General features: G+C 60.0%; 149 protein-coding genes, 3 tRNA genes, 3 pseudogenes and 1 riboswitch (1 of these 156 cut by a window edge). Of the genes and pseudogenes, 89 read left to right on the top strand and 66 right to left on the bottom strand.

Annotated features, from left to right (window positions below):
• The 3 genes from OKC42_RS22720 to OKC42_RS06475 all read left to right on the top strand — a co-directional run.
• Positions 1 to 171: transposase (locus OKC42_RS22720; RefSeq protein ID WP_270819265.1), on the top strand; the 171-nt coding region annotated here is incomplete at its 5' end.
• A gap of 420 nt (positions 172 to 591) precedes the next feature.
• On the top strand, positions 592 to 888 hold the full coding sequence (locus tag OKC42_RS06480) for a helix-turn-helix domain-containing protein (RefSeq protein ID WP_201938311.1): 297 nt from the start codon (positions 592 to 594) through the stop codon (positions 886 to 888).
• The gene (locus OKC42_RS06475) at positions 872 to 2,188 is read left to right on the top strand and encodes a HipA domain-containing protein (protein WP_201938313.1); all 1,317 of its coding nucleotides are present in this window, start codon (positions 872 to 874) and stop codon (positions 2,186 to 2,188) included. Before OKC42_RS06480 ends, OKC42_RS06475 begins: the two co-directional genes overlap by 17 nt.
• A gap of 89 nt (positions 2,189 to 2,277) precedes the next feature.
• On the opposite strand, the gene OKC42_RS06470 is transcribed toward OKC42_RS06475, so the two are convergent.
• From OKC42_RS06470 to OKC42_RS06440, 7 genes are all read right to left on the bottom strand, one after another.
• Positions 2,278 to 3,489, bottom strand: a complete 1,212-nt coding sequence (locus OKC42_RS06470; protein ID WP_201938315.1) for a NupC/NupG family nucleoside CNT transporter — start codon at positions 3,487 to 3,489, stop codon at positions 2,278 to 2,280.
• Positions 3,490 to 3,847: 358 nt separating this feature from the next.
• Positions 3,848 to 4,273, bottom strand: coding sequence for a glutaredoxin-dependent arsenate reductase (arsC, locus tag OKC42_RS06465; protein WP_005338171.1), 426 nt, complete (start codon positions 4,271 to 4,273; stop codon positions 3,848 to 3,850).
• Positions 4,274 to 4,348: 75 nt separating this feature from the next.
• Positions 4,349 to 5,413: an ACR3 family arsenite efflux transporter gene (gene arsB / locus OKC42_RS06460; protein ID WP_100654210.1), complete on the bottom strand. Its 1,065-nt coding sequence runs from the start codon at positions 5,411 to 5,413 to the stop codon at positions 4,349 to 4,351.
• Positions 5,414 to 5,522: 109 nt separating this feature from the next.
• Positions 5,523 to 7,286 carry an arsenical pump-driving ATPase gene (gene arsA / locus OKC42_RS06455; RefSeq protein ID WP_270819262.1) on the bottom strand — a complete coding sequence of 588 codons (1,764 nt, stop codon included), beginning with the start codon at positions 7,284 to 7,286 and terminating at the stop codon, positions 5,523 to 5,525.
• Positions 7,287 to 7,313: 27 nt separating this feature from the next.
• On the bottom strand, positions 7,314 to 7,682 hold the full coding sequence (gene arsD / locus OKC42_RS06450) for an arsenite efflux transporter metallochaperone ArsD (protein WP_005347398.1): 369 nt from the start codon (positions 7,680 to 7,682) through the stop codon (positions 7,314 to 7,316).
• Positions 7,683 to 7,686: 4 nt separating this feature from the next.
• Complete coding sequence (locus OKC42_RS06445) at positions 7,687 to 8,055, bottom strand: ArsR/SmtB family transcription factor (protein ID WP_005338181.1); 369 nt, start codon at positions 8,053 to 8,055, stop codon at positions 7,687 to 7,689.
• A 257-nt stretch (positions 8,056 to 8,312) separates the two neighbouring features.
• Positions 8,313 to 8,711: an META domain-containing protein gene (locus tag OKC42_RS06440; protein WP_005359119.1), complete on the bottom strand. Its 399-nt coding sequence runs from the start codon at positions 8,709 to 8,711 to the stop codon at positions 8,313 to 8,315.
• A gap of 157 nt (positions 8,712 to 8,868) precedes the next feature.
• On the opposite strand from OKC42_RS06440, the gene OKC42_RS06435 reads away from it, so the two are divergent.
• A complete protein-coding gene (locus tag OKC42_RS06435; RefSeq protein WP_270819261.1) occupies positions 8,869 to 9,348 on the top strand; it encodes a hypothetical protein in 480 nt (159 codons plus the stop codon).
• 1 nt (position 9,349) lies between these two features.
• Here OKC42_RS06435 and OKC42_RS06430 read toward each other — a convergent pair whose 3' ends face one another.
• Entirely contained in the window at positions 9,350 to 9,829 is a 480-nt protein-coding gene (locus tag OKC42_RS06430) for a putative 4-hydroxy-4-methyl-2-oxoglutarate aldolase (RefSeq protein WP_270819260.1), read from the bottom strand.
• Between the two features lie 42 nt (positions 9,830 to 9,871).
• Positions 9,872 to 10,279 carry a DUF3293 domain-containing protein gene (locus OKC42_RS06425; RefSeq protein ID WP_270819259.1) on the bottom strand — a complete coding sequence of 136 codons (408 nt, stop codon included), beginning with the start codon at positions 10,277 to 10,279 and terminating at the stop codon, positions 9,872 to 9,874.
• A 396-nt stretch (positions 10,280 to 10,675) separates the two neighbouring features.
• Here OKC42_RS06425 and arcA point away from each other — a divergent pair, with 396 nt between their 5' ends.
• On the top strand, positions 10,676 to 11,395 hold the full coding sequence (gene arcA, locus OKC42_RS06420; RefSeq protein ID WP_005338193.1) for a two-component system response regulator ArcA: 720 nt from the start codon (positions 10,676 to 10,678) through the stop codon (positions 11,393 to 11,395).
• A gap of 161 nt (positions 11,396 to 11,556) precedes the next feature.
• Here the strand turns inward: arcA and OKC42_RS06415 are convergent.
• Both OKC42_RS06415 and OKC42_RS06410 read right to left on the bottom strand, forming a co-directional pair.
• Positions 11,557 to 11,631 (bottom strand) — tRNA-Gly (locus OKC42_RS06415).
• Between the two features lie 15 nt (positions 11,632 to 11,646).
• A tRNA-Gly gene (locus OKC42_RS06410) sits at positions 11,647 to 11,720 on the bottom strand.
• Positions 11,721 to 11,921: 201 nt separating this feature from the next.
• Here OKC42_RS06410 and cydD point away from each other — a divergent pair.
• The 4 genes from cydD (at position 11,922) to OKC42_RS06390 (ending at position 16,356) form a co-directional block, all read left to right on the top strand.
• Positions 11,922 to 13,691 carry a heme ABC transporter permease/ATP-binding protein CydD gene (gene cydD, locus OKC42_RS06405; protein ID WP_270819258.1) on the top strand — a complete coding sequence of 590 codons (1,770 nt, stop codon included), beginning with the start codon at positions 11,922 to 11,924 and terminating at the stop codon, positions 13,689 to 13,691.
• Positions 13,684 to 15,414 carry a heme ABC transporter ATP-binding protein/permease CydC gene (gene cydC / locus OKC42_RS06400; protein ID WP_270819256.1) on the top strand — a complete coding sequence of 577 codons (1,731 nt, stop codon included), beginning with the start codon at positions 13,684 to 13,686 and terminating at the stop codon, positions 15,412 to 15,414. Before cydD ends, cydC begins: the two co-directional genes overlap by 8 nt.
• Before the next feature lie 174 nt (positions 15,415 to 15,588).
• Positions 15,589 to 15,960: an Rcs stress response system protein RcsF gene (gene rcsF, locus OKC42_RS06395; protein WP_013723982.1), complete on the top strand. Its 372-nt coding sequence runs from the start codon at positions 15,589 to 15,591 to the stop codon at positions 15,958 to 15,960.
• Positions 15,961 to 15,969: 9 nt separating this feature from the next.
• Positions 15,970 to 16,356 (top strand): DUF488 domain-containing protein, encoded by a 387-nt coding sequence (locus OKC42_RS06390; RefSeq protein ID WP_270819255.1) that lies wholly within the window; start codon positions 15,970 to 15,972, stop codon positions 16,354 to 16,356.
• 160 nt (positions 16,357 to 16,516) lie between these two features.
• Here OKC42_RS06390 and OKC42_RS06385 read toward each other — a convergent pair whose 3' ends face one another.
• Positions 16,517 to 17,515 (bottom strand): NAD-dependent epimerase/dehydratase family protein, encoded by a 999-nt coding sequence (locus OKC42_RS06385; RefSeq protein ID WP_270819254.1) that lies wholly within the window; start codon positions 17,513 to 17,515, stop codon positions 16,517 to 16,519.
• A 213-nt stretch (positions 17,516 to 17,728) separates the two neighbouring features.
• On the opposite strand from OKC42_RS06385, the gene tsaA reads away from it, so the two are divergent.
• Together tsaA and OKC42_RS06375 are read left to right on the top strand one after the other, a co-directional pair.
• Entirely contained in the window at positions 17,729 to 18,433 is a 705-nt protein-coding gene (gene tsaA / locus OKC42_RS06380; protein WP_270819253.1) for a tRNA (N6-threonylcarbamoyladenosine(37)-N6)-methyltransferase TrmO, read from the top strand.
• Positions 18,434 to 18,721: 288 nt separating this feature from the next.
• On the top strand, positions 18,722 to 19,270 hold the full coding sequence (locus OKC42_RS06375) for a cytochrome b (RefSeq protein WP_265784195.1): 549 nt from the start codon (positions 18,722 to 18,724) through the stop codon (positions 19,268 to 19,270).
• Positions 19,271 to 19,357: 87 nt separating this feature from the next.
• Here OKC42_RS06375 and OKC42_RS06370 read toward each other — a convergent pair whose 3' ends face one another.
• Entirely contained in the window at positions 19,358 to 20,038 is a 681-nt protein-coding gene (locus OKC42_RS06370; protein WP_265784196.1) for a bactofilin family protein, read from the bottom strand.
• Positions 20,039 to 20,237: 199 nt separating this feature from the next.
• On the opposite strand from OKC42_RS06370, the gene OKC42_RS06365 reads away from it, so the two are divergent.
• From OKC42_RS06365 to OKC42_RS06340, 6 genes and pseudogenes are all read left to right on the top strand, one after another.
• On the top strand, positions 20,238 to 20,912 hold the full coding sequence (locus tag OKC42_RS06365; RefSeq protein ID WP_041201856.1) for a response regulator transcription factor: 675 nt from the start codon (positions 20,238 to 20,240) through the stop codon (positions 20,910 to 20,912).
• Entirely contained in the window at positions 20,912 to 22,297 is a 1,386-nt protein-coding gene (locus OKC42_RS06360) for an ATP-binding protein (RefSeq protein WP_005338217.1), read from the top strand. The genes OKC42_RS06365 and OKC42_RS06360 overlap by 1 nt, the downstream gene beginning before the upstream one ends.
• A gap of 192 nt (positions 22,298 to 22,489) precedes the next feature.
• Positions 22,490 to 22,969, top strand: coding sequence for a TIGR00645 family protein (locus OKC42_RS06355; RefSeq protein ID WP_230848197.1), 480 nt, complete (start codon positions 22,490 to 22,492; stop codon positions 22,967 to 22,969).
• 85 nt (positions 22,970 to 23,054) lie between these two features.
• Positions 23,055 to 23,249 (top strand): hypothetical protein, encoded by a 195-nt coding sequence (locus OKC42_RS06350; RefSeq protein WP_270804048.1) that lies wholly within the window; start codon positions 23,055 to 23,057, stop codon positions 23,247 to 23,249.
• A 15-nt stretch (positions 23,250 to 23,264) separates the two neighbouring features.
• Positions 23,265 to 23,483 (top strand): annotated as a pseudogene (locus OKC42_RS06345) (GNAT family N-acetyltransferase); the annotation flags it as partial.
• Positions 23,484 to 23,595: 112 nt separating this feature from the next.
• Positions 23,596 to 23,844 (top strand): DUF3297 family protein, encoded by a 249-nt coding sequence (locus OKC42_RS06340; protein WP_005338226.1) that lies wholly within the window; start codon positions 23,596 to 23,598, stop codon positions 23,842 to 23,844.
• 127 nt (positions 23,845 to 23,971) lie between these two features.
• Here the strand turns inward: OKC42_RS06340 and OKC42_RS06335 are convergent, their stop codons facing one another.
• Both OKC42_RS06335 and puuR read right to left on the bottom strand, forming a co-directional pair.
• On the bottom strand, positions 23,972 to 25,249 hold the full coding sequence (locus OKC42_RS06335) for an NAD(P)/FAD-dependent oxidoreductase (protein WP_270819252.1): 1,278 nt from the start codon (positions 25,247 to 25,249) through the stop codon (positions 23,972 to 23,974).
• A gap of 45 nt (positions 25,250 to 25,294) precedes the next feature.
• Positions 25,295 to 25,897 (bottom strand): HTH-type transcriptional regulator PuuR, encoded by a 603-nt coding sequence (puuR, locus tag OKC42_RS06330; protein ID WP_270804047.1) that lies wholly within the window; start codon positions 25,895 to 25,897, stop codon positions 25,295 to 25,297.
• Between the two features lie 413 nt (positions 25,898 to 26,310).
• Here puuR and OKC42_RS06325 point away from each other — a divergent pair, with 413 nt between their 5' ends.
• From OKC42_RS06325 to OKC42_RS06295, 7 genes are all read left to right on the top strand, one after another.
• Positions 26,311 to 27,774 (top strand): NAD-dependent succinate-semialdehyde dehydrogenase, encoded by a 1,464-nt coding sequence (locus tag OKC42_RS06325; RefSeq protein WP_270819251.1) that lies wholly within the window; start codon positions 26,311 to 26,313, stop codon positions 27,772 to 27,774.
• Positions 27,775 to 27,898: 124 nt separating this feature from the next.
• Positions 27,899 to 29,188 carry a 4-aminobutyrate--2-oxoglutarate transaminase gene (gene gabT, locus OKC42_RS06320; RefSeq protein WP_270819250.1) on the top strand — a complete coding sequence of 430 codons (1,290 nt, stop codon included), beginning with the start codon at positions 27,899 to 27,901 and terminating at the stop codon, positions 29,186 to 29,188.
• 366 nt (positions 29,189 to 29,554) lie between these two features.
• Positions 29,555 to 30,904, top strand: coding sequence for an APC family permease (locus tag OKC42_RS06315; protein ID WP_005359067.1), 1,350 nt, complete (start codon positions 29,555 to 29,557; stop codon positions 30,902 to 30,904).
• A gap of 430 nt (positions 30,905 to 31,334) precedes the next feature.
• On the top strand, positions 31,335 to 31,709 hold the full coding sequence (locus OKC42_RS06310; RefSeq protein ID WP_139478726.1) for a hypothetical protein: 375 nt from the start codon (positions 31,335 to 31,337) through the stop codon (positions 31,707 to 31,709).
• The gene (locus OKC42_RS06305; protein WP_021230506.1) at positions 31,709 to 33,055 is read left to right on the top strand and encodes an APC family permease; all 1,347 of its coding nucleotides are present in this window, start codon (positions 31,709 to 31,711) and stop codon (positions 33,053 to 33,055) included. Before OKC42_RS06310 ends, OKC42_RS06305 begins: the two co-directional genes overlap by 1 nt.
• Before the next feature lie 307 nt (positions 33,056 to 33,362).
• On the top strand, positions 33,363 to 34,511 hold the full coding sequence (locus tag OKC42_RS06300; RefSeq protein WP_265784207.1) for a Na/Pi cotransporter family protein: 1,149 nt from the start codon (positions 33,363 to 33,365) through the stop codon (positions 34,509 to 34,511).
• A gap of 174 nt (positions 34,512 to 34,685) precedes the next feature.
• Positions 34,686 to 35,156, top strand: coding sequence for an FKBP-type peptidyl-prolyl cis-trans isomerase (locus OKC42_RS06295; RefSeq protein WP_005347462.1), 471 nt, complete (start codon positions 34,686 to 34,688; stop codon positions 35,154 to 35,156).
• A 133-nt stretch (positions 35,157 to 35,289) separates the two neighbouring features.
• Here the strand turns inward: OKC42_RS06295 and ggt are convergent, their stop codons facing one another.
• Positions 35,290 to 37,071 (bottom strand): gamma-glutamyltransferase, encoded by a 1,782-nt coding sequence (gene ggt / locus OKC42_RS06290; RefSeq protein WP_265784208.1) that lies wholly within the window; start codon positions 37,069 to 37,071, stop codon positions 35,290 to 35,292.
• 191 nt (positions 37,072 to 37,262) lie between these two features.
• Positions 37,263 to 38,174, bottom strand: a complete 912-nt coding sequence (rdgC, locus tag OKC42_RS06285) for a recombination-associated protein RdgC (protein ID WP_005347467.1) — start codon at positions 38,172 to 38,174, stop codon at positions 37,263 to 37,265.
• Positions 38,175 to 38,351: 177 nt separating this feature from the next.
• On the opposite strand from rdgC, the gene OKC42_RS06280 reads away from it, so the two are divergent.
• From OKC42_RS06280 to OKC42_RS06270, 3 genes are all read left to right on the top strand, one after another.
• A complete protein-coding gene (locus OKC42_RS06280) occupies positions 38,352 to 38,780 on the top strand; it encodes a GNAT family N-acetyltransferase (RefSeq protein WP_005338252.1) in 429 nt (142 codons plus the stop codon).
• Positions 38,781 to 38,883: 103 nt separating this feature from the next.
• Complete coding sequence (locus OKC42_RS06275; RefSeq protein WP_270819249.1) at positions 38,884 to 40,110, top strand: exonuclease SbcCD subunit D C-terminal domain-containing protein; 1,227 nt, start codon at positions 38,884 to 38,886, stop codon at positions 40,108 to 40,110.
• The gene (locus OKC42_RS06270) at positions 40,107 to 43,859 is read left to right on the top strand and encodes an AAA family ATPase (protein ID WP_270819248.1); all 3,753 of its coding nucleotides are present in this window, start codon (positions 40,107 to 40,109) and stop codon (positions 43,857 to 43,859) included. Before OKC42_RS06275 ends, OKC42_RS06270 begins: the two co-directional genes overlap by 4 nt.
• Positions 43,860 to 43,952: 93 nt before the next feature.
• Here OKC42_RS06270 and OKC42_RS06265 read toward each other — a convergent pair whose 3' ends face one another.
• Together OKC42_RS06265 and OKC42_RS06260 are read right to left on the bottom strand one after the other, a co-directional pair.
• Positions 43,953 to 44,717, bottom strand: coding sequence for a DODA-type extradiol aromatic ring-opening family dioxygenase (locus OKC42_RS06265; RefSeq protein ID WP_201990819.1), 765 nt, complete (start codon positions 44,715 to 44,717; stop codon positions 43,953 to 43,955).
• Positions 44,718 to 44,883: 166 nt separating this feature from the next.
• Positions 44,884 to 45,126: a hypothetical protein gene (locus tag OKC42_RS06260; protein ID WP_201990818.1), complete on the bottom strand. Its 243-nt coding sequence runs from the start codon at positions 45,124 to 45,126 to the stop codon at positions 44,884 to 44,886.
• A gap of 308 nt (positions 45,127 to 45,434) precedes the next feature.
• Between OKC42_RS06260 and pykF the strand changes: the two genes are divergently transcribed.
• The 5 genes from pykF (at position 45,435) to OKC42_RS06235 (ending at position 54,478) form a co-directional block, all read left to right on the top strand.
• Positions 45,435 to 46,847 (top strand): pyruvate kinase PykF, encoded by a 1,413-nt coding sequence (pykF, locus tag OKC42_RS06255; RefSeq protein WP_031227651.1) that lies wholly within the window; start codon positions 45,435 to 45,437, stop codon positions 46,845 to 46,847.
• Positions 46,848 to 46,997: 150 nt separating this feature from the next.
• The gene (gene mscK, locus OKC42_RS06250; protein WP_201990817.1) at positions 46,998 to 50,327 is read left to right on the top strand and encodes a mechanosensitive channel MscK; all 3,330 of its coding nucleotides are present in this window, start codon (positions 46,998 to 47,000) and stop codon (positions 50,325 to 50,327) included.
• A 406-nt stretch (positions 50,328 to 50,733) separates the two neighbouring features.
• Positions 50,734 to 51,138, top strand: coding sequence for a hypothetical protein (locus tag OKC42_RS06245; protein WP_270658996.1), 405 nt, complete (start codon positions 50,734 to 50,736; stop codon positions 51,136 to 51,138).
• A gap of 53 nt (positions 51,139 to 51,191) precedes the next feature.
• Entirely contained in the window at positions 51,192 to 53,207 is a 2,016-nt protein-coding gene (locus OKC42_RS06240; RefSeq protein ID WP_270819247.1) for a M13 family metallopeptidase, read from the top strand.
• A 338-nt stretch (positions 53,208 to 53,545) separates the two neighbouring features.
• Complete coding sequence (locus OKC42_RS06235; protein ID WP_270658999.1) at positions 53,546 to 54,478, top strand: GGDEF domain-containing protein; 933 nt, start codon at positions 53,546 to 53,548, stop codon at positions 54,476 to 54,478.
• A 98-nt stretch (positions 54,479 to 54,576) separates the two neighbouring features.
• On the opposite strand, the gene crr is transcribed toward OKC42_RS06235, so the two are convergent.
• From crr to cysK, 4 genes are all read right to left on the bottom strand, one after another.
• Entirely contained in the window at positions 54,577 to 55,086 is a 510-nt protein-coding gene (gene crr, locus OKC42_RS06230) for a PTS glucose transporter subunit IIA (RefSeq protein WP_005338264.1), read from the bottom strand.
• Positions 55,087 to 55,128: 42 nt separating this feature from the next.
• Positions 55,129 to 56,856 (bottom strand): phosphoenolpyruvate-protein phosphotransferase PtsI, encoded by a 1,728-nt coding sequence (gene ptsI / locus OKC42_RS06225; RefSeq protein WP_019446785.1) that lies wholly within the window; start codon positions 56,854 to 56,856, stop codon positions 55,129 to 55,131.
• A gap of 46 nt (positions 56,857 to 56,902) precedes the next feature.
• Complete coding sequence (locus OKC42_RS06220) at positions 56,903 to 57,160, bottom strand: HPr family phosphocarrier protein (RefSeq protein ID WP_005338266.1); 258 nt, start codon at positions 57,158 to 57,160, stop codon at positions 56,903 to 56,905.
• Positions 57,161 to 57,600: 440 nt separating this feature from the next.
• Positions 57,601 to 58,569, bottom strand: coding sequence for a cysteine synthase A (gene cysK / locus OKC42_RS06215; protein WP_005338267.1), 969 nt, complete (start codon positions 58,567 to 58,569; stop codon positions 57,601 to 57,603).
• 159 nt (positions 58,570 to 58,728) lie between these two features.
• Between cysK and OKC42_RS06210 the strand changes: the two genes are divergently transcribed.
• The 19 genes and pseudogenes from OKC42_RS06210 to exeN all read left to right on the top strand — a co-directional run bounded on the left by OKC42_RS06210 (position 58,729) and on the right by exeN (position 77,868).
• The gene (locus tag OKC42_RS06210) at positions 58,729 to 59,571 is read left to right on the top strand and encodes an AAA family ATPase (RefSeq protein WP_005350058.1); all 843 of its coding nucleotides are present in this window, start codon (positions 58,729 to 58,731) and stop codon (positions 59,569 to 59,571) included.
• A gap of 3 nt (positions 59,572 to 59,574) precedes the next feature.
• Positions 59,575 to 60,738 carry a vWA domain-containing protein gene (locus OKC42_RS06205; RefSeq protein WP_270659006.1) on the top strand — a complete coding sequence of 388 codons (1,164 nt, stop codon included), beginning with the start codon at positions 59,575 to 59,577 and terminating at the stop codon, positions 60,736 to 60,738.
• A 54-nt stretch (positions 60,739 to 60,792) separates the two neighbouring features.
• On the top strand, positions 60,793 to 61,914 hold the full coding sequence (locus tag OKC42_RS06200) for a beta-ketoacyl-ACP synthase III (RefSeq protein ID WP_139459968.1): 1,122 nt from the start codon (positions 60,793 to 60,795) through the stop codon (positions 61,912 to 61,914).
• A gap of 49 nt (positions 61,915 to 61,963) precedes the next feature.
• Complete coding sequence (locus OKC42_RS06195; protein WP_270659008.1) at positions 61,964 to 63,409, top strand: HD domain-containing phosphohydrolase; 1,446 nt, start codon at positions 61,964 to 61,966, stop codon at positions 63,407 to 63,409.
• A 327-nt stretch (positions 63,410 to 63,736) separates the two neighbouring features.
• Positions 63,737 to 65,305 (top strand): ExeA family protein, encoded by a 1,569-nt coding sequence (locus tag OKC42_RS06190; RefSeq protein ID WP_216948210.1) that lies wholly within the window; start codon positions 63,737 to 63,739, stop codon positions 65,303 to 65,305.
• Positions 65,305 to 65,997 carry a GspB family T2SS assembly factor variant ExeB gene (exeB, locus tag OKC42_RS06185; protein ID WP_201952052.1) on the top strand — a complete coding sequence of 231 codons (693 nt, stop codon included), beginning with the start codon at positions 65,305 to 65,307 and terminating at the stop codon, positions 65,995 to 65,997. The genes OKC42_RS06190 and exeB overlap by 1 nt, the downstream gene beginning before the upstream one ends.
• A 228-nt stretch (positions 65,998 to 66,225) precedes the next feature.
• Complete coding sequence (gene exeC / locus OKC42_RS06180; protein WP_270659163.1) at positions 66,226 to 67,059, top strand: GspC family type II secretion system variant ExeC; 834 nt, start codon at positions 66,226 to 66,228, stop codon at positions 67,057 to 67,059.
• A gap of 21 nt (positions 67,060 to 67,080) precedes the next feature.
• Entirely contained in the window at positions 67,081 to 69,120 is a 2,040-nt protein-coding gene (gene exeD, locus OKC42_RS06175) for a GspD family T2SS secretin variant ExeD (protein WP_270659011.1), read from the top strand.
• A complete protein-coding gene (gene exeE, locus OKC42_RS06170) occupies positions 69,120 to 70,625 on the top strand; it encodes a GspE family T2SS ATPase variant ExeE (protein WP_270819246.1) in 1,506 nt (501 codons plus the stop codon). Before exeD ends, exeE begins: the two co-directional genes overlap by 1 nt.
• Position 70,626: 1 nt before the next feature.
• The gene (gene exeF, locus OKC42_RS06165) at positions 70,627 to 71,847 is read left to right on the top strand and encodes a GspF family T2SS innner membrane protein variant ExeF (protein ID WP_005338296.1); all 1,221 of its coding nucleotides are present in this window, start codon (positions 70,627 to 70,629) and stop codon (positions 71,845 to 71,847) included.
• Positions 71,848 to 71,944: 97 nt separating this feature from the next.
• Positions 71,945 to 72,376, top strand: coding sequence for a GspG family T2SS major pseudopilin variant ExeG (gene exeG, locus OKC42_RS06160; protein WP_005338297.1), 432 nt, complete (start codon positions 71,945 to 71,947; stop codon positions 72,374 to 72,376).
• A 47-nt stretch (positions 72,377 to 72,423) separates the two neighbouring features.
• Positions 72,424 to 72,543 carry a type IV pilus modification PilV family protein gene (locus OKC42_RS22680; RefSeq protein WP_443111661.1) on the top strand — a complete coding sequence of 40 codons (120 nt, stop codon included), beginning with the start codon at positions 72,424 to 72,426 and terminating at the stop codon, positions 72,541 to 72,543.
• The gene (exeH, locus tag OKC42_RS06155) at positions 72,540 to 73,100 is read left to right on the top strand and encodes a GspH family T2SS minor pseudopilin variant ExeH (RefSeq protein ID WP_270819245.1); all 561 of its coding nucleotides are present in this window, start codon (positions 72,540 to 72,542) and stop codon (positions 73,098 to 73,100) included. Before OKC42_RS22680 ends, exeH begins: the two co-directional genes overlap by 4 nt.
• Before the next feature lie 82 nt (positions 73,101 to 73,182).
• Positions 73,183 to 73,542 carry a GspI family T2SS minor pseudopilin variant ExeI gene (exeI, locus tag OKC42_RS06150; RefSeq protein ID WP_201952061.1) on the top strand — a complete coding sequence of 120 codons (360 nt, stop codon included), beginning with the start codon at positions 73,183 to 73,185 and terminating at the stop codon, positions 73,540 to 73,542.
• Positions 73,539 to 74,186, top strand: a pseudogene (gene gspJ / locus OKC42_RS06145) (type II secretion system minor pseudopilin GspJ); the annotation flags it as partial. The gene exeI and the pseudogene gspJ, both read left to right, overlap by 4 nt.
• Positions 74,187 to 74,307: 121 nt before the next feature.
• Positions 74,308 to 75,309, top strand: coding sequence for a GspK family T2SS minor pseudopilin variant ExeK (exeK, locus tag OKC42_RS06140; RefSeq protein WP_270819243.1), 1,002 nt, complete (start codon positions 74,308 to 74,310; stop codon positions 75,307 to 75,309).
• Positions 75,310 to 75,431: 122 nt separating this feature from the next.
• Positions 75,432 to 76,616, top strand: coding sequence for a GspL family type II secretion system protein ExeL (gene exeL / locus OKC42_RS06135; protein WP_270819242.1), 1,185 nt, complete (start codon positions 75,432 to 75,434; stop codon positions 76,614 to 76,616).
• A complete protein-coding gene (gene exeM, locus OKC42_RS06130; RefSeq protein WP_005338305.1) occupies positions 76,613 to 77,104 on the top strand; it encodes a GspM family type II secretion system protein ExeM in 492 nt (163 codons plus the stop codon). The genes exeL and exeM overlap by 4 nt, the downstream gene beginning before the upstream one ends.
• Positions 77,101 to 77,868 (top strand): GspN family type II secretion system protein ExeN, encoded by a 768-nt coding sequence (gene exeN / locus OKC42_RS06125; protein ID WP_270819241.1) that lies wholly within the window; start codon positions 77,101 to 77,103, stop codon positions 77,866 to 77,868. Before exeM ends, exeN begins: the two co-directional genes overlap by 4 nt.
• 139 nt (positions 77,869 to 78,007) lie before the next feature.
• Here exeN and OKC42_RS06120 read toward each other — a convergent pair.
• Positions 78,008 to 78,095 (bottom strand) — tRNA-Ser (locus tag OKC42_RS06120).
• A gap of 208 nt (positions 78,096 to 78,303) precedes the next feature.
• Between OKC42_RS06120 and OKC42_RS06115 the strand changes: the two genes are divergently transcribed.
• The 3 genes from OKC42_RS06115 to OKC42_RS06105 all read left to right on the top strand — a co-directional run bounded on the left by OKC42_RS06115 (position 78,304) and on the right by OKC42_RS06105 (position 81,750).
• A complete protein-coding gene (locus tag OKC42_RS06115; RefSeq protein ID WP_005338308.1) occupies positions 78,304 to 78,960 on the top strand; it encodes a Bax inhibitor-1/YccA family protein in 657 nt (218 codons plus the stop codon).
• A gap of 249 nt (positions 78,961 to 79,209) precedes the next feature.
• Positions 79,210 to 81,375, top strand: a complete 2,166-nt coding sequence (gene yccS / locus OKC42_RS06110; RefSeq protein ID WP_118854162.1) for a YccS family putative transporter — start codon at positions 79,210 to 79,212, stop codon at positions 81,373 to 81,375.
• 24 nt (positions 81,376 to 81,399) lie between these two features.
• Positions 81,400 to 81,750 (top strand): TusE/DsrC/DsvC family sulfur relay protein, encoded by a 351-nt coding sequence (locus tag OKC42_RS06105; protein WP_019446869.1) that lies wholly within the window; start codon positions 81,400 to 81,402, stop codon positions 81,748 to 81,750.
• A 113-nt stretch (positions 81,751 to 81,863) separates the two neighbouring features.
• Here OKC42_RS06105 and OKC42_RS06100 read toward each other — a convergent pair whose 3' ends face one another.
• Positions 81,864 to 82,778 carry a Gfo/Idh/MocA family protein gene (locus tag OKC42_RS06100; protein ID WP_270819239.1) on the bottom strand — a complete coding sequence of 305 codons (915 nt, stop codon included), beginning with the start codon at positions 82,776 to 82,778 and terminating at the stop codon, positions 81,864 to 81,866.
• 128 nt (positions 82,779 to 82,906) lie between these two features.
• Complete coding sequence (locus OKC42_RS06095) at positions 82,907 to 83,788, bottom strand: LysR family transcriptional regulator (RefSeq protein ID WP_270819238.1); 882 nt, start codon at positions 83,786 to 83,788, stop codon at positions 82,907 to 82,909.
• A gap of 105 nt (positions 83,789 to 83,893) precedes the next feature.
• Between OKC42_RS06095 and OKC42_RS06090 the strand changes: the two genes are divergently transcribed.
• The 8 genes from OKC42_RS06090 (at position 83,894) to OKC42_RS06055 (ending at position 94,414) form a co-directional block, all read left to right on the top strand.
• The gene (locus tag OKC42_RS06090) at positions 83,894 to 84,502 is read left to right on the top strand and encodes a short chain dehydrogenase (RefSeq protein ID WP_270819237.1); all 609 of its coding nucleotides are present in this window, start codon (positions 83,894 to 83,896) and stop codon (positions 84,500 to 84,502) included.
• A 183-nt stretch (positions 84,503 to 84,685) separates the two neighbouring features.
• Positions 84,686 to 85,219 (top strand): DinB family protein, encoded by a 534-nt coding sequence (locus tag OKC42_RS06085; RefSeq protein ID WP_100646505.1) that lies wholly within the window; start codon positions 84,686 to 84,688, stop codon positions 85,217 to 85,219.
• Positions 85,216 to 85,650, top strand: coding sequence for a hypothetical protein (locus OKC42_RS06080; RefSeq protein ID WP_100646506.1), 435 nt, complete (start codon positions 85,216 to 85,218; stop codon positions 85,648 to 85,650). The genes OKC42_RS06085 and OKC42_RS06080 overlap by 4 nt, the downstream gene beginning before the upstream one ends.
• Before the next feature lie 432 nt (positions 85,651 to 86,082).
• On the top strand, positions 86,083 to 87,621 hold the full coding sequence (locus tag OKC42_RS06075) for an OmpA family protein (RefSeq protein ID WP_100646507.1): 1,539 nt from the start codon (positions 86,083 to 86,085) through the stop codon (positions 87,619 to 87,621).
• Between the two features lie 17 nt (positions 87,622 to 87,638).
• Complete coding sequence (locus OKC42_RS06070; RefSeq protein WP_270819235.1) at positions 87,639 to 89,219, top strand: hypothetical protein; 1,581 nt, start codon at positions 87,639 to 87,641, stop codon at positions 89,217 to 89,219.
• Positions 89,220 to 89,221: 2 nt separating this feature from the next.
• Positions 89,222 to 90,055, top strand: coding sequence for a hypothetical protein (locus tag OKC42_RS06065; RefSeq protein ID WP_270819234.1), 834 nt, complete (start codon positions 89,222 to 89,224; stop codon positions 90,053 to 90,055).
• A gap of 344 nt (positions 90,056 to 90,399) precedes the next feature.
• Positions 90,400 to 91,899, top strand: a complete 1,500-nt coding sequence (locus OKC42_RS06060; protein WP_270819233.1) for a histidine-type phosphatase — start codon at positions 90,400 to 90,402, stop codon at positions 91,897 to 91,899.
• A gap of 391 nt (positions 91,900 to 92,290) precedes the next feature.
• Entirely contained in the window at positions 92,291 to 94,414 is a 2,124-nt protein-coding gene (locus OKC42_RS06055; RefSeq protein WP_270819232.1) for a KAP family P-loop NTPase fold protein, read from the top strand.
• Positions 94,415 to 94,524: 110 nt separating this feature from the next.
• Here OKC42_RS06055 and OKC42_RS06050 read toward each other — a convergent pair whose 3' ends face one another.
• The 3 genes from OKC42_RS06050 to OKC42_RS06040 all read right to left on the bottom strand — a co-directional run bounded on the left by OKC42_RS06050 (position 94,525) and on the right by OKC42_RS06040 (position 101,265).
• The gene (locus tag OKC42_RS06050; RefSeq protein ID WP_270819230.1) at positions 94,525 to 96,888 is read right to left on the bottom strand and encodes a YgiQ family radical SAM protein; all 2,364 of its coding nucleotides are present in this window, start codon (positions 96,886 to 96,888) and stop codon (positions 94,525 to 94,527) included.
• A 211-nt stretch (positions 96,889 to 97,099) separates the two neighbouring features.
• On the bottom strand, positions 97,100 to 100,216 hold the full coding sequence (locus OKC42_RS06045; protein WP_270819229.1) for an efflux RND transporter permease subunit: 3,117 nt from the start codon (positions 100,214 to 100,216) through the stop codon (positions 97,100 to 97,102).
• Positions 100,216 to 101,265 carry an efflux RND transporter periplasmic adaptor subunit gene (locus tag OKC42_RS06040; protein WP_180343478.1) on the bottom strand — a complete coding sequence of 350 codons (1,050 nt, stop codon included), beginning with the start codon at positions 101,263 to 101,265 and terminating at the stop codon, positions 100,216 to 100,218. Before OKC42_RS06040 ends, OKC42_RS06045 begins: the two co-directional genes overlap by 1 nt.
• Positions 101,266 to 101,462: 197 nt before the next feature.
• Here OKC42_RS06040 and OKC42_RS06035 point away from each other — a divergent pair, with 197 nt between their 5' ends.
• Entirely contained in the window at positions 101,463 to 103,001 is a 1,539-nt protein-coding gene (locus tag OKC42_RS06035) for a sensor domain-containing diguanylate cyclase (RefSeq protein WP_270819228.1), read from the top strand.
• A gap of 46 nt (positions 103,002 to 103,047) precedes the next feature.
• On the top strand, positions 103,048 to 103,923 hold the full coding sequence (locus tag OKC42_RS06030) for a patatin-like phospholipase family protein (RefSeq protein ID WP_005338362.1): 876 nt from the start codon (positions 103,048 to 103,050) through the stop codon (positions 103,921 to 103,923).
• Positions 103,924 to 103,992: 69 nt separating this feature from the next.
• Here OKC42_RS06030 and OKC42_RS06025 read toward each other — a convergent pair whose 3' ends face one another.
• On the bottom strand, positions 103,993 to 105,333 hold the full coding sequence (locus OKC42_RS06025) for an APC family permease (RefSeq protein ID WP_005338365.1): 1,341 nt from the start codon (positions 105,331 to 105,333) through the stop codon (positions 103,993 to 103,995).
• Between the two features lie 198 nt (positions 105,334 to 105,531).
• Positions 105,532 to 105,798 (bottom strand): helix-turn-helix domain-containing protein, encoded by a 267-nt coding sequence (locus tag OKC42_RS06020; RefSeq protein ID WP_005338367.1) that lies wholly within the window; start codon positions 105,796 to 105,798, stop codon positions 105,532 to 105,534.
• A 258-nt stretch (positions 105,799 to 106,056) separates the two neighbouring features.
• Here OKC42_RS06020 and OKC42_RS06015 point away from each other — a divergent pair, with 258 nt between their 5' ends.
• The 4 genes from OKC42_RS06015 to OKC42_RS06000 all read left to right on the top strand — a co-directional run bounded on the left by OKC42_RS06015 (position 106,057) and on the right by OKC42_RS06000 (position 110,560).
• Entirely contained in the window at positions 106,057 to 106,653 is a 597-nt protein-coding gene (locus tag OKC42_RS06015; RefSeq protein ID WP_270819227.1) for a hypothetical protein, read from the top strand.
• 308 nt (positions 106,654 to 106,961) lie between these two features.
• Positions 106,962 to 107,984: a porin OmpA gene (locus tag OKC42_RS06010; RefSeq protein ID WP_041202285.1), complete on the top strand. Its 1,023-nt coding sequence runs from the start codon at positions 106,962 to 106,964 to the stop codon at positions 107,982 to 107,984.
• 308 nt (positions 107,985 to 108,292) lie between these two features.
• Entirely contained in the window at positions 108,293 to 109,291 is a 999-nt protein-coding gene (gene ompA / locus OKC42_RS06005) for a porin OmpA (protein WP_270819226.1), read from the top strand.
• Positions 109,292 to 109,522: 231 nt separating this feature from the next.
• A complete protein-coding gene (locus OKC42_RS06000) occupies positions 109,523 to 110,560 on the top strand; it encodes an OmpA family protein (protein ID WP_270819225.1) in 1,038 nt (345 codons plus the stop codon).
• A 92-nt stretch (positions 110,561 to 110,652) separates the two neighbouring features.
• On the opposite strand, the gene OKC42_RS05995 is transcribed toward OKC42_RS06000, so the two are convergent.
• Both OKC42_RS05995 and OKC42_RS05990 read right to left on the bottom strand, forming a co-directional pair.
• Positions 110,653 to 112,347 carry an NAD-dependent malic enzyme gene (locus OKC42_RS05995; protein WP_216951826.1) on the bottom strand — a complete coding sequence of 565 codons (1,695 nt, stop codon included), beginning with the start codon at positions 112,345 to 112,347 and terminating at the stop codon, positions 110,653 to 110,655.
• A 69-nt stretch (positions 112,348 to 112,416) separates the two neighbouring features.
• On the bottom strand, positions 112,417 to 113,274 hold the full coding sequence (locus tag OKC42_RS05990; protein ID WP_270819223.1) for a helix-turn-helix transcriptional regulator: 858 nt from the start codon (positions 113,272 to 113,274) through the stop codon (positions 112,417 to 112,419).
• A 120-nt stretch (positions 113,275 to 113,394) separates the two neighbouring features.
• Between OKC42_RS05990 and OKC42_RS05985 the strand changes: the two genes are divergently transcribed.
• Both OKC42_RS05985 and OKC42_RS05980 read left to right on the top strand, forming a co-directional pair.
• A complete protein-coding gene (locus tag OKC42_RS05985) occupies positions 113,395 to 114,774 on the top strand; it encodes an MATE family efflux transporter (RefSeq protein WP_270819222.1) in 1,380 nt (459 codons plus the stop codon).
• Between the two features lie 123 nt (positions 114,775 to 114,897).
• Complete coding sequence (locus OKC42_RS05980; RefSeq protein ID WP_005338382.1) at positions 114,898 to 115,146, top strand: YciN family protein; 249 nt, start codon at positions 114,898 to 114,900, stop codon at positions 115,144 to 115,146.
• A gap of 33 nt (positions 115,147 to 115,179) precedes the next feature.
• On the opposite strand, the gene OKC42_RS05975 is transcribed toward OKC42_RS05980, so the two are convergent.
• Entirely contained in the window at positions 115,180 to 116,301 is a 1,122-nt protein-coding gene (locus tag OKC42_RS05975) for a GGDEF domain-containing protein (protein ID WP_005349944.1), read from the bottom strand.
• Between the two features lie 246 nt (positions 116,302 to 116,547).
• Here OKC42_RS05975 and OKC42_RS05970 point away from each other — a divergent pair, with 246 nt between their 5' ends.
• Both OKC42_RS05970 and OKC42_RS05965 read left to right on the top strand, forming a co-directional pair.
• Positions 116,548 to 117,945: a nucleobase:cation symporter-2 family protein gene (locus OKC42_RS05970; RefSeq protein WP_040066712.1), complete on the top strand. Its 1,398-nt coding sequence runs from the start codon at positions 116,548 to 116,550 to the stop codon at positions 117,943 to 117,945.
• 102 nt (positions 117,946 to 118,047) lie between these two features.
• The gene (locus OKC42_RS05965; protein WP_270819221.1) at positions 118,048 to 118,764 is read left to right on the top strand and encodes a lipoyl protein ligase domain-containing protein; all 717 of its coding nucleotides are present in this window, start codon (positions 118,048 to 118,050) and stop codon (positions 118,762 to 118,764) included.
• Positions 118,765 to 118,878: 114 nt separating this feature from the next.
• Here OKC42_RS05965 and OKC42_RS05960 read toward each other — a convergent pair whose 3' ends face one another.
• On the bottom strand, positions 118,879 to 120,255 hold the full coding sequence (locus OKC42_RS05960; RefSeq protein ID WP_270819220.1) for an alanine/glycine:cation symporter family protein: 1,377 nt from the start codon (positions 120,253 to 120,255) through the stop codon (positions 118,879 to 118,881).
• A 107-nt stretch (positions 120,256 to 120,362) separates the two neighbouring features.
• Positions 120,363 to 120,478: riboswitch (glycine riboswitch) on the bottom strand.
• A 507-nt stretch (positions 120,479 to 120,985) separates the two neighbouring features.
• Between OKC42_RS05960 and OKC42_RS05955 the strand changes: the two genes are divergently transcribed.
• Complete coding sequence (locus tag OKC42_RS05955; protein WP_043818871.1) at positions 120,986 to 122,152, top strand: type III PLP-dependent enzyme; 1,167 nt, start codon at positions 120,986 to 120,988, stop codon at positions 122,150 to 122,152.
• Between the two features lie 88 nt (positions 122,153 to 122,240).
• Here the strand turns inward: OKC42_RS05955 and OKC42_RS05950 are convergent, their stop codons facing one another.
• Positions 122,241 to 123,209 (bottom strand): calcium/sodium antiporter, encoded by a 969-nt coding sequence (locus OKC42_RS05950; RefSeq protein WP_005343920.1) that lies wholly within the window; start codon positions 123,207 to 123,209, stop codon positions 122,241 to 122,243.
• Positions 123,210 to 123,335: 126 nt separating this feature from the next.
• Positions 123,336 to 123,809, bottom strand: a complete 474-nt coding sequence (locus tag OKC42_RS05945) for a peroxiredoxin (RefSeq protein ID WP_005358893.1) — start codon at positions 123,807 to 123,809, stop codon at positions 123,336 to 123,338.
• 155 nt (positions 123,810 to 123,964) lie between these two features.
• Here OKC42_RS05945 and OKC42_RS05940 point away from each other — a divergent pair.
• A pseudogene (locus tag OKC42_RS05940) lies at positions 123,965 to 124,891 on the top strand (phenylacetate--CoA ligase family protein).
• 91 nt (positions 124,892 to 124,982) lie between these two features.
• On the opposite strand, the gene yfcD reads toward OKC42_RS05940, so the two are convergent.
• Complete coding sequence (gene yfcD / locus OKC42_RS05930; RefSeq protein WP_021229132.1) at positions 124,983 to 125,465, bottom strand: NUDIX hydrolase YfcD; 483 nt, start codon at positions 125,463 to 125,465, stop codon at positions 124,983 to 124,985.
• A gap of 203 nt (positions 125,466 to 125,668) precedes the next feature.
• Between yfcD and OKC42_RS05925 the strand changes: the two genes are divergently transcribed.
• Positions 125,669 to 125,887, top strand: coding sequence for a DUF1107 family protein (locus tag OKC42_RS05925; RefSeq protein ID WP_005338403.1), 219 nt, complete (start codon positions 125,669 to 125,671; stop codon positions 125,885 to 125,887).
• A 52-nt stretch (positions 125,888 to 125,939) separates the two neighbouring features.
• Here OKC42_RS05925 and OKC42_RS05920 read toward each other — a convergent pair whose 3' ends face one another.
• The 12 genes from OKC42_RS05920 to OKC42_RS05865 form a co-directional block, all read right to left on the bottom strand.
• Positions 125,940 to 126,254, bottom strand: a complete 315-nt coding sequence (locus OKC42_RS05920; protein ID WP_270819216.1) for a DUF2845 domain-containing protein — start codon at positions 126,252 to 126,254, stop codon at positions 125,940 to 125,942.
• A 188-nt stretch (positions 126,255 to 126,442) separates the two neighbouring features.
• On the bottom strand, positions 126,443 to 127,054 hold the full coding sequence (locus OKC42_RS05915) for an FKBP-type peptidyl-prolyl cis-trans isomerase (protein ID WP_005338405.1): 612 nt from the start codon (positions 127,052 to 127,054) through the stop codon (positions 126,443 to 126,445).
• 150 nt (positions 127,055 to 127,204) lie between these two features.
• On the bottom strand, positions 127,205 to 127,930 hold the full coding sequence (locus tag OKC42_RS05910; RefSeq protein ID WP_042055276.1) for a copper homeostasis protein CutC: 726 nt from the start codon (positions 127,928 to 127,930) through the stop codon (positions 127,205 to 127,207).
• Positions 127,931 to 127,971: 41 nt separating this feature from the next.
• The gene (locus tag OKC42_RS05905; protein WP_100654277.1) at positions 127,972 to 128,874 is read right to left on the bottom strand and encodes an ROK family protein; all 903 of its coding nucleotides are present in this window, start codon (positions 128,872 to 128,874) and stop codon (positions 127,972 to 127,974) included.
• 108 nt (positions 128,875 to 128,982) lie between these two features.
• The gene (locus OKC42_RS05900) at positions 128,983 to 129,489 is read right to left on the bottom strand and encodes a GNAT family N-acetyltransferase (protein WP_100654278.1); all 507 of its coding nucleotides are present in this window, start codon (positions 129,487 to 129,489) and stop codon (positions 128,983 to 128,985) included.
• Positions 129,477 to 130,283 (bottom strand): M48 family metallopeptidase, encoded by an 807-nt coding sequence (locus tag OKC42_RS05895; protein WP_100654279.1) that lies wholly within the window; start codon positions 130,281 to 130,283, stop codon positions 129,477 to 129,479. Before OKC42_RS05895 ends, OKC42_RS05900 begins: the two co-directional genes overlap by 13 nt.
• Before the next feature lie 181 nt (positions 130,284 to 130,464).
• Positions 130,465 to 131,439 carry a PstS family phosphate ABC transporter substrate-binding protein gene (locus tag OKC42_RS05890; RefSeq protein ID WP_270819215.1) on the bottom strand — a complete coding sequence of 325 codons (975 nt, stop codon included), beginning with the start codon at positions 131,437 to 131,439 and terminating at the stop codon, positions 130,465 to 130,467.
• Positions 131,440 to 131,617: 178 nt separating this feature from the next.
• The gene (gene phoR, locus OKC42_RS05885; RefSeq protein WP_021229135.1) at positions 131,618 to 132,913 is read right to left on the bottom strand and encodes a phosphate regulon sensor histidine kinase PhoR; all 1,296 of its coding nucleotides are present in this window, start codon (positions 132,911 to 132,913) and stop codon (positions 131,618 to 131,620) included.
• A gap of 8 nt (positions 132,914 to 132,921) precedes the next feature.
• The gene (gene phoB / locus OKC42_RS05880; RefSeq protein WP_005338414.1) at positions 132,922 to 133,611 is read right to left on the bottom strand and encodes a phosphate regulon transcriptional regulator PhoB; all 690 of its coding nucleotides are present in this window, start codon (positions 133,609 to 133,611) and stop codon (positions 132,922 to 132,924) included.
• Positions 133,612 to 133,712: 101 nt separating this feature from the next.
• Positions 133,713 to 134,132, bottom strand: coding sequence for a VOC family protein (locus OKC42_RS05875; protein ID WP_201947463.1), 420 nt, complete (start codon positions 134,130 to 134,132; stop codon positions 133,713 to 133,715).
• A 63-nt stretch (positions 134,133 to 134,195) separates the two neighbouring features.
• On the bottom strand, positions 134,196 to 135,476 hold the full coding sequence (locus tag OKC42_RS05870; RefSeq protein WP_270819214.1) for a GGDEF domain-containing protein: 1,281 nt from the start codon (positions 135,474 to 135,476) through the stop codon (positions 134,196 to 134,198).
• Between the two features lie 148 nt (positions 135,477 to 135,624).
• Positions 135,625 to 136,428, bottom strand: coding sequence for a helix-turn-helix transcriptional regulator (locus tag OKC42_RS05865; protein WP_270819213.1), 804 nt, complete (start codon positions 136,426 to 136,428; stop codon positions 135,625 to 135,627).
• Positions 136,429 to 136,661: 233 nt separating this feature from the next.
• Here OKC42_RS05865 and OKC42_RS05860 point away from each other — a divergent pair, with 233 nt between their 5' ends.
• Positions 136,662 to 137,561, top strand: a complete 900-nt coding sequence (locus OKC42_RS05860) for a DMT family transporter (RefSeq protein WP_064338499.1) — start codon at positions 136,662 to 136,664, stop codon at positions 137,559 to 137,561.
• Between the two features lie 76 nt (positions 137,562 to 137,637).
• Here OKC42_RS05860 and OKC42_RS05855 read toward each other — a convergent pair whose 3' ends face one another.
• The 5 genes from OKC42_RS05855 to OKC42_RS05835 form a co-directional block, all read right to left on the bottom strand.
• Entirely contained in the window at positions 137,638 to 138,333 is a 696-nt protein-coding gene (locus OKC42_RS05855; protein WP_064338500.1) for a response regulator, read from the bottom strand.
• 3 nt (positions 138,334 to 138,336) lie between these two features.
• On the bottom strand, positions 138,337 to 139,905 hold the full coding sequence (locus OKC42_RS05850; RefSeq protein ID WP_151286694.1) for an ATP-binding protein: 1,569 nt from the start codon (positions 139,903 to 139,905) through the stop codon (positions 138,337 to 138,339).
• 17 nt (positions 139,906 to 139,922) lie between these two features.
• Positions 139,923 to 141,473, bottom strand: coding sequence for an NAD-dependent malic enzyme (locus OKC42_RS05845; RefSeq protein WP_270819212.1), 1,551 nt, complete (start codon positions 141,471 to 141,473; stop codon positions 139,923 to 139,925).
• Positions 141,474 to 141,496: 23 nt separating this feature from the next.
• On the bottom strand, positions 141,497 to 142,813 hold the full coding sequence (locus OKC42_RS05840) for a 2-hydroxycarboxylate transporter family protein (protein WP_013724001.1): 1,317 nt from the start codon (positions 142,811 to 142,813) through the stop codon (positions 141,497 to 141,499).
• 517 nt (positions 142,814 to 143,330) lie between these two features.
• Positions 143,331 to 143,501, bottom strand: coding sequence for a hypothetical protein (locus OKC42_RS05835; protein ID WP_174218983.1), 171 nt, complete (start codon positions 143,499 to 143,501; stop codon positions 143,331 to 143,333).
• Positions 143,502 to 143,799: 298 nt separating this feature from the next.
• Here OKC42_RS05835 and OKC42_RS05830 point away from each other — a divergent pair, with 298 nt between their 5' ends.
• The 5 genes from OKC42_RS05830 to OKC42_RS05810 all read left to right on the top strand — a co-directional run bounded on the left by OKC42_RS05830 (position 143,800) and on the right by OKC42_RS05810 (position 147,894).
• Positions 143,800 to 144,312 carry a MarR family transcriptional regulator gene (locus OKC42_RS05830; RefSeq protein ID WP_005349886.1) on the top strand — a complete coding sequence of 171 codons (513 nt, stop codon included), beginning with the start codon at positions 143,800 to 143,802 and terminating at the stop codon, positions 144,310 to 144,312.
• A 1-nt stretch (position 144,313) separates the two neighbouring features.
• The gene (locus tag OKC42_RS05825) at positions 144,314 to 145,369 is read left to right on the top strand and encodes an HlyD family secretion protein (RefSeq protein WP_270819211.1); all 1,056 of its coding nucleotides are present in this window, start codon (positions 144,314 to 144,316) and stop codon (positions 145,367 to 145,369) included.
• Positions 145,359 to 146,456, top strand: a complete 1,098-nt coding sequence (locus OKC42_RS05820) for a DUF2955 domain-containing protein (RefSeq protein ID WP_270819210.1) — start codon at positions 145,359 to 145,361, stop codon at positions 146,454 to 146,456. Before OKC42_RS05825 ends, OKC42_RS05820 begins: the two co-directional genes overlap by 11 nt.
• A gap of 173 nt (positions 146,457 to 146,629) precedes the next feature.
• Entirely contained in the window at positions 146,630 to 147,394 is a 765-nt protein-coding gene (locus OKC42_RS05815) for a substrate-binding periplasmic protein (RefSeq protein WP_270819209.1), read from the top strand.
• 143 nt (positions 147,395 to 147,537) lie between these two features.
• On the top strand, positions 147,538 to 147,894 hold the full coding sequence (locus OKC42_RS05810) for an MliC family protein (protein WP_151286699.1): 357 nt from the start codon (positions 147,538 to 147,540) through the stop codon (positions 147,892 to 147,894).
• A 56-nt stretch (positions 147,895 to 147,950) separates the two neighbouring features.
• Here OKC42_RS05810 and OKC42_RS05805 read toward each other — a convergent pair whose 3' ends face one another.
• From OKC42_RS05805 to nrdD, 4 genes are all read right to left on the bottom strand, one after another.
• Positions 147,951 to 148,343 (bottom strand): energy transducer TonB, encoded by a 393-nt coding sequence (locus tag OKC42_RS05805; RefSeq protein WP_151286700.1) that lies wholly within the window; start codon positions 148,341 to 148,343, stop codon positions 147,951 to 147,953.
• A gap of 176 nt (positions 148,344 to 148,519) precedes the next feature.
• On the bottom strand, positions 148,520 to 148,690 hold the full coding sequence (locus OKC42_RS05800) for a YqaE/Pmp3 family membrane protein (protein WP_005338440.1): 171 nt from the start codon (positions 148,688 to 148,690) through the stop codon (positions 148,520 to 148,522).
• Positions 148,691 to 148,754: 64 nt separating this feature from the next.
• On the bottom strand, positions 148,755 to 149,264 hold the full coding sequence (gene nrdG / locus OKC42_RS05795) for an anaerobic ribonucleoside-triphosphate reductase-activating protein (protein WP_151286701.1): 510 nt from the start codon (positions 149,262 to 149,264) through the stop codon (positions 148,755 to 148,757).
• 100 nt (positions 149,265 to 149,364) lie between these two features.
• Entirely contained in the window at positions 149,365 to 151,482 is a 2,118-nt protein-coding gene (nrdD, locus tag OKC42_RS05790; protein WP_151286702.1) for an anaerobic ribonucleoside-triphosphate reductase, read from the bottom strand.
• Positions 151,483 to 151,927: 445 nt separating this feature from the next.
• Here nrdD and OKC42_RS05785 point away from each other — a divergent pair, with 445 nt between their 5' ends.
• Positions 151,928 to 152,902, top strand: a complete 975-nt coding sequence (locus OKC42_RS05785; RefSeq protein ID WP_151286703.1) for an ABC transporter substrate-binding protein — start codon at positions 151,928 to 151,930, stop codon at positions 152,900 to 152,902.
• 81 nt (positions 152,903 to 152,983) lie between these two features.
• On the opposite strand, the gene ligA is transcribed toward OKC42_RS05785, so the two are convergent.
• From ligA to OKC42_RS05770, 3 genes are all read right to left on the bottom strand, one after another.
• Positions 152,984 to 154,990, bottom strand: coding sequence for an NAD-dependent DNA ligase LigA (ligA, locus tag OKC42_RS05780; RefSeq protein WP_270819208.1), 2,007 nt, complete (start codon positions 154,988 to 154,990; stop codon positions 152,984 to 152,986).
• 99 nt (positions 154,991 to 155,089) lie between these two features.
• Entirely contained in the window at positions 155,090 to 156,259 is a 1,170-nt protein-coding gene (gene zipA, locus OKC42_RS05775; protein ID WP_040066671.1) for a cell division protein ZipA, read from the bottom strand.
• Positions 156,260 to 156,274: 15 nt separating this feature from the next.
• Positions 156,275 to 159,649, bottom strand: a complete 3,375-nt coding sequence (locus OKC42_RS05770) for an AAA family ATPase (protein ID WP_270819207.1) — start codon at positions 159,647 to 159,649, stop codon at positions 156,275 to 156,277.
• Positions 159,650 to 159,862: 213 nt separating this feature from the next.
• On the opposite strand from OKC42_RS05770, the gene cysZ reads away from it, so the two are divergent.
• Both cysZ and OKC42_RS05760 read left to right on the top strand, forming a co-directional pair.
• Positions 159,863 to 160,627, top strand: a complete 765-nt coding sequence (cysZ, locus tag OKC42_RS05765; protein WP_005338455.1) for a sulfate transporter CysZ — start codon at positions 159,863 to 159,865, stop codon at positions 160,625 to 160,627.
• A gap of 146 nt (positions 160,628 to 160,773) precedes the next feature.
• A complete protein-coding gene (locus OKC42_RS05760; protein WP_005338456.1) occupies positions 160,774 to 161,388 on the top strand; it encodes a trimeric intracellular cation channel family protein in 615 nt (204 codons plus the stop codon).
• 85 nt (positions 161,389 to 161,473) lie between these two features.
• Here the strand turns inward: OKC42_RS05760 and OKC42_RS05755 are convergent, their stop codons facing one another.
• From OKC42_RS05755 to OKC42_RS05740, 4 genes are all read right to left on the bottom strand, one after another.
• The gene (locus OKC42_RS05755; RefSeq protein ID WP_005338457.1) at positions 161,474 to 161,725 is read right to left on the bottom strand and encodes a lipoprotein; all 252 of its coding nucleotides are present in this window, start codon (positions 161,723 to 161,725) and stop codon (positions 161,474 to 161,476) included.
• Between the two features lie 47 nt (positions 161,726 to 161,772).
• On the bottom strand, positions 161,773 to 162,318 hold the full coding sequence (locus OKC42_RS05750; protein ID WP_139493770.1) for a DUF882 domain-containing protein: 546 nt from the start codon (positions 162,316 to 162,318) through the stop codon (positions 161,773 to 161,775).
• Between the two features lie 165 nt (positions 162,319 to 162,483).
• The gene (locus tag OKC42_RS05745) at positions 162,484 to 163,968 is read right to left on the bottom strand and encodes a L,D-transpeptidase family protein (RefSeq protein ID WP_040066667.1); all 1,485 of its coding nucleotides are present in this window, start codon (positions 163,966 to 163,968) and stop codon (positions 162,484 to 162,486) included.
• 92 nt (positions 163,969 to 164,060) lie between these two features.
• Positions 164,061 to 164,825, bottom strand: a complete 765-nt coding sequence (locus OKC42_RS05740) for a substrate-binding periplasmic protein (protein ID WP_100654294.1) — start codon at positions 164,823 to 164,825, stop codon at positions 164,061 to 164,063.
• Positions 164,826 to 165,141: 316 nt separating this feature from the next.
• Here OKC42_RS05740 and OKC42_RS05735 point away from each other — a divergent pair, with 316 nt between their 5' ends.
• The 5 genes from OKC42_RS05735 to OKC42_RS05715 form a co-directional block, all read left to right on the top strand.
• Positions 165,142 to 165,687 (top strand): hypothetical protein, encoded by a 546-nt coding sequence (locus OKC42_RS05735; RefSeq protein ID WP_041202288.1) that lies wholly within the window; start codon positions 165,142 to 165,144, stop codon positions 165,685 to 165,687.
• Positions 165,688 to 165,742: 55 nt separating this feature from the next.
• Positions 165,743 to 166,762 carry a glycosyltransferase family 2 protein gene (locus OKC42_RS05730; RefSeq protein ID WP_040066661.1) on the top strand — a complete coding sequence of 340 codons (1,020 nt, stop codon included), beginning with the start codon at positions 165,743 to 165,745 and terminating at the stop codon, positions 166,760 to 166,762.
• A complete protein-coding gene (locus OKC42_RS05725; RefSeq protein ID WP_005338463.1) occupies positions 166,759 to 167,130 on the top strand; it encodes a GtrA family protein in 372 nt (123 codons plus the stop codon). Before OKC42_RS05730 ends, OKC42_RS05725 begins: the two co-directional genes overlap by 4 nt.
• The gene (locus OKC42_RS05720) at positions 167,130 to 168,296 is read left to right on the top strand and encodes a hypothetical protein (protein ID WP_270819206.1); all 1,167 of its coding nucleotides are present in this window, start codon (positions 167,130 to 167,132) and stop codon (positions 168,294 to 168,296) included. The genes OKC42_RS05725 and OKC42_RS05720 overlap by 1 nt, the downstream gene beginning before the upstream one ends.
• Positions 168,297 to 168,524: 228 nt before the next feature.
• On the top strand, positions 168,525 to 169,806 hold the 5' portion of the coding sequence (locus tag OKC42_RS05715) for an alpha-amylase (protein WP_151286705.1). Its footprint extends 830 nt past the window's final position; 1,282 of the gene's 2,112 nt are visible here — the first part of the coding sequence; its start codon is at positions 168,525 to 168,527; its stop codon lies beyond the right edge, outside the window.

Here is a 169,806-nt window from a genome sequence, read left to right as displayed (position 1 = left end):
ATCCGGGCCAAGGTGGAGCACCCGTTTCGCATCATCAAGCGACAGTTCGGCTTCGTGAAAGCCAGATACAAGGGGTTACTGAAAAACGATAACCAACTGGCGATGTTATTCACCCTGGCCAACCTGTTTCGGGTGGACCAGATGATACGTCAGTGGGAGAGATCTCACTAAAAACTGGGAATAAGGCCTGAAACGGCGAAGAAACGGCGAAAAAACAGTCTAAATAGGCTGATTCAAGGCATTTACGGGAGAAAAAATCGGCTCAAACAGGAAAAAATGAAATGACTGAGTCAGCCGAGAAGAATTTCCCGGCCTATTCGCACCTTCCTTAGGACACCCACCTTCCTGAGCAAGACGCAGCATAAGATGGGTGCCCTAGTTATGGTTTTGGCGTGGCTCTGCAAACAACACAGGCAATCCCCCCAACCAGACCATCCCTCACCACCTTTTCTGTTCTAAAAAGTGAACATCTCTACACTTTTATATCGCAAACAGCACTGAGACTATCAAAAGTGCACCATCGTACACTTTTGGTTGCTGTTTGCTCTTACCATGAGTTAAGGTGTAACAATCTACACTTTTTCAGTGTTCATGATGACAGACGCACCATTACCAACCGACCCGAAAGCACTGGATCCCGCCTCGCTGGGGCTGGCGATCCGCGAGAGACGTAAGGCCGCCAGGATGACACAAGAGGTGACAGCCTCACTGTGTGGCATCTCCAAGAAGACCCTGATCAAGATCGAGAAGGGGGGAGATGTATACCTATCGACTCTATTGCAGGTGATGAACGCACTGGGACTGCGCTTGCAGCTGGTGCAGGAAGCGGGCTCACAGATAACGAGCGATAACAGCCAACCAGAGGTCGCTGATGATGAGTGGTTCTAAGCGCCATCGGCTTGAGCTCAGGCTGGGTAGCCAGCTGATCGGTCATCTTGAATATGATTCCCAGCAGGATGTGTTTCAGCTCGGCTATACACCAGAGTGGCAAACGCATGGATTCCCACTATCGCCGCCGCTGGCGCTGGATGGCTCGGCCAGCAGCGCGCAGATCCGGGCGTATCTCGGCAACTTGCTGCCAGAGAATCGCGGGCTGGATCATCTGATTCAGGCGCTATCCGTTTCGCGCAGCAATCTCTTTGCCCTGATCCACGGCATCGGTCGCGATGTCTCCGGGGCAGTCACCTTTGCCCTGCCCACAGAGCCCGACGTCCCCACCCGGTTTCGCCCCATTACCCCAGAGGAGCTGTTGCTGCGACTCGATCAGCCCGAGATCTGGCCGCTGGAAGTCTGGGATGGTCGCCCCCGACTCTCGGTTGCGGGTGTGCAAGCCAAGCTCAACCTGCTGCGAATCGAAGGGACGCTGGGATTTGGTGAGGGCGAACTCTGTTCCACCCACCTCCTCAAGTTCGAGCATCACCCTCATCTGGTGATCAATGAATTCGTAACCATGCGGCTGGCGGCGTTGTTGGGCATGCCGGTAGCACAGGTCGAACTGCACAGGGTTGGCCAGGGCGATAAGTCCCACCGAGGTTTGCTGGTAGAACGGTTTGACCGGCGCCTCGATGAAGATGGCTTGAGGGTTCGCCGTCGCCACATGATCGATGCCTGTCAGGGGCTGGGGTTCCCCGTCACCCGAAAATATGAACGGAACTTCGGTGACAGTCGGGATGTGGCTCATATTCGGGAAGGGGTGAGCCTGCCACGGCTGTTCAGCCTCAGCGCTCTCTGTGTCAATCCGGCGCAGGCCAGATTGAACATGCTGCAATGGCTGATCTTCAACCTCTGCGTCAACAATCACGATGCCCACGGCAAGAACTACAGCTTCTTCGTATCAAGAGCAGGGCTAACGCCGACTCCCTGGTACGATCTGGTCAATGTGGGGCTTTACCCCGAATTCAACCAGCATCTGGCCATGGCCATCGGCGATGAGTTTTCCCCCGAGGCGGTCAACGCATGGCAGTTGCTGGATATGGCCGAAACATGCGACCTGCCCAAACGTCTGTTGCAGCAGACCTTGCACAAGATGGCCAACGACATCCTCCACCATCTGAATGCCGCCATCGCCATGGTTGAGACAGACAATCCCGCCGAGCAGGCTTATCTGGCACGCTACCGGGACGACGTTGATCGCCGCTGCCACCATTTTCAGGAGCAGGCTGCACAGTTACCCACTCTGGAGCTGTAACCAACTCAACAAAAAGACCCCCTCGTGCCAAGCGGCAAGAGGGGGTCTTTTGTTTAAGCCGCCGGCTAGCCAGCTATTGCCTCACGCTATCAGGCCAGCGAGACAAAGATCCCGGCCAGGGTGGCGCTCATCAGGTTGGCCAGGGTCGCCGCCAACACCGCCTTGAAGCCCATATTGGCCACATCGTGACGGCGCTCCGGCGCCATGGTGCCGATGGAGCCGAGCTGCACCGCTATGGAGCCCAGATTGGCGAAACCGCACAATGCGAAGGTGATAATGATCTGGGTGTGGGCGCTCAGATCTGCCTTGATATTGGCAAAGTCCAGATAGGCGACGAACTCGTTCATGATCACCTTCTGACCAATCAGGGAGCCAGCCGCCATCATCTCGCTGGCGGGCACGCCAATCAGCCAGGCCACCGGGGCAAACAGATAACCCAGCAACTGTTGCAGGGAGAGATCGGCCCAGCCGAACCACTCACCGACCGTGGTGAGACCGGCGTTGATCATGGTGATGACGCTGACAAAGGCCAGCAGGATAGTACCTATGGCCACGGCGATCTTCATGCCGCCCATGGCGCCGCCCGCCAGCGCATCGATGGCGTTGCTGTAGTCGCTCTTGTCGAGGGTGATCTCGGTCTGATCGCTCACCTGCTGCTGCTCCGGCACCAGCAGTTTGGCCATCAAGAGGCCACCCGGCGCAGCCATAAAGGAGGCGGCAATCAGATATTTCAGATCCACACCCAGACCGGCGTAACCGCCCAGCACCGAGCCCGCCACCGAGGCCATGCCGCAGGTCATCACCGCAAAGAGTTCGGAGCGGGTCATACCGGCGAGGAAGGGACGAATAAGCAGCGGCGACTCCCCTTGCGACAGGAAGATATTGCCGGTGGCCACCAGGGATTCGGCGCGGCTGGTGCCGAGCAGGCGGTGCACGGCGCCGCCCAATACCCGGATCACCCACTGCATGATGCCGAAGTGGTAGAGCACGGCGATCAGCGCGCTGATAAAGATCACCAGCGGCAGCACCCGCACGGCGAAGATAAAGCCGTTGCTGGCGAGATCGCCAAACACGAAACGGATGCCGCTGCCGGCAAAGCCGAGCAGGGCGGAGACGCCATTGCTCATGGCACCGAGCATGATTTGTCCGGGGGGGAAATAGAGCACCAGGGCAGCAAAACCGGTTTGCAGGGCGAGCGCACCCAGCACGGTTCGCCAGCGGATAGCGCGGCGGTTTTCACTCGCCAGCCAGGCGATAAACATCAGGGCCAGCATACCGACCAGACTCAATAACAGTGTCATCTTGCACCTATGAAGAGAGGAGTTTCATATGGCAAGTCTGCAGACAGGCGTCGCGGGAGTGTAGGCAGGAGCAGTGCCGACCCACGCGACACGCAGAACACAAACCTACAGGTTAGTGGCGGGTCCCATCCTGGGGTCATTCACGTTCCGGGTGACAGCATGTATCGGGTGACGCCAGCGCCGTCGCAGGGGGAGATGCGGCCGGGTGGCAGGTCGGGCGGCGATGGTACAGTGATCATCGTCACAGAAAAAGCGGTAAAACGATTGGCTGGGGTAACTTTTTCAACTTGTTTACACCACGAAACAGGGACAGCGTGATGCTGGCCCTGCTTCATTCCGTACTTGAGTACTCAGACGATTACTTGAGGCGCTTGCCACTCGCATCCACCACCTGCTCGCCATCCTCCTTGGCGAAGGCCCCTTTTTGCTGATCGGGCAGAATATCGAGCACCACTTCCGACGGACGGCACAGCTTGGTGCCAAGCGGCGTGACCACGATAGGCCGGTTGATGAGGATGGGGTGGGCCAGCATGGCATCGATCAGTTCATCATCGCTGAAACGATCTTCCGCCAGCCCGAGCGCCTCGTAGGGGGGCACGTTCTTGCGTAGCAGATCGCGCACCGGCATGGCCATGGCGGCGATCAGCGCCACCAGCTGGTCACGGGAGGGTGGCGTCTCCAGATAGTGGATGACAGTGGGCTCCACGCCGCTGTTGCGGATCAGCTCCAGGGTGTTGCGGGAGGTACCACACTCCGGGTTGTGATAGATGGTGATTGCACTCATTTACGTGTCTCTCATTTATCAAGTGAATAGAAAATGGATAGCATCAGTTCGCGGCCAGCTGTTAGCGGCCATCAGTTAACGGCTCAGCCCCGCTTCGTACCAGGGTTTGCTGGCGTTAACCACCCGCACCACCAGCAGCATGACCGGCACCTCGATCAGCACGCCAACCACGGTGGCGAGCGCCGCGCCGGAGTGAAAGCCGAACAGGCTGATGGCGGCGGCCACCGCCAGCTCGAAGAAGTTGGAGGCACCGATCAGGGCTGAAGGACAGGCGACCGAGTGCTTCTCCCCCACCTTGCGGTTGAGCCAGTAAGCCAGCCCGGAGTTGAACAGCACCTGGATCAGAATGGGCACCGCCAACAGGGCGATAACCAGCGGCTGCTCAATGATGGCGTTGCCCTGAAAGGCAAACAGCAGCACTAGGGTGAGCAGCAGGGCCGCCACCGACCAGGGCTGGATGCGGGTCATGACGCTGTCAAAGTGGGCCTCTCCCTTTTTCAGCAAAGCCTTGCGCAGCAGCTGGGCGATGATGACCGGGATGACGATATAGAGCACCACAGAGGTGAGCAGGGTATCCCACGGCACTATGATGCTGGAGACCCCGAGCAGCAGCGCCACCAGCGGGGCGAAGGCAAACACCATGATGAGGTCGTTCACCGCCACCTGCGACAGGGTGAAGTAGGGATCGCCGTTGGTCAGGCGACTCCAGACAAACACCATGGCGGTGCAGGGGGCCGCCGCCAGCAGGATCAGGCCTGCTACGTAACTGTCGAGCTGATCAGCCGGCAGCCAGTCGGCAAACAGCACGCGGATAAAGAGCCAGCCGAGGAAGGCCATGGAGAAGGGCTTGACCAGCCAGTTGATAAAGAGGGTGACCCCAATGCCCTTCATGTGCCCCTTCACCTGATGCAGGGCGCCAAAATCGATCTTGAGCAGCATGGGGATGATCATCACCCAGATCAGCAGCCCCACCGGCAGGTTGACCTTGGCCACCTCCATGGCGCCGATCGCCTTGAAGAGATCCGGCAACCCCTGTCCGAGCCCAATCCCCACCAGAATGCAGAGGGCGACCCAGGCGGTCAGATAACGTTCAAAAAAGCCGATGGCAGGCACGGCCTTGGCATCACATGTTGCAGACATCACAGCTCCCGATGCGGCGCAATCCCGCATCTTCTATTGGTTCAAAACAAAGGGTTATAACAAGTAACGGCATATTCAAACCGCCCCGGCAGCAGACCGGGGCGGCGACTCAATGGTGCTGGCAGAGGCGGCGCAGGGCATCGGGCCCCACCGGCTCCTCGGCGAGCAGCGGCACCACGGCGAAGCGGCTGGCATGTTGCTGCTCGACCGCCTCGATATGGGGCAACTGGCGCTCGGCCCGCAGTTGCAGCAGCGGTGAGCTGACCGCAGCTTGCTGCAAGCTGTGGTTGATGAGCCAGCCCCAGGGCTCGATACCGGCCCGGCGCAGATCGGATTGCAGATTGGCAGCCTCCTGCACTGGCGTCGGCTCGGGCAGCGTCACAATCAGCACCTTGGTCTGTTTGGGGTCCTGCAACTGCATCATGGGGGTGGTGAAGTGCAGCCCCTTGTTTCCCATCTGGCGAGCGATTTCCCTATGGTAGGCGCCGGTGGCGTCAAGCAGCAGCAGGGTGTGGCCGGTGGGGGCGGTGTCCATCACCACGAAGCGCTTGCCCGCCTCGCGAATAATGCGCGAGAAGGCCTGAAACACGGCGATCTCCTCGGTACAGGGGGAGCGCAAGTCCTCCTCCAGCAGTGCCCGCCCCTGCTCGTCCAGCGCCGCCCCCTTGGTGGCCAGCACCTGGGCACGGTAACGCTCGGTCTCGGCGTGGGGATCGATGCGGCTCACCTCCAGATGGGGCAAACTCCCTGCCAGCGTCTCGTTCAGGTGCGCGGCGGGATCCGAGGTGGTAAGGTGCACCGGCAAACCGCGGCTCGCCAGCTCCACCGCCACGGCGGCAGCCAGAGTGGTTTTGCCCACCCCGCCCTTGCCCATCAGCATGATGAGGCCGTGACCATCGGCGGCCAGCTCGTCCACCAACGAACTCAACTCGGGCTGGGCTGGCTTGACAGTGGACTGTACTGCCGGAGATTGGGCGGCGCTTCCCTCTGATTGCAGCAGCTGGCGCAAACTGTCGACCCCCACCAGATTGGTGGCCAGCAGCGGGATATGATCCTGCGCCAGCTCCTTTATTCCCTGCGGCATCTGGGCGAGAGCCCGTTGCTCGCGCAGCCAGAGCGCCATTGCCAGCGCATCTCCGGCAATGGCGCCTTCGGGGAAGAGGCCATTGATCACAAGTTGCTGATTCAGCAAGCCGATGGCGGCCAGCTCCTCGTGGGTGCGAGCCACTTCCCGCAGAGTGGATTGCTGGGCGCGCGCCACCAGCACCAGCCGAGTGCGAGTGGCATCAGCCAGGGCTGCGACCGCCTCGCCATACTGGCTGCGCTGCTTCTCCAGCCCCGCCAGCGGGCCAAGGCAGGAGGCATCCCCCTTGCCCTGCTCCAGAAATTCGCTCCAGGCTCCCGGCAGTTGCAGCAGCCGGATAGTGTGGCCGGTTGGGGCCGTATCAAAGACGATATGGTCATACTCGGCCAGCAGTGTTTGGTCGGTCAGCAGCGCGGTGAATTCGTCAAAGGCGGCGATCTCGGTGGTACAGGCGCCGGAGAGCTGCTCCTCGATGCTGCGCACCACGCTCTCGGGCAACTTGCCGCGCACCGGCCCGACAATCCGCTCCCGATAGGCTTTGGCCGCCGCGGGGGGATCTATCTCCAGCGCCGACAAACCGGGCACAGCGGTGATGGTGGTGACGCGATTGCCGATCTCGGTGGCAAACACCTGCCCCACGTTGGAGGCAGGATCTGTGCTCACCAGCAGCACCCGCTTGCCAATATCACAGAGAGCCGCTGCACTGGCGCAAGCCAGCGAGGTCTTGCCCACCCCGCCCTTGCCGGTGAAGAAGAGAAACGGCGGTGGATTGGTCAGAAAATGATACATAGCCTCTCCCGAATGGTGCGTCACGACTCAGCAGCAACCGCTGCCAGAGCAGCAGCCGCCCTTGACGATCCCCTTGATGGCCGCTTGTGGCGCAGGCAGCCCGGCATAACGAGCCAGCTCGCTGCGGCTCGGATAACGGCCGGTCAACACCACCTGTCCCTCCACCAGCACCAGCGGCAACCCCTCCTCCCCGGCGTGGGTCAGAAAAGCGCTGACGGCAGGTGTCTCGGCAAATTGCATCGGCTGCTGGGCCAGATTGAAACGCTCGATGGCCACTCCCTGCTCCTTGGCCCAGGCAAGGTCGGCTGCGAAGGTGACCAGTGCCTGATCAACCTCGGTACCGCAGACACCGCTGGAGCAGCAGAGGGCGGGATCAAAAATCTGAATGGAGGACATGGCATTACTCCTTGTTGCAGCAGGGCTGCGCAGGCAGAACATGGGGGGAGCAGGCTGACTCGGCACGCATCACGCCGCACGCCTCGGGATGACCGGCACAGCACTCCTCGGTGAGGTAGGCGATCACATCCAGCATCAGGGGAATATTGGCGCGGTATCGCAGAAAGCGCCCCTCCTGCTCCACCGACAGCAGACCGGTGTTGAGCATCGCCTTGAGGTGAAACGAGAGGGTGTTGGGGGCAATATCGAGCTCGCTGGCCAGTTCACCGGCGACCCGCCCCTCCAGCCCGGCCTTCACCAGCAGCCGCCATACATCGAGCCGGATGCCGGATGCCAGCGATTCAAAGACCTTGGTGGCCATCTCTTTGTTCATCTTCACTCCCCTTGGTGCGACTTTTCATTTCAACTATACAAGAATTATTGAAATGATCAAGATACGTACCAAAGCGAAGATACGAGATTCTGGTATCAAATCGGGCTGACTGGAGAATCGACGAGTGAACAACAGTAGCGGACGACCACACAGGGTTCGTCGCAGATAAACAGACGCCCTCCAGAGGGAGGGCGTATCAGAGCGTTTGACCCGCCAGCACAGTCAGCGCTGTCGGGGCAATCAGACAAACGCGTGCCTTATTTGGCAGCAGGCACTGCGTTAAAGGTGAGCAGGGCCGCCTTGTTGGCATCGCTCAGAGTCAGCTGGTTGCCGTTGATGGAGTAGGTTGCCACCTTCTCCAGCTTTTGCAGGAACTCGGTCTCTTTGTTCATGGCGTCGCCGATGCACATCATGCGAGTGGAGCCCATGGCGCCCAGCGTCAAGACACCGTCACCCTGCTTGGTGATACCGCCAAAATAACGGTTGCAGCCGCCCTTGCCCGCCACCTTGCCGTCGACCACTTGCAGGGTGAAGGTATCGCCGGTGGCGCCTTGCAGCTGCCAGCTGGATGCTTGCAGTTGAGCCATGCTGGAACCTGTTGCCATAGCGCAGCCTCCCAGTGCCAGCGCGGCCAGCAGAGTCAGTTTCTTGTTCATGGATTCACCTCTTAATGATTAGAGCCATCAATACGGCAGCCTGTTTATCATGGCTGACGCCCATGCCAAAGGATTTTATTGTGATCTCCCTTCACTTTACTACCAGCTGGCATGTGCCATGCTTAGGCTCAGTTCCGGACCCAGGGAGGGGAAACGAATGGTCAAATCTCTCATCATCACACTGCTTGCAACCTGCGCCAGCATGGCCGTACAGGCCGCCGACTGGGCAGTGGTTCAGCCGCAATCCAACCCGTCTCTCTATGTCAAAAGTTACTCGGGTGTGTTGCTCAATGGCCATAGCCATCACAGCGACAGTTTTGATCTCTGGCTGGTCAATAGCGGCTATCAATATCCGGTGGTGGATGATGTGACCCTCTTTATGGAAGCGGGCCCGGCGGTGGCGGATCAAAATCGCACATCCGGTTTCAATATGAGTTCGGGGGTACGCTACCAGCTCTCTCCGGCATTCAATATCGGCAGCCAGATAAAGCATCTTGATCTCAACAAGGCCAGCACCCTGCTGGAGCTCAACTCCAGCCTGCTGCTGACCCCCAGACTCTCCCTCACCGCCAACTACGGCGTCAGCGCCATCACTACCGATCAGGCGCTGAGCCTGGGCGTCGGCTTCAACTTCTGAATCAGATCAGCGGCGTGGCACTCACCACCACGCCGTTGCGATCCGCATAGACGTAATCCCCTTCGTGGATGGTCAAACCAGCAAAACTGACCACAGCCCCCAGCTCTCCCAATCCCCGTTTCTCGGTCTTGACCGGACAGGCCGCCAGCGCCTTGACCCCGAGCGCCAATGTCGCCAGGGTGCCCACATCCCGCGCTGCGCCGTGGATCAGGATACCCTCCCACCCCTGCTCCACCGCCTTGACCGCCAGTTGATCGCCAAGCAGCGCACGGCGCAGCGAGCCGCCACCGTCGATTACCATCACCTTGCCGTGACCGGGGCGGGTCACCAGATCCCGCACCAGACTGTTGTCTTCATAACAGGAGAGCGTTACGGCGCGACCATAAAAGAGGGCATTGCCGCCAAAATCCTGAAACACCGGGTCGGCCACTTGCAGCAAGTCGCCATGTTGATCGCAGAGGTCGGGCAGGAGATCCAGCATGATTTGATTCCTTTCAGATACATGAAGATGTTCATTCTTTCATCAGGCAAGGTTTCTGGCAATCCAGAAGGATTCAATATTGCCCAGACAAACTGCTGATTTATCCGTCAATACTGGCACCAGCCAGAGCTGGCCATCCTCCACCCAGTAGAGAGCATTCTGGCCAAAACGGGCAGCCAGCTGACGGGCTTGTGGCAGAGATAGCGCCACCGCCAGCGATGACTCCTGCCAGCGTTCGTCCAGATCAGATCCCCAAAATGGCCCCACCACGGGCACCTGCAAATCCACGGTCAGATGGCGCCACATAGCCCGTTCCCGCCGCATATTGCGTCGTTCTGTGACCCACTGGCTGGCCGGATTCCAGGCTGTGATGATGGCAATGGCAGACCAGTCTGGTGGCTCAAATGGCGCGATAAAGCAGATTTTCTTGTAGTTTTCCCACAAATTCATGTCAATCACATGTTACATTCCATTACATTTTGTAGGGGCGAAAACCCGGTTCAGGCCAAGTATGCTGCTGCTGTACCAGGGTTTGACCTATATCAAATCAGAGTTAAAAAGTTGCTATCTGACGGCAAAGAGTGTTGTTATGCTCCTGTTAACTGATAAAATGCGGCCACTTTCGTAATGGACGACCTTTCCAGGCTCTGCTCGACCAGACTTGTCGGGAACCTATAAGTGGCACAGGGATACTTGCCGGTACTGATGCCTAATTCGCGATATTCCGACCTGACTCTCATACCCAGGATGACGTAATAAATTTTCAGGATCAGTCAGGAAATCGGTTTGAAACGCCAAAGAGTGTTAGATTTAAGATAATTAACTGATAAGAATCTGGGAATACTCATGCAAACACCACACATTCTGATCGTCGAAGACGAGCTGGTCACACGCAATACCCTGAAAAGCATTTTTGAAGCCGAAGGCTACATCGTGCTCGAAGCCAACAACGGCGACGAAATGCATCAAGCCCTCACTTCCCACACCATCAATCTGGTGATCATGGACATCAACCTGCCGGGCAAGAACGGCCTGCTGCTGGCCCGTGAGCTGCGTGAGAACGACAACATCGCCCTGATGTTCCTGACCGGTCGTGACAACGAAGTGGACAAGATCCTGGGTCTGGAGATCGGCGCCGATGATTACATCACCAAGCCGTTCAACCCCCGTGAGCTGACCATCCGTGCCCGCAACCTGCTGAGCCGCACCATGAACGTGGCTGCCGGTGGCGAAGAGAAGAAGCTGGTTGAGCGCTACCTGTTCAACGGCTGGGCGCTGGATATCAACAGCCGCGCACTGGTCAGCCCGACTGGTGACATGTTCAAGCTGCCGCGCTCCGAATTCCGCGCCATGCTGCACTTCTGCGAAAACCCGGGCCAGATCCAGACCCGTGCCGAGCTGCTGAAGAAGATGACCGGCCGCGAGCTCAAGCCCCACGACCGTACCGTCGATGTGACCATCCGTCGCATTCGCAAGCACTTCGAAAGCGTTAACGATACTCCGGAGATCATCGCCACCATCCACGGCGAAGGCTACCGTTTCTGTGGTGAGCTGGAGCAGGAATAAGCTCCCGCTACGCTGTTGATCTGAAAAGGCGCCTCGGGCGCCTTTTCTATCTCTGCGGTTTGCCTTAAAGCTGAGAAACGGTGAGCGTGACGTCGAACGGCGCACAAGGCAGATGAAAAACAAAAAGCCCACTCGCAGGAGTGGGCTTTTCGCTTTGAAGCTGGAGCGGGCAGCGGGAATCGAACCCGCATCATCAGCTTGGAAGGCTGAGGTAATAGCCATTATACGATGCCCGCCTGGCATCTGAAATTTGGAGCGGGTGATGGGAATCGAACCCACGTATGCAGCTTGGGAAGCTACCGTTCTACCATTGAACTACACCCGCGTCAGGGCTCCTACTATATGCATTTTGCCGCCGAGCGCAATGGCGCCTTTGCCACTTTTTTCAATAAATCAATCTGTTCGGACAAGGATTGAACAGACGGTTGCTTTTTCAATCAAACATTTTCAACACAGATAATTTACAAGGTTGCCAAGGCCAAACGGCAAGGATAGTCTTGCGCCACTCGACGCGAGGATGGTGGTAATGGATAAAAAAACGCAAAAACGTCTCTATGGCTGGTTGCGCAAGCAATCGAGTCACGGTCGCCGCTGGATCACGATATCCATCGCTTTTGGCCTTGGTCAGGGCATTCTGATGGTGGCGCAAGCCTGGCTGCTGGCGACCCTGTTGCACGGCTTTATCATCGAAGGCTCAACGCCTGAGCAATCCATCACGCTCTTTATTACCCTGCTGCTGGTGACGCTTGGCAAAGCGGCGCTGGCCTACGGCCGGGAAGTGGCCAGTTTCAAGGCGGGCAGCGCGGTGCGCCAGACCATCCGCCAGCTGGTGCTCACTCGCTTAAGTCGCCTCGGCCCTGCCTATATCCAGCGCCGTCCGGCCGGTAGCTGGGCCAGCCTGTTGCTGGAACAGATTGAAAACATGCAGGATTTCTTCTCCCGCTATCTGCCGCAGATGGCCATCGCCGTCTTTATTCCGGTGGTCATTCTGGTGGCCGTGTTCCCGGTCAACTGGGCGGCGGGCCTGATCCTGCTGGGCACGGCGCCCCTCATCCCCATCTTTATGATCCTGGTGGGTGTGGGCGCCGCCGATGCCAACCGCCGCAATTTTCAGGCGCTGGCCCGTCTCTCCGGTCACTTCCTCGATCGCCTGAAGGGGCTGCGTACCCTGCAACTCTTTATGCGTACCCAGGCGGAAGGTGACGCCATTCGCGATGCCTCGGAAGATTTTCGCGAGCGCACCATGGAAGTGCTGCGCCTGGCGTTTTTGAGCACCGCCGTGCTGGAGTTCTTCGCCGCCATCTCGGTAGCGCTGGTTGCCGTCTACTTTGGCTTCTCTTATATCGACCATCTGAACTTTGGTAGCTATGGGGTCAAGGTCACCCTCTTTACCGGCCTGTTCGTGCTGTTTCTCGCCCCCGAGTTCTACGCCCCGCTGCGGGAACTGGGTGCCCACTACCACGCCAAGGCGCAGGCCATCGGCGCTGCCGAGCAGTTGCTTGAATTCCTCGAAGCCGAGGTGAGCGAACCGGCCGCAGGCACGGCGCCGTTCCATGCCGACAGCCCGGTCAAGGTAGAAGCCAAAGGTCTTGAAGTGCTCAGCGCCGAGGGCAAGGTGCTGGTCGGCCCCATCGACTTCACCCTGGAAGCCGGTTCGCGCACCGCCCTCATCGGCGTCAGCGGCGCAGGCAAGAGCTCGCTGGTCAACGCCCTACTCGGCTTTGCCCCCTATCGGGGCGAGCTCAAGGTCAACGGGCAGGAGCTTGCCACACTCGACATGAGCCAGTGGCGCCTGCAGTTAGGCTGGCTCTCGCAAAACCCGCAGCTGTTCCACGCCTCATTGCGCGACAACCTGCTGCTGGCCAAACCAACGGCCAGCGATGCCGAGCTGGAAGATGCCCTGAAACGGGCGCAGGCGTGGGAATTTGCCATGGAGAAGGGGCTCGACTATCCGATCGGCGATCAGGCCGGCGGCCTCTCGGTCGGTCAGGCTCAGCGTCTCGCCCTGGCACGAACCCTGCTCAAATCGACCCAGCTGATGGTGCTCGATGAGCCGACCGCCAGTCTGGATCGCCACTCCGAACGCGCCATCATGATCACCCTTGAGCAGGTGATGGCTGGCCAGACCCTGCTGATGATCACCCACCGCCTCGACCAGCTTACCAAGATGGACAAGATAATGGTGCTGGCCCGCGGCCAGCTGGTGGAGCAAGGCAGCTTCCAGCAACTTAGTTCTGGGCAGGGGCTTTTTGCCCGCCTGCTCTCCCAACGTTCCGGAGGTTCTCTCGATGAGTGATCTGTTGCCGTTTCTGCGCCTCTATCGCCAACACTGGCTCAGCCTCACCATTGGTTTGCTGCTGGCGCTGGTGACCCTGGCCGCCGGCATGGGGCTGCTCTCCCTCTCCGGCTGGTTCCTCTCCGCCGCCGCCGTGGCGGGGATGACCGTTGCGACGACCCATGCCTTTAACTACATGACCCCTGCGGGTGGGGTGCGCTTCTTCTCCATCGTTCGCACCGCCGGTCGCTGGGGTGAGCGGGTGGTGAGCCACGACGCCACCTTCCGGGTACTGACCCGACTGCGGGTCTGGTTCTGGCAGAAACTCTCGCCGCTCTCCACCGGTACCCTGGCCGGTTTCCGTCAGGCGGATCTGCTCAACCGACTGGTGGCAGACATCGATGCGATGGACCACGTCTATCTGCGGCTGATCACCCCCATAGGCGCGGCCCTGCTCAGCACCGCCGGACTGGTCTTCTTCCTGTCGTTTTTCGACAGCCGTCTCGCCCTCACCCTGGGTGCCATTCTGCTGTTTGGCATGATTGCCCTGCCGCTGGTGTTCTACTTCCTCGGCCGTCGCCCCGGTCAGGCGCTGATTGCCGAAAAATCAACCCTGCGTACCCGGATGGTGGACTATCTGGATGGTCAGGCCGAGCTGCAGATGTTTGCCGCCGCCCCCAAGGCGCTGGTTGAGCTGCAACAAGCCGAACAGGCGCTGCTCGTCGCGCAGGGCCGGATGGCCAAGGTGAGCGGGCTGGCCAACTTCTCGGTGCAACTGCTAAGCGGCTGGACCCTGACCCTGATGCTCTGGCTGGCCGGTCATGGGGTAGCGGGTGCGGCGCCCGACCCCATTACCGCATTGATGGTCTTTGCCACCCTGGCAAGCTTCGAGGCACTGATGCCACTGGCGGGGGCTTTCCAGCACCTCTCCACCAGCCTTACCTCGGCACGCCGCCTGAACGAGATCCTGCAAGAGGCAAAAGCCCCCGTGTGGGGCGACGAGCAGACCCATGCCACCGCTGGCGCGCTGCAGATCAATGACCTCTATTTTGGCTACCCGGGCAACCCCCAGCCGGTGCTGCGTGGCTGCACCCTGCAACTGCACGCCGGTGAGAAGCTGGCGCTGCTGGGCCAGACCGGCTGCGGCAAATCGACCCTGATGGGGCTGCTGGCCCGGGAGTGGAGCCCGCAGGCTGGCAAGATCCTGCTCGATGGCAAGCCGCTCACCGACTACAGCGAAGGGGCGCTGCGCGCCTCCATCTCGGTGGTGAGCCAGCGGGTGCATCTGTTTGCCGATACCCTGCGGGGCAACCTCAAACTGGCCGCCCCGACCGCCACTGACGAGCAGCTGATTGCGGTGCTGACCCAGGTCGGGCTGGCCAATCTGCTGGAAGATGAGGCGGGCCTCGACGCCTGGCTCGGTGACGGCGGCCGCCCCCTCTCCGGTGGCGAGCGCCGCCGTATCGGTATCGCCCGCGCCCTGCTGCACGATGCGCCGCTCTGGCTGCTGGACGAACCGACCGAAGGGCTAGACAGCCAGACCGAGCGGGAGATCATGGAGCTGCTGTTCCGGCTCGGGGCAGATCGCACCTTGCTGCTTATCTCCCACCGCCTGCTGGGGATGGAACAGATGGACCGGATTGCCCTGATGGAAGAGGGACAGATCCGCCTCTGCGCCCCTCACAACGAGCTGCTGGCGGATGATTACTACCGCAGCCTCTATCAGCGACTGGCTCCTGTTTGATATCAGGCTGATATCAGCCTGATGGGGGTCACACCCTGACAAACGGGCGCAAAACGGGGCTGGTCGCCGCAGGCGGCTGGCCCCTATAATGTCCCCCTCATTATTCAACAAGATGCCGACATGGAGCGCCTGCGCATTTCTACTGTCCTCATCACCGACACAAGATACGAGACGATGAAACGCCTGATCCTGATGATGCCCCTGATTGCCTCCGGCTGTGCCAACTACGCCTTCAACAGCAATCTGGATAAAGAGAACTTCGACGAATACTTCAAACCCGGTAGCGTGCGCATCTATGAACAGGATGAGCTGGCTGACCTCAACTACCTCTACCTCGGCACCATCGAGGGGGAATCCTGCCAGGCCGATGCCAACCAGCCGGTGCCCAACGCAGGTGAAGCGCGCACCCTGGCCCGCCGCCGCGCCGCCGACATGGGTGGCAACGGCGTCACCATCGACAAATGCGCCGAGTTCAGCGACACCCCGGGCTGCCTGAAACAGGTGATCTGCTACGGGCAGGCGCTGAAAGTGGCCGAAGAGAAGTAACCCGCTGTCATGGCCCTCGCTATCGTTCGCCTTGGCAGCCCGCGCCTGCCCGATGAGGGGCTGCGGATCGGCACGGTGCGCCGCCCGCCCCGCGGCGTACCCAAGAGCGAATTTGCCAGCCAGCATTGGTACGATGTCTGGTTCCCCAACCTGGCCCCCAGCAGCGAGACCATGAAGCTGGGGCAGGTAGCCGAGACGCCCGCCCAGTGGGCGGCGTTTGGCAAACAGTACAAGGCCGAGATGGCGCAACCTGCCGCCAGGCACGATCTGGCGCTGCTGGCCGCCCTCTCTCATACCACCAACCTGTCGGTGGGCTGTTACTGCGAGCAGGAGTCCCGCTGCCATCGCACCATTTTGAAAGAGCTGCTGGTAGCCGCGGGGGCCGCCATTCGCTAACTCGGTGAGCGACAGCGATGTGATGGGGAATCGCGTCAGCCTGTATTCGGCAACCATCAGACATTGGATAGACAGAGAGGGCATCCCGCGGGATGCCCTCTCTCGTTGTATTCACACCTGCCGCGCCACGCTCGGCAGCAGCGGCTCGATGCACCCTCTCCTATTGCAGACTGGGCTCCAGCAACTGCTGCCGTAGCGAAGTCTCCTCGGCCTGAGTCATGGCATTCTCCGCCACCCCGGCGGCAGGCTCGATGGCCAGCCAGTGGGCAAGGTCGGCGGCGGTCTCCTCCAGCGGCCGAAAGTTCAATCCCTTCACGATGGCCGCCTCGGCGCTTATAGAGCCGTAACCGGCAAACTCCGCCTGCGCGCAGGGCAGCAGGGTGGGATAGCTCTGCCAGGGCTCGATTCCGGCCGCCATCAGGGTGGGCCAAGGCTGCCATTCGGGCTGGATGGGGCGGGCGGGCTGCAACCGGGCGCTCAACCGCTCCAGCCAGTCGCAGAGGGTAATGCCGGGTTTGAGCAGGTTGAAGATGCCCGATAGCTGCTGCTCGGCCGCACGCAACACAAACTCGGCGCAATCGCGCACATCGAGATACTGCAAGCGATCCTCGCCACTGCCCGGCAGCAACCAGGGCCCGCCCTGCTGCACCCGCTTAATCCACCAGGCCATGCGCCCGGTAGGATCATGGGGGCCGCACAACACGCCCGGGCGCAGGATGCAGAGCCGCTCACCCCAGCGGGCGCGATACGCCTGCTCGCACAACACCTTGAGGGGGCCATAGTCAGTGGGCATTTCCCCTTCGGGGATAGCATGCAGCGGCGCCGACTCATTCATCTCGGGCATTGAGAAATCGCGATAGACGCTGATGGTGGAGATAAAGATGAGCCGCGCGCAGCGCCCGAGCAAAGCTGCCGAGAGGCTCGCCGCCTGCTCGGGGCGATAGCAGCAGGTATCGATGACGAGATCCCACTGCAAACTGGCCCCTTGCAGGGCGATCAGGCTCTTGTCCCTGTCGCCGGTGAGCTGCACCAGATCGCGCCAGTCCGGATGCTGGTGCAGGCCGCGATTGAACAGCGTCACTTCATGGCCCCAATCCAGCGCCAGCGCGGTGAGGTGGCGCCCCAAAAAGCCGGTGCCACCGATAATCAGCAGTTTCATCCCTCTCCCTCCCCCTTCGGCGCATGTGCGCACATTTCATCCTGACACGCCAGTTGCCTCCACCCTACGCAACTTGGCGCGCGGGCACAGCCCCCGACTGGCCGGGATGGGACAGGGATCACGGCAGCGCCGCAGAAATTGGCGTAGCGAGGCCAAGCCTGCGTTTTGGGGCCGCCTGTGCTAAATTGCCGGGGTTTTCAGTCAGGATCCGCCATGAAGTTCGAAATCGACACCCTCGGGATCATCCGCTCTCCCTACAAGGAGAAGTTCGCCATCCCCCGCCAGCCCGGTCTGGTCAAATCGGCCCGCGCCCGCCTCGAGCTGCGCTCCCCTTACGATCAGCCGGATGTGCTGCGCGGCATCGAGCAATTCTCCCATCTGTGGCTCAGCTTCGTCTTTCACCAGACCATGGCGCAGGGCTGGCACCCGACGGTGCGCCCGCCGCGCCTTGGCGGCAACGAGCGGGTCGGCGTCTTTGCCACTCGCTCCACCTTCCGCCCCAATCCGCTAGGTCTCTCGGTGGTCGAGCTGCACGGGATCGGCCGTGAGCGGGGCAAGCTGTGGCTGGAGCTGGGGGCAGTGGATCTGCTCGATGGCACCCCCATCGTCGATATCAAACCCTACATCCCCTATGCCGACAGCCTGCCGGATGCCCGTGGGGGCTTTGCCCCCGACGCCCCCACCCCACCACTGGCGGTGAGCTTCACTGCCGAGGCCGAACAGCAGTTGCAACCCTGGCTCAAGGCCCATCCCGAGCTGCGCCAGCTGGTGAGCGAAGTGCTGGCGCAAGATCCGCGCCCCGCCTACAAGAAGGGCAAACCCGATGAGAAGGAGTACGGGGTGCGGCTGTTCGACTGCAACGTCCGTTTTCGCATCAGCGAGCCGGATTGCGTGGTGATGGCCATCGAGCCCGCCTGAACCTGGGCGGGCCGACATCACTGATGCTATTTCACGCCTTCTTCACGTCACAAGGGGCTTAATGAGCCTGTAAATTGTGTGGCATTGATCAGACTATCCACCCGGTTGCCAGTGATACCATGCAGACAGCAGAGGGCATCTCCTCTCTGACTGATGCCAGCAGCAGGCTATCGATGTATGGCAAGCATGGTAGCCCGGCTGTTGCCGCCAAAGGATCTGGCCTCGCTCCGACACGTTTGAGTGCGGGGATGCCACACGGATGTGACAGTACTTCGAAGGAACAAACCTATGCTGATGAACAGTGAACAACGTTATGGCACCCTGAATATCGGGCTGCACTGGCTGACCCTGTGGGCCATGATCGCCGTCTACGCCCTGATCGAATTTCGCGATATCTTCCCCAAAGGGGACCCTGGCCGGGAGCTGATGAAGGAGTGGCACTTTATGCTGGGGCTGCTTATCTTCGCCCTGGTGTTTGTCAGACTGGCCCTGCGCTGGATGAGCCCGACGCCCCGTATCGTGCCCGAGCTCTCCCCGATCATGCACAAGCTGGCAAAACTGGCCCACCTCGCCCTCTACGGTTTTCTGATTCTCACCCCGCTGTTTGGCTGGCTGCTGCTGAGCGCCGCGGGCAAACCCATCCCCTTCTTCGGGCTTGAGCTGCCTGCCCTGCTCTCCCCAAGTCCAGACCTCAAGGGGCTGATCAAGGAGGTGCACGAGACCCTGGGTAATATCGGTTACGCCCTGATCGGCCTGCACACGGTGGCGGCCCTCTATCACCACCATATTCTCAAAGACAACACCCTCACCAATATGCTGCCGCCGCGCCGCAGCTAACGGGTGACGGGGAAATGCAGAGGGGGCCATCGTGGCCCCCTCTCTGTTTTCCTGAACAACCGTCATCTGCACCGCTGGCAAACGACATCACGCCTGCTTGGCCAGCTCCTCGGTCGGCTTGCCTTTCGGCTCGTGCGGCAGCTTTTTCACATTGCTCTTGCTCTCCGGCTGCTTGCTCCCGGACGCACTGTTTTCAGACAAGGCTTGCAACACGGGATCGGCCTTGCTGGCCACGGTGGGTTGGGACTGGCCAACAAAGTTGCCGCCCTTGCATATGGAGAGACTGCCCCCCTTGAAGATCCCCTGCATCTTGCCGCTCTCCAGGATCTCCACCTCGGCGGAGGTGCACGTCCCCTCCAGCAGGCCATTGATGATCACGTGGGGCGCACTCACCTCTCCCTCAACGCTACCACCCTGCATGATGCGCAGCACACCACCGATGAGCTGGATGGTGCCATTGATCTGACCGCGCACCTCCAGATCCCCCTCCACCTGCAACTCGCCCTTGAAGCGGGCACCGGCTGCAATCACAGTGGCCCCGGCCGACCCAGTAGCCGCACCACCTTTGTTTCTTCCAAACATCCGTACTCTCTCCACCAACCACACAAGCAGAACCAGCGGCATCGGCGCCACTGGCCACAGAAAACAGGGCGACCCCAGCACGTAGAGCAGCAAGGCTGCCCCCCAGCAGAGCCAGACAATATAGAGGAGGTCGCTGCGCTCACGCTGTTGCAGTCGCGCCAGCAGCCTCCCGGCCATCTCTCTCATCACATCAAACCTTTCGCAACATGGCTGCCGACCAGCATGCCATCGACAACCCGGACCATGGTTAAACGACCAGTTGGCGCGAACACTGAAGTCCCGTTGATTCAGTCCCGATACAGCCGGGATGCATTAGGATTCGAATTGACTCGAAGCGACATACACTTTCTAATTGACAGCCTGGATCCCTATGACCGCTCACATCATGAAAATTCTGTTGGTCGAAGACGACAAGCTGCTCAATCACCACCTCTCCTCTCTGCTGACCGAAGCCGACAATCAGGTCTACAGCACCGACCAGGCCGGGATTGCACTGCACTACGCCGCCGACTATCCCATTGATGTGGCCATCATCGACCTCGGTCTGCCCGATATGGACGGCCTGCAACTGATCCGGCAACTGCGTGAACGGCAGATCCCCTTCCCCATCATTGTGCTGACCGCCCGTGGCAACTGGCAGGACAAGGTCGAAGGACTGGAAGCAGGTGCTGATGACTATCTGGTCAAACCGTTCCAGAAAGATGAGCTGCTGGCCCGACTCAATGCGCTGGTGCGCCGCAGCGCCGGTTTTATCTCGCCCAGGGTGAAGGCCGGTGATTACGAGCTGGATCTCTCCCGCAAGGAGCTGACTATCGCCGGTGAAGTAGCGGTGCTCACCAGCTTTGAATACCTAATTCTGGAGTACCTGATGCGCAATGCCCGTCAGGTGGTCTCCAAGCAGCAACTGCTCGACCAGCTCTACGGCGACGGTGAAGGGGACCCCAACACCATCGAGGTGATGGTGAGCCGCCTGCGCAAGAAGCTGGATCCGGAAGGGACGATTCAACCCATCTCCACCATCCGGCGTCAGGGTTACATCTTCAACCTCTCCTGTAACTGATGCAGTTTCATCTGCCGCGCCCCATCAAGATGATCCGCAGCTCACTGCACATCAAACTGCTGCTCAGCTCGCTGCTGGTCATCGCGCTGATCATGGGGTTTGCCGTCTACGCCCTCTATCTTGGCCACGTCGAGGAGCAGACCCAGAAGGCCAGCGCCCGGATGCAGGAGAACCTGGCCAAGCTGTTTTCCTCCACCGAGCCGGATGACAAGGGGTCGAACGTCGAGCTGGGGCGGATATCCCGTGGTGCTGGGGATCGCAACCTCGATACCCTGATCTGCCGCGCCGATGGCGATCTGGTCTGGTCGAGCCTCCATATGCCGGAGGTGATCAAGGCCAAACAGACCATCTGCGGCGACCTGATGAAGTATCTGGGGGGGATGGATCTCGACTACTTCTTCAAGAAGCACACCATCAAGAACGGAGAGAGCTACTTCGTCTACAGCCTGCGGTTTATCCGCAATCCCGGCAGCGGCACCACCGCCTACTACGTGGTGATGATCGACTCGGCCAAACGCTATCACGAAGAGTCCCGCACCTATCTCTACCAGACCGCCAAACAGGCGCTGCTCGCCTACATGCTGCTGGCCGGGCTGCTGCTGCTCACCACCTTCTGGAGCCTCAGCTCCCTGCGCACCATCGCCCGTCAGATCGACGATATCCGGGCTGGCAAGCGCGATGACCTCTCGAGCGATTTTGAACGGGAGCTGGCCCCGCTGACCGACTCCATCAACCAGCTGCTGGAGAACGAACGCCAGCAGACCCAGCGCTACCAGCACGCCCTCAACGATCTCGCCCACAGCCTGAAAACCCGGCTGGCGCTGATCCAGATCACCACCCGTGAAGTGAAGCTGGGGCGGGAGATCCACGACAACATCAACGAGCAGATCCTCACCATGGATCAGATGATCCAGTATCAGCTCAGACGGGCCGTGACCGGCCGCCAGCGCCTTGCCAGCAAGGGCACCGAGCCGGTGCCGCTGATTGAAAAACTGCTGGCCAGCCTGACCAAGGTCTATCGCCACAAGAAGCTGCAAACCCACTTCAAGTTCGACGATGACGCCCTCTTCCACGGCGAACAGGGCGACCTGATGGAGCTGATGGGTAACCTGCTCGACAACGCCTGCAAGTTTGCCATCAGCGAAGTGAAGGTGACGGTGCGCCGTCATCTCGAGCGGCTGCGCATCGAAGTGGAAGATGATGGCCCGGGTATCGATCCGGCCAAATCGGAACAGATCTTCCAGCGCGGCGTGCGGGCAGACAGTTCACCCGGTCAGGGCATAGGACTGGCGGTGGTGACCGAAATTGTCCACAGCTACGGCGGCCAGATCCGGGTCGATGAATCCCCCCTCGGCGGCGCCCGCTTTACCCTGGACCTTCCCTGACACCAGATAGGCCCGACCACGGGCCCTCTGCCACCCGCTGCACTGCCCTACCCAGGGTTAAATACTCCTGCCTGACACCACCCAATTCAGCAATATGCTATCGAGATGCTTGAGATGTGAGGCATCTCGGTTAAGCTATGGCCGACTCGTTTGTTAACCATTTGATGGACCTGTAATCGCACTATGGAAAACATGTTTGAAAGATTGATGTACGCATCCCGCTGGATCATGGCCCCCATTTATCTTGGGCTCAGCCTCATACTGCTGGCACTGGGAGTGAAATTCTTTCAGGAGATCCTCCATATCCTGCCCAACATACTGGAGATGAAAGAGGTGGACCTGGTGCTGGTCACACTGTCGCTGATCGATATCACCCTGGTGGGGGGACTTATCGTGATGGTGATGTTTTCCGGCTATGAGAACTTCGTCTCGCGCCTCGATGTCGGGGATGAGGGCGACAAACTGGTGTGGCTCGGCAAGCTGGATGCCGGCTCCCTGAAAAACAAGGTCGCCGCCTCCATTGTCGCCATCTCCTCTATTCACCTGCTCAAGGTGTTTATGAATGCCGAAAATCTCCCCAACGACAAGATCAAGTGGTACCTGCTGATCCACATCACCTTTGTCCTCTCGGCCTTCGCCATGGGCTACCTCGACAAGCTGACCCGCAAATAGTAGCCAGCCTGCGATAGACGATATGCCCGATAACACGACATGGATCGGGCATATCGTGCGACCACTCTTCACAGTCGAGGCCAATATGATCCGCCCATTATCTGCCACCGATCTGGATGCCGCCGTCGAGCTCTGGTATCAGGCATCGGTGCAAGCCCACGACTATATTTCCGCCGCCTTTTGGCATGAGCAACGGGCAGCGATACGGGATATCTATCTGCCCGCCAGCAAGAGCTGGGTCTATGAGGAGGATGGACAGCTACTGGGCTTTATCTCCTGATATCAGGGGTCTGTTGCCGCGCTGTTTATTTCCCCTGATCACCAATCACACGGGTTGGGTCGCCAACTGCTCGAACACCTCAAAGCCCAATATGATCGACTCGAGTTGACGGTCTACGCCGAAAATGAGCATGCGCGGCGCTTCTATTCCCGCAACGGTTTTAAAGAGGGTGAGCAGCAGTTCTGCGAGCGTAGCGGTCGCCCCGAGCTGGTGATGCATTGGCAACGAGGATAAGCGGGTCGCCCATAGCGATGGCGAGCACGCTTTGCCTGTTTTGTGGCCGCCTTGAATGCCATGGCGGCATTCTCTACAATGACCCACTTTTTATTCATTTCGGGTTATATCGATGAGCGATACCAGCACCAAACCGGCTCTGCCAGATCACCTCTCCTGCAATCCCCGCAGCCCTCACTATGTGGCCGCCTGCTTCGAGCACCCGATCGGTATTCGCCTGAACGGCAAAGAGCGCACCGATGTCGAGGAGTACTGCATCAGCGAAGGTTGGGTGAAGATCCCCTCCCCCAAAGCGCTGGATCGCCGTGGTCAGCCCATCCTGATCAAACTCAAGGGCACCGTTGAAGCCTTCTACAGCTAATCAGCGCGCTACTGCTTGATAAACAACAAGGCCACCCTCACGGTGGCCTTGTTGTTTCTGGTATTGGTGCTGGCGTCAGCGTTATCTACGCGGCACCCACCAGCCCACATTTCTCGCTGGGCAGCTCTTATACACCCAAGCGGTCGCGCAGGGTGTACCAGGCGGCGCCCGCAGCAGTGAAGGGGATGCGGAACAGGCGGCCACCCGGGAAGGGGTAGTGCGGCAGTTTGGCAAAGGCATCGAAGCGCTCCGCCTGACCGCTCAGCACCTCGGAGAGCAGCTTGCCCGCCAGATGGGTGCAGGTGACGCCGTGGCCGCTGTAGCCCTGCATGTAGTAGATGTTGGGGCCGATGCGGCCAAACTGCGGCAGCCGCGACAGGGTGAGCAGGAAGTTGCCGGTCCAGGTGTACTCCACCTTGACGTCGGCCAGCTGCGGGAAGGTTTTCAGCATCTTGGGGATGATCAGCCGCTCGATATCCGCCGGATCCCGCGCCCCATAGACCACGCCACCGCCATAGAGAAGCCGGTGATCGCCGGAGGTACGGTAGTAGTCGAGCAGGTAGTTGCAATCCTCCAGACAGTAGTTCTGCGGCAAGAGTGAACGGGCCCGCTCCTCCCCCAGCACTTCGGTGGCGATCACCTGGGTGCCGCAGGGCATGCTCTTGCTGGCCAGTTCCGGCACCAGATTGCCGAGGTAGGCATTGCCCGCCACCACCACAAAGCGCGCCTTCACCGCCCCCTTGGCGGTCTTGACCAGTGCTGGTTGACCCGGGGTGATACTGGTGACGGCGGACTGCTCGAAGATCTGCCCACCCTGGATGCGGATGGCTTCCGCCTCCCCCAACGCCAGGTTGAGGGGGTGGATATGACCGCCGCTCTTGTCGAGCAGGGCGCCGACATAGCGATCGCTCGCGACCACCTCGCGCACCCCCTTGGCATCGAGCAGCTCCAGCTGGTCGTTACCCCACTTCAGCCAGCGGGCGTATTGGGATTTGAGCTCGTGCAGCTGCTTCTCGGTCTCGGCGGCAAAGACCCCCCCCTCCTGCAGATCGCACTGTATGTTGTAGCGCTTGATCCGCTCGCGGATGATCTGCCCCCCCTCAAACAACATGGAACCGAGCAGCCTGGCCTGATCCGGCGGGCAGTTCGCTTCTATGGTGTCGATGTCGCGGCTGTAGGAGTTGACGATCTGGCCGCCGTTGCGGCCGCTGGCGCCAAAGCCGACCCGCGCTGCCTCCAGCACCACCACCTTGTAACCCTTCTCCACCAGATGCAGGGCGCTGGATAGGCCGGTATAGCCCGCCCCGATGACGCAGACATCGCACTCCAGCTGCTCGGTCAATGTCGGGTAGGGCGCGTGTTTATTAGCGCTGGCTGCGTAGTAACTGTTTACATGTTCGGTCATGATCCCTGTTTCCTTACCGGTTCGGTTGCCAAACTACTGTCAGGATTAAAAGCTCGCCGGGGTGTGGGCGCTGACGATGCGACAGGTCTCCCCCGACGGATTGCTGAAGCTGTGGGGCTCGCCGGTGTCGATCACATAGCTGTCGCCCGCCTCCAGCGGATAACTCTGGCCCGCCACCGTCAGGATCACCGACCCCTCCAGCACGGTGCCGACCTCCTCCCCCTGATGGGTCACCTGACCGCCGGTGTCGGTGCCGGGGGGATAGGTCTCCAGCATAAAGCCGAGCTGGCGGCGGTTGTTGCCGTTGTGCACCAGCTTGAGAGAGACCCCCTGACTGCCCAGCTCGATCAACTGATCCGCCTTGATCACCACCTCCGGAGTGCGGCTCTCCTCCTCGGCGAAGAAGCGCGACAGCGGCAGGCCATAGATGGTGAGCAGCTTTTGCAGGGAGGCCACCGAGGGGCTCACCTTGTCCTGCTCGATCATGCAGATGGCACCGTGGGTCAGGCCGCTCAGCTCGGCCGCTCGCCGCTGGGAGAGCCCCAGCTGATGGCGTACCGCCGCCAGCCGTTCCCCCATGGTGCGCGCCCCGGTGTCAGCCGCACTCAACGGTCGAGCCACGCCTTCCCGGCTCTGTGGCCCGCTCATGACAAGCCCCCTGCTGCGCCATATCTGCATCCTTGCATCATCAGCCTCTCCTGCTTGCGCGTGATCGCATCGGATCAGGCGCAGCCTGTTTACCCTGCTGGTTAAAATAGCCGACCAGCTTTCCCTTGCCGTTCACTATGTTACACAGCACAGCCGTTCATTATTTTGCACACCTGATTTACCATCTCCCCGTCGTTTGCCCACTTACAGCCTGCAAGCGAATGGGTAAAAGCGCGCTACACAGCCCATTTTCTAGCATGGCGCCCCCCAGCAATTCAAATATATTTAACACTTGAAAAACATTTCAGCTCAAATTATGGTCTTCCTGTGCTTATTATTTTATACGGCAGCGGCGCAGGAAGGGTCGGCTCACTCCGGCAACCAGCTGCTCTGACCCACACTCGAGGCTTCTCATGTCAGGAACAACATCCCACTCCAGCTTGATCACATCCCGCGCCTATATAGATGGACAGTGGTGCGAGGCCGCCAGCGGCCGCACCTTCGAGGTCACCAACCCCGCCAGCGGTGCCGTCATTACCCAGGTGCCCGACATGGATGCCGAGGATACCCGCCGCGCCATCGCGGCCGCCCACGCGGCGCAACCCGCCTGGGCAGCGCTGACCGCCAAGGAGCGCAGCAACAAGCTCTACGCCTGGTTTGCCGCCATCACAGCCCACAGCGACGAACTGGCCCGCATCATGACCTGCGAGCAGGGCAAGCCACTGGCGGAAGCAAAGGGAGAGGTGGCCTATGGCGCCAGCTTTATCCAGTGGTTCGCCGAGGAGGGCAAGCGCGCCTATGGCCGCACCATCCCGGGCTTTAGCGGCGATCGCCGGTTGGCAACCATCAAGCAGCCGGTGGGCGTGGTCGCCGCCATCACTCCGTGGAACTTCCCCATTGCCATGATCACCCGCAAGGCGGGCCCTGCGCTGGCCGCCGGTTGCACTATCGTCATCAAGCCCGCCGCAGAAACGCCGCTCTGCGCGCTGGCGCTGGCGGTGTTGGCCGAGCAGGCGGGCATCCCCGCCGGGGTCATCAATATCGTCACCAGCCATCAGGCGAGCGCGGTGGGCAACGAGCTGTGCAGCAATCCGGTGGTGCGCAAGCTCTCCTTCACCGGCTCCACCCGCATCGGCAAACTGCTGATGCGCCAGTGTGCCGACACCATGAAGAAGCTGTCGCTGGAGCTGGGCGGCAACGCTCCCTTTATCGTCTTTGACGACGCCGACCTCGATGCCGCAGTGGCCGGGGCACTCGCCTCCAAATACCGCAACGCCGGGCAGACCTGCGTCTGCGCCAACCGCATTCTGGTGCAGGCCAGCGTCTATGACGCCTTCGCCGAGAAGCTGACTGCCGCCGTCAAGGCCTTCAAGGTGGGGGATGGCATGAGTGAGGGCACCCAGATCGGCCCGCTCATCAACCCGGCCGCCGCCAGCAAGGTCGCCGAACTGGTGCAGCAATCGGTCGCCGCCGGTGCCGAAGTGCTGCTGGGGGGCGAAGCTCACCCCGCCGGTCCCCTCTTCTACCGCCCCACCATTTTGGGCAAGGTGGATAAAACCAACCCCATCCTGCAGGAGGAGATCTTCGGCCCGGTCGCCCCGCTGGTACGCTTCGAGACAGAAGCCGAGGCCATCGCCATTGCCAACGACACCCCTTATGGCCTGGCCGCCTACTTCTATGGCCGCGATATCGCCCGGGTGTGGCGCGTCGCCGAGCAGCTGGAGTACGGCATGGTCGGCATCAACGAGGGGATCATCTCGACCGAATTGGCCCCCTTTGGCGGCATCAAGGAGTCGGGTCTGGGTCGGGAAGGGGCTGCCGAGGGGCTGGAGGAGTATCTGGAGACCAAATACCTCTGCTTTGGCGCCATTCGCTAGGGCAGCAACAGAGAGACAAGGCGCCGCCGATCTGGCCCGATGGGCTGATCGGCGGTGATGGGCGCCAAAACGCCTGCCACATTTTCAGGGAATATCGGGGGCTGCGGCCCCTCAGGGAGGAAAGATGAGTCAGTCAGAATCAAACAAGGCGTGGCAAGCGCGCCGCGAAGTGGCCGTGGTCAACGGCGTTGGCACCCTGCTGCCGGTCTTTATAGACCGGGCACAAAATGCCGAGCTGTGGGATGTGGAGGGCAACCGCTACATCGACTTTGCCTCCGGCATCGCCGTGCTCAATACCGGCCACAACCACCCCAAAGTGGTGGCGGCGGTGCGCGAGCAGCTGGAAAAGTTCAGCCACACCTGCTTTCAGGTCACCCCCTACCCCGGCTATATCGAGCTTGCCGAGAAGCTCAATGCCCTGGTGCCCGGCCCGACGCCGAAGCGCACCCTGTTTCTCTCCACCGGCGCCGAGGCGGTCGAGAACGCCATCAAGATTGCCCGCGCCCACACCGGCCGCAGCGGCACCATCGCCTTCAAGGGGGGCTTTCATGGCCGCACCATGATGGGGATGGCGCTCACCGGCAAGGTGGTCCCCTACAAGACCGGCTTTGGCCCCTTCCCGGGGGAGGTCTACCACATCCCCTTCCCCGCCGATTATCTCGGGGTGAGTGAAGAGGATGCCCTGCACGCCCTCGAGCTCTGCTTCAGTGCCGATATCGAGCCGAATCGCGTCGCCGCCATCATCATCGAACCGGTGCAAGGGGAAGGTGGCTTCTATCCCGCCTCCCCGAGCTTTATGCAAAAGCTGCGCAGCGTCTGCGATCAGCACGGCATTCTGCTGATTTGTGATGAGATCCAGAGCGGTTTTTGCCGCACCGGCAAGACCTTCGCCACCGAGTATGCCGGCATCGAGCCGGACATCATGACGTTGGCCAAGAGTCTGGCGGGGGGCTTCCCTCTCTCGGCGGTGGTGGGCAAGGCGGAGATCATGAACTCGGCCAAGCCGGGGGGCCTGGGTGGTACCTATGCCGGTTCCCCCATCGCCTGCGCCGCCGCGCTGGCGGTCTTGCAGGTGATCGACGAGGAGAAACTCAACCAGAAAGCGCTGGATCAGGGGGAGCAGATCAAGGCGGGGCTGGAACGCATAGCCGAGCGTTTTGACTGCATAGGTCAAATTCGCGGCCCCGGTGCCATGGTGGCCATGGAGCTGGTGAAACGCCATGATGCCAGCCAGCCCGATCCCGACCTCACCAAACGTCTGGTGGCCGAGGCGGGCAAACGCGGTCTGGTCCTGCTCTCATGCGGGGTGCGTGCAAATGTCATCCGTTTTCTCGCCCCCCTGACAGCCCCTGCGGCAGTGATTGACGAGGGGCTGCAACTCCTTGAAAAATCACTGGAGGCCGTGCTGGCCTGACCAGCAGGAAAGTGACCACTCACCTGTGCAAATAAATGCAATTTTGCCCCCTTTTTTTCTTGTCAAGGGGGCCCTGCAAATGCACAATGCGCCGCCACTGAAAGAACCGATGTAAAACAATGGCATCGGTTCTTTTTTAGACAGTGAACAAACCCATAAACGAGGCCGGATCACCCCCGGAAAAGATAGCGAGATTGGCAGCAGTCTCCCGACACCAAGTCTAGTGAGGAACAACATGGGGCATCTCAATGCTTTCCAACCGGCCATGGCCGGTGTGCGCCGCCCTGGCGCCCTTGATTCCCGGGCCTCTCTCCCGGTTTCGTTGATGGACCGTGCCACTCTGGCACTGCATGAGGAACATGCATAATGGCGGCCCAGCAGGTTGGTCTGAAAAAGACCCTCAAACTGTGGCAGGTCGTGGTTATGGGACTGGCGTACCTCACCCCCATGGCTGTGTTCGACACCTTCGGCATCGTTACCGAGATCACCGAAGGCCATGTGCCGACCGCCTACCTGTTTGCCCTCATCGGCATGCTGTTCACTGCCCTGAGCTACGGCCATCTGGTGCGCAAGTTCCCGTCAGCCGGCTCCGCCTATACCTATGCCCAGAAGGTGTTTCACCCCTATGTCGGCTTTATGGTGGGCTGGACCTCCCTGCTCGACTATATGTTCATGCCGATGATCAACATGCTGCTGGCCAAGATCTATCTGGAAGCCCTCTTCCCGAACGTAGAGCCCTGGACCTATATCTTCGGTCTGGCGGCGGTGATGACCGCCCTCAACCTGCGCGGCATCAAGCTGGTGGCCAACTTCAACAGCCTGATCGTGGTGATGCAGTTCAGCATCATCGCCATCTTCATCGGCCTGATCGCCTGGGGCGTTCACAATGGTGAAGGGCTGGGGACCGTGGCCAGCAGCCGTCCCTTCTTCTCCGAGCAGATCCAGGTGTCACCGCTGCTGATGGGGGCCTCCATCCTCTGTCTGTCGTTCCTCGGTTTTGACGCCATCAGTACCCTGTCGGAAGAGACCCCGGACGCGGATCGGGTGATCCCCCGCGCCATCGTGCTGACGGCGCTGATCGGCGGTGTGCTGTTCGTCACTACCTCCTACTTCCTGCAGCTCTACTTTCCGGACATCTCCCGCTTCCAGCATCCGGATGCGGTATTGCCGGAGATCGCCCTCTATGTCGGCGGCAAGCTGTTCCAGGCGGTGGTGCTGGTCTGCACTACTGTGGCGGTGCTGGCCTCGGGGCTCGCCTCCCACGCCGGTGTATCGCGCCTGCTCTACGTGATGGGTCGTGATCGCGCCCTGCCCGCCCGCTTCTTCGGTTACATCCATCCGAAGTGGCAAACCCCGGCGTTCAACGTGCTGCTGGTAGGCCTGCTGGCCCTCTCTGCGGTGTCGCTGGATCTGGAGATGGCGCTGGCGCTGATCAACTTCGGCGCTCTGGTGGCCTTCACCTTCGTCAATCTGGCGGTGATTGCCCACTTCTATGTGAAGCTGGGCCGCAACAAGTGTCTCAAGGATCACCTGATGTATCTGCTGCTGCCGCTCTGTGGCGCCGCCTGCATCGGGGTACTGTGGCTCAACCTCGAGCCCTCCTCCTTCGAGCTGGGGCTGATCTGGGCGGCGCTGGGGGCCATCTACCTGTTCCTGCGCCTCACCGTGTTCCGCATCCCGCTGCATACCGCCGACAAGGTGGAGATCGCCCAGTAACCGCTGGCGCCCCTCCCCCCGATAGAGAACAAGGAGCCTGCGGGCTCCTTGTTGTTTTTGCGGTGCTCTGGTGGCCAGCAGCACGGGTTGCCAGAAATGCGGTTTCTGCAGGAAGTGTGACTGATTTCAAATAACTACCCAACCAGGCTGCTCGCCGTGCCATGGCCCGAGCCGCGTCGCAACCTATTCCCAGTCATTAATATGAATGGATATGCAATAGATCTTTTTCCACTTCAACCCCTCCCATCCCCCGCCAGCCGATAAGCTCGCAGGACTCGAGCCCGGGGGGACGCAGCCAAATATGATCAGGATCAATGTTGAGGCGCTATGCACCCTGCAGCCCCGATTTGCCGATTTTTCATACGCCATGACAGGGTTCTCTTTCCCCCCGAAAAAGGGGGAGCGGCTCGGGGACGGCTGCAGGGGGCGAGTGACCACTTACCTGCCCCGTACGTATGCAAAAAAATGCGTTAATCCGCCCTTTTTTGCTTGTCAAGGGGGCTGGCCGAATGCACAATACGCCGCCAATAAAGGACCGATGTTCACTGCAACATCGGTTTTTGTATTTTTGAAGTGCAGTACAAACCCACCACAAGAGGCCGGAACGTTTCCGGAAGTGATATTCGAGATTGCCAAACAATCTCCCGACGTTGAGAGGATAACAATGGGGCGTTTTAATGCTTTCCTGCCGGTACAGCCCGGTATGCGCCTCCCCGGCGCCCTTGATGTACAGGCTTGCGAATCCATCGTATCCCTGCGCTCGTTGCAAGCACGTGCTGCGGCACTGATTGAGGAGAAAGCGTAATGGCATCGCAAAACGCCAAGCTGCTCAAGACCCTTACCCTGACACAAGTGATTGTGATGGGTCTGGCCTATCTGACCCCCATGGCTGTCTTCGACACCTTCGCCATCGTCGGTGACATCACCGATGGCCGGGTCGCCACCGCCTATCTGCTGGCTCTGGGTGGCATCCTGCTCACCGCTTTCAGCTACGGACATCTGGTACGCAAGTTCCCCTCTGCGGGCTCTGCCTATACCTATGCCCAGAAGGTGTTCAACCCCTACGTCGGTTTCATGGTCGGCTGGTCATCCCTGCTCGACTACATGTTCATGCCGATGATCAATATTCTGCTGGCCAAGATCTACCTGACCGCCATGTTCCCGGGCGTCGAGCCCTGGGTGTTCATCTTCGGTCTGGTGACCGTGATGACCTTCCTGAACCTGCGCGGCATCAATCTGGTGGCCAACTTCAACGGTCTGATCGTGGTGATCCAGCTGGCCATCATCACCCTCTTTATCGGCCTGATGGCGTGGGGCATCTACCACGGTGAAGGGGCAGGTACCCTGATGAGCAGCCGTCCGTTCCACTTCGAGTCAGCACAGCTGGTACCGCTCTTTACCGGTGCGACCATCCTCTGCTTCTCGTTCCTGGGCTTTGACGGTCTGAGCTCCCTCTCCGAAGAGACCCCGAACGCCGGCAAGGTGATCCCCAAGGCGATCGTGCTGACAGCCCTTATCGGCGGCATCATCTTCGTGGTGGTCTCCTACTGCCTGCAGCTCTACTTCCCGAGCCTCGCCCGCTTCCAGCATCCGGATGCGGTACTGCCGGAGATCGCCCTCTACGTTGGCGGCACCTTCTTCCAGTCCGTGGTGCTGGTCTGCACCACGGTCGCGGTACTGGCCTCCGGCATGGCGGCTCACGCCGGTGTGTCGCGCATCCTCTATGTGATGGGTCGTGACCGCATGATCCCGGAGCGGGTGTTTGGCTACATCCACCCGAAATACCGCACCCCAGCCATCAACGTGCTGATGGTGGGTGGTCTGGCCCTCTCCGCCGTCTCGTTTGATCTGGATACCGCGCTGGCGCTGGTCAACTTCGGCGCACTGGTGGCGTTCAGCTTCGTCAACCTGTCGGTGATCGGTCAGTTCTGGGTGCGCGAGAAGCGCAACAAGACCCTCAAGGATCACGTCATCTACCTGTTGATGCCGCTGCTCGGCGCCGCCACCATCGGTGCTCTGTGGATCAACCTGGAGCAGAGCTCGCTGGAGCTGGGCCTGATCTGGGCTGGTCTCGGCGCAACCTATCTGTTCCTGCGTCTGGCGGTGTTCCGCATCCCGTTCCGTCAGTACGAAGAGGCGGCTGACGCCTGATCCTTTGCGGATAACGGATAGACAGAAGGGGAGCCATGGCTCCCCTTCTTGCTATTTGACGGGCTGAATATGGGGCTCGACTATTGCCACTCTCCCGCACTTGCTTGGTCGGCAAGGAACAGACAGGGTGGATGGCGCCACCAGCCATATTTCTCGCCATCCCCATCATCTATTGACGAGCAAACCACCAAAGCAAGTCATAAAACCATCATAAAAGTGTCACCTTGTCATATTTCTGTCATTAACCACTGATTAAATGCGCGGGTCATCAACAACCCAAGACGGAACGACCGTCTCAAGAGGCTTTATGCAACACCATCACTCCTTGTCACAGCCGCCCGCGACCCGCGCCCTGTTCAACTGGATGAGTGTCATCGTACTGGTCTACCTGATCCTGGTTGCCGTGGGCGCCATTTCCCACGGCTTCAAAGATTTCTCCGGCGGCGCCGAGGGCGCAGCCCAGATCTTCGCCTTTGCCAACAACCCCTTTGTCGCCCTGCTGCTGGGTATTCTCGCTACCGCGCTGGTGCAATCCTCCAGCACCGTCACCTCGGTGATCGTTGGTCTGGTGGCTGGCGGCCTGCCCATCAGCATGGCCATCCCCATGGTGATGGGTGCCAACCTCGGCACCACCATCACCAACACCATCGTCTCCATGGGCCATGTGCGGGATCGCGCCGAGTTCCGCCGCGCCTTCGCCGCCGCCACCGTGCACGACTTCTTCAACCTGCTGGCGGTGTTCATCTTCCTGCCGCTGGAGCTGATGTTCGGTCTGCTGCAACATAGCGCCGAGTGGCTGGCCAACCTGCTGGTAGGCTCCGCCAACATGTCAATGAAGGGCATGGACTTCATGAAGCCGCTGACCGCACCGGCCCAGCAGCTGATTGACAACGCCGTTGCCTTCCTGCCGGGCAAGGGTGCCGCCATCGCCACTATCGTCATCGGCATCCTGCTGATCCTCGCCTGCGTCACTTATCTGGGCAAAGTGCTGCAACAGGTACTGGTTGGCCGCGCCAAAGATGTGCTGCACAAGGCGCTGGGCCGTGGCCCGCTGACTGGCATTACCTCCGGTGCGCTGGTGACCATCATGGTGCAGTCCTCCTCCACCACCACCAGCCTGATGATACCGCTGGCCGGCGGCGGCGTGTTCAGCACCCGTCAGCTCTACCCCTTCACCTTGGGAGCCAATATCGGTACCACCATCACCGCCCTGCTGGCTGCCACCGCCATCAGCGGAGTCGGTGCCCAGCTGGCCCTGACCATCGCGCTGGTTCACGTGCTGTTCAACCTCTTTGCCGTGGTCATCATCTATGGCATCCCCTTCCTGCGCGACCTGCCGGTGCGCGCCGCCGAGGGGCTGGCCCGAGTAGGCAGCGAGAACAAGCTGCTGGCTCTGGGTTATGTAACGGGCCTCTTCTTCGCCCTGCCCGCCCTGATGATGGTGGCCGCCAAGTAAGCGCCGCTGCCATGACAAGGGGCGAGTCACCGACTCGCCCCTTTTTGCATCCAGCTCGCCGGGCTTTGCCTGCCCGCTCACATCCTCCCGCCCTGTGGCTCGCCATCAGGGGCGGTGCGCGATAAGATGGCGTCCTCATTGCACTTTTTACATTTCATGGAACAGGAAAAACCGATGAAATTCATACTGATCGCGCTGCTCATCGCCGGTGTGGCCTACTACTTCTACTCCAGCAGCAACAACAAGAAGCTGGCGGCTGACAACGTGCGGATTGGCGCCGAGTTCCTCGCCAGCAACAAGGAGAAGCCGCTGGTGACCACCACCGCCTCCGGCCTGCAGTACGAAGTGCTGACCCCGGGCACCGGCACCGTTCATCCCACCGCCACCAGCAAGGTGAAGGTGCACTACGAGGGCAAACTGCTGGACGGCACCGTCTTTGATAGCTCGGTCGCCCGTGGCGAGCCCATCGAGTTTGGCCTCAATCAGGTGATCGCTGGCTGGACCGAAGGGGTACAGCTGATGGTGGAAGGTGAGAAGACCCGTTTCTACATCCCCGCCAACCTCGCCTACGGCGACCGCGCCGCTGGCAAAATCCCGCCGGGATCAGTCCTGATCTTCGACGTGGAGCTGTTGGGTATCCAGTAACCGCGCAGGATGCTCCAGTGGCAATATCCCACTGAGATCCGTCCTGATCTTTGACGTGGAGCTGTTGGGCATCCAGTAAGCGCACCATCAGCAACAAGGCCAGCATCATGCTGGCCTTGTTGCTATGGGAACCTCACTCCCCCTTGGCGATCCCTTCCCGGCGCGGATCCGCTGCGCCAAACCAGCCACCAGCGTTGCGCTCAACCCCCTGCAGGCCGGAGGTCTGCTCGTTCAGTACCACCTCATGTCCCCTCGCCTTCAATCCCTCGACCACCGACATGGGGGTGCGTCCCGCTTCCAGCTCGGTGGGGCCGTTGCGGCTGCCAAAATTGGGCAGGTTGATGGCCTGTTGCAGGTTCAGGCCCCAATCCTGAGTGCCGAGCAGGGTCTTGCCCACGTAGTTGATAATGGCGGAGCCCCCCGGCGAGCCCAGTGTCATGGTCAGCTCGCCGCTTGGCTTGTCAAACACCAGCAGGGGTGACATGGAGGAGCGGGGCCGCTTGCCCGGCTCCACCCGGTTTGCCACCGGCAGACCGGCGGCATCCACCGAGGTGAAGGAAAAATCGGTGAGCTGGTTGTTGAGCAGGTAGCCGTTGACCATCTGACGCGATCCGAAACCATCCTCGATGGAGCTGGTCATGGAGATAGCCATCCCCGCCTTGTCGACGATCGAGACATGGCTGGTAGAGGGGAGTTCGGGGGTCGCATCCTTGCCGCGTGCCAGCGCCAGTGGCGGCGTGCCGGGCTTGGCAATCCCCATGGAGTGCTGACCGACAAGCTTGCCCCTCTCGGCCAGATAGCCCTTGTCCAGCAACCCCTTCACCGGCACGCTGACAAAATCGCTGTCGGCGACGTACTGGTTGCGATCGGCGAAGGCCAGACGCGCCGCTTCACTGTAGAGGTGGATGGCCTCGCTGGAAGCAGCCAGTCCCCCCTCCTTCGTGGTGATCGGCTTGAGGGCCGCCATATCGCGGCTCTCCAGCATGCCGAAGATCTGGCCGAGCGCCAGGGTGCCGGACGAGGGAGTGGGAAAGCCGCAGATCTTGCTCTGGCGATAGTCAAAGCAGAGGCCATCACGCACTTTGGCCTGATAGCTGGCCAGATCGGTGGCCGCCAGTACCCCGGGATTGGTGGGATGCTGGCGAACCTTGGCCACCATGGCATCCGCCAGCGGCCCCTGATAGAAGGCATCCGCCCCCTCCGTGGCCAGAGTGCGCAGCACCTTGGCCAGCGCCGGGTTGGTCAGCCGGGTACCCGCCGTTTTGGGGCTGCCATCCGCCTGATAGAAGTAGGCACGCGCCTCCGGATCCCGTGCCAGATAGGGATCCTTGGCCAGCAATGTGGCTAGCCGTGGACTTATCACAAATCCTTGTTCTGCCAGCGTGATGGCGGGCTCGAACAGCGCAGCCCAGGGTAGCTTGCCATAACGCTGATGGGCCAGTGCCAGAGCGCGCAGGGTGCCGGGAACGCCGACCGAGCGGCCCCCGACCACACCGTCATAAAACGCCAGCGGCTTGCCATCTTGCATAAACAGCTGGTCGGTGGCAGCGGCCGGCGCCGTCTCGCGGCCATCCACCGCACTCACCTTGCGGCCATCCCACACCAGCAGCAGCGTCCCGCCGCCAATCCCGGAGGATTGCGGCTCCACCAGCGTCAACACCAGCTGCACCGCAATGGCGGCATCGATGGCACTGCCACCGGCCTTGATGATCTGGTAGCCCGCATCCACCGCCAGCGGGTTGGCGGCCGCCACCATGAAGTCATGGCCCTGCCAGCCCTGTTTGTCGGCCCAGCCACTGGCGGCTTCGGGTGCGATCAGGGTCTGGGCTGGCGGGGTGTAGTGAAAGCCGTTGTCACTGGCACAACCGGCCAGCAGGGCAAGGGCGACAGCCAGCCCCAGAGGTTTGCGCAACATGACACTCTCCTTGTCTGTTTTATGACCATGAAGAGGGACTATGTCACGATTGGCGCTAGTAGCTCAAGTTATTGAACAAGATCAATATCTTACTCATCTATCAATAATGGCTATCCGTAACAGATATAAAAAAACCGCCCGAAGGCGGCTTTGACGATGGGATGGCAGAGGCCAAACAGGCGCATGTCCGGTTAAATGGACTGCTCTTCGCCACCCAGGGCGGCAAACAGCGCCGGGATAAACTGGGACAGCTCGGCGGTGACCAGCGCGAAGTCCGCATCCAGACGGGCGGCCGGATCTTCGCTGGTGACGTCGTCGTTCTGCTCGCGCAGCTCTTCGCTGAATTTCAGGCGCTTGATGGAGAGATCATCCCCCAGCACGAAGCTGACAGTCTCGCCCCAGTTGAGGGCCAGCTTGGTCACCAGCTTGTCGTTAGCCAGATGGTTCTTGATTTCATCCGTCATCAGATCCTGCTGCTTGCAGCGGATGATGCCGCCGTGCTCCATGGCACTACGCAGCTCGGCTTCATCTTCCAGCGTGAAGGAGGCAGGCAGGTTGCCCTCGTTCAACCACTCGGTCATGGTGATCTCGGGCGGGTTCTTGAGAGCCACCGGAACCACCGGCAGGGAGCCGATGGATTTGCGCAACAGTGCCAGCAGATCATCCGCCTTCTTGGCAGAACCTGCGTCCACCACCATCAAATTGTCGGCCGGATTGATCCAGGCGAAGGTCTGGCTGGTACGACTGAAGGCACGGGGCAGCAAGGTGTGGAGGATCTCCTCTTTCAACGCCTCCTTCTCTTTCTTCTTGAGGGCGCGTCCCTGTTCGAACTCGATCGCCTCTACCTTCTCGGCCAGCATCTCCTTGACCACGGTACCGGGCAGCATCTTCTCCTCTTTGCGGGCGCAGATGAGGATGTGGCCGGAGGCAGAGTGGGTCAGGGTTGAGCCGAATTTGCCAAGGGGCTTGACCCACCCGAAACGGGAGATGTCCTGACTGCCGCAAGGGGTGAAGGCACAGGCTTCCAGCTGGGTTTCCAGCTGATCCACGGTCAGGTCAAAGGGGCGGGTAAAGCGATAAATCTGCAGGTTTTTAAACCACATGGCGTCCTCGGTCTCTAGATTGTCCGGCGGGCATTGTACTAGAGAGGCGCTTTGTGATCAGCCAATCATTCTCGCTAAATAAAGGGCGATCGACCTCACAGGGTCTCATTTATGTCACCAGTTTGTTCATCAAGTTCTCCTAGACTGCGAAAGTAAATTGTTAATAAGGATGAAGGTATGTTGCGGCCCAGTCGCCCGGAAGACATGGAAGAGATCGTCGAAATCTGGTTGCTGGCCTCCCTGCAGGCCCACGATTTCGTCGATGCCTCCTGCTGGTGGCAGGCCCAGGAGGATCTGCGTACCCGCTATCTCGATCGCGCCGCCATCTGGGTGTTCGAGGAGCGTGGCGATCTGCTCGGTTTCATGGCGCTGGTGGACAACTATCTCGCCGCCCTGTTCGTACGCCCCGACCGTCAGGGCCGCGGCGTCGGCCACGCCCTGCTGCAGGAGGCCAAGCGTCAGGGGGCGTCGCTCCACGCCCGGGTCTTTGTCGAGAACGATCAGGCGGTGCGTTTCTATCGCCGCCACGGCTTCGTCATTGAGGCCGAGGAGTCCGATCCCCTCACCGGCCACCCCCAATACCGGATGTGCTGCGAACCTGCCTGAATCGATGCCAGCCCCCTGTTTTACTTGAAAAAAGCACGGGGCATCCTCATCTTGTCTTCATCGGGTGCCACAGGCACCGTCCCTGCAACCGGGCTGCTTTCCAATGAAAATCCTCCATACCGCCGACTGGCACCTTGGCCATCAACTCCATGGTCATGACCGCCGTTTTGAACACGATGCCTTCCTCGACTGGCTGAGCGACACCCTCAAGGCGCGCGAGATTGACGCCCTGCTGGTGGCGGGCGATCTGTTTGATACAGCCAATCCCCCCGCCAGCGCCTGGCAGCAACTCTACCGCTTTCTGGCCAGACTGCGCGCCGAGATGCCCCACCTCAACATGGTGCTGATCGGCGGCAACCACGACTCCCCTTCCAAGCTCGATGCTCCCCACGAGCTGCTGCGCGCCTTTGACCTGCATCTGGTGGGCAGCATCAGCCGCGACAGTGAGGGCAAGCTCGAGACCGACCGCCTGCTGGTACCGCTGCAAGACAAGGAGGGCAACATTGCCGCCTGGTGCGCCGCCGTGCCGTTCCTGCGCAGCAGCGATCTGCGGGTGGAACAGCTGGCAGAAGGACAAGACAGGCTGATCGAAGGGGTTCGACAGGTCTACGCCGAGGTGCTGGCCGAAGGGCGCGCTCGCTGCGGGGAGGCGCTGCCACTAATTGCCATGGGCCACGCCTATCTGGCGGCGGGCCAGCTCTCGGAGCTGTCGGAGCGGCGGGTGCTTGGCGGCAACCAGCACGCCCTGCCTGCCGATCTCTTTGCCGCAGCCAACTACACGGCGCTCGGTCACCTCCATCTGGCCCAGAGCCCGGCCGAGGGGGTGCACTACAGCGGCTCGCCGCTGCCGCTTTCGCTTGCCGAAGCCAACTACAACCATCAGGTGCTGGAGGTGACCTTTGCAGAAGGCAAACTGACCGGATTGGAGCGGATCCCGGTGCCCCGCGCGGTGGAGATGATCCGCCTGCCCCAGAGTACCCTCGACGACGCGCTGAACGCCATCGCATCGCTCGAACTGCCTGATTGTCCACAAGAGGCACAACCCTTCCTCGAAGTGCGGCTGCTGCTGCCCAAGCCCGAGGCCCGCATCCGCGAGCGCATTCTGGCGGCCATCGCAGACAAACCGGTGCGTCTGGCCCGCATCAGCACCCAGTATCAGGGCTCGGGGGAAGGGCTGGCCGATGGTCGCGAGCGGCGCAGGCTCGATGAGCTCTCCCCCACCGAGGTGTTTCGCCTCTGCTATCAGCGCCAGTTTGAAGGGGAGCCCGAGGCTGGGCTAGTTGCCTCGTTTGAAGAGATCCTGGAGCAGGTGAAGGAGTCAAACCAATGAAAATCTTGTCTCTGTCAGGTGAGAATCTGGCCAGTCTGACCGGCCCCTTCACCATCGACTTTACCAGGGGGGCGCTCGGCGCCGCCGGTCTGTTTGCCATCACCGGCAATACCGGCGCGGGCAAGAGCACATTGCTCGACGCCATTTGTCTGGCCCTCTACGACGAGATGCCGCGCTTTATCGCCAATCGCAAGAACGTGGCCGAAGTGGGCCGCATGGATGATGAGGAAAAGCTCAAGGCCAACGACGTGCGCGGCATCCTCAGCCGCGGCCACGCCAGCGGTTTTGCCGAGGTGCAGTTTCGTGGCTGCGATGGCCGCATCTGGCTGGCCCGCTGGGCGGTGCGCCGGGCACGCAACCGCTCGGAGGGGCGCTTTCAGGCGCAGGAGAGAACCCTGACCGATGTGGAGTCAGGGCAGGTCTTCTCCGGCAGCAAGCGGGAGCTGCAGGATCGCATCGACGAGCTGGTGGGTCTCTCCTGGGAGCAGTTCCGCCGCGCGGTGATCCTGCCGCAGGGGGAGTTTGCCGCCTTTCTCAAATCGGATGCCAACGAGCGCTCCGCCCTGCTCGAACGGATGACCGGCACCGAACTCTACTCCGCCATCTCCATCCAGACCTATGAACGGGCGCGCGAAGAGCAGCAGAAGCTGGTCACCATCGCCCAGCGCCTCGGCGACGTGGCGCTGATGGACGAAGCGACCCGCGAGCATTGGGTAAGTCAGCAGGTGAGCCTCTCGACCACCCTCAAGCACGAGCAGCAACAGCAGCAGCTGATGCAGGACTTGCGCGACCTCAACAGCCGCATTGCAGCCCAGTTGCAGGGCTGTGCCGAGGGACAAGCGGCGCTCGATGCCGCCCTGCAGGCCCACGGCGCCGCGGCCCCCGAGCGCGAGGAGTTTGCCCGTGCCGAACAGGCCCAAGTAGCCCGCGCCGATCACGACGAGCTGGCCCGCCTCACCCTTGAGGTGCAGCAGCAGGAGAAGGTGATCGCAGAGCTTGGGCCGGAGCTGGCCAAGCTCGAGGAGCAGACCCAGCAGAGCGCGCTGACCGAACAGCAGTTGCTGGCGGAGAAGATCGCCGCCGAGCGGGAATGGGGTGCCCTGCAACCCGAACTCAAGCGGGCGCAGGAGCTCGATACCCGCATCCGGGAGAAAGTGCAGCAGTTGCAGAAGATCCAGCAGGAGGGGGCGCAGGAGCGAGAAGTGCAACTCACGCTGGAGCAGGGCTGGCGCGAGCAGAGACGACAGGTGGAACTGCTCAAGCAGCAGCACCAACAGTGGGGGCTCTGGCTCGAAGAACACAAGGAGCTGGCACCGGTTGCCCGCCAGTGGCAGCCCCTGCTCACTGCCATGCAGGATTGGGCAGAGGATGCCGACAAGCTGCAGCAACTGCTCACCCTGCGCGATCACAAGCTGCGCGCCCTGCAACAGTTGCAGCGCCAGCTGGAGCAAGGCCAGCAGGAGCGCGACTACTGGCAACATGAACAAGCTCGGCTGCAACAGCAACAGAACGAGCTGCAGGAGCAGCACTGGGAGAGCCGCCTCGCCAAGGCGCAGGAGCAGTGGCAGCAGCAAACCGAACAGCTGGGTCAGCTGCGCCAGTTGCTGGAGCTGGCCGACTATGGCCGCAACCACGGCGAACAGCATGGCCGCCTGCAGCAGGAGATTGCCCAGCTGGAGCAGGCGCTCGGCAAGCTCGCCACCCTAAGCGAAGAGCTGGCCCCCGCCCGCGAGCGGCTCGCCCTGCAGCGGGATGAGGCGCGCCACGCGCTGGAGCAGTCCCGCGCCATCGCCAGCTTCGAGCAGTATCGCCATATCCTGAGCGATGGCGAACCTTGCCCGCTGTGCGGTTCCGGGGAGCACCCCTACAGCCAGAGCCAGCCACAGGTGGCGGGGATCCTGGGTCAGCTGGCGGAGCGGGCCCGCAGTCTGGAGCTGGAGTGGGAGCGGCTCAACCATCAGTACATTCAGTGCGAGAGCGAGCGTCAGGAGCTGGCCCGCCAGCTGGCGGTGCGTCAGCAACATCTGCCGGAGCTGGAAGCCCGCGCCGAGCAGCTGACCCAGCGCTGGCAACAGCTGGGGGGCGATACCCTGCTGGGTCATCCGCTGCCGCTGCGCCAGAGCCCCATTGAGTGGAACGAGCTGATGAGCACACTGCTTGGCCGTGGCCAGGCGCTGGAGCAGGGGTTGGCCCAGAGCCAGCAGCAGCTGCGTCAGGCCCAGCTTGGTCAACAACAGCTGCAAGGGGTGCGTCAGCAACTGAGCCAACTGGCTGCCCAGCACCAGCAGTTTGACCAGCAGTGGCAGGAGGCCGATCGCCAGCGCATCGCGCTGGAAGGGGAAGTGAAGGGGATGGGCGAGCAGGAGGCGACCCTGCGCCAGCGCCTTGAGCAAGGCGCCCACCGCCTCGACGAGCAGATGGGCGGCCAACCGTGGCGCCAGTGGCTCGGCAGCCAGCAGTGGCACGAGTGGCAGCGAGCCTGCGAAGCCTGGCTGCACGGCCAGAGCGAGTGGGAGCGGCTGGCCAGCGAGATCGCCAGCCTCACCCCCGCCCTGAGCGCGCAGGAGGCACGCCTGCAGACCCAGCGCGAGCTGCTGCACAAACTCGAGCGGGACTACAAGGAGCACGAACAGCAACGGCAGGGGCTGCTCACCAGCCGCAGCGGTTGTCTCGGTGGCGAGGAGATCCCGCTGGTCGAGAGCCGCTGGCAACAGCGGCTGCAACAACTCGCCAGCGAACTGGAGCTGATGCAAAGCGGCGCCCGCGCTCTGCGGGAGCGGCAGACCGAACTCAAGACCCGCCTCACTCATGTGGAGCAGGAAAAGCAGACCAGCAGCCGCCGCAAGCGGGAGGTGCTGGGGCGCTGGGCTGCCCACGCCAGTACCCTCGGCATCGCCGAGTACGACCTGCGCCGTCTGCTCGCCATCAGCCCCGATGAGCTCAAGGCTCGCCGCACGGCCCTGCAAGGATTGGAAGATGCCCTTGGTGAGGCGCGCACCCGCCTTGCCGAGCGGCAACGGGCGCTGGCGCTGGAGGAGAACAAGCGGGATCGCTATCGGGAACATCACCCCGAGCTGGCTGCCCTGCCGGATGCAGAGTTGAGCGATCAACTGGCGGCACTCGATGCCCGCTGTCGCGCCCTTGAAGAGCAGCTGTTCGAGTGCAAGAGCAAGCTGGCACAGGCCGAAGCCGCCGCCCTCAAGGCGGGCAGCCTGCAACAGGAGCTGGCCGCCCAGCAGGCAGTGGCCGACCACTGGCAGCAGCTGTGCGATCTGATCGGGCAGGCCAACGGCGCCAAGTTCCGCACCTTCGCCCAGAGCCTCACCCTCGAGCGTCTGCTGCTGGAGGCCAACGCCCAGCTCGCCGAGCTGTCGCCGCGCTACCGGCTGGAGCGGGTACCCGGCACCGATCTGGCGCTGCAAGTGGTGGATCTCGACATGGGGGACGAGGTGCGTTCGGTGGACTCCCTCTCCGGTGGCGAGAGTTTTCTGGTGTCGCTGGCGCTGGCGCTGGCCCTCTCCAGCCTCTCGTCACGGCAGACCCAGGTCGAGTCGCTTTTTATTGACGAAGGGTTTGGCACCCTGGATCCGGACAGTCTGGATCTGGCGCTCGCCAGCCTCGACTCCCTCCAAGCCGCCGGTCGCCAGATCGGGGTCATCTCCCACGTCCAGACCCTGGTAGAGCGTATTGGCGTGCAGATCAGGGTCGAAGCCCTCGGCGGCGGCGAGAGCCGGGTAGTGATTCCCTGAGAGCCTTCGGCTCAATCACCAGTACCATCGGCTAAATCACTACACCGTACATAACAAGACCCCGCCAATTGGCGGGGTCTTGTTGAGAGGCTATCAGCCGAAGCGGTAGGCGCCCATATAGAGGCTGCCGCCATCCCAGCTTTCGTGCAGCCGGGTGGGCGCCACACCATCGGCCGACCCCAACGCAACAAAGAGCGGGCGCAGATGATCATCGTGGGGATGAGACTCCACCGCTCCGGGGGCCTGCTGGCGATAGTCGAGCAGCGCCAGCCGATCCTCGTCGGCCATCTTCTGCTCCAGCCAGTCGACAAACTGGCTGGCCCACTCCGGCACTGGCGAGCCTTCCGGTGCCAGCGCCCGCAGGTTGTGGGTGATGGCGCCGGAGGCGAGGATGCCAATCCCCTGACTGCGCAGCGCCCCCAATACCTCTCCCAGTTGCCACAACTGGGCCGGGGTGAAGCTCGCGGGAATGGAGATCTGCACCAGCGGGATCTCGCTGTTTGGGTCGATCAGGGAGAGCGGCGACCAGACCCCGTGATCCAGCTCGCGCCGCACCTGGGTGGCGGTCAGTCCGGCCAGTGCCAGCTGGTCGCTCACCCCTTGTTGCAGCCACTCGGGGCTGCTGGCAGGCCAGCGCATCCGGTAGAGGGGCTCGGGAAAACCGTAAAAGTCGTACATCAAGGCCGGTTTGGGCTCGACGTTGATCTGTAGCTCGCGGCTGAACCAGTGGGCGGAGATGACCACCAGCCCCTTGAGCTCACCCAGACGCAGGGTTCGCAAAAAGCGGGTGGCGGGTTGCTCACGCAGCACCAGATCCGGTGCGCCGTGCGAGATAAACCAGACGGGGGCGAGGGACATAAAGCAGACTCCAACAAAGTATCAGGGGCGATACCGGAGGGGATATCGCTGTTGGAATCGATTATCCCCCAGCCATTAAAGGTGAACAATCCAGCAAGATAGATAAGAACTATCAACCAATGGTTGATAATTTCACGCCTTCACGACAGGTAATCGGCAATAGATATCAAGGCTGAGGAGCATCCGGCAGCGGTCGGGCTACACGAAGCGCCATCCGGGTCTCTGCACTGTGATCCTGCCACTCTCGCCACGCCAATCCCTCGGCGGCCGCCTCCCCTTTCACTGGGAGGGAGAAAATCGCCAGCAGTCGCGCATTATCAGGCCAGTAGCGGGCTGGCAGCGTCTGAACCAGCAGCAGGGCGGCGCCCAGCAAGAGCAGAGCCCATCCGGTTTCATGGCTGTTTTTCATCCCGACCTCCTTCACCCGTGCGCCAATGAACTAACATTTTTGCGCAAGCCGGTGACAAGACGGTGACAGCGGACGGGTGGTCATTTTACAACATCTGAACCTCAACCCGGCCAAACAACCACAGATGGCAACATTTGTATCCCTTCAGCCCGAACCTGTGGCCGTATGCTCTAAAATGTGACTCACAGGAAAACGTTATCCCTGAAAAGAAAACGTTATCTGGTCAAAACGTTGTTTCTGGATCATAAAAAGATTCCAAAAACTGGTGTATATTGCTCGGCGGAAATTCCTTAACCATGAAGATTGACATGAAAAAGACCAAAATTGTCTGCACCATCGGTCCGAAGACCGAATCCAAAGAAATGCTGGCTAAAATGCTGGACGCCGGCATGAACGTCATGCGCCTGAACTTCTCCCACGGTGACTACGCCGAGCACGGCAGCCGCATCAGCAACCTGCGCGCTGTAATGGCCGAGACCGGCAAGCACGCAGCTATCCTGCTGGACACCAAGGGTCCGGAAATCCGCACCATGAAGCTGGAAGGCGGCAACGACGTCGCACTGGTCGCTGGCCAGACTTTCACCTTCACCACCGACCAGACCGTGGTTGGCAACAAAGACAAAGTGGCCGTGACCTATGCAGGTTTCGCCAACGATCTGCGCGTCGGCAACCGCATCCTGGTTGATGACGGCCTGATCGGTCTGGACGTTATCGAAATCACCGAGCGCGAAGTTATCTGTAAAGTGCTGAACAACGGTGACCTGGGCGAGAACAAGGGCGTTAACCTGCCGGGCGTCTCCATCAAGCTGCCGGCCCTGGCCGAGAAAGACAAGCGCGACCTGATCTTTGGTTGCGAGCAAGGCGTTGATTTCGTTGCTGCTTCTTTCATCCGCAAGAAAGAAGACGTTCTGGAAATCCGTGAGCACCTGAAAGCCCACGGTGGCGAGAACATCCAGATCATCTCCAAGATCGAAAACCAGGAAGGTCTGGACAACTTCGACGAGATCCTGGCTGTTTCCGACGGCATCATGGTTGCTCGTGGCGACATGGGTGTAGAGATCCCGGTTGAAGAAGTTATCTTCGCCCAGAAGATGATCATCGCCAAGTGCAACAAAGCCCGCAAAGTGGTTATCACTGCCACCCAGATGCTGGACTCCATGATCAAGAACCCGCGTCCGACCCGCGCCGAAGCTGGTGACGTGGCCAACGCCATCCTGGACGGTACCGACGCAGTCATGCTGTCCGGTGAATCCGCCAAGGGTAAGTACCCGCTGGAAGCCGTGACCATCATGGCAACCATTTGCGAGCGTACCGATGCCGTGATGCCGTCCAACCTGTCTGCTGCCAACGACAGCAACAAGCTGCGCATCACCGAGGCCGTATGTAAAGGCGCCGTAGAGACCTCCGAGAAGCTGGACGCCCCGCTGATCGTGGTCGCTACCGAAGGCGGCAAGTCTGCCAAGGCCATTCGCAAGTACTTCCCGAAAGCCTGGATCCTGGCTATCACCACCAACAAGAAAACTGCTGCCCAGCTGGTTCTGACCAAGGGTGTGGTTGCTCACGTGGTTGACAGCATCGCCTCTACCGACGATTTCTATCGCATCGGTAAAGAAGCCGCGCTGGAAATCGGCATGGGTCTGAAAGGTGACGTGGTTGTGATGGTCTCCGGTGCTCTGGTACCGAGCGGCACCACCAACACCGCTTCTGTTCACGTTCTTTAATCAGAGCTGAACGAGTTGAAAACGGCGCCTGCGGGCGCCGTTTTTTTTGTCCCTCCCCCCTGCTTACCTGACAAGCCCGGTGTTAGAATCCACGCGAATTTAATCTATGCGGGAAATCTCCCGAATATCGCGTAATAACCCGGAAGTTATATGCCCTCAATACGTTTTAAAAGAGTCTCGGCCACCCTGTTGCCGCTGCTCTGTCTCCTCGCCAGCCTCTGCGTGCCGCAAGCCATGGCGCAAGATGTCCCCTCTCGCAACGCAGTTCAGCGAGCGCTGGATGGTCTGGGTAAATCAGAGACCCTGACCGTCAGTCAGCAAGCGGATCAGAAGTTGCTGACCGAAACCCTCGCCCTGCTCGACAGCATCGACAAGGAAGAGGCGAAGGCCAAGACCCAGGCCCAGCGGATCCGCAACCTGCCCACCGAACTCAGAGAGATCAGCGCCAAGCTCGATGCCCTGACCAAGGGCAAGAGTGCCGAGCAGATCAAGAGCGAATACGCCAGCATGAGTCTGGCAGAGCTCGACAGCCGTCAGCCGGAAGTGCTGGCCAACATGCAGGCGGCCCAGGAGGCCCTCGGCGCCATCGGCAGCCAGCTCACCAGCTTGCAGACCCTGCCGGAGCGGGCCCAGGCCAGCATGAGCCGCGCCTACCAGCGCAGTCAGGAGATCCGTACCCGCCTCAACGCCGGTGAAAGCGTCTCCAGCGCCGAGAAGATGAAGCTCGGTGCCGAGCTGGCCCTGCTCGACCTGCAACTGGCCCACCTGCAAAAGGAGCTAGATAACCGTACCAGCATGCAGGATCTGGCGATCAAGCAGCGCGACTACCAGAGTGCCCGTCTCGCCAGCGAAGAGCAGAAACTGCAGCTGTTGCAGGATCAGAGCAGCGCCAAGCGCCTCGGCGACACCGAAAAAACCGCCGAGCAGACCGGTGAATTGGTGGCGACCGAAGACAGCCCGCTGGTGCAAAAAGAGCAGGAGCTCAACCACCAGCTCAGCCAGCAGCTGATCGGTGCCACTACCAGCCTCAACTCGCTGGTACAGAAAAACCTGCAAGCCAAGAGCTGGCTGGAGCGCGGCATCCAGACCGAGCGCAACCTCAATGAACAGGTGCAGATGCTCAAGGGTAATCTGCTGCTGTCGCGCATCCTCTATCAGCTCTACCAGCAGCTGGAAGCGGCACCCACCATCGCCGTCAAAAACCTGGAAGAGCAGATTGCCGATCTGCATCTGGCCCAGTTTGAACTGAGCCAGCAGCGTGACCAGCTGTTCCAGAAGAACCTCTATCTGGACAATCTGATCGCTAGCAGCAAGGATCCGGTGGGCGAGGAGGACAAGGAGAGCCTTGCCAAGCTGCTCGACACCCGCATCAATCTGCTCGATCAGCTCAACCGCCAACTCGACAGCCAGCTCACCAACGCCATCAGCCTGCAGCTGACCCAGCAGCAGCTGGCGCGGGTCTATGCCTCTATCGAATTTACCCTGCAGCAACACATCTTCTGGGTAAGCAGCAACAAGCCCATCGACAGCAAGTGGTTTATCAGCTGGCCCGCCCAGGCCTACAAACAGGCCTCCGACTGGGTATTGAAACCGGACTGGAAACGCTGGCGCGAAGAGCTCTTAGGGATCTCCCTGCTCGCCTTCCCGCTGCTGCTGATCGGCGGCCTGCTGGTCTGGAAACGCCCTGCGCTGGTTGAGCGCGAGAAGAAGATCACCAAGGACCTTGGCCGTTTCCGTCAGGACAGCCAGTGGCACACCCCGCGCGCCCTGCTCTATACCGTGCTGCAACGCCTGCCGGGCAGCATGTTCATTCTGGCTGGCGGTCTGCTGCTCACCTACTGCGGTCTGCTCAGTCCCAAGCTGATGTTCCAGATCACCCTGAACCTCGCCCTCGGTTATCTGGTGTTCAGCGTCTATCTGGCGGTGATGCGCCCGGGCGGTATCGCCGAAACCCACTTCCGGATCCCGAAAGCGGAGCTGCAGGCCAAGCGCAACAGCATGCGCTACATCTGGTTGCCACTGCTGCCGCTCATCATGCTCGCGACCAAGGCGGTGGTTGAACCCTCCACCCTGGGCAACGATGTGATCGGCCAGGCCATGACCCTGACCCTGCTGGGGCTGGCCGCCTATCTGGTGTTCCCCATCTCCCGCGCCCGCATCAAGGGCGAGGCGAGCATGCAGAAGTCGCTGATCGCCATTGCCCTGGCGCTGGCACCGGTGGCGCTGATCGTGCTGGCCGTGCTCGGTTACTACTACACCGCGCTGAAGCTGACCGGTCGCCTGATCGAATCCTTCTACCTCATCATCATCTGGAGCCTGGTCTACCGCACCGCTCTGCGTGGTCTGGAGCTGGCTGCCCGTCGTCTGGCCTACCGCCGTGCGGTGGCCAAGCGTGAGCACAAATCTTCGGAAGATGCGGAAGGTGGCGAGTCCATCGAAGAGCAGCCCATGGATCTGGAGGATGTCAGCCAGCAGTCCCTGCGTCTGACCCGTACCGTGCTGATGCTGATCTTCGGCGTCGCCTTCTACTGGCTCTGGTCCGATCTGGTCGCGGTCTTCTCCTACCTCGACAGCATGGTGCTGTGGCACCGCAGTGAAGGCACCGGCGCCAACGCCGTGCTCTTCCCCATCAGCCTGAGTGATGTGCTGATCGGCTTCCTGCTGCTCGGCGGTGCCTGGTCACTGGCGCGCAACCTGCCGGGCTTGCTGGAGGTGCTGGTGCTCTCCAAGCTCAACCTGGCTCAGGGGACCGCCTACGCCATCACCACCATGCTCAACTACGTGCTGATCGGCTTTGGCTCCCTCACCGCTCTCTCCATGATGGGTGTTCAGTGGGACAAGCTGCAGTGGGTAGCGGGTGGTCTGTCAGTCGGTATCGGTTTCGGCATGAAGGAGATCCTCTCCAACTTCGTCTCCGGCATCATCATCCTGTTCGAGCGTCCGGTGCGGATCGGTGACACCGTCACCATCGGCTCCTTCTCCGGTACAGTCTCGCGGATCCGCATTCGCGCCACCACCCTGACCGACTTCGACCGCAAAGAGGTGATCATCCCCAACCAGCAGCTGATGACAGAACGGCTCATCAACTGGTCGCTGAGTGACACCGTCACTCGGGTGATCGTGCGGGTGGGCGTGGCGTATGGCTCGGATCTCGAGCTGACCCGCACCCTGCTGAAACAGGCGGCCGACGAAAACAGTCGGGTGCTGAAAGACCCGGCTCCCATCGTCTACTTCCTCACCTTTGGCGCCAGCACCCTGGATCACGAGCTGCGCTTCTTCGTGAGCGAACTGGGGGATCGCAACCCGGCGGTGGACGAGTTGAACCGCAAGATCGACCAGCTGTTCCGCGAGAACGGCATCGAGATCGCCTTCAACCAGATGGATGTCTACATCAAGAACATGCAGGGCGAAGAGCAGAAGGTGGAGTCCAACTCCGCCGCCCTGCCGCCGCCAGCAGAAGATGGCAAGCAGCCAGCCTGATAGCGAACTGCATTAATCTGATAGCAACAGCCGCTCACCCAGGTGAGCGGCTTTTTTATGCCAGTTTATGGCGATAGAGACAGTTATCCATTGCCAACATGGCTGGCCGCCGCACAACAGGCAGCCATCACCCTTGATAAAATATAAAGAGAAATAAAATTTTAAAAACAAACACTTGCTACACACCACTACTTACCGCACAGATGAAACCTGCGCCCTTCTCCCCTCACCGCTTACCCATACCGCGCTCGCCCCGGCTCCCGGACTTTTATAACTTTTTTTAATTTTATTTGAGTGTCCTCTTCATCCTGACCATTGCAAAGTGGCGCCATTCCAGCGCCGGGCACTGTGACCACCGTCCGGCTGACACCGACTTGCTCATTTGATAATTGAAAGGATCCGAGAGATGAAACACTCCTTGATGGTAATGGGGTTGGCCGCCTGTCTGACATTGAGCGGCTGCCAGAATATGGATACCAAGAAAGTCCTGATAGGTGCAGCTGCGCTGGGTGCCATCGGCGCCGCTGGCTATTACGCCGGGAAAAAGTACAGCGATAACAAACACGAGCATGATGGCCAGCATGACGATAGCGATGACCAGCATATGGCCACCAGCAAGATGCCCCGTTACTGCTCGGGGGAAGCAGCCAGCAAATTCCATGTCTCCCCCCGCGATATCACCACCGAGTCGGCAGAAGAGAGTGGCCACAGATACAAGGTCTATGGCCAGTACGAGACCGACGATGATCTGGTCGACTTTACCTGCACCTTCAATCACGACGGTCGCTTCCTCTCGGTCGTTCGCAGCTGATTGGCCAGCGGTTACAGCCAATCACCACAGGCTCCCCATACAGGACACTCACGATGAAACAGCAACGCAGCATGATCGCCAGCCTCATTGCGCTGGCCCCATGCGCCGGTGCCGCCAGCGGCCACTCCGGGGTGGATCTGGCCAGCATGGATAACAGCGTGCGCGCGGCGGACGATCTGTTTCGCCACGTCAACGGCAACTGGCTGGCCCAGACCCAAATTCCGGATGACATGCCGGGGCAGACCATCGGCAATCTTTTGGCGGACAAGTCGCTGGAGGATCGCAAGGTGTTGCTGGAGGAGCTGCTCAAGCGCCCGCAACAAACCGGAACCCCTCGCCAGCAGATAGCCGACCTCTACGCCAGCTATCTGGATCAGGCCGGGCGGGATGCCAAAGGGCTGACCCCCATTCAGCCACTGCGCGATGAGATCATGGCCATCCATGATGGCGCCTCGCTAGCCACCTACTTTGCCCGGGTTAACAAGCTGGGCGGCGGCGCTCCCTTTGGTATCGGGTTCATGGCCGACAAGAAACAGCCTGACAGCTACGGGATCTACCTGCAGCAATCCGGCCTCGGTCTGCCGGATCGGGGCTACTACCTGAAAGCAGATGCCACCAGCAAGACACTGCGGGCCAGCTACGAGCAGTTCATTACCGCCCTGCTCAACCATGCCGGCGTCGAGGGGGCGAGCGAGCAGGCCCATCGCATTCTGGCGCTGGAGACCCGGCTCGCCAGCCTGCAGTGGGGCAGAGTCAAGCTGCGGGATGACAACCTCACCTACAACAAACTGCCCATCGCTCGCCTCAGTCAGTTGCTGCCCACCCTGGATTGGCAACGCTACCTGGCAGAGGCCGGTATCGCCGGGGAAACGGAGATCATCGTCAGTGAGCCGGACTATCTGGAGAAGCTGACCGCCGTGATGCAGGAGACCAGCATCGCGCAGTGGCAATCCTACTGCCTGTTCCATCTGCTACGCACTTATGCGCCCTATCTCGACAGCCAGAGCAATGCTCTGCACTTCGCTTTCTACGGTACAACCCTGAGCGGCATCCCCCGGCAGCGGGAGCCCTGGAAGCAGGCCATGGAGGTGCTGGACGACTATCTGGGTCAGGCGGTGGGCAAACTCTACGTGGAGCGCTACTTCCCGGCCGAAGCCAAGGCACAGATGGCGACCATGGTACGCAATCTGATCGCTGCCTATCGCCAGGAGATCGGTGGGCTCGACTGGATGTCTGCCCCGACCAAACAGCAGGCGCTGGCGAAACTAGAGAAGGTAAGGGTCAAGATCGGCTATCCCGACCAGTGGCAGGATTACAGCGCAATCGAGATCCGTCCCGATGATCTGGTCGGCAATGCCCAGCGCGCGGCCACGGTGCGTTACAACGAGCACCTTGCCCGCCTCCATCAACCGGTGGATCGGGAGGAGTGGTTCGACAATCCGCAGACGGTGAACGCCTACTACAACCCGAACAACAACGAGATCGTCTTCCCGGCCGCCATACTGCAACCACCCTACTTCGATCTGAAGGCGGATGATGCGGTCAACTATGGCGCCATCGGCGCGGTCATCGGTCACGAGCTGAGCCATGGTTTCGATGATCAGGGGGCCAAATTCGATGGCAACGGTGCCTTGCACAACTGGTGGGCTCCGGCCGACCTCAAGGAGTTCACCGCCAGAGCGCAAAAACTGGCAAAACAGTACGACCGTTTCGAGCCCATCATGGGGGAGCATGTCAACGGCCAGCTGACCCTTGGCGAGAACATCGGCGATCTCGGCGGCTTGACCATCGCCCACAAGGCGTACCGGCTCGCCCTGGGCAACCGCCTGCCAGCGGTGCTCGATGGCTTCACTGCCGAGCAGCGTTTCTTTATCGGCTGGGCGCAGGTGTGGAAAGGAAAGTACCGGCCCGAGCTCGCTGCCGTTCTGCTCAAGACAGATCCCCACTCGCCGCTGGAGTACCGGGTCAATGGCGTCGTCGCGAATATGCAGGCCTTCTATCACGCCTTTGCCATCAAGCCGGGAGACAAGCTCTATCTGCCACCTTCCGAGCGTGTGAAGATTTGGTGACCACCAGCAGGGGCCCTGGCCCGAAAAGCTCCAGCAGATGGACCACCTCCACCTGAGCTGAAGATGACCGACACAGGGAGTGTCTGTTTTACCCTGCCTGGTTTTTCCCGACCCACATGTGCCTGACCATGTGGGTTTTTTTGACCCTTTGCCCCGCCGTTTCTCCTCTGCCTGCCCAGCTTTCACCCGATACGGCCACGGCAAACAACCCCGCCATTTTCTCGCCTTTGCCATTGGCTGAAAAACCGGCGGCGTAACCGCCATAAATCGGTTTACCACCACACTGGTCTGACCTATGGTAAAGCATGTAAAAGATGCATCGTGGAGCCGCTTTTCCTATGAATGACCGAGAACTGCAACAGATCCTGTTTCGCTCCTTCGATGTGATCCCGCTGCCTATTCTGGTGTCAGAATCCATTGCCCGTCACGATGGCTGCTCACCCGACATGATCCCGCAGCGGCGCCACCGCTTCCTGAATAAAGCCTTTATTGAGCAGCTGGGCTACAACCTTGACGACCTGCCGGACATGGCCTCCTGGTTTCAGGTCGCATACCCGGATGAAGGGTATCGCCGCACCATCATCGACTCCTGGCACTCCCAGGTGGAACAGAGCTTGTCGCAAGGACTGGAGGTTGCCGAAATGCCTGCGCTGATCCGCTGCAAGAGCGGTCAGTCGCGCTGGTTTATCGTCACTGCCCAGCTGGGAGCCGATGCCATCCCGGATGGCCATATCGTCACCTTTCGCGATATCCACGACCTGCAGTGTATGGTGGAAGAGGTGAGCCGCCTCTCCTGCACCGATCCACTCACCGAACTGACCAACCGGCGCGGCGCCCAGCAACAGCTGCAGGCCCTTTGGTTGCAAGGTGAGCCCCTCTCGGTGGTACTGGGAGATATCGACCATTTCAAACAGGTCAATGACCGCTACGGCCACCCTGCGGGTGATGCCGCGCTCTGCGCCGTCGCCCACGCCATGGCGAGCCAGCTGTTGCCGGGGGAGAGTCTGGCCCGTTGGGGTGGAGAGGAGTTTCTGCTGATCCTGCCTGGTTGTGATATTGACCAGGCGGCACGGCGCGCCGAACAGCTGCGCCAGCATGTCAGTACCACCCGATTGCCATGGCAGGGGAAACAGCTCTCCCTCACCATCAGTCTGGGGTGTGCCAGCATGAAGGGGCAGGAGAGCATCGACTATCTGCTGATGATGGCCGACCGGGCCCTTTATCAGGCCAAGGATCAGGGCCGTAACCGGGTTGTCATCTCGACGGAATAGAGTGATCACCAGAAAGGGAAGCCGAGTCGCGGCCATAAAAAAACCGAAGCACAAGGCTTCGGTTTTTTACTGCGCAACTGGCGTGAGCCAGCCGGGCATTACTTCTTGATACGGATAACCGGGGTCTCGCCCACAGTCACGGCACCAGTCATTTTGATCAGCTCTTTGATCTCGTCCATGTTGGAGATGACAACCGGAGTCAGGGTAGACTTGGCTTTCGCTTCCAGAACGGCCAGATCGAACTCGATGATGGTGTCGCCGCGCTTGACCTGCTGGCCTTCCTGAGCGATACGCTTGAAGCCTTCGCCTTTCAGTTCAACGGTGTCGATACCGAAGTGAACGAACAGCTCGATACCGGAGTCGGATTCCAGAGAGAACGCGTGGTTGGTCTCGAAAATCTTGCCGATGGTACCATCGCACGGAGCAACCATCTTGTTGCCAGCCGGCTTGATGGCGATCCCGTCACCAACGATCTTCTCGGCGAAGACAACGTCAGGCACATCTTCGATCGGCACGATTTCGCCAGACAGCGGAGCAAAAATTTCGATGCCGCCGGTGTCAGAGCTATCGTCGGAAACCAGTTTCTTCAGTTTATCAAACAGACCCATATAAAGCTCCTAGAGATGATTTGTCGCTGTTTGCAGCCGATCTTAGCAGACTGCTTTCTGCTTAATAAAGTTATCTACGCATGCTTCGATTTCAGCGGCGGTGGCAAAGCTCAGTGCTTGATCAGCCATTGCCTTCACATCTTCGAAGTTGGTGTTGCGGATAAGCTTCTTGATACGCGGTACAGAGATGGCGCTCATGGAGAACTCATCCAGACCCATACCCAGCAGCAGCAGGGTAGCGCGCTCGTCACCAGCCAGTTCACCACACATACCGGTCCACTTGCCTTCGGCGTGGGACGCATCGATAACCATCTTGATCAGGGTCAGGACGGAGGGTGACAGCGGGTTGTACATGGCGGAGATCATCTCGTTACCACGATCGACAGCCAGAGTGTACTGGGTCAGGTCGTTGGTACCGATACTGAAGAAATCCACTTCCTTGGCCAGATGATGAGCCATCACGGCAGCGGCCGGGGTCTCGATCATGATACCCACTTCAATGGATTCATCAAAGGCTTTGCCTTCGGCACGCAGTTCGGCTTTCAGCGTCTCTACGGTCGCTTTCAGGCTACGGAACTCTTCGACAGAGATGATCATCGGGAACATGATGCGCAGTTTGCCGAAGGCAGACGCACGCAGAATGGCCCGCAGCTGTGCATGCATGATGTCTTCGCGGTCGAAGAAGATACGCACGGCACGCCAGCCCAGGAAGGGGTTCATCTCTTTCGGGAAATTCATGTAGGGCAGCTCTTTGTCGCCGCCAATGTCCATGGTACGCACGATGATCGGCTGATCCGGCATCGCTTCGGCCACTTCTTTGTAGGCTTTGAACTGCTCTTCTTCGGTCGGCAGCGCGTCACGATCCATGAACAGGAACTCGGTACGGTACAGACCCACGCCTTCGGCGCCATTGCGGATGGCACCCTCGGTATCCTTGACGGTACCGATGTTGGCGCACACTTCGACCTGGTGACCATCCAGTGTGATGGCAGGCAGATCTTTCAGCTTGGCCAGCTCATCTTTCTCGGCCTGGAACTGAGCCTGGAATTTCTTGGCTTCGGTCAGCTGTTCCGCAGTCGGATTGATGATGATCTGGTTGTTGATCGCATCCAGCACCAGCATGTCACCGTTCTTGACGCGCTCGGTGATGTCGTTGGTGCCTACCACGGCCGGCAGCTCCAGGGAGCGGGCCATGATGGAGGTGTGAGAGGTACGGCCACCGATGTCGGTGACGAAACCCAGCACATATTTCAGGTTGATCTGAGCGGTTTCAGACGGGGTCAGGTCTTTGGCGACCAGGATCACCTCTTCGTCGATGGTGCTCAGGTTGACAACGGCGATGCCCAGTACGTTCTTGACCAGACGGGTGCCGATGTCACGGAAGTCGGTAGCGCGTTCGCGCAGATAAGGGTCATCCAGCTCGGCCATCATCTTGGCGTACTGTTCGATCACCTCATAGATGGCTTTGTCAGCGGAAGCCTTGTTCTCTTTGATGAAGGATTTGATATCCCCTTCCAGCTCCTCATCTTCGAGCAGCATGATGTGGCCTTCGAAGATGGCCTCTTTTTCCTCACCGAAGGTGCGACCGGCCATCTCTTTGATGGCTTCCAGCTGGGTAGCTGACTTGGTACGAGCTTCGAGGAAACGGTTGATCTCGGCATCAATCTGGTCAGCAGAGATTTTGCCCTGATTGATAACGATTTCATCTTCTTTAAGAAGAAGCGCCTTACCGAATGCGATACCGGGGGACGCAAGAATGCCAGATATCATAATCCTTCCTATTAAAACGACTGTGGGGGAGGAATCTAAAGCTGGATTACTCCAGCTCGTCCATCAGGGCAACCAGCTTCTCAACAGCTTGCTGAGCATCCGGGCCGTCAGCCTGGATAGTTACGTTGGTACCCTTGGTCAGGCCCAGGGTCTGCAGCTTGAACAGGCTCTTGGCGCTGGCGGACTTGCCACCGGAGACCACAGTGATCTCGCTTTGGAATTCTTTGGCTTCTTTCACGAACTGAGCTGCCGGACGGGTGTGCAGGCCGTTTTCAGCAGTAATAACAACAGACTTCTCGTACATGGTTTCACCCCATATTATTGATATTTTTTGGTGGATTGGTCGTTTTTGAGGCAACCTGACCCACCGTGTCAGTATGGATATGTTGTAAAGTAACGAAAGCAGACCCGCAATGGTTTAATCCAGGTCAAGTTTCTGTGCAGTAATCGGCGCGCTGGTTGGCAATTTTCAGTTATTGGGCTACAAGCCGCATCAGGACTGGCCTGAAATTATTTTATAACGAAAAATAACACTTTGTTACTTTGTGATACCCAGCCAGCAAACACCGCGTGACGCCGCACAGGATATGAGATTTAGAGCGGAATGTCTGCTTTTTTTCTCACTCCGGAACTTGTTATTTTACCCCAAAAAATAAGGATCAAGTGACACTAACAGGGGTTGAGTCTAGCCCATAAAGAAGCGGCGCTCCTGGGAGCGCCGCTGTTTTGAAAGATTCCGATCAGTTACTGCTGCAGCTCCTGCTCGCTGAACACCCCGGCAAACAGGGCGCTAGAGAGGTAACGCTCCGCCGCACTCGGCAGGATGACCACAATGGTTTTGCCCGCAAATTCCGGCAGCTCGGCAAGACGGCTGGCAGCCACCACCGCAGCACCGGAGCTGATACCGGCCAGGATCCCCTCCTCCTCCATCAGGCGGCGAGCCATCTCGATGGCTTCGTCACTGGTCACCTTCTCCACCCGATCGATGAGGGAGAGGTCCAGGTTGCCCGGGATAAAGCCGGCGCCGATCCCCTGGATCTTGTGTGGGCCCGGTTTGATCTCTTCCCCGGCCAGCTTCTGGCTGATGACCGGCGACTCGGCCGGTTCGACCGCAACAGAGACCACCGCCTTGCCTTTCGTCTGCTTCAGATAGCGGGAGACCCCGGTAATGGTGCCGCCGGTACCGACCCCGGCTACGAACACATCCACTTCGCCGTCAGTGGCATCCCAAATCTCGGGGCCGGTGGTCTTTTCGTGGATCTCCGGGTTGGCCGGGTTTTCAAACTGTTGCAGCAACACATACTTGCCCGGCTCGGATTCGAGGATCTCGTTGGCCTTGGCAATGGCCCCCTTCATGCCGAGCGGCCCTTCGGTCAGCACCAGATTGGCACCGAGCGCCTTGAGCAGCTTGCGGCGCTCCAGGCTCATGGTGGCCGGCATGGTCAGGGTGATGGGATAGCCGCGAGCTGCCGCGACAAAGGCCAGAGCAATACCCGTGTTGCCGCTGGTGGGCTCGATAATCTCCTTACCCTTGGTCAGGATACCGCGCTTCTCGGCATCCCAGATCAGGTTGGCACCGATACGGCACTTGACGCTGAAGCTGGGGTTGCGGCTCTCGATCTTGGCCAGCACGCGGCCTTTGGTAACACGGTTGAGACGAACCAGCGGGGTGTGACCGATAGTCTGGCTGTTGTCCTCAAAAATTTTGCTCATGGTGCTATCCCTGTGTTTGTTACGACGATGAAACAAGATTACCCTGTGGTTTATGAATGAGAAGTGACTATTCGTTATAACCATATGGTATTACAACATATAGAGCTTATTCTCTCTGGCCCCTGACTCCGGGAGCCAATCGTCAAAGGAACCGACGTTATGGGATTTTCAGGAAGCAGCCAGTATCTCGCCTCCGATGCATTGAAGATGGCAGTCAATGCCGCCATCACCCTCGAAAAACCGCTGCTGATCAAAGGGGAGCCGGGCACCGGCAAGACGGTACTGGCAGAAGCGGTCGCCGACCATCTCGGCACCGATCTCATTGCCTGGCATATCAAGTCCACCACCAAGGCCCAGCAGGGACTCTACGAATATGATGCGGTGGCCCGGCTGCGGGACTCCCAGCTCGGCGACCCCAGAGTGGCCGATATCAGCCACTACATTCGTAAAGGCAAGTTGTGGCAGGCCTTCAGCGCCGAGCAGCGACCTGTGCTGCTGATCGACGAGATCGACAAAGCCGACATCGAATTCCCCAACGATCTGCTGCTGGAGCTGGATCGGATGGAGTTCGACGTCTACGAAACCGGCGAGCGAGTCAAGGCGCGCCAGCGGCCGGTGGTCATCATCACCTCCAACAACGAAAAAGAGCTGCCGGACGCCTTCCTGCGCCGCTGTTTCTTCCACTACATCCGCTTCCCCGACAAGGCCGAGATGCAGGCCATCGTCAAACTCCACTACCCCGACCTCAAGGAGAGCCTGCTTGGCGAGGCAATGGAGCTCTTCTTCGAGCTGCGCGAGGTAGAGGGACTGCGCAAGAAACCCTCCACCTCGGAGCTGCTGGACTGGATCCGCCTGCTCTTGGCCGACGATATCGCCCCCGAGGCGATGCGTGCCCGCGAGCCCGGCAAGCTGGTGCCCGCGCTATATGGCGCCCTGCTCAAGACCGAGCAAGACCTGCATCTATTCGAGAAGCTCGCCTTTCTGGCACGGCGCGGCAGCTGACCCATGCTGATCGACTTTTTTACCCACCTGCGCCGCCACAAACTCCCGTGCAGCCTGCGCGAGTTGCTGGACTTGCACGCCGCACTGGCGGCCCGACTGGTCGCTGTCGATATGGACGAGTTCTACCAGCTCTCCCGCTGCCTGTTGGTAAAAGACGAGGCCCACTACGATCGCTTCGATCGCGCCTTCGCCGAATACTATGAGGGGCTGGACGCCATCCCCCTGCTGCCGGAAAACCTGCCCGAGGAGTGGCTGCGCAAGGAGTTCGAGCGACTGTTGAGCCCAGAGGAGAAGGCGCTGCTCAAATCCCTCGGCGGACTCGACAAGCTGCTGGAGACCCTTAACCAGCGATTAAGCGAGCAGAAAGAGCGCCACGCCGGCGGCAACAAATGGGTGGGGACCGGTGGCAGCAGCCCGTTTGGCCACGGCGGTTTTCACCCCGAGGGGGTGCGCATGGGTGGAGAGGGGCAGCACGGTAAGGCGGTCAAGGTGTGGGAGGCCCGACACTATCGCAACTTCAGCGATGACTCGCCGCTCGGCCAGCGCGCCATCCAGCTGGCACTGCGCAAACTCAGGCGCTGGGTGCGCAAGGGCAACCCGGACGAGCTGGATCTCGACGACACCATAAAAAGCTCTGCCCGCCAAGGGTGGCTCGATGTGAAGCTGCGACCCGAGCGCCACAACGGGGTGAAGCTATTGGTCTTTTTCGATGTGGGAGGCTCCATGGATGCCCACGTGGCCGAGGTGCAGCGCCTCTTCTCGGCGCTGCGCCACGAGTTCAAGCATCTGGAGTACTTCTATTTTCACAACTGCCTCTACGACTTCGTATGGAAGGATAACGCCCGCCGCTTTGAGGAGCGGTTCGATACCCTGCGGCTGCTGCGCACCTATGGCAGCGACTACCGGGTGATCCTGGTGGGGGATGCCACCATGGGCCCCTACGAGATCACTTGGCCGGGCGGCAGTGTCGAGCAGTGGAACGAGGAGTCGGGTCAGGTGTGGCTTACCCGATTGCAGCAGCACTTTCCCAAACTGGTGTGGATCAACCCCACCCCGCGGCGGGAGTGGCTCTGGCATCCCTCCATCAAGCTGATGAATGACGTGGTTGGCGGACGGATGCATCCGCTGACCCTGGCGGGTCTCGCTGCGGCGATCGACCAGCTGTAACCCTCTCTACCCTATAAACCGACAAGCCGGGAACGCACCCGGCGAGGAGCAAAGATGACCTCTATCGTGATCAGTGGCTCAGGCCTCTATACCCCACCCTTTGCCGTCAGCAATGAAGAGCTGGTGGCCGCCTTCAACCAGTATGTGGATCTCTACAACGAGGAGAACGCCTCCGCCATCGACGCCGGCCAGCTTCCCGCCAAGCAGCACTCCAGCTGCGAGTTCATCGAGAAGGCCTCCGGCATCAAGAGTCGTTATCTGGTGAGCCGAGAGGGAGTGCTCAACCCCGACATCATGCAGCCGCTGCTGGCGGAGCGGCCCGATGAGATGCCCTCCATCATGGTGGAGATGGCGGTGGCCGCCGCCGAGCAGGCACTGATCGCCGCCGGCCGCGAGCCCGGCGAGATCGATTTGGTGATCGTGGCCGCCTCCAACATGCCGCGCCCCTACCCAGCGCTGGCCATCGAGCTGCAGCACTATCTGGGGGCGAGCGGCATGGCCTTTGATATGAACGTGGCCTGCTCGTCCGCCACCTTCGGCATCAAGACAGCCGCCGACATGCTGGCGGCTGGCACCGCCAACGTGGCGTTGGTGGTCAATCCGGAGATCTGCTCGGGGCACCTCAATTTCCGCGATAGAGACAGTCACTTTATCTTCGGCGATGCCTGCACCGCGGTGCTGCTAGAGCGGGAGGCCGATTGCAAGGTGGCCAATCCGTGGCAACTGGTGGCCAGCAAGCTGGTGACCCAGTACTCCAACAACATCCGCAACAACTTCGGCTTTCTGAACCGGCTGAGCCCGCGCACCCGCTACGGCGACGACAAGCTGTTTCGCCAGCAGGGGCGCAAGGTGTTCAAGGAGGTGTTGCCGCTGGTGTGCGACCAGATAGCCAACCAGCTCGATGAGCAGGGCTGGCCTGCCGAGAGCCTGAACCGGCTCTGGCTCCATCAGGCCAACCTCACCATGAACCAGTTCATCGGTCGCAAGCTGCTGGGCCACGATGCCAGCCAGCAGGAGGCGCCGGTCATTCTTGATAGCTATGGTAATACCAGCTCGGCGGGTTCCATCATCGCGTTTCATCTGTACAATCGCGACCTTCCTGCGGGGGCTCGCGGCGTACTGTGCTCCTTTGGCGCTGGCTACTCCATCGGTAGCTTGCTGCTGCGGCGCCTGTAATGGCGGGCCTCCCGCCGACATAACAATAACCAGCAACATGGGTGGGAATATGCAGAGGATCACGGGGCGCTGCGCCCTGCACTACGGGGTAACCCTGTCACTATTTTGTCTCTATGGCTGGCAGGTTTGCCCGTTTCTCGAGAGTCTCACCCTGCCCCAGTTGCTGGGGCCAACCCTGGTGACGTTCGCCATCATGTTCGCCGTACGCAATTGGCTGCTCTCAAGGCGGCCCCTGCCGCGCAACGGGCTGGACGGGTTTGGACTGGAGGTGGGTTTCTACCTGCTGGGAGCACTGCTGCTCTCGGGCTACAACGCCCTGACCCACGACTTCCCGCTGGAGAGTCACCTCAAGGTGCTGCTGGGGATGACCACCCTCGGCTTTCTGGTGGCGGCCGATCTGACCCTGGAGCGGGATTGGAATCGGGCCAGAACACGGCAAGCCGAGCAGAGCCTGGCTCTGAGCCACCCGCTGGCCATGCCGATGCCACGCAAGTTCACCCTCTTTACCCTGGCTACCCTCACCCTGCTGGGGGGGGTCTTCTTCTTGCTGTTCAACAAGGATCTGGAGTGGCTGGTGACGGTGGAGCGCAGCCTGCCGAGGGTCGATGCCCAGCACTACATCCTGTGGGAGATCGCCTTCGTGATGACGGTGACCTTCTGTTATCTCGCCCTCATAATTCACGGTTATGGTCGCAATCTCGGCCTATCCCTGCGCCAGCAGACCAGCACAATGGCCAGAGTACAGTGTGGTGACTTCGACGCCCGGGTGCCGGTCACCCGGGATGACGAGTTTGGCCTTATCGCCGCCAGCACCAATCAGATGATCGGTGAGCTGAAATCCCGCAGCGACGAGCTCAACCTGACCCGTGACGTGGCCATCCTTGGCCTCGCCTCGCTGGCGGAGACCCGGGACAACGAGACCGGCGCCCATATCATCCGCACCCAGCATTATGTGAAGGCGCTGGCGCAATACCTCAGTCGCAGCGATTGGGATCGCTATCCGCTCGATGACGCCACCATCGACCTGCTGTTCAAATCGGCCCCGCTGCACGATGTGGGCAAGGTGGGCATTCCCGATGCCATCCTGCTCAAACCGGGCAAGCTGACCGACGAGGAGTTCGCCATCATGAAGCGCCACCCGCAGATCGGCGCCGATGCGCTGGCGAGCGCCGAGGCGCAGCTGGGCTCCAACTCCTTCTTGCGGCTAGCCCGGGAGATCTCCCTCACCCACCACGAAAAGTGGGATGGCAGCGGCTATCCGGCTGGGCTGGCGGGTGAGGACATTCCCCTCTCCGGGCGTTTGATGGCGGTAGCGGATGTCTACGATGCCCTCATCTCGAAACGGGTCTACAAACCTGCTTTCAGCCATGAGGAAGCGAAGGAGATCATCGTGAAGGGGAGCGGCAGCCATTTTGATCCCGGCATTGTCGCGGCGTTTCTCGCCTGTGAGGCGCAGTTCAGGGAGATTGCCGCGCAGTTTCAGGATCACCACTGAGCAAGTACATTCCGACCAGCTTGCCCTGATGGCTGACAGGGCAACCGGCGTCATAAATTGTACACAAACAGGTCTGACCATTGCCGGTTCAGCGCCATGCTGACGGCCTTTGCCAGGCCGCGCCCATATTGATATTTCCCTTTATTTACAGCTATTTTTTGTCATTTTGTGATCCGGACTTGTGCCGATGACGCAACCGGGATCACAAGATGGCAGGAAAAGGCCGCAATTTGCCCTCCGGCGCCAATGATGGCTTCCAATGAAAGCGAGGTTTGCTATCATCCGGAGACATTTTTCATCTGTCGCCGGCTACAAAAGAATACCCTCATGTACACACAGTTCTTCGGCCTCTCGGAACACCCGTTTTCCATCTCGCCCAATCCCAAGTACCTCTATATGAGCGAGCGCCACGGCGAAGCCCTTGCTCATCTCAACTATGGATTGCAGGATGGCGGCGGCTTTGTGCTGCTGACCGGCGAAGTGGGCACCGGCAAAACCACCGTCTCCCGCTGCCTGCTGCAACAGCTGCCCGCCGAGACCGAGATCGCCTATATCCTCAACCCCTCCCTGACCGAACGGGATCTGCTGGCCGCCATCTGCGACGAGTTTCAACTCCCCTATCCCGAGGATGCCGGGATCAAGCGGCTGTTCGACCTTATTCGCGATCACCTGCTGGCCAACCTGGCGGCAGGCAAGCGCAGCGTGGTACTGGTGGATGAGGCGCAGCACCTGCTGCCCGGCGTACTGGAGCAGCTGCGCCTGCTCACCAACCTCGAAACCGACGAACGAAAACTGCTGCAGGTGGTGCTGATCGGTCAGCCCGAGCTGCAACAGATGCTGCGCCAACCCCTGCTGCGTCAGCTGGCCCAGCGCATTACCGCCCGCTATCACCTGCTGCCGCTCTCCCACAGCGATGTGGATGCCTACGTCCGCTTCCGGCTGCAAGTTGCAGGCTGCGTACAACCCATCTTCACCCCGCGCGCCATCAAGACGCTCCATCGCCTGAGTGGCGGCATCCCCCGTTTCATCAACCTCATCTGCGACCGCGCCCTGATCGCCGCTTTCGCCCGTGGCAGCTACAAGATTGTCCACAGCGATATCAGCCAGGCCGCCTTCGAGGTCAATGGCGTGCGGGACGAAGGAAGCTGGGCCTCCGGTCTGATGGTGACGCTGGCGGGCGCCCTGCTGGTGGCCGCAGGCTGGTGGGGTTGGCAATTTTTCGGCGTGTTCCCTACCCGTCCGGTAGTCAAGGTCGAGGTGCCGGTCACCATCGACGAGACCGCCGAGCAGCAGGAGCAGCTGACCGAGGCAATCAATCAGGCCATCGACCCCGACAGCGCCATGCAGAATCTCTATCGGGTCTGGGGTTATGAACCGGAACCGTTCGACGCAACCTGCGATAACGCCCCCCGTGCCGGTCTGCGCTGTCAGGAGGGCGAGGCGAGCCTTGACGAGCTGCGCGCCCTGCAGTATCCCGCCATGATCACGCTCACTGACCAGACTGGCGGCCTCTACTACGCGACCCTGGTCAATCTGGGGCCGAACAAGGCCAGCCTGATGATAGGTGACCAGAGCTGGCAGGTGGATCGCCAGTGGCTCAGCGACAACTGGGGCGGCAGCTACACCCTGCTCTGGCGCATGCCGAAAGGGGGCGTCAGCCTGATTGCCAGCAATGCCGGTCAGACCCAGATCCAGTGGCTCGACAACGCCCTCAGCCGTGCGTTGCAACAACCCGAGCGCAAGGTGCGCCGTTTCGATGGCGAGCTCAAGAACAAGCTGCAGCAGTTCCAGCGAGATCAGGGGCTCACCCCTGATGGCATCGCGGGCAGCAACACCCTGCTGCGTCTCAACGCCCTCTCCGGTGAACCCATGCCCAGACTGGAGGAGGCCTCCTGATGTCTACCCTGCTCAAGGCGCTGCGCCGTGCGCAGCAACCGCAACTCTCCGCCCATATTCCGGCCATGGGCTTGCCCATGCCCCGGGAAGAGGAGCGCAGCCCACGCCGCATCGGCTGGCTGCTGGCTCCCCTGGCCTTGCTGCTGGGGGCGGGCGCCAACTATGGCTGGCATCTGATCCACCTGCGCCCCATCGAGGAGAAGGTGGAGGTGAAAGAGGTGATCACTCCACCCTTCGTGCGGGTCGAACCCAAGGCGATGGTGACTCGTCCGCTGCCCCCGCCCCTGCCGGAGCCGGTGGCCCAACCCAGAGCAGTGGCCAAAAACGAGGGGGTAAGTCAGGGGAATACCCCCACGCTGAGTCTGGCCGAGCAGCTGATGAAAGCCCTCAATGAAACCCCATTGCAGGAGGCGCCACACGCCGCCAGCCAGAACGTGCAACCAGCCCAGTTGATGGCGCTGGGCTCGGCGCCCCAGTCGGTGCGCCAGCAGGTACCGCAATTGAGCTACGGCTCTCATGTGTTCTCCTCCAACCCCGCCAAGCGGGCCGTGGTGCTCAATGGCCGGGAATACCGGGAAGGGAGCGAAATCGCCCCAGGGGTCGTGCTCGCTACCATCGACCAGCAATACATAGTGCTGCAGGTCGCCGGACAGAGCGTGACCCTCAAGGCGCTGCAGGATTGGCGAGGATGAGTACGCACCGTACCCTGATGTTCGCTGGCAAGCAGCGATACACCTCACCTGAGTGCCACTTTTGTGAGCATTCAAAGGTTTACGGTGTGATGAAATATCCATTTTTACGGTTTGGCGCGCCCCGACCCGTTGTGTCACAGCACTCCGCCGTACACAATACGCAGCCGCCCCAGAGCCTGGAATATGTTGATTAATATGACGCTACGATTCAGGGATGACATCTTGACCATGCTGCTGGCCCAGTGCCGACGGCTTCCCATGACCAGAGTCACCCAGGTGGCCTTTCTGGCGCTGCTGATCATGCTGGCCCAGCACAGCGCCGCCCTCACCTGGCGTCTGCTCACCCTGGCAAGCCCGCAAACCAGCCAACCGTGGCAACCCTCCGCCGTGGCGGTCAACGGCCAGAGCAACCCGCGCCTTGAACTGGGCGAGGTAAGCCGACTGGCGCTGTTTGGCAAGGCGATCCCCAAGGCGCAAGCCAAAGCCGCCGTGGCCGCCAATGCGCCGCGTACCCAGCTCAATGCCCAGCTCAACGGAGTGTTGGCCAGCTCGGATCCCGCCAAATCCATCGCCATCATCGCCATGTCCGGCATCCAGAACTCCTACGGGGTCGGTGACATGATTGACGGCACCCAGGCGCGGATCCGGCAGGTCTATCCGGATCGGGTGATCATCGAGCGGGATGGCCGCGACGAGACCCTGATGCTGGATGGCGAGGAGTATGGCAAGCCGCTGCCGCAGACCAACGCCGCCCCCCTTGGCTCCCTGCGCAGCGAGCTGATGGCTGATCCGGGCAAGATCACCGATTACCTCAATATTTCACCGGTTCAGGTGGATGGCCGCATGACCGGCTATCGCCTCAATCCGGGCAGCAATCCTGAGTTTTTCAACCAGAGCGGGCTGCAGGCCAATGACCTGGCCATCAGCATCAACGGGCTGGATTTACGGGACAACATGCAAGCCATGCAGGCGATGCAGCAGATGGCTGGCGCAACGGAAATGACAGTGACCGTCGAGCGACAGGGCGAACAGTTCGACATCTATGTGCGCTTGTCAGAATAATGATTTGGAGTCGTACCAATAATGACCACTAAAGGGAAAAGCTGGCGTCTGGCCACTATCGCAGCGGCACTGATGATGGCGGGCTCAGCCTGGGCCACCGAATACTCTGCCAGTTTCAAGAACGCCGACATTGAAGAGTTCATCAATACGGTGGGCAAGAACCTCAATAAAACCATCATCATAGAGCCCTCGGTGCGCGGCAAGATCAATGTTCGCAGCTACGACCTGCTCAATGAGGAGCAGTACTACCAGTTCTTCCTGAGCGTGCTCGACGTCTACGGCTTTGCCGTGGTGCCGATGGACAACGGGGTGCTCAAGGTGCTGCGCTCGCGGGATGCCAAGACCTCCGCCATTCCGGTGGTGGATGGCAGCAACCCGGGCATGGGCGACGAGATGGTGACTAGAGTCGTGCCGGTGCGCAACGTCTCGGTCCGTGAACTGGCGCCGCTGCTGCGCCAGCTCAACGACAACGCCGGTGGTGGCAACGTGGTGCACTACGAGCCCTCCAACGTGCTGCTGATCACCGGCCGCGCCGCCGTGGTCAATCGTCTGGTAGAGGTGGTGAACCGGGTCGACCGCGCAGGCGATCAGGATGTGGACATCATCAAGCTCAAGTTTGCCTCGGCGGGGGAAATGGTGCGGCTGGTAACCAACCTCAACAAGGATGGCAACCCGCAGGGCGGCACCGCCTCCCTGCTGCTCTCCCCCAAGGTGGTGGCCGACGAGCGCACCAACTCGGTGGTAGTGAGTGGTGAGCCGAAAGCGCGCGCCCGCATCATCCAGATGATGCGCCAGCTCGACCGCGACCTGCAGAGCCAGGGCAACACCCGGGTCTTCTACCTCAAATATGGCAAGGCCAAAGACATGGTCGAGGTGCTCAAGGGGGTCAGCTCCAGCATCGAGGCCGACAAGAAGGGCGGCGGCGCAACCACAGGTGGCGCCAGCATCGGCGGTGGCAAGCTGGCCATCTCCGCTGACGAGACCACCAATGCGCTGGTCATCACCGCCCAGCCGGACGTGATGTCCGAACTGGAGCAGGTGGTGGCCAAGCTCGATATCCGCCGCGCCCAGGTGCTGGTGGAGGCGATCATCGTCGAGATGCAGGATGGCGACGGCCTCACCCTTGGCGTCCAGTGGGGCAATGCCAACGGTGGTGGCACCCAGTTCACCAACTCCGGTCTGCCCCTCGGCAGCGCCATTGCGGCGGGCAAGGATTACCAGAATGGCAAGACCGACACCGCTGCCGGTCTGCTGAAAGAGTTCAACGGCATGGCCGCCGGTTTCTATCACGGCGACTGGGCCATGCTGGCCACGGCGCTGGCCTCCAATACCAAGAACGATATTCTCTCCACCCCGAGTATCGTCACCATGGATAACAAGGAGGCCTCCTTCAACGTCGGTCAGGAGGTCCCGGTCCAGAGCGGTTCGCAAAGCTCCACCACCAGCGATCAGGTGTTCAACACCATCGAGCGCAAGACGGTGGGCACCAAGCTGGTGGTGACCCCGCAGATCAACGAAGGGGATTCGGTGCTGCTCAATATCGAGCAGGAGGTCTCCAGCGTCGCCCAGACCCAGGCGACCGGTACTGCCAACCTTGGCCCCACTTTCGATACCCGTACCGTCAAGAATGCGGTGCTGGTGAAAAGTGGCGAAACTGTGGTGCTGGGCGGTTTGATGGACGAACAGACCAAGGAGCAGGTCTCCAAGGTGCCCTTGCTTGGCGATATCCCGGTGCTGGGCTATCTGTTCCGCTCCACCTCCAACACCACCTCCAAGCGCAACCTGATGGTCTTTATCCGGCCAACCATCTTGCGTGATGCGGACGTCTATACCGGTGTCTCCAGCAACAAATACAGCCTGTTCCGCGCCGAGCAGCTCAATGCCGCCTCGCAGGAGGGGTATCTCACCTCCCCCGCCCGTCAGGTATTGCCTGCCTATGGCCAGGATGTGATGGTGTCGCCCGAGCTGCAAAAAGAGATCCAGAAGCAGATCAACGAGATGCGGAGCAGACAGCAAAGCACTGCCGAGACCACCACCCCGTTTGTGCAGAGTAAGCCCTGATGAGTGCCTACCATCTGGATGGAAGCGTCGGGCCTGCGCCACTGCCCGAGCTCCCCTTTGTCTTTGCCCGCAATTTCGGGGTGATCCTGATTGAGCGGGACGGCGCCCCCGTGCTGCAGTGCCGCCCTGGCGTCACCCCGCAGGCCCTGCTGGAAGTGCGGCGGGTCGCGGGTTGCAGCTTCGCGGTGGAGCAACTCGACAACGAGGCCTTCGAAGAGCTGCTGATGGCTCACTACCAGCGCGACTCCTCCGAGGCGCGCCAGCTGATGGAAGATCTCGGCAACGAGATGGACTTCTTCGCGCTGGCCGAAGAGCTGCCGCAAAGCGAAGATCTGCTGGATGCCGATGACGATGCCCCCATCATTCGCCTCATCAACGCCATGCTGAGCGAGGCGATAAAAGAAGAGGCCTCCGATATCCATATCGAGACCTTCGAGCGAGCACTGGTGATCCGCTTTCGCATCGACGGGGTGCTGCGGGAGATCCTGCGCCCCCATCGCAAGCTGGCCTCACTGCTGGTCTCGCGGATCAAGGTGATGTCGCGAATGGATATCGCCGAGAAGCGGGTACCGCAGGATGGCCGTATCTCGTTGCGGATCGGCGGCCGCGCCGTCGACGTGCGGGTCTCCACCATGCCGTCCAGCTACGGCGAGCGGGTAGTACTGCGTCTGCTCGACAAGAACAACGTGCGCCTCGAGCTCAAGCAGCTGGGGATGACCGCGGCCAACCGCACCATCATCAGCGAGCTCATTCGCAAGCCCCACGGCATTATTCTGGTCACCGGCCCGACCGGTTCCGGTAAATCCACCACCCTCTATGCGGCGCTGTCTGAAATCAACTCGCGGGATCGCAACATCCTGACGGTGGAAGACCCCATCGAATATGACCTCGAGGGGGTGGGCCAGACCCAGGTCAACACCAAGGTGGACATGACCTTCGCCCGCGGCCTGCGCGCCATCTTGCGTCAGGATCCGGATGTGGTGATGGTGGGGGAAATTCGTGACCTCGAGACCGCCCAGATTGCGGTGCAGGCGTCGCTGACCGGTCACCTGGTGATGTCGACCCTGCACACCAACACAGCCATCGGCGCTATCACCCGGATGCGGGACATGGGGATCGAACCCTTCCTGCTCTCATCGTCCCTGCTGGCGGTGCTGGCCCAGCGGCTGGTGCGCACCCTCTGCCCCGATTGCCGTGCCCCGCGCCCCATCACCGAGCAGGAGCGCCTCGCCATGGGCATCGAGCTGGCCCCCGATCAGCAGGTGTGGCGTCCGGTTGGATGCGAGCTGTGCAACCACTCCGGCTACCGTGGCCGGACCGGCATCCACGAGCTGGTGGTGATCGACGAAGCGGTGCGTGAAGCCATTCACAGCGCCAGCGGCGAGCTCGCCATCGAGCGGCTGATCCGCGGCCACACCCCCAGCATCCGCCGCGACGGTATCGACAAGGTCCTCAAGGGGCAGACCAGCCTCGAAGAGGTACTGCGCGTGACCCGGGAAGATTGAGATGGCGGCATTCGAATACAAGGCCCTCGATAACAAGGGGCGCAGCAAGAGCGGCGTGATGGAGGGGGATTCCGCCCGTCAGGTGCGCCAGCTGCTGCGCGAACAGGGGCTCACTCCCCTCGAGGTGAACGAGACCACCGAGAAGGCGAAACGGGAAGCGACCCGCTTCGCCCTGTTTCGTCGTGGTGCCAGCACTGCCGAGCTGGCCCTGATCACTCGCCAGCTGGCCACTCTGGTGGGCGCCGGTCTCACCATCGAAGAGGCGCTCAAAGCGGTAGCCGAGCAGTGCGAAAAGGCCCACTTGCGCTCTCTGGTGGCGACCGTGCGCAGCAAGGTGGTGGAAGGCTATTCGCTGGCCGACTCGCTGGGGGCTTTTCCCCATGTGTTCGACCAGCTGTTTCGCTCCATGGTGGCGGCCGGTGAAAAATCGGGCCATCTGGAGAAGGTGCTCAACCGCCTCGCCGACTACACCGAACAGCGCCAGCATATGCGCACCAAGCTGCTGCAGGCGATGATCTACCCCATCGTGCTCACCTGCGTTGCCATCGGGGTTATTTCGATCCTGCTTACCGCCGTGGTACCCAAGGTGGTGGCCCAGTTTGAACACATGGGTCAACAGCTACCAGGCACCACCCGCTTTCTCATCGGTACCAGCGAACTGATGCAGGCCTACGGCCTCTGGTTCCTGCTGCTGATCTTCCTTGGCAGCTTTGTCTGGCGCTGGTGGCTCACCGATGAAAAGCGCCGCCGACGCTGGCATCAGGTGCTGCTCGGCCTGCCGGTGATTGGCCGGGTCAGCCGCGGTCTCAACACCGCCCGCTTCGCCCGTACTTTAAGCATCCTCAACGCCAGTGCGGTACCGCTGCTGGAGGGGATGAAGATCTCCGGCGAAGTGCTCTCCAACGACTTTGCCAGAATGCGCATTCTCGAGGCTGCCGAACGGGTGCGCGAGGGGACCAGTCTGCGCAAGTCGCTGACCGAGACCAAGATTTTCCCGCCCATGATGCTGCACATGATCGCCTCCGGCGAGCAGAGCGGCGAGCTCGACAGCATGCTGGAGCGGGCGGCGGACAACCAGGATCGGGAGTTTGAATCCCAGGTCAACATCGCCCTCGGGGTGTTCGAACCCATGCTGGTGGTCTCCATGGCCGGGGTGGTGCTGTTTATCGTGATGTCGATCCTGCAGCCGATCCTCGAGCTCAACAATATGGTGAATATGTAAGTTTCCGGTGTTCGGTGGCGCCGCTGGCAGCCCGTCGAACCCACCCAGTGATCACTCTCTGATGGGCCATCCCATCTCATTCGTTACGGAGCAACTCATGAACAAACGTCGTCAATCCGGTTTTACCCTGCTGGAAGTCATGGTGGTCATTGTGATCCTCGGCATTCTGGCCAGTCTGGTGGTGCCCAACCTGATGGGCAACAAGGAAAAGGCTGACCAGCAGAAAGCGGTCTCCGATATCGTGGCGCTGGAAAACGCCCTCGACATGTACAAGCTGGACAACAACCGCTACCCGACCACAGAACAGGGTCTGGACGCGCTGGTGACCAAGCCTTCTATCGATCCGGCGCCGCGCAGCTACCGCGATGGCGGCTACATCAAGCGCCTGCCGCAAGATCCCTGGGGCAACCCGTACCAACTGCTGAGCCCGGGCCAGTTTGGCAAGATCGACATCTTCTCCATGGGTCTGGATGGTGAAGCCGGTACCGATGACGACATCGGCAACTGGAACCTGAAGGATTTCCAATAAGTGATATGTCGCCAGCGCATTCACTCCGCCTTGCTGGAGCAGCCTGAATGAAGGCTGCGCCATCTGCTCGTCGCCAATCCGGCTTTACCCTGCTGGAGGTGCTGCTCATTGCCATGTTGATGGATCGGCTTGAGGCTACCGCTATTCAGTTGAGGCTGGCGCCATGAAACAGAGTCGCCAATCCGGCTTTACTCTGCTGGAAGTGTTGCTGGTCGCCATGCTGATGGGGCTGGTGGCCACCGCCGTCACTCTCAGCATGGGAGGCGCCAGAGGAGATCGGAAGCTGGACAAGCAGGCGCGTCGCCTGATGGCGACGCTGCAGCTGGCGCAGGAGTATGCGGTGATGGATGGTCGGCTGGTGGGTATTCGCATCGAGGATAACGGCTGGCAGTTTATGCAGCGTCAGGCCAAAGATCGCAAGTGGCTGGCCCTGACTGGCGACAAGCAGCTGGGGCCGGTACAACTGGCCGAGAACATGACGCTGGCGCTGGAGCTGGAAGGCTTTGGCTGGCAGCCGGATCCCGATGAGAAAACCGAACAGAAGCGCGACGAGAAGGAGCGTACTCCTCAGTTGCTCATCTTCCCGGGCGGCGAGCTGAGCCCGTTCGTGCTCACCTTCACCCAGCAGGATGACGATGCCCGCTACACCCGCATCGTCAAGGGGGACGAGTTCGGCCGCCTCACCCTGCTCACCGGCGATGAAGATGAAGAGGTGAGCGAATGAACGCCCGCGGCATGACGTTGTTTGAGAAAGGTGTGATGGTGGCGCTACTTCTGTGCCAACCACACCCTCAACAGGTGGCACGATGAACGCGCGTGGCATGACCTTACTCGAAGTGATGGTGGCGCTGGCCGTCTTTGCCATCGCGGGTCTCGCGGTAATGAAAACCGCCAGCGAACACCTCTCGGTCCTCAACTATCTGGAGCAGAAGACACTCGCCACCTGGGTGGTGGAGAACCAGCTGGTGCAACAGAAGCTCGAGAACAAGTGGCCTGGTGACAGCTGGGTGGAAGGGGATGAGCAGATGGCGGGCAGCACCTGGTACTGGCGCTATCGCGGCGTCGCCACCGCCGACAACAACTTCCGGGCGCTCGATATGGAAGTGCGCACCGAGGCCAAGGCCGAGAACCCGGTCGCCATGCTGCGGACCTATATCAGCCGATGACCCAGCACGTTGCCCGCACGCCTCGTACCGTCCGTCACGCCGGTTTTACCCTGCTCGAAATGCTGGTGGCGATCGCCATCTTCGCCACTCTCAGCATGGGCGCCTATCAGGTGCTGCAAGGGGTGCTCACCAGCGACGAGGTAGCCAAGCGCAAGGAGGTCCGCCTCAACGAATTGCAGCTCGCCTTCACCCTGCTGGAGCGAGACATCACCCAGATGGTGCCGCGCAGCGGTCGCATCGAGGGGGAGAACAACAAGGTGCTGCTTGCGGCCTCCCGCTTCGGCCAGCAGAGCGATGACTGGGGCATGGCCTTTATGCGCAGCGGCTGGCTCAACCCGGACGGCATGCTGCCCCGCTCCCATCTGCAACGGGTCGGTTGGCGCCTCAAGGATCAGAAGCTGGAGCGCCTGAGCTATCTCTATCCGGATCCGGTGATCGGCACCGAGCCGCGCATCCAGCCGGTGCTGACGGGGGTCACGGCGTTTCGCCTCTACTTCTTCGACAAGGGCAACTGGAAAGAGGAGTGGACCCAGCGCAGCGTGCTGCCCCACGGGCTGGCAGTGGAGCTGGATCTGGAAGATTACGGCACCATTCGCCGCCAGTTCCTGATTGGTGCCGGTGGCCAGCGCGCCGAAGAGAACAGCCAGAGCAGCAATCCCGACCAAGGTGGCAACAACAACAACAACAACAACAACAACAACAACAACGGGAACAACGGCAATACCAATGGCAGTAATGGTGACAGCCAGAACGGAGGGGGCGCCAATGCGGGCTAATCTCGCCGCTCCCGGTCGCCAGCGCGGCATGGCGCTGCTGGTGGTGCTGCTGATCCTCTCGGTGATGGTGATCATTGCCAGCAATATGAGCGGCCGCCTGCAGCTTGAGCTGCGCCGCACCGCCAACATCACCACCGGCAAACAGGCATGGTGGTATGCCCTCTCGGCGGAAGCGCTGGTGAGCAAGGTGCTGACGCAGGATTTCAAGGACAACCCCGAGGTTGTCAACCTCAGCCAGAACTGGGCCCGCAAGAACACTGTGTTTCCGGTGGACGATGGCCAGCTCAAGGGCGAGGTGACCGACCTGCAATCCTGCTTCAACCTCAACAGCCTGAGCGTGGCCTCCAAGACGGGAAGCGGCGAGGAGCTGGCGCAGCAACCCTATCCGGTGCAGGTGTTTCGCGAACTGCTCAAACAGCTAGCGATGGATGATTACGAGGCGGCCCAGCTCACCGATGCCATCCGTGACTGGACTGACAAGGATACGGTGCTGGTCTCCAGCCTTGGCGCAGAGGACGCCTATTACGAGGGGCTCAAGCCACCCTATCTGACCGCCAACCAGTGGATGCTGGGCAAGGATGAGCTGAGGGCGGTGCGCGGGGTGACTGCCAGGGTCTATGCCAAACTGGCCCCCTATGTCTGCACCCTGCCCAACGACAAGTTGAAGATCAATATCAATACCCTTGCCCCCCAGCGCCCCGAGCTGCTGGTCGCCCTCTATCTGGGCACTATCGGGCTGGATGACGCCAAGCGGGTGCTGAACGAGCGGCCACAGAAGGGGTGGAAAGAGAGCAAGCTGATGACAGACATGCTCGCTCCGGTCGATTCGGTGAAAGGATTGAAAGAAGCGCTGGTGGTCAAGAGCGACTTCTTCGAAGCCCGAGTCGTGGCCGAGGTCGGCGACAACCGGGCCTGGCTCGAAACCCTGTTCCAGCGGGGCAAGGACAATAAACTGGTGATGCTGCGCCGCCTCAGTAGCGGCGCCGAATAAACAGCGCACCTGCAGGCCATCGCCTGCGGGTACGAGAGATGTTGGATGCAGCCTGCGGGCTGCGCACCGGTTGCCAGGGCGCACAACGCCCTTTGCAAACCGGTATCGCAGGAGAGAGATGCGTGAGCGAAAGTCTGGTCATCCGACTGGGGACCAATAAACAACAACCCGTGGCCTGGCTGGTCTGGTCCGGTCAGGAGCAGGAGATCATCGCCTCCGGCACCCTGCCCTCGGCCGATGCCCTGAGCGAGCTACAGGAGCGGGCCGGTGGCCGCCCCGTGGTCACGCTAGTGCCGGGCAGCGATCTGATCTTCAGGCGCGTCACCCTGCCGGGTCGCTACAACCGCCAGTCGGCGGCGGCCCTCCCCTACCTGCTGGAGGAGCAGATCGCCTCCGACGTGGATGAGCTCCATCTGGTGGTGCTGGCCCATGAGGGCCAGCAGGTGGATCTGATGGCGGTGGATCGGCAGAAGATGGCCGAGTGGCTCGGCTGGCTCGATGCCGCTGGCCTCAAGAGCCTGCAACTGCTGCCCGATGTGCTGGCGCTGCCACAGGCCGCTGATGGCTGGTCTGCGCTGCAACTCGGCAATGAGTGGCTGGTGCGCCAGGGCCCCTGTCAGGGGATCGTCGCCGACGAGCCGCTGCTGGCTATCTTGCTGGCAACCGAAGCGGAGCCGGTCACCATCCACAGCCACACACCGGTGCCCGCCATTGCCACCGCCAACTGGCAGGCGGCGGAGCCCGAACTCCCCATGCTGCTGCTGGCCAAGGGGGCCCTCACCTGCCGGGCCAACCTGCTGACCGGCCCTTACCGGCCGCAGACCGAATATGCCCGCTACTGGTTGCAGTGGCGCAAGGTAGCCATCACCGCCGGTCTGTTGCTGCTGGTGGCCCTCGGCCAGCGCGGCGTGCAACTCTATCAGCTCACCGAGCAGGACAAGGCCCTCAAGGCGGAGATCCGCGCCGTCTATACCCGCATCTTCCCGGGTGAGAGCCGCATCGTGAACGTGCGCAGCCAGATGAACCAGCATCTGCAACAGATGGGACAGGCCCCGCAAAACGGCGTGCTGCTGATGCTCACCGAGCTGGCCCCCACCTTTGCCGAAGTCCCCGGCCTGAAACCACAGGTGATGCGCTTTGATGCCAGTCGCCGCGAGCTGCGACTGCAGGTGACCGCCCCCGGCTTTGCCGAGATCGAGCGGTTCCGCGAGCTGGCCGGCAAGCAATTCGAGGTACAGCAAGGCGAGGTGCGCAGCACCGAGGGCAAGGTAGAGGGCGCACTGGTGCTCAAGGGTAAATCATCATGATGGAAAAATTGCAGAGCTGGTGGCACGGCATCACAGCACGGGAACAGCGGCTGGTGGTCGCAGGCGGCGTTCTGCTGCTGGTTGGTCTCTTCTACTGGAGCGTCTGGCAGCCCATCGCCAACCGCATCGCGGAGCGGGAGCGGCAGGTGCAAAACCAGCAGCAGACCCTCGCCTGGCTCAAGGAGAAAGGTGAAGAGGTGCTGGCCATGCAGGGTGGCTCGGGTCGCCAGATCGATACCAGCGGCACCCTGGAAGGGGTGGTCAACCGCACCGCCTTCAACCACAAGATCAAGATTGCCCGGCTGCAACCCCAGGCGCAGGAGCTGCAAGTGTGGATCGACACGGTCCAGTTCGATGACTTGCTGCTCTGGCTCTCCACTCTGGTGGAGCAGCACGGCATTCAGGTTCAAATCATCGAGATCGCCCGCGAGGATCTGGCCCCGGGTCTGGTCAAGGTCAGACGTTTGCAGTTGAGTCGTCCACAATGAAAAAACGCATCCTGATTGCCAGCCTGTTTCTGGCCGCCTATCTGCTCTTCCTGCTGGCCACCCTGCCCGCGGCACTGGTGGCTCGCCATCTGCCGCTGCCTGCCAACGTCGCCAGTCTGCTGAAACTGGAAGGGGTGAGCGGCACCCTCTGGAGTGGCCAGATTGCCCGACTGCAATATGCCAGCGAATCGGTGAACCAGCTACGCTGGGATCTCAACGGCTGGTCGCTGCTGCGCTTCGCCCCCGAAGTGGCCATACGCTTTGGCGATCGCAACGGCCTCAATGGTCAGGGCGTTGTCGGCTGGAATGGCGCAGCCTTCGGCCGGGATCTGACCCTCAACGCCCCCGCCCCCTGGTTGCTGAGCCGGGTACCGATGCGCCTGCCGATCCCGATCTCCGTCACCGGCCAGCTGCAGCTCAAAGTGGAGCAATTTGCCCAGGGCAACCCCTGGTGCGACAACCTCTACGGCAACCTCGACTGGTACAACGCCAGCGCCGATACCCCGGCGGGCAAGCTGGATCTGGCCGATCCTGAGCTGAAGCTCACCTGCCTCGACTCCAAACTGGTGGCAGAACTCAAGCAGGGCTCCGATGCGGTGCAGACCATGGGTCGCCTCGAACTGCAACCCAATGGCCAATACCTGTTCCAGGGCACCCTGAAACCGGGCCCGGCCCTGCCAGAGCAGATGCAGCAGGGGCTCCCCTTCCTCGGCCAGCCTGACAGTCAGGGCCGCTTCCCCCTGCGCTATCAGGGGCGGATCTAAGCCATCATTCAAGGTGAAAATGGCTCAGGGACAACCCGAGCCATTTATATCGTCCATGTGACGTGTCCGTTGAAATACCAGATACGGCAGATACAAAAAAGCCCAAGCGATTGAATCGCTTGGGCTTTCTCTTTGAATATGGCGGAGGAGGTGGGATTTGAACCCACGGATGGTCGCCCATCGCCGGTTTTCAAGACCGGTGCATTCAGCCGCTCTGCCACCCCTCCGAACGGCGTGCATACTACGCTAAGCCCTTGTTCATATGCAATACATATTTCCTGTGGGATAGTGTGCGGGAGCAAAATGGCAGGTGGCTTGAAATTGTTCCTCGTCATCCCTATTTGTTCTACATACAATGCGTAAACATGCAGTAACAAACAGCGATCACGAGGCGGCTGCTCGCCGTCTCACCCGGACATCAAGAGGACACCCAAGATGGATACCCGTTCTATCTACACTGGCACCCAAAGTGCCGTACGCGATACCAACAAGGTGCTGCGTAACACCTATATGCTGCTCTCCCTCACTCTGGGCTTCTCTGCCGTGGTGGCGGGGGTCGCTACCGTGATGAACATGCCGCCGCTGCACTGGGCCGTGTTCCTGATCGGTGTCTACGGTCTGATGTTCCTGACCGAGAAGAATCGCAACAACGGCATGGGGCTGGTCTTCACCTTCGCCCTGACCGGTCTGCTGGGCTATAGCCTGGGCCCCATCATCAACATGTACATGAACAATGGTGGTGGCGAGATCGTGATGACCGCCCTTGGCGGCACCGCGCTCACCTTCTTCGGTCTGTCGGCCTATGCCCTGACCACCAAGCGTGACCTCTCTTTCATCGGCGGCATGCTGTTCGTCGGTTTCTGGGTACTGCTGGTGGCCATGATTGCCAACATCTTCCTGCAGATGAGCGCCCTGAGCCTGGCCCTGTCCGCCATGTTCATGCTCTTCTCCTCCGGTGCCATCCTGCTGACTACCCAGCAGATCGTGCGCGGCGGCGAGACCAACTACATCTCCGCCACCGTCACCCTGTATGTCTCCATCTACAACATCTTCCTGAGCTTGCTGAGCCTGCTTGGCGGCAACCGCAACTAATCAGAAACCCCGCTTCGGCGGGGTTTTTATTGGCTCCTCTTTCTGTCAGGATAAGTTGTAAATCAAGGATATGAAGCGAAGTGGCCCTGATTTGGATCAGGGCCACTTCGCGCTTGGCGAGTTACTATCTCGCTCTCGTTTCGATCAAGGGTTTCACCTGTCTCATGCCGATGGATCTCTCTGGCCTGCTGCGCCGACTGCTGATTGATAGTCACATCGATTTTGCTTCGCTCAAGGGTGGTGCCTAGCATGCCCATGGAATTCTCCGGTTTGTTACGCCGACTGCTGACCGATAGTCACATCTACTTCGCCCTCAAGGTGCTGCTGGCCATTCTCGGTCTGCTCGCCTTCACCCTGGCCACCGGCAATATCCAGCTCACCGTGCTGCTCTCTCTCGGGGTAGTGGCGGGCGCCATCGCCGAAACCGACGACAGCCTGTGGGGACGCCTTAAAAACCTCGCCATGACGCTCATCTGCTTCATGTTTGCGTCCCTCTGTGTGCAGTATCTCTACCCCACCCCCTGGCTGTTTGCCATCGGGCTGGCCAGCTCCACCTTTATCTTCGTGATGGTGGGGGCGCTCGGTGCCCGCTATGCCACCATCAGCTTCGGCTCGCTGCTGATCGCCATCTACACCATGCTGGGCGCCGCCAAGGCGCCGGATCTCTTCTACCAGCCGCTGGCCCTCGGCGCCGGCGCCCTCTGGTACGGGCTGGTCTCGTTTATCTGGCTCTGGCTGCTGCCCTACAAGACCCTGCACGAGCAGCTGGCCCAGAGCTACTTCGCCCTTGGTCGCTACCTGCTGGAAAAGTCCCGCTTCTTCCCGGCGGACGAGCACGGCGCCCAGGCCATTCGCCACAATCTGGCCCAGCTCAACATCAATCTGGTGAGCGCGCTGACCCTCACCAAATCGGCCCTCAACGCCCGCCTGAGCCGCCGCCATCCGGCGAGCCCGGAGCTTGCCAGCCTGCTGCGCCTCTATCTGCTGGCGCTGGAAATTCACGAGCGTGCCACCTCCAGCCACTACCCCTACAGCCGGCTGGAAGCAGAGCTCAAGCAGGGCATCGTACTGGAAGGATTTCAGGAGGTGTTTCTGCAACTCTCCGAGGCGTGCCAGCGGCTCGGTTACGCCATTCTGGTGCACAAGCCCTACGCCCATAACAAGCGCATTCACTGGACGCTGGAGGCCCTTGGCGATCAGCTGGAGTTCACCAATCTCAAGCAGCACTACCCGAAAACCCTGCTGACGCCGATGAAGTTCCTGCGCCGCAATCTGGCCAGCATCAACCAGTTGCTCGGTAGCGCCGAAGTGCTGCAAAACCCCGAACAGCCAGAGCAGGAGCTGCCCGCGCTGGCGCGCCCGCCCCGCCTGCCGCTGCTGGCCCAACTCAAGCAGCACCTCACCTTGCACTCCATGGTGTTTCGCCATGCGCTGCGTTTGTCACTCGGGCTGGTGATCGGCTACGGCATACTGCAAGCCTTTGATCTGGAAAAGGGCTACTGGATTTTGCTGACCGTGCTGTTTGTCTGCCAGCCCAGCTACAGCGCCACCCGCCGCCGACTGGTGCAACGGATGCTCGGCACCTTCGCCGGCATACTGGTGGGTATTCCGGTGCTCTGGCTCTTCCCCGAGCTGCACGTTCAGTTGGTGGTGATGGGACTGGCCGCCTTCCTCTTCTTCACCCAAGTGCGCAACAACTACAGCGCCGCGGTCTGCTTTATCACCCTCTACGTGCTGATGGCGTTCAACCTGCTTGATGGCATCGGCTTTGCCATTCTGGGGCCACGGCTGCTCGATACCCTGCTCGGCTGCCTGATCTCCTACGGGCTGGTGGCCTGGCTCTGGCCGGACTGGCAGTACAAGCGGCTGCCAACGCTGATCGCCAATTCGCTCTCAGCCAACGCCCGCTACCTATCGGCGGTGCTGGCAAGCCTCAAGCAGCAGCGGGACGAGTCCATCGACTATCGGGTGGCGCGCAAGAGCGCCCATCTGGCGGACAGCGAGCTGGCTACCGCCTGGCAAAGCATGCTGGTGGAGCCGCAAAAGCGCCGCCGCTTCCTCGATCTCTGCTTTACCCTCACCTGGCGCAACCACGCCCTGCTCTCCTACATCTCGGCGCTGGGGGCTCATCGCGACAAACTGGAGGCCATCAGCGGGCTGGATGAGGTGCGCCACCATATCTGCCACACCCTGGAGCAGGCCGCTGGCCATCTGGCAGGCAACCCCTCCAGCTCCATCGGCGGTCAGTGCCCCCTTCTTTGCACGGACAGCAGCCCGGACAGCAGCGAGGAGCAGCTGATGCTGACCCAGCAGCTCAACCTGATCAGCGAGCTGGCGGATCAGCTGCTGCATCTGGCCAACGAGAGCCGGTTGCTCACCGGGGATCAAGGCGCTACCATGCCCGCCCAATCCTGATAGCCCCATTAGCGAGGAGCCCCCATGTCTGCGTCCGAAAAACATCAGCTGGAATTCAACGGCCAACTCATCGAGACCGATGCCAAGGGCTACCTGCTCAACAGCAACGACTGGAGCGAGGAGCTGGCGCTGGTGCTGGCTGCGCAGGAGGGGATCACGCTTGAGGAGCCGCACTGGGAAGTGGTGCGCTTTGTGCGCGCCTTCTATCTGGAGTTCAACACCTCCCCCGCCATCCGCGCGCTGGTCAAGGCAATGGAGAAGCAGTACGGCCCCGAGAAAGGCAACAGCCGCTATCTCTACAAGCTGTTCCCGGAAGGGCCAGCCAAGCAGGCGACCAAGATTGGCGGCCTGCCCAAACCGGTGAAGTGCATCTGATCCCATGCATCTCATCCCATAACAACGGGGGGCCGCAACTGCGGCCCCCCGTTGTTTTTGATGCGCTACCTTCGCGCACCTCCCATTCATATATCTCAGGCTGCCAGCCAGCCTTATTCCCGCTTGTCAGCCAGCGCCACCAGCTGCTCCGCCAGCCGATGACCGTGCAGGTAGGAGGCGATCAGCTCGCTATCTGCCTTGCCGATCTCAATCTGCTGATACCAGTGCTCCAGCATGGCGGCAAAGCCGCGCTGGGCCAGCACCGGCTGCCAGTCGCTGGGGCTAAGCATCTGCGCCTGCTTGTCGCGGGCGATGCTGCCGCGGGTGCAGTTCTCAAGGTGCAGGGAGAGGTTGTCGCCGTAGGCATCGATGCGCTCCTCGGTGATCCCGGCGCTGCGGTTCATGCTGCCGCTGATGGCGCGATCGCCGCTCTGCCAGCTGACGCTTACCCCGGCCAACAGGCTGTGGTCCTTCGCATCCGGTCGCAAGACCGCATGAAAGTCGCCGCCCGGCACGCTGCCATAGAAACAGAGGCTGTCGAGCACATGGATAAAGTCGTCGAACATAAAATCCCGCGCCTTGCCCGGCAGGGCGAAGCGGTGTTTCTGCCAGTTGAGCTCGGTAAGCGGCTGGGCCCGCGCCTCGGCCATGGCGGGCAGATAGCGGCGGTTGAAGCCGGTAAAGAGGGGGCAATCTTGCGCGATAGCGAGGTTGGCCAGCGCTTCTGCCTCGGCCAGATTGCCGCACAGGGGCTTGTCGACAAAGGTGGGGAGCCCTGAGCGCAGGCACTGCTCGGCCAACTCGCGGTGAACGGCGGTGGCGGCGTGGATCATCACGGCATCGGGGCGGCTGGCCAGCATGGCCGCCACATCGGTAAAACACTCGGCGATCCGATACTGGCGGGCCAGCTTTTCCAGCACTGCCGGATTGCGGGTGCAGAGCAGCGGGGTGACCCGCTCATCGCTCGCCAGCAGCGGCAGATAGGCTTTTTGGGCGATATCCCCCAGACCAATCATGGCAATGCGCATCTCAACTCCTTTTCACTCGATAACGGGACAAGCGGATAACTGCCCGCACCATCGCAGGATTTGTCCCGCAGATCCAGCCTGCCGTTAGCAAACTGGCTGGCGTGTGCAGTTCTGTGCAAACGGCAACGTTATTTGGGCATGGCAAGATCGCAGACCGACTTGATCACCTCGGCCAGCCACTCGATGGCGAGATTGCCCTGACTTTTGCGGTGTCTGCCAACCACCACCTCGAACTGCTGCGGCGCCCCGGCCAGCTCCAGCATGCGAAAATCGCCGAGGGTGGCGACGGCCGATGGAATGCAGGCCGCCACGTCATTGACCGACATAAAGGCTTGCAGCGAGGTGTAACAGGGGAGCGTCGCCACCGCCGCGCTGGCAACCTGCTGCGGGCTCATCTGCCCTTCGAAATTGCCGACGCTGTTGGCAAACTGCACAAAGGGGATGGCCGCCAGATCCTGCGGTGCGTTGTCCGGCAGATATCGGGAGTCGCGGCGCAGCACGCAGCAGTAGTGATCCCGGCGCAGGGTGGTGCGCAGCAACCCCGGGTCGAGATAGGCATCAAAGCCAATCACCAGATCGACCTCGCCGCTGGCCAGCGCCTCCAGATGCAGCTCGGCCTGAAAGTCCACCACATCGAGCCGGATGGAAGGTGCCTGAGTGCGCAGGGCGCTTGCCAGCCTTGGGATAATGGCGAGCTGGGCATATTCGTTGGCCATCACCCTGAAGGTGCGCTGGCTGCTGGCGGGATCGAAGGGGGCAGCCACAAAGACCCCGTCGATATCGGTCAGGATCTGCTCGAACTTGTCGGCCAGCTGGCAAGCGTAGTCGGTCGGCTGCAACCCGGCGCTCTGGCGGATAAAGAGCTCGGCGGGAAAGAGATCGCGCAGCTTTTTCAGATGGCTGCTCACCCCCTGTTGGGAGATCTCCAGCAGCTCGGCCACCCGCGACACGCTCTTGTATCTGACCAGCAGCACCAGCACCCTCATCTGCCTGATATCGATCTTCTCCACCCTCACCTCACCAATTTCAGTTGTATCACATACAAATAACTCATGATTTACATTGTATCAGTAGCTCTCTAACCTTGCAGCTATTCCAGCAAAGCGAGGTTAACGATGAAAACAGTCATTCTGATTGGTGCTCAGGGGAAAATGGGGCAAGCCGCCCTCAGTGGTCTGGGCAAGCACAAGGTCATTACCGCCAGCCGCTCCGGCGAGGGGTGTGATTTTCAGGTGGATATCACCAGCCGAGAGTCTATCGAACGGCTCTACCAAAACGTGGGTTCCTTCGATGCAGTGGTCAATACCGCCGGCTATTGCGAATACGCCCCCTTTGGCGAGCTGAGCGACGAGCAGTGGCAAACCACCATCCAGAGCAAGCTGATGGGGCAGATCAATCTGGTCAATATCGGCCTCAACTACATCAATCAGGGGGGATCCTTCACTCTGATCTCCGGCATCCTCAATATCAAGCCGATCCCGCTGGCCATTGCCGATGCCACCACCAGCGGCGCCATCGATACCTTTGTCCAGTGCGTGGCCCACGAGCTGCCCCGTGGCATTCGCATCAATGTGGTCAACCCGACCGTACTGGAAGAGGCGTGGGACGTATATGGCGAGATGATGCCGGGCTTCCAGCCGGTGCCGGGCGCCCTGGTCGGCAAGGCGTTTGAGCGCTCCGTCGATGGCTTTATTAGCGGCCAGGTGCTCTATGTCGATGCCTGATCCGGTTCAGGTGTGATCCCAATGCCTTTGTAATTCCTTTTCGATGTTTTTCCTCTTCCCCGAAAGCTCTGCTCTCGGGGCTTTTTCTATAACGGGGGGCAGAACAGCAGCAGAACGGGTTTCGTATTGAGCCCATTTTGGCTACCATGCCGCACTTCACGAAGCGACAAAGGCAAGGACGCGATGAGCAACAAGACACTGCAATCCCTCTTTCACTACAAACGCTGGGCCGATAGCGAGCTGCTGGATGCCATCGCCATGCTCGATGCGCAGCAATATGGCGAGGCCCACCACACCTGCCTCAGGATCTTCAACCATATCCATGTGGTCGATGCCATCTTCAAGGCCAATCTGCTGGGGGAAAACCATGGTTTTACCGCCACCAATACGCCGGAGACACCGACCCTCACCGCCCTGCGCAGCGCAGTCACCAAGCTGGATAACTGGCTGGTGGATTACGTCGCAGCGCTGAGCCCGCAAGAGGGGGCAACCCCGCTCTCGTTTCACTTTGTCGATGGTGACAAGGGGCAGATGAGCCGCGATGAAATGCTGCTCCATCTGGTAACTCATGGCGGCTATCACAGGGGAGCCATCGGGCGGATTCTGGTGCAGTGTGGCATCACGCCGCCGCGCGATACCCTGACCACCTTTTTGCATCGCAGCGAACCCGGGCGGAGGGGTGATGCGCCTCTGGCAGAGGGCGGGACCCGCCCATGATACGCGCCTGCCTGCGGCTCACACCGCTGCTGCTGATTTGGCTACTAAGCGGCTGTGCCGCCGCCATCGATCACTACGCGGGGCGCTTTCGCAACACCCTTGTATCGGAGGAAACCCGCGCGACCATTCGCGCCGAGCTGGGCGAGCCCCAGCATTGCCAGCAGGCCGCCTTTCTGACCGAGGATAAGGTGCAGGGCTGCGATCGCTTTACCGTGCTCGGCAAGATCCACAAGCGCGCTGACGGCAATGGCCAGGCCACGGCGAGCGCCGTGACATTGGGGCTGGGGGAGCTGATCCTGGTGCCGATGACAGTAGCCGGGGTCGCGGCGGACTACACCCAGCGCCACACCATTACCGTCTATTACGATCGGGACGAACACTACCTGTTTCACACCCTGCAGAACGCCAAGGGGCAAGAAGTCAGGCAGTAGGTTGCCATCGCCCATGATCCGTCTTGACTGTATCTCAAACCAATATGGCCCGAAGAGAGCTGACATTTCACAAACCACATGAGAGCCCCTCCCGTCACTAATAAAAAACAACTTGATAACAGATTTTAAAAGGCGAAGCTTTTCTGATGGTTACATCACTTTTGCTCTCGCTTGCACAGCTTCATTTGGCTTATCATAGCCACTCGATACCTATAAGAACGCATAGATATTGCCTCTTCTGATAATCAGGTCATATAAGACACAGCAATTGAAGTGAATTAATGCATTGAGCGCTGATAATCAAAAGCTGCCAGCGCTAATGCGTCCAAAGTCAATAGCTGTCGATATTTTACCGCCCCCGAAGAAGCTTCGATGCCGACTTTATTGGTATGTCTAAATCTCGCTATTAAATAAAAATGGCAAGGAATAGCTATGGATAAATCGTTTCGTCTTGCGCCTATCAGCTGTGTGCTGATCGTGGCTGTTGGTTGCAGTTCTCAGCAGATGCAGAATTTCAAATCTACTGTCAATGACATTGGCAAAGATTACGGTATGCCGGTTCTTTGTGGGGCTGGCATTATAGCCGGGGGCGCTGCAGGCTACGCGCTCAACGGAAAGAAAGGTGCTGTTGCAGGGGGTGCCATCGGGGGGGCGCTAGGCTGTGCTGCAGGTTATATGTGGCAGTCACGGCTACAAGAGCTTGACCGGATAGCCAAGGAAGAAAATCTCAACATTGCCACCGAGAAACTGACCGTTGCCGAGCCATCTGCAGTTACGGGAGTGCCACAGGATGCAGGACTGGTAGCTCAGATACCCGATTCCGGCATGTTTGCAATTGGCTCTGCTCAATTGACAGAGAGCGGTCTGCGAGTGGTCACAAAACTGGCCCAGCTCTATTCCAAACCCGCCGCCGCTGACGCCTCGAATGCGCGCCGCATTCTCCTCGTTGGCCACAGTGACGCCACCGGCCCTGCAGAACTGAATCTGCGACTGTCCGAGCAACGGGCAAGAGCCGTCGGCAAGATCTTGGTCGCATCGGGTATCCCGGCCTCTTCCATTTATTATCAAGGTGCTGGTTCTTCTCGCCCTATAGCAGACAACAGTGATCCCTTGCTTCGCGGTCAGAATCGCCGGGTCGAAATTGTAGAACTGGCAAACGAGCAGGCCTTGGTCATGCGAGCCCAATCCGAAGAGAGCAATACCCGATATCTGCGTTATGGGACTTCCGAGACCGCCAAACCTCGTGTGGCTGCGACCAGACCTGCGGCTCAGTCCGCAAGCGGTTCAGGCAAGGTGACGACCACGTCGCAAACAGCACCTCGTCACACAACAGCCAAGCAGAGCGCTCCAGACACCAGCATGACCAAGGCCGCCCCCAACGCCAAGGCAGCGGTGGACTTCGGCGGCAAGCCTGCTGAAACCTATCAGTGGAACATGGCTCAGAACATCAAGCCCAAAGCGAGCGGTTTTGCACTCATTAGCAGCGCATACGCAAGCGACATGCCGATGTCGAGCTGTGAGGCAGATAAGCCGCGCAGTGCTGGCCAGGTACTGAGCATGGCGGACGACAAACCTCTCCCACGTCATGCCACCAAGGAGTACATGCCCGGCTATAACAATCGTGTCTGGGCCAATACCGTCAACGGCCACCTGGTGACTGTTTCTCCGGTTTCCATCTTGCGTGACAACGCCAAGGTCGATCGTCAACCGATCCTGCAGGTGGTTCAGGGTTACAAATCTTCGAATCAGAAGAAGCCTCAAACCCTCAAGGCAGTGGCCAACACCTATGAGGGAGAAAGTGAAGTGCTTTACCGCCTCTTCACCAGCGATCCCAAGGCATCTGTGTCCTGCATGGATCTCGTGTTCAGCAAAGGCAACGCCCAGGTAAGCCAGGGAGCCCTGTTCTATCCAGCAGGTTCCGAGGCTTATGTTGCCTCCTACAAGCCCATTCCCGCCACCCATTCCAAATAAGAATACGGAGAAACTTAGTGGAAGACTTTTCTTTGGCAGCGCTCAAAGCGCTGATCCTCGCCAACCAGATGCTGACCGTTGGCCTTGTTTCATTCCTCATCAGTGCCGTTGTGGTATGGCGGCATTGGGAGAATGTCTCCTACTTCCTGATCCGGGTATGGCATAGCCTCCCTCTCATCGGCACCGTTGCTCGCCTAGCGCGCAAACCCGCATCGGTCGATGGAAATGGCTGGATCAACCATGAAGTGACCCTGTCCAATGTGTATTACCGCGAATACAAGAAGCATTTAAAAGGAACAGATGCCTACAACGCCTCCCTCGACTACCTGGCCAAGGCAGGAGAGGCTGGTCGTTCCCCGCGCCCTGCGTGGGTTCTGGCCTTGGTGCTAGTACTGGTACTGGTCGAGGCAATGGGGTTTGCCTACGTGCTCGCAGGTTGGATGAACATGGATGCATCAACCAATGACCGTCACCTGCTGGCGGCCGCGACTGCGCTATTGCTTGCCGTCGCATCCGCATTTCTAGCGGAAGTTGCCGGGCACTCCCTGCATCACAACAGTCTGATAGCCCGTGCGCGCCACTGGTGGCAAGGGGAAGAGCCATCCAAACGCTCTCGTACCCTCAAGGCAAACAAGGCCATCAATCTGGAAGACTCCTTCTCGGATTCTGACAAACCTGACTATGAACAGCTGCTGGCACGCCTGAAGGATGTGAATTCCAATGTTAGCCGCAAGTTTGTCTGGCTGATTGTCTGTGCTTCATTTGTTGCCTGCATGGCTGTTGGCGCCTTCGTGGTACGCTCCGCGACCCTCGATAGCATCGAAACCGAGATGGTCAACAACATGCGTGCAGAAACAACGGCCCAGCATGACAGCAGCATGAGTTCGCCATTTGACCTGCCGGAAGAGTCTCAGGCAATCAACAACGAGGCGGAAGAAGCCACCATCGAAGACAAGATGCAGGCAATCCGTGAGGCCAGCCTGACCACCTACGTCATGCTGTCGCTCATCTACATCGCCATCCAGGGGATCAGCATCTGGCTTGCCAGCAAATACCATTTTGCGGGCACCCATTCCAAAACAGCCTGGCGTCTGACTCACGAGTATGCGACTGCCGAGGAGATGCTGGACGCGATGGACCAGCAACGCACTGCGATTGCCAGCCATGCCGATGACAAACTCCGCCGTTTGCAGACCCTGTTGTCGAGCCGTGACCATACCAACTCTGCTGTGCTAGGTGCGCTGGAAGGGGAGAAATCTGCCCGTCGTAACTTCCTGGCCTTTATTGAAAGGCCGAGCACTGTACCATCCAAGGTTGCCCCTCAGGCAACTCCGGCAGCGCAAGCCGAGGTTGCACCGGCCGTACAACCTGCGGTTGCTCAAGCAGAAACGGAGGTCCTATCAACCACTGATGCCCCCAGCCAAGCCGGACCTAGCGTCAAGGCCGCCGATTTCCATGATGTCACTGGCCTGCCCGAAGAGAGCCTGGCCGCGGCCAGCCGCGCACTGGGTGTTGATGAAGCTCAGTTGCGTGATATCCGTGAGCAGCAGATGGCCCTCAAGACCCTGGGCCTCTTTCCCGCCAAGCAGAGTGCCTAATCGTGAAGATCACCCATATATTGCTACTGGCGTTGACGCTGCCTTGTGCAGCGTTGGCGGCCGAGCGTAACGACATACAGAGCTGCTATGAGCGTAATGGCCTGGCCGACATGAAACCTGCGGGCACCGGCCGCGAGCTGGTAGTCATCATCGACCAGACCATTCCGATGCCTGAAGACCTGCAACGAAGCAGTTGGGGGCAGATCGAACGGTTCGTCCAAGCCGGTGATCGCGTCAAGCTCTATACCTTCTCCGCCTTCTTGCCTGGTGAATACCTTCGCCTGACTTATGCGGGGCAACTGGATATGCCGCTGGAAGGGGAAGTCCGGGACGATGTCAGCATGCGTAAATTGCGCGGTCTGGACACCTGCCTGACGACGCAGACCAAGGTCTTTCGTAACGGCTTTGGCAAACAGTTCGTGAAAGCACTGCGTGATGCCCGCCAAGACATCCCCAAGAGCGAAATCATGAACTCGCTGCGAAAAGTGGGTGAGGATATGAAGGCCGAGCAAGGCGTCAGTGACCGCGTCGTGTTCCTCATTTCGGACATGCTGGAGCACTCCGATTACACCAGTTTCTATGCCACCAACAAGATCAAGCAGCTCAATGTCGGCAACGAGCTCAAGCAGGCCAAGAGCAAGGGGCTGTTTGCCGATCTGCAAGGCGCTCGAGTCTACGTCACGGGCGCCGGTCTGGTGACAGACGCGGTGAAGCATGCCTATCGTTCCGGCAAGACCATGGATGCACTTGGTGACTTCTGGTCACAGTACTTCGAGCACTCCGATGCCACTCTGGTGAACTTCGGAGCCCCCAGCCTGAGCACGGATTTGCAGTAACCGTCACATCCACAGGCAGAGCTCCACGCTTCAACCCCATCACACAAGGGCGACCAACCGGTTGCCCTTGTTATTTTCATTGCTGCCCACCTTCTCCCTGCGGGATCGCGTTTTTATTGCCATCTGATTGCTCCTGCCAAACACGTCATGAACGGGCCCCAAGCCCATCTATCGGGCAGGCCAAGATAACAGAAGCGCTCCCTGATGGGCATGCTCGCCACGCCTGTCATCCTGCTAATGGCATTCACAACAGTCATCAGCCTGTCATCTGGCTGACATCCCGCGGTCATTTTCAAGCCATAGAGTTTTTCACTTATTTCTCATATGGATAGATAAGGAACATCATGACTTTCCCGCGCTCTTCTTATGTGGCTTTGGCCGTCTCGCTGGTCTTGCTTGGCGGCTGCCAGTCAGAGAACGAATCGTCTGCCGACAGCCAGGGCAAAACCGCCTACCAATACAGCACCAAAGCGGTCTACAGCCCGCAGCAGCAGGCGGAGAGCTACGAGCCAGCGCCCCAGGGGTTCAGCCCGGTCTTTACCGAAATGGTGGCGCGCCACGGCTCGCGCTCCCTCTCCAGCCCGAAATATGACGTGCTGACCAAGCTGGTATGGGAAGAGGCGCAGCGTCAGGGGGCGCTCACCCCCCTCGGGCAGGGGCTGGGAGGCAAGGTCGATCTGGTGACGGCCGCCAACCAGAAACTGGGTTACGGCCTGCTCTCGGCGCTGGGCAAGGAGGAGCACGCCAACCTCGCTACCCGGCTGGCGGCGCGGCTGCCGACCCTGCTCAACAGCAGCGAGCCCCACTGCATCAAGGTGATCACCTCGGGCAAGGACAGGGCCAACGAAAGCGCCTTCTACTTTATGGAGAGCCTCAAGCGCAACGTGAGCTATGTCAGCGACTCGGCGCAGTGCTACCTCACGCAGGATGACCCCTCGAAAATCGACAAAAAGCTGATCAACAAGTTCGAGCTCTACTTCCACAAGACCACGCCCGAGGGGGATTACGCCCGCTACCTGCCCGCCTATGAGAGCTACCAGCGCTTTATCGGCGACGAAGATGCAGGAATCGCCCCGGCCCCCGAGCTGGCCAGGGCGCTGGATCAGCTTAAAAACCTGAGCAAAACCAAAGAGATGGCCCGCAGCATGCTGGAGCGTATCTACAGCAAGGGGTTTGTCGACTATCTGGCGGGCGGCGTCGAGTTTGTCGCCGTCAACCCGGAAGATGGCGGCATGACCTATGTGCGCGACGAGGTGGATGCCGCCCTGATGCTCTACAACCTCTTTATCATCGGCCCCGGCATGATCCGCGAAGCGCAGGCTCAGGGCAGCGAACCTTGGGCGCTGGAGCAGTTCCTGACCCCACAGGAGTCTGCCTGGTTCTCCTACCTCTCCGATGCGGAAGATTTCTACGAGAAGGGGCCGAGCTTTGCCAACCAGAGCGCCCCCTACGCCATTGCCCAGCCGCTGCTCGACGGCCTGTTTGGGGAGGTGCAGCGTCAGGTGGTGGAGGGCGAGCAGAGCCGACGGGCCACCCTGCGCTTTGCCCACGCCGAGGCCATTATCCCCCTCGCCGCCCTGATGAAGCTGGAAGGGAGCCGTCAAGGAGCCAGCCCGGATCAGCTGTTCAGCCAGCAGAACAACGAGTGGCGCGGCGGCTGGGTCTCCCCCTATACCGCCAATATTCAGTGGGATATCTACCAGAACGAGCAGCGGCAAGTGCTGGTCAAGATGCTCTACAACGAAAAGGAGATCGCCTTTAAGACGGGCTGCCAACCCTACCAAAGCGGCAGCCACTACTACGATTTCGAGGAGCTCAAGCGCTGCTACGGCTATAACGGCTAACCCTTCGCGCGCCGGATATGGCAATCACAAGGGGCGACCAGCAGGTCGCCCCTATTCACTCCCCTTCCCTGCTTGCCAAAGCGGGATATGGCGATAAAGCCACCTTCCAGTTCCATTTGCTGATCAAGCGCAAAAAATGATTAATTTCTGATAGTTAAGTCAACTTAAGCCTCGCCTCGGCAGTTTCGTTTGGCTTACCATGGCCATTCAGAACCTGTTGAACTGCGATGGGTTGCTGCCAGCGCGGGTCAAGGGAGCATATTGGAAGCAGTCATCCACGGGCCGTATAGATTTTCATGGACTTACTCTTTCACTAGAAATGATGAATGCCCCTGATCTCTCATTTTATAACGTCAATTACTAGTCACAATAATCTAATACAGGCAAAAAAATGGGAAAATATCATAACGATCAGCCTATTCATGGTGGTTATAATGATCCGGACTTGTTAAACAGGTCTGATTTTGCTAACAACCTTGCAAGCATCTTATTATTAAATCACGGAGAAAGCAGCCTGACTGTTTCTCTAGAAGGTGAATGGGGGTATGGGAAAACATCTGTAATAAATCTTGTTAAAGGTGCACTGAATGAGAAAGAAAGCTTCCCAATAATCGTAGAATACAATCCATGGCTAGCTGGAAAACCAGAGTCTTTAATTCAGGATTTTTTATTACAATTTTCAGCCCAGTTAAACATCAGAGATGCATCAGAAGATACATTGAAAGCATCCAAGGAACTGATTGCTTATTCCAGCTTATTCAACATTGCTAAACTAGTCCCTGGCGCTGAACCTTGGGCATCAATAATTGGAAATGTTTTTTCAAATTTCGGGAATACAACGAAAAAAATCGCAGAACTAAAAAAACTGGATTTACTTGGTAAAAAGCACAGTGTCATCAACGCGATTTCAAAGATCAATAGACCCATCGTTGTTATTATCGATGATATTGATCGGCTAACACCAGTAGAAACATTTCAAGTTCTCCGACTAGTCAAAGCTGTTGCAGATTTCCCAAGCACATCTTTTTTATTAGCCTTTGACCCTAAATACCTGACCTCTGTACTAGACAAGAATGACATAATTAATTCTCATGAGTATATAAATAAAATTATTCAACTCAGAGTTCCCTTGCCAGTTATTTCTGAAAAAGGGATGAATGAGTTAACAAATATTGAGCTAGACAATCTCAATCAGATAAATCTGACACGGCAATTCGAGCAAGACCAAGAGAGGCTAAGTTGGATTTACCACATGTATTTCAAACATCTCATTAAAAACCCACGGGAACTAAAAAGATGCTTTAATCATTTACGATTTGTATTAGAACAGATTGAAGGCCAAGTATGCTTTGCAGACCTATTTTCTTTATCCATTATCGCAACTAAAGCAAATGCTATTTATGAACATATAAAGTGTACACCTGAAGCTTACATAGGAAAGAGATTTGAAAATGATGGCTTGATGATGAATAAAGCAAGTGATGTAGCAAAGAAATTTGAAAGTGAGAGGAATAATTTACTTGAGAATTTTAATGCAAGCGATCAAGCACTGATATCTGGACTAATAGGCGATATATTTCCTTTACTCAATAGCGGTGGATACTCACATTATAGTGTTTCAGATGGGGATGCAGCTGGAAGAGTATCATCTCCGCAGCGACTATATGTAGCATTCCATTATAAAACTCCAGTAGGATATATATCTGACAAGGATATATTAGAGTTCATAAATGGAGATGTTGATAGGATGGAATTCATCAATGAATTACTTAAAGACGATGCGGATGAACGTTTTTTTGAAATGATGATGAATTACTCATCAAGATGCAAAGACGATAGCTTTGATATTCTAACTTGTATTTACGATTGTCTTTTAAACTCAGAAAAGTTAAAGGTAGAACTTGAAGGGAACTATGGATTTCTATCAAGGGATATTTATCGTCAGATAAACTGGCTTACAAATAAAATCATATCTGATTATGATGATAAGTACTCACTAATAAAGAGACTTATCGAGCGAGAATGTAGTGCCCCCTTAGGGGGGGATATACTATATAAAATTAGAGGGCAATATAATGGTGAGCACAATGAAACCAAATGGGTCAATGAAGCCGAGCTAAAAGAGTTGGAAGATATCTTCCAATATGTAGCGACTCGAGCCCTTTCGAGTAAAAGGTTCATTAAAAACCACTTGGAATCTCATATTTTCTTTGAACTAAAAAGGTCATCAGAAATAAAAGCCGCTCAATACATTGTTGATACTTTAAATTCTAAAGGTGGCATTATTAGAGTTGCAGAGATTATTGGGAACTCTGGTAGCGATTCTACTAATGGGCCCTATGTACAGATTGAGAAAAATGATTTTTATGACATGATCAATATCGAAAAACTAAAAGAACATGCAAGAAATGTAATTATAGAAACACAACCAATTCATATTCAATCCGTCATAAAGAGTATTCTTGATGGGAAAAAATATTATTTAAGAGATGGTAGTCTGGGAGAGCGTTGGTAAAAACACACGCATCAAAAAACATAAACAAAACTGTTATAACACTCGCGTAGAAATAAAAAGGCGACCATCTGGTCGCCTTTTTATTTTTATCATTTTCCAATCAGGAAAACTTACCGCGCCGGTCGCTTGGCACCATTGCCTTTAGCCGCAGGCTTGCCCCCTTGAGCGGTAGGTTTGGCGCCCGGCTTGGCAGAGCCTGCGCGGGTCGGGGTCTTACCCTTATGGGCAGGTTTTCCGGCAGGTTTGCTCTTACCCGCATTCTGGCCCGCACTCTTGCCTTCGCCCTGTGCGGCCGGTTTGCCGTTAGCTGCCCCTTTCTGCAGCTGGGAGCCCACCGGCTTGCCGCCCGTCGGCTTGTTGCCAGCACCGTTGCCGCGCTGATGGGCAATGTTACTGTGGCGAGTCAGGGCCGGTTTCAGCCCCTTGCCGCTGGCGGCGCGTTCGTTGCGACCTTCCGCTGGCACCAGACAGCAGGGGCCGTTGCCAATCAGGTGGCCCTTGCCCATGGCGAGCAGGGCTTCGCGGATCATCGGCCAGCCTGCGGGGTCGTGGTAGCGCAGCAGCGCCTTGTGCAGGCGGCGACGGCGCTCGCCCTTGGCGACAAAGACATCGCCCCCCTCGCGGCTCACCTTGTTTAACGGGTTTTTCTCCGTGTAATACATGGTGGTGGCGTTGGCGAGCGGCGACGGGTAGAAGTTCTGCACCTGATCGAGCTTGAAGCGATTCTCTTTGACCCAGAGCGCCAGATTAATCATGTCTTCATCTGTGGTGCCCGGGTGGGCAGAGATAAAGTAGGGGATCAGGTACTGCTGCTTGCCCGCCTCTTTGGAGTATTTGTCGAACAGCTCCTTGAACTGGTAGTAGCTGCCCATGCCCGGCTTCATCATCTTGGAGAGGGGCCCCTCCTCGGTGTGTTCTGGCGCGATCTTGAGGTAGCCGCCGACGTGGTACTTGGCCAGCTCCTTGATATAGCGGGGATCTTCGACCGCGATGTCGTAACGCACGCCGGAGGCGATGAGGATCTTCTTGATCCCCTTGAGGTCGCGCGCCTTGCGATAGAGGTTGATGGTCGGGCTGTGGTCGGTGTCCATGTGCGGGCAGATGGTGGGCCAGACACAGGAGGCGCGACGGCAGGTCTGCTCGGCCTTGGGGCTCTTGCAGCGCAGCTTGTACATGTTGGCGGTGGGGCCGCCGAGATCCGAGATGACCCCGGTAAAGCCCGGCACCTTGTCGCGGATATCTTCGATTTCTTTCAAGATCGACTCTTCCGAGCGGCTCTGGATGATGCGCCCTTCGTGCTCGGTGATGGAGCAGAAGGAGCAGCCGCCAAAGCAGCCGCGCATGATGTTGACCGAGGTTTTGATCATCTCGAAGGCGGGGATCTTCTCGTTGCCATAGGCCGGGTGCGGCACCCGCTGGTAGGGCAGGCCGAATACGCCGTCCATCTCCTCGGTTTCGAGCGGGAAGGCGGGCGGGTTGACCCAGACGATGCGATCGCCGTGGGCCTGCGACAGGGCGCGGGCGCAGCCGGGGTTGGTCTCGTGGTGCAGAATGCGCGAGGCGTGGGCGTAGAGCACCTTGTCCTCTTTCACGCGCTCGAACGCCGGCAGCTTCACATAGGTTTTTTCCCACGGCTTGGGCTTGGCCGGCTGCACCAGCACAGGCTGGGCCTCCTGCGCGGCAGGGGCCGCTTCAGTGGCGTCATCCGAGCAGGGTGCCCCTTCCATATAGGGGTTCATGATGGGATCGATGCGGCCAATCTGGTCGAGCTTGCTCGAATCCACCCCTTTCCAGCCCGGCAGCGGCTCCTTGCGGATGACGGCGGTGCCGCGAATATCCTGCATGGTGTCGATGGTCTCCCCCGCTGCGATGCGGTGGGCCACTTCCACCAGCGGCCGCTCGGCGTTGCCGTAGATGAGGATATCGGCCTTGGCATCGAGCAGGATGGAGCGGCGGATGGTCTCGGACCAGTAGTCGTAGTGGGCGATACGGCGTAAGGAAGCTTCGATGCCGCCGATAACGACGGGCACCTCTTTGAAGGCTTCTTTACAGCGCTGGGTATAGACCAGGGTGGCGCGATCCGGCCGCTTGCCGCCCACATCCCCCGGGGTGTAGGCGTCGTCGTGGCGCAGCTTCTTGTCGGAGGTGTAGCGGTTGATCATGGAGTCCATGTTGCCCGCGGTCACCCCGAAGAAGAGGTTCGGTTTGCCCAGACGCATAAAGTCATCCTTCGATGACCAGTCCGGCTGGGCGATGATGCCGACCCGAAAGCCCTGCGCTTCGAGCATGCGGCCGATGACCGCCATGCCGAAACTCGGGTGATCCACGTAGGCATCCCCCGTCACCAGAATGACGTCGCAGCTGTCCCAACCGAGCTTGTCCATCTCTTTGCGGGACATGGGCAGGAAGGGCGCCGTGCCGTAGCACTCGGCCCAATAGCGGGGATAGGAGAAAAGGTTGGGTACCGGCTGCATTTTGAACACCTGGAAAAATTCGGGTCGCGCATTATACCGGTTGCGGCCAAGGGGGGCGATGGCTTTTTGTCCCTATAGATCCCGCGGAATAGGCCGCCGCCCGCAATAGCAAGGGCGCCCGCAGGCGCCCTTGTGATGATGAGGCTGATAACTGGCCCCCGCTTGAGCGCGCAGGTCAGGGTTCAGACCAGGATTCAGGTCAAGGCGCTGATCAGGGCGCCGGAGGCTGCGACTCCCCAGCCCCCTTGGCGGCCAGCGCTTCGTCTACCTGCTGATCCCGCGCCCCTGTCATGCCGGCGTGGCGGGCGATCAGATGGTAGATGGCGGGCACCACCAGCAGGGTAACCAGGGTCGCCAGCGACAATCCGAAGAAGACCACGGTTCCCACCGCCATCCGGCTCTCGTAGCCTGCCCCCATGGAGAGCATCAGCGGCACAGCGCCGATAATGGCGGTGAGCGAAGTCATCAGGATAGGGCGCAAGCGGCGCACCGAGCCTGCGATGATCGCCTCCTCGAACCCTTCGCCGCGCTGGCGCAACTGGTTGATGAACTCGACGATGAGGATGCCGTTCTTGGTCACCATACCGATCAGCATGATCATCCCGATCTGGCTGTAGATGCTCATCTCCTGCCCCGTCAGCCAGAGGCCGAGCAGGCCACCGAAGATGCCGAGCGGCACCGTCACCATCACCACCGCCGGGGTCAGGGTGCTCTCGAACTGGGCCACCAGCACCAGATAGACCACCAGCAGGGCGAGGCCAAAGACCAGCACCATCTCTCCCTGATTGTCGCGGTAATCCTTGGAATCACCGGTGTAATCCACCGTCATGCCGGTGGGCAGGTTGTCGTTGGCCCAGCCATCGAGGAAATCGAGGGCCTCACCCAGAGTGTGGTCAGGGTGCACATCGGCGGTCAGGGTGATCGCTTTTTGCCGCTGGTAGTGGTTGAGGCGGTTGGCAGTCGCCACCTGCTTGACGGTCGCCAGGGTCGAGAGACTGACCATCTCGCCGTTGGCGGCCTTTAGATAGATTCGACCGAGATCCGAGATGCCGTTGAACTCGGTCTGGTTGCCGCGCAGGTAGACGTCATACTCCTCGCCCCTGTCCACATAGGTGGTCTTGCTCGCCCCGCCCAACAAGGTCTGCAAGCTGTTGGCCACGGTGGAGACCGGAATGCCAAGCTGGCTGGCGCTGTCGCGATTGATGGTCACCTGCAGTTCGGGAGTCTTCTCGGCATAGTCGAGATCCGGGCTCAGCATCAGGCCGCTGCCCTGCGCCGCCTGTTGCAGCGCCAACCCTTGCTGGTAGAGCTCGGCATAGTCGTTACCCTGCAGCACGAACTGCACCGGTGCGGTGGAGCCACCGCGGAATCCGGGCTGGAAGGTGCGGATCATCACATCGGGAATGCCGGAGAGCTTGGCACCCAGCGAGCGGGAGAACTCGGTGGCGGTGACGTCGCGCTCCGCCCAGTCGGTGAGCTGGATGATCACCATACCGGTCTGATCGCCGCCACGGCCAAAGGCGGGGGTACTGAAGCTCAGCGCCTGCACCACCCCTTTGCCCAGCATCGGCATGATGGCGGACTCCACCTGCTGCATGTTACGCTTCATCCGCTCGATGCTGGTCCCCTCTGCCCCCTTGACGAAGACATAGATGACGCCGCGATCCTCGGTCGGGGTAAGGCTGGTCGGCAGCTGGGTAAAGAGGGCACCGATACCGCCCAGACAGAGCAGCAGCACCAGCGGCGTCCAGCGGGAGCGACGCAGCACCCACGCCAGCAGGTGGCGATAGTGCCCCTCCAGCCAGCCGAGCCCGCGATCGAGCCCGGCGGTGAGTCGGTTCGGTTTATCCAGCGGGCGCATCAGCCAGGAGCCCATGGCCGGGGTGAGGGTCAGCGCCACCAGCGAGGAGCAGAGCACCGCGAGCGATAGCAATATCGCAAACTCGGTAAAGAGCCGCCCCACCATGCCATCCATAAAGGCGATGGGGACAAACACCATCACCAGCACGGCGGTGGTGGCGATGACCGCAAAGCCCACCTCGCGGGTGCCGTGCCAGGCGGCCAGCAGCGGCGGTTCCCCCCGCTGCAGATGGTGGTGGATGTTCTCCACCACCACGATGGCATCATCCACCACCAGGCCGATGGCGAGAATAAGGGCCAGCAAGGTGATGAGGTTGATGGAAAAGCCGAAATACCAGGCGCCGATAAAGGCTGATATCAGCGATACCGGCACCGTAATGGCAGGAATGAGCGTGGTGCGCCCCTGCCCGAGGAACAGATAGAGCACCGCCACCACCAGCACGGCGCAGATGGCCAGGGTCTCGTACACCTCGTCGATGGACTGCTTGATAAAGATGGTGGAGTCGTAATCCACCTCGAGCTTGGCCCCCTCCGGCAGGAAGCGCTGCATCTCGCCGAGTTTCTTCTCGATCCCCTGCGCCACTGCCAGCGGGTTGGCGGTGGACTGGGCGACGATGCCGATACCCAGACTCTCTTTGCCGTTGCGCTGATAGGCGCTGTCTTCGTTCTTGGCTCCCACCTCCACGTCGGCGATATCGGCCAGATAGACGCTCTGGCCGTTGGCGGCAGTGGTGACTTGCAGTTGCTGGAAATCTTCCGCTGTGTGGTAGAGACGAGCGATCTGCACCGCCATGGTCATGGAGTTGTTGCGGATCTCCCCCCCCGGCAGCTCGATATTCTCGCGCTTGAGGGCCTCTTCCACATCGCTCACCGTGATGCCACGGGCGGCCATGTCGGCAGGGCGCAGCCGCACATACATCACCTGGGTGAGATCGCCGGAGAGCGCCACTTCGCTCACCCCGTCCACCAGACTCAGGGGGTCGACCAGCACGCGGTTGGCGTAGTCGGTCATGGCGGTGCGATCCATCTGGCTGCTGCTGAAGTTGAGCCAGATCGCCACATCGCCGTTGCCGCTGTCCTTGGTCACCAGCGGTTCGTCCACATCATCGGGCAACCGTGGCCGGGCTCGGGAGAGGGCATCGCGCACATCGGAGATCCCCTCCACCATGTTCCAGCCGAGCTTGAACTCGACGGTGATCATCGAGCGCCCCTTGCGGGTCATGGAGTTGATGTTCTTGATGCCGCTGATGCCGGAGAGCTGATCCTCGATGGGCTTGGTGACCTGACTCTCCATCACCGAGGGGGCCGCCCCCTCATAGGTGGTGGTGATGGATACCGAGGGGATCTGCACATCGGGCATCTCCCGCACCGTCAACTTGCTGAACGCGACCAGACCAAACACGGTGAGCAGGGCGCTGAGCACCACCGCCACCAGCGGGCGGCGAACTGAGATATCGGAGAGCCACATCAGCCGTTCACCTCGGCCAGGTCACGCACCTGCACCCCATCACGCAGATTGACCAGCCCCTCGACCACGATGCGATCGCCGACCTTCAGCCCCTCGGTGACCCAGACGGTCTCCCCTTCGGTCTCGCCGAGCACCACAGGCACCCGCTTGACCCGGCCATCGGCCTCAAGACGGTAAACAAAGCGCTGCTCACCGGCGTACTCCACCGACTGGGCGGGGATCAGGGTAAGCTGCTGGGCAGGCAGTGCCAGCTCCACATTGAGCAGCATGCCCGGGCGCAACTGGCCGTTGCCATTGGGGATCATCACCCGCGCCTTGATGTTCTGGGTATCGTTGGAGACGCGGCTGTCGAGGGTGGTGAGGGTGCCTTTGAATTGCTGATCCGGCCAAGCAGTACTGGTGGCGGTGACCGCCATGCCCGGGCGCAGCAGGGAGAGGTAACGCTCCGGCACCGCCAGATCGAGGCGCAATTTGTCGAGTTCATCCAGATGCAGCAGGGTGTCGCCGCTGTTGACCAGCGCCCCTTCGCTCAGATCAATCAGGCTCACGGTGCCGGCAAAGGGCGCCTGCAGGGTACGCAGGGAGAGCTCGTAGCGGGCGGCATCGAGGCGTGCCTGCACCTGGGCCACGGTGGCCTCCTGCCCCTCCAGCTCGGATTGGGTCACGGCGCCACGGGCCACCAGCTTGCGCATATCACTCAGCTTGCGGTTCTCGTCGCGCAGGCTGGCGCTCTGCTCGGCCAGCTCCGCCTGCTGCTTGCCCGCATCCAGCGCGATCAGGGTCTCCCCCTTCGCCACGCTCTGACCAGATTGCACCGCAATCTTGACGATGCGACCGGTCACTTCGGGGCTGATGATGACGGAGCGATTGGCCGCCAGCTTGCCCACCAGCTTGAGGGTCGGCTCGGCCAGACTCTGCTTGACGGTTTGAGTGCGGATATTGACCTGTCTGGTCGGTGCTTTGGCGGCGGGTTCGCTGTGACGCAGCGCCCAGACGCCGGCAACCACGATTAGAAGAAGGCCCAAGCCGAGCCAGATACGCATTTTCATCGAACAGTCCATGAAGAGTGAGAGGGTAAATCCAGATTGGGGCCATTTTAGCCCCAGACTATGCCGTGACTATGTATAAATGTGACAAAACGTAACAAGAGCGGGATAAGCTCACTCTGTTTCAGGTCGCGCCGTTTGTTTTCACGCCACATCGCATACACTAACGACAATTTCCTTCGCAACCCGACTGACTGCCTATGCCCAAAATGTCTGACCACCGCTTTCTCACACGCCTGACCTGGCTCCTGTTTGCCGTGGTCATCCTGCTGATTGGTCTGACCTTGCGGCAAAGCCTGAAACAGATAGAACGCCTCTACCAGAGCGATACCCTCAACAGCGCCATCTACCTGCGGGATCGGTTCAAGCAGACCGAAGTGTTTCTGGAGGCGATGCGCGGTCAGGCCGAAGAGCGACTGCGCAGCGACCCCCAGTCGGTGCTCACCCGCCAGCTCTATCGCCATATCGAGGCGCTGCCAGAGGGCCTGGCCCTCGACAAGCTCCCCGGCGATTTACCGGCCGGACTGGCGGGCAACCTCACCGGTGACGGCCCGCTGCCGCCCCCCGGCAGTGCGCGGGAGGCGCAACTTCATTTGGCCCTGAGCCTCTCGCCCTTGCTGGCCACTGCCAGCCAGCGCCTGGGCAGCGAGATCGCCTGGGCCTACTTCACCGGCGTGGACAACTTTATCTACCTCTATCCCTGGATCCCCTCCAGCCAGTTTCGTTTTGCCCGCAGCATCTATGACAAGCACTACTGGCAGGATGCGCTGATGTCACCCAACCCAAGCCGGGACACCATTCTCTCCCGCCCTTACGAAGATTTTGCCGGACTGGGCACCATGGTCACCATGTCCCAGTCTCTCTACAAGGACGGCTCGCTGGTAGGGATGATCAGCATGGACATCCTGCTTTCACGCTTGCAATCGCAGCTCAATCAGCTTACGCCGGCGCTGGGTGAGTATCTGCTGCTCAATCAGTACCATCAGGTGCTGGCCAGCAGCGCACACCAGCCCGTGGTGCCGCAAGACCCCGAGCCGACCGATGAATACCAGTGGCAACAAGGGGCATTGCAGCTGACCATGGCAATCCCCGATACCCCGCTGCGACTGGTGCACAACGTCACCCTGCTGCCGCTGGTGTGGGCCATGCTCTGCCAGTCCACGCCGACCCTGCTCGCTATTCTCTTTATGCTGCTGGCCGCCCTCTCCAACCTGAGATCCCACCGCCTCAACCAGCGGCTCAATTACCTCTCCTGCCACGATGCCCTCACCGGTGCCTTCAACCGCCACTATCTGGTGCTGCTGGAACAGGCGGGCGATCTGGCCCGGCTGCAAGCAGGGATCCTGATGTTCGATGCGGATCACTTCAAACGGGTCAATGACAACTTCGGCTATGCCGTCGGCGATATCGTACTGATCCGGCTGGTGCAGATCTGCCAGCAGCAGCTTAGACCCACAGATCACCTGATCCGCTGGGGTGGCGAGGAGTTTCTGCTGCTAATTGGCCGCAGTAACGCCGCACAGATCGGCGAACTGGCGGAGCGGCTGAGAAAGGCGGTGGCAGATCACGACTGGGCCGCCATCGAGCCCGGGCTGGAGGTCACCATCAGCCTCGGCTATCTGCCCCACCAGGAGAACCTTCCCCTGCACGAAGCGGTGCGCCGCGCCGATGTGGCGCTCTATCAGGCCAAGGCCAACGGTCGCAACCGCAGCGAAAGATGGCAGGGTGACGCCTCCTGACTCTCGGAGTAAGCTGAGCCCTCAACCCCTTTTTTGGAGGACTGTCGTGCCACGTAAACCCCGCGTAGGGCTCGCTCTCGGGAGCGGCGCCGCCAGAGGATGGGCCCATATCGGCGTCATCCGCGCCCTTGAACGTCTCGGCATCAAACCGGATTTGATCGCAGGCTGCTCCATCGGCAGCTTTGTCGGTGCCGCCTATGCCGCCGGTGAACTGGATCGGCTGGAAACCTGGGTGCGCGGCTTTACCCGCCTGCAGGTGGTCAGCCTGCTCGACCCGGCCCTCTCCGGCGGTCTGTTTCGCGGCGAAAAGGTGTTTGGCCTTGCCGCCAGCCATCTGGGGGACCCCGATCTCGAGAATCTGCCCATCCCCTTCGCCTGCATCGCCACCGAACTCGATACCGGCCGCGAAATCTGGCTGCAACAGGGCCCGCTGCGCCAGTCGGTGCGCGCCTCCTGCGGCATGCCGGGGATCCTCACCCCGACCCGGATCAACGACCGCTGGCTGGTCGATGGTGCCGTGGTCAATCCGGTGCCCATCTCGCTGGCCCGCGCCATGGGGGCCGAGGTGGTGATTGCGGTCAACCTCAACACCGATATGCACCAACCCTGGACCGACGAGCCGGATCAACCCGGCAGCGGTGGCCTGCTCAGCCAGTGGCTCAATCGCGGTGAATCCGCGCCAGCCACCCCGGGTCTGTGGAGCGTGATGAGTGGCTCCATCAACATCATGCAGGAGCGGATCACCCGCGCCCGGATGGCCGGTGACCCGCCGGAGATCCAGCTCTGCCCGCGCCTTGGCAGCTTCTCCATCATGGATTTTCATCGTGCCAGCGATGCCATCAACGAGGGGGAAGCTTGCGTCGAGCGCAATCTCGATCAGCTCAAGGATGAACTGGGCCGCCTCGGGTTGCTGGGCAGTTAGTTGTCGACATGCTACGGTTTACACATGAAAAAAGCGCCATTCGGCGCTTTTTTCAACTTACTTACCCGGTTACTCCTTACGGTAGAAGAGCAACCCGAGCAGAATCACCCCCACAGAGACCAGCAGATAGAGCCCCAGACTGGGATTGGTGATACCGCCATACAGAATGATGAGCGCGCCCAGAGTGGCGCAGGTCGGGATCACAAACCGCTTTATCCAGCCCAACTCGGTAAAGGTGCGCATGTACCAGACATAGAGGAACAGATAGAGGCCATAAATCAGCACGATCGGCATCTCGTCCAGGGCGATGTAACGACCGAATGTCTCGTTGATGCTGCAGTACCACAACACTGAGTAGATCACCGACAACAACGCTGCCGCGAGGGCCGAGTTGATTGGCATGTGGTGATGCGGTTCGATACGGCTCATCCACTTGGGGGCAGGCCCCTGATTGCGGATCGCCAGCGAGTAGGGAATGCGCATGGTCGCCAACACCAGACCATTGAGGGTGCCGAGGCAGGAGATAATCACAAACACGGTCAAAATGGTCGAGGCAGTCCCGCCAAACAGGCTGGTTGTCGCGAGATTTACCGCGTTATCCCCTTGCGCCACTATCTCGTCCGTCGGCAAGACGCTGGCGATCCCCAGAAAATAGGTGACATAGACCACAAAGACTATCAGGGTGCCAATCACCAGCGCTCTCGGCAGATTCTTCTTGGAATCGCGAATTTCGCTGTTGATGGTCACGGCGGCGATCCACCCCTCATAAGCGAAGGCGGTGGCAACCACGGCCGTGGCCAGAGTGCCTCCGGTGCTTCCTATCCCATCCATTGCCTGCACAAAGTTGGTCACGGTGACACCATTGAGCAAGCCTGAAATGGTGCCCACAATGGCAACCAGGATCAGCGGGATCAACTTGATCAGGGTAGAGCCCACTTGCAGCTTACCCGCCAGGACCGGGGTATAGAAGTTGATCAGATAGGTGACCGTCATATAGACAGCCGCCAGTATCCAGGTCGCACCAGAGTTGGTCGGATTATCACTGCCGAGCAAGATCATGGTGTACAGAGCGGCGACCCAGGCAAGGATGGCGGAAAGAGGGGCGTAATAGAGTACGCCTTTGAACCACCCCACCAGATAACCAAACATTTTGCCGTATGCCGCTTCGGCATAATCGACGATACCGTTGGACTTTTCGATCCGCTGGGCAAACTCGGCAAACACCAGCGCGCCGAAGATCATCGAAAATGCCCCCAGCGCCCATGCCAGCAGCGCAATGGCCAGATTACCGCCAGTCAGACGCAGTACATCATCGGCCTTGAAGAAGACACCGGAGCCGATCACCACGCCGACCACCATCGCAATGGCAGTCATCAGGCCATAGCGTTTATCCAACTCATTACTGCTCATACCCATACTCCATACGATTGCTCATATCATCCTGAATGTAATAGTGTTCAGGTGGCCAGATACCACCAGGGGCCCACTTTTCGGGGCCGCTTATTCTCGTTGGCCTGCATGGATAATTCAAAGCGTGTTAGATCAAAATATCGATCGGCAACCCAAAAAAATACCGCCCGAAGGCGGCATTTCTATTCACATCGATGATCACGCCTTGGCGAGGTCATCCGGGCCAATCTGGCCGATTTCGGCGACTTTCTTGTCTGCCAGCAGCCAGAGGGTGAACTTGTGCAAATCCGGGTGGTGCGCCAGGGCAACCAGGAAGGCGCCCCCAACTTCACGGTAACCCAGCTCGTAGTTTTTCAGCGTGGTGGGAGGAACACCCAGCAAATCTGCAAACTTCGGACGGCTCAAACCGACCGCTTCACGGATCTGACGGATCTTCTTGCCAACAGTGACGATATTTGAATTCATAATGTTCCATACTCCGTTTGGCGGATTTACTCCGCCTTTTATTTTTCGCGACGACTCGTAGTCAAGTGTATCAGTTTTGTTCGGACTCGTTATGGTCGAGCCTCTATCTTATGAGCGCCTTTCGGCGACAACCCTTGCCTTCAAGGGGGGATGGTAATCGCTCAGCCGCCTCAGGTAAACAGTCTCGAAAAGAAACCTTTATTGTGGCCCCCCCAATAACTCGTATAATCCGCCGGATACCCATTAAGAGGAATAAGTATGGCGTTTCCCGGCATTATCTCTCGCCTGCACCCCGTATCCAGCACAGAAGAACTGGCACAACAGCGCCTGCAAGGTGAACAATATCGCGCCGAAGCATTCTGGCTTCCGGCCTTGATGTCCAGCCACGCCAGCGAGCTGCTGGCCGCCCTGCCGGAGAGCTGCAGCCTGTTTCTTGAACAGGCATGCCCGGACCTGGCCCTGCGCAGACACGACGGCACCCTGCATAACAATGAGCAGCTCATCACGGTAAATGGTCAGGCGATTGCTCTGGCAACCACCCCGGGTGATGGTGGTCTGGTGCCCGAATCGGGCATGTGCGAGATGGCCGACTGGCTGGAGGCGGGACACCGCCACTTCATCTGTTCAGCTGCGGTTCAGCCTGTGGCTCGCGCCATCCTCAACATCTGGCCCCTTGACCCCTATCTGGCCCGACATTTCTTGATGACATTTACCCCCCTGCTGCAGAGCGCAACCCAGGCTGATTACCTTGCGGTCTTTGCCGCCAGAGCGAATCCTGCCAGCCCGCATAGCGACTGGGTTCAGGCCTATATGAAGCTGGAGAAGAAACTTCACAGGGCCTATCTGGATCACTAATTAATCAAAATAAACAGCCAGTTAAGGGCACGACACAATTTGCCACAAGGCTCATTTGTGAGCTTGATCATGTTTTAAAATCGGCATAGAGTGCGCCTCGTCATCGGAATGACATCAGTTGCCTGGCAGTGGTTTCTCACGCATTGCGTGCCATGCCAGCGCACTCGACACACCAGGAGAGTGTGCAACCCGGTTATACCGGGTCATCTGCCAGACTCGACGCCAGCCGTACGGCGGAGCCTGCAGCTTACATAAATTACAAAGTGTGAAGCACGTGAATAACGTGCGATCTCAACGAGGATTTTTTTATGATGAAAATGGCTCCTTCCATGATCGCCATCGCCATGGCTGCTCTGGGTGCTACCGCTGCTCACGCCGCTGACGACATCTACTTCGGTGCAGGTGTCGGTGCTGCTCACTTCAATGGTCTGAACAAGATCGATGGCGGCGGTTACGCTGGTACTGAAGATGCAGCTGCAGCCAACGCCTTCGTTGGTTACAACTTCACCGAAAACTTCGGTACCGAATTCGGTTACCAGTATGCCGGTCGTGGCAACACCGAAGGTCTGCGTTACGAAAACCAGGGTGCCACCCTGTCCGGTATCGCTCGTATGCCGGTTGGCAACGACTTCTCCCTGTTCGCTGAAGGCGGCGCCTACTGGGCTCACACCGACGGTCTGGGCATCAGCGACACTAAAGTTTCCCCGCTGGCCGGTGCTGGTGTGACTTACAAAGTAAGTGACGCGCTGGATCTGCAAGCTCGCTACCGCTACATGTGGGACGTGGCTGACCTGAACGTTGACGGCACCCATTACAAGTCCAACCAGAGCGTTGCTACTCTGGAAGCGGTATACCACCCGTTCCGTACTTCCTACGTAGCTCCGGTAGCTGCTCCGGTTGTTGAAGAAGCTCCGGCTCCTGCTCCGCAAGTGGTAGAGAAGAACTTCGCCCTGAACTCAGACGTGCTGTTTGCCTTCGGCAAAGACACCCTGAAGCCGGAAGGCGTTGCAGCCCTGAACGGTCTGTATCAGCAAATCGTTGAATTCCAGCCGAAAGATGGCAACGCTGTTGTTGTTGGTTACACCGACCGTATCGGTTCCGACGCTTACAACCAGAAGCTGTCTGAGGCCCGCGCCCGTACCGTTGCCAACTTCCTGGTGAGCAAAGGTATGGCTGCCAGCAAAGTTGCCATCGAAGGTCGTGGCGAAGCCAACCCGGTTACCGGCACCAAGTGCAACGGCGTAACTGCTAAAGCTCAACTGATCTCCTGCCTGGCTCCGGATCGTCGCGTAGAAGTTCGCGTATCTGGCGTACAAGAAGTTCAGCAATAATCTGACCTCGTTCAGATAGTGCGAAAAAAAAGGGATGCTGCGGCATCCCTTTCTGTTTGTCTCGTTCTCGCTTGCATCCCTCACTCCCGCCTCCCTGCCCTTGCCTGCCCCGTCTCGAAAGCATAAAGTAGTTGCGCCTGTAAGGTATTGGATAAGCACTAAAAAGCGCTTCTTGTCCGGTCTGTTGTCCATGACGCCAATGCATCATGAGAGTCCAAAGCCTTCGCTATCCACTTTGCTGGCGATTTTTCGCAGCAATAAAAACAAGTGCATTGCCCGACATGGGCTAACACAACGAGGATAAACCGATGAAACTCAAAATGGCTCCTACCCTGATTGCACTGGCGCTCGCCGCCGCAGGCACCACAGCTCAGGCTGCCGATGACTGGTACACCGGTGTTGGTGCAGGTTGGGCTTATGCCCACCGTCTGGATGATTTTGGCAAAGACACTGACAAAGATGCCACTGCGCTGAGCCTGTTCGGCGGTTACAACTTCAACGACTACTACGCAGCTGAACTGGGCTACCTCTACGCCGGTAAAGCGGGCGTTGACGGTGCAGATTTCAAAACCCAGGGTGCAACCCTCTCCGGTATCGCCCGCCTGCCGCTGGGCGACATCTTCTCGGTGTTTGCTGAAGGTGGTGCCTACTTCAATCACGTCAACGGCAATGGCAACAGCGACAACGGCACTGCACCGCTGGCGGGTCTGGGTCTGACTGCCAAGCTCTCCGACCTTATCGATGTGCAGGCACGCTACCGCTATCTGTGGAATCTGGGTGACGAGCAGAAAACCTGGGAGAGCGACATGAGCGTCGCGACCCTGGAGCTGGTGATGCACCCGAACCGCACCTCTTATGTTGCCCCGGTTGCCGCCCCTGCGCCTGAGCCGGTTCCCGAGCCGGTACTGGTCGACAAGAACTTCGCCCTGAGCTCTGACGTGCTGTTTGCCTTTGGCAAATCCACCCTCAAGCCAGAAGGTGTCGCAGCGCTGAACACCCTGTATCAGCAGATCGTTGATGTTCAGCCGAAAGATGGCAGCGCCGTGGTCGTCGGTTACACCGACCGTATCGGTTCTGATGCCTACAACCTGAAACTCTCCGAAGCGCGTGCCCGTACCGTAGCCGACTTCCTGGTTGGCAAAGGTCTGCCGGCTGGCAAAGTTGCCATCGAAGGTCGCGGTGAAGCCAATCCGGTCACCGGCACCCAGTGCAACAGCGTCAAGGGCAAGGCTCAGCTGATCTCCTGCCTGGCGCCGGATCGCCGTGTAGAAGTACGCGTCACCGGCGTGCAGCAAGTACAACAATAATCCTGCAGTCCGACATAACAAGGAGGCCACCTGGCCTCCTTTTTCTTGCCGCTTATTTCACCCACCTTGTACCCTCTTTTGCCCCCTTCCTCTTCCCGTCTCGCGCCCTAGTTCACGGCGTGTCGCCCCCCATACCTCTTTGGTGGTTAAAAACAGCCCGTCACCTATACATAAGTGTGGGGTTTGACCAGCAGGCAACCCCACTACACCAAACATCGACGAGGATACGCGATGAACATAAGAGTAAAACCTGTGTGGATTGCACTGGCATTGGCGAGCACAGGCGCACAAGCGGAACCGGTTCACGACTGGTATGCCGGGATTGGCGGTGGCTGGGCCATTGCCCACAATCTGAATGATTTCAGTCAGGATGTCGGCAAGGATGCGACTGCGCTCTCCCTGTTTGGCGGCTACAACTTCACGGAAAATCTGGGGGCAGAGATTGGCTATCTCTCCACCGGTGACTGGGATATCAGCGACCATGACTTCAACAGCAAGGGAGCCACGCTGTCAGTCATTGGCCGCCTGCCGCTCAGCGAGATGTTTTCGATCTTTGCCGAAGGCGGTGGCTATATCTATCACGTCGAATCGGTCAATGGCGGGGACGACAACCTGGCGCCGCTGGCAGGCCTGGGAGTGACGGCCCGGCTCCATGACTGGGTCGATCTGCAGGCACGCTACCGTTACATAGTGCGCGTTGGCGATGATCCGGATAACGGCAAAGCCAACAGCGGTACCCAGCGCTGGGTCAGCGACATCAGCACCGCCACGCTGGAACTGGTGATACACCCGAACCGCAGCCAACCCAAAGAAGCAGCCCCCACGCCCGCCCCGGTCGTGGTCCCCCCGCCACCGGCCGAACCGGAGGTGGTAGATCAGACCTTCAACCTCAGTTCCGATGTGTTGTTCGCCTTTGGCAAAGCGGACTTAAAACCGGAGGGGATGAGCGCGCTGGACGCTCTCTACCAGCAGATCGTCGATGTACAACCCAAGGATGGCAGTGCGGTGGTGATGGGATATACCGACCGTATCGGCTCGGATGCCAGCAATCAGAGGTTGTCAGAAGCTCGGGCCCAAACCGTTGCCGACTTTCTGATCAACAAAGGGCTGCCTGCCGACAAGGTAAGCATTCAGGGCAATGGCGAGAGCAATCCGGTCACCGGCAACCAGTGTGACGACATCAAGGCCAGAGCCGCCCTCATAGACTGCCTTGGGCCGGATCGCCGGGTCGAGGTGCGCGTCACCGGCGTACAGGGCGCCAGCGAGTAGTTAATCTTGAGGCGATAACCATGTCAGACGTGCAGTAAAAAGGGATGCTTTCGCATCCCTTTTGCTTTGCCGTGGCATTCCCTTCTCCCCAATCAGAAGGAGGTGCGGCGGTAGCGGCGATACTCCGGATGCCAGAAGTTGGCTTCGATGGCCTGATCGATCACCTCGTCCGGGGTCTGCACCGCCTTGCCCTGCAGCATGGCGGTCTTGGCCACCATCTTGGCGATGTAGCGGGAGACCTGATGGATATCCGCCAGGTCCGGCAGCAGGGAGCCCTCCTCCCCTTTCACCAGCGGCGAGCACTCCGCCAGCGCGCGGCTGGCCGACATCAACATGGCGTCAGTCACCCGGGTGGCGCCGGAGGCGATGACGCCAAGGCCGATCCCCGGGAAGATGAAGGAGTTGTTACACTGGGCGATGACGTAGCGCTTGCCCTTGTACTCCACCGGTGCAAACGGACTGCCGGTTGCCACCAGCGCCTGACCGTCGGTCCAGCGGATGAGGTCTGCCGGCGTCGCCTCGACCCGGGAGGTGGGGTTGGAGAGCGGGAAGATGATGGGACGGGCACAGTGCTTGTGCATGGTCTTGACCACCTCTTCGGTAAACAGCCCCGGCTGACCGGATACCCCGATCAGGATGTCCGGGCGACCGTGTTCCATCACCTCCAGCAGGGATATGTTGTCCCCCACCGGCCAGTCTTTGATCCGCTCCACCGGCTGGGAGAGACGGCGCTGGAAGTCGAGCTGGTTGGGGATCTTGTCGGTGATAAGACCAAAGCGGTCCACCATAAAGACCCGGCTGCGGGCCTGCGCATCGGTCAGCCCTTCGGCCTTCATCTGCGCCACGATCTGCTCGGCGATGCCGCAACCAGCGCTGCCCGCACCGAGGAAGGCAACCCGCTTCTCGGAGAGCTTGGCACCGGAGGCCTTGCAGGCGGCGATCAGGCTGCCCAGCGTCACAGCCGCGGTACCCTGAATATCGTCGTTGAAGCAGCAGAGCTCGTTCTTGTAGCGGTTGAGCAGCGGCATGGCGTTGTTCTGGGCGAAATCCTCGAACTGCAGCAGAATATCGGGCCAGCGGCGCTTGACCGCCTGAATGAAGGCATCGACAAACTCGGCGTACTCATCCCCCGAGATACGCGGATTGCGCCACCCCATATAGAAGGGGTCATTGAGCAGTTGCTGGTTGTTGGTGCCCACATCCAGCACCACCGGCAGGCAGTAGGCAGGCGAGATGCCGCCACAGGCGGTGTAAAGCGACAGCTTGCCGATGGGAATGCCCATGCCGCCGATCCCCTGATCACCCAGACCCAGGATCCGCTCGCCATCGGTCACCACGATCACCTTGACGTTCTGCTTGGTGGCGTTTTGCAGCATGTCATCGATCCTGTCCTTGTCCGGATAGGAGATAAACAGGCCACGGGCGCGGCGATAGATGTTGGAAAACTCCTCGCACGCCTTGCCCACCGTCGGGGTGTAGATGATGGGCAACATCTCGGTCAGGTGGTTGTGCAGCAGACGGTAGAAAAGCGTCTCGTTGGTATCCTGGATGTTGCGCAGATAGATGTGCTTGTCCATGTCGTTGCCAAACGCCATGAACTGGCGATAGGCGCGCTCGGCCTGCTCTTCGATGGTCTCGATATTCTGGGGCAACAGACCTTCGAGGTTGAAGTTGCTGCGCTCTTCGCTGGTGAAGGCGCTGCCCTTGTTGAGCAAAGGGGTCTCCAGCAGGGCGGGACCGGCGTAGGGAATGTAGAGAGGACGTTTCTGGTTATTATCTTCAAACATGGATCTTGGTACCTAAACGGTTAGCTAGACGCAGGGACCCGCCGATCCTAGGGGCTTGTCTCATTAATTTCAAAGAGTTTGCACATCCGTTGCAAAAGGTTTGCGACCCAGTCGACGAAAGGCGCCGGGGGTCTGACCAGTCAGACGACGAAAGCGGTTGGCAAAGTTGGCCCCATCGCTGTAACCGACCCGAGCCGCCAGCTCGCCAAGTGGCCAGTTGGTATAGAGCAGCAGCTGGCGCGCCTTGTTCATTCTGAGCTCGGTCACCCTCGCCATCGGCCCCATACCGAACGCTTGCTGACAGAGGCGATGCAGATGAGGCACGGAGCAAGCCATCTGTTCGGCCAGCAGGGCGACACTCCAGGGTTCGTCCAGGCGCGCCTCCACCCGGCGAAACAGCGCCTGCAATCTGAGTTCAGGGGTGCCGCGCACCTCCCCTTGCAGGGTACGCTCCAGCAGCGCCAGCAACAGGCTAAGCAGTTGGGGTTGCAGCGAAGAGCGAACCCCCTCCCCCTGCATCAGGCTGAGCAGATGATAGAGCTGATCGCCGCCATCCCCTTGCCAGATACGGTGACCAAGGCGGTGCAGGTGCTGCCAGCGCGGCACGTCATCGAGCAAAATCCAGCTGATCTGCCAGCTTTCGCCAATCAGCTTGAGACCGCCAGGCACGGCGGCGGGCAGGAAAATCAGCGACCCGGCCGGAATGGCTTGCTCCCCCTCGTCGGTGAGCAGCGCGCCACCCTCATCGTGACTCACCATCAGAATATGAAACTCGGGGCGATTGCGACGGATCAGGTAGTGACCCCGCACCCGGGAGAGGCCGGTCAGGAAGATCCCCGCCTCGCCGAGCAGGGGCAGCCCTTCACGTCCCAGCATCTGCTCTTCACAGGCTGGCGCTATCTCCAGACACTCGCTGGCAAATGGCATAACACCTCAACAGGATAGTTTTACACAAGAAAATCGAGAGCTACTCACAGTGAGAAGAGCCTCGTCAGCCCCTATCATACCCCTGACAAACCTTGCTTTTCTCATACCCGGTTAACAACTATGCATTATTGGCAAGCGATTTTAAAACAAACCACCGATCGCGAGTTCATGACCCGATTGTGGCGGCTGGCCCTGCCTGTCTCGCTGCAATCCATGATGTTCTCCCTGCTCGGCCTCATCGATATCATGATGGTGAGCCAGCTTGGCACCACGGCTGTGGCGGCGGTCGGCTTGGGTAACCGGGTCTTCTTTTTCAATCTGCTGGTGATAGCGGGCCTCGCGGGCGGGGTCTCGGTATTGGCAGCACAATACTTCGGGCGCGGGGAGATGGCCGGGGTACGCCGCTCCCTGGCGCTGGCCATAGTGGGCGCCCTGCTGGTCACCCTGCCCTTTGCCTTCATCTATGTGTTATCACCGGGCAGCGTGCTGGGTTTTGCCAGTCAGGAGCCGGCACTGCGGGCACTGTCGGATCAATTCTTGATGATCACCGGCGCCACCATCCTCTGTACCGCCATCGTAGTGCCGCTGGAATCAGCCCTGCGCTCGGTCGGCAATGCCGCCGCGCCGACCCGCATCGGCATTATCGCCATCATCGCCAACGTCATCCTCAACTACGCCCTCATCTTCGGTCACTTCGGCTTCGAGGCGATGGGGGTCGCCGGTTCGGCCTGGGGCACCACCATTTCACGGCTGCTGCAGACAGCCCTGCTGCTGCTCTACGTAAAGCGTTATGAGGCGCGCCTGATCCCGCGCGCACCAGACTGGCTGGCCGCCTTCAAGCGCAAGGAGGTGGTGCGCTTTACCCTGATCGCCCTGCCGCTGCTGTTTCATGACGGTCTCTGGGCCTTCGGCATGCTGATTTACGGCTTTCTCTATGCCCATCTTGGCACCGATTCGCTGGCCATCATGACCACCCTCGGCACCCTGGAGAGCATCCTTATCTCCCTCTTCTTCGGACTGGCGGTAGCCTGCTCCACCCTGCTCGGCCACCGGCTCGGGGCCGAGGAGTACGAGGTCGCCTGGCAGCACTCCCAGCTGTTCCTGCTGCTGGCACCGATTGGCGCGCTGCTGGTGGGGATCATCGTCTGGCTGCTGCAAGCCAACCTGCTGCAGTGGGTCGGCAACCTGCCCCCCGAGCTGATGACGGAGGCGGGACAGGTGCTCGGCATCATGTGCCTCGGGATGCTGCTCAAGGTGTTCAACATGGTGGGGATCATCGGGGTGCTGCGCTCTGGCGGTGATGTGAACTACAGCATCTTCATCGACATCGTCGGCATGTGGTGCATCGGCATCCCGCTCGCCTGGGTGGCGGTCACGCTGCTCGGCTGGCCCCTCTCCTGGGTGGTGGCGGTGGTGCTGCTGGAGGAGCTCAGCAAGGTGTTGCTGGTGCAGCGCCGTATTCGCCAACGCTGCTGGTTGAAGAATCTGGTGATCGGATAAACAGCCACAAATCGGGGTCATATCAATGACAGAAAAACCCTGTTTGCAGTATGCTGGGCGCCTCTTCAATCAGAGACAGGGATCCACGGTTTCCCTGTCCAGTAGTCGTTTAAGGAGACGAGCATGCAACCACAGAAAGAGCTGATCACCGAGACGGCCCTGCTTGAGATGGCCAACAAGATCATCAAAGAGCATGAAGACTTCATCCACGGTATGCGCGCCGATTCGGTGGAGCAGAAGGGGGATATTCTGGTGTTCAAGGGGGAGTATTTCCTGGCCGAAGATGGCACCCCGACCGGCAAGACCATGGCGGTCTTCAACATGTTCAAGCTGCTGGCCCAGCAGCTCTCCGGCAAGTACAAGCTGGCCTGATCGCACCAGCACATTGCCAACAGGATGCCGCCCTCAGGCGGCATCTGTTTTTGCGCGGTTCTGCCCCTCGACCACCACGCAGTTGCGTCCCGCCATCTTGGCCTGATAGAGACACTCGTCGGCACGGTTGATCAGAATATCGATGGTGTCATCGGAACGAGCCATGGCAATCCCGATACTCACCGTCACCTCCAGCAATTCGTCCGAGGTGGGGCTCTTCACCAGCCGCGCCTCGACGGCAATGCGCAGCCGCTCAGCCATTTTGCTCGCCAGCGCCGGATCGGCGCAGTTGTGCATCAGGATGGCAAACTCTTCGCCGCCATAACGCCCCAGCACCATGTCAGGCTCCAGCTGCTCCCCCAGGGTGGTCGCCACCTCCTTGAGCACCGCATCCCCCGCCAGATGGCCGTAGATATCGTTGATCCGCTTGAAGCGATCGAGATCCAGCAGCATCACCGCAAAGGGCTTCTTCTTGAGTTGCAGCCGGATTCTGGCCTGCTCCAGCTGCTTCATCAGCAGGCGGCGGTTCATCATGCCGGTCAGCTCATCAGTGGTCGATTCCCGATAGAGCCGCAGCAGCATGTTGAGTTGACCGCACTGCACCCAGCAACTGGCCATGGTAAACATGCCGAGCACCCACACCTGATTCAGGGTGGCCTGACTCCAGATGCTCTGGCCCACCAGCAGCCAGTGACCCAGCAGCATGGTCACCAGCACCACACCTGCCAGTTGCAAGCCGAGGGAGAGGGGGATGGGGAAGATGGCAAACAGGGTGATCAGCAGATAGGGAAAGGCCGCATAGCCCGCCTGCAACTCCTGTCCGGCGCCAAAGCTGTTCAGGCAGAAGAGGGAGAAGAGCATCATCACGGCCATCAGGTAGCCAAGGGCCAGCTTCATCCGCTCCCGCTTGAAGTGGATGAGATACGAGAGCGGAATAAGTGGCGAGAGCGCCAGGGTGCAGAAGATCCTGGCCTGAAACAGCTGCTCGAAATGAACGGCGGGCAAGGTCAGCCAATCCACCACGGCCCAGGCGGGCAATCCGAGCATCAGCAAGCAGGTCAGCAGGCGCAAACGCACCGTCATAAAGCCCATGCGAGTACGAGTAAAGTCTTCGGAGTGAACCCTCGCACTCCAGAACTCTGACAACTTGAGCATCCAGAGTCTCCACGATGAATACTGAGGGCTCATTCTACACCTACAAAGTGGTAAAAATGTCATTAGCGGGGAGAATAAAAATGAGAGGTCGGTCACACAAACCGACAGATGATAATCGCAGCGCGCAAACGTTTCAACCCATCAAAAAATAAACCTTTTTTTGCATAATTAGCGCTGGTCAGCCTCATTTCAATCACTACAATAGCGCCCAATTTTCTTCCCTTCCCCACACAATTCGAGGTACTTATGGAACAGGCTGCTGTCACACGCGCCAATCGAGAGGCACATCCACCCAGGCGAGCCCATAGCGAACTGGTCTATGGCATAGAGGATGTCCCGCCTCTGCCCCAGACGCTGTTCGCCGCCCTGCAGCATATGCTCGCCATGTTTGTCGCCATCATTACCCCGCCCCTGATTATCGCCAATGCCCTCGGCCTCCCTGCCGCCGACACCCGTTATATCGTCTCCATGTCGCTGGTCATGTCCGGCATCGCCTCCTTCATTCAAACCCGCCGCTTCGGCCCCATCGGTTCCGGCCTGCTCTCGGTACAGGGCACCAGCTTCAACTTCCTCGGCCCCATCATCGCCTCCGGTCTCGCCCTCAAACAGGCGGCCATGCCCACCGAGGATCTGTTGGGCACATTGTTTGGCACCATGATGGTTGCTGCACTGACCATAGTGGTGATGAGCCGCTTCCTCCATCTGGTGAAACGGATCATCACCCCGCTGGTGACCGGCATAGTGGTGCTGCTGATCGGTCTGACCCTGATCAAGGTAGGTCTCATCAGCATGGGCGGCGGCTATGCAGCCCTCTCTGATGGCAGCTTCGCCAGCCACACCAACCTCTTCCTCTCCCTGCTGGTGCTCGGCCTTATCGTGTTGCTGCAACGCAGTCGCAACCCCTGGTTACGCCTCTCCGCCATCATGATCGCCATGCTGGCGGGCTATGCCGTGGCCCTGCTGTTGGGCAAAGTGAGCGCCCCCACCTTCGACGGCCCGCTGGTGATGGTGCCCATTCCGCTCCACTACGGTCTCGGCTTTGACTGGCAGCTGTTCGTGCCGCTCGCCATCATCTTCGTGGTGACGGCGCTCGAAGCGATCGGCGACATGACCGCCACCTCGGATATCTCCGGCGAGCCACTGGAAGGGCCTGTCTATATGGAGCGGATCAAAGGCGGCGTGCTGGCCGATGGTGCCAACTCCATGCTGGCAGCGGTTTTCTCCACCTTCCCCATGTCCACCTTCGCCCAGAATAACGGCGTCATTCAGCTGACCGGCGTCGCCAGCCGTCACGTCGGGCTCTTTATCGCCGCCATGCTGGCGCTGCTCGGCCTGTTCCCGGCGGTCGCCAGTCTGGTGCAACAGATCCCCGAGCCCGTGCTGGGGGGAGCGACCATCGTCATGTTTGGCACCATCGCCGCCGCTGGCGTGCGCATCATTGCCCGCGAGGAGCTGGATCGCCGCGCCCTGATGATCCTGGCGGTGTCGCTGGCCATGGGGCTGGGGGTCGCACAGGTGCCGGAAGTGCTGCAACACCTGCCGGAGCTGGCCAAGAGCGTACTCTCCTACGGCGTCGCCACCGGTGGCATTACCGCCATCGTGCTCAACCTGCTGCTGCCCAAGCGCGAAGCGCGCCACTCCTGAGACGTCATCAACCGATAGCAGACTCAAGCCCCGCACTGCGGGGCTTTACCTTGTCAGCCGCCACGGGTAGTGTGCTGGGCAGCCTTTTTTGAGGATGCCGCCATGCCCTATCGCCTGCTCTCTCCCCTCCCCGATACCGCTTCACCCGCACAGATACTGGCGCAAGAGCAGCACTGGCTGCGCGACTGTGCCCATGACGGCCAGCCCCGCGCTCACCTCTGGCAGGCGCCCCAATGTCTGATTGTCACCCGCAAGGATACCCGCCTCCCCCATTACGAAGCCGCCTGCCAGCAACTTGCAGCTGAAGGCTGGCCGGTACATGTGCGCGACAGTGGCGGTACCGCCGTGCCCCACGGAGCGGGGATCCTCAACCTATCCCTGCTGCTGCCCCGCACGACCACAGACCTCGCCCACTACTACCGGCTGCTGGGGGCGCCGCTGCTGACCTTGCTGGCGGAGTACGGCCTGGAGGGGAGCTATGACTTCGTGCCCGGATCCTTTTGCGATGGTCAGTACAATCTGGTGATCGGGGGACGCAAGATCACCGGTACCGCCCAGCGCTGGCTGGCGCCGGGGCAGGATCACCAGGGCGCCGTGCTGGCACAAGCCATGCTGCTGGTGGCGGGTGATGTGGATGAGGGAACTAGGATGGCGAGCCGCTTCTACGAGCTGGCGGGCGGCGAACTGCGTTTTATGGCGGGAACCTCCATTACGCTGGCAAGCTGCATCGATTGGCGCGGTAGCGATCAGGCACTGGTGGATAAGGTGCGAGCACGTCTGGATAGCCTGCTGAGCGAGGGGCTATCCCCCTCATTCTGACCTTATCCCGAAGGGAGAGGGAAAGTCCCCATCCAGAGACACGGCGCACAAAAAAGCCACGACCGGAGTCGTGGCTTGTTCTTTTCAAGGGAAGCGTGAAACGAGCTGAGGCGTTCAGGCCGTCTGCGGCTCCGGTTCAGCTTCGCTATCCAGATCCCGGCTAAAGTAGGCGCGGGTCTCGGCGATCACCACATGGCGCAGACCAATCAGGCCGATGAGGTTGGGCACCGCCATCAGGCCGTTAACGATATCGGCCAGCAGCCAAATCATGTCCAGATGGAGGAAAGCTCCACTCGCCACCAGCGCCAGATAGACCAGACGATAGGGCTTGATCGCCTTCACCCCGAACAGGTATTCGGTGCAGCGCTCGCCGTAGTAGTTCCAGCCAAGGATGGTGGTAAAGGCGAAGAACAGGAGGCCAATGCTCACCAGATACTGGCCGACATGGGCATCAAGCCCCTGGGCAAAGGCCAGACTGGTCATGGCCGCGCCGCTTGCATCGCCGCTCCACACGCCTGTGACCACCAGGGTCAGGCCGGTCATGGTGCAGATGATGATGGTGTCGATGAAGGTACCTGTCATGGAGACCAGCCCCTGCTCCACACACGAATCGGTCTTGGCTGCCGCCGCCGCGATGGGCGCAGAGCCCAGTCCCGATTCGTTGGAGAAGACCCCGCGCGCCACCCCTGACTGAATGGCCAGCATGATGCTGGCACCGACGAAGCCGCCGGTCGCCGCATGGCCGGTGAAGGCACTCTCGATAACCAGCATGACGGCATCGGGCAGGGCGCTGGCGTTATTCACCAGCACGCCCAGACAGGCGACGATGTAGAAGATGGCCATGAAGGGCACCACCTTGCTCGACACGCTGGAGATGGATTTGATCCCCCCCAGGGTCACCAGCGCCACGATCAGGGTCAGCACCACGGCGGTCGCTTCACGGGGCACCGAGAAGGAGAGGCTCATGGCGTCGGAGATGGCATTGACCTGTGGGAAGGTACCGATGCCGAAGAAGGCCACGCCGATGCCAAACAGGGCAAACAGCTTGGCGAGCGGCTTGGAACCGAGCCCCTTCTCCAGATAGTACATGGGGCCGCCAGCCATCTGGCCGTTGGCATCCTGCTCGCGATACTTCACCGCCAGCAGACACTCGGCGTACTTGGTGGCCATGCCGAACAGCGCCGCCATCCACATCCAGAACAGGGCACCGGGGCCGCCGAGCTTGATGGCGGTAGCCACCCCGACGATGTTGCCGGTACCAATGGTGGCAGAGAGGGCGGTACAGAGGGCGCCGAAGCTGGAGACATCCCCCTGCTTGCCCAGCCCCTGATCGCGACCAAAAACCAGCCGCAGAGCGAGCGGCAAGCGCACCACCTGAAGCAGACCCAGACGCAGGGTGAGATAGATACCGGTCCCGACCAGCAGGATCAGCAGGGGTGGACCCCAGATAAAGCTATCGATGGCGGTTAACGCCGATTGAATTGATGACATGCATCCTCCTTAAGAAACAGAAATTAAGGAGGAGAAGGATGATCTTCCCATAGGTGTCGCGATCGGCCAGAGGCGATCGGATGCGGGCCAAGCCCAGGTACAACCATCCCATCCCCTCTGTCCTTTTGCCTGAGAGTTTCCGGCGCCAACCTGCCCTTGCGGGTAGTCATGGTGCCTTGCTCCTTCGGCGCCCGATTTAACGGGTCTCTCCAGAGTATCGTCCAGTAGCAGTCCACACCGGTTGCCCGGTACCTGAAAGATTCACTTCTTCGGTGGATGGTTGCCCATCGCTCTCCTGCTACCTTCATCCGAACTAGTTTGGATTAGGAAGTCGGCATGTTAATCCAAAAAATGTGAGCTGTCTCGCACTTGGCCGCCCCCATTTATATTTTTTTAGTGACAACCAGAATCGCAGCAAGAATGTTAAATGTTGGTTAACTATCAACAAGTTAGGCTCTCACGGATCAAATGTGGCCCAAACAGGAAAAATGGCGGATAGAGAACAGTGATCCCTCTCGTTTCGCCAAGAAAATCTTGCCGACATATCCAATCAAAATGCTTGCACACAGAATCAATAAGCCGATAATCCGCTGCATAACCAAGCACTTTGCCATCAATTTATGCACTGTGTTCGGTTGGTCCCACCGGACCGCTCGCCTGACCCGGCCGTCGCCGGTTCAATCGCATATGGCTTGGGCATATCACGCCCCCTAAGGATGACCAAAAGAGAATGAACGAGACCCTGGTTGCAAAAGATGTGGTCGCACAAGATTACCGTCAGCTGGTTGAACAATTCGGCTCCCCCCTGCTGCTGCTCGACAAGGCAGCCGTCCGCAAACAGTATCGGGCACTGGCCGCCGCCCTGCCCGATGTACGATTGCACTATGCACTCAAACCCCTACCCCATGAGGCGGTGGTCTCTGTCTTGAAGGAAGAGGGGGCCTGTTTCGATCTGGCCACCAATGGCGAAGTGGATCTGGTGCGCAGTCAGGGGGTTCGACCGGGACGTTGCATTCATACCCATCCCATCAAGCGCGACAGCGATATCCGTTATGCGCTGGAGTTTGGCTGCACCGTGTTTGTCTACGACAACCCGCTGGAGCTGGAAAAGTTCATTCCCTACAAGGACGAAGTGAAACTGCTGCTGCGGGTCAGCTTCCCGAACCCCGAGACCAAGGTCGATCTCTCCAAGAAGTTCGGCTGCACTCCGGAGCAGGCGCTGCCGCTGCTGCAACTGGCCCACGCCAAGGGGATCAAGGTGATGGGGCTGTCGTTTCACGTCGGCTCGCAAGTGCCCCATGCCCGTCGCCATGTGCAGGCCATCGACGCCTGCCGCGAGATCATGGAGCAGGCTTGGGCGCTCGGGCTCAAGCCCTGGGTGCTGGATATCGGCGGCGGTTTCCCGGTCGACTATGAAGGGGGCGAGTTCGATATCGACGGCTTCTGCGCGCCGATCCGCGAAGCGCTGGCCAAGTTGCCCGCTACCGTGCAGAAGATTGCCGAACCGGGCCGCTTTATCAGCGCGCCGGCCATGACTTCAGTATCAAGCGTGATGGGCAAGGCCCACCGCGGCGACAAGATCTGGTACTACCTGGATGACGGTCTCTACGGCAGCTACAACGGCCAGCTCTATGACCACGTCACCTATCCGGTGAGCACGCCTTATGCCAGTGGCGAGCAGCACAACTCGGTGCTCTCCGGCCCCACCTGCGACAGCGTGGATGTGATCCGCGATGGCATCATGCTGCCGGATCTGGCTATCGGCGAGTTGGTGGTTGGCAAGGTGATGGGCGCCTACACCTGGGCCTCGGCCTCCACCTTCAACTTCTTCCCCAAGGCCAGCATCCTCATTCTGGACAGCAGTCAGAAGGGGCAGAAGCTGGTGGCAGTAGCCTGAGCACACCGCTCGCTCGCCAACAGGTTCACTGGGCAAAAACAAGAGGGGGAAGCTTGAGCTTCCCCCTCTCTCATTTCACCAACCCCTATCAGATAAACTGACTGGTCAGCAGCCAGCCGGTGTAGGCGACGAAGCAAGTCAGCAGCACGCCCCCCTCCAACCGGTTGATACGGCCCTGCCCCTTGCGGCCCAGACACATCACCAGCAGCAGCAGGGTTAGCCCCATCATGATGCTCCAGTCACGGGTGAGCACCTCCGGCGCCACATCGAGCGGGTGGATGCCCGCCGCAATCCCCACCACCGCCAGGGTGTTGAACAGGTTGGAGCCGAGCACGTTGCCAAGGGCCAGATCATGCTCGTTCTTGCGAATGGCGATAAGCGAAGAGGCCAGCTCCGGCAGGGAGGTCCCTACCGCGACTATGGTGAGACCAATCACCAGATCGCTGATGCCAAGCGCCTGAGCGATGGTCACCGCCCCCCACACCAGCAGGCGGGAAGCGCCGATCAGCAGCACCAGCCCGACCACCAGCCAGAAGATGGCGCTCTTGAGGGACATCCCCTCGCTCTCGATATCCTCGGCGGTCTCGGTATCCAGCGCATCTCCCTTGCCATTCATGCCAGCCCAGATAGACCAGCCCATCAGGGCAACGAAGACGGCCCCCAGAATGACCGCATCCATCCGGCCCAGATGACCATCGATCAGCAGGGCGCCGGAGAGCAGGGTAATACCGAGCAGGATCGGGATCTCCTTGCGCACAACCTGAGAGGCCACCGCGATAGGGCTGATCAGTGCCGTCAGACCCAGGATCAGCGCGATATTGGTGATGTTGGAGCCATAGGCATTACCAAGCGCCAACCCGGGATTGCCCTGTGACGCCGCCAGCGCCGAGACCACCATCTCCGGGGCCGAGGTACCAAAACCGATGATCACCATGCCGATCAGCAGCGGCGGCATCCCCGCATAACGGGCAGTGGCGGCGGCACCGTCGACAAACTTGTCTGCACTCCAGACCAGCAGCGCCAGTCCGGCAATCAGGGCAACAAAAGCCAGGGTCATAGGATCTTCATCTCTTGTTATCAGCAACGAAGCGCCAGCCCAAACGGGCAGGCACCATGGGAAAGTGGCGCCAGTGTAGCTGTGCCACCTCCCATTTCAAGGGGAAATCAAACCGTGATTAACATTTCACAGTGCAGCCAGCAGGCTCGCGGCATCGGAGACCTCAAACTTGCCCGGCGCCTCCACAAACAGCTGCTCGACCACACCATCGTTGGCGATCAACGCAAAGCGCTGGGCACGGATGCCGCCAAAGGCGCCGGTATCCTTGGCCAGATCCAGCGCCCGGGTCCAGCTGCCATCGCCATCCGCCAGCATGGTGATCGCCTCGGCATTCTGGGCCGTCTGCCAGGCCCGCATCACGAAAGCATCGTTGACCGACAGACAACAGATGGCATCCACCCCTTTGGCCATAAACTGATCGGCCAGCACCACATAACCGGGCAGATGAGCATTGGAGCAGGTGGGAGTAAAGGCGCCGGGTACCGCAAACAGCACCACTTTTTTACCGGCGAACAGCGTCTGGCTATCCCGCAGCTGCTTGCCCTCGGCGGTGATAAAGGTAAATTCGCCCGCAGGCAGGGGGTGTCCTACAGCAATCATGATTTCTCGTCCTGAGTCGTGATGGGAAGTCGCCAGTTTATCCCAGAGTGACGATGCCGCCTAACAGCGGCTCTGAGCCTGACCATGGATAGCGGCAGGCATTTTCCCCTTGGGCAGACTACTCTTGAGCTGGTTTCACGGCGCCAGGAGGCCCCATGCAACACTATTACGATGGTCTGGAAATTCGTCCCCCCGCCATGCGCGAACAGCAGCAACTGGACCAGCTCAATCATCAGCTTACCCATGTCAGTCAATATTGCGCCGGTTACTCCAGCGCCTATCGCCAGTGCCGCCTCGAGGATCTGGCAGATCTGGCCACCCTGCCACTGCTCGACAGCAAAGAACTCTTTGCCGCCCAGCAGGCTCATCCCCCCTTTGCCGGTCTCACCGGCCGCCCCGCCAGTCAGGCGCTGCGGGTATTCTCCTGTCCGGGCCAGCTGGCCATCCCCGAGTATGCGGGAGCAGACTGGTGGGGCGCCGCCCGGGCGCTGTTTGCCGCCGGTTTCAAGGCGGGGGAAGTGATGCTCAACGGCCACGACTATCATGCTGGCCCCACCGCCTTTATCTTCGATAACGGCGCCCGCCAGCTGGGGGCTCCAGTGGTACCCTGCGGGCCCCACGATACCCAGCACCAGCTGGAGGCACTGCTGCGCTATCAACCCACCGGCTACGTCGGTCCGCTGGTGACCCTGCTCGACCTGCTGGAAGCGGCCGAAGCAGCGGAGATCCCGAGCGACTCGCTGCGCCGCGCCCTATTGTGCGAAGCCACCCATCCTGAAACCGCGCCACTGCGCGCCATTCACGGCATTGCGGCCCTCAACTGTCTGGTGTAGCAGGATGTGGGGGTGGTGGCCTACGAGAGTCAGCCCGGTCAGGGCTTTATCGTCAACGAGAGTTGCATCGTCGAAATCATCGATCCCGCCAGCGGCAATCCCGTGAGTGGAGATGAAACGGGCCAGCTGGTGGTGACCCGGCTCGATCTGGAGTATCCGCTGCTGCGGCTAGCCACCGACTGGCAAGGTCACTGGCTCGCCAAGCCGAGCGCTTGCGGGCGCACCAACCGACGCCTCAAGCTGGTGTAGCAGACCAACTAAATGCACAAAGGCAGACGGGCAGCCATCAGGCTGCCCGTCTTGTCTCTGAACTGGAAAAGAAAATATCTAAAGAGAGACGTTAGCGTCTCGCCTGCCAGGTGGCGATGGCGAGCAGGGAGTCAGGGGTAAATTCGCTGGCACGCTCGGCAATCTCGGCCAGGCTCATCCAGTGCACCGCGCTCACCTCTTCGGCCTGCAACTGCAGCGGCCCCTGATAACGGCAACTGAAGAGGCCACCCCAGACCCGGTAGCCCTCCCCTTCCGCATAAAAGCTGCCAAAGCCCTGCAGGGGAACATCCATAATCCCCAGCTCTTCGGCCAGCTCGCGGCGGGCGGAGCGCTCCATCTCCTCACCGGTGGTGACCACGCCACCGGCGCAGGCATCCAGCATGCCGGGGCAGAAATCCTTGCTGAGGGTGCGCCGCTGCACCAGGATCCGATCCGCGTCGTCGAGCACCAGAATATAGCTGGCACGATGGCAGAGATTCTCTCGCCGCACCTTGGCTCGCTCGGCCACGCCAATCACCCGGTTATTCCCGTCCACCACATCAACCCATTCCACGCACAGGCCCTTTCGTTTGTTCCATTCAAGCCCGCAGTATATCGGTGCGGTGGTTTGTCATGGCACAACTTTTTCGATGACGCCGTCAATTTGCCGAACTCACTGGCAAAATAAGGATTCATGCAAATCTTTATAAACCGTCATATCAGTGTCATCGACCGACACCATAGTGTGCCCTGTCCAGGCAATCAGGGAACCGTGTGATGAAGGTATTCAAGCAGTTATCCCCACGGCAGATCGCTCGCTACATCAAGAGCTTTCATCGAGGCTATTTTGCCATCGAGTCGCTGGGGACATTTGAATTCAACGCGGGCAGGATCAGCCTCCATGGCCTGACCTGCCGCCAGCGGCTAAGACTGGCTCGCCAGATCAATCTGGCTGTCAGACAACTTGGTCACCGCGACCCCTTGCCGGACATGTGAGTCAAAAGGTCTTGCCCTACTGTCTGTTGTGCATCCATGCTTTGCCCGCCGGCTACTGGCCGCGCGGGCCGTTTTCGATATCGGTAATGATGCCGTTGCGCACCGTCACAAAGCGCATGAACTCGTTCTTGCCGAAGTTGTAAGTCCAACGTTCACCATATTTGACCTGCACCATGTTGCCAAACTGGTTCTCCTCGTTACGGGTAATATCTTCCCGCAACATGGGCTCGCCGCACTTGAGCAGCATCTCGGCGGTGCTGTCACCCTCGGTGATCAGGGCGTTCTTGCAGCGCATGGCATCGGCACTGGCCGGAATGCTCAGCAGCAACAGAGCAAGCCCCGCTACATTCTTCATCTTATTGCTCATCGGGTTCTCCTTATCCTCTCTAATGAGTCGCAGTATGCCTGTTCCCGTTTCTGAAAAAACCAGTAAAAAGCGTAAAAGTGCCGCCCTTTTCTGCTCTCCAGCCCGCTGGTCGCGACAAATGCTGTCTATCACATAGCCCAAAAACAAACGGCGACCCGAGGGTCGCCGTTTGCATCAAGCCAGCAGGATCACAGGATGTCCAGCAGCTCGACTTCAAATACCAGTGCAGAGTAAGGCGGGATGGAGCCCGCGCCACGGGCACCGTAGGCCAGATCGTGGGGGATGTAGAGCTTCCACTTGGAACCAACCGGCATCAGCTGCAGCGCTTCAACCCAGCCAGCAATCACGCCGGTCACCGGGAATTCAGCCGGCTGGCCGCGAGCGACGGAGCTGTCGAATACACCACCGTGGGTGAAGGTACCGTGGTAGTGCACACGCACGGACTGACCGGCTACCGGAACGGCACCGTTGCCTTCTACCAGCACTTCGTACTGCAGACCGGAGTCGGTCACCTTCACTTCAGCGCGCTTGGCGTTGTCAGCCAGGAAGGCTTCGCCGTCAGCAGCGGCGGCCTTGGCGGCAGCTTCCTGCTCTTCTTGCATACGCGCAGTGATCACCTGGAAGGCATCATTGATATCGTCACGGCTGACCGCGAACTCCAGACCATTCAGGGCATCTGCCAGACCTTGTTGCAGAGCCGGGATATCGAGACCGGCGAAGGCTTGCTGCGCCAGCTGATCACCCATGTTGCGGCCGATGCCATAGCTGGCCTTCTGTTCGATAGAGTCGTATTGGGACATTGAGATGTTGCTCCAGATCCATGTAGTAAAGAGGCGGGATAATATCAGACTTTTGGCCGGGGTGCTGCCGGGGGCGCCCCTGATTTCCCCGTCAGTGGGAGGAACTTCACACAAGATGCGGATGAACGCCGCCCAACGGCGGCGATCTGCTTAACCGCGATCCAGCAAGGCTCTGACCGCAGCCACCTTGGCGCCATCGGTGATATTGACCCGACCATCATCCGAAGTGCCCATATTCACTCCGTGCGGCACCATGCCACCGCGCCAGCCCATGCCGGACATATGCACTTCGCTCACTCCGGTGAACTCGATGATGGTACGCACATTGTCGGCATTGACCCCGGCGCCCGGCATCAGGCTGGCTCGTCCCGCCAGCGCCTGTTGCATCTCTTGCAGGGTTTCCAACCCAGCCAACGCGGTCGGCGCATGGCCCGAGCTTAAAATGCGCTCGCAACCGGCAGCGACGATGGTCTCCAGATCGAGGCGCCAGTCGGAGGAGAGGTCGATGGCGCGATGGAAGGTGACTCCCAACGGGCCAGCGGCATCCACCAGCTGTTTGAGCTTGGCAGCAGGCACCCGCCCCTCCTCATCCAGCAAACCGACCACCACCCCTTGCAGCCCCGCAGCGCGTGCCGCCGCGATATCTTGCAGCATCATCTCGAACTCGCCGTCATTGAAGCAAAAATCTCCGGCCCGTGGGCGGATCATGGCGTAGACCGGCACAGTAGCGTGGCGGGCAGCCAGCTGCATAAAGCCGTAGGAGGGAGTCAGGCCGCCCAGACCCAATGCAGAGCAGAGCTCGATGCGATCCGCCCCGGATTGCTGGGCGGTGAAGAGGGATTCCAGGTTGTCGATACAGATTTCAAGACGGGTCATGAGGACTCCTTTTTCGGGGAGATCAGACCCCACATCTGATCTCATAGATTGAGCAAGGCTGCGCCGCGCACACCACCAGCACCACCGAAGCGGGCCTGGCGGATCTCGGGCAGGGCGACCCCGGGCAGTAAGTGACCGGGCAGACGCAGCGGCAGCTGTTCATAGAGGGCGGGCAGGCCGCTCAGGCCGCCCCCCAACACCACCACCTCGGGATCAATCACCGAAATGGCGGTGGCAAGCCCGGCGGCCATGATCTCCAACCAGCAGTCGACCGTCTCGACCGCATGGGGTTCATGGGACTCGAAGCGTCCCACAATCTGGTGACCCGTGGCACGTTGGCCATGGAAATGGTGATAGAGACGCTCCAGACCGGTGCCGGAGGCATAGGTTTCAAAACAGACCAGACGGCCACAGCCGCAACGGGGACGGGGCAACTCGGGATACTTCATCAGCATGGTCGCGGGCAAGGGGTAGTGACCAATCTCGCCAGCCAGCCAGTTGCGCCCCTGAATAAGCTTGCCCGCCAGATAGACGGCGCCGCCGATACCGGTGCCGATGGTGACGCCGAGCGCACTGCCTGCGCCGTCGGCTGCCCCTTGATGCACTTCGGACCAGAGGAAGCAGTTGGCGTCGTTATCCACCTTGACCGGCCGCTCCAGCAGCTCGGCCAGATCGGCCCCCAGATGGCGACCATTGATGGAGGGCAGATTGGCCGCCACTATGCTGTGATCGTGGCTGTTGATGACACCGGGAAAACCGATACCGACCGAGCCCCGAGCCCCGAAGCGGGCATCCGCCTGCTCGACCCGGGAGCGGATCAGCTGCTGCAACCCCTCGTAATCGTTGCCCGGGGTACTCATGCGCTCCTCGTGGCAGAGGTTCAATGCACCGTCATAGACCGCGAAGGCGATCTTGGTGCCACCGATATCAAAGCCGTAATACATGCCAGCACTCCCTTGTCAGCCCGTGTTTATCCAACTCTGTTTCATGGGGGACATTGTATTAATTCGCAAAAAAAATAAAGTGACCGGGGGCGAAAAACGGGAGAGTGATCAGAGCAAACGGCTCATTTGTCGCTGCAGGCAGGGCTGCCCGAGGCTTATCAGGGTTCGCTCTTCACCATCAAAGACGAAGCCGCGGCGCAGGTAGAACCCCTCGCCGATGTGGTTGCCATCGAGCAGCCACAATCTGACGCTATGACAACCGGCGCGGCGCATCTGCATCGCCACCGCCTGCCACAGCCGTTTGCCATAACCTTGTCGCCAATGGTCGGGATGGAGGTAAAAAGCGCGGATCAGGGCATGGCTCTGCCCCGCTTCCTGTTGTGGTTGCCAGTAGAGCAGGCCAATCACCACCTCATCGAGACAAAGCAGCATGGGCCTTGGGCCCGGCTCGGCCAGACGGCTCTGCCAAATCTGCAGATGGGCAGTGACGTCCAGCTGCTCCAGCAGGTCAGCACCGAGCACCTGGCCATAGGCAGCGAGCCAGCTGGCTCGCTGCATCACCGTCATGGCGGCGGCATCGTCGCTGCGCGCCATGCGCAGGCTTATGCCTTGCATTGGGGCACCAGACCGTTGGCGCGGGCCTGCTCATAGAGCGGCAACACTTGCGCCTGTTGCGCCTGCAACTCGGCGATCCGGTTCTCGTTGCTCGGGTGGGTGGAGAGCAGTTGCGGCGGGGAGTTGCCACCGGCGGCGGCACTCATGTTTTGCCACAGGGGGATCGCCTCGGCCGGATTGAACCCGGCACGCGCCATCAGCTCAAGTCCGAGCCGATCCGCTTCGCTCTCCTGAGTGCGGCCGTAGGGCAGCATCACCCCCACCTCGACCCCGAGGCCAAGGGCGGCCATGGTGGCGCCGCGATACTCGCTGGTGCCCATGGCAATGTCCGCAGCCGCCAGACCGATCCCCGCCAACTGGCTGCGCGAGAGTCGTTCGTTGGAGTGCTGGGCCAGCACGTGAGTCAGCTCGTGGCCGATGACGGTCGCCAGCTGATCCTGATTCTTGGCCACCTTGAGCAGGCCGCTGTAGACCCCGATCTTGCCGCCGGGCAGAGCGAAGGCGTTGACCTGTTTGGAGTCAAACACCACCACTTCCCAGTTGGTGATGCCATAGCTGGCCGGCACCTGGGCGGTCACCGCCTTGGCGACACAGGAGACATAGGCGTTGAGTTTGGCATCCTTGCTCACCTTCTCCTGCTTCTTCATCTGCTCGAAGGAGTCGGCGCCCAGCTGGTTCATCTGCTGGGGAGAGTAGAGCAGCATCTGGCTGCGGCCGGTCGGCGACTGGGCGCAGGCGACCAGCAGGGAACTACAGAGGGCTACCATGCCAAACTTGGTGAGGGACGCAATCATGAAGGGATCCTTTGCCATAACGTTGCCCTATTCTCGGAAATGCCGCCCGGCTACGCAAGGGAGCCAGCCCCCGGCTGGCGGAAAAATATCCATCCTGCGCTATTAACAAAACTGACAGCCGCCAAAAACAAAACGAGCCCGCTTGGGGCTCGTTTTATCAGGGCATGCTGACTGCAGGCAGTTACATGATACCCAGCTTTTTCAGGTCAGCCTGTACCACCTTGGCCGGCACCGGCACGTAGCCATCTTTGGCAACAATGTTCTGGCCTGCTTTGGAGAGCATCATCTTGACGAACTCTTGCTCCATCGGGGAGAGCGGCTTGTTCGGATGCTTGTTCACGTAAACGTACAGGAAGCGTGACAGCGGATACTTGCCGGTGATGGCGTTATCGGAGGTCGCTTCGATGAAGGTCTTGCCATCTTTGGAGAGCGGTACCGCACGCACGCCGGAGGTGACATAACCGATACCGGAGTAGCCGATACCGTTCAGGGAGGCAGAGACAGACTGCACCACGGAAGCAGAACCCGGCTGCTCGTTCACGCCGCTCTTGAAGTCGCCGTTACACAGGGCGTGCTCCTTGAAGTAACCGTAGGTACCGGATACGGAGTTGCGACCGAACAGTTGCAGATCCTTGCTGGACCAGTTGCCGTCCAGACCCAGATCAGACCACTTGGTGGCAGCCTTGGCTTCGCCGCACTTGAGGGTGCTGGAGAAGATGGCGTCGATCTGCGGCATGGTCAGCCCCTTGATGGGGTTGTCCTTGTTGACGAACACCGCCAGGGCATCGACTGCAACACGGATGGCAGTCGGCTTGTAGCCGTAACGCTTCTCGAATGCTTCCTCTTCACCGGCCTTCATGGCACGGCTCATCGGACCGAACTGGGCAACACCTTCGGTCAGGGCAGTCGGGGCGGTAGAAGAACCGGCGGCCTGGATCTGCACGTTGACGTTGGGGTACAAACGCTTAAATTCTTCGGCCCACAGGGTCATCATGTTGGCCAGGGTGTCCGAGCCGACAGAGGACAGGTTGCCCGAAATGCCGCTGGTCGGTGTGTAATCCGGCAGGTCTTTATCCACACCGGCAGCCACGGCGCTGACAGAAAACAGGGTTGCTGCGGTGAATCCGATTACACCAGCCAGTTTGTTGAGTTTCATCCAATCTCTCCAAAGTTACAGAAGGTCCGTTCTTAAGACGGCGCCAGTATCTGACCTGGCAGTGACAAATTTATGGATTTAATGTGACACTTTAATGACATGACGACAGATTTGAACAAATGAAAAGAGGGCCCGTTCAAAGGCCCTCTTTTTGCAGCTAACTCATTGACATAAAATACTATTTAATCACCACCATACGGCTCGGGATGAGAAAGCTGAAGCGGCTGCCAAGGCCGACCCGGCTCTCGATATCGAGCTGGCAGTCGTGATGACTGAGGGCATGCTTGACGATGGCAAGGCCCAAGCCTGAGCCGCCGGTGTGGCGCGAGCGTGCCTTGTCGACCCGATAGAACCGCTCGGTCAGCCGCGCCAGATGCTCGGGGGCAATCCCCTCCCCTTCATCACTCACGGCAAACAGCGCCATCGCCCCCTGCTTGCGCCACTCCACGGTAATTTTGCGTCCCGCCGGGGTGTAGTGGATGGCGTTATAGACGAGGTTGGAGACGGCACTGCGCAGTTGCTCCTGATCCCCGCGCACCAACAGATTCGGCTGCACCACAAATTCGATCTGGTGGGCCCGTTCGCCCGAGAGCGCCCGCGCCTCCTGCTCCAGCAGCCCCAGCATGGCAGGCATGTCCACCAGATGGGAGAGATCCACGGTCGGAGCCGCCTCGATACGGGAGAGGGTGAGCAGCTGATTGACCAGATTATCCATCCGGATGGTCTGCTCCATCATCACCCGATGCGCCTTGGCCCACATGGCGGGCGGGGGCGGCTCCTCGGTCATCTCCAGATAACCCTTGAGCACGGTCAGCGGAGTGCGCAGTTCATGAGAGACGTTGGAAACGAAGTGCTTGCGGGTCTTCTCGAGACTGCGCAAACGGGTGACATCCCGTACTACCAGCATCGCCTGATCGGAGGCGTAGGGCATGATGCGAAACTCGAGAAACTTCTCCTCGTTGACCGGGGAGTGCATCTCGAGGGGCTCGTCATACGCCCCCTTGCCCAGATAGGCGTTAAAGGCCGGATTGCGAATGAGGTTGCCGATATGCTGACCGGCATCCTCCGGCCAGCGAAAACCGAGCAGTTGCTCCGCCAGCCGGTTGCACCAGAGGATGCTGCCATCGGTGCGAAACACCACGGCGGCATCGGGCAGCGCCTCGGCACCCTCCCGGAAGCGGCGGATCAGCCCCGCCAGCTCGCGGCGACGGGCACGGTGACGCTGCTGCAACTTGTAGATACCGTTGAAGATGTACTCCCAGCTGCCATTGCCGCTGGGGGGCACCAGGCTGCGGTCGTGCCACAACCAGTCAGAGAGCCGCTTCTGGAAGCGATAGTGCCAGCCCAGATGCAACACTGCCGCCACCAACAGGCAGAGGGCAAGATGATCAATCAACCAGCCAACCAATGCGAAGGGGGCGTAAAAAAACGCCATTCGCCACAACTGTCGCCGCCAGGCGTAAGGTTGCAACATAACTGCCTCTAGAGACGGGTTGAGAAGCGGTATCCGGCTCCACGCACCGTCTGGATCAATCTGTCGTGCCCTGTCTCTTCAATCGCCTTGCGCAGGCGACGAATATGCACATCCACGGTTCTGTCCTCGACGTACACATTGGTACCCCAGACATTATTGAGCAGCTGTTCACGGCTGTAGACCCGCTCGGGGTGAGTCATAAAGAAGTGAAGCAGCTTGAATTCGGTCGGCCCCATGTCGAGCGCCTTCTCTTCGGCACTGACCCGGTGGGAGACAGGATCGAGTTTCAGCCCCTGTACCTCGATCACCTCATCCACCGAGGTGGGCGACACGCGGCGCATCACCGCATGGAGGCGAGCGGTCAGCTCCTTGGGCGAGAACGGCTTGGTGATATAGTCGTCGGCACCGGCCTCCAGACCACGCACCTTGTCCTCCTCTTCACCGCGGGCGGTGAGCATCACCACCGGGATCTGGCGCGTCACCTCATCCTGCTTGAGCTGCTTGATAAACTGGATGCCGCTGCCGCCCGGCATCATCCAGTCGAGCACGATGAGTTCGGGGTAGGGTTCGCGCACCTTCGCCAGTCCATCGGCGTAATCTTCCGCTTCAATCGTCTCATATCCCTTCTGCTCCAACACGAAGCAGAGCATTTCGCGGATCGGTGCTTCGTCCTCGACCACCAGAATTCGCTTAGCCATTCCCTTCTCTCTCCTCTGTGAAGATGGGTGCGCCAATTATTAGAATTTTCTGTGACACTTTTATGACTTTATGACAGGCGGGATGATAAACGTTTTCAGATTCAGTTGGCAGCAGTACGTTGCAACAAGTCCCACCGGTTGCCGCTGATATCCTCAAACACCACCACAGTGCCATATGGTTCATCGCGAGGCTGTTCACAAAAATGAACACCGTACGCCTGCATGCGCTGGTAATCCCCCCAGAAATCAGTGGTCTCGAGGAACAGAAATACCCGACCACCGCCCTGCTGACCGATGGCGGCCTGCTGCTGCGCATTGGCCGCTTGTGCCAGCAGCAGTGCAGAACCGGAGGCACCTTTGGGGGCAACCCGCACCCAGCGCTTGCCCGGTTTGCCCGGTTTGCCCGGCTCGTCGAGCCGAGTGTCTTCCAGGAGCGCAAAGCCAAGTCCCTCGGTAAAAAAGCGAATGGCCTGATCGTAATCAGCCACCAGCAGGGTCAGCGCCCCTATGTGTTGTGACATAACTGCTTGCTCATGTTGAAAGCGATATTGGAATAAAGCACACGGCATCTCGACGCATCGCAGTCAGTGGCTCGCAACCCGGTTGCGACCCTGCGTCTTGGCTTGATAGAGCGCCTCGTCGGCACGTTTGAGCACCTGCTCCGGCGACTCCCCCGCACGATCAGCCACCCCGAACGAGGCGGTCACCCGCAATCCGGACGGCCAATGGATATCAGCCTCCAGGGTAGCGCGCAACCGCTCGGCCAGCGCACAGGCCCGCAGCTCATCGTAGTGAAGGCAGACCAGCACGAACTCCTCACCGCCCCAGCGCACCAGATGGCAGAGCGCATCACAATGGCGCAGGATCTCACTGACCAGATGCTTGAGCACCTCATCACCCACCTGGTGACCGTGGATGTCGTTGATCTGTTTGAAGTGGTCAACGTCGATATAGATGAAGGAAAACGACAGATCAGCGATATCGGCCAGCAGTCGCTCACCACCAAGCCGGTTGAAAGCACCGGTCAGTGGATCATAACAGGCCTCCTCACGGGTGCGGCGATTCTCTTCGCTCAGGGTACGGTTCAGCACCTCCACCTCAAACTTGGCCTGATGGGCATGCAACAAACGCTGCTTCATGGCTAGGTGGTTAACCAGAAAGACTGCACAGCCATAGATAAACCAGACAAACAGGATCAACCGGTAGAAAAGGGTAGGCTCAAGCCAGTTGCCATGAAACTGCAGCTCCTCGATCACCACGCCATACTCACCAGGCGACATATATGACCCCGCAGCAATCTCGATGGCGTAGACCCGGCTCAGATCAGGCCCCTGCAACTGTAACGGCACCTTGTAGCGCTTGATCCACCAGGTTGCCGGGGTAAACACGTCGAGAGGCACCTCGTGGTCCTTGCCGTAATCGGCAGGGCGAAAGATGATTTCGTTGAATTTGGACTGCAACGGGTCATCCATCTTGTCGAAAAGCGGATTGTAGTTGCGCAAGTAGAAACGCCAATCCTGCTCCTCGCCCCCCGTCACGCTCAAGCGGATATGGAGAGTATTAAATCGGGCAAGATTGATACCCTTTTCGCGCGCGGTCAGGGTGAGAACCAGACCACAGCTGGGATAACTCTCGGGGCTCGCAGTCAGTACACACTCTACGCCGGGATTACCATCGGCCGAGGGACGGTAACTCACCGCTTCCGGTGCAGCATCCACCGCCTTCAACACGCTTACCGAGAGCGGCCACTCCTTGATATCAAGCACCCGCTCGGGGCCAAACTCGAACAGCAGGATGGAGCAGCCAGTCAGCGCCAGCAAATACCAGAACAGCAACTCGGCAAAACGGGAACTGGAAGCGATCATGCTGACCCCATCGCGTCAATAGGAATACCCGTGCAACTGGAACAGGCGGTGGCACCGGATAGCACGCGATAACAAGCCACTATGATAACCCCCGTGAATCACAAAAAAATGCCACTTATCAAGGAGTTAACCGCTCTCTGTCACGTTTTTAAAGCGCAGTGCCAACCCGCATTGCTGACTGCTGGCGATAACGCTGGGGGGAGCAGCCCAGCTCCCGGTTGAACATGGCGATAAAGGCCGAGGTGGAGCCGTAACCGAGCCGCCAGCTGATCTCCTGAATGGGCATGTCGCCCTTGAGCCAGGCCAAGGCTTTGAGAAGCCGCAGCCGCGCCCGCCACTGACCGAAACTCATCCCCAACTCCCGCAGGCAGCGCCGCGCCAGGGTGCGCTCTGTGGTGTGCAGTTGTCCTGCCCACTGGGCCAGAGTACGGGGATCGGCAGGATCGCTGTGCAACGCCGCCAGCATGGGAGCCAGCAGCTTGTCCTGACTCATCGGCAGGTAGCTCTCCTGACAACGGGTGCGCGCCAGTCGCTCCACCAGCAACTCGGCCTGGTGCTGATCCCACTCATCCACCATATGGCCTACCCGCCGTTCGCAAAAATCGCTCAGCAGGGCGCGGATCAGCGGGGTGAGCAGCAGCAATCTGGGCTCTGGCGGCAGCTTGGCCGCCAGCTCGTGGCTGACGTAGATGGAGGTGTAGTCGAGGGTCTGCTCGTTGTAGGAGGTGTGGTCGAGATCCGCCGGTACCCAGATAAGGTAGTCGGCAGGGGCCACCAGTCGCTGCTCCCCCAGCTCTATCTCCATGATCCCCAGACTGATCATGTTGAGCTGGCCCCAGGGGTGGGAGTGCAGCACGGTCGCGCTGTCGGCCAGCATCTGCTGGTAACTGAAATAGAGCGGATTCGGAGCGGGCAGAACGACATCTACCGGCTGAAACTGGTGAGTGGCCATCAGCGCCCCTTGTCAGCGAGAGAGAGGAGCAGGCGTGATGCAACGCCCTGTTGGCTCGGTCTCCGGCACAGGCCAAAAGCAGCCATCAGTTGCGGGCTGACACAGCCCGTGTGGGCCGGAATAAGGTACATCAGAAAGAGTTGTCTTTTCTGCTGGGTCATCTGTCTGTTTTACGCTACTTGATAATATAAAGACAAGGGTAGACTTGGCCCCCTGTTAATAAGGAGCCTCTGATGCGAATCTTTTCCCCTCTTCTCTTTCCGCTGATGGCTGTGCTGATCTGGGCTACCAATACCGTGGTGTCCAAGGCGGCCGCCAGCGTGCTCGACCCCGCGGCTATCTCCTTCTATCGCTGGGTGATTGCCGCCCTGGCACTGACCCCCTTCTGCCTGCCGCAGCTGTGGCGCCGCCGTAGTGAGGTTCGCCCCTGGCTCGGCAAGCTGCTGGTGCTGGCGGCGCTCGGTATGGTGCTCTACCAGTGTCTGGCCTACTACGCCGCCCACAGCACCTCGGCCACCAATATGGGGGTTATCGGCTCCCTGATTCCGCTGCTTACTCTGCTGCAAGGGGCGCTCTTCTTCGGCCAGCGTCCCGGCAAACAGGCACTGCTCGGCATGAGTCTCTCCCTGTTCGGGGTGCTCTGGCTGCTTGGCAAGGGCGAGCCGCTGGCTCTGCTGCACAACGGCATCAACCCGGGGGATGGCATGATGTTGCTCGGCTCCGCCAGCTATGCCCTGTACGGCCTGCTGATCCGCCGCTGGCACCTGCCGTTTGGCCCCTGGCTCAACCTCTACATGCAGATCCTGCTGGCCGTACTGTTGCTGGTGCCGCTCGCTCTCAGCGCCGACTCGATGGCGGTGCCGGCCGAAGGGTGGGGACTGGTGCTCTTCGCCGGGCTCGCCTCCTCCCTGTTGGCGGCTTACTGCTGGATGCGCGGCCTCGCCTGCATGGGCGCCGAGCGCACCTCGGTCTTTATGAACCTGATGCCGCTCTGTACGGCGCTGATCGCCGTCGTCGGCCTGGGCGAGCCGATCCACGGCTATCACCTGCTGGGTGGCGGGCTGATCCTGGGCGGGGTGATGGCTTCCCAGCTGAAGGGGCGTGTGCCGGTAGCCGAACGGGAAGCCGCCTGAGAACCAACATCGTCCGGAAACAACAAGGGAGCCCATGGCTCCCTTGTTGTTTCTGCAATACACGCCAGTGCGCATCTCAACCGGCCCGGCGCCAGCGGTAGCGCCGCTCCGGCCGCCCCCGCTGACCGTAGTTGAGATCTACATCCACCCGATCTTCCGACTCCAGATACTCCAGATAGCGGCGCGCCGTGGTGCGGCTGAGGGAGAGTCGCAGCGCCACCGTGTCGGTGGAGAAGACGTTCTCCGGCTCACCAGCCAGCAGATCCAGTACCTGACGCAGGGTGATGCTGTCGATCCCCTTGGGGGGGACGCGCATCTCCTTGATCTGGGAGCGCCCTCCCTTGCCCAGCAGCTTGTCGAGATCTTCCTGCTCCAGCCGACCCCGCTCGCACAGACGGCTGTGCAGTTGCAGGATCTCATCCAGACTCTGCTGGATGCGAAACAGCCGCAATGGTTTGATGACGTAGTCATGAACCCCCAGATTGAGGGCCTGCTGGATGGTCTCCACATCCCGCGAGGCGGTCACCATGATGACATAGGCTTCGCGGTTGTGGCTGCGCAGGCGGCTCACCCACTCAAGGCCGGAGCCATCGGGCAGGGAGACATCCACCAGCAGCAGTTGGGGCACCACACCGGCCATCATGGCATCGGCCTGGGCCAGGGTGCCGGCCCGCCCCAGCAGGGAGAAACCGGGGGTCGCCGCCACCAGTTCTGACAAGATGGCACCGATCCGATCGTCATCTTCAATAACAAGCGTGATTATTGGGTCCATGGCTCACATTAATTGGTTTTTATTCAAGTAGATACCAAACAGGGTGGTCTGCTCGGCGGTTCGCCGCCATTCTATCACACCCTCGTGCCGACCCACGGTCTCCTTGACCAGGAACAGACCCACCCCGTGATCGCCGCTCTGGCGACTCACCCCGTAATCGAACAGATGATCGGCCAGCTCCTCGTCGACCCCCTCGCCGCTATCCTCCACCTCGATCACCAGCCGCCGCCCCACATCGCACAGGGACAGCAGCACCCGCGGCGGTCGCTGCTGGCGGTTGCGCCAGGCCGCCTGCAGGCCGTTGTCCAGCAGGTTGCCAATGAGGGTGATGAGATCGGCCGAAACCGAGGCCGGATACTCCGCCAGCGCCGAATCGGGATCGAGCTCCAGGGTCACCCCCAGCTCGCGGGCCCGGCTGAACTTGCCGAGAATCAGCCCCGCCACCGGCTTGTTGTCGATCAGCCGCAGCAGCTCCTGCAGCATGGTCTGGCACGCTTCGTTCTCCTGCTGGATCAGCTCCACCGCCTGATCCACATGGCCCAGCTGCAACAGGCCGGAGAGGCTGCTCAGCTTATTGGCAAACTCGTGGCTCTGCATCCGCAGCATCTCGGCATACTGGCGCAGATGGGTCACCTGTACCCCCAGACTGGCAGCCACCTCCGGACGGCTGAAGATCAGCAACCGCCCCGGCGCCTTGCCCTGCACCGCCTGCCAGCGGCCGACGAAAGACTCCCCCTGAATGGTGAAGCTCACTTCCCCACCCTCCTGCTCCAGACAGGGGGCAAGGGGCGGCACCAGCTCCACCAGCGACTGCCCCTGCAGGGCGTGACGCCCGGTGGCCGGCAGCCGCAGTTGATAACTGGCGGTGCTGTTGATCATGTTGATGTTGCCGCTGCTATCGAGGGCAATCACCCCTTCGGTGATGTGCTCCAGCACCAGATCCTGCAGGGTGAAGCGGCGCACGATTGCCTCCGGCTCCAGATCGAGCAGGGTCTTGCGCAGCAGATACTGCACCCAGAGCGCCAGCAGCAGGCCGCATCCCAGCACCGCCACGATGGCGCAGATGAGCAGGGCCACCCGCTCCATATAGATGCCCTCCACCTGCTGCATCAGGTAGCCCACCACCACGGCCCCCATGACGCGCCCATCCCCGCCCACCACCGGGGAGAAGCAGCGGATCGCCGGCCCCATGGTGCCCCGATCCTTGGAGCAGTAGCTGCGTCGCTCCTGCAGCGCGGGCCAGATATCCTCGCCGCGAAACTTCTGTCCCACCAGCTCGGGGTTGGGGTGGCTGAGGCGGCGACCATGCTCATCGGTCACCACCATATAAGTTGCGTCAGTGCGGTTGCAGACCGCCTCCACATAGTCGCGCAGGGTAGGATCACTGCCCTGACGCAGGGCCTCGACCACCCGGGTGTCCGCCGCCATGACCCGTGCCAGATCGCTCCCCTTATCCTGCAGATTGCTCTCCAGCAGATGACGGATAAAGAGGGCCAGCAGACTGCCCAGAATGAGGATCAGCAGCAGGGAGAGCCCAAGAGAGAGGGTGACCAACTGGTGGCGAAGTTTCATGCACATACCTTAAAACGTCAGGACGCTGCCCAATAGTGCGGATGCCACCAGGTCTGGTCAATCAAAGGTGCCGGATCGCCGACAAAATCGGCCAATCCTTCCTCGCGGGCGCAGAGCGCCACCGCTCTGGCGACGGCACGGGCCACCTCTCCCACCTGCTCGATGGGGGGCAACAGCCGGCCCGCCACCAGCGGATAGGCGCCGACAGCCCGCACCGCGGCCAGCAACATGCCATCACTGATGCGGCGCGCCTTGACGGCACAGGCTCCGAGACCAATCCCCGGGAAGACATAGACGTTGTTGCACTGGGAGACCACCCGCCGCTCCCCAGCCACCGTCACCGGTGCAAAGGGGCTGCCGGTGGCCAGCAGGGCGCGGCCATCTGTGGCGGCCCACACCTGCTCGGGCGTCGCCTCGGCACTGCGGGTCGGGTTGGAGAGTGGCAGGATCACCGGCTGATCGCACACCTCCCCCATCGCCTGCAACACCTCGTCAGTAAAGAGGCCGCCCTGACCGCTCACCCCGATCAGCACCGCCGGGCGCACCTGACGGATGGTCTCCAGCAGCGAACTGCTCCCCTCCTCCACGGCACGGGCAAATGGCAGCTGGGCGCGGGTCAGGTTGGGACGATCGCTGCAGACCACCCCGTCCTGATCAAACAGCCAGACGCCGTCGTGACTCCCCGCCAGCTGGGCCAGCATGGCGGCGATGCCGCAACCGGCAGAGCCCGCGCCGACGATCAGCACCGGGGCATCGCACAGGGCTGTACCCGCCTGCTGCAACCCGGCCAGCACGCAGGCAGAAGCCACTGCCGCCGTGCCCTGAATGTCGTCGTTGAACATGCAGAGCTCGTCCCGATAACGGGTCAGCAAGTTGGCGGCATGCTTGCCTGCAAAGTCTTCAAACTGCAGCACCACCTGCGGCCAGCGCTTGCGAATGACGGCGACCACCTTGTCCATGAAGTGGTAGTAGCTCTCGCCGTCAATGCGCGGGGATTGCCAGCCGAGGTAGGAGTCATCCTCCAGCAGCTCGGGATTGTTGGTGCCCACATCGACGCAGAGCGGCAAGGTCCGTGCAGGGTTGATACCACCAGCGGCGGAGTAGAGCGCCAGCTTGCCGATACAGATCCCCATGCCGCCGATACCGAGATCGCCAAGCCCCAGCACCCGCTCGCCGTCGGAGATGACGATCACATCCACCTCCTGCTCCACCGACTCGAGGATATCATCGAGATCATCCCGGTCGTGCCAGGAGAGGTAGAGGCCGTGACTGCGCAGATAGAGGTCGCTGTGGCGCTGACACGCCTCCCCCACCACCGGGGTGTAGATGATCGGCAACAACTCCGGCAGGTGGTGGCGCACCAGATCGTAGAAGAGCACAGGATTGTCCTCCTGCAGCTGGCGCAGCAGCAGATGCTGGTCAAACGGACTCTGCATGGCGCAGACCAATCGGTAGATCCGGCGCCGCTGCTGGGAGAGGGACTCCTCCTTGTGGGGCATGCGACCCCGCACCCCCTGACGCTTGCGTTCTGCATAGGGCAGGCTGGTGCCCATCATGATGTCGTTCATCTTGTTTGTTCCTCAATCCGGTATCAGGCGAGCAGGGAGATAAGGGCGGTGGCCAAAATCAGCATCACGGCGCCGCCAAGGCGAGAGGAGATCTGGGCAAAGGGCATCAGCTTCATCCGCTGGGCCGCCGAGAGCACGGCTACGTCGCCGGTGCCCCCCATGTTGGCCATGCAGAGCCCGCCGGTGATGGCCGCCTCGATGGGATAGAAGCCGATCATCCGGCCCACCAGCGCCGCGCCGAGGGCGCCACCGATCACGGTGACCATGACCAGCACGAAGTAGCTGATGGAGAAGGCGCTGATCAGTTCCGGAATACTGGTGTAGGCGACACCGATCCCCACCAGCAGGGAAGGGGTCAGGTTGCTCACCACAAACTGATACCAGTCGGCCGCCGCCTGCTCATAACGGCGCGGCAGCAGGCCGCTCACCTTGATAAAGGCGACCGCCAAAATCATCAGGGCAAAGGGGTGCATGGGGATAAAATTGCCAAGCAGGGAGCCCAGCACAAACATGCTGGAGCTGATGAAAAGGCCCATGCCAAGACTCTGCAGGGTCGGCGCTTCGGCCTGCTCATCGGCAATGCTCTGGCTATTCTCTTTGACCATCAGCTTGCCGTTGCCAGTCAGGGAGGGGTAACGGCGACCAAGGCGCGCCAGCAGGGAGCCCACCAGAATGGCCAGGGTATTGGCGATCACCACCGCCGGTACCATGCGCGACAAGAGATCCGCACTGGACATCTGCATCGGGCCGGAGAGGATCTCCACCAACGGCACCGCGCCGGCGCCCATGCCGCCGCCCATGATCGGCAGGCCGATCAGCAGCACCGCATTCTTGAAGCCATACCCCATCAGGGAGCCGACCAGACCAACGCTCAGCAGTGCCAGTGCGACGCCACCAAGAATGACCGGCAGGTAGCGCATGGCGGCATTTTTCAGCAAAGCGCCGCTCATACCGAACACCGAACCGGTCACCAGACTGGCGATAAAGAAGTTGAGAAAGCCCCCCTCCTTCATGAAGTTGGTGATGACCTGCCCCGCCTGCACCGGCAGCAGCTGGTATTCGAACAGGGCGGCGCCGCCAAAGATGGCGAGGATGGTGCCACCCCCTAGGTATTCGCGGATCGGCATGATCCGCTCCCCCAGCTCGGTCAGCAGGGTGCCCAGTACAAACATCAGTGCCAGCGCACCGACCATGCCCAGCGGCAACGAGCCGTTCCAGCCGGAAAAGAGAACACAGGTCGCCAACCCGAGAAATATAAAGAGCGGCATACCGGCAATTTGTTGGCCGCCCATAAAGGCGGCCTTTTCTTGTGTGGTTTGTAGGGGTGAGAGGTTTTTCATTGTTATGTACTCTGCGTGTGATTGTGGCCGCTACTTTATTGTTCCCCCTCTCCCCTGTCGGTTAGCCAGACTGCAAAGCCATATAAAAACATTAAAAACTTAAACATCATGGTGCCGCCAACGTGCGCAGCACAATAGAACACCAGACATCCGATACCCGACCAAGTCAGGAAATAGGGTGATAAAACGAGCGACCATAATGGCGGATATTTGGGTGATCAGCAGTAATAACGATGCGATGATCTCCCCCCTTCGGGGAAATAACAGAGCCAGATGACAAGCTCTGCGACCATTTATCGCCACAGCTCCTGTGAGTGATAATCAGCGGGCAATGTCATCGCCATAACGCGAGTGCCACGGAGTGCCACATCAGGGTTTGAGTCGGCGTGCAGGAAGCACGCACGATGAAAAAGGGTGAGGAGAAAGATGCAAAAAGGGGAGATTAAAATAGTGATGAGCCAAGCCAGCGAATACCAGAGCACTGGCTTGAACTCACAAGGATCACACACGGTCAGGTCTATTCTGCCAACAGCAATGGAATATTGGCGGGGTCAAAATCATGACTGATATCGGTACTTCTGATAACGCCTTCCCGATTCACGCCATGGTGTGACTCTGCACCATATTCCCCATCACTCAACAGCGCTTCAATTGCCAGATACACACATCCACTGTCATATCCATCCACAACCCGTTTCCCCCTTGTTTTATAACCCCATCAATATTAGCGGATAAAAAAAGAGCTGCTCGCTGAAGCTGAAAATTTCATGAAAATAATCGCCGGATATCCTCCATTCACGGCGCAATATCCGAATCGGCAAGAGAGCCTCGAGTGGATCAGCCCCGAGAATAATATCAGGGGCTCGAATGCTGCTAACTCGCACCAGCGAAAGATCCGACCAGAAACATGATCCGCATCACACTATTTACTTAGCCTGCTAAACAAGTATGATACTTAGCAGGCTAAGTACATTGAGGATGAGAAGATGACGGATCTGGAAAGGTTGCGCGAGCTGTCGCTCGCCGAGCAGATAGCGCGGATGCACCGGCTATGGCGTACTGCCGCCGACCTGGAGCTGGCTCCCCTTGGCCTCACCCATCCCCGCTGGACCGCGCTGTGGAAACTCTCCCGCATGGGGAACCATGTCAGCCAGAAGACCCTAGCCGAAGCCCTCGAGATAGAGCTCCCCTCCCTGATGCGCACCCTGGGCCAGCTGGAAGAGCAGGGACTGATTGAGCGTCACTGTTGCAGTCAGGACAAGCGGGCCCGCATCGTCTGCGTGACCCCGGCTGGCCAGACCCTGCTCGATCAGATCGCCGACCGCATCATGAATATCCGCCGCGAGCTGCTGGGAGGCATCGATGAGCAGACCCTGCAGCTGTTTGAAGCCACGGTGCAGCGGATCTCGGCCAACGCCCTCAGCAAAATTGAACAACACCACGACCGACAAGCCGGAGGCGATACAAGCCCTCCCGAGACCGACACAGAGAGAGAATAAGATGACCCCGGATCAACAATTTACCCGCTGGATCAAATGGTCCATGGCTGGCTTTGCCACCCTGTTTGCCTATTTTCTGATAGCCGACCTGCTGATGCCCCTCACCCCTCAGGCGATGGCGACCCGGGTGGTCACCAAGCTGGCCCCCCAGGTGAGCGGCAAGGTGATCGAGGTCGCCGTTCACAACAACCAGCAGGTCAAGAAGGGGGATCTGCTGTTCAGGCTGGATCCGGCCCCTTTTGAACTGGCGGTGGAGCAGGCCCGCCTTGCGCTGGCGCAGGCAGAGCAGCAGAACAGTGAACTGGATGCCGCCCTGACCGCCGCCGTTGCCGAGATCAACGCCAAAGAGACCCTGGCCAGCCAGAAGTGGCGCGAGGCTGAGCGCATCGATGCGCTCTACCAACGTCACATGGTTTCGCTGCAACAAAAAGATGAGGCTGACAGCGCCCTGCGCAGCGCCCAGGCCAACCTGCGCGCCAGTCAGGCCAAACTGACCCAGATCAAGACCAGTCGTGGCGTGACCGGTGAGGACAATCTGTTGCTGCGCCAGGCCCGCAACAAGCTGGCGCAAGCGCAGTTGGCCCTCTCTTACAGCCGGGTCCACGCGGATCAGGATGGCACCATCACCAACTTGCAGCTCAAGCCGGGCAGTATCGCCAGCGCCGGCAGCCCGCTGCTGGCGCTGGTGTCGGAACAGGTGGACGTCATAGCCGATTTTCGGGAGAAGAGCCTGCGCCATGTCGGCGCGCAAACCCGCGCACTGGTCGCCTTCGATGGCGAGCCGGGTCAGCTCTATCCTGCTCGGGTAAGCAGTCTGGATGCCGGAGTGAGCGCCGGTCAGTTTGATGCCAATGGTCGACTGGCCGCACCGGTGGAGTCTGATCGCTGGGTAAGAGATGCCCAGCGGATGCGGCTGCACCTCGAGCTGGATCAGCTCCCCGACCATCTGCCAGCCGGGGCGCGGGCCACGGTACAACTGCTGCCGGACAATGCCCTGACCGCCATGCTGGCACGGGGCCAGATCCACCTGCTCAGCCTGCTCCATTATGTCTACTAACCACGCCACTCACCCGTCGGCCAATACCGCCCCAGCACACCCCGCCGGTGTTGCTGCCACCCACCTCTGGTATCGGCCCCTCACCGGCAACGAGCTGCGCCAGTGCCTGCGCATCGCCTTTGGCTGTACCACGGGCTTTCTGCTCTGCAAGCTGCTTGGCTGGAATTACGGGGTCTTCTATACGGTCACGCCGGTGCTGCTGCTGGGAATGGTGCCTGTGATGAATGGCCATGCCGCACGCCAGCTGATCGCGGCGGCGGTGGTCTGTGGGGGGGAGGTCGGGCTGCTGGGGGGACTGTTTGGCAGCCATCCGGCGCTGATGACCCCTATCGCCTTCATGCTGTTTCTCTACCGCTTCGCCGCCATGTCGCGGGGCAGCCTGTTTCTGTTCGGGGCCAACGGGGTGCTGAGCCTCAGCATCATGCTGCACTTTGCCAGCTATCCGCAGACCGACCTCAACGACCTGATCCTCAACAATATCTGGGCGAGCGTGCTGTCGGTGCTGATCGCCTACCTGATGACCATGCTGATCCCGGATGTGGAAGCCAGACCCAAGCCAGCCTCGGCCCCCAAGGCGCCGCACCGGATGCGCCATGAAGCTCTGCTGGGGGCCACTGTGGCCACCCTGTCGTTTCTGGTATTTCAGGTGTTTGACCTGCGCGACTCCATGTCTGCCCAGGCTACGACCCTGCTGGTGCTGTTCCCCATGCACTGGAACGGCGCCCTCAGTTATGCCCGCAAACGGGCGATGGGCACCTTGCTGGGGGTCACCTTCGGCTTGCTCGGCCAACTGCTGCTCTATGACTGGTCAGGGCAACTGCTGCTTGTCGCCCCGTTACTGTGGCTCGGCGCCATGCTGTTCAGCCATGCCCACGTCAAGGAGGCAGGCGGCTCCGGGGTCGGCTTTGGCGCCCTCACCACCCTCGGCATCCTGTTTGGCCAGTACCTCACCCCGGGCAACGATCTGGTGTTCAGCGCCCTCTACCGGGTGAGCAGCATACTGTTTGCCATCGTGGTCACCCTGCTGGCCTGCTACCTCGTCCACCGGTTGCTCAACCGCTTCGAGGCGACCCGCTTCGGTTATTGATTTCCTGTTGTAAGCACTGTTGTCAGCCCATGGATGAGCTCTCTTTCGCCCCGTCGCCTGCCGGGGCGTTTTTTTCTCGCCCTCGTTTACCTCCCTCACCAATACTCCTGCCACTACAAGTCAGCGCAGAAGTGTGGCTATGCTTGTAAGGCTGCTGTCGATGAGGTGCACCTATGGTTCCGTTGTTAAAAAAATGGCTGGTTTGTTTGGTACTGTTGGCTACCAGCCCGCTCGGGGCCACCCCGCTTGTCATTGGTGCCGAAGATGACTGGGCCCCCTACTGCGAGCGCGACAAGGACAATGAGGATGACCAGCCCCACGGACTGGCGCCTGAGCTGGTCAAGGCGGTGTTCGCCGCCGAAGGGATCGAGATTGTCTTTCGCACCCTCCCCTTTGCCCGCTGCATGCACGATGCAAAAAGCGGCAAACTTGCGGGGTGCTTCAACGCTACCATCACCGAAGAGAACCGGTACCAGTACCACTGGCACGATACCCCCATGTTCGAGGAGGATCTTGCCATCTTCGCCCTTGCCAGCGACCTACAACGGGATCTCAAGCTCACCTCGCTGGAGGGCAAGCGGGTGGGCATCACCCTCGGCTACACCTACCCCACCGATTTTATGGAGAACCCCAGAATCACCCGCTTTCAGGCCAAATCCGATGCCCAGATCCTCGAGATGCTGGTACGTGGCCGGGTCGACTACATCCTGATGAACGGCATGCCGGGCTACCTGAAGATCCAGCAGAAACAGCTGACCGGCAAGGTGGTCAAGGTCGGTAAAATCTCCACCGATGGCTTCTGGCTCGCCTTCTCCCGCCACCACCCGCAAGGGGAGGCGCTGGCCAAACAGTTCGAGCAGGGACTGCAGAAGATCAAGAACAACGGCACCTATGAGACTCTGATCCGCCAGTTTGAAACCCGACTTGGCTTGCACTGATGGCGGATGCCTTGCTAACACCGAGCCCCTCCCCCCACTACGGTATGCCGGACAGCCAGCGACGCACCGAATGGCCGCGATGATTGCACAATAACGGCAACCTGTTAGGCTCACGCCCGTATGACACCAATGGAGCTGTAATCATGAATAAAGTACATATGATGGCCGCTGGTGCGCTGGCCCTCGGCCTGCTCGCTGGCTGCAATCAGGGCAATACCCTCTCAGTCACTGGTGGCGAACCGGTCAGTTACCAGTGCGAGCAGGGCAAGAAGGTGCAGGTGCGCTACTTCTCTCTCTCCGACGAAAGCCTCAACTTTATCAAGCTGTCACTGCCGGACGGCAAGGATTACACCCTGCCCCAAGCCATTTCGGCCTCCGGCGCCCGCTATACGGACGAACATGAGGCCGTTTGGTGGAACAAGGGGGATGAGGGCTTTGTGGAACTGCGGGATCAGGATGGCGAGTGGCAGACTGCCTACGACAACTGCAAACAGCAATAAACGTGACCCCGGCCTGGCCGGGGTCTCTCTTTCTCTGGCATCAGAGTGGTGGGGGATCAGTTGATCTCGATCTCGAAGCGGTTGGTTACCTCTACCGGGATGGCATCCGGGTTGCCCTCTGCCGGGCTATAGCGGATCCGCGAGAGGGTCGCCAGCGCGCTCTGCTCCAGCTCGCCGGGAGGATCGGCCGCCACCACTTCCGGCTTGACCGGCGTGCCGCTGGCATCGATTTGATAGCGAACTTCCACATATCCCTTGACCGGTTTGGTCGGCAGGGTGGGCTCGTCATTGCCAAGCCATGACCACTGCTTCTCCTGAACCCAGTAGCTGGACAACTGCTCGAGAGGGATAGCGATCGGAGCGCGCTCGTGCGCCACCTCCTGACGGGATGAGCACCCCAGCAACAGTGTCACTGCCAGACCTGACCATACTGCGACTTTCCACTTCATGTAACGCTCCTTGTTCTCTGCCGGTGCTTGTTGCCGGACTGCAGGGCGCTCAACGCGGCCCACTTGGTCAGTCACCCATCCTAACGAAAAAGTATTCGTATGAACATGAACAAAAGGGCCAACCCCGAGAGGTTGGCCCTTTTATCGTCAATAAGCTCACTAACCATCCGCTGGCATCAGCCGCGCTTGTCGCTCACCACCAGCCAGAGCGCATGGACCATGCCCGGCAGACCGCCCATCAGGGTCAGCACTATGTTGATTAAAAAGTGCAGGCTAAAGCCCACCTGGATAAACGCGCACACCGGGGGCAGGAAAATGGCCAGCAGGATCTTGAGCAGATTGTTCATCTCGGCTCTCCTTTTCAAAAATGTCGTCAGGATTGGAATGGGCTAACCATAAACATCCCAGACTTCAACTGCAAACCAGACAGGGAATTCGCTCACCCGCATCACGCCAGGCATTGAGGTCGTGGATCTGCTGATTGCTGCTGCCACGCCAGAGCAAACCGGGATCCGCCAACGCCTTTTCAAACTTGCCATCTACCAGCACATCCAGCAAGGCCACCAGCTCGCGCTGGGCCTCTGACAGCTCGCCGAGCAGATAGCCGGTCCAGCACCAGATATCCTTGCCCGGACACTCGGCGCGCACCCGTTTCACCAGCGCCAGCACGTGGGGCACGTTGGCAGGGTGGAGCGGATCGCCGCCGGAGAGCGACAGACCTCGCCGTTTGATGCGGCTGTCGCTGAGATCCGCAATGATGCGATCGCTCATCGCCTGATCGAACGGCTTGCCGCCATCGAGCCGCCAAGTGCTCTGGTTGTAGCAACCCGGGCACTGGTGCTCGCAACCGGAGACAAACAGAGTGGCACGGGTGCCGGGGCCGTTGATCACATCAACCGGGTAGTATTGGTGGTAGTGCATCGTTTGTTTCCTGCCTCGTTCACGGGAAGGCGGCATAGTTGCCGCCCTCCAATGAAAATGGCCCCTTGCGTCAGGGGCCAGCTCTTCATCGCTTGTGCGCTTACATATGTTTGACGCGGCGCTTCACCTCTTCCTGCTTGCCCGCATTGAAGGGGCGCGCATCGGGGCTGCCGAGGTAGCCGCAGACACGGCGGGTCACCGACACCTTGGCCGGGTCATGGTTACCGCAGCGCGGGCAGGTAAAGCCCTTGGAGGTGCACTCGAATTCGCCGGTAAAGCCGCAGTCGTAGCACTCGTCGATGGGGGTGTTGGTACCGTAGTAAGGCACCTTGTCATAGCTGTAATCCCAGACGTTTTCGAGCGCTTCCAGGTTGTGCTGGATGTTGGGGTATTCGCCGTAGCAGATGAAGCCGCCACTGGCGATGGGCGGATAGGGCGCCTCGAAGTCCAGCTTGTCGTACGGGTTGACCTGCTTCTCCACATCGAGGTGGAAGCTGTTGGTGTAGTAGCCCTTGTCGGTCACGCCGGATACCACGCCAAACTCTTTGGCGTCGATGCGGCAGAAACGGGTGCAGAGGTTCTCGCTCGGGGTGGAGTAGAGGCTGAAGCCGTAGCCAGTCTCCTCTTTCCACTCATCAATGGCTGCCCTGAGACGGGCGATGATGGCGATGGCTTTCTGTTGCAGCTCGGTGCTGTCAAACAGGTGAAGCTTGTCACCAAACAGGGCGTTGATGGTCTCGTGAACCCCGATATAACCGAGGGAAATGGAGGCACGACCGTTCTTGAAGATCTCGCTGACGTTGTCGTCCGCCTTCAGCCGCACGCCGCAAGCCCCTTCCATATAGAGGATCGGTGCAACCCGTGCTTTCACCCCGTCCAGACGGGTGATGCGGTACATCAGCGCCTTCTTGGCGACCCGCAGGGAGGCATCGAGACGATCCCAGAAGTCCGCTTCGTCACGGGATTTCAGGGCAATGCGCGGCAGGTTGAGGCTCACCACACCCAGGTTGTTGCGACCTTCGTGGATCAGCTCGCCATTCTCCTCGTAGGCACCGAGGAAGGAGCGGCAACCCATGGGGGTCTTGAAGGAGCCGGTCACTTTCACGACCTGGTCGTAGTTGAGGATGTCCGGATACATCCGCTTGGAGGCACACTCCAGCGCCAGCTGCTTGATGTCGTAGTTGGGATCGCCCTGCTTGTGGTTAAGGCCATCCTTGATGGCGAACACCAGTTTCGGGAACACGGCAGTCTTCTTGTTCTTGCCAAGGCCAGCGATACGGTTGCTGAGGATGGCGCGCTGGATCATCCGCGACTCCCAGCTGTCCCCCAAGCCAAAGCCGAAGGTGACGAACGGCGTCTGACCGTTGGCGGTGTGCAGGGTATTGACTTCGTACTCCAGTGACTGGAATGCGTCGTAGCACTCTTTCTCGGTGCGAGCCATGGCGTAGGCTTCCACATCGGCAATGCCCCACTCTTCGGCCACTTCACGGTGTTTCTGCCAGCTGATGGTCACATAGGGGGCCAGCACTTCATCGATGCGGTTGATGGTGGTGCCGCCATAGATGTGGCTCGCCACCTGGGCGATGATCTGGGCGGTCACGGCCGTGGCGGTGCTGATGGATTTCGGGGTATCGATCTCCGCATTGCCCATCTTGAAGCCGTGGGTCAGCATCCCTTTCAGATCGATCAACATGCAGTTGAACATCGGGAAGAAAGGTGAGTAATCGAGATCGTGGAAATGCAGATCACCGCTCTCATGAGCCTGAACCACATCACGGGGCAGCATGTGGCTGGTGGCATAGTGCTTGGCGACGATACCGGCCAGCAAGTCGCGCTGGGTCGGGATCACCTTGGAGTCTTTGTTGGCATTCTCGTTGAGCAGGGCAGCGTTGGTCTGCTCGACCAGACCGCGGATCTCCTGCGCCAGACGGCCGCGCGCCTCGCGAGCCTGATCCCTGTCGTGACGATATTCGATATAGGCACGGGCGATGGCCTTGTCGTCGGAAGCCATCAGGTGGTTTTCGACCCGGTTCTGGATCTCGTGGATATCAACTTCACCACGCCCTTCCAGCTCCTGACTCACGGCATTGGCAATGCGGGAGGCGAGTGCCGGATTGGCCTGATTGACCGCTTCCGCCGCACGGCTGACCGCCTCTGCAATCAGCTGGGCATTGAATGGTGCGCGACATCCGTCACGTTTGATCACAACCGGTTTCATGAATTTTCCCCGTTAAAAGGCCAGGCATTTGCCTCTGGCTCACCCTTGTTGGGCCCCCCTCCCGGCATCTCGTCCTGGACGCAAATAAATTCAGCCGAGGCTTGACAAGCCTGGGCTGAAGATAGGAGAGGAACAGCTTATACACAGCTTAATAACACAACATATAGGGATTAAAAACGAATGCGTCCCTATATGTGGTGTCTATTAGGCACCAAAGCGCAGCCTCATTTCTTGATCCAGAACAGGTTTTTCAGCGAGCGGGACAGTTCACGACCAACCCAAAAGAGCCCCGTTCAAATCCAATCTCAGGCAGAGTGCGGGCTGGCGTCCGATCCGCCCACCCGAAAAAAAATCGCCCCCCACCGCGCCGGTTTCGAGATGACAGCGCCAACCAAAACCGCCCATACTGAACAAGAACTCTCTCCCCCTCGACAAGGGACAACCCATGCGCACCTCCATGCTGTTGCTACTGTTATCCACCCTCTCACTGCCGCTCTGGGCTGCCAACATTCTGGTGATCAGCAGCTACCATCCCGAATACCTGTGGGACCAAAGCTACAACAAAGGGCCGCTCGATGGTTTGCAGGGTGAGCACAAGATCACTCACTTCTATATGGATACCAAACGCCATCCACGGGAGAAGTTCGACGAAATAGCCCAGCAAGCCATCGCCTTTTATCTCAAGAGCAAACCGGATTTAGTGGTACTGGGGGATGACAACGCCATCAACTATCTGGCCAACGAGATCGCCTCGCTGGGTACCCCGGTGGTCTTTCTCGGCATGAACGAGAATCCCCGCCTCAAGGGCTTTGTCGGCCACCCCAAGATCACCGGCGTGCTGGAGCGCCCCCTGCTCAAGCGCAACATCAGCGAAATAAGCCAGATGATGGGGGGGCTCGACAAGGCGCTGGTGCTGTTTGATTCCAGCAATGTGGCCCTCACTGCCATTGAGGATGAATTCAAGACCCAGACCGAGCTGCGGGTCGGTCAGACCCGGATCAACAGCCAGCTGATGGGGGATTACAGCCTATGGCAGGAGGCAGTGCTCAACGCCAAGAAGAACGGCTATCAGGCGATCTTCCTCGGCCTCTACCACACGCTGGTCGATGACAATGGCAAGCATGTGAGCGAAAAGACGGTGCTGGAGTGGACCAGCGCCAACACGCCGGTGCCGCTCTTCTGTTTCTGGGAGTTTACCGTCGGCAAGGGGATGGCCATCGGCGGGCTGGTGCTGGACGGCCACGATCAGGGGATACAGGCAGCCAGCCTCATCAATACCATTCTGGCGGGCACCCTGCCCCGTACCATCTCCCCGCGAGCGGCCCTGCGCGGCGAATATGTCTTCAGCAAGAGCGAACTGGCCCGCTGGCAGCTCACCGTGCCCGACAAATGGCGCCACAAGATCCTCTGGCGTGAGTGACCGCCGAAACAAAAAAGAGAACCCGGCCATGCCGGGTTCTCTTATATCGGGTGCTGCGGTTAGCAGGTTTGGTGAGAGCTATCAGCCCTGCAACGCATGTTGCAGCTCCTCTTCGGTCCAGATGGTAATGCCGAGCTCCTGCGCCTTGGTCAGCTTGGAACCGGCCGCTTCCCCCGCGACCAGCACATCGGTCTTGGCAGATACCGAACCCGCCACCTTGGCTCCCAGGGCCTGCAGCGCCGCCTTGGCGTCGTTGCGCGACAAGGTGGTCAGCGTACCGGTCAGCACGAAGGTCTTGCCGGCAAAGGGTTGCTCCGCGGCCTCTTTCTTCTCGATGGCCGGCCAGTGGATGCCGGCAGCCAGCAAGGCCTCCAGCACCTCCACGTTGTGGGGCTGACGCAGGAAGTAGTAGACATGCTTGGCCACCACATCGCCCACATCGGCCACTTCGAGCAGTTGCTCCACCGATGCAGCGCGCAGGGCATCCAGCGTGAGGAAGTGGTTGGCAAGGTTGAGCGCAGTCGCCTCCCCCACTTCACGGATCCCCAGGGCAAACAGGAAACGCGGCAGGGTGGTGCTGCGGGCCGCATCGATGGCGGCTACCAGATTGAGGGCCGATTTTTGCCCCATCCGCTCAAGACCTGCCAACTGGATGGCATTGAGGCTGAACAGATCGGCGGGAGTCTTCACCAGCCCCTTGTCTACCAGCTGCTCGACAATCTTGTCGCCAAGGCCGTCCACATCCATGGCGCGACGGGCGGCAAAGTGCTTGATCGCCTCCTTGCGCTGCGCCTCGCAGAACAGGCCACCGGAGCAGCGGGCAACCGCTTCCCCTTCCAGCCGCTCGACCGCAGAGCCACAGACCGGACACTCGGTCGGGAATAGAATTTCGCGCGCATCAAGAGGGCGTTGCGCCTCCACCACGGCGACGATCTGCGGGATCACGTCACCGGCCCGGCGCACGATCACGGTATCGCCAATCATCACGCCAAGGCGCTCGATCTCGTCGGCGTTGTGCAGGGTGGCGTTGGAGACAGTCACGCCGCCGACAAACACCGGTTTGAGCTTGGCGACCGGGGTCACGGCGCCGGTGCGGCCAACCTGAAACTCGACGTTCTCAAGCTCTGTCATCTCCTCCTGCGCCGGGAACTTGTGGGCGGTCGCCCAGCGCGGGGCGCGTGCCACAAAGCCGAGCTCCTCTTGCAAAGCGATAGCATCCACCTTGTAGACCACGCCGTCGATCTCGTAAGGCAGCTCGCCACGACGGGCTAGAATGTCGTCGTGGAACGCCTGACAACCGGCGGCCCCCTCTTTGAGCTTCACCTCGGGACTAAGCGGCAGCCCCCACGCTTTGAGCTGGTTGAGACGACCGAAGTGGGAGTCGCCCAACTGCTCGCCCCCCACCCCCACGCCATAGGCGTAAAAGCTCAGGGGACGGCTGGCGGTGATGCGTGAATCGAGTTGACGCAGGCTGCCGGCGGCGGCGTTGCGCGGGTTGACGAACACCTTCTCGCCCGCGGCCAATGCCTTGGCGTTCATCGCCTCAAAACCTGCCTTGGGCATAAAGACTTCGCCACGCACCTCCAGCCGATCGGGCCAGCCAGTGCCACGCAGCGCGAGCGGAATGGCCTTGATGGTGCGGACGTTCTCAGTGATCTCCTCACCGGTGGCGCCATCACCCCGGGTGGCCGCCTGCACCAGCTGACCATTTATATAGAGCAGGCTCACCGCCAGACCGTCGAGCTTGGGCTCGCAGCAGAAGGTGAAACGCACGTCACGCTTGAGGCGATCGCTCATCCGTTGTTCGAACGCCTGCAACTCTTCGCTGCTAAAGACGTTATCCAGACTGAGCATGGGGATCTCGTGACGCACCTGACTGAACGCCGTCAGCGGCTGGCCGCCGACCCGCACGCTGGGTGACGCCGGTGTTTTCAGCTCGGGATGCTCGGCCTCCAGCGCGATCAGTTCGCGCATCAGGCGATCGTATTCGGCATCCGGCACTGTGGGGTTATCCAGCACATAGTACTGGTGACCATATTCGGTAAGCAGTTCACACAATTGACGGTGGCGGGAGAGGGTGTCGCTCATGAAAAAGTCTCGAAGTGTGATTGAACATACGGCCGGGGTAGAAACAAAAATGCGGTACCAGGGTACCGCACTTTTTCTTCACTCGACCCGCATGGCGTATTAGTCGCGGCTGGCCTCGTAGGCAGCCAGCTCGTGACGGTAACGGGCAATGGTCTCGTCGCTCAGCGGGCTGCGATCCATATCTGTCAGCATGGCATCGAGATCGCTGGCCAGCTGATCGGCAGCCTGCAGCATGTCCTCGAAGGCAAACGCGGCATTGCTGCGCAGCGGCAGTTGCATGAACAGGGAGACACCCGGCGTGGTGAACTGCTCCATCCGATAGGGATTGAAGGTACCCGGCTTGACCATGTTGATCATGGAGAAGAGCACTTCGCCCTTTCCGTTGGGATCTTCGTGACGGTGGAAAATATCCATCTCGCCAAACTTGAAGCCCAGCGCCATCAGGGATGAGAGCAGGGTTGCACCTTGCAAGTCGTGACCCGGACGGCCCATCAGGTTGATGACATAGACATCCTGCCAGATCTTCTCGACCGGCTGGGGCGCCATGCGCGGCTCTTCCACCACAGGAGCAGGTGCCACATAGGCCGGCTCTTCATAAACAGGCTCGGGAGCCACATGGCGGGGCTGCGGCTGATATTCCGGCTCGGGAGCACGCACCGGTTCGGCACGAACGGTGTCGGCGGTACGGACTGTCTCTGCACGGGCACCAAAAGTCGGGGCGGTCGCGTAGGCGGGCTCGACCAGCGGCTCGTCGTCCAGCGACTGCATCATGGGCTCGCGCTGGGGACGGGAACGGTAGACCGGGGTACGACGATTGACCTGAGCAGGTTTGCGCACCGGCGCGGCGGGCGCCTCGTCGATCTCCTCGGGCAGCGGTTCGTCGAACGCTTCCTCCTCTTCATAGACAGGAGGCGGCGGAACCGGGCGGGCAGCAGGCTTGCGCACTACGGGCGGCGGCAGATCGTCCTCGTCATCTTCATCATCAAAGGCGGGGACGGCAGGGCGACGACCGAGTTCCGGCTGGCGGCTCTCTTCACTGCGCAGCTTGGGCTCGGCACGACGGCCACCACTGACCACACGTACCTGGCCGATGCCATCGCTGTCGAAGGCGTCGTTATCACGATCCCGCGACTTGGAGTCCATCCGTCCAATCGGTTTCTCTTTGATCGGTGCCTGACGATTCTTTTTGTTGCTCCACAACCCGTGAATGAGCAATGCCGCAATAGCAATACCGCCCAGGGCAACCAAGATGTAACGCAATTCCTGCATTAGCTGCTTCTCTTTCTAGTTTTGCTCAGCCAAAGCGACGGCTTCACCGATATCGACCGACACAATGCGAGAAACCCCGGGCTCTTGCATCGTGACGCCAACCAGCTGCTCAGCCATCTCCATGGAGACCTTATTATGACTGATGTAAACGAACTGTACTGTGCTCGACATCTCTTTGACAAGAGAACAGAAGCGACCGACGTTCACTTCATCGAGCGGTGCATCCACCTCATCCAGCAGACAAAAAGGTGCTGGGTTGAGTCTGAAGATGGCAAAAACCAGCGCAAGCGCGGTTAACGCCTTCTCCCCCCCGGAAAGCAGGGCAATGGTAGCATTCTTCTTACCCGGAGGTCTCGCCATGATGCTCACTCCGGCCTCCAAAAGATCATCGGAGGTGAGCTCAAGCCAGGCACTGCCCCCACCGAACACTTTTGGAAACAGGGATTTTAAATCTTCGTTGACCTTATCGAAAGTGTCCCGGAACCGTATTTGTGTCTCTTTATCAATTCTTTTAATGGCTTGGCTCAAGGTTTCCAGCGCTTGCTCGAGATCCTGACACTGATTTTCAAGGTAGGTTGCCCGGGTTTTCGCCTCTTCGTACTCCTCCAGCGCCGCCAGGTTGATGGCGCCGAGCGCCTCCACTTGCCCCTCCAGAGTCTGGATCTCCTGCCGCAGCTTGCTGCGATCTGCGGCGATCAACACCGCCTGATCGAGATCTACCAGTCGAACCCCCAGCTCTTCGAACTGCTCGTGCAGCCCTTGCCGGCGGGTGAGGTTGCGCTCGCGCTCAAGGCGCAGGGTCGCCAGCTTCTCCTGCAGCACTACCAGCTGCTTGTGATCGGCACTACGCGCCTGATCCAGCTCGCTCAATTGACGTTCCAGCTCCGCCAGCCGTTGATGGCAAGCGAGTTGCTGTGCCTCCAGATTGCGCTGCTCGGCCAGCAGGGGCGCCAGATCCGGCACCGCTTCACTATCCGGCCCTTTCAGCCCGGCCAGCTCCAGCCCGAGCCTCGCCAGCTCCTCTTCACCCAGGGTAATGAGTTGGCGCAGATTGCCCAACTCCAGTTGCAAACGCTGGCAGGCCGCTTGTTGCTGCTCGCGGCGCACACGGGCCTCGTCGACCGCCCGCTCGCAGCGGGTCAGCTGCTCCTGAGCAATCTGCAACCCTTGTGTCAGCGGCTCCCCCTGCTCCTGCAGCTCGGCAAGGCGCGCCTCATCGAGTTCCAGTTGTTCACGGGCGCTGGCCAGTCGTTCTGCCTCTTCGGCCTGCTCCTGATCTAGCCGGATCAGCTCTTCGCCGAGCTGACCGAGCCGCTGCAACCGCTCCTGCCGCTGACCCTGTTGCAGGCTCCAGGCTTCGCGCAGCTGTTGCCATTTCTGCTCTTGCTCGCGCAAGGTTCGCTGCGACAACTCCTGCGCACTGGCAAGCTGGGCACGCCGGGCATCGGCTGCAACAACTTGCTCGCTCAGCTGTGCCAGCCCCGCGGCAACCCTCTCCTGCTCGGTATGCAACCGCTCACGCTCACCGAGCAGCGCCATGGTGCCGAGCGCCGCACCCTGTCCCAAATCAGCCCAGTTTGGCCCCAGCCAGTCGCCAGCAGGAGTCAGTACCGACTCACCGGCCGCAAGGCTTGGCTGGCGGGCCAATGCGGCCTCCCGGCTCTCCACCAGCCAGATGGCATTGAGGAAGGCAGGAATGTGCTCGCCGCCCAGTTGCGCCGCCAGCGTACCGGCAACCGCCGGTTGCGCCGGGCCAATCCAGAGCCCCTCTTGCATCAGATCGCACTCGTCCGCCGGCGTTGCGGTGAGCCAGCGACCCAGCACCTTGTCGAGTGCCTGTGCCCACTCGGGGGCAACCTGCAGTCGATCCGCCAGGGTCGCCCCCTCCATCTGTTCGCCGAGGATCTGATCCAGGGTCGCCAGCCGCGCCTCCAACTCCCGCTGCAGGCTCAACTGCTGGCCATGCTGCTGCTTGAGTTGTTCATGGGCGTCGACCGCCTGCGCCAGCTGCTCGGTCAGCTCGCCATTGGCCGCCCGCGTCAGCTCCAGCTCACCACTCAGGGCATCGAGGGCCGGTTGCAGGTCATCGGCCTCAGCGCCGAGGGGGCCCGCGCGTTCATCTTCCAGTTTGAGGCGGGCCAGCCGGGTCTTGGCTTGCAGCTCCTGCAGGCCACCCAACCGGGTACGGGTCTGGTTGAGCAGCCCCTGCAACCCGGCCAACTGTTGCTGCCACTGCTGCTGGCGCAAGCGAGCCTGTTCCAGCTGCTCGCTGGCCTGCTGGCGGGCCTCCTGCTGCTCGGTGAGCAACTGCTCACACTGCTCCAGCCGGGCGCTTTCCTGCTCGGCGCGCAATACCCCTTCGGTCAGTTGATCCTGCTGGCTGGCAAGCTGCGCCTTGCGAGTGGCGATCCGCTCGCCCAGCGCCTCTGCACGGGCCTGCCAGTCGCGCCCCAGTTCACTCTGGTGCAGTTGCTGTTGCTCGAGACGGGCGATAGCTTGCCCACCGAGAAAAATCTGTTGCTGACGGCTCGCCTGCTCGGCTTGCGCCTCTTGTCTGGCGACCGACAGGGTGACGTGGCGCCCCTCATCGGCTGTGCGCTTGGCATCGAGCGCCGCCAGCGCCTGCTCGGCCTGCGCCAGTTCGGTTTTAGCCTCGCCAAGGCGCGTCTCCAGCGCCCACAACTCGGAGCCAATCAGCTCGGCGCGAGCGGCGCGCGAACGACCCTTGAGCTGTTTGTAGCGCTCGGCCGTTTCGGCCTGGGCTTTGAGGTGGTCAAGGCGCGAACCCAGCTCGCCGCGAATATCGCCGAGGCGCTCCAGGTTCTCCTGTGTGTGGCGAATGCGCTGCTCGGTCTCGCGGCGCCGCTCCTTGTAACGAGAAACCCCGGCGGCCTCTTCCATAAAGAGCTTGAGATCGGCCGGACGTGACTCCACCAGTCGGCTGACAGTGCCCTGCTCGATGATGGCGTAACTGCGGGGGCCAAGACCGGTGCCGAGGAAGAGGTCGGTCACATCCTTGCGGCGGCACTTCTGGCCGTTAATCTGGTAGTGGTTGGAGCCATCGCGCAGCACTTCGCGGCGCACCGAGATCTCGGTAAAGCGGCCGAACTCGCCGGGCACCCGGTTGTGGGGATTGTCGAACACCAGCTCGACCGAGGCGCGCCCGTGCGCACTGCGATTGATGGAGCCGTTGAAGATGACATCGGTCATGTTCTCGCCGCGCAGATGGCGGGCGGAGCTCTCCCCCAGCACCCAGCGCACCGCGTCGATGACGTTGGATTTGCCACAGCCGTTGGGGCCCACCACGGCGGTCATGTCTGCCGACAGTTCGATGCGGGTCGGCTCGACGAACGACTTGAAGCCGGCGAGTTTGATCAGTTTCAGACGCATGGCGACCTGTATCAGTGGCTAAATAAAGAGGAGGCGGGCAGGTGACTTTACCAAATCCAGACCCGGCTTTGTTTGTAATATGCAGGCATCATCCCCATTCATGCCCGATTTTTGGTCGCCACGGCACGAAATAAGGAATAGTCGGCGACTTTACCAAATCAAAGGCTTGTTTGTAATATGCTGGCAGTTCTCCCATGCATAGATGGAGCTCACATGAGCCAATCACCCCATATGGTCAAAGATTCAATCAGCGGTGCAGACTACTTTCTGCGCGGTTTTTCCCTCATTCGCCAACCGGGCATCCGCACCTTTGTGCTGATCCCCCTGCTGGTCAACTTCGTGCTGTTTGCCGGGGCCTTCTATGCCCTGTTGCTGCAACTGGACGGCCTGTTCGCATGGCTCCATCAGCAGATCCCCGCCTGGCTCGACTGGCTGGACTACCTGCTGTGGCCCATCGCCCTCATCACCATCCTGGTGGTCTTCTCCTTTATCTTCAGCTCGGTTGCCAACTGGGTAGCCGCTCCCTTCAACGGCCTGCTGGCGGAGAAGGTGGAGCAGATCCTCACCGGTCAGCCCGCCAATGACAGCGGCATGCTGGATATCGTCAAGGATGTGCCACGCACCTTCGGCCGCGAATGGACCAAGCTGAAGTATTACCTGCCCAAGGCCATCGGCTGCCTGATCCTGTTCCTGATCCCGGTGGTGGGCCAGACCCTGGCGCCGGTGCTCTGGTTCCTGTTCAGTGCCTGGATGATGGCGATCCAGTATGTGGATTATCCCTTCGACAACCACAAGATCGACTTCATCACCATGCGCGATGCCTTGAAGCAACGCCGCGGCAAATGCCTCAGCTTCGGCGCTTTGGTGACCCTCTTCTCCGCCATTCCGGTGGTGAACCTCTTTGTGATGCCAGTCGCCATCTGTGGCGCCACCGCCATGTGGGTCGATCACTACCGGCAAGAGCAGTTGGGGCGCTAACCCTTGAACATTGATTAGAAAAAGGCACCCGAAACGGTGCCTTTTTCGCATTTATCATGAATTAAATTAATGCATGCATACGATAGCTTGTCCCATATGACACGAGTTGGTAGGATTCTGGCCTTTCTCGTTCCCTGGGATATCTCATGTTACATGCACTCTTCTTGGTGGGCCTGGTGGCCGAAGGGATGACCGGCGCGCTGGCCGCGGGTCGGCGACGGATGGATCTGTTTGGTGTGGTGATCATCGCCTCGGCGACGGCCATCGGTGGTGGCACCATTCGCGATGTGCTGCTGGGCCACTATCCGCTGCTCTGGATTGAACATCCGGAATACGTGCTGCTGGTTGCCGCAGCCGCGATGGCGGGTGTGGTCTCCGCCCCCCTGATGCGCTACCTCGGCAAGCTGTTCATGGCCCTCGATGCCCTGGGACTGGTGGTCTTCTCCATCTTCGGTGCGGCCCGAGCGCTGGATATGGGCCACGGCGCCGGTATTGCCTGCATCATGGCGGTAGTGACCGGGGTCTTTGGCGGGGTGCTGCGGGATCTGCTCTGCCAGCGGATTCCACTGGTATTTCGTCGCGAGCTCTATGCAGCCATTTCGCTGATCACCGCAGCCCTCTACTGTCTGGCGCTGGATCAGGGCTTGCCGACCAACTGGGCCGCGTTCGGTTCCATCGGAATCGGCTTTGTGCTGCGGCTGCTGGCGGTACGCTTCAAGTGGGGTCTGCCCACCTTCAACTACCAGTACGCGACCCACTGAGTACGCCAGCTTCTGGCGAAGCGGATTGGATTACGAGCAACAAAAAAGCGCCCGAGTGGCGCTTTTTTCATGGACGCTCTGCGACTCAGTTAATCCCTTCCGAGCTGAAGAAGGTCGCCTTGTCGGCGATAAAGCGGATCTTGATGTTCTTCCCTTCCCCGCCCCAGAGGCAGCTGGTGGTGCCCAGCGCATCATCACAGCGCTCCGCCTTGCCCAGAATGGTGCTGGCCTCAGCGTAGCTCATCCCCATCTTCAACTGGTCGTAATTTTCACGGTTGAGCTTGCTGCAACCGGTCAACAACAGGGCGATCAGGCCGCCAATCACTATCTTTTTCATCGCTATCTCCTCTCTGGTGGGAAGAGCTTGACAGCTTGCCATCCCCTTTACCAGCTGCGCACCGGGCCGGTATCGAGGTGAACGAAGTTATCACGGGGATAGTAACCAACCCCACCCACCTTGAGCTGGAGCGCCGCCTTGCGCAGATGGGCCAGCTGTACGCCGGGGATCCGCACATCCACCGCCTGCCCCAGGGTGTGGTAGCTGTGCTTGGCCACGCCGCGGCTCTTGTGGCGCTTCTGACGATTGGTTGCCGGGGCGCGATAGCCGGAGATCAGCTGAATTTCACTGCGCCGACCCAGCTTGTGCTGCAACAGAAACAGTTGATCAAAAAGCTTCTTGTCGATGTTGAACACTTCATTGCGCCGGTAATCGCGGAAAATGTGGTTGAGCTCGGCCAACCCGTCGCTCAGATAGTGGCCATTCTCCCAATAGCTGGCGCGCACCCGCTCGCCGGTATTGAGATTGAAGAAACTGAGTTCACGCCCGGTGGTACTGCGGCTGGCCAGTGCAGGGAAGGTGATCAGCGAGCTGCCCAGCAGGCAACCGGCTCCCAACAACAGGCGACGTCGACTTATCTCTTGTTCCAGCATAAGGGGTTCGTCCATCGCAGATTCAAGCGAAAAATAGTTGAATAAGATCACTGATTGAATGTGATACAGGCGCTTGAAACTACCCTCCGGCGGGGGGCCCTGTCAAACCTCAATCGCCCATAGAAAAGCCCGGCACAGGCCGGGCTTTTCACTCTGTGGCAGGGATCACAGCAGGCGGCTCTGGAAGCTGACCCGATCAAATCCGTAGATATCGTTGCGCAGTTGCTGGCGACCATTTTCGTCGATCCAGCTGCTCCAGTAGACGGTAAAGACCGGGATCGGCGTGGTGAGCGGCAACCATTTGGTCTGGCTCTCCTTGAGGATATTGGCCACCTTGTCCGGCTGATAGCGGGAGTCCGCCAGCAACAGCTCGGCCAGATCGTCCGCATGTTCCACCCGGATGCAGCCCGAGCTGAAGGCGCGCGCCCCCTGTTCGAACAGCGCCTTGCGCGGGGTGGAGTGCAGATAGATGGCGTCATTGTTGGGCAGGTAGAACTTGTAGCGCCCCAGGGCATTGTGATCCCCCGGCTTTTGCCGCAGGCGATAGGGGAAACCGGCGGCCAGCGCCTGATGCCACCCCTCTTCGGTGAACTGGACCGGATTGCCCTCGCTGTCGATCACCTCGAACTGCTCGCGACTCAGATAGGCGGGATCCCGACCCAGCTTGGGCAGGATGTCCTTGCTCAGGATGGAGCGCGGCACATGCCAGGAGGGATTGAGCACGATGGAGCGAATTTCGCTGGCCAGAATGGGAGTGGCGCGCTGCTCCTTGCCGACGATGACCCGGCTGGTAAACACCTCGTTGCCGGACTCCACCACGCTCAGACGGTAGTCGGGAATATTGACCAGCACGTAGCGGCCACCGGCGAGCTGATCCACCAGATCGCGACGCCACAGGTTACGCAGCAGCAGGCTGGCGCGCACTTGTGGGCCGGTATTGAGCCAGGAGCGGGTCTGACGGCCGATGATGCCGTCCGCGGTGAGACCGTGACGACGCTGGAACTGCTTGATGGCTTGCTCGGTATCACCATCGTAAATCTGATCACCATGGCTCGGGGCGCTGTCGCCCAGCTCGTTGAGCATGGCGCGGATCTGGCCAAGCTCGGCGGAGCTCTCTCCGGCACGCAGGGTCGGCATATCGAGGGTCGGCCACTTGCTGGCCATCGGCATTGCCAGAAGTTTGTGCACTTTGGCCCGCACCGCCTCGTATTCTGCCACCTGGGGGCGCAGGGATTTCACCTGAGTGAGCAGGTCATCATCGCTGGGTTGGGTCACTACAGGGCGGTTCAAATCGAGCTTGAGGGTCTTCATCTGCTCGCGCGAGACCAGATCCATCCCCCGCCAGGCGTGCTGGAAACGACTCAGCTTGGCAAAAATGTCGTCATAGATGGCACCACGCTTGTCTGCAGGGGTGGCCTGCAGGCGCTTCCACAGCGTGAAAAAATCGGGATGCAGCTGGGCAAGCACAGCCTCTTGCAACTGCTGCTCCAGCTCGACACGGGCCTGTTCGGCCTGACTGCCCTGATACCAGTCGTGTCCGGTTTCACTGGCCGCCACCACAACTTGTGCTTCGGTCGCATGTACCGCGCCAGCGGGCAAACATCCCAGCCACACCAGATTGGCAAGGGCCAGCCAATACTTCATCCCCATGGGTACCTCAAAACGGTTTGTTCACTCTGTCAGGCCTGACAAGCAGACCCGATGCTCAGGCCGCTCATGATGCGTGAACGGCCAATACTTTGCTAGCGCCCGGGGGCATAACGCTGCCAGATAATGTCATACGCATCTGTCTCCTTGAACCGCGCCAACGCCTGATTAAATTGTTGCAAGAACTGCGGCGAAACGCTGCGTTTGCCCAACATAAAGAAGCTCGGCGATTCAGATACCACCATGGGGTGACTGGTGAACAGACCGCTCATCCCCTCCTTGTTAAGAGCGCTGGGGGTAGCCAGCATGTCACCAAGGAAACCGTCGATCCGCCCGCGGGCCAGCTTCTCAAAATTTTGCTGGTCGCTCACCGCACTCACCTGTTTGGCATAGCGAGCGAGCAGCGACATCACTTCATCACCATAGAAGTACTCTTTGGTGACACCGAGGGAGTAACCACTGGCCAGCCAGCTCGCCAGATCCTGCTCGGGATAGTGGCTGCCCTTGCGGATCCACAGCAAGGTCCGCCCCGGGTTGTAGGAGTCGGAAAACCAGGCATAACGAGCGCGCTCATCATTGATATTCGCCTCCATCGCCATGTCTATCTCGCCATGCTCCATCTCGTGCAGTATCCGCTTCCAGGGCAGCTCCACATAGTTGACCTTGCAGTGCATGGAAGTGAGCACAGCCGTCAGCACCTCTGCGGCATAACCGCGCACCTCTTGCGGTGAATCGGCTTCGTAATAATGGTAGGGGGGCCAGTTATCGTAACCGATCTGAATGGGCTCGGGACACAGGGCCCTGGCCAATGTCATTGGCGCCCATAATCCAAGCAACAGACAGCAAGAGAGCCACTTCATATATCATCCTTGACGAATAGGTGAGTCATCATAAATCGCTCCCTGCAAAATGGCGATAGAGGCCAGATGACTATCGCATCCGCTAGAAAATGACGCAGCAAAGCACGTCTATTTGCCAAATACCCCGCCGGAGCACCACTGGCAACCGGCGCCCCGCCAGACCTGTTTAACCGGGAAACAGCAACGTTTGGAACAGGGGTAAAAAGGGGTTAATATGTGACCAAATATTTTTTTGTGATCCACTATGCTTTTTTTGCAATTGGATTAGCATATGCGCGACATCGGCCTACCCATTCTGTCAGGCATAGAGAGTGATATGACGTACAAAAAGTTCGGTTTTTTGACTGCCATTCTGGCGTTAAGCGGTTTTTATCTTTACACCCTCTATCTGGCTGCTCACCCCAACGTGAGCCTGGCCTACAAACTCTATTATCTGGAAGGCAAGACCCGCTTCTGGGAACACAACTCCAGCATGACCTATCAGCCGGGTAACGAGCTCAATCTGACCAAGCCAAGCCGCTTCCTCTCCAGCGAAGGCTGGGCCAAGAAGCCGAGCGACGAAGGTACCCTGCTCAGCGGTCAGGGCGGTCTCTACTTTGTGCTGCCCAAGCAGGCGGCCAATCCGGATCAACTTACCGTACAGGCCCGCATCAATAGCCCGGAAGCCGGTGCCCTGTTGAAAGTGGCGCTGGGTCACGACTTCACCACCACGGTGAAACTGGCCAAAGCGGGCATCAACGAAATCCGCCTCAGTCTGCCCGGTGACTCGCTCACGGCAGATCCCAAGCGCCCCAATTTTCTGGCGCTCTCGGCACCTACTCCCATCAATGTGCAGTCGGTACGTTTGACCGTAGCCCAGTGATCCTTGCCCCGAATACCATTTTATAAAAACAACTATCCCAAATAAGGACGTTCTTATGTCGCATCCAGATTTTCGACTCTCTCTGGTCGTTCCCGTTTACAACGAGGAAGAGAGCATCGATGCCTTCATCAACGCGATAGACAACGAACTGGCCCCGCTGAAAGACCAGCTTGAAATTGTATTCGTCAACGATGGCAGCCGTGACCGCACCCGTGAAGTGGTCGAGCAGGCCATCGCCCGTGACCCGCGCGTGACCCTGGTCAACCTGGCTCGCAACTTCGGTAAAGAAGCGGCCCTGACCGCCGGTCTGCATCAGGCCAAAGGGGATGCCATCGTGCCGATGGACGTGGATCTGCAAGACCCGCCCGCCCTGATCCTGGAGTTCGTCAAACTGTGGCAGACCGGTGACTATGACACCGTCTACGGCATCCGCGTCGATCGCAGTGCCGATACCCCGATGAAGCGCCTGACTGCCGGTGGCTTCTACCGCTTCTTCAACGCCCTCTCCACCAGCACCAAGCTGCCGGAGAACGCAGGTGACTTCCGCCTGATCGACCGTCGCGTGGTCGAGGCGATCAAGCTGCTGCCAGAGCGCAACCGTTTCATGAAGGGTCTGTTTGCCTGGGCCGGTTTCCGTGCCGTTGGCGTCCCCTACGAGCGCCCGGCCCGTCACGCCGGTGAAACCAAATTCAACTACTGGAAACTGTGGAACTTCGCCCTCGACGGTCTGCTCAGCTTCTCCAGCTGGCCGCTGCGTGTCTGGAGCTATGTGGGTGTCGGCGTCTCCTTCGTCGCCTTCCTCTACATCCTCAAGATCGTGACCCAGGTGGTTTTCTTCGGCATCGACGTGCCCGGTTACGCCTCCCTGATGTCCGTTGTGCTGTTCCTCGGCGGTATCCAGCTGCTGTCGCTCGGCATCATCGGCGAGTACATCGGCCGCATGTTCGTGGAAGTGAAACAGCGCCCGGTCTACCTCATTGAAGGGGTCTATGGCCAGTATGCCAAGCAGGATGCGGGCAAACCGCAGAGCGCTGACAGCAACCCGCAAGAGCAGCAGGAGCAAGCGCCTCAATGATCTCCCGCGAGGAATTCTGGCGGCTGGTACGTTTCGGTTTTGTCGGCGGGGGGGCTACCCTCGTCGACCTTGGCACCTCCATCGCACTGTTTCATACCTGGCCCACCATCTCGGAGCATCTGGTTACCACGCTGGCTTTTGCCATCGCGTTCTGGTTCTCCTTCTTTGGTCACCGCTACATCACCTTCCAGAAGCAGGGAGCCGCCAGCAAGTTTCTGCTGGTCGCCCTCTTCTCGCTGGCGGTGCGTAACCTGATCCTGAGCGGCCTGCTGTTTGCGGGGCTCTCCGGTCTGCTGCCGGTGGTCATCGCCACCCTGACCGTTACCGTCCTCACTTACGTTCTCTCTCGCGTCTGGGTTTTTGCCTGATGAATGATATGACCAATACTGCCCCGCTAACCGGGGCTGCACTCCCCTATCGCCCGTCACTGCGCATCAGCGGTCGTGACTGGCTGATGATCATCGCTGCCTTCATGCTGAGCCGGGTGGCGCTGTATGGCATGGGCTACTTCGGTGTCCAGCTCTATGGCTCCCCCGACATCGGCCCGCTGCAGGCCTATTGCCAGTTCGACTGCGTCTGGTTCCAGCGCATCATCGAGAACGGCTACGATCTCTACCCTCGTTGGCTGAGCAAGGGCAATGCGGCAAACTGGGCCTTTATGCCGCTCTATCCGATGGTCTCCGGTGCCATCTCCAACCTGTTCAATGTCGAGAGCCTGATCGGCCTCATCATTGTTACCAACCTCTCCTTCTTCGCCAGCCTGCCGCTGATGCTGCTGGTGTTGCGGCAGCTCAAGCTGGGTGACGATACCGCCCGCTTCGGCGTCTGGCTGCTCGCCTTCTCCCCCTTTTCCGCCTACTTCGTCTCCGGTTATACCGAGTCGACCTTTATGGCGCTGATGCTGGGGATGTTCCTGTTCGCCTATCGGGAGCAGTGGCTGATGGTGGCCGTGCTAGGGGTCGGTATCTCCGCCACCCGCAACCTGGGGGTGATGATGGTCTTCCCGGTGCTGATCCTGGTGCTGCAGGCCTACGGCTGGCGGGAATTTTTCCGCTTTACCGAGCGAGCCTTCAAGGTTGTCTTCACCCTCTGGATGATCCCGTTTGGCCTGTTTGCCTACATGGTCTACCTCTATCACCTGACCGGCGATGCCTTCGCCTTCAAGCACATTCAGGTGGCCTGGGGTCGCTACATGGACAGCCCGCTGGACTGGTGGCTGAGCGGTTTCGAGCTGGGCGGCCGCAAGGCTTACCTCTCCATCATGGTGATCTTCGGCTGGTGCCTGAACGGTTACCTGTTCAGTCAGAAGCGCTGGGCGGAAGCGACCCTGATGTTCATCTGCTGCACCATCCCGCTGATGACCGGCCTCAACGCCATGCCACGCTACATGTTCGGGCTCTACCCGACCCTGCTGGCCATCATTCTGCTGACCCATCGCTGGCCAGCCATCCGCCCTGCTGTGCTCTGCATCAGCGGCATGGTTGCCTCCTTCATCGCGGTGGCCTTCGTCAACTTCAAGTTCTTCACCGTCTGATGTGACGACGATGCCTGACACCCCGAATGCCGGTCACCTGACCGGCATTTTTTATGGCCGCTATTTTTATCGACAGAGCGTCCCATCTCCTCTCCGTCACACTTTCCTCGGCTTGAAAACGTAACCATTTGAACTGAAGTCACAAATCGGCATTTTGCCGATCCAAGGCGCGCTTTGCTGCTCCTAGAATGGGCCCTTGTCCGAACTGCCCTGCTCAAGGAATGGCTTATGCGTCGTGCTCATCACTTATCCCCTCTCTGGCTCGCCCTGCTGGCCGCCCCTCTGTTCACCCCACAGGCGATGGCCGCCCCCGAGGTTCACCTCTATGTGGATGGTCAACCGGTCGCGACCCCGATCGCGCTGGACAAGGGCACGGTGGAGCTGACCCACACCCTTGCCAAGGGGAGCCACCAGATCCGCATCAGCGACGCAGACAACAGTTGCGGTACCAGCTTTGGCCCGAGCGAGAGCAAGCCGCTCCCCTTCGGCACCGCCCAGCCCATGGACAAATGCAGCAAGGATCAGAGCTTTACCCTGCGGGTGATGCTGGCCGGGGAGTATCAGTTCACCTTCAACCCGGATACCCCCAGCCTCAAGGTGCTGCGGGCGACCAAGAAGAGCGAGTTCAAGCGCCAGCCACCAGAAGAGCCCTGCATCAGCTGGGATGGCGACCCGGTCACTGTGTCGCTCAAAGGGGTCTGGCCCGACGGCACCCGACTGAGGGATGCCTACTCAAAACAGGAGGCGGTGGTCAAACAGGGCAAGCTGACCCTGACCCCGAGCAAAGAGAGCGGTGGCCTGCTGCTGCTCGAACCGGTCAAGGCGGCCAAGCCAGCACCGTTCAGCTGGGATCAGGCGAGCGTCTATTTCCTGCTGACCGATCGCTTCCACAACGGCGACCCCGCCAACGACCACAGCTTCGGCCGCCAGAAGGATGGTCAGGATGAGGTAGCCACCTGGCACGGCGGTGACTTCAAGGGGCTGACCGAGAAGCTCGACTACATCAAGAGCCTCGGCATGAACGCCATCTGGATCACCCCCATGGTGGAGCAGGTGCACGGCTTTATCGGCGGTGGCGAGCAGGGCAACTTCCCCTTCTACGCCTACCACGGCTACTGGGCGCTCGACTTCACCAAGATTGACCCCAACTACGGCGATGAAGAGAGCCTGAAAACCCTGGTGGACGAGGCCCACAAGCGCGGCATGCGGATCATCCTCGACGTGGTGATGAACCACGCCGGTTACGCTACCCTCGCCGACTTGCAAGATCTGGGGCTCACCGAGCTAACTCAGAACAGCAGCAAACTGCCGACCGTCTGGAACCAGTGGCGCCCGAGCGGCGGTCTCAACTGGCATGGCTACAACCAGTTCATCGACTATCAATCACCCGCGTGGAACAAGTGGTGGAGTGGTGACTGGGTGCGCGCCGGTCTGCCCGGCTACCCGCAGCCCGGCACCGACGATGTCACCGGCTCGGTGGCGGGGCTGCCGGACTTTCTCACCGAATCGA

Source organism: Aeromonas sp. Y311-2 (genome assembly GCF_027706025.1).
Classification (GTDB): Bacteria; Pseudomonadota; Gammaproteobacteria; order Enterobacterales; family Aeromonadaceae; genus Aeromonas; species Aeromonas veronii.
The sequence above is the reverse complement of the archived record's forward strand: the minus strand, read 5'-3'. Positions and strand labels throughout refer to the sequence as shown.

Excerpts from the sequence above, each read along its gene's own strand:
- OKC42_RS06475 (WP_201938313.1), top strand. The coding sequence starts at position 872 with ATGATGAGTGGTTCTAAGCGCCATCGGCTTGAGCTCAGGCTGGGTAGC.
- cysZ (WP_005338455.1), top strand. The coding sequence starts at position 159,863 with ATGAGCCAATCACCCCATATGGTCAAAGATTCAATCAGCGGTGCAGAC.
- OKC42_RS05740 (WP_100654294.1), bottom strand. The coding sequence starts at position 164,825 with ATGAAGTGGCTCTCTTGCTGTCTGTTGCTTGGATTATGGGCGCCAATG.
- crr (WP_005338264.1), bottom strand. The coding sequence starts at position 55,086 with ATGGGTCTGTTTGATAAACTGAAGAAACTGGTTTCCGACGATAGCTCT.
- rcsF (WP_013723982.1), top strand. The coding sequence starts at position 15,589 with ATGAAACGCCTGATCCTGATGATGCCCCTGATTGCCTCCGGCTGTGCC.
- OKC42_RS06000 (WP_270819225.1), top strand. The coding sequence starts at position 109,523 with ATGAACATAAGAGTAAAACCTGTGTGGATTGCACTGGCATTGGCGAGC.
- OKC42_RS06115 (WP_005338308.1), top strand. The coding sequence starts at position 78,304 with ATGGATACCCGTTCTATCTACACTGGCACCCAAAGTGCCGTACGCGAT.
- exeE (WP_270819246.1), top strand. The coding sequence starts at position 69,120 with ATGAGTGCCTACCATCTGGATGGAAGCGTCGGGCCTGCGCCACTGCCC.
- OKC42_RS05850 (WP_151286694.1), bottom strand. The coding sequence starts at position 139,905 with ATGAAACTTCGCCACCAGTTGGTCACCCTCTCTCTTGGGCTCTCCCTG.
- nrdG (WP_151286701.1), bottom strand. The coding sequence starts at position 149,264 with ATGCACTACCACCAATACTACCCGGTTGATGTGATCAACGGCCCCGGC.
- exeK (WP_270819243.1), top strand. The coding sequence starts at position 74,308 with ATGCGGGCTAATCTCGCCGCTCCCGGTCGCCAGCGCGGCATGGCGCTG.
- OKC42_RS22680 (WP_443111661.1), top strand. The coding sequence starts at position 72,424 with ATGAAGGCTGCGCCATCTGCTCGTCGCCAATCCGGCTTTACCCTGCTG.
- rdgC (WP_005347467.1), bottom strand. The coding sequence starts at position 38,174 with ATGTGGTTTAAAAACCTGCAGATTTATCGCTTTACCCGCCCCTTTGAC.
- OKC42_RS06470 (WP_201938315.1), bottom strand. The coding sequence starts at position 3,489 with ATGACACTGTTATTGAGTCTGGTCGGTATGCTGGCCCTGATGTTTATC.
- arsD (WP_005347398.1), bottom strand. The coding sequence starts at position 7,682 with ATGTCCTCCATTCAGATTTTTGATCCCGCCCTCTGCTGCTCCAGCGGT.
- OKC42_RS05750 (WP_139493770.1), bottom strand. The coding sequence starts at position 162,318 with ATGCTGGAACAAGAGATAAGTCGACGTCGCCTGTTGTTGGGAGCCGGT.
- OKC42_RS05920 (WP_270819216.1), bottom strand. The coding sequence starts at position 126,254 with ATGAGCAATAAGATGAAGAATGTAGCGGGGCTTGCTCTGTTGCTGCTG.
- OKC42_RS06020 (WP_005338367.1), bottom strand. The coding sequence starts at position 105,798 with ATGAATTCAAATATCGTCACTGTTGGCAAGAAGATCCGTCAGATCCGT.
- OKC42_RS05965 (WP_270819221.1), top strand. The coding sequence starts at position 118,048 with ATGCCCTATCGCCTGCTCTCTCCCCTCCCCGATACCGCTTCACCCGCA.
- ligA (WP_270819208.1), bottom strand. The coding sequence starts at position 154,990 with ATGAGCGACACCCTCTCCCGCCACCGTCAATTGTGTGAACTGCTTACC.
- OKC42_RS05895 (WP_100654279.1), bottom strand. The coding sequence starts at position 130,283 with ATGATTGCGTCCCTCACCAAGTTTGGCATGGTAGCCCTCTGTAGTTCC.
- OKC42_RS06375 (WP_265784195.1), top strand. The coding sequence starts at position 18,722 with ATGCTGATGAACAGTGAACAACGTTATGGCACCCTGAATATCGGGCTG.
- OKC42_RS06315 (WP_005359067.1), top strand. The coding sequence starts at position 29,555 with ATGGCGGCCCAGCAGGTTGGTCTGAAAAAGACCCTCAAACTGTGGCAG.
- OKC42_RS05760 (WP_005338456.1), top strand. The coding sequence starts at position 160,774 with ATGTTACATGCACTCTTCTTGGTGGGCCTGGTGGCCGAAGGGATGACC.
- phoB (WP_005338414.1), bottom strand. The coding sequence starts at position 133,611 with ATGGCTAAGCGAATTCTGGTGGTCGAGGACGAAGCACCGATCCGCGAA.
- OKC42_RS06305 (WP_021230506.1), top strand. The coding sequence starts at position 31,709 with ATGGCATCGCAAAACGCCAAGCTGCTCAAGACCCTTACCCTGACACAA.
- mscK (WP_201990817.1), top strand. The coding sequence starts at position 46,998 with ATGCCCTCAATACGTTTTAAAAGAGTCTCGGCCACCCTGTTGCCGCTG.
- OKC42_RS05890 (WP_270819215.1), bottom strand. The coding sequence starts at position 131,439 with ATGAAACTCAACAAACTGGCTGGTGTAATCGGATTCACCGCAGCAACC.
- OKC42_RS05725 (WP_005338463.1), top strand. The coding sequence starts at position 166,759 with ATGATCTCCCGCGAGGAATTCTGGCGGCTGGTACGTTTCGGTTTTGTC.
- OKC42_RS05910 (WP_042055276.1), bottom strand. The coding sequence starts at position 127,930 with ATGACCCGTCTTGAAATCTGTATCGACAACCTGGAATCCCTCTTCACC.
- exeC (WP_270659163.1), top strand. The coding sequence starts at position 66,226 with ATGCTGCTGGCCCAGTGCCGACGGCTTCCCATGACCAGAGTCACCCAG.
- arsA (WP_270819262.1), bottom strand. The coding sequence starts at position 7,286 with ATGTATCATTTTCTGACCAATCCACCGCCGTTTCTCTTCTTCACCGGC.
- exeI (WP_201952061.1), top strand. The coding sequence starts at position 73,183 with ATGAACGCGCGTGGCATGACCTTACTCGAAGTGATGGTGGCGCTGGCC.
- puuR (WP_270804047.1), bottom strand. The coding sequence starts at position 25,897 with ATGAGCGGGCCACAGAGCCGGGAAGGCGTGGCTCGACCGTTGAGTGCG.
- OKC42_RS06075 (WP_100646507.1), top strand. The coding sequence starts at position 86,083 with ATGGATAAATCGTTTCGTCTTGCGCCTATCAGCTGTGTGCTGATCGTG.
- phoR (WP_021229135.1), bottom strand. The coding sequence starts at position 132,913 with ATGTTGCAACCTTACGCCTGGCGGCGACAGTTGTGGCGAATGGCGTTT.
- OKC42_RS05730 (WP_040066661.1), top strand. The coding sequence starts at position 165,743 with ATGTCGCATCCAGATTTTCGACTCTCTCTGGTCGTTCCCGTTTACAAC.
- OKC42_RS06040 (WP_180343478.1), bottom strand. The coding sequence starts at position 101,265 with ATGAAAATGCGTATCTGGCTCGGCTTGGGCCTTCTTCTAATCGTGGTT.
- OKC42_RS06060 (WP_270819233.1), top strand. The coding sequence starts at position 90,400 with ATGACTTTCCCGCGCTCTTCTTATGTGGCTTTGGCCGTCTCGCTGGTC.
- OKC42_RS05720 (WP_270819206.1), top strand. The coding sequence starts at position 167,130 with ATGAATGATATGACCAATACTGCCCCGCTAACCGGGGCTGCACTCCCC.
- pykF (WP_031227651.1), top strand. The coding sequence starts at position 45,435 with ATGAAAAAGACCAAAATTGTCTGCACCATCGGTCCGAAGACCGAATCC.
- OKC42_RS05755 (WP_005338457.1), bottom strand. The coding sequence starts at position 161,725 with ATGAAAAAGATAGTGATTGGCGGCCTGATCGCCCTGTTGTTGACCGGT.
- OKC42_RS06050 (WP_270819230.1), bottom strand. The coding sequence starts at position 96,888 with ATGCAGCCGGTACCCAACCTTTTCTCCTATCCCCGCTATTGGGCCGAG.
- OKC42_RS05840 (WP_013724001.1), bottom strand. The coding sequence starts at position 142,813 with ATGAAAAACCTCTCACCCCTACAAACCACACAAGAAAAGGCCGCCTTT.
- OKC42_RS05915 (WP_005338405.1), bottom strand. The coding sequence starts at position 127,054 with ATGTCCCAATACGACTCTATCGAACAGAAGGCCAGCTATGGCATCGGC.
- OKC42_RS05860 (WP_064338499.1), top strand. The coding sequence starts at position 136,662 with ATGCGAATCTTTTCCCCTCTTCTCTTTCCGCTGATGGCTGTGCTGATC.
- OKC42_RS06210 (WP_005350058.1), top strand. The coding sequence starts at position 58,729 with ATGGGATTTTCAGGAAGCAGCCAGTATCTCGCCTCCGATGCATTGAAG.
- arcA (WP_005338193.1), top strand. The coding sequence starts at position 10,676 with ATGCAAACACCACACATTCTGATCGTCGAAGACGAGCTGGTCACACGC.
- OKC42_RS06390 (WP_270819255.1), top strand. The coding sequence starts at position 15,970 with ATGGCCCTCGCTATCGTTCGCCTTGGCAGCCCGCGCCTGCCCGATGAG.
- OKC42_RS06100 (WP_270819239.1), bottom strand. The coding sequence starts at position 82,778 with ATGCGCATTGCCATGATTGGTCTGGGGGATATCGCCCAAAAAGCCTAT.
- arsB (WP_100654210.1), bottom strand. The coding sequence starts at position 5,413 with ATGTCTGCAACATGTGATGCCAAGGCCGTGCCTGCCATCGGCTTTTTT.
- OKC42_RS05870 (WP_270819214.1), bottom strand. The coding sequence starts at position 135,476 with ATGATCGCTTCCAGTTCCCGTTTTGCCGAGTTGCTGTTCTGGTATTTG.
- OKC42_RS05900 (WP_100654278.1), bottom strand. The coding sequence starts at position 129,489 with ATGCAAGGCATAAGCCTGCGCATGGCGCGCAGCGACGATGCCGCCGCC.
- exeM (WP_005338305.1), top strand. The coding sequence starts at position 76,613 with ATGATGGAAAAATTGCAGAGCTGGTGGCACGGCATCACAGCACGGGAA.
- OKC42_RS05820 (WP_270819210.1), top strand. The coding sequence starts at position 145,359 with ATGTCTACTAACCACGCCACTCACCCGTCGGCCAATACCGCCCCAGCA.
- exeN (WP_270819241.1), top strand. The coding sequence starts at position 77,101 with ATGAAAAAACGCATCCTGATTGCCAGCCTGTTTCTGGCCGCCTATCTG.
- OKC42_RS05980 (WP_005338382.1), top strand. The coding sequence starts at position 114,898 with ATGCAACCACAGAAAGAGCTGATCACCGAGACGGCCCTGCTTGAGATG.
- OKC42_RS05770 (WP_270819207.1), bottom strand. The coding sequence starts at position 159,649 with ATGCGTCTGAAACTGATCAAACTCGCCGGCTTCAAGTCGTTCGTCGAG.
- OKC42_RS06445 (WP_005338181.1), bottom strand. The coding sequence starts at position 8,055 with ATGAACAAAGAGATGGCCACCAAGGTCTTTGAATCGCTGGCATCCGGC.
- OKC42_RS06105 (WP_019446869.1), top strand. The coding sequence starts at position 81,400 with ATGTCTGCGTCCGAAAAACATCAGCTGGAATTCAACGGCCAACTCATC.
- OKC42_RS06325 (WP_270819251.1), top strand. The coding sequence starts at position 26,311 with ATGTCAGGAACAACATCCCACTCCAGCTTGATCACATCCCGCGCCTAT.
- OKC42_RS06010 (WP_041202285.1), top strand. The coding sequence starts at position 106,962 with ATGATGAAAATGGCTCCTTCCATGATCGCCATCGCCATGGCTGCTCTG.
- OKC42_RS05825 (WP_270819211.1), top strand. The coding sequence starts at position 144,314 with ATGACCCCGGATCAACAATTTACCCGCTGGATCAAATGGTCCATGGCT.
- ptsI (WP_019446785.1), bottom strand. The coding sequence starts at position 56,856 with ATGATATCTGGCATTCTTGCGTCCCCCGGTATCGCATTCGGTAAGGCG.
- OKC42_RS06270 (WP_270819248.1), top strand. The coding sequence starts at position 40,107 with ATGAAAATCTTGTCTCTGTCAGGTGAGAATCTGGCCAGTCTGACCGGC.
- OKC42_RS06355 (WP_230848197.1), top strand. The coding sequence starts at position 22,490 with ATGTTTGAAAGATTGATGTACGCATCCCGCTGGATCATGGCCCCCATT.
- OKC42_RS06275 (WP_270819249.1), top strand. The coding sequence starts at position 38,884 with ATGAAAATCCTCCATACCGCCGACTGGCACCTTGGCCATCAACTCCAT.
- exeB (WP_201952052.1), top strand. The coding sequence starts at position 65,305 with ATGTCTACCCTGCTCAAGGCGCTGCGCCGTGCGCAGCAACCGCAACTC.
- OKC42_RS06350 (WP_270804048.1), top strand. The coding sequence starts at position 23,055 with ATGATCCGCCCATTATCTGCCACCGATCTGGATGCCGCCGTCGAGCTC.
- OKC42_RS06080 (WP_100646506.1), top strand. The coding sequence starts at position 85,216 with ATGATACGCGCCTGCCTGCGGCTCACACCGCTGCTGCTGATTTGGCTA.
- ompA (WP_270819226.1), top strand. The coding sequence starts at position 108,293 with ATGAAACTCAAAATGGCTCCTACCCTGATTGCACTGGCGCTCGCCGCC.
- OKC42_RS06435 (WP_270819261.1), top strand. The coding sequence starts at position 8,869 with ATGGTCAAATCTCTCATCATCACACTGCTTGCAACCTGCGCCAGCATG.
- OKC42_RS05995 (WP_216951826.1), bottom strand. The coding sequence starts at position 112,347 with ATGTTTGAAGATAATAACCAGAAACGTCCTCTCTACATTCCCTACGCC.
- OKC42_RS05875 (WP_201947463.1), bottom strand. The coding sequence starts at position 134,132 with ATGTCACAACACATAGGGGCGCTGACCCTGCTGGTGGCTGATTACGAT.
- OKC42_RS06260 (WP_201990818.1), bottom strand. The coding sequence starts at position 45,126 with ATGAAAAACAGCCATGAAACCGGATGGGCTCTGCTCTTGCTGGGCGCC.
- tsaA (WP_270819253.1), top strand. The coding sequence starts at position 17,729 with ATGAAGTTCGAAATCGACACCCTCGGGATCATCCGCTCTCCCTACAAG.
- OKC42_RS06090 (WP_270819237.1), top strand. The coding sequence starts at position 83,894 with ATGAAAACAGTCATTCTGATTGGTGCTCAGGGGAAAATGGGGCAAGCC.
- OKC42_RS06220 (WP_005338266.1), bottom strand. The coding sequence starts at position 57,160 with ATGTACGAGAAGTCTGTTGTTATTACTGCTGAAAACGGCCTGCACACC.
- OKC42_RS06235 (WP_270658999.1), top strand. The coding sequence starts at position 53,546 with ATGAATGACCGAGAACTGCAACAGATCCTGTTTCGCTCCTTCGATGTG.
- OKC42_RS05960 (WP_270819220.1), bottom strand. The coding sequence starts at position 120,255 with ATGTCATCAATTCAATCGGCGTTAACCGCCATCGATAGCTTTATCTGG.
- OKC42_RS06055 (WP_270819232.1), top strand. The coding sequence starts at position 92,291 with ATGGGAAAATATCATAACGATCAGCCTATTCATGGTGGTTATAATGAT.
- OKC42_RS06370 (WP_265784196.1), bottom strand. The coding sequence starts at position 20,038 with ATGAGAGAGATGGCCGGGAGGCTGCTGGCGCGACTGCAACAGCGTGAG.
- OKC42_RS06340 (WP_005338226.1), top strand. The coding sequence starts at position 23,596 with ATGAGCGATACCAGCACCAAACCGGCTCTGCCAGATCACCTCTCCTGC.
- OKC42_RS05845 (WP_270819212.1), bottom strand. The coding sequence starts at position 141,473 with ATGAACGACATCATGATGGGCACCAGCCTGCCCTATGCAGAACGCAAG.
- OKC42_RS05800 (WP_005338440.1), bottom strand. The coding sequence starts at position 148,690 with ATGAACAATCTGCTCAAGATCCTGCTGGCCATTTTCCTGCCCCCGGTG.
- OKC42_RS06025 (WP_005338365.1), bottom strand. The coding sequence starts at position 105,333 with ATGAGCAGTAATGAGTTGGATAAACGCTATGGCCTGATGACTGCCATT.
- OKC42_RS05865 (WP_270819213.1), bottom strand. The coding sequence starts at position 136,428 with ATGGCCACTCACCAGTTTCAGCCGGTAGATGTCGTTCTGCCCGCTCCG.
- OKC42_RS06240 (WP_270819247.1), top strand. The coding sequence starts at position 51,192 with ATGAAACAGCAACGCAGCATGATCGCCAGCCTCATTGCGCTGGCCCCA.
- OKC42_RS06200 (WP_139459968.1), top strand. The coding sequence starts at position 60,793 with ATGACCTCTATCGTGATCAGTGGCTCAGGCCTCTATACCCCACCCTTT.
- OKC42_RS05785 (WP_151286703.1), top strand. The coding sequence starts at position 151,928 with ATGCGCACCTCCATGCTGTTGCTACTGTTATCCACCCTCTCACTGCCG.
- exeG (WP_005338297.1), top strand. The coding sequence starts at position 71,945 with ATGAACAAACGTCGTCAATCCGGTTTTACCCTGCTGGAAGTCATGGTG.
- OKC42_RS06360 (WP_005338217.1), top strand. The coding sequence starts at position 20,912 with ATGCAGTTTCATCTGCCGCGCCCCATCAAGATGATCCGCAGCTCACTG.
- OKC42_RS06440 (WP_005359119.1), bottom strand. The coding sequence starts at position 8,711 with ATGAACAAGAAACTGACTCTGCTGGCCGCGCTGGCACTGGGAGGCTGC.
- OKC42_RS06245 (WP_270658996.1), top strand. The coding sequence starts at position 50,734 with ATGAAACACTCCTTGATGGTAATGGGGTTGGCCGCCTGTCTGACATTG.
- arsC (WP_005338171.1), bottom strand. The coding sequence starts at position 4,273 with ATGAGTGCAATCACCATCTATCACAACCCGGAGTGTGGTACCTCCCGC.
- OKC42_RS05990 (WP_270819223.1), bottom strand. The coding sequence starts at position 113,274 with ATGCCATTTGCCAGCGAGTGTCTGGAGATAGCGCCAGCCTGTGAAGAG.
- nrdD (WP_151286702.1), bottom strand. The coding sequence starts at position 151,482 with ATGAAACCGGTTGTGATCAAACGTGACGGATGTCGCGCACCATTCAAT.
- OKC42_RS05945 (WP_005358893.1), bottom strand. The coding sequence starts at position 123,809 with ATGATTGCTGTAGGACACCCCCTGCCTGCGGGCGAATTTACCTTTATC.
- exeH (WP_270819245.1), top strand. The coding sequence starts at position 72,540 with ATGAAACAGAGTCGCCAATCCGGCTTTACTCTGCTGGAAGTGTTGCTG.
- OKC42_RS06195 (WP_270659008.1), top strand. The coding sequence starts at position 61,964 with ATGCAGAGGATCACGGGGCGCTGCGCCCTGCACTACGGGGTAACCCTG.
- OKC42_RS06430 (WP_270819260.1), bottom strand. The coding sequence starts at position 9,829 with ATGCTGGATCTCCTGCCCGACCTCTGCGATCAACATGGCGACTTGCTG.
- zipA (WP_040066671.1), bottom strand. The coding sequence starts at position 156,259 with ATGCAGGAATTGCGTTACATCTTGGTTGCCCTGGGCGGTATTGCTATT.
- OKC42_RS05830 (WP_005349886.1), top strand. The coding sequence starts at position 143,800 with ATGACGGATCTGGAAAGGTTGCGCGAGCTGTCGCTCGCCGAGCAGATA.
- cydC (WP_270819256.1), top strand. The coding sequence starts at position 13,684 with ATGAGTGATCTGTTGCCGTTTCTGCGCCTCTATCGCCAACACTGGCTC.
- OKC42_RS05810 (WP_151286699.1), top strand. The coding sequence starts at position 147,538 with ATGAATAAAGTACATATGATGGCCGCTGGTGCGCTGGCCCTCGGCCTG.
- OKC42_RS06280 (WP_005338252.1), top strand. The coding sequence starts at position 38,352 with ATGTTGCGGCCCAGTCGCCCGGAAGACATGGAAGAGATCGTCGAAATC.
- OKC42_RS05745 (WP_040066667.1), bottom strand. The coding sequence starts at position 163,968 with ATGGGGATGAAGTATTGGCTGGCCCTTGCCAATCTGGTGTGGCTGGGA.
- OKC42_RS05855 (WP_064338500.1), bottom strand. The coding sequence starts at position 138,333 with ATGGACCCAATAATCACGCTTGTTATTGAAGATGACGATCGGATCGGT.
- OKC42_RS05925 (WP_005338403.1), top strand. The coding sequence starts at position 125,669 with ATGAAGGTATTCAAGCAGTTATCCCCACGGCAGATCGCTCGCTACATC.
- OKC42_RS05985 (WP_270819222.1), top strand. The coding sequence starts at position 113,395 with ATGCATTATTGGCAAGCGATTTTAAAACAAACCACCGATCGCGAGTTC.
- OKC42_RS06365 (WP_041201856.1), top strand. The coding sequence starts at position 20,238 with ATGAAAATTCTGTTGGTCGAAGACGACAAGCTGCTCAATCACCACCTC.
- OKC42_RS05955 (WP_043818871.1), top strand. The coding sequence starts at position 120,986 with ATGAACGAGACCCTGGTTGCAAAAGATGTGGTCGCACAAGATTACCGT.
- exeD (WP_270659011.1), top strand. The coding sequence starts at position 67,081 with ATGACCACTAAAGGGAAAAGCTGGCGTCTGGCCACTATCGCAGCGGCA.
- OKC42_RS06300 (WP_265784207.1), top strand. The coding sequence starts at position 33,363 with ATGCAACACCATCACTCCTTGTCACAGCCGCCCGCGACCCGCGCCCTG.
- OKC42_RS06385 (WP_270819254.1), bottom strand. The coding sequence starts at position 17,515 with ATGAAACTGCTGATTATCGGTGGCACCGGCTTTTTGGGGCGCCACCTC.
- OKC42_RS06190 (WP_216948210.1), top strand. The coding sequence starts at position 63,737 with ATGTACACACAGTTCTTCGGCCTCTCGGAACACCCGTTTTCCATCTCG.
- yccS (WP_118854162.1), top strand. The coding sequence starts at position 79,210 with ATGCCCATGGAATTCTCCGGTTTGTTACGCCGACTGCTGACCGATAGT.
- OKC42_RS06205 (WP_270659006.1), top strand. The coding sequence starts at position 59,575 with ATGCTGATCGACTTTTTTACCCACCTGCGCCGCCACAAACTCCCGTGC.
- OKC42_RS05905 (WP_100654277.1), bottom strand. The coding sequence starts at position 128,874 with ATGTATTACGGCTTTGATATCGGTGGCACCAAGATCGCCTTCGCGGTC.
- OKC42_RS06035 (WP_270819228.1), top strand. The coding sequence starts at position 101,463 with ATGCCCAAAATGTCTGACCACCGCTTTCTCACACGCCTGACCTGGCTC.
- OKC42_RS06015 (WP_270819227.1), top strand. The coding sequence starts at position 106,057 with ATGGCGTTTCCCGGCATTATCTCTCGCCTGCACCCCGTATCCAGCACA.
- cysK (WP_005338267.1), bottom strand. The coding sequence starts at position 58,569 with ATGAGCAAAATTTTTGAGGACAACAGCCAGACTATCGGTCACACCCCG.
- OKC42_RS05950 (WP_005343920.1), bottom strand. The coding sequence starts at position 123,209 with ATGACCCTGGCTTTTGTTGCCCTGATTGCCGGACTGGCGCTGCTGGTC.
- OKC42_RS05735 (WP_041202288.1), top strand. The coding sequence starts at position 165,142 with ATGACGTACAAAAAGTTCGGTTTTTTGACTGCCATTCTGGCGTTAAGC.
- OKC42_RS06045 (WP_270819229.1), bottom strand. The coding sequence starts at position 100,216 with ATGTGGCTCTCCGATATCTCAGTTCGCCGCCCGCTGGTGGCGGTGGTG.
- OKC42_RS05805 (WP_151286700.1), bottom strand. The coding sequence starts at position 148,343 with ATGAAGTGGAAAGTCGCAGTATGGTCAGGTCTGGCAGTGACACTGTTG.
- exeF (WP_005338296.1), top strand. The coding sequence starts at position 70,627 with ATGGCGGCATTCGAATACAAGGCCCTCGATAACAAGGGGCGCAGCAAG.
- OKC42_RS06425 (WP_270819259.1), bottom strand. The coding sequence starts at position 10,279 with ATGAATTTGTGGGAAAACTACAAGAAAATCTGCTTTATCGCGCCATTT.
- OKC42_RS06085 (WP_100646505.1), top strand. The coding sequence starts at position 84,686 with ATGAGCAACAAGACACTGCAATCCCTCTTTCACTACAAACGCTGGGCC.
- OKC42_RS06480 (WP_201938311.1), top strand. The coding sequence starts at position 592 with ATGATGACAGACGCACCATTACCAACCGACCCGAAAGCACTGGATCCC.
- OKC42_RS06335 (WP_270819252.1), bottom strand. The coding sequence starts at position 25,249 with ATGACCGAACATGTAAACAGTTACTACGCAGCCAGCGCTAATAAACAC.
- cydD (WP_270819258.1), top strand. The coding sequence starts at position 11,922 with ATGGATAAAAAAACGCAAAAACGTCTCTATGGCTGGTTGCGCAAGCAA.
- OKC42_RS05975 (WP_005349944.1), bottom strand. The coding sequence starts at position 116,301 with ATGCTCAAGTTGTCAGAGTTCTGGAGTGCGAGGGTTCACTCCGAAGAC.
- OKC42_RS06265 (WP_201990819.1), bottom strand. The coding sequence starts at position 44,717 with ATGTCCCTCGCCCCCGTCTGGTTTATCTCGCACGGCGCACCGGATCTG.
- OKC42_RS05970 (WP_040066712.1), top strand. The coding sequence starts at position 116,548 with ATGGAACAGGCTGCTGTCACACGCGCCAATCGAGAGGCACATCCACCC.
- gabT (WP_270819250.1), top strand. The coding sequence starts at position 27,899 with ATGAGTCAGTCAGAATCAAACAAGGCGTGGCAAGCGCGCCGCGAAGTG.
- OKC42_RS06295 (WP_005347462.1), top strand. The coding sequence starts at position 34,686 with ATGAAATTCATACTGATCGCGCTGCTCATCGCCGGTGTGGCCTACTAC.
- ggt (WP_265784208.1), bottom strand. The coding sequence starts at position 37,071 with ATGTTGCGCAAACCTCTGGGGCTGGCTGTCGCCCTTGCCCTGCTGGCC.
- OKC42_RS05815 (WP_270819209.1), top strand. The coding sequence starts at position 146,630 with ATGGTTCCGTTGTTAAAAAAATGGCTGGTTTGTTTGGTACTGTTGGCT.